This is a genomic window from Sandarakinorhabdus glacialis, assembly GCF_014643455.1.
GTDB classification, from domain to species: Bacteria; Pseudomonadota; Alphaproteobacteria; order Sphingomonadales; family Sphingomonadaceae; genus Sandarakinorhabdus; species Sandarakinorhabdus glacialis.
Window position 1 is genome coordinate 1 of the sequence record NZ_BMJM01000001.1, and the last position, 222,065, is coordinate 222,065.

Genomic DNA, 222,065 nt, shown 5'->3' on the forward strand with positions numbered 1-222,065 from the left:
CCTTGAAATCCGAGCTGTAGCGCTTTCTCGTCGTCTTCATTCCCGTCAATCCTTCAGATCGGGAATAGCTTAACACCCTGTCCAGTTTTCCGGGACCACCTCAAACGGCCGCCCGGTCTGCAGGTCTATGGTGGCGCCTAGCGAACCTTCGTCGGTTTCCGCCGACGAGGTTTTCTGGACCTTCAGGGCGCTGAAAAGCTCGGATGCGAAGGTGTTGTAGTCGAACGATCGGCTGCGATTGGGGCTGGTGCCGGCGTCGTTCGATCCCGCCGTCGACAGCGCCTCCAGGCCATTGAGCCGGGTCCGGTTGAAGTCGCCGCCGAGGCCGCGAACGGTGATCGACCGGCCCTCGCCATTGTCGCGGTCGACCGACACGCCGGGCAGCCGCTGCAGTGACTGCGCAAGGTTATTGTCGGGAAAGTCGGCAATGTCCTCGGCGTTGATCGCGTCGATCTGCACACTGGCTTCGCGCTTGTCGGAAATCGACGCCCGCAGCGAGCCACGGTAGCCGGTCACGGTGATTTCGCCGATATCGCGATCGGTGACCACGTTGTCGGCAACCGGAGCGGCTTTTGCCGTCGCGGGTGCCGGCACTGCGGGCGCCTGAGCCGCCGCAGCTTCCGCGATCATGAGCGCCATCAGCGACACGCTGATCGCACCGTGGTTCTTCTGGATAATCTTCACGTGATCTTCCCCCAATATAGTAATTTTTCGGCCCCTGATTTTCAGGTAACCGGTGTCAATTTTTCGTAAGCCAGTCCAAATATAGTTTCAGGTTTGTCCAGCCGTGCTTGTCGACGACATCGCTCGAGTCGGCGCGGGCGGGTTCGAGGCCGTTCCGGCGCTCCCAAATATCGGGAAGGCCGTCGCGATCGGTGTCGAGTTCGGGCGCGAGGCTGCGAAGCTGCGGCCAGCCGCCATCATCGGCCTCGTTGTCGATCAGGCGCCCGGTCGCATCGGCAACTCCGGCGACCACTTTGAGATCGACGGCGTCGCGTCGCCGCGATGCCCCGGCGCCAGCGAGGATAGCGACACGTGCGGCATCGGCGGCTTCGGTTCGCACCGGCGGCGTATCCACGGGGCCAGCCAGTCGATTTCCCGACCCTGCCAGGCCGGTGACCAGCGACCATGGGTCGGCCGGCACGCTGGCCGCCATGCTGTTGCCGGCAAATCACCCCCGCGCCAGCGGATTGCGCTCCTGGAAGGCGATCGGCTTTGTCGTGTCGGGGCCGGGCAGATAGGCGTTGCCGATGAAATTGTAGCGCGCCATGCTGTCGGTGTCGGCATTGTAACCGGAATGGCCGCCGCCCCAATTGTAGAAGACGTTGTTGCGGAAATCGAATGTCGCGCCCTTGGGGTCGACGGCAATTGCATCGTAATTGCCCGGCCGCGGCATTCGTGCGGCGTGATTGGCCCAGAGATTGTGGTGGAAACTTATCTGGGCGCCGCGACCGGCACGGACCAGGCTGCCATAGCCATGACTGCCTTTCACATGACCCGAGCGCCGCAGCGAATTGGCGATGATGCTCCACTGGACGGTTACGTCGCCCAGGCTGTTGGCGGCGTCGGCATAGTTCGCCGACACCGACAGTGTCTCGTCGACCGACCAGCTGGCCGACACATGATCGAGTATCACCCGGGTGCCACCGCTCAGCCAGATCGCGTCGCCCTGCGTCTGCGACCGTGCACCCAGGCGCGACCGGACGTACCGGATCACCACGTCGTCCGCGGCGACCCGCAATGTCTGGTCGGCCAGGGTTATGCCGTCGCCGGGCGCCGTCTGGCCGGCGATCGTGACCCGGCCATAACGCACGACCAGCGGCGCGACGAGATGTATCGTTCCGGAGACATCGAAGACGATCGTCCGCGGCGCATCTAAGGCAACTGCCGCCCGCAGGCTTCCCGGGCCATCGTCCGCCAGCGTCGTTACATGAAGAACACGCCCGGCGCGTCCGCCCAGCGCGAAACGCCCGCTGCCTTCGGCTCCGGGAAATGCCGTCAATGAGGTCGGGGCCGCAGAAAGCCCGGGCGCGGCGCCCATGACAGCTGCAATGGCCCAGCACGACAGCGTCGCAGACCGAATCGTGTGATAGCTGCGTTGCCCCAACATCGCCTCCCCAGGCTCTTGTACTCGCCGCCTGTCCCGTGCCGCTGCTGCGATCATTCTGGGTAACCGGTGTCATATGTGAAGGCGAAACGTCGGAGTTGTCAATCATGGATGAGGCGGCACCCATTAGGTAGGTCGTCGAAAGCAATTGCCACTTCGCCGCCGGACTGCGTCCGTCGACCAAAGGCAATGCATCGTTTCGTCAGGAATTTCTGAATTGGTCGCTAGCGGCGATCGACAAAGTGCGAAAGCCTTGCCGCAACCAATTTCATAAACCCGAATCGCTGGACAACCCTGCGATTACAACGGTGCACACAGTCGGACAGCCCCGAGTGTCAAACGCATATTACAATTGAAATAAAAAAGCCTGAATTTTCCAGGTTCGGTGGGCCGGCGGCTCCATACGGGCGCAGGCGGGACGGCCGGCAGCAGCCAACTTGCGGAATTGACGACAGGAACCTTGCGTACGGCCTAGCCGCTTTTCGCCAAGTCCGCACAATGACCCTCAGCCCGAGGAGTGACCGCGGCAGGCCGGCTGTCATGGCAGCGGTAAGGCCGCCACGACAGCGACCTGATCAACGAGCCGCTGCGAGTGCCGGTTTCAAGCGCGCCGCTGCATAGGCCTCGGCCTGTGCGGCGCCGCTGACGACCTGGCCCATGCCGAAGAATTCATGGGTGACGCCGGGGAAGGTGCGCTGCTCGACCTTGCCGCCAGCGGCGCGCACTGCGGCTGCCAGCGTTTCCCCATCGGACAGCAGCGGATCGATCTGCGCGTTGACGATGGTTAGCGGCGGCAGACCGCGCAAATCGGCCTTGACGAGATTGATGCGCGGGTCCTGGGCGTCGGCCTTCGACTTGGAGTAATAATAGCCGAACCACGACAACATCGGCGTGTTGAGCGGTTTGGCCCGCGCATTGGTCTGCCGTGAAGGCAGGTTCGTTGCCGAATTGGCGATCGGGTAAACGGCAAGGATGTGCCGCGGCGCGGTCATGCCGCGGTCGCGCGCGACGATCGCAGTCGCCACGGCGAGGTTGCCGCCGGCGCTTTCGCCTGCCAGCGCCATCCGCAACGGGTCGCCGCCCCAGGCCTTGGCGTTCTTGAGCACCCAGCCTTAGGAGTTGGCCGCATCCTCGTGCTGCGCTGGGAACTTGGCCTCGGGCGCGTGGCGATACTCCACCGACACGACGATGGCATTGAGTGTCTTGGCGAGGTAGCGCGGGGTTGCGTCATAGGTCTTCAGGTCGGCGATGACCCAGCCGCCGCCGTGGTAATAGACCACGACCGGCCGCGGCGCCGTGCTGGCCATGGCCGGCTTGTAGATGCGGGCGACCCGCATCGGGTCGGTGCCATAGGCGAGGTCCTGCGTGGTGACGCTGTTGTCGGGCGCGGTCGGCAGCCCCTTTGCCTTCAAGACCTGTGCGACGCCATCCGCCGGGGTTGGCTGCAACCGTGCCTGGGCGGGCGTCAAGGTCTCGATCGGCTTGGCACCGAGTGCAGCCTGCGCTGAAAGGACCGCCTGCATGTCGGGGACCGGCTTTGGCGGGGCGGTAGCGGCGATGCGAGGCATCGGGAAGCTGGGCGGCGAGGTCGCCGACATCGGCGACTGGGCGGAAACGGCAGTTGCCGACAGCAGCAACACTGCGGATGAAACACGAAACGACTTCGAATAGCGGAACATGACTGGCCTTTTGTTGCGACGAGCCTAGAAACCCGGCGGACGACGTGTCGTTCCAACAGATCGCAGCAAACAAATGGTAACTATCCAAAGTATAGTAACAGTCATGGACATGTTCTCGAAATAAACGTTGGATTTCAACTATGGTGTGGCCTTGTCCTTAACTTTCGTGCTATTGGCCTGGGCATTGGTGGGACGATAGGACGCATCATGGCGGCGGCGCTGTTCGATCGCGTCGTCGAGGCGGTGCTCGGCAGGCACCGGTCGCGGTTCGCCGCGTGGCAGATACCACCGCAGGAACGACCGCCGTGGCCATTCGCGTTATTCGGTGTTCTTGGGGAAATATTCGAGCAGCTTCCATCCTGCCGTCAGCGACTGGTGCAGCTTTGCCAATGGATCGGGCCGGGCATAGCTGTGCTGGCTGCCGGCCTTCGCCTCGCCGTGGGCAGGTGGCGCAGATTGGCCTCGGTGATCCGCAGCCCGGCCTTGACGGCTTCCTCGGTCATCCAGATCAGCGGTATCTTCGACAGGCCGCTGTCGCGCTCGCGGTAACCGCCGCCGATATCGGAGTGCACGCCGGCGAACCAGCGTTGCTCGATATCCTGCGCGGCGGTCTCTGCCGGCCGGAACCGGTTGGGGATATGGTCCTGCGGCTGTCGCCAACGGGCCACGCGAAACATGCGGCGCCGCTCGTCGAGGGCAAGGGCATGGCGGAATATCCGCACCGATGGGTTGGTGCCGGTATAGGGCAGGGTCTCCAGGCTCGGGATCCACAGGCGATCGGGTCGCGGCACCAATACCGAGGCAACGCTGTCCCAGGCGCCGATAAAATGGATGACCGGGAAGCGCGCGCCGATGACACGGGCGAAATGCCACGCGAGCGGCAGTTCGTTCTCGCGCGCGGCGCGCTTGTAGGTGTCGAGGGCGTTGTCGCACATATTGAGCTGCGACGGGCGGACGAGCCCGATCAGGTGCACCAGCCCGGCAAGCACGCGCACCGTCCAGGCCCCCCGGCTGAAGCCGAACAGGAAGATATTGTCGCCCGGCTGCCAGTTGATGACGAGGAAGCGGTAGGCGCCGAGCACATTGTCGTCGAGGCCATAGCCGGTAACCAGGCCAAGCACGCCGAGCGCCTTTTGCTTCCAGCGGTAGAGGTAATCGACGCGTCCGATGGTCCCCACCCCGGGGGCATAATAGACCAGCTGGCGCTCGCCCTTCTCGGCGATGCGGAACAGCTTGAGCACGTTGGAAATTCGAATGGCGCCTGGATCGCCCGCCAGCGCGCCGCCGAGCTCGTTGCCGGTACCGTCGCACAGGATAACCAGGTTGCGGCCCGGTCGCCGCGGCGTTGCCGATGCGGGCTCGTCCGGCCTCGCCGGTGCGGTGTCCATGCTGGTCATCGTCGACTGTCCTCGCGCCGCGCAACCTCGCATTATCCGGCTGCATCGACCAGTGCAGCGGTCACCACCGACAAGGCAGGCCGCGCGCGCATGGATTTCCCGGCCCCGGCGAGTGCCGGAACTTCGCGGCCCAGCAATGGTTGTGCAGTTGCGAAATTATCAAGGGGCGCAAACAGCGTGGCGACAGTTCACTGCGATGCGCTCATTGTCGGTGGCGGTCCTGCCGGGCTGACGGCCGCTATCTATCTGGCTCGTTATCGCCGCCGGGTGATCGTCGTCGATGATGGCAACAGTCGCGCCAAATGGATCCCGCTGTCGCACAACCATGCCGGATTTCCGGATGGGATCAGCGGCGAGGAGCTGCTTCGCCGCATGAGCGACCAGGCGAAGCGGTTCGGCGCGGAGATCGTCGCCGGTCACATCGAGACAGTCGCGGCCATCGCCGACGGGTTTCATGCCCAAGGCGCCGGCCTGGACATCACGGCCCGCACGATTCTGCTGGCAACCGGCGTCGAAAACCGCCGCCCGCCGATCGACCCCGATATACATCGGCTGGCGCTCGATCGCGGCCTGTTGCGCTATTGCCCGGTTTGCGACGGCTACGAGGCCAGCGGCCAGGAGATAGGAGTCATCGGTGCCAATACCCACGCCGTTGCGGAGGCGCTGTTTCTGCGGACCTATTCCGACAGGGTCACGCTGATCGCGCTGGAAGGTTTCGAACTCGATGCCGACGATCACAAGGCGTTGGCAACGGCAGGCGTGGGGCTCGCACCCAGCACCCTGGGCCACCTCGAATTCTCCGAAACAGAGGCAAATGCCCAGCTCGCCAATGGCGACACGCTAAGGTTCGATACGATCTATCCGGCGCTGGGCTCGGACAGCAAGAACGAACTGGCGCGCCAGCTCGGCATCGAACTGAGCGACGACCGCTGCATCGTCGTCGATGCCAAGCAACGCACGAGCCTTGCCAGCATCTATGCGGCAGGTGACATCGTGATGTCGCTCGATCAGATCAGCGTGTCCATGGGGCACGGCGCGGTCGCGGCAACCGCCCTTCACAACGACCTGAGGGAGCATGACGGCGAAACGCGGCCATCATGATGTGATCGCACATAGGCGCGGCGTGACGATCCTATGCGGTTGCGCGCCGGATTGGCCCCCACGCGGCACTCAGGGAACGTGAACCCGGCCCCCGGGGATAATCCGGATGGCGGCACCTCCGTCTCCCGCAATAGTTTGGCGCATGGCAACTTTCCTGCGCACATCCGGCTGGTTCCGCGGCCGCGGTCGTCAGGACAAGGCCGAGCACGGCCGCCGAGCGCCATGTCTGGTGGATGAGGATGCCGGTCATTGTCCCGTAACTCCCTTGGCGGGGGCGCTATTTCCCGCCAGCTTGCCGATGGTGATGCTGCCGGCGCCCGGTGGCGGCTTCAGCGTAAAGGTGCTGGCCGGAAAGCTTTTGACCGGAACCCAGGTCAGCAGCGCCTCATATTGCGGCATGCTCGGGTCTATGCGCGACGTGATGACGATCTTGCAGGGCAACGGATCGGCGCCCTCGCGCAGCCAGATTTGCCAGTCGACATTTTTCTGGCGCATGACATGTTGCGTGCAGCGATACGGCCCGATCTGTCAGCTGTGAACGCCGATGTGACGCGCGCGATCAGCGCCGGGTCGGTTCCCCATGATATCAGGTCGACCAGCGGCAATTCGATGCCATAGTCTTCGCTTGCCGTGGCGATCGTTGCTGCAATGGTCGCCGGGGCGGGCATCGTCCCGTACAACCCCAACGCCGGCGCCAGCAGGCTGAGGTTCTTGCCGTCATAGAAGATGGTGCGGCTGTTGTGTTCCGTCCTGGTGTCGATCACGAAGCCGTCGGGGCGCCGCACCTTGATGTCGACGGTGCCTCCGGACTGTATTTTCTGGCCCGTAGTCAGGACATCCTCGTCGGTAAACGCAGCCCGGACCGAAAATGTCTGCAGCTTGCGCAGCGCCGCGCCCATGGCATCGAGTGCGGCCATCGTGTCCGCGTCACGTTCTTCGGCTTCAGGCGCCGCAATTGGCGTGGCCGGTGCTGCGGAGACGCTCGCCGCGCAAACCCCTCCCGCGAGCAATACGGCCATGCCGTAGACGGTTCTCGCGCGCAATATGCACAGGCCGCCGCCAAAGTATTCGACAACGGCGTTGCACCGAGTTCGATTATTTCGTCGATGGTCCACACGGCCGCGGCCATCTCACACTGAACCTTGGCCCACTCGAAATCGCCGGCACGCTTCATGGCATCGCAGTGCATCTCGATGTTGTCCTCCGTTGCGGATATACAGGCCCTGATACGGTGGCACGATGCCGGTCAGAAAGGCGCGATAGCCGTTAAAATACGGGCTTTGGCCACCCTCGGTCGCGATCGCCGGTGCAACACCGATGGCGGCGGCGAGCCAGGAGAAAGACCAGCCGGCAACGCGGTGCCGGGGCTTCGGGGTGAGGAGCTTGATCAACTTGGCCTCACGATTAGCGGGATTGCAGTGGAAAGCAGCGGCTCCGGCCCGAAGTCGGCACGCAGGCCGGTCAGGATGGACTGGATCGCCAGCGCCGCCTGGAGGACCGCGAACACCCAGCCCAGGATGCGCAGCGGTCCGAGCCCGACATGGCGCAATATCGAGCCCGAAAATACCATTGCCAGGCAGTTGGACAGCAGCAGCGCCGGGATCATGCCGAAGACGACGATGGCCAGTTGCCGTGGGTCGGCACTGAGCGCGGTGAGCACCAGCAGTGCAACGATGCCATAGGGCGTGATGTGAACGGGAAGGCCAGCGGCGAAAAGACCAGCCCCTTGGCGCTTTCCAGCGGCGGCGGCGGTGGCGGCGACGCTTCGCCGGCAGCGTTGAGCAGCGAGATCGCCGGGATAAGCAACAGGATGCCGAAAGCCGCCCTGAGATCGGCGACCTCGATCCGCCAGCTCACGCGCAGGTTGCTGATGACGTAGATGACCACCAATGCCACGACATAGGCAATCAGTGCACTGACCAGCGCCAACCGCACCCGGGTGCGAAAGTCGAAGCCGCGCGTGAGCATTCCGAACGGCGCAATGACCTTGGGGGGCCAAGGGTCAGGAACAGCATCGTGAAAACGAACGAAAGTTCCTGCATCAGTACACCCAGGCCTTATTGGCTGAAGGCTAAGCTACGCCCCGCGCAGCCATAACCGGGATGAGTCCCGATAAGAGGTCGGGAAGACCCGCACTGCGGCCGCGGCGCTAGAATGCCTCCCGGGATCGGGACGATCAGGAAATCATTCTTCTTGGGGTCCGCGGGCCGCACGACATCGACGTGCCGCGTCACTTCGTGCACCGGAACGTCCGCCAGAAAGGCGATGGCGGGCGCGCGGGCAACAGGGCCAACACCGCGGCCGCAACGCCGGCCCGCAGCGCCCCGTGACGATGGTCAAGGTCATTGCCCAGAAGGACGCGAGATGAGAAAAGCATCCAGCGCGCTCGGGGGAGCCGCCATCATCCTGGTAATGGCACCGTTGGCGACGGTGGCCGATGCCCGTTTGTCGCGGCTCGGCATGCACGGCGGTGCCAGGGCATCAATCACGGTGCCGACTACCGCCAAGCCCGGCACCAACACGCCCGCTCACTACCTCGACACCGGCACCTTCGAAGCGGCCGGTGCCGATTACTATGGTCTGGAGCTGCAGTACACCCGCCGTGGCCTGTCGGTGCTCGCCGAGCTGGTGTCGGCGCAAGTGCGGTCCGAACCGACCGCGAACCCGCACTTCATGGGCTTCTACGTCATCGGCAGCTGGGTCATCACCGGCGAACACCGCGCTTATAATCATGCAACCGGGCTGGTGCGCCCGCTCGTGCCGCAGGGACGCTGGGGCGCACCTGAACTAATCGCCCGCTATGCCGTTGTCGATCTGGACGGCGGCAGCGTCCGGGGTGGCCGCTATAAGCGCGTCGAACTCGGCATCAACTGCTGGGCGACGTCGTGGTGGAAGCTCGGTGTCATCGGCGGACGAATATGGCTCGACCGCTTCGGCGAGACAGGGGTCATCGACTCGCTGCTGACGCGGCTGCAGTGGGTCTATTGACCCGCCTGCAGCCGCGTCATCAGTCTGCCTCAGGTCATCTGCGGCAGCCGATCCAGCAGCTTGTCGAGCGTGATCGGGTAATCCCGGACGCGTATGCCTGTCGCGTTGTAGATCGCGTTCGCAACCGCCGCGCCGACGCCGCAAATGCCCAGCTCGCCGACACCCTTCGCCTTCATCGGCGACGAGATGGGATCGACCTCATCGAGGAATATCACCTCCTGGTGCGGAATGTCGGCGTGGACCGGCACTTCATACCCGGCCAGATCATGGTTGACGAAGAATCCGAAACGCTTGTCGACCGCCAGTTCCTCCATCAACGCCGCCCCGGCGCCCATCGTCATCGCGCCGATCACCTGGCTGCGGGCGGACTTGGGGTTGAGAATGCGCCCCGCCGCACACACCGCCAGCATGCGCCGCACCCGGATTTCCCCGGTCATGGCGTGCACGCCGACTTCGACGAAATGCCCACCGAAGGTCGATTGCTGATATTCCTTTGACAGCTTGTCGAACTCGATTGTGTCTTCGGCCACCAGCGCGCCCGCCCTGGTCAGCGGCATGCTGCGCCCGCCATCCTGCACCTTGCCGCCGGCAAACACCGCCGTCGCCGGATCGAGGCCAAGCTGCCGTGCGATCGCCTCGCGCAGCTTGACGCACGCCGCATAGACGCCTGCCGTCGAGCTGTTGCCGCCCCATTGCCCGCCCGATCCCGCCGACACCGGAAAGCGCGAGTCGCCCAGCCGCACCACGACCCGGTCGAGCGGCACGCCCATCATCTCGGCCGCCGTCTGCCCGATGATCGTATAGCTGCCGGTGCCGATGTCGGTCATGTCGGTCTCGACGACGATCGTGCCGTCCTGCTCGAGCCGCACCCGCGCCGCCGATGTCTGCACCATGTTGTTGCGAAAGGCCGCCGCCACGCCCATGCCGACGAGCCACCGGCCATCGCGCACCCGGCCCGGCAGGCCGCGCCTTGCCCAGCCGAAATGCGCCGCGCCATCGCGCAGGCACTTGACCAGCTGCCGCTGCGAAAACGGCCGCTTCGGATCCATCGGATCGACCTGCGTGTCGTTGACGACACGGAACTCGACCGGGTCCATCCCGAGCTTTTCGGCCATCTCGTCCATGGCAAACTCGAGCGCCATCAAGCCTGACGCCTCGCCCGGCGCACGCATGGCGTTGCCTTCCGGCAGGTCAAGCACCGACAGCCGCATTGCCGTCAGCCGGTTGGCGCCGGCATAGAGCAGCTCCGTCTGCTTGACCGCAGTTTCGGGCTGCCCGCCGGGCAGGTCGCCCGACCAGCTTTCATGCCCGATCGCGGTGATCTTGCCATCGCGCCCGCAGCCGATGCGGATGCGTTGCCGCGTTGCCGGGCGATGCGTCGTGTTGTTGAAGATCATCGGCCGGGTCAGCGTCAGCTTGACCGGTCGCCCCGCCGCCCGCGCCCCCAGCGCCGCCAGCACCGCATCGGCGCGGGTGAACAGCTTGCCGCCAAAACCGCCGCCGATATACGGCGAGATTATATGAACATTCTCCTTGGGGATGCCCAAAGTCGTCGCCGTGTCGCCGACGGCCCAGTCGATCATCTGGTTCGACGTCCACAGCGTCAGCCGATCACCCTCCCACGCCGCGATCGTCGCGTGCGGTTCCATCATCGCATGCGCCTGGTCGGGCGTCGTATAGCGCGCATCGAGCTTGACGACCGCCGCCGCAAACGCCCCCTCGAAATCGCCGAAGCGCTTGTCGGGCTCGTCCTCGGGCATCTTCGCCGCAGGCTTGCTGGCGTCGAGGTCGAACCGGCCCTTGCCCCGGGCATAGTCGACGCGAACCAGGTTCGCAGCGGCGCGCGCCTGTTCGAACGTCTCGGCGACCACGACGGCGAGCGCCTGATGATAATGCTCGATGTCCGGCCCGGCGAGCAGTTTGGCGGTATTGCGCTTGGACTTGCCCAGCGGCCCGGCATCGGCCGCCGTCACGATCGCCAGCACGCCCGGCGCCGCCTTGGCCTCGGTCAAGTCGATCGACCGGATTCGCCCCTTGGCGATCGCCGACCCGACGACATAGCCATAGACCTGCCCCGGCGCGACATCGCTGCGTTCATAGGCATAAGGCGCGGTGCCGCTGGTCTTCAGCGGGCCGTCGATGCGGTCGGTGGCGCGGCCGATGACCTTCAACTGGTCGATCGGGTTGGTGCCGGCCCTGGTGTCGAACTTCATGCCGTTTCCCTCGCTTGCGCTATCGCAGCGCCGATTGTCCGCTCGACGAGCGCCAGCTTGAAGGCGTTGTCCTCGGTCGGCTTCGCGCCGGCCAAAAGCGGCTGCGCAACCGCCTTGGCGCCCTGGCCCATCGCCGCATCGGCGCCCGCGACCCGCCATGGCCGCGGCGCGATCCCGCCGATCGCGACCCGGCCGCTGCCATCGCGCTGGACGACCGCCGCGACCGAAACCAGCGCGAACGCATATGAGGCGCGGTCACGCACCTTGTAGTAGACATGGCTGCCGCCGATCGGCGCCGGCAGCGTCACGCTGGTGATCAACTCGCCGGGTGCCAGCGCCGTCTCGATATGCGGCGTGTCACCGGGCGAGCGGTGAAATTCGGCGATCGGAATCGCCCGCACCGTGCCCGCCGCATTGACGGTTTCGACCTGCGCATCGAGCACCCGCATCGCCACCGCCATGTCGCCCGGATAGGTCGCGATGCACTTGGTGCTGGTGCCGATCACCGCCAGTTGCCGGCTATACCCGCCGATCGCCCCGCATCCCGACCCCGGCTGGCGCTTGTTGCAGGGCTGGTTGGTATCGTAGAAATACGGGCACCGCGTCCGCTGGAGCAGATTGCCCGCCGTCGTCGCCTTGTTGCGCAACTGGCCCGAGGCGCCGGCGACGATGGCGCGCGACAGCACGCCATAGTCGCGCCGGATCCGGGTGTTGCTGGCCAGGTCGGTGTTGCTGACCAGTGCGCCGATCCGCACGCCGCCGCCGGGGGTGGCCTCGATCTTGTCGAGCTTCAACGCATTGACGTCGACAAGATGGCGCGGCGCCTCGATTTCCAGCTTCATCAGGTCGAGCAGATTGGTACCGCCGGCGATGAACTTGGCGCCGGGGGTGCGCATCGCCGCCGCTGCTGCCGCGGCCGGCGTTTTGGCGCGTTCATAGGTAAAGGGCTTCATGCCTTCACCCCCGCGATGTCGGCCCCAGCTACGTCGGCCATCGCATCGACGATGTTCGAATAGGCCCCGCAGCGGCAGATGTTGCCGCTCATCCGCTCGCGCATCTCGGCGCCGGTCACCATCGGCCGGGCGGTAAGTTCGGCCGTGACATGGCTCGGGATGCCGGCCTTGATCTCGGCCAGTACCGCGACCGCCGAACAGATCTGGCCGGGCGTGCAATAACCGCATTGATAACCGTCGTGCTTGATGAAGGCGGCCTGCATCGGGTGCAGTTTTTCGGGTGTGCCCAAGCCTTCGATCGTCACGATCTCGTCGCCCTGATGCATCACCGCCAGGCTGAGGCACGAGTTGATGCGCTTGCCGCCGGCCATCACCGTGCAGGCGCCGCACTGGCCATGATCGCAGCCCTTCTTGGTCCCGGTCAGGTGCAAATTCTCGCGCAGCACATCGAGCAACGTCGTCCGCGTATCGACTTCGAGATCGCGGCGCGTGCCGTTGACCTCGAGCGACACTTTCATAGTTACCGGCACCGCTTTCGGGGCAGGTACCTGCGCGCCTGCCGGCAGCGGCGCGAGCATCGCCGAGGCGGCGCCGACCGCCATCACGCCGCGGCGCGATATCTCCATTTCAGTGACATTTGCCATTGTGGGGCACCTCCGGTTCACGAGTGCGACCTGTTCGGCTTACCCGGCCATGGCGCGGGGGTCGATGATCGTCTCGTTCGGGCGCCGCGCGATTGTCGATGCCACTTCAACGCCTTCAACGGTTCGCGCGCGCCGTGGCTCCCCGCAAAGTCACAACCATGGGCGCGCAATGCCATTTTTTGCTGGCAGGGCAGGGCAGGGCGGTTATGAGAAGGAATGCCTTCACTCGTCCTCCTTCGCCACGGGCAATCGGCCTGGAACCTCGAAAACCGCTTCACCGGATGGTGGGATGTCGGACTGACCGAAAAGGGCATCGCCGAAGCGCTGGCCGCCGGCGCCGCGATGAAGGCCGCCGGGCTCGATTTCGATATCGCCTTCACCAGCCTGCAATCGCGCGCCATCAAGACGCTCAACCTGGCGCTCGGCGAAATGGACCGGTTGTGGATACCGGTAATCAAGGACTGGCATTTGAACGAGCGCCACTATGGCGGGCTGACCGGGCTCGACAAGGCCGAGACGGCGGCAAAGCACGGCGAGGACCAGGTCAAGATCTGGCGCCGCAGCTTCGACGTGCCGCCACCGCCGCTTGAAGCGGGGTCGCCGTTCGACCTGTCGAGCGACCGCCGCTATGCCGGGATCGCCGTCCCGGCGTCCGAAAGCCTCAAGGATACTATCGCCCGCGTGTTGCCATATTGGGACAGTGCCATCGTTCCGCAGCTGAAGGCCGGCAAGCGGGTCATCATCGCCGCCCATGGCAATTCACTACGCGCCCTGGTCAAGCATCTGTCGGGCATCTCGGACGACGACATTGTCCACGAGGAAATCCCGACCGGCAAGCCGATGGTCTATGAGTTGAACGATGACCTAACCGCCAAAAGTCGTCATTATCTGTAAGTCGCTCAGAAGACTATTGAACACTTCTGGCGGCGAATGCCACAACCGTTAACATTTTCCACATTTTCCGCTTTCGCCGATTTGTTCGTTTTTGAGGACGGGCGCCGCTGCCAAGCGTTTCGCAGCGCCGCACCGGTCTAGCGGAAATGCCTCGTGTAGGACAGCATTGCTCAGGATGCTGTCCCGCCGAACCGCCAAACCATGGTTTCGCCGGCATGGAACGGCACCACCTCGGTGCCTGCCGCTGCATATCGCTCCGGGACCACCGTCGCCGCGCGTTCGAGCATCACCCGTTCCTCGTTGAGCGGCAGTCCATAGAATCGCGGTCCAAATTCGCTGGCAAAGCCTTCGAGCCGGTCCAGCGCGCCCTCCTCGTCAAAGGTTTGCGCATAGCTTTCGATCGCGAACGGCGCGTTGAACATACCGGCGCACCCGCAGGCGCTTTCCTTGTCGCCGACCGCGTGCGGCGCCGAATCGGTGCCCAGGAAGAATTTCGGATTGCCCGACACCGCGGCGCGGCGCAGCGCCAGCCGGTGCGTCTCGCGCTTGACGATCGGCAGGCAGTATAAATGCGGGCGGATACCCCCCTGAAACATGGCGTTGCGGCTGATCGCCAGGTGATGCGGCGTGATCGTGGCCGCGACATTGGCGCCGCTCGCCTCGACGAACGCCGCCGCTTCCGCCGTGGTGATGTGCTCGAACACGATTTTGAGTGCCGGAAAGTCGCGAACCAGCGCAGCCATGGTACGATCGATGAACACCGCCTCGCGGTCGAAGATGTCGACATCGGGGTCGGTGACTTCGCCGTGCACCAGCAGCGGCATGCCGATCCGCTGCATTGCCTCGAGCGCGCTGCGGATCAAGGCGACATCGGTGACGCCGTGCGCCGAATTGGTGGTGGCGTTGGCCGGATATAGCTTGGCGGCGGTGAACACACCCTCGGCATGGCCGCGGACGATATGCTGCGCGTCGATGCCGTCGGTCAGGTAGCAAGTCATCAGCGCCGTAAAACCGAGCCGGGGGTCGACCGCCGCCAGGATGCGCTGGCGATAGGCGGCACCGGCAGCGACGGTGGTTACCGGCGGCTTGAGGTTGGGCATGACGATGGCGCGGGCAAACTGGCGCGCGGTATGATCGACCACCGAGGCCAGCATGGCGTCATCGCGCAAATGGACATGCCAGTCGTCGGGTCGCCGGATGACGATGCGATCCGTCGGGGGTGCAGGCGGGATCGAGGACATGTCGGGCTCCGGGGAATCGAATGGCCCCGCAGGTAACGAAATGGTGCCGCAACCGCAACGCATGGCGCCGGGCAAGGCGGCGCCGCGCTTTTCGGCGGATTATCCAGCCGACACGCCGCGCCCCGGTGGCGAACAGCGCGTTACGTCGGCCATGCTTGGAGCGTGACGTGGCGGGCCGCGCCCGATAGGAAGGGCCAAATCGGGAGAAACTTCATGCGCCGTATCGCCGTATCCATCCTTGTCACAGCCTTGGCATCGGGCGCGGCCCCGGCCGTCGCGCAGGCACCCTCCGACCTGCTGCGCTGCGCCGCTGTCCCGCGCGATGCCGAGCGGCTCGCCTGCTACGACGCCGCCGTCCTCGCCGCATCGCCCGAGGCGCGCGCCGCCATCGAACGCCGCGCCGCCGAATCGGCCCGCCTCGCCGCTGCCGAAGCCGCCGCTGCCGCAGTCGCCGCCGAGGCCAAGGCAAAAGCCGATTCCGCCGCCCGCGAAGTCGCCCAGCGCGAATCCTTCGGTGCCGAAAACGTCGCCGCCCGCAGCGCCGAACGCTTCGTGCCCGACAAGAACGAGCTGCAGCAGATCGAATCGAGCATCACCGACGTGCTCAAGAACACCTCCGGCCTCGACGTCTACCTGCTCGCGAACGGGCAAATGTGGCGCCAGGCCGATACCGGCGGCACCCCGCCCGCCCGCGCCGGCGACAAGGTCAAAGTCAGCCGCTCGGCCCTCGGCGGCTTCCACCTGACCTTTCTCAAGCAAGGGCGCCGCGTGCTGGTCAAGCGTATGCGGTAGAGGCTTCTGCAACTGTCATCCCGGGCTTGACCCGGGACCCAGTTGCTTCTTTGCGCAGAGAAGCAACTTGGTCCCGGGTCAAGCCCGGGATGACAGCAGACGGTCCGCACCGCCGGGATGGCCCCGACACCTCAAAGCAACCACAACGACTGCAACTCCCGCACCATCCCGACCGGCAGCGCCTCCTCGTCGGTCGCATACTGGCCCCCCGCATCCCCCGGCGCATCACCCGCCTCGAAATACCGCCAGCCCTGGTGCGCCTTGCGCGGCACCTGCACCACCGGTACCGGCCCGGGCACCAGCCCGACCCGGCACTTCACCCCCCACGGCGTCGTCACAATCTCGAGCGACAATATCTGTTGCCGCGCGACGATCCGGTGCCTGATGATCCAGAACATCGATCCGCCGATCAGTTCCTCGGCGCGCTTGGGCATGAACCGCGTCAGCGAGCACGCCTCCGCACCCCAGCGTTCCTGCTGCAACCGCGCCAGTGTCTCGATATCGGGGCAGCCCACCGCTACCTTCGTCAGGTGGAGCATGTCAGGACAGGTTTGCCACGCCGACCATCGTCGCCAGCCCGAGGAACGACAGGAACCCCAAGGTATCGGTCATCATCGTCACGAAGACCGACGACGCCACCGCCGGATCGGCACCCCAGCGTTCGAGCGCGACCGGCACCATCACCCCGGCCAGCCCCGCCACCATGATGTTGAACAGCACCGCCGCGGCGATCACCAGCCCGAGCACCGGATTGCCGAAGATCACCGCGGTGCCGATGCCGACAAGCGCCGCGATCGTGCCGCCGTTGAGCATGGCAACGCGGATTTCGCGCCAGATCGTCCGCTGGGTGTTGCTCTCGGTCAGCTGGTTGGTCGCCAGCGCGCGCACCGCCACCGCCATCGTCTGGGTGCCGGCATTGCCGCCGACGCTCGCCACGATCGGCGTCAGCGCAGCAAGCACCACCAGCTTCTCGATCGTCGGCTCGAACATGGTGATCACCGACGACGACACCATCGCCGTGCCCAGATTGGCGATCAGCCACCGCGACCGCGTCTTGTAGGTCTCGAGGATCGGCTCGTTGATATCGCCATCGCCGGCGCCCGACAGCTTGAGCGCATCCTCGCCGGCTTCCTCCTGGATGATATGAACGACGTCATCGACGGTGATCACCCCGACCAGCCGCCCGCCGCCATCGACGACCGCCGCCGAGATCAGCGCGTATTTCTGGAACAGCAGCGCCACTTCCTCCTGGTCCATGTCGACCGGGATCAAGGTCTGCTCGCGCTGCATGACATCGGCGACGGCGACCTCCGGCGGTGTCGTCAGCAACCAAGACAGCCGCATCGTGCCGACCGGGCGCCGCTCGGTATCGATGACGAAGATTTCCCAGAAATCGGTCGCCGGATCGATGGTGACCCGGACCTGCTCGATGACGTCGCCGACCGTCACCGCCTCGGGGACTGCCACGAGCTCGCGCTGCATCAACCGCCCGGCGGATTCCTCGGGATAATTCAACGCCGCGACGATATCGGCGCGGTCCTCGGGCGCCAGCGCGTCGAGCACCTCGCGCGCCTCGTCGTCCTCGAGATCCTCGATGATCGCCACCGCGTCATCGGTATCGAGCTGCATCACCATCTCGGCGACGGCACCCACCGACATCGCCGCCAGCACGTCCTCGCGGACATAATCCGCCAGTTCGGCCATCACATCGGCATCGAGCGCCTCGCCGATCGCCACCGCCAGCGGCCCGCGGTCGTTTTCGGGCACCAGCGCGAACAGTTCGGCGATATCTGCGGGTCGCAGCGGCGCCACCATCGCCCGCACCGCCTCGTCGTCGCCGCGCTCGAGCCGCGTCGCGACATCGCTGACGAAACCGCGCGACAAATGCCCCTCGTCGAACGCCTCGCGCGGGGTCTCCGCCTCGGTCTGGGGGGTGGGCTCGGCCATCCCCGCCTTATAGCGGGGCGGGTGGCCGGCGCCACCCGCCACTTGCCCTTGTCAGGCCGCGCTCAACCCGAGCGCGGCAGGCAATACCGCGACACCGACAAACGCCGCCCCGACGATGAACGCCGCCACTGCCAGGGCAAATCGGCGCAGGTGTTCGAGATTATGTTCGATCATCACATTCACTCCTGTCTGCATCGGACGGATGTACCGCCGGCCAACGAGGCTCACGAACGCGCTGAACTCGGGACCATGATCGGCCCAGGCCCGTGCCTCGTGCTGGTCGAGCATCATGCTCGTTCTCCCTTGCTGCGGATCATCCCGCTGCACCCGATTTGCGCCTTCCGGCTTCGCACCGCCAACGAAACGATAGACAGGGGGCATAAGCCAGGCTTATCGTCCACCGACGCGCCAGCTGCCGCCGCTCGCCGCCGTCCGGGTCTTCGAGGCCGCGGCGCGCCACGGCAATTTTACCCGCGCCGCCGCCGAACTCGGCATGACCCAGGCCGCCGTCAGCTACCAGGTCCGCCTGCTCGAGGAACGCCTCGGCGCGCCGCTTTTCCACCGCGACAAGGGCCGCGTCGTCCTCACCGAAGCCGGCCACCGCGCCGCGCCGCTGGTGACCGCGTCGTTCGACGCCCTTGCCGATGCCTTCGCCGTTGTCCGCATCGAGACCGCCGCCGTGTTGACGATCAGCGCGGCGGTGACCGTTGCCGCCAACTGGCTGGCGCCGCGGCTGGGCAGTTTCCAGCTGCGCCACCCCGATCTCGCCGTTCGCCTCGACGCCTCCGACACCATCGTCGATTTCGCGCGCGACAAGGCCGATATCGCCATCCGCTCGGCTCGCAGCATCAGTCCCGGACTCCACAGCGATAGCCTGTTCCCAAGCCACTTCACCGTCATGGCGAGCCCCGAATTCCTCGCCCGCTACAGACTGTCGGCACCAGCCGACATTCTCGCCGTGCCGCGCCTGTCGCCCGACGACAGCTGGTGGCCATTGTGGCTGGCGGCTGCCGGCGTCACCGAAGGCAGTGCGCCGCACGTCGGCCTGCGGCTCGATTCGCAAGTCATCGAAGGCGCCGCCGCGCTCGCCGGACAGGGCGCGGCGCTGCTCAACGCCCGCATGTGGCAGCGCGAGATCGCCCAGGGCCGGCTCATCGCGCCGTTCGACATCACTGCGACCAGCGGCGCCTGGTTCTGGCTGGTTTGTGCCGAAGGCCGCCGCAACATTCCCAAGATCAGCCACTTTCGCGAATGGCTGCTCGCCGAGATCGCCGGCGAAGCACGCTTGGCAAACGACCCAGCGCTTTTGCCAAACGACAACAAGCCGGCGACGCTCTAGACTTGCCGGCAGATCAGAAAAGGCAGCCCCGCATGACCGTCGATATGCTCCAGCGCTGGCACGACTATATCAGGAACCCCGATCACGCGGTGCTGCTCGAAATGCTTCACCCCGACGTGATCTTCGAAAGCCCCGTCGTCCACACCCCGCAGCACGGCCGCGATATCACCTTCAAATATCTCGCCAGCGCCGACAAGGTCCTTGGCGGACCCGGTTTCACCTACACCGGCGAATGGCGCGCCCAGAACAGCGCCATCCTCGAATTCGAGAACGTCATCCGCGGCATCAAGGTCAACGGCATCGACATGATCACCTGGAACGACGCCGGCCAGATCACCCACTTCAAGGTCATGGTCCGGCCCCTGAAAGCGATCCAGCTCGTCCACCAGATGATGGGCGAGATGCTCGCGGCCGCTTCCGCCGCCCCCGCCAGCGCGGCCGCTTCCGCCGCCCCAGCCAGCGCGGCCGCGTCAGGGTAGCAGCAAGCTTCCGTCGCCATAAGAATAGAACCGGTACCCGTCGGCGATGGCGTGCGCATAGGCAGCGCGCATGACCTCCACTCCCATCAGCGCCGACACCAGCATGAACAGCGTCGACTTCGGCAAATGAAAGTTCGTCACCAGCCCATCGACCGCGCCGAAGCGATACCCCGGCGTGATGAAAATCGACGTGTCGCCGGTAAATTCCCCGATGACGCCGCCCGACACCGCCGATTCAAGCAGCCGCAGCGACGTCGTGCCCACCGCGATCACCCGGCCTCCCGCCGCCCGCGCCGCGTTTAACCGCGTCGCCGTCGCCGCATCGATACTGCCCCATTCGGCATGCATCCGGTGATCGTCGGTGTCATCGACCTTGACCGGCAAGAACGTTCCCGCCCCCACATGCAGCGTCACCGTCTCGCGCCCGACGCCCGCCGCCGCCAACTCCGCCCATAATTCCGGCGTGAAATGCAGCCCCGCCGTCGGCGCCGCCACCGCGCCATCCCGCGCCGCGTGCAAGGTCTGGTAATCCTCCGCATCGCGCGCATCGGTCGCCCGCTTCGACGCAATATACGGCGGCAACGGCATCGCGCCCGCCGCAATCATCGCCTCGGCCAGCACCCCGTCGCTGAAAAACCGCCACAGCACCGCCCCCTCGTCACCGCGTTCGAGCACCTCGCCGTGCAACCCCGCCCCGAACTCGGTCACATCGCCGATCCGCAGCCGCCGCGCATTCCGCACAAAGCTCCACCACACATCCGTCGCCTCGCGCTTGTGCAACGTCACTCCGATCCGCGCCTCGCCTTTCACGCCCTGCAACTGCGCCGGGATGACCCGCGTATCGTTGACCACCAGCACATCGCCGGCCCGCAACCGCCCCGGCAGATCCCGCATCCCCAAATCCGCCAACACACTGCCGCGAACCTCCAGCATCCGCGCCGCATCTCGCGGACTTACCGGCCGCAGGGCAATGTTCTCGGTGGGCAATTCAAAGTCAAAATCGGAAACGCGCATGGCGTCCCCATAGATTGCTCGATGAAAACAAGAAAGCAGAGCCTCCGGCGGTTGAGGCCTTGGCCCCAATCCCCATCTAATTTCGTCACCCCGGCGAAGGCCGGGGCCCATCTCCTATGCTTGCGAATTGAGGGGGCCAAGGCCCCAGCCGCCGCCGCCCCTCAGGCCACCAGCAACCGCCGCGCCGCAATCCCCTCATACGCCCCGAACAGCGCCTCGAAATGCCGATCCATTGTCCGCACCCCCGGCGCCGCCGCCGCCGAAGCGGCCCTCAGCGCGGGCAACTCGTCGATAGCCGCCCCGATCGCGCTCGCCGCACTCGCCGCATCGCCCGTCACATACGCCATGCCCTGGCCCGGCACGAGCTGGTCGAAAGCAGCCCCCGAATCCGGCACCACCATCGGCAATCCCGAAGCGCGCGCCTCCGCCTGCACCATGCCGAAGGTTTCCGCCGACGATCCATGCACCAGCAGGTCGGCACTCGCCATCAGCCGCGCGAATTCGGCACGGTTACCGATCGGCGCCAGCAACTGGACATGCGGGTTTTCGCCGGCCGCGCGCACCACCGACGCCCGGGCATGGCCATCGCCGATGATCGCCAGCCCGAGCGGCCGGTCCAGCCCCGCCGATTCCGCCCCCGCAATCACCATCGGCCAGCGCTTCTCCGGTGAAAACCGCCCGCTGCCCAGCAACAGCGTCGCATCCTCGGGCAACCCGCAGCGCTCGAGCAACCGTGCCCGCAATGCCGGATCGCGGTGCGCCGGCGAGAAAATCCCCGGCTCGACTCCCATCGGGATGGTCTCGACGCGCAGCATGCCGCCGCCCGCCAGCCGCTCGGTCAGGCTCGGCGCCGCGCTGATCACCAGGTCGAACGCCGCATCGAGCCGGCGCAAATGCCGCCAGAACCAGTCGAAGCCGCGATCGATCGTCTTGTGGCTGGCAACGCCCTCAAACCAGCGATACGCCCAGGCCGAAAGCGGCTCGGCGTGCATGATCAGCGCCCGCGGCGCCGCCCCGCGCCATTCGGCCACCGCCGTTGCACTCCCCCAAGGCGAGGACGCCTCGACGAAATCGGGCCGCCACGCATCGAGCGCGTCGTGGATCACCGCGTCGCTGTCGAAATAGAAATAGCTGCGATCGAGCGGAAACCGCGGCGACGGTATGTTGACCAGCCGCGCCCTTGGCCCGAACGCCTCGACGCTGTCGTCGGCGCCCGGCACGATAACGGTCAGCTCGTGCCCAAGGCGCACCGCGGCGCGCAACTTGTGCCGCGTATAGGTCCGGATGCCGCCCCCGGTGGGCGAGTACAGCGCCGAGATATCGACGATGTGCATCAGCGCTTTTTGAGCGGCCCGAAGCTGAACAGCCCGCGGCGATAATTCATCCGCACGCTGATCTCGCTGACGCCCCCGGTGGACACCACCCGTGCCATCGCCGCCTTGGGTTTCGACAGCGACAGCTTGGGGTTGCTGCCGAACCCGACGCCATCGGTCGACAGCCCGAACTTGCGGTTTGCGTCGCGGTCGTGGAGCACCGACAGCGAATAATTCCCCGGCCCCGGCGTGCGGATGCACAATTCCACCGGCCCCGATGGCGGCACCGGCTGCTCGACGCGGTGGAACATCTTGCCGGCGCGCTTCAGCACCTTGTCGGACGCGAGGAAATCATCCTCGTTGTCGGGGTACAACTCCAGCCGCAGTAGACCGCCCCGATCCTTCAACCCGGTGACGGTGACCATCAACGCCGGCCCGGTCTCGCCGGGCCGGCAACGCCCTTCGGCCTTGCCGAGATCACGCGACGGCATGCCGAATTCGACCTCGGGCGGAACATCCTTCGCCAGCGCCGGCCCAGCAGCAATCGCGGCCGCCAGCATTGCAATCGACACCCTCATCGCTGCGCCGGCTCCCGCGCATTCCGCGCCATCCCTTGCGCATCGGCCGCCGTCAGCATCAGGCCCAGCCCCATGTGCGTCGCCAGGATGATGCTCGCCATCATCGTCATCAACGCCCCGATCTCGGCATCGCGGCCGATCATGAAGACCGCCAGTCCGGCAAACACCAGGTCCTTGTTGGGCAGCAGCGGCAGCCGCGACAACAGCATCCGCAATGCCGCCAGCAGCAGCCACCATTGCAGCGCCACCTGCGGCAACGCCAGATGCCAGCACAGCGCCGCCAGCCCGGTCGTCGAAAAAATCCGCACCAAATGGACCCCGCCGACAAAGCGCAGGTCCGGCCGCGACAGGCTGAACAGTTTCTTGCGGAACAGCAGGACGACGCTCGAGGTCGCCACCACCACCGCCACCGAGATCAGCAGCGTGCGGCCATCGATGCCCAGGTTCAGCGCGCCGAGCAGCGGATAGGCCAGCAGCAACAGCCCCAAAGTCACTGCGTTCGCGACCATCGCCGACAGGATGGCGACATCCTTGATCGCCCCGAACGGCGTGGACGTCATCTCGGTCCGCCGCCGCGCCCAGGTGTAGAGATACAATTCGCCGACATAGCCAAACAGCAGTTCATTGCCGATCAGCTTGCGCAACAACGCGGTGATGCCCGCCGCCGGGATCTGCCACAGCCGGCGATAGATCACCCAGTCCGCCACCGGCCCCGCCATGTACGATGCGGCGAAAACCAGCCAGAACAGCGGCGATGTCGGCAACAGCGCCCGCACATCGGCGAAATCGACCGTCCGCAGCTGCAGGATGACCGCGACCAGCACTGACGCCGAGATCGCAGCGCCGACCCACCAGGTCCAGCCGCGCTCGCGTGTCGCCAGCGGCGCCGGATCGGCGGTTCGGGCGCCGGCGTTCATCACGGCACCGTTCGCGGCGCCCATCACGGAAGCGCCTGTGGCGCCGGAGCTATAGTTCATCACGGGCGCAACACATCCGATCACTAATCAGGCGCCCCTAGGCCGCCAATATGGCAATAAAGGGACAGGTGGGGGGCCGTCCACGCCATCGCAAGCGCGCTTAACAAATCCCAACGCCCAATCCTCGCCATTCGCTCCCACGCTGCGCACTCTCGCCGCACCTGCGTTTTCCATTCGTTGCCATGTGCCATCACCGCCGCCATACCCGGGGCATGGCCACCGCCTTTGCCCTCCCGCCGTTTGTCCAGCCCGAGGGCGCTGCCCAGGTCCGCGCCGGCATCCGCGCCTTTCTCGCCGCCAACCCGCCGCCAACCGACCCGGTGCTCCGCGCCAATTGCTGGTCGGTCGCCGACCCCGCATTCTCGCGCGCACTCGGCAGCGCCGGCTATCTCGGCATGGTCTGGCCCACCCAGTACGGCGGCCACGCCCGCCCGCCGATGGAGCGCTACATCGTCCTCGAGGAGCTTCTCGCCGCCGGCGCCTCGGTCGGCGCACACTGGATCGCCGATCGCCAGACCGGGCCGCTGCTGCTCCGCTACGGCACCGAGGCCCAGCGCCGCCGCTACCTCCCCGGCATCGCCGCCGGCACACTTTTCGCCTGCATCGGGCTGTCCGAACCCGGCGCCGGATCGGACCTCGCCAGCGTCCGCTCGCGCGCCGATCGCGTCGCCGGCGGCTGGCGGTTGGGCGGCCAGAAACTCTGGACCAGCGGCGCCCACCACGCCCATGTCATGCTCGCGCTCATGCGCTCCGAACCCGGCAGCGAGCGCCAGCAGGGCCTCAGCCAGTTCCTCATCGATCTGAGCGCCCCCGGCGTCACCATCCGTCCGGTCATCGATCTCGTCGGCAATCACGACTTCAACGAGGTCTTTTTCGACGACGTTTTCATCCCCGATTACGCGCTGGTCGGCACAGAAGGGCAGGGCTGGCCGCAGGTCACCGCCGAACTCGCTCTCGAACGCTCGGGCCCCGAACGCTACCTCAGCAGCCACGCGTTGCTCGTGACCCTCATCGACACCGCCCGCGCCGCCGGCGCCGAAAATCCCGCACTCAACGCCGTCATCGGGCGCCTCGTTGCCGAGCTCTGGACCCTGCGCCAGATGTCGATGGCAACCGCAGCCAAGCTTGCGGGCGGCGGCGACCCGAGTGTCGAGGCCGCCATCGTCAAGGATCTCGGCAACGACTTCGAACAGCGCCTGCCGCTCGCCATCCAGTCGGTCCTCGATCTCGATCTCGACGCATCGAGTCCGCTGGTCCGCGTCCTCGCCCACCTCCTCCAGGTAAGCCCCAGCTTCTCGCTGCGCGGCGGCACCCGCGAAATCTTGCGCGGCATCATTGCCAGGGGGCTTGGTTTGCGATGAGCCAGATGCGCCAACAGATCACCGAAGCCGCCGAAGCGCTGTTCGCCGACACGCCCGACTGGGCCCGGCTCGCCGAGGCCGGCTTCCCGCTGCTCCTCGTCCCCGAGGACGTTGGCGGGACTGGCGGCGGCATCGGCGGCGACTGGGGCGATGCCTTTGCCGTCCTCCGCGTCGCCGGCGCCAACGCGCTGCCGCACCCGCTCGGCGAGGCCATGCTCGCCGCCCACCTGCTCGCCCGCGCCGACATCACCCAGCCGCCCGGCCTGACCGTGATCGGCAGCGGCGGCGGCCAGTGGCAGGGCGATCGCTTCACCGGCTGGGTCGCCGCCGTGCCCTGGGGCCGCGACGCCGATCACGTCCTCGCCGCCATCGACACCGGCGCCGACGACCCGGTCATGCTGCTGCTGCCGCGCCCAACCACCGTCACCCCCGGCCAAAGCCCGGCCGGCGAACCTCGGGACCGGCTCGATTATGTCGCCACGTCGGGCCTCGCACTCGGCAACGCCGACCACAGCCTCTACGGCGCCTTCCTGCGCACCGCGCAATCCTCGGGCGCCCTCGACGCCGCGCTGACGCTGGCCATCGATCACGTCAACGCCCGCATCCAGTTCGGCAAGCCGCTATCCAAGCTCCAGGCCGTCCAGCAATCACTCGCCGTCCTCGCCCAGGAATGCGCCGCCACCGCCATCGCCGGCGCCGCAGCGGCACAAGCGCTCGACCGCGGGCAGGGGGCGATGGAGATGATGGCCGCCAAGCTGCGCACCAACATGGCCATCCACAAGGGCGTCGCGCTCGCCCACCAGGTCCACGGCGCCATCGGCTTCACCCAGGATTACCCACTCCACCGCCTGACCCGCCGCCTGATGGGCTGGCGCAGCGAATTCGGCGGCGACCGCTGGGCCGAACTCCTCGGTGCCGCCACGATGCTCGAAACCGGCCAAACCCTCTGGACCGACATCACCCGAAGAAGCGACCAATAACCCTTGCCCTCCCCCTCAGCCGTAGGCGACGCCTTCGCGTCAACGGGGGAGGCGAGAGACGCGTCTTCGCGACCCGGGTGGGGGTGTCTCCCCTAACCGGCTAAACCAACCCCCGAACCAACCCCAAAACCTCATCCGCCCTCGCGCGATGACAAATCAGCAAATCCGGCAACAACGGATCCGTCCGATTATAAACCAGCGGCGACCCATCGACCCGGCTGGCATGCAACCCCGCCGCCAACGCCACCGCCGCCGGCGCACAATTATCCCACTCATACTGGCCACCAGTATGCAGATAGATATCTGCCTCGCCGCGCAGCACCGCCATCGCCTTCGCCCCCGCACTTCCCATCGGCACGAGCTCACACCCTAGCGCCTCGGCGATCTTCACCGCTTCACGCGCCGGCCGCGTCCGACTCACCAACATCCGCAGCGGCCGGTTCTCGGCCTTCAACACCGGCGGAAACTCCGTACAAAAGCAAAGCCCCATCGCCGGCAACGCCACCGCCCCCTCGGTCGCCACGCCGTTGATCGACAGCCCGACATGCACCGCCCAGTCATCACGCCGTTCGCCATATTCACGCGTGCCATCCAATGGATCGACAATCCATATCCGTCGCGATTTGAGCCGCGCCGGGTCGGCAGTCTCCTCCTCCGACAGGATCGCATCGTCCGGCCGCTCGCGCCGCAGCGCATCGAGGATCAGGCGATTTGCTGCCCGGTCGCCCTCCGCGCCCAACGCCTTGCCATCGGGATCCTCGTTGTCGCGCAACTGCAGCAGCAACCGCCCCGCCGCATTCGCCAGTTCCCGCGCCAAGGCCGCGTCATTCATCCAATAACCCTGTCGACAATCATCATCGCCGCATCCTCGGCGCTCATCAACGACGTGTCGATGCGGATTTCAGGCGCTTCGGGCGCCTCATACGGACTGTCGATGCCGGTAAAGTTCTTCAATGTCCCGGCCCGCGCCTTCGCATAAAGCCCCTTCACATCGCGCGCCTCGGCTGCCGCCAGCGACGTATCGACATGGATCTCGACGAACTCGCCCGGCGCCATCATCGATCGCACCATCGCCCGCTCGGCGCGAAAGGGCGAGATGAACGCGGTGATCACGATCAGGCCGGCATCGGTCATCAACTTCGCCACCTCACCGACCCGTCGGATATTCTCGATACGGTCGGCGTCGGTAAAGCCCAAATCCTTGTTCAGCCCATGCCGGACATTGTCGCCATCGAGCAAAAACACATGCCGGTTCATCCGGTGCAACTGCTTCGCCACCAAATCGGCGATCGTCGATTTGCCGGCGCCCGAAAGCCCGGTCAGCCACAACACCTTGGGTTGCTGATTCTTCAACTGCGCCATCGCCTCGCGGCCGATGCTCATAGCCTGCAGATGGATATTCTGCGACCGCCGCAGCGCAAAATTGACCATCCCCGCCGCCACAGTGGCGTTCGTCACCCGGTCGATCAGGATGAACCCGCCCAGTTCGCGGCTATCGGCATAGGCCTCGAACACGATCGGCGCCGCCGTCGTAACCGCCGCCACGCCGATAGCATTGAGCTCGAGCGTCTTCGCCGCCATCTGCTCCATCGTGTTGACATTGATCTGGTATTTCGGCGCCGCCACCGTTGCCGCGACAGTCTGCGTGCCGATCTTCATCAGATACGACCGCCCCGGCAGCAACGCCTCCTCGGCCATCCACACCAAAGTCGTCTCGAACTGGTCGGCAACCTGCGGCGGATCAGCCGCCGCCGCGATGACATTGCCGCGCGAACAATCGATCTCGTCCGTCAGCGTCAGCGTCACCGCCTGACCGGCCACCGCGCGGGCGAGATCGCCATCCGCCGTTACCACTCGCGCCACCGTCGAGGTTCGCCCACCCGGCAACACCCGCACCGCATCGCCCGGCGCCACGCTCCCCCCGGAAATTGTCCCGGCAAAGCCGCGAAAATCGAGATTCGGTCGATTGACCCACTGCACCGGCAGCCGGAAACTGCGCGCCTGCTCGGCCTCGGCAACGACCTCGACATCCTCCAGCCAGCCGAGCAACGTCGGCCCGCCGTACCAAGGCGTATTCGCCGAAGCCGTGGTGATGTTATCCCCGCCCAGGCCCGAAATCGGCACCGCAGCCACCGCCTCGAGCCCGATCTCCTCGGCGAATGCCCGATATTCGCCGACGATCGTGTCGAACACCGCTTGATCGAACCCAATTAAATCCATCTTGTTGACCGCGAGCATGACGTGCCGAATCCCGAGCAATTTCGCCAGATAAGAATGCCGCCGCGTCTGCGTGAGCACGCCCTTGCGCGCATCGACCAGCACGATCGCCGCATCCGCCGTCGATGCACCGGTCACCATGTTGCGGGTATATTGCTCGTGCCCCGGACAGTCCGCGATGATGAACTTGGCGCGCTCGGTGGCAAAGAACCGGTACGCCACATCGATGGTGATGCCCTGTTCACGCTCCGCCGCCAACCCGTCGACCAGCAGCGCAAAATCGATCCCCGCACCTTGCGTACCGACGCGCTTGCTGTCGGCCTCGAGCGCCGAAAGCTGGTCATCGAAAATCTGCTTCGAATCGTACAGCAACCGCCCGATCAGCGTCGACTTGCCATCATCGACCGACCCACAGGTGATCACCCGCAACAGCGATTTATCGGCGTGCGCCGCCAGATAAGCACCGATATCCTCGGCGATCAGCGCTTCGGGTACAAACACCTAGAAATACCCCTCGGCTTTTTTCTTCTCCATGCTCGCGGCCTGGTCATGGTCGATCGCCCGCCCCTGCCGCTCCGAAGTCGTCGTCAGCAGCATTTCCTGGATAACCTCGGGCAAGGTCGCCGCCTCGCTCTCGACCGCACCACTCAGCGGGTAACAGCCCAATGTACGAAACCGCACAGAACGCATTTCGGGCACCCGGCCATGCAGCGGAAACCGTTCGTCGTCGACCATGATCAACATGCCGCCATGCTCGACCACAGGCCGCTTCGCCGCCAAGTACAGATCGACAATCTCGATCCTCTCGGCATCGATATATTGCCAGATATCGAGCTCGGTCCAGTTCGAGATCGGGAACACCCGCATGCTCTCTTCAGGCCCGGTCCGCGTATTGTAAAGCCGCCACAATTCCGGCCGCTGCGCCTTGGGATCCCAGCGATGCCCGGCCCCGCGAAAGCTGAAAACGCGTTCTTTCGCACGCGATTTCTCCTCGTCGCGCCGCGCCCCACCAAATGCTGCATCGAAGCCATAATGATCGAGCGCCTGCTTCAGCCCCTGCGTCTTCCACACATCGGTATGCACCGACGAACCATGGTCGAACGGATTGATACCCGCCGCCACTGCCTCGGGATTTTGCCACACCAGCAGCTCCATCCCGGCATTTTTCGCGGCTTTCTCGCGCAGCGCGTACATCGCCCGAAACTTCCACGTCGTATCGACATGGAGCAGCGGAAACGGCGGCGGCGCCGGATAAAACGCCTTGCGCGCCAGGTGCAGCATCACCGCTGAATCCTTGCCGATCGAATAGAGCATCACCGGCCGCTCGGCCTCGGCGACCGTCTCGCGCAGAATATGGATGCTCTCGGCCTCGAGCCGCTGCAGATGGGATAGATGAACCGTCATGCTGCGGTCATAACAGCCAGCCAACGAAGCGCGCGCGCAAAAAACTACTCACGCCAAAGGCAAAGCTTGTCTCTTCGGGAGGGGACGCCCCAATCTTCCCCCCTCCCTTCTTCAGCCGCAGGCGACGCCTTCGCGTCAACGGAGGGGCCGGGGGTGGGTGCCTCTGTCCCGCGGGTCAGATCTACCCGGACTTCTCACGTCCCTGTAAACACCGCCGGCCGCTTGCCCAGAAACGCGTCGACCGCCTCCCGGTGGTCATCCGTCTCATGCGCCAGCGCCTGGAACGCCGCCGACAATTCGAGCACCTCGTTCATCCCCGACGTCTGCGCCTCGCGCAGCAACCGCTTGGTCAAGCGCAGCGCCCGCGCCGGGTTCGCCGCAACCTTCTGCGCAAGCTCCATCGCGGTCTCCATCAACGCCGCATCGGGCACCACCCGCGACACCAGCCCGATTTCCTTCGCCCGCGCCGCATCGAAGCGCTCGCCGGTAAAGAACAGCTCCGCCGCCGTGGCATATCCCACCACCCGCGCCAGCGACCACGCCCCGCCATCGCCGGGAACGATCCCGACCTTGATGAAACTGCACGCGAACAGCGCCGATTCCGCCGCGATCCGCATGTCGCACAAACACGCCAGGTCGCACCCGAGCCCGACCGCATGGCCATTGATCGCCGCGATCGCCGGCACCTCGAGCGCCATCATCGCCCGCGTGATGCGCTGGACGCCGCGTTTGTAGTTGCCGCGCGTGCCATCAGGCCGGTCCATAGGTCCGATGCCGGTGCGGTCCTGCATCGCCTTCAGATTGCCGCCCGCCGAAAACGCCCGGCCGACACCGGTCAGGATCATCGCACTGATGCCGCTGTCATCCTCGACCGCCTCGATAGCGCGTACGAAATCGTCGCAGTCCTCGAGCGTGCCGACGGCGTTGAGCGTATCCGGCCGGTTGATCCGCAGGATCGCAACCTTGCCGACCGTCTCGCGCAGAATGAAATCGCCCATGCTCGCTCCCTACTTCACGCGCTTCACATACACGCCGCCGCCGGTGCGTCGTTCCACTGCAAAGCGTGGTATCGCCTCCACCAGTTCGGACAACCGGGCAAATCCGTAGTTGCGCGCATCGAAAGGTGATCGGTTGCCCGCCAGGCTGCCGACTTCCGAGAGGCTTGCAAAACCGCGTTCGTCCCGCTTCGATGCCGCCAGCGCATCGGTCAGCAGCGTGATCAGCCCCTCGTCGATCGGCTTCTTCACCGGCGCCGTGACCATATCGGTCTTGATCGCCGCCACGTCGATAAATCGCGTGCAAGCCTGGCGAAACGCCACCGGCGCCTTGTCCGTGCCGAACCCATACACCGGCAAGCCATCCTGCCGGATCCGCATCACCAGCGGCGCGAAATCGCTGTCGCTCGACATGATCCCGAACCCGTCGACCCGCCCACCGAACAGCAGGTCCATGCCGTCGATGGTCATCTTCATGTCGGTGGCATTCTTGCCCTTGGTGACATCGAACTGCTGGTGCGGCTCGATCGCATATTGATGCGAAATCTCCGACCAGCCTTTCAGCGACGGCTTGCTCCAATTGCCGTATGCCCGCCGGATATTGACCGTGCCAAGCTCGGCCAGCACGGTCAATACCGGATCGAGCGTCGACGGCGCCGCATTGTCGGCATCGATCAACAATGCGACGTTGGAGGTCCTGCGAACTTTGCCGTTGACCATTATTTCGCCGGCTTCAGATATTTGTCGAACCACCCGATCGTCCGGTCAAGCGCGTCCATCTGGTTCTCGCGCTTTTGAAACCCATGCCCCTCCGCCGGATAAAACACCGTCTCGACCACATTGCCCTTCGCCTTGAGCAAGTCGGCAACCTCCTGCGCCTGGCCGCGCGGCACCCGGATATCATTCTCGCCCTGCAAGCTCAGCAGCGGTGCCTTCGCCGCCTTCAGATACGTCATTGGCGACGACGCCTCGTACACACCCTTGAACTCGTCGGGCTTGCCGAGCAGCGTCCGCTGATACGCCTGCAAAAGCGCATCCTCGTCGCGGTACATCGTCCGCCAATTGATGATGCCGTATTGCTGGACTGCCGCCGCAAAGGCATCCGGCGCCCGCCCGATCGCCATCAGCGTCATGAACCCGCCATACGACCCGCCGGTGATCCCAACCCGCTTCGCGTCGACATATCCCGTCGCCACCAGGAAATCCTTTGCCGCCAGCGTGTCCTTCAGATCGCCGCCGCCCAGGTCCTTAAAATTGGCCTTTTGGAACGCCTCGCCATACCCCGACGAGCCGCGAAAATTCGGCGCGATCACCACATAACCGCGCGACGCCAGCGCCGCATTCTGCCGGCTGAAGCTGTCCTGCGTCTGCCCCGTCGGCCCGCCATGCGGCACCACGATCGCCGGGTTCGAGCCATCGCGCTTCAAATTGAACGGCATCGTCACCACCGCACTGATCAGCGTGCCGTCGAAGCTCCTGAACGTCACCACTTGCGATTTTGCCAGATTCGCCGGCTCGAGGCTCGCCATCGCCATCCGCGTCAACGGCGCCGTCGTGCCCGCCGCCAAGTCGGCCACGAACAGCTCCGAAGGCGTATCCGCCCCCGCATGGAGCACCAGCAACCGCTTGCCATCGGGCGTGAACGGCTGCGACGCGGGCACCGTGTTCAGCCCCGCCGGCAACCCCACCGGCGTCACCGCCATCGTGGCCACATCGACGAGCGACAGCGCCGACCGGCCATCGACATTGTCGCGCACCAGCATCCGGGTGCCGTCCGGCGACATCGCCGTCGCTTCCTGCTCCCACGGCGTCTCCGGCAGCCCGCGCCACTTGCCGGTCGCCGCGTCGAGGACCCCGGCGTGCCACTGGCCCGTCCCGATATTGGTCGTCGCGGCGATCGTCCGCCCATCGCCGCTGGCACCGTTGGCAATCGTCAGTTTCCCCGGCGTTCCCGCCAGCTTGACCGCCTTGCCGGTCGCAACATCGACCCGCCAGATCTCGCCCTCGGTCCCGCCGACATTCGACCGGTTGGCGATAATGGCCTTACCGCCGTCGATCCAGGCAACCGGGCTCCATATCCGCTGCGCATCCTTCTCGTCGGTCAGCATCCGCGACGTGCCGCTCGCCGCATCGATCACCGCCAGATTGACCTGGCCCTCGCCCTTGCGCTTGGCGCCAAATGCCAGCTGCCCGGCGTCCGGTCCCGGCAAGATGCCCTGCTCGTCGACTTCGGCCGTGTTCGACACATTCCGCACCGGGCCGCCGCCGCCCGGCACGGCGTATATGTCGTGCATCTCGTTGCCGCCGCGATCCTGGCCGAAATACAGCAGCTTGCCATCGCGAGACACCGCAAGGTCGCCCTGGCCGTCGTCCGATTGTGTCATCTGCACCGGCCAGCTGCCGCCCGCATCGACCCGCCAGATATTCTGCCGCCCGGTGAAATTGGTTACGAGAATTAACTGCCGACCATCGGCACTCCACGCCGAAGACCCGATCGACCGGCTATAGACCAGGTCTGGCAACGGTATCGCCGCCGCTGCCGGGTTCGCCGCCGAAACCAGTGACTTCGGATCGGTAAGCGGACGCTTGGGCGATGGCACAGCCGCGCCCGCCGCTGCACCCAGCATTACCGACCCCAGCAGCATGGCTTTCAACAACATCGTCGGTCCCCCCCGGTTAACGCTATCGACCTATCGCATTGGGGAAGGCGTGGCCACAAGGCTCTGCCGGCGGTGCCTCGGGGCTTGCCAATCGGTAATCTTCCCGGCACCGTGCCCTTGCAACCAAGTGCCGGATACCGGCCGAAAAACAACCGCCGCAACGCCGGCCGGGGAGTTATCATGGCCACCGCCGCCGCTACGCCGACCGAACGCGTCACCTCCGAGCGGCTGCTGCTCTGGACGCTGCTCACCGTCTATATCTTCAACTTCCTCGACCGCCAGATCGTCACCATCCTCGCCGAACCGATCAAGCGCGACCTTGGGCTGTCGGATACCCAGCTCGGCCTGATGACCGGGCTGGCGTTCGCGCTGTTCTACGCCCTGCTCGGCATCCCGATCGCCCGCTATGCAGATCGCCCGCACTCGAACCGCGTCGGCATCATCTCGGTGTCGCTGGTGATGTGGTCGGCGATGACGGCGCTATGCGGCATGGCGCAGAATTTCTCGCAATTGCTGGTGGCACGCGTCGGCGTCGGCGTCGGCGAGGCCGGCTGCACCCCTGCCGCGCACAGCCTGATCTCCGACATGGTGCCCGTCGAGCGCCGCGCCTCCGCCATCGCCTTCTACGGCCTCGGCATCTCAATCGGCGGCCTGATGGGCATGATCCTCGGCGGCTTTCTCGCCGATACCATCGGCTGGCGCCGCGCCTTCCTGTTCGTCGGCGCGCCCGGCGTGCTGCTCGCCATCTTCGTCTGGTTCGCGCTGCGCGATCCGCGCGGCGGCAGCATTGCCGTCGCCTTGCGCGCCAAGGCCCCCAGCGTCCCGCAATTGACGGCGCGCGCGGCGCTCCGCGAAGTCTTCAGCAGCCGCGCCTATGTCATGCTCGCCATCGCCGGTGGCCTTGTCGCCTTTCTGTCCTATGGCAAGGGCGTCTGGGCAGCGATCTTCTTCATCCGCACGCATGGATTGACGCCGGGCCAGACCGGCCTCTGGCTCGGGCTCGTCGCCGGAATTGCCGCGCTGATCGGCACCTGGGCCGGCGGCTGGATCGCCGATCGCTATGGCCGCACCAACCGCCGCCACATGCTCACCGCTCCGGCCGTCGGGCTGGCGGTCGCGGCACCGATCCTGTTCCTCGCCTATAACGCCACCGACTGGCGCATGGCGCTGGTGCTGCTGTTCGTCCCTACCGTCCTCAACGCGCTTTATTACGGCCCGACCTACGCCATCGCCCAGCAACTCGTCCGCCCGGAGGCGCGCGCCATGGCGACCGCGATCATGGTGTTCGCCCAGAACCTCATCGGGCTGGGGTTAGGGCCGTTGTTCTTCGGCATGATGTCGGATTATTTCAAACCGATGGCCGGCGAGGAAAGCGTCCGCTGGGTGCTTTACGGCGCATCTTGGCTCGGCCTCATCCCGGCATTCTTCTTCTGGCGCGCCTCGCTTCACCTCAACCGCGAGCTTGCCGCCAAAGCCTGATTGACGTCCCCCCGGCTTAATGGCACGATAAATGCCACAACTAGCCGGGGAGTTCGTCAAATGCAGGTCCTGCGCACGCCCAATGACCGATTTGCCGGCCTCGACGGCTATGCTTTCGCACCGCATTATTCGCAGGTCACAGACGCCACCACCGGCCAGACCCTGCGCATCCACCATATCGACGAAGGCCCCCGCACCGCCGCCCCCATCCTGCTCCTCCACGGCGAACCGAGCTGGTCCTACCTCTACCGCAACTTCGTCGGCCCCCTTGCCGACGCCGGCCACCGCGTCATCGCCCCCGACCTCATCGGCTTCGGCAAATCCGACAAGCCCGCCGACCGCGCCGACTATAGTTTCGAGCGCCACGTCGAATGGATGAGCGACTGGCTCACCGGCCTCGACCTGACGAACATCACGCTCTTCTGCCAGGATTGGGGCGGCCTCATCGGCCTCCGTCTGGTCGCCAAATTCCCCGATCGCTTCGCCCGATTGGTCATCGCCAACACCGGGCTCCCGACCGGCACCGGCTCGTCGCCCGGCTTCGACCAATGGCTGAAGATCAGCCAGACCATCCCCAATTTCCCGGTCGGCAACATCGTCAACATGGGCAGCTCGCGCGAACTTTCATCCGCCGAGATCGCCGCGTATGACGCGCCGTTCCCCGACGAAACCTACAAGGAAGGCGCTCGCCAGTTCCCGATGCTCGTCCCGGTCACCCCCGAACATGCCTCGGTGGCCGAAAACATCGCCGCCTGGAAAATCCTCGAAGCCTTCCCCCGCCCGGTCCTCACCACCTTCTCGGACAACGATCCCGTCACCAAGGGCGGCGAGGTCGCCATCCAGGCCCGCTTCCCCGGCGCCGCCGGCCAACCGCACGTCATCGTCCCCGGCGGGCATTTCCTCCAGGAAGACAGCCCCGAGCGCCTGACCCGCCTCATCCTCGATTTCATCGCGTCATGAGCCAGACATTCGACCTGTTCTGGTCGTTCCGCTCGCCATACAGCTATCTGCTGACCCCGCGCATAGTCGATTTGTGCCGCGATCACGACGTCATCTGCAACGTCCGCATCGTCTATCCAATAGCCGTTCGCCATGCCGATTTCTTCGCTCAAGCCGACCCGCTCTGGGCACCCTATCTGGTCAAGGACACCTATCGCACCGCCGAATTCCTCGGGCTGCCCTATCGCTGGCCGCGCCCCGACCCGGTCGTGATGGACCCCGCCACCCGCACCTATCCCGCCGCGCAGCCCCATATCCACCGCCTCAGCCATTTGGGGGTCGCCGCCGCCGAGCAGGGCAGGGGCCTCGCGTTCATCGACCAGGTCAGCGCCCTCATCTGGAACGGCCACACCGACAATTGGCACGAAGGCAACCACCTCGCCAACGCCGCCGCCCGCGCCGACCTCGACCTCGCCGACCTCGACGCGAAGATCGCCGCCGACCCCGCCCACTATATCTCCCAGGTCGAAACCAACCAGGCCGACCAGCGCAAGCGCGGCCACTACGGCGTCCCCCTCATGGTCCTGAACGGCGAACCCTTTTTCGGCCAGGATCGTTTCGACCAGCTGAAATGGCGGCTCGAGCAGAAGGCGGTGCTCTAACGGTGGCGCGGTTATCTTGGCTGCGTCGTTCGCGTCAGAACGACGAGCCACCATCAAGTCCGCGCCCATACATGCCGTTACTATGGGGAAGCCGACTGGCCGGATCATCTCTGCACCTGCAAGCCGTGTGATCACCAACGCAGGCTTGATTGGGGGCACACATCGACTGTGGATACCAGTCGTGAACCTGTCACAGTGTTCAATCATTTGTGTTCGTGCGGCGCCTCCATGCATGCGGCGGATCGCAGCAAAACTGTAAGAAATATTTACATTCCCGAAACCAATTAACTACTAACCCGTTGATTACGTTACGCTCTGTATTTGGCCCAGAACTTGCTCATGTAAAATCAACCGGCAAAAGCTGCGGGTGATATGGGGTAAGATTATATGATGAAGTTGGTTTCCATTGCTGCAGCAACGGCTGCACTGGCACTTGTCGCAACACCGGCAGCAGCCGCTACGCTGCTCGGCCAGACCGTTGGCATCCAGTATATCTTCCCGAATACTACGACGGTGTATTCGGACCTTGGAACCAATCTCGTCGGCACCGATGGTCCGACTGACGGGATCGGCTATTTCGACCTTTCTTTCTCGGACACGAGCATCACCGCGGACTTCAAGTCGGAGGCTACCTGGTCAGGCGCCGATTTCAACGGTTTCCGGGTCTATGACGTCAACGATGCCATCACCGCGATAACAAGTGTTTCGCTGTTGTCGACAAACATGGTCGGACTTGATCTGTCACGTATCACTTTCGACGCGAACAATATCTATGTGAACTGGAATGGCCTGGCGTTCAACAACGACACGATCGTTACACTGGGCGTCAACGCCGCCGTCCCCGAGCCAGCGACCTGGGCAATGATGATTGCCGGTTTCGGTCTTGTCGGTGCAGCAATGCGCCGCAAGGCGATGCTCGCAGCCTAGTCCCTGCACCACTCGATCAAGCCGCCGGCTCTACGCCGGCGGCTTTTTCGTGCCGCCTCCCGGCGACTGCGCCCGCCGCCGCCGCCAAGCCACCACGCCCCCGATCACCAGCCCCAACCCGCCAGCCGCCCACATCAGCACCGGCTGCAACCGCGGCCACAACAGGTCATCGATCGCATTCGCCCTGATCTGCGCCGGCGCGCTATATTCCCCCGGCATCGCCAGCACGCCCTCGCGCTTGGCCCACCTCGCATACTCCGCCTGCATCGCCGCGAAAGCCGCCGGCATCGCCCCCGCCAGGTCGCGCGTCTCGCCCGGATCGCGGACGATATCGTACAGCGCCCAGTTTCCGTTCCCATAAGGCGGCAGGTTCCGCACCAGCTTCAAATCGCCCCTGAACAGCACCGCATTGCCCGAAAGCTCATACCCCAGGCTCTCCGCCGCGCCTCTCACCCCCGCCGCGCCCGCCAACATCGGCATAAGGTCATGCCCTGCCAACGCCCCCACCAACGGCACCCCCGTCGCCGCCAGTAGCGTCGGCACCACATCGACCACATGCGCAAACCCGCCCGCGACAATCCCCTTCGCCACCGCCGGATTCCCCGGCCACGCGACAATCATCGGCACCCTCAGCCCACCCTCGCTGGCGCTGAACTTGTACCCCCGCAGCGGCGAAGATACCGCACTGGCGAACCCCGCGCCGATGGCGGTCAACGATCCCGGCCGCCCCTGTTCCTGCGGCCGCGTGTCGTACAGATATTGCGCGTTCAACCGCGTAAAGGCCTGCGCCATCGGGTCGATCGCCTCGCCGCCATTGTCCGACAGGAACACGAATATCGTGTCCTCATACTGCCCACTCGCCTTCAGATGCGCCACCAGCCGGCCGATCTCGCGGTCCATCGCCGTCGCCATCGCGGCATAGGCCTCCATCGCCCGCGCTCGCTGCGCCCGCTGCTCCGGCTTCAGCCCATCCCAATCCGGCGTCGATCCCATCCGCACCATCGCCGTTCCCGCCGGCATCACTCCGCGCGCAATCGCCCCCGCCCGCCGCTCGTGCCGCAACCGCGTCCACCCGCCCGCATACCGCCCGCGATACGCCGCGATATCGCTATCCGCCGCCTGCACCGGGATATGGTTCGCCAGGAAATTCACCGACGCCAGGAACGGCCGCCCCCGGTCGCCGCCGTCCAGATATTCGATCATCCTGTCGACGATCAACCGCGACGAATAGAACTCCTTAGGCAGCACCGCCGGCTTGCCGTCCTCGGTCCAGTCGGCCTTGTCGTACAGCAACAGATTGGGCTTGTTCGCAAAATTGTCCGCTCCCGACTGCGACAGCGCCAATGCCCGGTCATACCCACGCCCCGTCGGCAAATTTGCCGGCACATGCCCCAAATGCCATTTGCCGGTGAAATACGTCCGGTATCCCGCCGGCCGCAGCCGCTCGGCGATCGTCGTCACCCGGTCGCTCATCTCGGTCTCGTACCCCGGCCGGCCGCGATGCTCCGGCGGGATCGTCTCGGGCATGTTGCCCAGCCCTGCCCGGTGGCTGGGCGCCCCCGTCTGCAGCATCGCCCGCGTCGGCGCACAGGATCCCGCCACATGAAAGTTGGAAAACCGCACCCCAGCACCCGCCAGCGCATCGATATTCGGTGTCGCCATCTCCCCGCCAAAGGCCCCGACATCGGAAAATCCCCAGTCGTCGGCAACCAGCACGACGATGTTCGGCCGCGCCGAAGCCGCGCTCCCCAGCAGCAGCGCCATCACAGCCAGCGAGCCCCGCACTTTCCTCATCCGGCCATCATAGCCTGTCAAATATGGCACAATCAATGTCGAAACATTGCAGCCATCGCCAAACCGGATTATGCTGCGCACAATCGGGCACGAGAATCATCCTCGGGGGGACTATTGCCATGAAGACCATCCTGCGCGTCGCTATCGGCCTCGTCGCCCTGTTCATGCTCGCCGTCGGCCTCGGCTTCCTGTTCGCCCCGGCCCAGCTCGCCGCCGGCTTCTTCCTGTCCCCGACCACCCCGCAAGGCCTCGCCACGCTGCGCGCCGACTTCCCCGGCTTCTTCATCGGCGTCGCGGTGTTCGCACTGATCGGCGCCTGGACCGGACAATCCCGCCCCTTGCTGGTCCCCATCTTCATGGTCGCCATCGCCTTTTTCGGCCGCATCGTCAGCATCCTCGTCGACGGCGTGCTCCCCACCACCGCCCAGCCGATGATCGTCGAGGCAGTCATGCTGATCGTCCTCCTCCTCGGCTGGCGCAACTTCGATCGCGGCACCGCCAGATGAGGCCCGCCCAATGAAGCGCTGGCCCGGGATCCTGCTCGGCGCCACCGCTGCCGTGGCCGCCGGCCTTTACCTCTCCAGCGACACTATAAAGCTCCACGCCGCCGGCTGGCTCGGCGGCCCGACCGCCCCCAACCACCCGGTCGCCTGGGCCAAGGGCCCCGCCATCCCGCCTGCCGGCCAACGCCCACCCAACATCATCCTGATCCTCGCCGACGACCTCGGCATCAACGATATCAGCCTGACCGGTACCGGGGCAGGGGGCGTCCCCACCCCCAACATCGATGCCATCGGCCATCAGGGTGTCACCCTCGCCAACGGCTATGCCACCAACGCCACCTGCGCCCCCTCGCGCGCCGCTTTGATGACCGGGCGCTATGCCACCCGCTTCGGCTATGAATTCACGCCCACCGACACCCGCCTGCCGTCATGGTTGCCCGCCGGCGTCTTCCGCCCCGATGTCATGTTCGCCCGCAACATCGCCGCCTTCCCGTCCGACTGGGACCGCAAGCCGATCTTCGACGAAGCCGCCGCCGCCCGCGCCGCCGCCCCCGGCGCCAAGGGCATGCCCGCCGCCGAAATCACCATCGCCGAGCAAGTGAAAACTCGCGGCTACCACAATATCCACCTCGGCAAATGGCACCTCGGCGAGGCACCGGGCATGCGTCCCGAACACCAGGGCTTCGACGAAAGCCTCGGCTTCATCGTCGGCGCGCAGATGTCCCTTCCCGAACACGACCCCACCGCCGTCAACGCAAAGCAGGCCTTCGACCCGATCGACAAGTTCCTTTGGGCCAACCTGCCGTTCGGCGTGCAGTTCAACGGCGGCCCCCGCTTCGCCCCAGACCGCTATATGACCGATTACCTCACCGACGCCGCGGTCACCGACATCCGCAACAACCGCAACCGGCCGTTCTTCCTCTATCTCGCCTATAACGCCGCCCACACCCCGCTCCAGGCGCTCAGGTCCGATTACGACGCCCTGCCGCAGATCAAGGACCACACCGCCCGCGTCCATGCCGCCATGATCCGCGCCATGGACCGCGGCGTCGGCAAGATCCTCGCCGAGCTGAAGGCACAGGGCCTCGACGACAACACCATCGTCATCTTCTCGTCGGACAACGGCGGCGCCCATTACATCGGGCTGCCCGACCTCAACAAACCCTATCGCGGCTGGAAAGCGACCTTCTTCGAAGGCGGCACAAAAGTCCCCTTCATGATCCGCTGGCCCGGCCATATCGCGCCCGGCACCACCTACGCCCCGCCGGTCAGCCAGTTCGACATCTACGCCACTGCCAGCGCTGCCGCCGGCGCTGCGCTGCCCAAGGACCGTACCATCGACGGCGTCGACATCATGCCCTTCCTGTCCGGCACCGCCCGCGGCATTCCCCACCAGCAACTGTTCTGGCGCAGCGGCGCCTATCGCACCGTCCGCGACGGCAACTGGAAGCTCCAGTCGCTCGACTTGCCGCGCCGCAACCTGCTCTACGATCTCGCCGCCGATCCCACTGAGCGACACGACCTCGCCGCCGCCAACCCGGCCAGGGTCAAGGACTTGCTTGCCGCCCTCGCTGCCCATGATGCAAGTCAGGCAAAGTCGGCCTGGGACTCACTCGTCCGCGCCCCGATCGCGATAGACCGTCCGCTAGGCACGCGCCCGGTGCCCGGCGAAGCCTATGCCTATTGGTCCAACTAGTCTAACTCGCTGGCAATGGGGATGACATCGCAGCAGCGCACCGAACCTTCGACCGACGGGCGCCGCCGGCGGTCCGAGGTCAGCCGTGACCGGATCGTCGCGGCGATGCTCGCCCTTGTCGAGGAAGGCGCCATCTCGCCCAGCGCGGAGGACGTCGCCGTCCGCGCCCGCGTCGGCCTGCGCAGCGTGTTCCGCCACTTCAGCGACATGGACAACCTTTATGCCGAAATGACGCTGCGGCTGGCGCAAGGCTATGAAACGGCACTGGCTCCCTTCGAATCGAGCGACTGGCGCGGCCGGCTTGTCGAAGCCACCGAGCGGCGCACCGCAATCTTCGAAAGATTGCTGCCCTTCAAGCGCGCCGCCGACGCTCATCGTCACGAATCGCCCGCCATCCAGTCGCACCATGAAGGCATCACGCTGATGCTCCGCACCCGCCTCCTTGCGCTGATGCCGCCGCACCTCGAAAACAACACCATCGTCTTCGAAAGTCTCGACCTGCTGCTCAGCATCGACACCTGGGCCCGGCTGCGCTTCGAACAGGCGCTCACCCCCGAAATCGCGCGCGACGTCATCACCGCCCAGATCGGCCTGCTGATCAAGGAACAGGCTCCTCTTTGTCCCGCACAGCCGAATTGATCGAAAATGACACGGCGGCCATCTTCCGTGCAACTCTCGGCCTGTCCGACGTGGCAATTTAGCAACACATTGTTACAACTTGTAGGCTAATGCTGCATTGCAGCTATACACGCCAGCCGATCTCGCCTTACGGTCCGTGCAACTGATCGGACTCGTTCCCCACCGGCCGCAAGGCCTCGAGAGGCACAGCCACCAGGTGGGAGAGGGACATTAACCCCATACAGAGGGAGATGTTCCATGCGTCATACACTCGCCAGCGCCATCCTGTCCGCGTCGATCGCCGCGCTCGCCATCGCTGCGCCTGCCGCCGCGCAGGACGTCGAAGCCACGCCCGATTTCAAGGCATCGGGCTCGGTCGCGCTCGTCACCGACTATCGTTTCCGCGGCGTCTCGCAGTCCGACAAGGGCTTCGCCATCCAGGGCGGCCTCACCGGTTCCCATAAAAGCGGCGCCTATGCCGGTTTCTGGGCCTCCAACCTCGCCGGCTGGGGCACCTTTGGCGGGCCCAACCTCGAACTCGACCTGTTCGGCGGCATCAAGTTCCCGGTCGGTGCCGGCGCCCTCGACATCGGCCTGACCTGGTACATGTATCCAGGCGGCGCCCAGATCACCGATTTCGCCGAGCCTTACATCAAGCTCAGCGGCACAGCTGGCCCGGTCTCGCTGCTCGCCGGTGTCGCCTATGCCCCCAGCCAGGAAGCGCTCGGCAACTGGTACAACACCCCCGAAAGCGTCGTCGGCGACAAGGAAGACAATCTCTACATCTGGGGCGATGCAGCCGCCGGCATTCCCGGCACGCCGCTGACCATCAAGGGCCACATCGGCTATTCGGACGGCAACCCCGGCCTGGGCCCCAACGGCACCAGCGTCGCGCCGACCGGCTCGTACTGGGATTGGCTGGTCGGCCTCGACTATGTTCTCGGCCCGGTCACCTTCGGCGTCGCCTATGTCGATACCGACATCAGCACCTCGAGCGTCGAATATCTGCGCCTGCAGCCGAACTTCTCGTCGACCAAGGACGGCTCGACGATCGCCGGCAGCAAGGTGCTGTTCTCGATCTCCGCCGCCTTCTGATCGGGCGACGTCCAGAGATCACAGAAGGGCCGCGGTGCATCCGCGGCCCTTTTCGCGTCCCGCTTCGCCTGCCATTGCCCTCGCCCTGCCGCATCCCTAAGGTCCGCCGCTTCCTGCGCTCAAGGGGGGAGCTTCAGTCTTGATCCAGCCGCTCGTCGGCATCATCATGGGATCGTCGTCCGATTGGGCGACGATGAGCCATGCCGCCGAAACCCTCGCCGCGCTCGGCATCCCGCACGAAACGCGGGTCGTCAGCGCCCACCGCACCCCGCAACGTCTTTACGAATATGCACAATTGGCCGCGGGCAGGGGCCTCAAGGTCATCATCGCCGGCGCCGGCGGCGCGGCGCATTTGCCCGGCATGGCCGCCGCGATGACCCACCTGCCGGTGCTCGGCGTCCCCGTCGAATCAAAGGCGCTCAGCGGCATGGACAGCCTGTTGTCCATCGTCCAGATGCCCGGCGGCGTGCCCGTAGGCACCCTCGCCATCGGCAAGCCCGGCGCCATCAACGCCGCGCTCCTCGCCGCCGCCATCCTCGCCTTGTCGGACCCCGAACTCTCCTCGCACCTGCAGGCATGGCGCGCCGCCCAAAGCGACAGCGTCGCGGAAACGCCCGAATGATCGCTCCCGGCGCAACCATCGGCATCCTCGGCGGCGGTCAACTCGGCCGCATGCTGGCGCTCGCCGCCGCCAACATGGGCTACCGCGTCCACATCTACGCCCCCGAACATGAACTCCCCGCCGGCGACGTCTCGGCCGAGGTCACCCGTGCCGGCTACGACAACACCGCCGCGCTCGATGCCTTCGCCGCCGCCGTCGACGTCGTCACCTTCGAATTCGAAAACATCGACACCACCGCCATCCGCCACCTCGCCGGCCAGGTCCCCGTCCACCCCGGCGCCGACAGCCTCGAAATCGCCCAGGACCGCCTCGCCGAAAAACGCTTCGTCGAAGGCCTAGGCGGCCGTCCTGCCGCCTACCACGCCGTCGATTCGCGCGCCGACCTCGATGCCGCCATCGCCGATCTCGGCTGCCCCGCCATCCTGAAAACCCGCCGCATGGGCTATGACGGCAAGGGCCAGGCGCGCATCCACAGCCCCGCCGACGCTGCCGCGGCATGGGACACCATCGGCCAGCGCCCCGCCATCCTCGAAGCCTTCGAGACCTTCAGCCACGAATTCTCGGTCATCCTCGCCCGCAGCGAAGCCGGCGAGATCGTCTCATGGCCCGTCGCCCACAATATCCATGACAACGGCATCCTCGCCTCCAGCCACGTCCCCGCCCCCGCCGCCATCGCAGGCCACATCGCCGCGGCCACCGCGCTCTCCCACACCGTAATCGAGGCCCTCGGCCATGTCGGCGTCCTCACCCTCGAATTCTTCGCCACCCCGACCGGCCCGATATTCAACGAGATGGCCCCCCGCGTCCACAACAGCGGCCACTGGTCCATCGAGGGCGCGCGCACCTCGCAGTTCGAAAACCACATCCGCGCCATCTGCGGGCTGCCGCTCGGCGACACCCGCCTCACCGCCGACACCGTCCTCATGAAAAATCTGCTCGGCGACCATGTCCACGACTGGCACGCCCTGCTCGCCGATCCCGGCGCCCACCTCCACCTCTACGGGAAGAGCGAGATCAAGCCCGGCCGCAAGATGGGACACGTCACCTGGCTATAACGTCTTGAACATCACCAGCGCATCCACATACCCCTTTTCCGGATGCAAAAACGCCCCCGGCAACCGCCCCACGACGTCAAAACCGACCGCTTCCCACAATCGCACCGCCCGCTCATTGACGCTCACCACGAAGTTGAACTGCATCGCCCGATACCCCCGCGCCCGCGCCAGCTCCTCCGAGTGCGCAAACATCGCCCGTGCCGCCCCCGCCGCCGCACTCATATACCCGCAGTTGCAGACATGCCCGCCGCCCCCCGCCTGGTTGGCTCGCAGGAAGTACGTTCCCACCACGGTCCCATCCACTTCCGCGACAAACGTCTCCCGATCCGCCCCTAGCCAATATTCCAGCGCCGCCGCTTCGCCCATTTCCCGGTCGAGCGCATAGGTCTCCCCCGCCCGTACCACCGGCCGCATGATCGTCCATATGGCAGCATCATCGACAGGCAGGGCAGGGCGGACCAACATGCCTCCCCGCCTGCCTGCAACCTCCCCCGCACGCAACCCTAACCCAGCAACCCCCGCGCAAAGCCCTGCCAGGCCTCGGTCCGGCTCGCCAGCACCCGCAGCGGCTGCGTCACCACGAAAAATCCCCCCACCCACAACGTCACCGGATGCAACTGCCCGCGCGTCCTGAAATCAAACACCGCCAGCGCCGCCACGAACACGTCGCTCAGGATCATGCCGCCCACCGGCAACGGCAACGGCAGCTCGGTCATCCGCCAGATCCGCGCCAGCGGCGTCGTCGCCAGCGCCACGGTCGCCAGCAGCATCAGCCGTTTATGATAGCCAGCCTGCTGCCGCATCACCACGCCCGCGGCACACAGCCCGCCGAACATCAGGATATTGGCCAGCGGAAACATCAGGAACACCGGCTGGTTGCGCAGCGGCCCACCCCCGCCGCGCCGCCCGCTCTCGATGGCAACGACGATCCCGAGCACGACGATCGCCGTCGCCAGCACGGCGCCGATCATGCCGCTGGTCCGGTGCAGGTCAACCCGCCGCGCCGCTACCAGCGAAGTCTGCCCCATGAAAAAGAACATCCACGCGGTGAACACGACACCGTGGAGATGCACGAGTGGCGTCAGCGCCGGCGCGGCAAACATCGGCGCCAAATAATAAGTCTGCGCAAACCCGGCGAAAGTAACCAGCAACAGCGCCCCCGCCGCGCCGGAAAAGAACAGCCGTTCGCGGCGAGGCTTCCACCGCGGCGCCAGGACAATGCTCACCATGCGGCGACCCCCCCGACATTTCGAATGTAACGCAACGCAACTACTACGACGCGGTAATGTACATTCGATTGGGGCCGCGGGATTGGACGAAAGCGACAGACCGTCCGTGCTCAGGCAGATCTACCCACAAAGAGTTCAGCGCACCTCGATCGGCAACCCCAGCTTGGCCAATTGCGGCTCGACGACCTTGCGATCCCCCACCACGACCCAGACGAAATTGTCGGTCGACAGCAATCTCGCCGCCTCGTTCAACTGCGCCGCAGTCAATGCCGTCAACCGCCCGACCAGCTTGCCGTAATAGTCATCGCCGCGCCCGAGCAGCGCATTCTTCTCGATCGCCCCCAGCAACGCCGCGCCGCGCTCGAAATCGCCCGGCAACGACCGCACCGAATTGTTGATGCTGTTGTCGCGCTCGGCGGTGGTGATCGGCTTGGGCCCGCGCAACGCTTTCACATCGGCGATCATCGCGGCGATCGAATCGGCCGTCCGGTCGGCCTGCACCGGCGCGATGATTTGTGAGGTCACCCGGTCCTCGGCATCGCCGATCCCGGCGCCGACGCCATAGGCCCAGCCTTTCTCCTCGCGAATGTCCATGTTCAACCTCGAACTGAACAGCCCGCCCAATATGTCGTTCGCCGCGCGCAGCGCGATCGGATCGTCGCGGCCCTTGATCGGCAGCACGGTGCCGCCGCGGATATAGCTTTGCGGGCTGTCGGGCCGGTCGACCAGGATGATCCGCGACCCCGAAACCGCCGGGATCGCCGGGAAGGCCTTGGTCCCCTTCGGCGTCGCCGGGTCGGCCTTCCAGCCGCCGAAACTCGCCTCGAGCAACGGCTTCATCTCGGCCATGTCGATATCGCCGACAACGAAGATCCGCACATTGTCGGGCCGGATCCAGCGCTTGTGCCACGCCAGCAGGTCGGCGCGCGTCACCGCCGAGACGCCCTCTGCCGTCCCGGATCCCGACGACGGCACGCCATAGGGATGGTCGGGGCCATACAGCACCACCGGCAGGATCCGCCGCGTGATGCTGCCCGGATCGGCTTCCTCCTGCGCGATCCCGGTCAACGTCTGGCCGCGCACGCGCTCGAGTTCGGCGGCATCGAACGCCGGCCGCTGGGTCACGTCGGCCAGCAGCGCCAGCGACGCCGGCAAGTTCGGTTTCAGCGCGCTCAGCGAGATTCGCGTCCGGTCGGGCCCGGCGCCGGCGCCGATGCTCGCCCCCAGCCGCTCGCGAGCCTCGGCGATCTGTGGCCCGGTCATCGACGCCGTACCCTCATCGAGCAACGTCAGCGCCAGCCCCTGGATGCCCAGCCGCTTGCGATCGTCGGCCGCGTGCCCGGCGTCGAACGACAGCGTCATCTGCACCACCGGCACCGTATCGCGCCTGGCCAACTCGACCTGGATGCCGTTCGACAGCGTCGCCCGCTCGATCGGCGCCACCGTCAGCGACGGCGACGCGCCCGCCACCGGCGCCGGCATCCGCTTGACGATCGTCACCGGCGTCGCGGCCGGTATCGCGGCCTTCACCACCGCCGCCGCTTCGCTGGGCTCGCGCTTGCCCGGCAACACAGTCTGCCGGTAATCGCCGCGCGCCAGCCACTTGCGCGCCGCCGCCGCCACGCTTGCCGGCGTCGCTGCCGAATAGGCCTTCAGCTCGGTCTTGTAGAAATCGGCATCGCCGGCAAAAACCGCACCCTCCGCCAGCGCGACCGCCTTGCCGCCCGAACCGCCGACGGCTTCCAGCCCGCGAATGGTGCCCGCCACGTTGCGCGTCGCCACCCGCGAAACCTCGTCCGCCGTCGGGCCGTTCTTCAGAAAATCCGCCATTACCGCGTCGATCCGCGCTTCGACGGTCTTGGGATCGACATCCTTGGCAACCGTCGTATCGATCGACGCCATCGACACCTTCTCGAACGCCTGCGCCCCGCCCGAAACCGAAACCGCCAGCTTCTTGTCGCGCACCAGGTCGTTATAAAGCCGCGACGACGTCCCGCCCGCCAGGATCGTCAGCGCGATGTCGACCAGCGGCGCCTCGGGGTCCATCCGGCCCGGCGTAACCCAGTTGCGGCTCAACGCCGGCGTCGGCACCTGGTCATGCATCGTCTCGCGCCGTGTCTCGGTCCACACCGGCACCGGCGCCTCGTACCGCGTCACCTTCGGACCCGAAGGAATATCGCCGAAATACTTCGCCGTCAGGCGCTTCGCCGTCGCGACATCGATGTCCCCGGCCAGCACCAGCACGGCATTGTTCGGCCCATAGTTGCTGCGGAACCAGTTCCGCACGTCCTCCATGCTCGCCGCGTCGAGATCGGCCATGCTGCCGATTGTCGAGTGCCGATACGGATGCCCCTCGGGGAACAGCGCATTCAATGTCGCATATTGCGTCAACCCGAGCGGGTTGTTGTCGCCCTGCCGCTTCTCGTTCTGCACCACCGCACGCTGGGTGGCGAGCATTTCGGGCGTCACCGCGCCCAGCATGTGCCCCATGCGATCCGATTCGTAAAACAGCGCCAGTTCGAGCGCTGGTGTCGGCACGTCCTGGAAATAATTGGTCCGGTCGAACCAGGTCGTCCCATTCAAATTGGTCGCGCCGATATCCTCGAGCGTCTTGATATACGACCCCTTGTTGTTCTCGCTGCCGCCGAACATCAGATGCTCGAACAGGTGGGCGAACCCGGTCTTGCCCTTGGGCTCGTCCTTTGACCCGATATGATACCAGACGCTGACGGCGACGATCGGCGCCTTGCGATCGGTATGGACGATCACCCGCAAGCCGTTGGGCAAGGTGAAATCCTCATGCGGAATATCGACGCTCTTGATCAGCTCCGAAACCGGGGCCGGGGCCACCGCCAAAACCGGCGCCGTCAAGCCGGTGGCAAGCAAAAGAGCAGCAACGATCGAAAGGCGCATGAAATCTCCGGGCAAACCATAGGCAATGGTTTCGCACATCCGCTACCGCCGCGCCAATGACCCGATAATGAACCCATCTTCTTGTCCTCCCCCTCAGGGGGGAGGCGACTCGCCCTTCGGCGAGCGGGAGGGGGTGGCGGCCCCACAGCACCACCACTCCCGCATGGTGCAACCTGTCATCCCGGGCTCGACCCGGGACCCAGCTTCTTCGTTCCAGCTCGCCCCCTAATGCGGCCGCCCGAAATCGGCCGTATCAATATCCTGCCCCTCGTCGATAATTCCCCGCCGGATTTCCCGCGTCCGCGTGAACAGCGCTTCCAGCGTATCCCCTTCACCCCAACGAATGGCCCGCTGCAACGCCGTCAGATCCTCGGTAAACCGACCCAAAGTCTCCAGCACCGCCTCGCGATTGTTCAGGAACACATCGCGCCACATCACCGGGTCGCTCGCCGCAATCCGCGTAAAATCCCGAAACCCGCCAGCCGAAAACTTGATGACTTCCCCTTGAGTCACCGTCTCCAGATCACTCGCCGTACCAACGATCGAATAGGCGATCAGATGCGGCAGATGCGACGTCACCGCCAGCACCCGGTCATGATGCGCCGCGTCCATCGTCTCGACCTTCGCCCCCAGCAACCGCCAGAAATCCGCCAGCCGCTCGGTCTGCCAGGCCTCGACCTCCGCCGGCGGTGTCAGGATGCACCAGCGCCCGGTAAACAGGCTGGCAAACCCCGCATCCGGCCCCGATTTCTCGGTCCCCGCCACCGGATGCGCCGGGATGACGATCACGCCGGGCAGGGCGGCCATCAGCGCGTTCAGCACCTTTTCCTTCACCGACCCGACATCGGAAACCACCGCCCCCGGCGACAATTCCCCGGCAATCTCCGCCGCGACAGCACCCATCGCCCCAACCGGCACCGCCAGCACGACAAGGTCTGCATCGACAACCGCCGCCCCGGCATTCTCGGTCACATCATCCGCCAGATCGAGCGCCAAAACCCGCGCCCGAACCTCCGCATCCCCATCCGAAACCGTCAACCGCACAGTCGGCATATTCTCCCGAACCGCCCGAGCCAATGAAGACCCGATCAACCCCATCCCAACAATCGCCACCCGAGAAAAAAGCAACACTTTACCTCCCCCTCAAGGGGGGAGGCGACTCGCCTCTCGGCGAGCGGGTGGGGGTGTCTCCCCCAACCGGAAAAACCAAAATCACCCCGCAACCCCCCCAACAAACCGCCGCAAAGACTCCGCCGCAGCCCGCGTCTCCCCCTCCGTCCCCACCGAAATCCGAATACACCGCGGCATCGCCTGCACCGCCAGATACCGCGCGATAATCCCATCCTCCAGCAAAGCCGCATTCGCCGCCGCCGCCGTCAAAGGCCCATCTTCCGCAAACTCGACCAGCACGAAATTCGCCGCCGAAGGTATCGCCCGCAGCCCCGCATTGCCCAGCGCCTCGACCTCCCCCGCAAGCCATTCCCGCCACGCAATCGTATGCGCCCGCGTCTTCTCCACCCAATCCACATCGGCCAGCGCCGCAATCGCCCCCGCCTGTCCCGTCGCCGGCACATTGAACGGCGCCCGGATCCGATGCATCGCATCAATGAGTGCCGGCGCCGCATAGGCCCAGCCAACCCGCTGCGCCGCCAACCCATAAATCTTCGAAAACGTCCGCAGCGCGACGACATTGGGAAACGCCTTCACCAGCGCCAGCCCGTCCTCATATTCCCCCTCGGCAAATTCGGCATAGGCCGCATCGAGCGCAAACACGCAATCCGCCGGCAACCCCGCATGCAGCCGCCGCACTTCAGCCGCCGAAATCAGCGTTCCCGTCGGATTGTTCGGATTGGCGAGGAAAACCACCTTCGTCCGCTCGGTAACCGCCGCCAGCACCGCATCGACATCACAGGTATAATCGACATCGGGCGCCACCACCGGTACCGCCCCCACCCGCCGCGCCGCAATGTCGTAGACGGCAAACCCGTACCGCACATACAGGACCTCGTCGCCCGGCCCGGCAAACGCCCCGGCCACCAGGTGAATCAGCTCGTCCGACCCGGTCCCGCAAATAATCTGCGCCGCCTCGATACCATGCCGCGCCGCCAACGCCTCGCGCAGCGCCGTCGACGCCGGATCGGGATAAAGATGGCTGGCCCCCAAAACCGCGGTCATCGCCGCAACGGCTTTGGGCGACGGCCCGAACGGATTTTCGTTCGACGACAATTTCGCCACCACCGGCCGCGCATCGAGGCTGGCCTTGCCGGGAACATAGGCGTGGATCGCCTCGACATAAGGCTTCATGACGGGTGCGGGTGCGGAACTCATGCGCGGGCTTTAGGGCCAAATCCGGTGCCGCGAAAGGGCAAGTCCGCCCGCATGCCGGCCGTCTCCCGTCCAAGGGCGCAAACCGCCCCCGTGACAACCGGTCAACAACCCCGTAACGCCCGGACAATGGCTTCCGCTCGCCCCGAAAACACCGACAATCGCCGCGGCCTCGATCGCCGGGTGACCATCCCCGGCGATTTCGCGCTGACCGGCGGGCAAGCATTGCCGGCCCTCGAAATCGCCTATGAAACCTATGGCGACCTCAACGCCGACGCCTCGAACGCCATCCTGATCTGCCACGCGCTGACCATGGACCAATATGTCGCTGGTCATAATCCGCGAACGGGCAAGCCCGGCTGGTGGCCCCGCCTCGTCGGCCCCGGCAAGCCGATCGACCCCGACCGCCACTTCATAATCTGCAGCAACGTCCTCGGCGGCTGCAACGGAACGACGGGCCCCGGAAACGTCAACCCGCTGACAAATCAGCACTACGCCATGACGTTCCCGGTCATCACCATCCGCGACATGGTCAACGCCCAGGCCGCCCTGCTCGACCATCTCGGTATCGAAACCCTCGCCGCCGTCGTCGGCGGCTCGATGGGCGGCATGCAGGCGCTCGACTGGGCCGTCGCCCATCCGCACCGCGTCCGCTCGGTCGTCGCCATCGCCACCGCCGCCCGCCATTCGGCGCAAAACATCGCCTTCCACGAAGTCGGCCGCCAGGCTATCATGGCCGACCCTAATTGGTCAGGCGGCGCCTATCCCCTTGATAAACAACCCGTCGCGGGCCTCGCAGTGGCGCGCATGGCCGCCCATATCACCTATCTGTCGGAGGAGGGCCTGACCGAAAAATTCGGCCGTCGCCTCCAGGACCGCGACACCCCCGGTAGCCCCCAGCCCGGTTTCGGCTTCGACGCCGAATTCCAGGTCGAATCCTACCTCCGCCACCAGGGCCTGTCGTTCACCCAGCGATTCGACGCCAATTCCTACCTCTACATCACCCGCGCCATGGATTATTTCGATCTCGGCGCCCCCCACGACGGCGTCCTCGCCAAGGCCTTCGCCGGCACCAAAACCCGCTTCGCCCTCGTCAGCTTCACCAGCGACTGGCTCTATCCTACTGCAGAATCACGCAGAATTGTCCGCGCCCTCAATGCCGCAGGCGCCGCCGTCAGCTTCGTCGAACTCGAAAGTCCCTTCGGCCACGACGCCTTCCTCCTCGACGCCCCCGAAATGATCCGCGTCGTCGACGGTTTTCTGCGAGCCGGAACTTGAGCCTCCGCCCCGACCTCGCCGCCGTCGCCGATGCCGTCCCCGCCGGCGCCCGCGTCCTCGACATCGGCTGCGGCGACGGCGCCCTTCTCGCCCACCTCCGCGACACCAAGAGCGTCGACGCCCGCGGCATCGATGTCAGCGCCGCCAACGTCGCCACCGCCGTCGCCCGCGGGCTATCGGTGGTCCAGGGCGACGCCGATGCCGACCTCGCCGACTACCCCGACGCCGCCTTCGACATGGCAATCCTGTCCGACACCCTCCAGGCCATGCGCGCCCCCGCGGTGGTCCTCCCCGAGCTCGTCCGCATCGCCCGCCGCGCGGTCGTCAGCTTCCCCAATTTCGGCCATTGGCGGGTCCGCGGTTCGATCCTCATCGGCGGCCGCATGCCTGTTACCAGTACCTTACCCGTCAGCTGGCACGAAACCGCCAACATCCACCTTTGCACCATCGACGACTTCCGCGCCCTCGTCGCCGACCTCGGCCTGCGCATCGAAAGCGCCGTCTTCCTCTCCGCCGGCCACCGCCGCCAGCGCCTCGCCAACCTCATGGCCGAACAGGCCGTCTTCGTCTTGAAGCGCCCCTAAAGCACCATCTGCGTCTGCATCGTCACGCTGATCAACTTTTCGCCCACCATCACCCGCGTCGTCCACACCGACGTCCGCCGCCCGACATGCTCGGGCGCCGACGTCGCTGTCAGCCGGCTGCCCACCGGCGCCGCGCCGATCATGTTGGTCTTGCTGTCGATCGTCGTCGTCCCCTTGGCGCCTTCGGGCAGCACCATGAAGCCGCCCGCCGCCCCGGCGAAATCCGCCAGCGTCATCAGGAACCCGCCATGCGCCGTGCCCCCCGCCGTGCAATATTCGGGCTTCAGCACGACTTCCACGACCACGCCGGCCGCGTCGCAGCGCATCACCTCGAATCCCAGATGCGCCGAAAACGGCACCATCCTGACGATCGCCTCGAAGTCCATCAAGTCGCTCCCACCAAGCTTTCGACCGCATCGACCCGCCCGATCATGGCGGGTCGCAGGCCGTCCCGCTTGCCGACCAGCACCAGGTGCCAGCGATCCGGCACCGCCGCCACCTGCCAGTCGAGCACCTCGAACATCGCCTCGCCGAGCACCGCTTCGAGCCCCTTGCGCGACCATCCCGTCCCCTGCCACGGTCGCCGCGCCTTGACGACGAACACTGCCAGCCCCGCCGGTGCCAGCACCCGCCAGATCTCGCGCAAACTCGCCTTCGCCGCTAACCGGGGCAGGGGGGTCGTCACCAACGCCCTGTCGAACACCGCCTCGTAAAACGGCAGCCGCAGCGCGTCGGCCACGATCGGTCCGACCTGGCCCGGCCACACCACCTGCACAAACCGTTCGAACCCCTCGGCTGGCGGCATCGCCACACCCGGCGGCGGATTTCCGGCAACCAGCAAGCGCACATGCCGGCCACCCGCCAGCAATCGCGCCAGACCTGAGCCGCCAGCGCCGATCACTGGCACCAGAACCGCCGCCGCCGCACCTTCGTCACCGATCACAGCGAGCGCGCCGCCCAGCCGCCGCCGCGCCTATCGCTCAACGCAAATGGCAATCCCCATGCCGCCACCGATGCACAGTGTCGCCAGCCCGCGCTTCACATCCCGCCGCACCATCTCGTGCAGCAACGTCGTCAACACCCGCGCGCCCGACGCCCCAATCGGATGCCCGATGGCGATCGCGCCGCCATTGACGTTGACCTTCGCCGGATCGAGACCCAGCTCCTGTCCGACCGCCAGCGCCTGCGCCGCAAAGGCTTCATTGGCTTCGATCAGATCGAGATCTGCCACCGTCCAGCCGGCCTTTTCCAACGCCTTGCGCGATGCCGGCACCGGCCCGATGCCCATGATCGCCGGATCGACGCCAACCGACGCCCAGCTGGCAATCCGCGCGATCACGTTCGATCCGCGCCGCGCCGCCTCGGCTTCGCTCATCACCACCAGCGCCGCAGCGCCGTCGTTGAGCCCCGACGCATTCGCCGCAGTCACGCTGCCATCCTTTTTGAAGGCGCCGCGCAGCCCGGAAATGCTGTCGATGGTCACGCCGTCGCGAATATATTCGTCGCTATCGACGATCGTATCGCCCTTGCGGCCCTTGATCGTCACCGGCGCGATCTGGCTGGCAAACCGCCCCTCGGCGCGCGCGGCACTGGCCTTGTTCTGGCTGGCAACGGCGAACACATCCTGTGCCTCGCGCCCGATCTGGTACCGCTCGGCGACGTTTTCGGCCGTGATTCCCATGTGATAGCCATTAAAGGCATCCCACAGCCCATCCTTGATCATCGTGTCGATCAATTCGATGGCGCCCATCTTGGTCGCCGTCCGAAGCCCCTGCGCATGCATCGCCAGGCTCATGCTCTCCTGACCGCCAGCGATGATCACCTTGGCATCGCCCGACTGGATCGCCTGCGACGCCAGCGCCACCGCGCGCAACCCCGATCCGCACACCTGGTTGACCCCCCATGCCGGGGTTTCCTGCGCGATGCCCGCCGCCATCGCCGCCTGCCGCGCCGGGTTCTGTCCCTGCCCGGCGGTCAGCACCTGGCCCAGGATCACCTCGTCGACCTCGGCGGCATCGACTCCCGCATCGGCCATCACCGCCTCCAGTACGGTCCGCCCCAGTTCATGCGCCGGCGTGCTGCCAAAGGCACCCAGGAAGCTGCCGACAGGCGTGCGGCGTGCAGCAGTGATGACGGTTCCGGTCATGCGAAGGATTCCCCATAGTCAGGCGACTCGTTAGCGCCGACGTTAATGACTCGCTGCTGCAAAGGCCAGACTTCCGGCTCCGGCCGACGCCTCGTTCAGGCAGCCTCGCCGCGCAGCCACGCCGCCAGCGGATCCCAAAGCATCGCCGGCGCGCGCCCGCCGACAACCATGCCGACATGCCCGGCATCGAGCGGCATGGCCTCGCCCACTCCCGACACGCTCAGCGCCGCCGCCGGCGGCACGATCCGGTCGCGCAATGCAATAATATCAAGGATGGGTATCCCCAGCGCGCCCGGATCGACCGCCCGCCCACCGATCCGCCATTTGCCGCGCCCTGGCATGTCATCGCGGAACAGGTCCTCGGCCAGCCCCCGCGCTGCTGCCAGCGACAGCGGCTCGCCGGTATTCGACCAATCCTCGAGCACCGCGAACGCCGCCACCGCGGCCTCCGGCAATGTTGCCAGCCGCTCGTATTTCGCCGCCAGCCCCTCCGCATCGAGCGACCAGAACGCCGGCTGCAGAAGATCCATCGGCACCGCCCCCAGCGCCCCCGCGAGCGGTCCGGTTTTTTCCCACCAGTCGATCAATCCGCCGCCCTCATTGCCGTATCCGGTAAATCGCCAAGGCGTCGCCAGCAGCGTGATCCGCGACACTTGCAGCCCGAGCATCGCTGCTGCCGCCAGCCCCAGCGTACCGCCCAGGCAATAACCGAGCATGGCCACCGGCGCGCCGATGCCGGCAACCAGCGGCACCAACCTTGTCTCAACCAGTTCCTCGAGCCCCGCCGGCCCCACCGGTCCCCAATCGACCATCAACGGCCGCAACCCGCGCCCCGCCAATCCGTCCAGCAACGAGTTGCCCGGCGCCAGGTCGAGCACCGTCGGCGGATTGATCAGCGACGGCACGACGACCACGACCTGGCCAATACCGCCAAAGTCCCGCAACATGCTGCCGCCGACCTCGCCAATAACCGGCCGCAGCCCCCGAACCGCCCCGGGACCGGCTTCCTGATACCGCCGCACGCCCGCCAAGACCCGTGCCAACCGGGCGCGATCGTTGCCGCAAACCCGCGCCACGGTGTCGAGAAACACCGGCAGCGGATGGGGACCCCGCTGGCGCGTTTCGCCAGCTAAGTGACGCAAATCGCCGCCGCGTTGCGGTGCAACATGACTCTGTGGTAGGTCGACCCTTTCGACCCCTTCAGGAATTGCCATGGCCGAATCCCCTTCATCGAAAGCCGGCTCCAGCGACGGCCACAAGCCCGCAATCGAATCGGGGTCGGTCATCATCAAGAAATATGCCAATCGCCGGCTCTATAACACCGAAACCAGCAGCTACATCACCCTCGATCACCTGGCGACGATGACCCGCGACGGCCGCGATTTCCAGGTTTTCGACGCGCGCAGCGGTGAAGACATCACCCGCTCGGTCCTTACCCAGATCGTCATGGAGGAGGAGTCAACCGGCCAGACCATGTTGCCGGTTCCGTTCCTGCGCCAGATCATCGCGATGTACGGCGATTCGATGCAGTCGATGGTGCCGCACTACCTCGAAGCGTCGATGGCCGCCTTCGCCGAAAACCAGAACAAGTTCCGCGACGCCGCGCTCAAGCCGTTCGAACAGCTGGCAAAACAGAATTTGGCGCTGTTCCAGGCCGCTGCCGGGATGCTCACCTCGGCGCGTCCGGTCATGCCGCCACAACCAACGGCGCCAACGGTGCCAGCACCGACTTCGGACAGCGAATTATCGGCGCTCAAGGCCCAACTCGCCGCCCTGCAGGCGCGGCTCGACGGCATCGCCAAGGGCTGACCGCCGCTGCCGTCGCCGCGGCAATCCGAGCTAGTTTCCATTCCAGCCGGCTAGTGCCTTGCCCGCGCCCGGCGTCACCGCTATTAGCCGCGGCGGGGATGGTTGTCCGCATTGGATAGCCAGGTCGGTTGCAGACGCTGGGTCGGTTGCAGACATTTGTCGGCGCCGGGGGGGCCAAGGTCGCGGTAACCGATGGCAAGGGTTTTTGCGTGATGGGAACGTCGGCAACGATGCACGAGATCGAGCAGGGTTCTTCCGGTGAAGACCGAACTGTGATTGCTGTCGCCGAGGCCGATGGCGACAACGACGTTCATTTGCCGATCGGGTATCGGCCAGGTACCGACGAAGCGTTCATGAACCCGCGGCAGCTGGCCTATTTCCGCCGCAAGCTGCTCGACTGGCGCGAATCCATCCTGCGCGAGGCCGCCGGGACGTTGCAGACGCTCAAGGCCGAGCCGATGCGCGAGCCCGACGTCAACGACCGTGCTTCCAGCGAAACCGACTGGGGTATCGAACTGCGCACCCGCGACCGCCAGCGCAAGGTCATCGGCAAGATCGAGTCGGCGCTGCGCCGCATCGACACCGGGGAATATGGCTTTTGCGAAGTCACCGGCGAACCGATCTCGTTGCAGCGGCTCGAGGCCCGGCCGATCGCCACGATGACGCTCGAAGCCCAGGAACGCCACGAACGCGACGAAAAAATCACCCGCGACGAATAGCTGCTGCCGGCGCGACGACCTCGTCTAGTCCGGAGTGCTCGCGTTCGACACAGATCGAACGGGCACTCCGAACCGACAGTATCCCGGGCGCTTGCTGCGGTCCGTTAAACCGCTTGCTGCAAAGATTTAGTGCAGCTGGTTGATCTCTTCCTTGACCTTCAGCTTCTCGCGCTTCAACCGAGCCAGCACAACCTGGTCGGGGACCGGACGCCGCGTTTCGGCGACGACCGACGCATCGAGCGCAGCGTGGCGAGCATTGAGAGTAGCGAGATGGGCATTGGCCATCATGTTCTCCTTTTGTGGTCCCGGCCAACAGGCCGGCACCGGTGTAGGGTTCCGAATACAAACATAGACGGGGCGGCTTGTCCAAACTTGCCTTCCCTGCCGGGACAAGCCGGTATCTTGTTGCGTCGGGGTGGCCGATGCCTCCACATATGGTGTGAGGGGGAAACGAATCGCCGGCAAGGCAGTGCCCGGTCCAGCCTCTCTCGCGCCGACTCGCAAAGGGGAATGTCGTGGACGAGGTTGAAATCCGGGCCCGAATCGAGATTGCCCGGCGCGACCATCGTGATCTCGACACCGCGATCGAAGCACTGCGATTGATGGCCGATACCGACATGATCCAGCTGCAACGCTTCAAGAAGCGCAAGCTCAAGCTCCGCGACGAGATCGCCATGCTCGAAGGCCTGCTTATCCCCGACATTATCGCCTGAGCCGTCCAGCGTGCTATGATCGAGCTTCCACGATGTACGCCGCGATACATCGGGCCTTGAGGATCGAGCCGTGACCAAACCGCCGCTGCTATTTGTGCTGGCCATATTGTCCGGCACGTCCGCCGACGCATCTGTATCGGTTATCGGCCAAGGCTATGCCCGCGGCTGTTTCGAAGCCGCCGAAGGCCGTCAACCAACGCGCGAAGCGCTCAAATCGTGCGACCGGGCACTCGGCGAGAGCGCCCTCTCGGCCGACGACCGTGTTGCCACCATCATCAACCGCGGCATCGTCAGGATGCAGGCGCGCGACCTGCCCGCCGCCATCGCCGATTTCGACGAAGCCATCCGGGCGCGTCCCGACGCCGCCGAGGCCTATGTCAACAAGGGCATCGCATTGATCCGCCTTGGCGATCGCGACACCGAAGCTGTCTTCAGCCTGTCGGAGGGCATCGCCCGCAATCCCCTGCGGCCCGAAATCGCCTTCTACAATCGCGCCGTCGCCTATGAAGGCCTCGGCCGCAACCGCGAGGCCTACGAGGATTATAGCCGCGCCGCGCAACTGGCGCCCGAATGGCCCGAGCCGGCCACCCAGCTCCAGCGCTTCCAGACCGTCAAACGCAAAACCGCCGGGGTCTGAACCCCGGCGGCGGCGTACAGTCTCGCGGCGGTGTTACTCGGCCGCGAGCTTCACGCTGGTCGGCTGGACGGCATCGACCGACGTTCCGATCAGCACCTTGCGGGGCTTCTTGTGCTCGGGGACCTCGCGAACCAGCTCGATATTGAGCAGGCCGTGCGCATAGCTGGCGCCGGTCACCTTGATGGTGTCGGCCAGCTGGAAACGGCGTTCGAAGGCGCGCTTGGCAATGCCGCGATGCAGGAACACGCGCTCCTCGCCGGCTTCGGCTTCCGGCAGCGCCGCGCCAGTGACGACCAGGGTGTTTTCCTGCACCGTCAGGTCGAGCTCGTCCTGGCCAAAGCCGGCCACCGCCATCGCGATGCGATAGGCACCGTCGCCAAGCTTTTCAATGTTGTAAGGGGGGTAACCGGTCTCGCCGCCGTCGACGCGGCCGGCAAATTCAACCAGGCGGTTGAGATTTTCATAGCCGATCGAGGACCGCAGCAGGGGGGAGATATCAAAAGCGCGCATGGCATTTTCCTTTCAAAGCGAGTTGCCGTCATTCCCGCCATTTCGGCCGGGGGGTGCCGGCGCCCCGATTGGCCGCGCCGACACGCAAGATTTGGGAACTCGGCAAAACAGTTCAAGAGCCGACCTTAAAAGTCATTGCAGAGGCTGGCATTCGCGTGCCGCGCCGCGCAAAGTGATGGCATGCCGCCAGCTAACCTCCCTGAAACCAGTCGATTGTACCGGCGTGCCGTCGATATCGCGCGCCACGCCCGGCACTGGTTCGACGGCCCCGGCCTCGAATGGCGCGCCACATTGCCGGTTGCCGACCAGGCTGCCGTCGCCACCGAAAGCCTGCGCACGACCGCCCGGATGATGGCGGTGATCGCGTGGGCGGTCGATCCGCGCCACGACAAGGCGCCCGGCGCCGCGCTGCCGCGCTTCACGTCGTCGGCGTTCACCCAAGGCGGCAGCCTGCCGGGCACATCACCGCTTCTCGGCACCCCCGGCGGCGACATCGCTATCGCCTCGCGCCAACTCGTCGACACGATTGTCGAACGCACGCCGATCGCGCAAAAACCGGCTCCCCACAGCGATGGACTTTGGCGCATATGAACCCTTTCCACCTCGCAATCCCGGTCGACGACCTCGACGCCGCCCGGCGTTTCTACGGCAAAGTCCTCGGCTGCCCCGAAGGCCGCTCATCCGACACCTGGATCGATTTCGATTTCGCCGGCCACCAGCTCGTCGTCCACCGCGCTCCGCGCGCGCCGGCTATCCGCAATCCGGTCGATGGCGATGCCGTTCCGGTTCCGCATTTCGGCATAGTGCTCGATTGGCCAGCCTGGGAGGCGCTCGGCGAACGCATCGCCGCCAGCGGCACCAGGTTCGAACTGCCGCCTCATGTCCGCTTCGCCGGCAAACCCGGCGAGCAAGGCACGTTTTTCCTTTTCGATCCCGCTGGCAACGCCCTCGAATTCAAGGCCATGCGCAACCCGACAAACCTTTTCTCTACTTAAAGCGACCGCACCAGCTGTCGCACCATCGCGATCCACGGCGCATCGATCACCACCTGCCGAGCTCCTGGCGTCGCCGGCAGGATCTGCACCCGGCCGTCGTCGGTCGCCACCAGCCGTCCAAAGGCAAAGCGTCCCACCGGCCGCGGCGCCAGCACGTCGCGATTGAGCGCCCGCCCAAAATCCTCGGGCGCCAGCTTGTCGGCCCACAACGCATCGCCGGCGCGGTAATCGCCCTGCGCCACGTCGACGATGATCCCCACCATTGCCCCACCCGGCGTCGGCGCCAGCAACGTCATCGGCTTGCGCGGGGCCGCCGGCCCGTCGGCGCCAAGGATCGCCGCCACCGGCAGGTCGGCGCGGTCGGGCAGGGTGACCAGGTCCGCCGCCTCGACCTCGAGCGCCGCCGCGATCCGGTTGAGCCAGCCCACCGACACCGTCCGCGTGCCCGTTTCCAGCCGTCCGATCGTCTGCGCCGTGGTCGGCGGCGCACACCGGACAGCGACATCGTGCAGGGTCAGTCCCTTGGCCTTGCGAACCTCGCGAATGCGCGTCAGCATGTTATTCTCCAGCCAGAATTGAACCGCTACGGTTTCTTGTGTCCTACAGATCGCATGACATGGCAAGTGCACCGCAGAAATTTCAACTGGAGACTAACCATGTCGGCTAGAAACAACACAAAGCTGAACGACGTCCTGCCAGACCCGATCAACCGCCTGCTCTCCATCCGCCAGCTTGCACCGTCCGACGTCATCGATCGTCGCCAGGTCACCGTCAACCTCGCCGAATCGCCGCTCGCCTGGTTGGCCACGCGCGGCATGGTGACCCCATTGCAGTTCCGCGCCAGCGAGCGGCTCCGCCATGATTTCATGACCGCCGGCCGCGCACCTCGTATTACCATGAACTGGGACCCCTCGCCCAGCCGCTCCGCCGGCGGCGGCATTGACCCGACCACCTCGCAAATCAGCGCCCGGCAGCGCTTCGACGCCGCCGTCACTGCCGTCGGCCCCGGCCTCACCGACGTCCTCTGGCGGGTCGTCTGCCTCGGCGAGGGCCTCGAAACCGCCGAGCGCGCCCTCGCCTGGCCCAGCCGCGCCGGAAAACTTGTCCTCAAGCTGGCGCTGGATCGCCTGGTCACGCATTACAACCTCGATTGATTCGGTCGAAAGCGAGGTTGCCATGCGTCCTTACCACCTGTTCCCCGTCATCCTTGTCCTTACCGCCTGCGCTGGCACCACCGGCGACTCGATGGGGCGCACGGGCGGCACGGCACCGGCCCTGATGATCACCAGCGATGTCGTCGACGGCACCGGCAACACGCTCGGTACCGCCCGGCTTCTCCAGGAAGCCGACGGCACGCGCGTCACGCTCGCCATGCGCGGGTTGCCTGCCGGCACCTACGCCGTCCACCTCCACCAGACCGGGCTGTGCCAGGGACCGGCCTTCACCACCGCGGGCGGGCACTTCAACCCGGCAATGAAGCAGCACGGCAGCCTCAACCCCGCCGGCGAGCACCAGGGTGACCTGCCCAACATGGTGGTCGGCGACGATCGCCGCGGCAGCCTCGATGCCGTCCGCCCGGGCCTGCGTCTCAGCGACGGCACCATGCCGCTGCTCGATGCCGACGGCGCCGCCATCGTGGTCCATGCCCAGCCCGATGACTATCGCACCGATCCCGCCGGCAACGCCGGGCAACGCATCGCGTGCGGCGTCCTCGCCCATGGAAAACCGGCGGCCTGAATGTGTGGAAAGATGCGCTGGGGCGATCGACGGGGATTGAACCCGCAACCTCCGGTACCACAAACCGGCGCTCTAACCAATTGAGCTACGATCGCCGCGCAAGGCGGTGCAGATAGAGGAGCATTGCCGCTCGCGCAAGCGTGCTTTGCAAACACCGGCGCAAGCGCCCTTTTTCGGCCTTCCCTCGCCGCCGCAGTTCATTTATTGCGCGTCACTGAAATATCCTGAAACCCAACAGCCAGGCCAATTCGCAATGATCTTCGATGCTCTCGATTTCGACGCCCATGAGGTGCTGCATTTCGGCCACGACGCCGCAACCGGGCTCAAGACGATCATCGCCATCCATTCGACCCATCTCGGGCCGGCGGCGGGCGGTTGCCGCTGGTGGACCTATGCCAGCGATGCCGAGGCGGTCACCGACGCCCTCCGCCTGTCGCGAGGCATGAGCTACAAAAACGCCATGGCCGGCTTGCCGATGGGCGGCGGCAAGGGCGTCATCCTGAAATTCGATGCCGCCCCCAAGACCGAATCGCTGCTCGAAGCCTTTGGCCGCACCGTCGATTCGCTCGGCGGCCGCTACGTCACTGCCGAGGATGTCGGCATGTCGGACGCCGACATGACGGTGATTGCGCGGCAGACCCGCCACGTCTCCGGCCTGCCCAGCGCTGCCGGCGCCGCCGGCGGCAACCCCGGTCCATCGACCGCGGAGGGCATCTTTGTCGGCATGCGCGCCGCCATCGCCCATGCGCTCGGCAAGCGTGATTTCGCCGGCGTTCGCGTCGCCATCCAGGGTCTTGGCAGTGTTGGCGGCGCCCTCGCCGAAAAGCTCGCCGTTGCCGGCGCCGTGCTGACCCTCGCCGACATCGACGACGCCCGCGCTCGCGCCTATGCCGCCCGCCTGGGCGGCACCGCCGTCCCTGTATCGCAGATCGCCACCACCGACGCCGACGTCTTCAGCCCCAACGCGCTTGGCGCCGGTCTCGACGCCGAAACCATCGACGGCCTCAGGGTCGCCGTCGTCGCCGGCGCCGCCAACAACCAGCTCGCCACCCCCACCGACGGCGCCCGCCTCCACGCCCGCGGCATCCTATACGCGCCGGATTACGTCATCAACGCCGGCGGCATCATCAATGTCGCCGCCGAGTATCTGGGGCAGGGCGACGCGGCCTCGGTGGCCCGCGCCATCGCCCGCATCGAAGGCCGCCTCGCCGACATCTTCGCGGTCGCCAAGGCCGAAAACCTGCCGACCGATGCCGTCGCCGACAGCATGGCCCGCAAACTCATCGGGCGGTAGTCGCTTCCCTCTCCCCTTGAGGGAGAGGGCGACTCGGCCCCTTGGCCGGCGGGGAGAGGGGTTTCTTCTTCCTGACAGCAAGCAAAGAACAGCAAGAAGCACGGGCAAAGCCCGCGCCGTCGGAAGGGCTCGGCGGAAGTCTCCGCCGCCCCACCGGCCGAGCTTGCGCGAGTCCGCGTCCAGCTGCGCTGGCCGGCGGCCGCGCGGCGCTAATAATCCCGCTTCCACCTCAAGTTCACACTCGTCCCCCCCAACGTCGCCACTTCCGACAAGATCGAAAGCGACCGCGTCAGCGAAACCTCGATCCGCGTCGCCGTATAGCCCTGCGCATCGGTCGCCAGCTCGACATAGACGTTGCGCCCGATGTATTGCCCCGCCGCCAGCGCCGTCCGCCGGCCTGTCGCCTCGTCCGCCGGCAGGATCCGCAGCCGGTCGATACCGAGCCCCTTGCGCACCGCATTGATCGGATTGAACCCGCCGCCGCCACCGCGCAATGCCGTCAGCGCGCCGGCCAGTTGCAATGCCTCCGGTGCCGACAGGTTCGATACCGATTCGCCGAACAATATGCGGCTCAGCACCTCGTCCTCGGGCACCGCCGGAATTGAGCTGAAGCGGATCTCGGGCCGCGTCGCCGTGCCGAGGATCGACAGTTGCGCCGTAAAGCCCGAGGCGCTGCTTTCGGCCGCGATATCGATCTGCGGATCCGGCGGAAAACCGCCCTGGAATCGCAGGTCGCCGCGGGTCAGCGTGAAACGCTTGCCGGCAAAATCATAGTCGCCGCGGATCAACTCGACCCGGCCGGTGATTTCGGGGGTCGTGGCGCCGCCCTTGACCCGCAGGTCGGCGCGCCATTCGGTCTCCAACCCCATGCCACTGACGTAAATCCGGCGATCGGCATCGACTTCGAGGTCGAGCAGCCAGCGCGTCGGCGGCGCATAGATCGCGACCCGCCGCCCGAGCACATGCGTATTCTTTTCGGTGACCACCAGCACCGGCACTTGCGCCGCCGCCGTCCGGCCCAGACGAAACGCCGCGCGTTCGATCTTCAGCTTGCCGGAAACCACGCCGCCATATTCATCGGTCGCGATCCGGACATTGCCCGTCGCCGTGCCGCTCAGATCATCGCGGCCGAGCAACTGGGCGTTCTTCATCGCCAGCCGGATATCGATCGGGAAACTGCGTGCGGCCGAAAGATCGATGCCGCCGGTGCCCGAGATAGTGCCGGTCGGCCCGGCGCGCGCCGTGAATCTTGTCAGTTCAAGCCGTGAATTGACGAACCGGCTGTCGAGCGAGGCCCTGTCGAACACCGCACCCAGCACCGTGCTTTCGACCCGGGCGCCCTCGCTGCGCATCGTCCCCGTCAGCTTGGGATCGCCGAGCACGCCGTTCATGTCGGCGATGATCGACAGCGGCCCGCGCACGCTGATGGCATCGTTGCCGGCCAGGCCCCACAGCGCTTCGGCCGGGCCGTTGTAACGCAGTTGCGCGAACACCGGGCTGGCAAACAACCGTTCGCGCAGCGGTGCATCGCCGGCGGGAATTGGACCGACCCTTGCCTGCGCGCGGCCCTCGACCTTGCCGCCGCGCACGATGACGGCCTTGGCGACACCTCCGGCCGCCGTCAGTTCGGCGTTGACGCCGACATCGATCGGCGTCGAGGCCGAGGCAATCGTTGCGCGCGACAGGCTGTTGAGCCGCAGGCTGGCGGTGCCGACCGGGACGTTGCCCGCCGTAAGCGCCATGTCGATGGTGCCGGTGATCCGCCCGGTAAAATCGAGCTTCGGATTGATCGCCGACAGGATCGATACCGAGACACGGTCGAATTTTGCCTTCAATCGCTTGTCCGCGCCGAACTCACCCGAAAGCTCGGCCTTGCCCCCCGGCGTGATGATGCTCACCGGCGCCAGGATCCAGCTGTCCGGCGTCCGCGTGATGATGGCCGGGCCGCTCATCGTGATCGGCGTTGCATCGAGCTTGCCGCTGGCGGTGATCTCGATGCGCTCGGGCGCGAGGTCGGCGCTGATATTCACATTGAACGGGATATCGGTGCTGCCGCTGGCGCTTGCCTTGGCGGTGCCCCGCCCATCGGCGTAGCTGACATTGCCTTGCAGCCGGTCGATGCGCAGGCCGTTGCGCACGATCCCGAGCCCATCGAAGGTGCCGGTCACGCTCGGGCCACTTTCGGGAAACAGCACCGCCAGTTTCAGCGTGCCGCTGTCGATAAGCACCGGCGTCGCGAAGTTCAGGCTCGCGGTTTTTGCGGCGACCGATACGGCGACGCGCTGGACCCCGTCCTGCCCGGCAAATTCCGCGGTGCCGTTCACGCCTGGCCCCGTCAGGCCGAGCGTCCCGGCAAACAGACCGTCCGCGGTCTGGACGATGGTGCCACTGCCGGTCATGCCGCCGATCGTGGCTCTCGTCAGCTCGATGGCCAGCGGCGCGATTTCGGTGCGCGCCAGCCCGTCGACTGTCACCGGTCCCAGGCTCGATCCAGCCGCCGCGGCAAACCGCCAGCCGCCGGGTTCGGGCGCGACCCGCCCCTTCACATCGACCAGGCCAACCCCCAGCCCGGGCTTGGCCAGCGTGAAATCGATCGTCGGCGTCATCGTCGGCCCGGCGACCGCCAGCGTCAGCGGACCATAATTCTTCGATACACCGGCGGCCTTGATCGCCAGGATCCCCGACGCCGAGCGGCTGCCGTTCGCCGTCAGGCTGAGCCCAGGCGACACCAGCCTGGCGTTGCGAAACACCAGCGCCATGTCGCCGCTTAGGACGAATTCGGTGGTCAGCCGCGGCAGGCCTTGCGTGATCGCCGCAACGCCCTTGTTGTCGAGCCGCCGCACCGCAACGCCGGCCGTTCCCGAGACGCGCACGCCGCCGCCGGCAGGGACGATCCGCACATTCGCGTTGATGTCGGCGACGCCTTGCCCGGCGATCACAAAACGCGGCATCGCGCCTTTCACCGTCACCAGGAAATCCCTGGCGCCGCGGAAAGCCATCGTCGCTGTACCGCTGACCCGGTCCGACCGGAACGCCAGCCGGTTCGACACCGCCCGGCCGCCCTCCAGCGCGATCGGCCCCTCGACGCGGACATTGGTCAGCAACGGATCGACATTGGGCCCAAGGCCGGTCACCCGCCGCACGGTGGCGCGCACCGGCACCACCCAAGGCCCGGCACCGCCGCGAATGACGCCCGAAACGCCAAGCTCGGTCGCGATCACATTGCCCCAGGCGATCGACGGCGCAGTCACCCGGTAATCGATCACCGGCGACCCGAAGGTGCCGTCGATCGTCGCCGCCAGCCGCAGATTGCGTGCCTTCAGCTTCGGGCTGATGACGCGCGTGTCGAGCAGCCGCGCATTGACGACCAGCCCGCGGAACGTCTCCGCTCCCATCTCGACGACGCCGCGCATGTCGACCGCCAGCGCCCGGCTGTTGAAGCGTGCATCGATATCGGCGTTGCGGTCGGCAATCCGCGCCGTCGCATCGATCGCCAGCACCGGCGAAACCAGTTGCGCCGACATGCCCGACAACAGCCGTGCCGGCATCGCATCGCCGCGAATGGTGAACAGCCCGGATGCGCCCGAGACCGCGATGTCGGCCAATGGCGCCCCGCCCAGCCGGGCATCGAGCCGGCCTTTCCAGACCTGCCAGCTGCCGTCGCCGCGCAGCACCACCTGCAGCGGCTGTTTCAGCCCGAGAATGCCGGCGATCACGCCGCCGCGCGGCGCGGTGACCTGCGCATCGATATCGAACTTGTTGTTGTCGGGCTCGGCATCGAGCTTGAGCCTGACCGCATCGCCGCTGGCTGCCAGCCCGGTCCCCGCCTGGCCGCTCCCCGTAGCGCCAAGCGCCACCGCATCGAATTCGACCTTGGCCCGCCCGGCCCGGATATCGATGACGCTGTCGACCGAGATCACGCGTCGTTGCCCCGATACCGGCGGCTCAAGGATCATCCGATCGACCTTGAACCGCGCGATATCGAAATCGAAATCCGGCAATATGGTGTCGCTGGGATTGAGCTTGGGCCCGCGCAGGACCCGCGCTTCGGGCGCATACGCCGATCGCACCGTCAGCGTCCCGCGGATCAGGTCGAGCGGCCGCCAATCGAGGTCGAGCCGCTTCACCTCGGCAAAAACCCCCTTGGGGTCGCCGATGGTCATGTCGTGGAGCACTGCCTTGCCAAAGATCGATCCGTCGATCCGCCCGACCCGCACGAACAGCCCCGACGCCGGCGAATAAAGCGGCAATTGCCTGACGACGAAAGCCCGCCCGCTATCGCTATCGAGCCAGCGCAGCGCCCCGAACGCCAGTACGCCGAGCAGCAGCACCAGCATCACGACGGCTGACAACACCCGCGCGACCACGCGTCCCCGCCGCTTCTGCGCCGGCATGACTTCGACGTCCGGGGCCACGGCGTCGTCCATCAGAACGCCTGGCCGATCGACACATAGAACGCCGCCCTGGGCTCACCCTCGCGCCGCGCGATCGGTGTCGCGATATCGATGCGCACCGGCCCGAAGCTGGTAAAATAACGCAGCCCGATGCCGACGCCGTAGCGCAGGTCGGTAAACTTGGGCAGCGACGTCGGATAAACCTGCCCGGCGTCGACAAAGCCGACGACGCCAAGGTCGCTGCCGAACGCCTCGAAGCGATACCGCACCTCCGCCGACGCCTCGACCAGACTGTTGCCCCCGGTCGGTGAACCCTCGGCATCCTGCGGCCCGACGCCCTGGTAGTCATAACCGCGCACCGACCCGCCGCCGCCTGCATAGAACCGCCGGTCCGGCGCGATCCGTCCCCGCTCGGCCCCGGCGATGCCGCCGACATGCATCCGGCCCGCCAGCACGAAGTCGCCGAACGGCTGGTACACGCTGCCGTCGACCTGCAGCTTCACATAGTTGAAGTTCTGCCCGCTGCGCAGCGAGAATTCCGGCGATACCCGCCCAGACAGCCGAAATCCCTTTGACGGGTTGAGCAGGTCGTCGGACCGATCCCAGGTAATGGCGCCGGGAAACGCCAGGATGAAATAGGTGTTGTTCGGATCGTCCGGCGCCGACCGGTCACGCTGCCGCGTCGCCAGCAATTCGACGCCGACCGAATAGGTGATCGGCTTCTGCCAAATGATATTCGATTCGCGATCGATGGCCGCCAGCACACCGACGGTCGTCGCATCGAAAGCGTCCTGCTGTTCCGCCGTGAACCCGCCCCGCAGCGTCAACGACTGGTCGCGCCGGCGGAAATTGCGCTTGCGAATTTCACCCGTTAGAACCTGTTCGCGCTCGGCCGCGACGACGCGCGCGGTAAAGGCGCCTTCCGGCTGGAACAGGTTGCGATGCGTCCAGCTGCCCTCGACGCGAATGCCCTGCCCGGTTGAATAACCGACGCTGGCCGCAATCGTCCGCGCCGGCGCCGCCTCGGTCGTGATCTGCAGGTCGACGACCTGTGTCCCGTCCGCCTGTATCGCCCCGGCGACCGGTCGAACCGAAACCGTGCCGAACAACCCGGTATGAATGAGCGCCCGGCGCAGGTCGTCGCGGCCGGCGTCGGTGAACGGATCCCCCGGCTTGAACCGCGCCAGCAGCGCCAGGTGCTTGTCGTCGAAGCCTTGCAGCGCGCCCGACATGCGCAGCGCGCCGTGGACGCCCGGCTTGCCGAGATCGATCGTCTGCAGCAACGTCGCCGTCCGCGTCGCATGATCGATCACGATGTCGGGCTTGCCGACCACCGCAAAGGCATAGCCCGCATCGGCCAGCTTCACCGCGATGGCGTCCTGCCCGGCATTCACCCGCGCCGCGTCGACGGTATCGCCGACCTTGATGCCGAGCAGCGGCTTGACGATACCCAGCGGATCGCCGCCGATCGCCTCCGCCGGCGCTACGACGCTAATTGAATCAAAGGTATAGATCGGCCCCGCCGTGACCGTCATCGCGATACTGGTCTTGCCGCCGACCTGCACCGGCGCCGTCAACGCTACCGCCGTATTGCCGCCATAGTGTCCGATCGAGCGCAGCAGCTGGTCGATCAGGTCGCGGTCCTCGGTTGTCCGCCGGTTTATCTGCGCCAGGTTCGCCGGTTGCCCGCGCTTGGTCCATAGCGACGACAGCTCGCGAAACTGTGTCTCCAACCCCAGCTCCGCCAGGCCCGTCACCGCAACCATGTAGCTGACATCGCCCGCCACCTCGACCGGCTCGCCATCGGTCGTGGTCTCGACCGTCGGCCATGCGACATTGCCCGGCAACGGCGCAAAATCCTCGAGCTGCGGTGCCCCTTGCGGCATCGGCACAGGCCCCGCGTCCGGCGGCGCAGCAGCAACCGGCGTCGTATCCTGCGCCCGCGCCGCCCCGGCCAGCAGAACCACGCCCGAAACCAGCAACGCCCTGCGAAAATACCTCGAATTGGGGCTGCCGGCAAAATCCACGCTTCGGCTCTACCGCAGGGCGCCGCTGGCGCAAAGCTATCGTATCGGCCGCGCAGGCAGGGGGCGAATCATCCGGCCGGCCATGGCCGAAATGCCACACCTGGCTGGCGTCCGGGTCACCTCCCGTGCGAAGGCTGCGCGATGAACACCCCTCCCGCCGATCCCCCTTCGCGCCCACCCGCCCTCGGCGGCGGCTGCCTGATCGCCGCCGGCCTCGTGCTCGGCCCGGTTCTCGGGCTCCTGTTCAACCAGACGTCGCTCGGCCTCATCCTGGGTGCCGTCATCGGCGTCGCCGCGGCCGTCATCCTGACGGTGCTCGACAAGCGCCGCTGACGCCCCCGCGGCCTCAGTTCAGCCGCCGCCCGACCCAGACCACGCGCCCGATCACCGAGACCCCGGCCGGATCGCAATCGTCCCAACTCGGATAGGCATCATTGTCGCTGCGGATTGCCAGCCGCCGCGTCGCCGGGTTCACCGACAGCCGCTTGACCAGCAGCGCACCATCGGTGCGCAGCACATAGATGCCGTCGCGCAGCCGCTCGCGGTCGTCGGTATCGACCAGGATCTGGTCGCCATCCGCCAGCGTCGGCAGCATCGAATCGCCCGCCACGCCGATCACCGACAATGCCTCGGGCCGCCCGGTGGCGATCGTCCGAACCCAATTCGACTGGAACGCGATCGCCGCCAATGGGGCCTCGCTGTCCGGCTCTGCGCCGGCGCCCGCCGATGCACCGACATCGAGCTGCGGGATCAGCACATAATCCTCGGCGCGCTGGACCAGCCCCGGCCGCGCCAGCACCGCCCGCGCGGCACTGTCGTCGGGCCCACCGAGCAGCCGCTCGGCAATGCCGAAATGCCCGGCCAACACCCGCCGATCGGTTTCGGACAGCCGCCGGGGCACGCCGCGCTTGACGAATTGCTGGATGTAAGTGGGGTTGCGACCGAGCCGCCGCGACAGCGAGGCATAATCCTCGCCTCGCGCCGCGATCAACTCGTCCAACCGTTTGCGGATGGTCAAACTGTCCATAAGTCGCGGCACCTCCTCACCTGGTCCGCTTGAATCCGACCTTACCATAGTTTTTTACCTAGACTAGTAGGATTTAAGTCCGGATGAATGGGGAAACCAGTCGATTCGGATTGGTTTCTGCGTCGAAGGGGAGCCTGGGAAATGAACTTGTTGCTGACAGTCGAACGACATTTGCGGTGCCAGTCCGTTGCGCCCTCGCGCTTCGGACGCGAGGTCGCGGGCGATCCGCGCTTCGTGTTTGATCTGCGCCGGGGACGGGAACCGCGCAAGATCACGCGGGACAGGGTGTTGGCATTTATCGCCCGCACCAGCGTTGCGCCAATTCGGGAGACGGTGCGATGAGGCCCCTTGGCAATCATATTCATGCTGCGATCCTGCGGGCTATCGGCGATTCCGGTGCCTTCGATGCCACAGATAGGGAAAAACCCACGCTGACGGTCGAGTCGATGCAGTCAACCGACTGGGCCAGCGCGACATTTATCGGAGCGACGCATGATTTCAACCTGCGAATCACCGGCAGTCGACATTCCGTCGCGGCTGCCCTGTGCTTGCTGGTCGGAAACCTGCCGGATCGCAACATTCCTATCGCCGGGCATATCGTCGCAGAAGTCGCCGTCATCCCGGGTACCCAATACACTATCGGTAACGATATGATTGCTAATTCGTTAACAGTCAACGTGCTGACGATCATGGATTGACGATTCAATGGTCATATTTGTGTCCTGAGCGACACTCAAATAAATCCTTGCGCGCGCCAGTGTTCGGTCGCATCTTGTGAGTCCTGATCAAATCTCCGGGGCACAAGATGCGGCGAACGCCGAAAACCACAGCTGCCCGCCCGCCAATCGTTATCGGGACATCCGGTTTCGCGCGGCCCGGACTGGCCTTGCTGGTCGCTGGCCTCGTTGCCGGTTGCTCGGCAGAATCGGCACCCCGCGCCACCATCGAAGTTCCCGTTCCCGTTTCCATCGTCCAGGCTGTCCCCGCCGGCGGCCAATCGAGCCTTGATATCAGCGGCACCGTTCGGCTCAAGCGCGAAACCCCGCTCGGCTTCAACGGCGCCGGTCGCATCGCCGCCATCCTCGTCAACGAAGGCGACCAGGTCAGCCGCGGCCAGGTCCTCGCCCGCCTCGATCCCACCAGCCTCGCCGCCGCCAGCACATCGGCCCGCGCCGAGGCCGATCGTGCCGATGCCGATTACAAGCGCCTCGCCAGCCTGTTCAAGCAAGGCTGGGTGACGGCACCTCGGGTCGAAACCGCCCGCGCCAGCGCCGCCGCTGCCCGCGCCCAGGTCGCCCAGGCCAGCTTCGACGTCGGCCTCGCCACCATCCGCGCCCCGTCCGCCGGCGTCGTCCTGCGCCGTCCCGCCGAACCCGGCCAGATGGTTACCCCCGGCACTACCGTCGTCATCGTCGGCGAACGCGCTTCGGGTTATGTCCTGCGCGTGCCGATCGCCGATGGCGACCTCAGCCGTGTCGCGGTCGGCCAATCGGCTGCCGTCACCATCCCCGCCCTCGGCGCCGTGCCGATCGTCGCCCGCGTGACCGAAATCGGTGCGCGCGGCGACGACGTCACCGGCACCTTCCGCGTCGAACTGGCCTTGCCGCCGCAACCGGGCCTGCGTTCCGGCCAGATCGGTCGCGCCACCCTGCGCTTCGGTGGCGTCGGCCCTGTCGGCGGCGCTGTCACCGTTCCCGCCACCGCCGTCTTCGCCGCCCGCGCCGACGAGGGCTTCGTCTATGTCCATGATGCCGCCGCCGGCAAGGTTCGCCTGCGCCAGGTTGCCATCGGCCCCGTCGGCGACGCGGCGCTCACCGTTACCGCCGGCTTGCGGCCGGGCGAGCCCGTCGTCACCTCGGGCGTCGACCGGCTGCGCAACGGCAGCCGCGTCACCGTAAAATCCTGATAAAATGGGTCTCATCGATTTCGCGGTAAAACGCTGGCAGATCACTCTTGTGTTCTTCGCGCTGCTGTTCGCCATCGGCCTGTCGGCGTTCCTGACCATCCCGCGCTCGGTCGATCCGCATTTCCCGTCGCCGTTCATCAACATCGTCGCCACCGTGCCCGGCGCCGAGCCGTCGGACATGGAAACCACCATCGCCAAGCCGATCGAGGATGTCCTCCAGGGGCTCGACGGCATCGTCCGCGTGCAATCGCGGTCGACCGACAGCACCGCCGTCATCACCGCCGAATTCAGCTGGAGCGGCGACCCCGAGAAAAACTACGACGAGGTCGTTCGCGAGGTCAACGCCATCCGCAACAGCCTTCCGCCGGCGCTCAGCCGCCTCGAATTTCAAAAGACCCGTACCACCGAGGCTGCCGTCGTCCAGTTCGCGTTGGTGTCCGATACCGCCAGCTACCGCCGGCTCGAAAAAATCGCCAAGGATTTGCGCGAACGCCTCAACCGCGTGCCCGGCGTGCGCAACACCCGCGCCTGGGCCATCCCCACCCCCGAAGTCACCATTGCCATCGACAGCGGCCGGCTGGCGCAGCTCGGTATCCCGGTCACCGCCGTTACCGACGCGCTGCGCCAGGGCTCGACCGACCTGCCGCCGGGCGCCGTCCACAGCGGCGACCAGCGCCTCAACGTCCAGGCCGGCGGCGCCTTCCGCAGCGTCGCCGAGGTCGCCGACGAGCCAATCCGCGCCGCCAACGGCACCGTATTGCGCGTCAGCGACGTCGCGAAGGTCGGCTGGGGTTACGAGGAACAACCGCACTACGCCCGCTACAACGGCAAGCGCGCCGTCTGGGTAACACTCACCCAGAAAGACGGCCTCAACGTCCTCGATATCCGCAACGGCGCCATCGCCGCCGCCGACGAATACCGCAAGCTGCTGCCCCCCGACGTCAAGCTCGAGGTCGGCTTCGACCAGTCGTTCGACATCGCCCGCAAGCTCGACCAGCTCGGCCGCGATTTCGCCATCGCCCTCAGTCTCGTCCTCATCACTTTGCTACCTCTCGGCTGGCGCGCCTCGATCGTCGTCATGGTCTCGGTTCCGCTCAGCCTGTTGATGGGGGTCGCCGTGCTGGCCTTCTTCGGCTTCACCCTCAACCAGCTGGCGATATCCGGCTTCATCATCGCGCTCGGGCTGCTCGTCGACGATTCGATCGTCGTCACCGAGAATATCGCCCGCCACCTGCGCGAGGGCGAGGACCGCGTCGCCGCCGCCCTGTCCGGCACGCGCGAGATTGCCGTTGCCGTCATCGGCTGCACCGCGGTGCTGCTGTTCGCCTTCCTGCCGCTGGCGTTCCTGCCCGAGGGCGCCGGCAAATTCACTCGCTCGCTGCCCGTCGCCGTGCTCGGCACCGTCGCTGCCTCGCTGCTGGTCTCGCTGACCATCGTGCCGTTCCTCGCCAGCCGCATCCTGCCGCAGCACGAACCGGCGCACGGCAACCGCTTCCTCCAGGCCATCCAGAACGGCATCCAGCGCTTTTACGCGCCGACGTTGCACTGGTCGCTGACCAACCCGCTGAAGGCGATGCTCGCCGCCACGCTTATCGTCGTCTCGAGTTTCGCGCTGATCCCGTTCATCGGTTCGAGCCTGTTTCCGCCCGCCGATGCGTCATACTTCCTCGTCACCGTCACCGCCCCCGAAGGCGCCGCCATCACCCAGACCGACCGTGCCGTCCGCTTCGTCGAGCAGGCCACCCGCGGCGAGCCCGATGTCACCGACGTCCTCGCCAATGTCGGGCGCGGCAACCCGCAAATCTTCTACAACCAGCGCAGCTTCGACCAGCGCAGCAGCATCGGCGAAGTCCTTGTCAACCTGAAGGAGTGGGACTCGGTCCGCGGCCCGGCACTCGTCGATCGCCTGCGCAAGCGCTTCGAAGCCAGCCCCGACGCCCAGTTCGTGCTCAAAGTTTTCCAGAACGGCCCGCCGGTCGATGCCCCGATCCTCGTCAAGGTCACCGGTCCCGACCTCGATGTCCTCAAGCGCCTCGCCGGCGAAGTCGAAACCGTGATGCGCGCCGTCCCCGGCACCCGCGACGTCGTCAACCCCGTCGCCGTCGACCAGCCGCGCCTCGACCTCGGCCTCGATGCCGGCAAGGCCGCCTTGCTCGGCATCCAGCCCGGCGCCCCCCGCCGGGCGCTGCGCCTGGCGCTGGCGGGCGAAAACGCCGGCCGCCTGCGCGATCGCGAAGGCGACAGCTACAATGTCGTCGTCCGCCTGCCGCTCGAAGGCCGCCACGCGATATCGGCGCTCGACGATGTTTTCGTGCCATCGGCCGGCGGCGCTATCTCGCTCCGCCAGATAGCCACCCCGCACCTCGATTCCGCCCCGCCGCGCATCAACCGCGAACGCCAGCAGCGCATCGTCAGCATCCAGTCGCAGGTCGCCCCGAATTTCCTCACCGCCAAGGTCAACACCGCGGTCTTCGCCGCCATCAAGTCGATCAAGCTCCCCGAAGGCTATCGCTTCGAAGTCGGCGGCGAGGCCGAAGTCGCGGCGCGCAGCTTCGGCGGCCTCGGCCCGATCATCGCCATCGCGATCTTCGGCATCCTCGGCGTCCTCGTCGTCGAATTCGGCCGCTTTCGTGAAACCATCGTTGTCGCCGGCGTCATCCCGCTCGGGCTGTTCGGCGGTCTCGTCGCGCTGTTCCTGACCGGCAACTCGCTCAGCTACACCGCCGTCATCGGCTTCGTCGCGCTCATCGGCATCGAGATCAAGAACTCGATCCTGCTCGTCGATTTCACCACCCAGCTGCGCAAGCAGGGCGTCCCCTTGCGCGAAGCCATCGAGCGCGCCGGCGAAGTCCGCTTCCTGCCGGTCCTGCTGACCAGCGTCACCGCCATCGGCGGCCTGCTGCCGCTCGCCCTGTCAGGCTCCGGACTCTACAGCCCGCTCGCCTGGGTCATCATCGGTGGCCTCGTCTCCTCGACCCTGCTCAGCCGGATCGTGACACCGGTGATGTATCTGCTGATCGTCCGCGGCCACGATTCCGTCCCGAGCTAACTCCCTCCCCCCTGCGGGGAGGGCGACTCGGCTCCAGCCGAGCGGGGTGGGGGAGCCCAATCTCAGGTCTGCAAACCTCAGTCGTGCGGCGGGTGATCGAGATAGCCGGCCAGCTCGGCCGCATAATGTTTCGAAACCGGCGAGAAACTGCCGTCGCGATCGTCGAGCGCCAGGATCTCGCCCTCGCCGATATCATAGACCCAGCCATGCAGCGTCAGCTTACCCCGCGCCATCGCCACCGCGACTGCCGGATGCGTCTTCAGATGATTGAGCTGCAGCATGACGTTCTGCTCGAGCAGCATCAGCATCCGGTCATGGTCGTTCAACCCGTCGCCGATCGCATCGACGATCTCCACCGCCGCCCGCGCATAGCCCAGCCAATCGCGCACATGCGGCATCGCATCGAGCTTCTCGGGTGCGATCGCCCCCTTCATCGCACCGCAATCGGTATGTCCGCAGATGACGATATGCTCAATGCCCAGCCCGGTCACCGCAAACTCGATCGCCGCCGTCGTAGCCCCGGTCGTGTTGCTGTGCGGCGGCACGATGTTGCCGGCGTTGCGCACCACGAACAGGTCGCCCGGCTGGCTCTGCGTCAACATCCCGAGCTCGATCCGCGAGTCCGAACAGGTGATGAAAAGTGCCTCGGGCTTCTGGCCGGTGCTCAGCTTGGCGAACAACTCGCGCTTGTCGGGAAAAACATCGCGCTGAAAACGGACAACACCAGCGGCAAATTTCGGCATGGACGGCTCCTTGGTCATGATCCGTCCTCGACTATCGCCAACATTACAAAACTGCAATGTTAATCCGGCACAGTCAGCCGCCCGGTGTACTCGCGGCGTTAGGGTAATCGAGCGACGGATACCAGTCCGCCCCGCGCCCCGCCGGCGTCATGTCGAGAAACGCCCACAACGGCTGCAGATCGGGCGCCCCGCGCGGGTCCTGCCCGGGGTCCATCGTATCGCCGCCCATCTCGCCCGCCCAGAACAGCCGGATCACGCCATCCGCCCGCGTAAACACATTCAATGCCGGCACTTCCTCGCCGTCCGGCATGAACGCCCCCCACTCCCGTGAATACCCATCGTCGAGATCCTGCGCCAACATGAGCCCGCGCCACCCGCGCCCCGCCGCAAACGCCGCCACCTTTTCCAGCGGCGACCGCGCCACCACCACCACCGCCGCGCGCTGCTCGGTATCCTTCGCCGTCGAGGCGATCCCCGCGATCAGATTGGTGCACATCGGGCACGGCGCCTCACGCTGCGGCCCGAACATCCAGCTATACATGATCAGCGTGTCATGGATCCCGAACAGCCCGGCCAGGTCGAGCTCCCCCGCCGCCGTCCTAAACCGATACCTGTCACGCACCACCGGCCCCGGCAGCAACATCCGCCGCTGCGCCGCCACCCGCTCGATACTGCGCCGCAGCTCGATCTCCTCCGCCAGCAACGCCGTTCGCGCCGCGCGGTATTCGCCGCTCTCGCCCTCAAACCGCATCGCACTCCGCGCCGCCAGCTCGTTCGCGTTCACCAAAGGCCCGCTCATTTCAAACCCTCCGCTACTGCCGCCAGCTGGTCAGCCATTGTCCGCCAGCCGTCCTCGAAACCCATCGCCTTATGCTCGTCCCGCGCCTTCTCGGTCCAATGCCGCGCCCCCGTCCGGTACAGCGTGCCGTCGCCATCCGGAGCCAGCTCGGACACCCCTACCATGAAAGGCCCCTGCGGCACCCATCCCGGCCCGAACGCATCGGTAAACACCAGCCGCCGCCCGGGCGCACCTCGAGCAAAACCCCCGCCGGCCCACCCGCCGTCTCGCCATCCGGCCCATGCATCGTCATGTGAAACACCCCGCCGGCGCGCCACTCGATCGCATGGACTTCGGTCCGCCACGGCTGCGGGCACCACCACTCCGGCAAATGTTCGGTCATCGCCCGCCAAACCACTTCCGGCGACGCTGCGATATGCCGCTCCACCGCCAGCTCGAACCCGCCCAACACCGGCACATCACCACATGGATCCACCATTACCTGTCTCCTGCAAAGGCCGTCTGCAACGCGGCAATATCGAGCTTCACCATCACCATCATCGCGCCCATCATCCGCCCCACCTGCGCTGGCGTCCCGGATCGCTGCAACTCGCCCATCATCCGCGGCACCACCTGCCACGACACCCCGAAGCGGTCCTTCACCCAGCCACACTGCACAGGGCTCCCGCCATCCGCCGCCAATCCGTCCCAGATCCGGTCGACCTCGGCCTGGTCGGCACAATCCACCGAAAGCGACATCGCCTGCGTATGCGGATACCCCGGCCCGCCATTCAGCCCCTGGAACGGCTGCCCGCGCAGCGTGAACTCGACCAGCATCGCCGTATCCGCCGGGATGTGCAGCCCGTCACCGGCCCGCCAGACCTTGTCCACCGACGAATCCGCAAAGATTCCGGCGTAAAATTTCGCCGCTTCCTCGGCTTGCACATCGAACCAAAGGCACGGCGCTATCGCATCGTTTTTCGCAAGGTCTGGCATGGCTCATGCCTCCTGCAGCGCAGCAGCAAGTTCCGCGCTGTTCTTCGGCTCGCCCATCGGCGTCGCAATCGACCACACATGCCCGAACGAGTCGATCACCATGCCATACATGTCGCCCCAGAACATCGCCTGTGCCGGCATCGTCACCGTCGCCCCGGCCGCCGCCGCGCGCGCAATCGCCGCCGCCGCATCGGGCACATAGATATGCAGCGTCACCGAGCTTCCGCCCAGCTTCGTCGGGGAATCCACCGGCATCTCCGGAAACTGGTCGACCAGCATGATCATGCCACCGTTGATGTTCAGTGCCGCGTGCATCAACAGGCCATCCTTGCCCGGCAGCCGCACGACCTCCTCCGCCCCGAACGCCGCCTTGTAGAAATCGATCGCCGCCGCCGCGCCCTCGCACACCAGGTGCGGCGTCACGCCGGGCAGCGTTTTCGGTATCATTGTCTCAGTCATGGTCGTTCTCCTCCCCAAAAATCAAAACCAGGTAATGCCGCAAATGCGCCACCGCATCGCGCGCCGCCTCGGGCCCGCCGTTCGCCTTCGCCATGATGAACCCGCCCTGCAGCACCGCCTGCACATGCCGCGCCAGCCCGATCCCGGTCACGCCGACCACCCCACGATCTGCAATCGCGTCATGGAAATCCCCCGCCAAGCTGTCGGCATGCCCGAATATGCTCGCCCGGCACGCCTCGCGGATGGCCGGGCTGCTTTCGTGCAACTCTTGCACCATGGTCCCCGCCAGGCAGGTGAACTCCCACGCCGCCCCCTCCAGCAACGCCGCCCGGTGATCGACATAGGCCAGCACCCGCGCCACCGGATCGGGATCGCGGCGATACTGCGCGTCATCAAACAACGAAGCCGCATGCGCGCCCCAGGCCGCCGCCGCCGCCACCCCCAGCGCCTCCTTCGAGGCAAAATGATGGAAGAAAGCCCCCTTCGTCACCCCCGCCGCTGCACACAGCGCATCGACCGACGTCCCGCCGAAACCCTGCTGCCGCACCAGCCGCACCGCCGCCTCGAGCAATCGCTCCCGAGCCGGGCCAACCCGCGGCAAGACAGAATTCGAAGGCGGCGACTCGGTTTTCATGTCCAAAGCATACCAACCAGTCGGTATGAGTCAATCGCCCTTCTGCCGTGACCAGCCAAAGTGACACATTGCCCCCCGGCACCCGCCGCCTACATGCCAGCCAAGCAAAGCAACCAGGGTGCCCCGTGCCGGACCAGCTACCATCGCCCAAAGGCCTCGCCGTCCCCAGCCGGCGCTTCTCCCGCCTGGCGCGCTTCGGCGGCATGGCCAGCGGCGTCGCCGGCAACATGCTCGTCAGCGGCGCGCGCCAACTCGCCAGGGGCCAGCGCCCGACCCTCGAAGGCCTGCTCCTCACCCCGGCCAACGCCATGCGCATCACCGCCCAACTTGCCGATCTGCGCGGCGCCGCGATGAAGATGGGCCAATTGCTGTCGATGGACGGCGGCGACATCCTGCCACCCGAACTGACCGCGATCATGTCCCGCCTGCGCGCCGACGCCCGCCACATGCCGGCCGCGCAACTGCTGACCGTCCTCAACCGCGAATGGGGCAAGGACTGGCGCAGCCGTTTTCACCGTTTCGATGTCCGCCCGATCGCCGCGGCATCGATCGGCCAGGTTCACCGCGCCCAGACTCGCGACGGCCGCGACCTTGCCATCAAGGTGCAATACCCCGGCGTCCGCGAAAGCATCGACAGCGACGTCGACAACGTCGCCGCCCTGATGCGCCTTTCGGGCCTCGTCCCCAAGTCGCTCGACACTGCGCCGATGCTGGCCGAGGCCAAGCGCCAGCTCCACGAGGAAGCCGACTACCAGCGCGAGGCGGCCTGTCTCGCCCGTTTCGGCGCGCTGCTCGCCGACGTCCCCGACTATAGTGTGCCGGCGCTTCACCCCGACCTCACCACCCGCAACGTGCTGGCAATGTCATACGTCGCCGGCGCCCCGGTCGAAGCGCTGGCATCGGCACCGCAGGCCGAGCGCGACCGCGTCATGACCCTGCTCGTGCAACTCCTGCTGCGCGAGCTGTTCGAATTCCGGCTGATGCAGACCGACGCCAATTTCGCCAACTACCGCCACGACCCCGCCACCGGCCGCCTCGTCCTGCTCGATTTCGGCGCGACCCGCGAACTGCCCGCCGCCATCACCGAGCATTACCGCGCGCTGCTCCGCGCCGGCTTCGCCGGCGATCGTCCCGCCGCGCGCGCCGCGATGATCGACATCGGTTTTTTCGCCGCCGACGCACCGTCGCAGCACCAGGACAGCATCGCCGAAATCTTCGACATGGCGATGGCGTCGCTGCGGGCCCCCGGCTTGTTCGATTTCGCCGAGCGCGGCATGATCGGCGATATCCGCGATCGCGGCATGGCGATCGCTGCCGACCGTGAATTCTGGCATGTCCCGCCGATCGACACGCTGTTCCTGCAACGCAAGTTCGGCGGCATCTTCCTGCTCGGCACCCGTCTAGGCGCCCGCGTCGATGTCCGGGCGTTGCTGGAACCTTATGTCGAGGGCGTCGCCGGCTAGCGTCCTGTTATCAGCAACCCCTCACCTCGCCCCGACGGGGAGAGGTCGAGAGCCGCGCCTTCGCGGCTCGAGAGAGGGCTTTTGCCTGCGTTCGCACGTGGCTTAACACAAACCCTGTTAACCCGGGATCGACCCTCGACCCAGCTTCTCTCCCGCATCAACCAGAAGGAGCCCACCCCTCCCACCCTTTCCTACCAGCGAAGCTGCCACCCAGCCGCGGTAGAAGCCTGATAAGGCGATAACAAACTTGCTTGCCAGTCCTAAAAGGAAGGTCCATCGCAGTGCTATCGCGTTCTCCGACAACTAAGCTAAAAGAAAACCGTAGCGCATTAAGCCCATTAATTTCTAGTGCGTCGTCGTAATACCTGTAAAACTTGTTAACCATAGGCCAGCAAGAAGCATGACAGCAGATGAACTCCTACGGCTGGTCGGAATTGAAGACGACGCCCGACGCAATCGCCTCGCCCAAGGAGGGCGTTTAGTGCACTATACGACTGCTGAAGCAGCCTATAAAATAATCTGCAATAAAGAAATTTGGCTGAGAAGCGCGGCGGTAATGAACGATTTTTCAGAAATAGATTACGGCCTCAAGTGCCTTAAGTCAGCGTGGGATTCACCCAATGGCATAGCACTCCAAGAAATGCTTGATCGGTTGCACCCATCGTTGCGGGCTGATCTGACCAATCTGTTTGATGGGCACGCTGAAAACCTTCGCACTGACACTTATCTAACATCGCTTTCGGATCACAGCGATAACGAAGACAATTTTGGAAGACTTTCAATGTGGCGGGCTTACGGCGGGAAGGTGGGTGTCGCGCTTGTCCTAAACCCAAGCGCGTTTTCAGGAACAACAGATGCAATGAAAGTATTCTCTTCGCCAGTCCTGTACGCTGATGAACAAAAACTTCATTGCATGGTTCCGGAACTGGACAGATCGTTTGCTGGCTTCAGAAGACGCAATGAGCCACCTTGATCCAAAAATCATCAGAGACACTCTGTTCATAATGTTTCGCGTTTTCGCAATGTGTACTAAGCACCCAGGATTTTCTGAAGAACGGGAGTGGCGCGTTTTCACATCACCTTCCATTGAAGGTGGATCGCGATGGTTAGAGTATGGAATCGAAACAATTGGCGGCATGCCTCAGCCTTTAGCAAAATTAAAGCTATTTGATGATGAAGAAGCTGGTGTTTCCGGTGTAGCGCCAAAAAGTCTTATTAATCGCGTTATTATCGGTCCGTGTGAGTATCCTCTTCAGGTGCGTGCGGCAATGCAGCAGGCTATGGAACATGTTAACGTGGAAGATGCCAACAGTAAAATCTGGATGTCAATGATCCCGTTGCGTCATAATTAGGGGTGCCATTTACCAATATATGCAAAAGAGCGATAATATAGATAGCATTTGGGACGGCCTTTTTTGTGATGCCAATTTAGAACGCAAGCATGGGCGAAGCCCATGCTTGCGTCGGACGGGTTCGGCGCGCTTCGCTCGCGCCGCCCCGCCGGCCGGTCTTGCGCCCGTCGGCGCGTAGCGACGTGCTACGCTCCGCGGCGCTTCGACGTTGCGCCCACGCCCCCCCGCGACTATCCCCTCACTAATGAAACGCTTCACCGGCCAGGACCGCTCGATCACCGATAAATGGCGCCCCGCGACGCTTGCCGTTCGCGGCGGCACCGCCCGCTCCGATTTCGGCGAAACGTCCGAGGCGATCTTCATGACCTCGGGCTATGCCTATGACAACGCCGAGGAAGCCGCCGCGCGCTTCCGCGGCGAACGCCCCGGTATGACCTATTCGCGGCTCCAGAACCCGACCACCGACATGCTCGAAAAACGCCTCGCCCTTCTCGAAGGTGCCGAGGCCGCCCGTGCCACCGCCACCGGCATGGCCGCAATGACCGCCGCGCTGCTCTGCCAGCTCTCCGCCGGCGATCACCTCGTCGCCGGCAAGGCGCTGTTCGGCTCGTGCCGCGTCCTCGTCGATACCATCCTGCCGCGCTTCGGCATCCAGACCACCACCGTCGACGCCCGCGACACCCAGGCCTGGGCAAAGGCCCGCCAGCCCAACACCAAGGCGTTCTTCCTCGAAACGCCGTCGAACCCCGGCCTCGAGATCACCGATATCCGCGCCGTCGCCGACATCGCCCATGATGCCGGCGCGACGCTCGTGGTCGACAACGCCTTCGCCTCCCCCATCGTCCAGCGCCCGATGGATTTCGGCGCCGATGTCGTCGCCTATTCGGCCACCAAGCTGCTCGACGGGCAGGGGCGCGTGCTCGCCGGCGCGGTTCTCGCCACCGAAAAATGGATGAACGACACCTATCTCCCGTTCACCCGCCACACCGGCCCCAACCTGTCGCCGTTCAACGCCTGGGTCGTGCTCAAGTCGCTCGAAACGCTCGATCTCCGCGTCACCCGCTCGTGCGAAAACGCCCTCAAGGTCGCCAGCTTTCTCGAAACCCGCGTACCCAAGCTCCTCTATCCCGGCCTCGCCAGCCACCCCCAGCACACACTGGCGATGCAGCAGATGACCGCCGGCGGCACCATCATCGCGATCTTCCTGGGTGGCGGCCGTCCGCAGGCGCATGCGCTTCTCGACGCGCTCGAACTCATCGACATCTCGAACAACCTCGGCGACAGTCGCAGCCTGATGACCCACCCGGCCAGCACAACACATGCCTCCCTCACCGCCGAAACGCGCGAAAGCATGGGAATCACCGAGGGCATGCTGCGCCTGTCGATCGGCCTCGAGGACCCACGCGACCTCATCGACGACCTCGGCCAGGCGCTGGCCAAGGCTGGCCTGTGACGGCCATCGACCTGATCTTCCCCTATTCGGCCACCTCGCACGGTGTCACGGTCCGCGTCGCGCCGCGCTTCCTGCCGGACCAGTCGGATGAATCCGAGCCCCGCTTCGTCTGGAGCTATCATGTCCGGGTCGAAAACCACGGCGGCGAAACTGTCCAGCTTCACGATCGTTTCTGGCGCATCACCGATGCCGACGGCCATGTCGAAATCGCCGAGGGCCCCGGCGTCATCGGCCAGACCCCCGTCATCGAACCCGGCGGCGCCTTCGATTATGTCTCCGGCTGCCCGCTGGCGACACCCTCGGGCACCATGGAGGGCCATTACGGCATGTCGAGCGACAGCGGCCGCTTCGATGCCGCCATCCCGGCCTTCGCGCTCGTCCACCCGACGTTGAAGCCCAGCATCAACTAGCCCGTGAAGCGCACCCACCTTCCCCTGAACGCCTTGCGCGTCTTCGATGCCGCCGCCCGGCATCTCAGCTTCACCAAGGCCGCCGACGAACTTGCGGTGACCCCGGCCGCCGTCGGCCAGCAGATCCGCGCGCTGGAGGACACGCTCGGGGTGGTCCTGTTCAAGCGGATGACCCGCAATCTCGAGCTGACACCCGAAGCAGAGCGCTCGCTGCCGGCCCTGCGCGCCGGGTTCCTGCAGTTCGAGGAAAGCGTTCGCCTGCTCCAGGACGGGCAGGGATCGAGGGTGCTGACCATCGCTGCCCCGCGCGATTTGACCGCGAAATATCTCGGCGCCCGGCTGGCGGTCTATGCGCGCAGCAACCCCGACGTCCGCTTCGTCATCTCGGCGATCGAGGGCACGCCCGATTTTACCCAGGCCAATCTCGACCTCGCCATCGTCTATGGCGGCGAACCCACCGAGGAGGGCATCCACGGCCGCACGCTTGCCGTTGAAACCCTAGTGACGGTCGCCGCGCCGGGCGCCGACGACGCGCTGCCGCGCATCGCCCATCCCGGCGACGCAATGGCGCCGGGCCTGACGGTCTCCGACGCCGGGCTGGCCATCGACACCGCCGCCGCCGGGCTCGGCAGCGCGCAAGTCCCGGCAACGCTCGCTGCGGCCGATCTGGCCGCCGGCCGCATCCGCCAGGTCGGCGAACCGGAGCCGACCGCCGACGCCTATTGGCTGATCGCCCCGACGCCGCAGTGGCGCCAGGCCAAAGTCCGCGCCATGGTCGAGTTCCTGCTGGGCTGAGGCCCGCGCGCTTTTGGCAATTGCGCGGAACGCGATGCGGCCCTACGGCGCTAAGACCGTAGTTTGAGGGACGCGTCGATGAACAAGACAATTTTCGTTGCGGCTACTGTTTTAGCCGTCCTCGCTGCCGTTCCCGCGACCGCGCAAACGGCGCCCGCTGTGGCCATGCCCAAGGGTGATGCGGTTAATGGCGCCAAGGTCTTCAACCAGTGCAAGGCCTGTCACGTCGTCGACAAGGGCGTGAACCGCGTCGGCCCCTCGCTGTTCGGCGTCGTCGGCCGCAAGGCGGGAACGGTGGCGAATTACAAATATTCGGCGGCCAATCAAAAAAGCGGTGCGCTATGGACCGAGGCGACGCTCAACAAATATCTCGAGGCACCGATGAAATTCATGCCAGGCACTAAGATGGCTTTTGCGGGTCTGCGCAAGCCGCAAGACCGCGCCGATGTCATCGCTTACCTGAAAACCAAGGGCTGAAAACGCGGCGTGTCCCGCGACATGCCCCGAAAGTCCCGATTGCGGGCGTGAAATTACCGGCGGACAGCCCGAAACTGTCCGCCGCCGAGTGAACGATCGCCTCGCCGAATACCCCTAAAGCCCGCGTTCCACCGCGATTTCGATAAGCGTCGGCGCCTTGCTGGCCAGTGCCGCAAGGAACGCCGCGCGCACCGCATCCAGTGTATCGGCCTTCACCCCCAAAACCCCGTGCGCCTTGGCTAAGGCCATGAAATCAATGGCAGGTTCCTCGATATCCATGGCGACGTAAGTATCGGTCTCGGCACTATGCCCCCCGATCGCCCGCGTCCGCTGCTTAAGGATCCGATAGCCGCGATTGTTGAAAATCACAGTAATTACAGGCAGTTGGTAATGCGCCAGCGTCCACAGCGCCGCCGCCGAGTACATCGCACTCCCGTCACCGCTTAAAACCACCACTGGCCGCCCCGGAAACGCCAATTGTATCCCCGCCGCCTGGGGGATCGCCACCCCGATACCACCCCCACGCATCCCGAACCAACTGTCGGGCGCCACCGCCGGCACCAGGTGCCGAACGGTATTCATCCCGCTCGACAAAAGCTCCTCGACCACAATCGCATCGGCCGGCAGCAACTCTCCGATCAGCTTCAGAACCGGTTGAGATTGCAGCGGAATCTGGCCGGCCATGGCATCGACGCCGGCCAGCAATTCCGCCCGTACCGCCGCCAGCTTTGCGACGATTCCCTCCCGCCGACCATCCCCGCAACCGGCCACCAAAGCCGTCAGTTCCGGCAAAGTCGCCTTCACATCACCCTGAATTGCCGCAGTCGCAGCGAAATTCTTGCCGATCTGCCAAGGCTCATCATCAAGATGCACGACCAAAGTCCCAGGCGAAAGTGCCTCGATACCAGTAGCTTGGCTCTGGGTCATCAAGTCGGCGCCGATCGAAATCAGCAGATCATGCCCCGCCATCACCGCCCGCAGCGCAGGCGTCATCCGCGGCACCGTCCCGCCATACAGCGGGTGATTGCTCGGAAAGGCAGCGGTGTTGGCCATCGCCTCGAGATACACCGGCGCCCCGACTGCCTCGGCGAAGGCAATGATCTCGGCGTGAGCGCTTGATTTGGCCACGCTATCGCCGGCGAATATTACAGGATTTACAGAAGCTTGGATCAGTTTTGCAGCGGCCGCAACAACATCGGCATCGCCCCGCATCCGCGTCCCGATCCGCGTTGGCTGGCCCAGATCTAAGTCTGCGGCACTTGCCGTCAGAATGTCGCCGGGGATCGACAGGAACACCGGGCCTGTCGGCGCAGTCAACGCAACCTTCGACGCCCGCCGGATCGCGCGCGGCAGTTCTGCCAAGCTGTTGACTTCGAAGGACCATTTGCACAGCGGCCGGGCCATGGTGGCGAGATCGTCCCATAGCAACGGCTCGGTCAGCCGGATGCACATGTCCTGCTGGCCGGCCGTGACGAGGATCGGCGCCCCGGCCTTGGCGGCATTGTACAGCATTCCCATGGCGTTACCGAGACCGGGGGCCGCGTGGAGGTTGCATACCGCCAGCCGGCCGGTGGCCTGGGCATAGCCATCGGCCATTCCCATCACCACGACCTCGTTGAGCCCGAGGATGTAGCGGATCCGGTTCTCGACGACAAAGGCGTCCATCAGCGGCAATTCGGTGGTGCCGGGGTTGCCGAAGATGAACTCGACACCTTCGGAATGCAACAAATTCAACAGGATATGCTTGCCTTGCATCAGGGAACGACCTCGCCAACCTCGACCGGCGGCAGGCGGAAGCTGCCGTCGAGCAAGGGGGCACGGGGCAGATAGCCGCGGAAAACCATGACGAATTTGCCCTTGGGCGCGGGAAGCCAGTTGACGACGCGTTCGCCTTCGGGCTTTGCGGCCTGGACGAAGATTTCGTAGCTGCCGTCACGCTCGGCGCGGAGCTGGCGCGAACGATCGCCGACAGCAAAACGGTTGAGGTCGTTGGGAACAAAGAACAATCGTCCGTCGGCCTCTTGCTGGTACATGGTCAGCGACCAGAAGGCGCCGACCGGAAGGCCGCGCGGCAGCTTGACCCGATAGGATTTGCTGCCCTCCAGCGGGGCGCCGTCCTTGTCGCTGCGGGCGGTCAAATACATGGCTTCGATGCGGGGCAGGGCGGCAAGACCACCTAGGGCGATCTGGGAGCGGAGATCGTCGTTCTCGCCGAAATCGCCAGTGGCGAGGTGGGGGTAGGACCAGCCTTCGACAACCTCGCCGGCGGACGACAGTCCGCCCTTGAGCTCGTTGCGTAATGCTGGCAAGTATTTGTTAAATAACGCAACTTTGTCGGGCGTCGGATTGGCCAAGCCAAATGTGGCGGCGCGGGCGGCGAGTTCGAGGTTGGCCGATGAGCGGCTCAGCGCCAGGTTTACGACGGCGAGGAACGTCCTGGCGTCGGGGGCGGCTGGGGCCTTGGTCGCTGGAACGGCGGCGGCGCTGTCGGCGGCTGGCGTCAGCTTGTAGTCGCCAAGTGCCTTGGCGGCGGCGGGGAGGTCCTTGTCGTCTTTTACGAGGACGCGGATGAGCAGCCAAGCGTCGTTGCTGGCGCTGCGGATGAGTTCGGCACCTAGCGGCGTTGTGCCGGAAAAGCCAGGTCCGACAATGGCATAGCGGCCGCCCTGGCTGCCGGTGCGGGTGCCCAGGATGGCGGTGTTGTCGGTCTGGATCGACATCAGCGCGGCGGAATTGTAGCGGTTGGGCAGTGCGGGAATGTCGAGCAAAACAGGCCCGCCAGCGAGGTCGAGCCAGGCGCTACCATACAGGGTGTCGTTGTTAGGGGTGGTGACCTCGCGGGTCGTTGCGTCGGCGAGCGTCAATTTGGGTATGACGACATTTACGGCATTCGGCACGCCGGCGGCCTGGGCGCGGGCGAGTTGTGCCGAGCGGGTGCGCATGAATTCGTAGATCGGGAAGGCGAAGCGGAAGCTGCGGCGAAGTTCGGCGATTTCGGGTGTGTTCGGCAGCGTCGCCGGGACTGTTGCGGGGCGTTTCGCGGTATTCGGCGAGGTCTTTTGCACCCGGGAACCGGGCTTGGCGGGTATCGCGAGGGCGACGGCGCTTTGGCCGAGCAAAATCGCGGCCGTGAAAAGTGTCAGATGCCGCATTCGGGCCCCCAGGTTTTCGCGGAGGCGAACGCGGCCCCCTGTCAATTTCGCTGTCATTGCCGGGGCGCGGCTTTGGCGTAAAGACCGGGCATCAATAAATCTCGTGTTTTGGGAGCCCCGACATGCATGAAGCCTATATCGTTGCCGCAGCGCGGACCGCCGGTGGCCGGCGTGGCGGCTTGCTGCGGGATTGGCACCCTGCCGATCTCGCGGCGCAGGTGCTCGATGCGCTGGTCGAACGCGCCGGCGCCGACCCGGCGCTGATCGAGGATGTCATCATGGGCTGCGTCAGCCAGTTCGGGCAGCAGTCCGCCAATGTCGCGCGCAACGCGGTAATGTCGTCGAAGCTGCCGGAATCGGTGCCCGGCACCAGCGTCGATCGCCAGTGCGGAAGTTCGCAGCAGGCGCTGCATTTCGCCGCCGCGACGGTGATGGCCGGCCAGATGGATATCGTTATCGCCGCCGGCGTCGAGAGCATGACGCGGGTGCCGATGGGCGCTGCCGCCAAGCTGAGCCATGAGAGCGGCATGGGTTCGCCGTTCGGCAGCATCGGCATGAAGGCGCGGTATCCCGGCGTGCAGTTCAGCCAGTTCACCGGCGCCGAGATGATCGCCAAGAAGCATGACCTGTCGAAGGACATGCTCGACCAGTTCGGATTCGAGAGCCAGCAGAAGGCGGCGGCGGCGGCGAACTCCGGTGCGTTCGAGAAGGAAATCATCGGCATCGAGGTGACGACGCACGAGGGCCAGGCGAAGACGCACCTGGTCGACGAGGGTATCCGCTTCGAAGCGAGCCTGGAAGGGATCCGGGGCGTCAAGCTGATTCAGGAGGGTGGCCGGCTGACGGCGGCGACCTCTTCGCAGATTTGCGATGGCGCGTCGGGAGTGATGATCGTCAACGAGCGCGGCCTGAAGGCGCTGGGGGTCAAGCCGATGGCGCGGATTCACCATATGTCGGTGTTCGGCGAGGACCCGGTGATCATGCTCGAGGCGCCGATCGGGGCGACGCAAAAGGCGCTCGCGCGGTCGGGCATGAAGCTCGAGGATATCGACCTTTATGAAGTCAACGAGGCGTTTGCCTCGGTGCCGCAGGCATGGCTGAAAATCCTGGGGGCCGATCCTTCGCGGTTGAACGTCAATGGCGGGGCGATTGCGCTGGGGCATCCGCTGGGGGCCTCGGGGACGAAGTTGATGACGACGATGGTGCATGCCTTGCACGCGCGGGGCAAGCGGTGGGGGCTGCAGACGATGTGCGAGGGCGGTGGGCTGGCGAACGTGACGATTATCGAGGCTTTGTAAGGCGCTGGTCCTGCATTCGTTGCGGGGCGACACCCCCACCCGGGCCGCGTGAAGACGCGTCTCTCGCCTCCCCCCTGCAGGGGGAGGACAAGGAGGATCAGTTGTGACTTTTACGCAGATTGCGCTTGAGATTGATGGGCCGGTGGCGACGATCACGCTCGATCGCGAGGCCAAGATGAATGCCTTTACCGGCACGATGATGGAAGAGATGATCGCGGCGTTCGATGTCACCGACGCCGACGACAGCGTGCGGGCGGTGATCGTGACGGGCCGGGGGCGGGCGTTTTGTGCCGGTGCCGATCTGAGCGCGGGGGCGGCGACGTTCGATTACGAGAAGCTGGCTGGGCCCAAGAGTGGCCCGGTGCGCGAGGATGGTAGCGTCGACTATAGCCATGAGGCGGTGCGCGATGGTGGTGGCCGGGTGACGCTGCGGATCTTCAAGTCGTTGAAGCCGGTAATCGCCGCGGTCAACGGCGCTGCGGTCGGGATCGGCGTGACGATGCAGCTGGCGATGGACGTGCGGATGGCGTCCGAATCTGCGCGGTTCGGCTTTGTCTTTGCACGGCGCGGGATTGTGCCCGAGGCGGGGTCGTCATGGTTTTTGTCGAAGCTGGTCGGGCTGCCGCAGGCGCTGGAGTGGTGCATGAGCGGACGGGTTTTCGGGGCCGAGGAAGCGTTGAAGGGCGGCCTCGTGCGGTCGGTGCATGCGGCCGATGACCTGCTGCCGGCGGCGCGGGCGCTGGCGATCGAGATTGCCGAGAACACGTCGCCGGTATCGGTGGCGATGACGCGGCAGATGCTGTGGCGGATGGCGGGAGCGGCGAGCCCCTGGGATGCGCACAAGCTCGATTCGCGGGCGATCTATGCGCGGGGCCGGGCAGGGGATGCCAAGGAGGGGGTGGTTTCGTTTTTGGAGAAGCGGCCGCCGGTTTATCCGGACAAGGTCAGTTCGGACATGCCGGACTTTTATCCGTGGTGGGAGGATGAGGTTTATTCTTGAGGGCTGGGGCGTGGGGTAGAGTCACCCACCCCCAGCCCCTCCCTTGAAGAAGGGAAGGGAGCAGAAGAAATAACCCATTTGGTTGTTTCGTGTTGACAAGCGCAACGCTTGTGGTTAGAGAAAGGGCACGCTTCAGAAATCCGCCGAAAGGAAATGTCGATGACCAAACCCAGGTGGCAGTGGTTGCAGCGGGATCGGCGGGCGTTTTGCGAGGTGCTGGCGCGGACGGGTGATCCGGTAACCGCGGCGGCGGCGGTGGGGCATGATCTTGGCGATGCGTATCGGCAGCGCGAGACGGTGCCGGGGTTCGAGGCGGATTGGCAGAAGGCGCTGTCGGTGGCCTGGGACAATGTCGAGACGATGGTGCTCGCCAATCTGCTGGCGCAGGCCCGGGCCGATGCCGAAAAGCCGGTGCGGTTGATCGACAGCCGGATGGCGCTGGCGGTGTTGCAGCGGCGCGAGGGTGTGAAGGTCACGCGCGGAAGCCGGCCGGATGTGCGTCCGGATATGGGGCGGGTTGCGGCGATGCGCGATGAGATCAGGGCGTTGGGGGCGGGGCGTTAGGCTCTGGCTGCGTAGCGAGACACCCTCACCCGGGCCGGTGCAAGCGCACCGTCTCTCGCCTCTCCCCTCGAGGGAGAGGGAAGTTTTAGAAAGGCGGGCCTTATGGATGACCGCCGGGAAGACCTGCGTTCGGTTGCCGAGATTTGGGCGAAACTGGACCGGATCGAGCAGCAAGGCCTCGTCAAGCACTGGCGTGTCGCGGAGGCTGCGCAGGCGTTGACGGGGTTCGGGACGCTGCGGAGCACGCAATTGCCGCCGGATGGCGAGTGGGGGATCTGGACGATTTTGGCGGGGCGCGGGTTCGGCAAGACGCGCGCCGGGGCGGAGTGGATTCATGCGCTGGCGGCAGAGGCGCCGCGGCGGTTCGCGCTCGTGGGCACCAGCCTGGAGAATGCGCGATCGGTGATGGTCGAGGGCGAATCGGGGTTGCTGGCGCGGGTGCCCGAGGGCGACGACGTGACGTTCGTGCCGAGCCTGCGCGAGCTGACGTGGCGGAACGGGTCGCAGGCGCGGCTGTATTCCGGCGGCGAGCCCGATAGCCTGCGCGGCGGGCAGTTCGATTTTGCCTGGGGCGACGAGTTTGCGCATTGGCCGCGCGCCGAGGCGACGTTGACCAATTTGCGGCTGGCGACGCGGCTGGGGGTGCATCCGCGCCTGCTGCTGACGACGACGCCGTTGCCGTACGACTGGTTGAAGGCCCTGCTGGCCGAGCCGGGGGTGCGGGTCACGCGGGGCCGGATGCAGGACAATCTGGCCAATCTGCCGGCGGGTTTCATTGCGGCGATCGAGCGCAAATATGGCGGCACCGCGACCGGCCGGCAGGAAATGGACGGCGAGATTATAGAGGATTTGGCCGGGGCGTTGTGGACGCGGGCTTTGCTTGAACGCCAGCGGCGCGAGGTGGGCCCGGTCGGCATCGGGCGAGTTGTGGTCGGGGTCGATCCGCCGGCCGGCGGCGTGAACGGCGTGTGCGGCATCGTCGTGGTCGGGATGGGCGACGATGGGTTGGCTTATGTGCTTGCCGATGCCAGCGTGGCGGGGGTGCGGCCGGAAGGCTGGGCGCGTGCGGTGGTGGCAGCGGTCGACAGGTGGCGCGCCGACAAGGTGGTCGCCGAGATCAACAACGGCGGCGACATGGTGACGGCGTTGTTGAAATCCGTCGATTCCAACCTGCCGGTGCTGGCGGTGCGGGCGACGAAAGGCAAGGTGGCGCGGGCGGAGCCGGTCGCGAGCCTATATGGTGAGGGGCGGGTTGTTCACGCCGGGACGTTCGCGGCGTTGGAGGACCAGCTTTGCGGGATGATGGCGAGCGGGGTCTATGCGGGACCTGGCGGATCGCCGGACCGGGCGGATGCGCTGGTCTGGGCGCTTTGGGCGCTGATGCTGGGCGATCGGGTACCGGTGCCCGGGGTCAGAGGGCTTTAGCGGCTGGTTGGCTGAGTTCTGCGGGTTAGTGCAGGCTTGCGGTGCGGGGGACCACCCCCACCCGGGCCGCGAAGACGCGTCTCTCGCCTCCCCCCTTGAGGGGGAGGACAAGGTAGAAAGGATGTACTTATGAAACTGCCGTTCTGGCGGACGAAGAGTGCTGCGGGTCCGGCGCGGATTCCGAGTTGGGCGACGCCGTTTTCGAGCGGGGCGCCGCCGCGGAGTTACGAGGCGCAGGTGCGGGAGTCGTATCTGGCGAACCCGGTGGCGTCGCGGGCGATCCGGATGGTTTCGGAAGGCGCGGGCGGGGCGCCCCTGGTGTCGAACCCGGCCGGACACCCGGCGTTGGGGCTGTTGTCGAGTAGTGGCTTCGGGGCCTCGGGGCTGGGGTTGCTCGAGACGCTGGCGGCGCAGTTGCTGCTGCATGGCAATGCCTATCTGGAGGTGGCGACGGGGCCTGATGGGCTGCCGGCGGCACTGTTTGCGCTGCGGCCCGAGAGGGTAACCGTGGAGGCGGATACGCGGGGGTGGCCGACGGGATATCTGTATCGGGCTGGGGATATGGTGACGCGCTATCCGGCCGAGACCGTCGGCGACCGGGCCGGGTTGCTGCATATTCGCGGGTTTCATCCGCTCGACGATCATTATGGTGCGGGGTGCCTGGGAGCGGCGGCGGGATCGGTTGCGGTCCACAATGCGGCGGCGGTGTGGAACCGGGCGCTGCTCGACAATGCGGCGCGGCCTTCTGGCGCCCTGGTGTACCAGCCGGGTGATGGATCGGTGCTGACGGGGGACCAGTTCGCGCGGTTGAAGGGCGAGATGGAAGCGGGTTTTGGCGGTGCTGCCAATGCCGGGCGGCCGATGCTGCTCGAGGGCGGGCTGAGTTGGCAGGCGATGAGCCTGACGCCGGCCGAGATGGATTTTGCGCGGTTGCGCGATGCCTCGGCGCGCGAGATCGCATTGGCGTTCGGGGTGCCGCCACTGCTGCTCGGACTGCCAGGAGATTCGACCTATTCGAACTACAAGGAAGCCAATGTCGCGCTGTGGCGGTTGACGTTGTTGCCGCTGACGGGGCGCATCCTGGGGGCGGTTTCCATGCATCTGCAGAATTGGTGGCCGGGGTTGGCGATCGAGGTCGATCGCGATGCAGTGCCGGCGCTTTCGGAGGACCGCGAGCGGTTGTGGGCGCAGGTTTCGGGGGCGGGATTCCTCACCGATCTGGAGAAACGCGCAATGCTTGGGCTGGAGAGCGGGCGATGACGGCGATGCTGGAGGGACTGGTGATGCAGGCGGAGGCGCAGGGGGCGACGCGGGTGACATTGCGGGCACTGGTCGAGGAGGCAAGCGAGGTGGGCGCATGCCGGGCGCTGCGGACCCTGGGGTTGATGGACGACCGGGCGGGGCCGGACATTACCGAATTGCGGCAGCTCATCCAGGGCTGGCGGGATGCCAAGAAATCGGCGGTTTCGGCGGTAGTGGCGTGGGTGGTGCGGACGCTGGTGGCGCTTTTGCTGATCGGGGTGGCGGTGAAGACGGGTTGGTTGGAGCGGGTTCGGGGGTAGTCCCCCTTACCCCGCCGCGCTTTGCGCGAGTCGCCCTCTCCCGCGAGGGGAGAGGGAAGCGAGGAGAAAGCATGAATGATCTGCGGATCGCTGGTTATGCCAGTGTGTTTGGCGTGCCCGATAGCGGCGGCGACGTGGTGTTGCCAGGGGCTTTCGGCGGGGTGCTGGGGCGGGTGCCCTTGCTGTGGCAGCATGACGTTCGCGAACCTGTGGGGTTTGTCGAACGGCTGGAAGAAGACAGCAAAGGGCTGCGCGTGGTGGCGCGGGTGGTGGCCAGCGGGCGGGGGGCGCAGGCGGTGGAGCTGCTCCGCGCCGGGGCGATCGATGGGCTGTCGTTCGGTTATCGGGTGAAGGCGGCGCGCGCCGACAAGACCCGCGGATATCGGCAATTGGCGAGCCTCGAATTGATCGAGGTGTCGTTGGTGACCTTCCCGATGCAGCCGCTGGCTCGGGTGCTCGGTGTTTCAACAGTGGCAGAGGAGACGGGTGAATGACCTATGAAACGAAGGCGGATGCACTGGATGGCGTGTTCGATGGGGCGGTGAACGAAGCGGGCGAGATGGCGTCGCTGCGGGCGGAGATGACGCGGTTGAGCGGCCTGGTGACAGCGCGAAGTGTCGAGCGTCCGGCGCTGGCGGGGGCGAAGAACGACGGTTTTGGCGGCGGCTATCTGCGCATGGGAAACCAGGAGGGTTCCGAGGGTGTCAAGTCGGCGACTATCGGGACGGGGCCCAAGGGCGGCGTCGCAGTACCGATCGAAATCGACGCGGTGATCGACCGGGTGTTGCGGGCGCAATCGCCCATTCGGTCGATCGCGCAGGTGGTCGATATCGGTTCGGCGAATTATCGCAAGCTGATCACGACGACCGGCGTGGTTTCGGGTTGGGTGAGCGAGACGGCGTCGCGCGCCGAGACCGATACGCCGGATTTCGCCGAAATCGCGCCGCCGATGGGTGAGCTTTATGCCAATCCGGCGGCGAGCCAGGCGATGCTCGACGACGCCATGTTCAATGTGGAGAGCTGGCTGGGCGAAGAGATCGGGCGTGAGTTTGCCCGCGCCGAGGGCGTAGCGTTCGTTACGGGTGACGGGGTCAACAAACCACGCGGGTTCCTGACTGTGCCGAACAGCGTGTTGGGGGATGCGACGCGGGCATTCGGGACGTTGCAGTTCGTCACGTCGGGTGCCGCCGGGGGTTTTGCGGCGAGCAATCCGCAGGACAAGCTGATCGACCTCGTTCATGCGCTCGCGGCGCCGTACCGGCAGGGGGCGAGCTGGGTGATGAACTCGGCGACGCTGGCGCGGGTTCGTAAAATGAAGGACCTCGATGGTGCGTTCCTGTGGCAGCCGGCGCTGGCGGCGGACCAGCCGGCGACGTTGCTTGGGTATCCGGTGATCGAGGCGGATGCGATGCCGGACGTGGCGGCGGACAGCCTGTCGATTGCGTTCGGTAACTTCCAGGCCGGGTATCTGGTGGCGCAGCGGCGCGAGACGGTGGTGCTGCGCGATCCGTTTTCCAACAAGCCGTTTGTGCATTTTTATGCAACCAAACGGGTTGGCGGTGTGGTCGTCGACAGCCGCGCGATCAAGCTGATGAAGTTCAGCGTCTGATCCGACTCCGCGGCGCCGGGGCTGGTCCCTGGCGCCGCGGCCTTTTCCTTTTCGAGCGAGGCTATTTGCATGGCGATCACAGCCGCAGAGGTTGAGGCCAATGGCTGGGTGCTGCGCATCACGCTGACGGGTGCGCTGGGTGATTTCGGATCGTATGTGCTCGATCCGAGCGGGGCGCCGCGGGTGGTCTTGACGTCGTCGCATGCGGGATTTACGGCGGCCGGCGGGGCGGCTGTCGCGGGGACGATGGTGCGGCAAACGCCGGTAGGGCATCCGGTGCGGTTGCCGGTCAACCCGTTGTCGCCGCTCGTCAAGGTTATCGACGAGACCGACCTGGGGGGTGGGGTGATCCGGTGCCGGCTGGCGTTGGCGGAATGGATATATGCGACCGATACCGGGCTGTCGCTGGCGGTGATGGCGGGGTGGCGGAGCGGCGAGGTGACGGCTTCGGGAATTGCTGTCGCCAATGGGAGCACGATCGCGGCGCCGGTGCCGATCTTTCGCTGGGCGCTTGCGCCGTATGAGGTGACGGCGGGAAGTTTTCGGCTGTCCCTGTTTGTGGCCAGCCATCATCCGGTCGGGTTCGATCCGGTTGCCGGGGTCAAGTTTTTTGCCACCGATGGCGTCAATACGCGGACGGCGTGGCAGACGAGCCTGTCGACCGACGACAGTTATGGCGACAATCTGCGCTGTTACAGTGCGATCATCGATCCAGGGGCGGCAACGGCGCTGACGGCGGGGCTGCTGCGCTGCGATGCCGAGGTTTATCCGTTCCTGGGGGCGATGCGATCGACCGATACCGCGGGAACGCGGTCGATGTCGGGGCTGAACCTCGCGGGATATGGCAATGCGGCGGCGACGCCTTTCGTGATCGGGCATGATCCGCTGGGGACGCGGTATTCGAACCAGTTTGCCTTCGTCGATGCGGTCAGCGGCACGACGACGGCAAGTGCGGCGATGATCGGGGCGACCTGGGCGGCGGCAAAGGCGGTGGCGGGGGCGTCGCGGCCCAGGGATGCGCAGACGGCTTTGCAGGCGGCGAAGCTGAAGCTGCGGGCGTTGCCGGCGGCGAATGGCGGGGCCGCGGCGGCGCAGTCGGTCGATGGCTTGCGGATCCGCTTTGCCGCGGGAACGCATGTCGGTCTGGGGGGGGCGGCGGTGGTGACGACGGGCATCACCTGCACCGAAATTCCGGTCAGCTATGAGGGCGATCCCGACGATCCGAACCCGCGGGTCAACTGTGTCTTGCAGACAGGGGTGCAGGTCAATCCGCGCATCATTCGGGCGCGGTGGCGCAACCTGGCGCTGGAGATCGGCGGCACCAGTTTTGCCGGGTCGATGCTTGCCTATAATTTCTTCGACAATATCGAGATGCGCGGCAAGGCTGGCAGCGAGACGGCGATCAATGCGCCGTTCCTTGCCAGTGCGGTCGCCGGCAACTGGCATTTGTGCGTGACGCGCTCGCGATTGTGGCGGACGGGGTGGGACCTGAACCGCGGTAACAGCGGGGTCGGGTTGCTGCGCGGCAGTGCGTTCAGCCGGCGCGCTGCTGCCACGACGATCCTGAAGAACCGCTGGATCCCGGTCGGCGAGGATGGTTTTTCGAGCGGCACCGGCGAGGGCATCTCGACTTGGCAGACATCGACGCAGATCGGTGCGGTGGAGGATTTCGTCGTCGCTTTCAACGATATGCGCAGCATTTCGGCGGGGCAGGGGCTGACCATTTATGCGCCGCCGGCGGCGACGGTGTCGGGAACACTAAACCCGAGCCACCGCCGCCATGCCGTCATCAACAATGTCTTCGAGCGGATTACCGCGACGAGCGACAATATGTGGAGTTACGGCGAAGGCGCGCTGCGGACGATCAGTTACCTGGTGGTCGAGGGCAATACCGTGGCGGGGGCGGGGTACAACGCGTTTTACTCCGATCCCAAGCCGCTCAATCCGACTGAGGCCGACACGCTTTACAACGAGGCGTTCGTCATCCGCCACGCCAACAATGCGGTCGACCGCAACGCTTCGAAGCAGGACGATTTCAACGATCCCGACACGGCGACGGCACGCGGCGGCGGTGCGCACGGTTATCGCCCCCAGATGATCCATGCCTGGGGACCGCATATGGGGGTCGGCATGGAGGGCCATGTCGATTGCTCGCGGTCGGGCACCTGGGCCAATTTCCGGCGGGATTTTGCCGGCATTCGGGGGGTGCAGTTTGCCGGACCGACGGCGCCGGGGTGGACCGACGACCGCTCCGAACGAGGTAGCAATACCGGGCAGGGCAATTACCTGCCGGTGGCGGGATCTGTGTTTGCCGGGCGGGTGATGCGCGGCAACAGCGATCGGGACTGGGCGGGCAATCCGCGCCGGGCCGGAGGCTTTGCCGGGGCGTTCGAGCCGCTGGCTTCGACTGATACGGCCCTGGTCCCGGGCAATGCGCGACCGGCGCACAGCGTGGGCGGGGCAGCGACCGGATGGTCGGGATCGATCGCGCCGCATGGCGGGCGATCGGCGCACCTGGCGGGGGTGGCGGCCTTTGGGTGGGCGGGCGGATTGGCGCCGGCAGCGGCGCGGATGGCGGAGCGGTCGGGGATGCCGGCGCTCGTCAACGGCGCTGTGCCGGTGCTTTCGGTGGCTCCGGGGGCGGCGCGGCAGGCGATGGCTTCGGGGATGACTTCGGTGCTGCCGGGGGTGTCGCCGCCGGGCGCGGTGGCGGCGTTGCGGGTGCTGCTCGTGCGCCGTGACCCGCGCCGCATTTCGATCAATTGAACCAGAAGGATCAGGGTGATGGCAAAATTTGCAAGCAATGACGTGCTCGATGGCAGCCTGTTGGTGGTCCGGTCGGCGACGCGGATGGTGGCGGTGAGCGGCCAGCCCGGCAGCTTTGCCGCGGCGGTTGCCGGGCGACTGACCGAGGCGGCGATGACGACCGCCGATTTTGCGCTGGCGGCGGGTGATATCTCGGGCCGCAAGATCGGCGTTGCGGCGCGATCGGGGCTGGCGGTGATCGCCGCCGGGACTGCCGACCATGTTGCGTTGATCGACGATGCCGGATCGCGGCTGTTGTACGTGACGACGTGCCCGGCGCAGGCGCTGGCTGCCGGCGGGACAGTCAGCATCGCCGGATGGAGCGTCGAGGTCGGCGCGCCGGCCTGATCGTGCCTGGCGGATCGGTGCAACGACGGACAGGAGGTGATCGGTGGCGATCTTTGTGAAGGATCCGGCGGCGGCGGTCGATTATGCGATCGATTGGTCGGCCGGGTAGTGCCCCCTCACCCGGGCCGCGCAAAGATGCGCGTCTCTCGACCTCTCCCGCGAGGGGAGAGGTGAAGGAAGGATCGACAGATGGATGAGCTTTCGGGCGCGCTGGTCGAGCGCGTCGGGGTCGAGGCGTGGGTGGATGGGCGCGGGGATGCCGGCGAGGTGGCGGGTTTCTGGCAACCTGGTGTGACGGTGTTTGCGGCGGTGGTGCCCGATCCGGGCGGCGGCGCCAGCGAGGGCGGGGCGCGGCGGTCGCGGCGGCGGTGGCGGGTGACCCTGCGCGCGCCGGTGGCAGTGTCGCTGACGTCGCAGTTGCGGTGGCGGAGCGAGGTGCTGGCGGTGCTGGCAGTGGAGAGCGATCCGCGGCGAAGCGACCGGGTTGTGCTGCGGTGCGAGGTGCGGCCGTGAGTTCGTTGGCTCTGGCTCGCGGGCTTGGCGCGGCGGCGGTGGTTGCTGCCGAGGGTGCGGTGATAGCGGCGCGGGAGCGACTGGCGACCCGGGCGGCGGCGGCGCTGCCCGACGCGGCGATCGACGTCGGCAGCGATGCGGTGCGGGTGACGGGGCCGGGGTTGGTGGCGCGGGCTTTCGGCAGCCGGCGGCGGGCGGCGGACCCGCGCTTGCTGGGGCTGGTTCGGGGAGACGGGGCATGAGCGCAAGCCTGGCTTTGCAGCGGATGTTGGTGACGGCACTGTCCGGCGTCGGCGGCGTGAGCGGGATTTACGACGGGCCACCCGTCGATGCGGCGCCGCCCTATCTGGTTATCGGGCCCGACCTGATGACCGACTGGAGCACGAAGACCGAGATTGGCCATGAGCATCGGCTGTCGGTGACGGCCTGGGATGCGGGGCCGGGGACGACGGCGGCGAAATCCATCATGGGCGCGGTCGAGACGGCGGTGACTGCGATGGCGGGTAGCCGGGATGGGCATCGGGTCGTTTCGGCGAAGTTGCTGCGCGGTTTCGTGCTGACCGACGCCGAGGGCTGGACGCAAGCCGTGACCGAGTTCCGGCTTCGGACATCGGCAAATATTTAACCGAAAAGGGTGAGACTATGGCGATCGAAAAAGGCAGCGCATTTCTGTTGAAGGTCGGCAATGGCGCGTCGCCGGCGGTGTTCACCACCGTGGCGGGGCTGCGCACGTCGCAGCTGAGCGTCAACGCCGAGACGGTGGTGGTGACCAACCAGGGATCGGGCGGGTGGCGCGAATTGCTGTCGGGCGCCGGGGTGCGATCGGTATCGCTGAGCGGTTCCGGGGTGTTCACCGGGTCGGTCGCCGAGGCGCGGGTGAAGGCCAATGCGCTGTCGGGGGTGATCGATGATTACCAGGTCAGCTTCGAGAGCGGCGAGACGGTGACGGCGAAGTTCCTGATCACGCGCCTCGATTACGCCGGGGATTTCAATGGGGAGCGGACTTACACGCTGGCGCTGGAGAGCTCCGGCGCGGTGGTGACGGCGTGAGCGCGAACCCCGCGCGAGGGGAAGCGGCGCTGGTGCTGGGCGGCGAGACGATCGTGCTGCGGCCGAGTTTTGCGGCGTTGATGGCGGTGGAGGCTGAACTGGGGCCGTTGTTTGCACTGGTCGAGCGGGCGGCGGCGGGCGGGCTGGGGTTGGGCGAGATGATCGCGTTGCTTTGGCATTGCCGGTTCGGTGCGCCTGCCGGGCTGGAGCGCGCGGTTTTTGCCGAGCGGCTGGTCGAAAGCGGGCTGGCGGGGGCGACGCCGGCGCTGCGGGTGTTGCTGGGCCAGATCCTGGCGGGGCGGTGAGTTTGGCGGCGATGCGCTTCGAGGCTGCGGCGCGGCAGGCGGCGCGGGTGGCGGCGGCGCTGCTCGGGTGGCGGCCGGGCGAGTTCTGGGCGGCGACACCCGAGGATTTGCGCAATGCGCTCGGGCTCGGGCTGGATGGCGGGGCGACGCCGGCGACGGGCGAACTGCTGGCACGATTGATGGAGGCGTTTCCCGATGAGCGGTGATGGGGTTGATCTCGATACGCTGGTGATCCGCGTGCGCGCCGATACCAGCGGGTTCCTGGCGGGCGTCGGCGATATTCGGCGTGAGCTCGATGGGCCGCTGGCGCAGGGCGTCGAGCGCGCCGGGGGCAGCATCGAGCGCGCCTTGGCCAGGGCCACGGTAACGGGCAAGTTCGGCTTCGAGGATTTGCGGCGGACGGCACTGACGGCGCTGGCGGATATCGCGGCGAGCGCGGTGAAGGCGGATATCGGGGCGCTGTTCGGGGGTGGCGGTGGCGGCAATGGCGGCGTTGGCGATCGCGGCGGCGGTTCCGGCGGGGCGGGGTTGCTGGGTTCGCTGGCGGCATTGGTGGGCGGCATCTTCGGCGGCAAGCCGGGGCGGGCGACGGGTGGGGCCGTGACTGGCGGCAGTGCCTATCTGGTTGGCGAGCGGGGGCCGGAAATGTTCGTGCCGACCTCGGCCGGGCGGATCGAAACCGGCGGCGGCGGGCGCGCGGTGAGTGTGACGGTCAACGTCGCGGCGCCGCGCGAGGCAACGGCGGCGGTGATGCGGCAAACGGGCGCGCAGGTGGCGCGGGCGGTGCGGCAGGCATTGGCGAGGGCGGACGCATGATCGGCAATTGGCTGGCGGACGGGCCGAGCCGCGAGGTTTGGGCCAAGCGGTTCGATCCGCGGTACTGGACGGTCGATTTCCCGCGGCCGATGATGGCGGCGGTGACCACCGAGGGCGCCGATCGGCTGGTGATCGACCTGGCGTTCCTGCGCCGGGCGGATTTGGCGGGGTTGATCTGGGAGTCGGTCGACCGGTGGAGCCATGCCCTGCTCGCGCTGGAGACGGCGCGGGATTATCGCGGCACGGTGCTGGCGTTTCGCTGGCAGGCGGAGGGCGGGGTGATGACGCTCGATGCGGTTAACGGCCCGGTGCTGACGATCGAGGGGCGCGATGCGGCGGGAGCGGCGCGCAGCTGGTATGTGCGGCTGTGGAACTATGCGGTGGGTGCGCCGGACGACGCCGAGGTGGTGCTCGATTTCGATGCGCTGGTGGGCGGGTTCGCGTTGCCCGGCGAGGCGGATCCGGTGTGGGCGGGGGACGTCGACCGGATGTTCCTGTCGCTGGTGCCGGCCGGGTATGACCGGGTCGATGCGCCTTTGGCGGCGCCGGTTGCGGCGCGTGTCGTGCTGAGCGGGCTGCGCTGTGACGGGCCGGGATCGATGCTGAAGCGCGGCGACGCGTTCGTGCCGCCGCATGGGCTGCGCATCTGTGGGGGGTATGACGACAGTTATAACCAGACGCCGGAGCGGCTGGTCGAGGCGATGTTTGCGCTCGGGTATCGCGGGGCGCTGGTCCATTATGTCGGGATGAGCCATTTTCCGGGGCTGGCCTGGGATGGGGCGCGGTATGTCGTCGATCCGGGCGTGCTGCTGTGTGGGCCAGCGCTGGCATGGCACCGGGATTTCATGGCGCGGGCGGCGGCGTTGGGGTTTTCGGTGATCGTGTCGCTGTCGTTCGAACTGCTCGACCAGCATTGCCCGGATGATTGGGCACAGCGGACAGCGGATGGCGGGCGGGCGGCGACGGGATATGTGCCGCCTTCGACATTGCTGTCGCCGGCGCATGGCGGGGCGATGGCCTGGCTGGGCACGGTGGCGGCGGCGTTCATGGCGATGGCGTCGCGGTTCCAGATCGGCGAGCCCTGGTGGTGGGTGGGGCCCGATTGGAGGCCATGCCTTTATGATGCGGCGACGGTTGCATTGTATGCGGCCGAGACCGGGAGGGCGGCGCCGCTGATCCAGGACGTGCGGGCGGTGGCGGGTGCGGCGGAGCGCGACTATCTCGACTGGTGCGGCGTGCTGCTGGGGCGGGCGACACTGGCGCTGCGCGATGCGGTGGCGGCCGAGGAGACGCTGCTGCTGTTCTATGCGCCGCAGGTGCTGAATGCGGCGGCGCCCGAGCTGATCCGGGCGAATCTGCCGGCGGCGTGGGCGTGGCCGGCGTTCGATGTGCTGCAGCTCGAGGACTATGATTTCGTCACGCTGGGGGATGCCGGGGGCAGGCGCGGGCGCGGGCGGCGATAAGTGAACGGCTGGGGTATCCGGCGGCGCGGCAGCATTATTTTGCCGGGTTCGCGGTGGTGGCGGCGGATTGGGAGCGGATTGCGGCGGCAGCGGCCTCGTCGCTGACGCGCGGGGTGGCGGAGACGTTCGTGTGGGCGTGGCCGCAGGTGGCGCGCGATGGCTTTACGGCGTTCGAACTGACGGCGGATGGGGAGAGTGATGTGACGGCTTTTCATGATGTGCTGTTTCCGCTGCAGCTTGGTTATGGCGCGGCGGGCGGCCCGGAATTTTCGACGCAGGTGGTGGTGACGGGATCGGGGCATGAGCAGCGCAACAGCCAATGGGCGGATGCGCGGCTTTATTATGATGCCGGGCTGGGGGTGCGGTCGGAGGCGGACCTGTCGGCGTTGATCGCGTTTTTCCGGGCGCGGCGGGGGCAGGCGCACGGGTTTCGGTTCAGCGATCCGCTCGACCGGACTTCGGGAGAGGAGCAGCTGCTCGGGGTCGGCGATGGCGGGGCGACGCGGTTTGCGCTGGTCAAGCATTACGGCGAGGCGGGTGACCGGCAGACGCGGCGGATCACGCGGCCGGTGGCGGGCAGCGTTGTCGTGCGCGTTGGCGGTGCGGTGCGAATGCAGGGTTGGGCGCTGGGGGCGGGCGGGCATGTCGACTTCGAGGTGCCGCCGGCGGTCGGGGCGCCGGTGATGGCAGGCTTTGATTTCGATGTGCCGGTGCGCTTTGCCGCTGATCGGATCGATGTGTCGATCGCGGGTTGGCGCGCGGGGGAGCTGCCTTCGGTGCCGCTGGTCGAAGTTCGGGAGGATTAGGCCATGGCCGATGACGCAGGATTGGGCGAGGCGCTATCGGGCGAGCTTACGACGCTGGCGATCTGCTGGCGGGTCGTGCGCGGCGACGGGGTGGCGCTGGGGTTCACGACGCACGACGGGTCGCTGCGGATCGGCGGCATGGTCTATGCCAATGCGCCCGGGATTGCGCCGTCGGCGATCGTCAGCAGCGACGCGATCGAAGTCGATACGATGGATATCGCGGGGGCGTTGAGCGCCGACGCCATCACCGCCGTCGACCTCGCGCTGGGGCGGTATGACGGCGCCGAGGTCGAGGTCTTCATGGTGGATTGGCAACACCCGGACGGGGGCCGGCAGGTGCTGGCGCGCGGCTGGCTCGGCACGGTCGAGGCGGGATCTGGGCCGGATGCGGGGTTCACGGCGTCGCTGCGCGGACCGACGGCGATGCTGTCGGCGACCAGGGTCGAGAGCTATTCGCCCGAATGCCGGGCCGAATTGGGCGACTGGCGTTGCCGGGTCGGTATGCGGGGGCGGTCGCGGCGGGCATTTGTGGCTGCTTCGGACGGGGAGGGGGCGCAGGTTGTGGGGGTCGATGCTGCGGCGGCGGCGCTGTTCGGCGATGCGCGGCTGCGCGTGTTGTCGGGGCCAACGGCGGGGCTTGAGCGACGCATTGTTGCTGTCGTCGGCGATGGGCTGCGTTTCGACGAGCCGATGGCAGTGGCGGCGGGCGAAGCGGTCGAATTGTTCGAGGGCTGCGACAAACGCTTTGCGACCTGCACCGCGCGGTTCGGCAACGGCGGCAACTTTCGCGGCGAGCCACATGTGCCGGGCGGCGACGTGCTGACGCGCTTTGGCGGATTCTGACGCCGGCGTCGGGTTTGATCGATTGGATGAATCATGGCGGAACAAGAGGCGGCGTTGGCCGGTCGATGGCCGTTGGTGGTTGCGGCGGTGCGGGCGTGTGTCGGCACGCGATTTCGGCCACAAGGACGGACGCCAAGACTGGCGCTCGATTGCGTAGGCGTCGTGCTGGTCGGGGCAGCGGCTGCGGGCCTGAAACCCGACGTGCCGACGTATGCGCTGGGCGGTGACCACGAGGCCGAGGTCGAGGATGTACTTGCGGCGGCCGGATGCGTCCGCGTTGTGGCGCCGGAGGCTGGCGATGTCCTGGTGCTGGCCCCCGCCCCCAATCGCCGGCATCTCGCCGTAGTGACACCGGCCGGGGTCGTCCACGCCCATGCCGGGATCGGGCGGGTCGTCGAAGGACCGCTCGACCCGGAATGGATCATCATCGGCGCGTGGCGCCTGCCAGGAGCATATTGAATCATGGCGACACTTGTACTGGGGACGGTCGGGCGCGTGCTCGGCGGGCCGATCGGTGGTCTTGTCGGCAGCTTCGTGGGCGGCCTTGTCGATCGTAACATTTTTGGCGGCGGCGCGGCGCGGGAGGTCGGCCGTGTCGGCAACTTGGCGGTGCAGAGCGCAGCTTATGGCGAACCGATCCCGATCGTCATTGGCCGGATGCGGATCGCCGGCAATTTGCTGTGGACAAGCGGCATCGCCGAAGCGAGCAGCCGCAGCGGTGGCGGCAAGCGCGGCGGCGCGGCGACGACGACGTACAGCTATTCGGCGTCGTTCGCTGTCGGTCTGGCTGGCCGCGAAATCGATGCCATTGGCCGGATCTGGGCCGATGGGCGCCTGATCCGCGACGCCGGCGGGCTGTTCCTGTCACCGGTGACTATGCGGTCGCACAGGGGGAGCGAGACCCAGGCCGCCGACCCGTTGATCGCGGCGTTCGAAGGCGACAGCGGCGCGCCGGCGTATCGCGGCGTCGCCTATGTGGTTTCGAGGACTTGCCCCTCGCGGATTATGGCAATCGCATCCCCAACCTGACCTTCGAGATTCTGGCGGACACAGGATTACCAATTGACGCCGGCGCGGCGCTATCGGCGCTGGGGCGGGTCGATGGTCGCAGCTCGATCGAAGTGTCTGGAAGATTTCCCCCAACCGACGGGTTTTGTGCGGGGGTAGCGGGAGCATTGCCGACGCCATCGGGTCGCTGCTGAAGATCGCCGATGGATCGGTAATGCCGGATCTGCGCTCACCCGCGCGCGCGTTGCGCGTGCGCAGGATAGATAGTGAGCCGCTGGTCATCGCAGCCGAGGATTGCCGCACTCACCTGCCGGGTGCGCCTGCAGGCGGCGGGGCAGACCGCCGGCGCCGCATCGGCGGCGAAGGCCAGGTCGGCGCTGTCGAGATTGCCTTTTACGACACCAGCCGGGACTTCCAGCCTGGACTGCAACGGGTTCGCAAGGGCGCCGCGCCGGGCATCGAACACCAGGCCGTTTCATGCGCAATGTCGCCCGGTCAGGCCAAGTCACTGGCACTCGCGATGTTGATGCGTTCGCATGCCGGGCGGTTGCGAGCAACGCTGTATCTGCCTTGGCGCCATGTCGGAATTGCGCCGGGTGCGCTGGTCAGGGTGGCCGGCGACGATGTCGTGTGGCGGGTTCGGGGGGGTGCGATTCGAGAACTTCATCGTCCATCTCGAGGTCGAGCGGACCGAGATGGTGACGCCGGCGGTGGTGACCGGGGACGGCGGCCGGGCGCTGGCGTTCGACGATCGGCCGGCCGGGGTGACCGTGCTGCAGGTGCTCGATCTGCCACCGCTCGGCAATGATATTTCGGCGCTGCCGCGGCTGTGGATTGCTGCGGCGGGTGTATCGCCGGCATGGCGGCGGGCCGCAATCGCGATAAGCGGCGACGACGGCGCCAGTTATGCGGTGATCGGCGTCGCCGACGGCGCGACCGTACAGGGCGCTACAGCATCGGCATTGAGGGCCGGCGATACGAGTGGCTGGGATCGGCATGGGCATGTCGACGTGGAATTGTTGTCGGACGCGATGTGGATCGAGGGACGGACACCGGCGGCGGTGCTTGCAGGGGGCAATCTGGCGCTGGTCGGTGACGAGATAATCCAGTTCTCCAAGGCCCTGGCGATCGGTCCGCGGCGCTTTCGGTTGTCGGGGTTGCTGCGCGGGCGACGGGGCACCGAGGGCGAGGTTGGCAACCATGCGATCGGCGATCGCTTCGTCATGCTGGATCCGGGCGGGATGCTGCCTTTCGATCCACCGGCCGAAGCGCTCGGCCGAATGTTCCGCGTGCGGGCCGCGGGGGTGGGCGATGCCGGATCGGCTTCGCTGGCGGTGGCGGCCGGCGGGCAGGCGCTGCGCCCGCTATCGCCGGTTCATCTGAAACTAACACGATCGGACGTGGCAATCACGGCGAAATGGGTGCGACGCAGCCGAACGGGTTTCGGCTGGTCGGACTTTGTCGATGCGCCGTTGGGTGAGGCGACCGAATCATATCAGGTCGTGTTTTCGACAGGCGAGCATGCGCCGCGGCGCTTCGTGGTTGCCGAACCGCAGTGCAGCCTGCCGCTGGCCGACTGGCTGGCGGATGGCGGCGGCGAAGTGAGCGTTACGGTGACGCAACTGAGTGCCATGGCGGGGCCAGGCCGTGCGGCGACGAGACATTTTGAATCAGGAGCAAGGTAATGAGCGAGACGATCCGGCACGGCCTGGCACTGTTGGCAAGCGGGCAGGCGCAGAAGGAAGTTAGCCATAACGAGGCGATTTTGGCGATTGATCGACAGATGCACCTATCGATTTCGAGCCGCGTGCTGGCCGTGGCCCCGTCGACGCCTGTGCCGGGAGACGCCTATATCGTCCCGTCGGGCGCCGGGGGAGCCTGGGCGAGCGCGGCGGACGCTATCGCCAGCTATGACGGCTTTGGCTGGATATTGACAGCGCCGGTCATTGGCTGCGTCGCCTGGATCGTGGATGAAGCCGGCTTCGTCGTGTTCGATGGCGGCTGGAGCGACGGTTGGCCTGTTTCAGGATTGGTAATTGCAGGGCGAAAAATTCTCGCAGGATCACCCGTTGGCGTGGCCTTGGAAATCGGCGGAAGTATCGTCGATATCGAGGCGCGTGCAGCGATTACGCAGATTATTGATTCGTTACGAACTCAAGGTATCGCGTTGTGACTTGAAATTGCAGGCGTTGCTTATGTTTTTCCCGAACTTACTGTTGCCCGAAGGCCACAAAGTCCTGCAATCGCCTCTTGCACCTGAACAGTTGGGTGGGTTAGAGCGTTCAGGCAGTTCGACGGACACAATGGAGTTGAAAGGGGATGACAATGCGTAAATTTGGTTTGGCGCTGGCACTTGCCACGACCGTACTGGCTGGGCCTGCCCTGGCACGCGACAAGGCCTGGTATGTTGGCGTCGAAGGCGGCGGCAATCTCATGCAGAACCAGCTGTTCGACATCACCCGTCCGGGTGTCGGTACGACAGCACCGGTTGTCGTTGAAGACGGCATTCGTGTGAAGCATGAAGTCGGCTACGCCGCTGGCGGCACGATCGGTTATGATTTCGGTGCATTCCGCGCGGAATTCGAAGTCGGCTACAAGAACAACAACCTTGACCAGGTCACGATTGAGCAGGCAATTCCTGCCATCCCGATCTCCGTCGCCTATCGTGTTGGCGCGGTTGCCGTTCCGGCACTTGGTGTTAACACCGATGCTGCTGATGGTAACGCTCGTGTCCTGTCATTCATGGCAAACGGCCTGTTCGACTTCGGTGGCAAGGATGGCGGCATCGGCGGCTTCATCGGCGGTGGTGCCGGTATCGCTCGCGTCCAGCATCACATCTATCAGAACGCCAAGTTCGGCCCTGCGTTCAACGATGACTCCGATACCGGGTTTGCCTACCAGGTTCTGGCTGGCGTTTACAAACCGATCACGGATCACATCGAAGTTGGCCTGAAGTATCGTTTCTTCAACGTGCCGAAGGTCGAGACCTTCACGACCAATGGTCTCGCGACGGAAACCAAGTATCGCAGCCACAGCCTCATGCTGACGCTCGCGTACAATTTCTTCGAGCCCGAAATGGCGCCTCCTCCTCCTCCGCCGGCACCGGCGCCTGCGCCTGCGCCGCTGCCGCCTTGCCCACCTGCCGCTGTGACGCCTGGACCGTTCCTGGTGTTCTTCGATTGGGACAAGTCGCTTATCACGGCTGAAGCATCCGCGATCCTCGATCGTGCTGCTGAGCAGTATGCCGCAACGGGCCAGACCAGCATTGTTCTCGCCGGTCACGCCGATACTTCGGGTACCGCCGAATACAACATGCGTCTCTCCCAGCGTCGTTCGGACTCCGTGAAGGCCTATATGGCTGCCAAGGGTGTTCCAGATTCGTCGATGACGACGGAAGCATTCGGTGAAACCCGCCTGCTGGTCGAAACGGCTGATGGTGTTCGCGAGCCGCAGAACCGGCGCGTGGAAATCACCTTCAGCGGTGCTCCACAGCCAACCTCGAGCGGTCCCTGCACACCGCAGTAAGCCGATCGAATATCGAGATTTGGGGCCGTTCCGAAAGGAGCGGCCCTTTTTCTTTGTGATGCTTGGGTGTCGATCCGTCTGGACGATGCGGACCAAGCATGGCAGCGTGCCGGAAACCAATTTCGGGGCCTGGCTTGATGTATCGTTCAGTTCTCAGCATTTTTATGTTTCTGACGCTTCAGCCGATCGGAGCGAGCGCCGCTACTGCAGAAGTGTCCGAACGCGAGCTGCGTGAGACGATCGATCGACTTGTCGGCTTCGGAACACGGCACACGCTGTCGGATACGAAATCCGAAACGCGCGGGATCGGCGCAGCCCGGCGCTATGGCGCTGCCAGATTCGCCGAATTTTCGAAATCTTGCGGCGGCTGCCTGGTGGTCGAGGCGCCATCGAGCATGATGACCAGCCCACGTGTGCCCGTGCCGGCCGAGATCGTCGACGTGCTGGCGATCCAGCGCGGTACCAGCGATCCCGATCGAGTGGTGATTATCTCCGCTCATATCGATAGCCGCAACAGTGATGTGATGGATAACAGCGGCGACGCGCCAGGTGCCAACGACGATGGGTCGGGGTCTGCGGCCGTGATCGAAGCAGCGCGCGTGCTGTCCCGGCAAAAATTTCCGGCGACGATTGTTTATGCGCTTCTATCCGGAGAGGAACAGGGTCTTCTCGGCGGCAAATTGTTGGCCGAGACGGCGAAGACGAAGAGCTGGCGGGTCGAGGCGGTGCTGAACAACGATATTGTCGGCAACAGTGGCGGATCGAGCGGGACGCGTGACGATCGTACGGTCAGGGTGTTTTCGGAGGGTACCAAAGCGACGGAAACGCCGGAGCAAGCCGGCCGGCGACGCTATAATGGCGGGGAAGTCGACTCGCCGGCGCGCAATCTGTCGCGTTTTATCGCCGGGCTGGAGGGGAAATCTGGCCTCCGGGTCGAGCAGGTATATCGCACCGATCGATTTGGGCGCGGCGGTGACCAGGTGCCGATGCTGGCTGCTGGATTTCCCTCCGTGCGCATCACCGAGCGCCAGGAAAACTACGATCGCCAGCACCAGAATGTCAGGACGGAGAACGGCCGCAAGTTCGGCGACACGGTCGACGGCGTCGACTTCCCGTACCTCGCGAAGGTCACACGGCTTAACATAGCCGCGTTGGCAGCGCTTGCGGGTGCGCCGGCGCCGCCGTCGGGGGTCATCGTCGAAGGCGCAGTTACGCCCGATACGAAACTATCGTGGAAACCGGTCGCCGGCGCGAAATCCTATCGTGTCTGGTGGCGCCCGACCACTGCGGCCACCTGGACTACCAGTCGCGACGTGCCCGGGGATACGACATCGATCGTACTGCCCGGAATCGATATCGACACATGGTTTTTCGGAGTGTCGGCGGTCAGCGCCGATGGGCTGTCCAGTCCGGTCGTTTATCCCGGACCTGCCGGCGCGTTTTTCGCCGAGCCCGCAGCACCGACCGGCTGACGTACGCATTTCATTCCGCAGCGCACCATGCTAGGGCGCTGGCATGCTGACCATGAACGCCGTGACTGTCCGCCTTGGCGGCCGGACCATCCTCGATAGTGCTACCGCAACCTTGCCCCCGCGTGGGCGGATCGGGCTGATCGGCCGCAATGGCGCCGGCAAGTCGACGCTGATGAAAGTCATCGCCGGTACCCTCGATCCCGATAGCGGTAGTGTCGAAATGCCCAAATCGGCGCGGCTCGGCTATGTCGCGCAGGAAGCGCCGGCCGGGCAGGGCACGCCGTTCCAGACCGTGCTGGCCGCCGACGTCGAGCGCGCCGCGCTGATGGTCGAGGAGGAGGGCCATCCGGAGCCGCATCGCCTTGCCGAAATCCACGAGCGGCTGATCGCCATCGATGCCTATACGGCGGCGGCGCGGGCCAGCCGGATCCTGGTCGGGTTGGGTTTCGATGAGGCCGCGCAGCATCGCCCGCTCGACAGCTACTCCGGCGGCTGGCGCATGCGTGTCGCGCTCGCGGCGCTGCTGTTCAGCCAGCCCGATCTCCTGCTGCTCGATGAGCCGTCAAACCATCTCGATCTCGAAGCGACGATGTGGCTCGAGAACTTCCTCAAAACCTACCGTGCGACCATCGTCGTGATCAGCCACGAGCGCGACCTGCTTAATAATGTCGTCGATTATATCCTCCACCTTGAGGGCGGGAAGATCACGCTTTACCCCGGCGGTTACGATGATTTCGAACGTCAACGCGCCGAGCGTCTGGCGCAACTGGCGTCGGCGCGCGAGGCGCAGGCGGCACAGCGCGCCAAGCTGCAGGACTATGTCGCGCGTAACAGTGCTCGGGCAAGCACCGCCAAGCAGGCGCAGTCGCGGCAAAAGGCATTGGCGCGGATGCAGCCGATCGCCGAGGCGGTCAGCGATCCGACGTTGATATTCAACTTCCCGTCGCCGCAAGCGCTCAAGCCACCGCTGGTGCAGCTCGACCAGGCCAGCGTCGGTTACGACGGCAAGCCTATTCTCCAGCACATCGACCTGCGGCTCGATCCCGATGACCGGCTGGCGCTGCTCGGCCGCAACGGCAATGGCAAGACCACCCTGGCGCGCCTGCTTTCGGGCCAGCTGGCGCCGATGGAGGGCACGAAGCACGCGCCGGGCAAGCTGCGCGTCGGCTATTTCACCCAATACCAGGTCGAGGAACTCGACAGCGACGACACGCCGCTCGAGCATATGAGCCGTCTGATGCGCGGTGCCAATCCTTCGCAGGTGCGCGCCCAGCTTGGCCGGTTCGGCTTTTCAGGCGCCATGGCCGAGCAGAAAGTCGGCAAGATGTCCGGCGGCGAGAAGGCCCGCCTGGCGCTGGCGTTGATCACCCGCGACGCGCCGCACCTGCTCATCCTCGATGAGCCGACGAACCACCTCGATGTCGACACGCGCGAAGCCCTTGTCCAGGCGCTCAACGATTATGATGGCGCCGTCGTCGTCGTCAGCCATGATCGCCACATGATTGAGGCCAGCGCCGACCGACTGGTGCTGGTCGACGCCGGCCGCGCGCTCGAATTTGCGGGCAGCCTCGACGACTACACCGACAGCATTCTTGGCAAGGGTCCGCCAAGCCCTGAAGGCAGCAGGTCGAAAGCCAACAAGAAGGACGACCGCAAGGCCGCCGCTGCAGCCCGCGAAGCTTCCGCCGGGCTGCGCAAGGCGGTCAAGGACGCCGAGGCCGAAACCGCGCGACTGACAGCACGTATCGCCGAAATCGACCGGGCGTTGACTGATCCAAGATCCGCCAACGCTTCCGACGCGCACCGTCCGGCGAGCGATCTCATGCGTCTGCGCGGTGAAGCCGACCGGGCGCTCGAATCCAGCGAAGCAAGATGGCTTGCTGCCAGCGAGTCGCTCGACGCCGTTTCGGCCTGATCAGGCGTCGAGGGCTTCGGCGTCGACCCGTTCGGCGTGCGCCTGGATGAAAGCGAAGCGGTGCTCGGGGTTGCGTCCCATCAGCCGTTCCACCAGGTCGGCGACATCGGCGCGTCCGTCGACATCCTCGGGCAGCCGCACACGCAGCAACGTCCGTTTCGCCGGGTCCATCGTCGTTTCGCGCAGCTGCTGCGGCGCCATCTCGCCAAGCCCCTTGAACCGCCCGATCTCGATCTTCGTCTTTCCGGCGAACACCGTTTTCATCAATTCCGCACGGTGCGCGTCGTCGCGCGCGTAAACCACGGTCCCCCCCGAGGCGAGCCGATACAGCGGCGGTTGCGCCACGAACAGATGGCCGTCGCGGACCAGCCCGGGCATTTCCTGGAAGAAGAACGTCATCAACAGCGTCGCGATGTGCGCCCCGTCGACATCTGCGTCGGTCATGATGACGATGCGTTCGTAACGCAGCGCCTCGGGCGAATAACTGCCGCGCGTGCCACAGCCCAGCGCCTGGATCAGGTCGGCGACCTCGGTATTCGCGCCGATCTTGGCAGCGTTGGCGCTGGCGACGTTCAGGATCTTGCCGCGGATCGGCAGAATGGCCTGGTTCAGCCGATCACGCGCCTGCTTGGCCGATCCGCCGGCGGAATCGCCCTCGACGATGAATAATTCCGTTCCCGCCGCGTCGCTGCGCGAGCAATCGGTCAATTTGCCCGGCAGACGTAGATTGCGCTTCGACGTCGCCGTCTTGCGCTTGACCAGCAGCTCGGCACGGCGCCGCAACCGATCTTCCATGCGCTCGACGACAAAGGCCAGCAACGCCCGGCCGCGCTCGCCAGAGCCGGTCAGCCAATGATCGAAATGGTCCTTGATGGCATTCTCGACCAGCCGCGCCGCTTCCGGCGACGTCAGGCGGTCCTTGGTCTGGCTCTGGAATTGCGGGTCGCGGATGAACAGCGACAACATGATCTCGGCGCCGGTGAACACATCCTCGCCCGAGAGCTCGCCGGCTTTCTTGTTGCCGGTCAGCACCGCATAATTGCGCAATCCGCGCGTCAGCGCCGTGCGCAGGCCGGTCTCATGCGTACCGCCGTCGGGCGTCGGAATCGTGTTGCAGTAAAAGCTCGCGGCGCCCTCGCCGTAATGCGGCCAGGCACAAGCCCATTCGACGGCGCCCTTGCCCTCCGCGAGGTCGGCACGACCGGCGAACAGGTCGGACGTCACCATTTCACGCTCGGCCAGCCGCTCCTTCAGATGGTCGGCGAGACCACCCGGAAACTGGAACGTCGCGGCTTCGGGCGTGTCGCCGTCGAGCAGGGCAGGCGCACCCTTCCATCGAATTTCGACGCCGCCGAACAGATAGGCCTTCGATCGTGCCAGTCGATACAGCCGCGAGGCGCGGAACTTGGCGTCGACGCCGAAAATCTCGGCATCGGGCATGAACCGGATTGTGGTCCCGCGCCGGTTTGGCACAGCGCCCATCTTTTCGAGCGCCGTCACCGGAAAGCCGCGCGAATAGCCCTGGCGGAATAGTTCCCGGTTCCGGGCCACCTCGACGCTCATGTCGGATGACAAGGCATTGACCACCGAAATGCCGACGCCGTGCAGGCCGCCGCTGGTGGCATAGGCCTTGCCGCTGAACTTGCCGCCCGAATGCAGCATGGTCATGATGACTTCGAGCGCCGATTTATCGGGAAAGCGCGGGTGCGGGTCGATCGGGATGCCGCGGCCGTTGTCGGCGATCGACAGCGAACCGTCGGCCTCGAGCGTCACTTCGATTCGGCTGGCATGTCCGGCGACGGCTTCGTCCATCGAATTGTCGAGAACCTCGGCGGCGAGGTGATGCAGCGCGCGCTCGTCCGTCCCGCCGATATACATGCCCGGTCGGCGTCGTACCGGTTCCAGGCCCTCAAGGACCTCGATATGGCTGGCATCATAGTCGCTCGGGGCCGCGGTCGCGGCAAACAGGTCGCTCATCCATCGGGTATAGGCGGAGCCGCACGCCGGGAACAGGGGGCGAACGCAGACTGCCTCCACCCGCGAAAATAAAATCGCCCTTATGAGATTTTCTGCATTGCAAAAGCCTTTGCTGCAGTGCACAAAGATGAGGCCAACACGGCGATCCTCCCCAAGGATTTACTCAGGGGCCGAAGCGAAGGCCTCGGCCCCTTTTTCATGTTATCATAAGGTTATGGGATCAAGCCAATCGGCTGCCATGCCTTCAAAGCTGAATCGCGCGGTCATGGTGCAGCGCGACATGAGTTACACTCGGATCAAAAAAATCGGCGATCATATCGTTTGCAAAATGAACGACCGTTTTCGCCCAGAGCGGACATAGCGAAGCACGGTTTAACTGCTATGCTGCCTGTATGAAGCCAATGCTCGGATTCCTGTTATTCGCGTGGACGGTTGGCGGATGCTCATCAGCGACCTCGCCACCGACACTTGACGAGGTGCGAGCAACGCAGGGCCGCTCCAAAGCTGGTCCAACAGAGAACTGGCGCGTGGCTAATGCGGTATGGTCAAAGTCAACGCAGGCTATGCGTGATCGCGCCTATCGCTTCTGCCTGACTAGGCGGCCGAGGAACACAGGCTGCTTGGATGAGCAAGACTGGTCCCTGATCTCAGCCAATCACGCAGAGACTAACGTGTCACGTATTTTGACAAGCCCCGACGACGAGTATCCGTACTTCAAAGCCATCCGTGATCGTCCCGCCTCCTTTTCCGATGCGCGTGCTTTCTGCTTTCAAATCTACGACGATGCCGGAGCGGCGGACGCTCGTATACTCGGGCCCTGTCTTTTAAATGCAATCGGCGGAGACTACTTTGGTATCGTGCCGGTGTCATAGGCGACGACCGCTTTCCACCAATTCCTGCCTGTCGAGATTTTGTTTGCGAACGACATCATTGCCAAAAAAAGACCCGGATCATGCCCGGGCCTTCCTTTTCTGTCTGCGCTTTGATCGAAGTTCCGGACGCCTTGCCTCCGCCGCCGCCGGCTAACCAACAGCGGCGAAAGTCAAAGCCTCAGACGCTGTAATACATGTCGAATTCGACCGGTGCCGGGGTCATTTCCCAGCGCATGACATCTTGCATCTTCAACTCGATGTACGAATCGATCTGGTCGTCGGTGAAAACGCCGCCCTTGGTGAATACCGCGCGCGAGCGGTCGAGAGCGCCGAGAGCCTCACGCAGCGACGCGCAGACGGTCGGCACTTTCTTCAGTTCGCGTGGCGGCAGGTCATAAAGGTTCTTGTCCATCGGCGGACCGGGGTGGATCCGGTTTTCGATGCCGTCGAGTCCAGCCATCAGCAACGCCGTGTAGCAGAGATACGGGTTGGCCATGGCATCGGGGAAACGCACTTCGACGCGCTTGGCCTTGGCACCGGTGCCGTAGGGAATGCGGCACGATGCCGACCGGTTGCGCGCCGAATAGGCCAGCAAGACAGGAGCCTCGAAGCCCGGGACCAGTCGTTTGTAGCTGTTGGTCGACGGGTTGGTGAAAGCGTTGCAGGCCTTGGCGTGCCGGATGATGCCGCCGATGAAGAACAGCGCCAGTTCCGAAAGCCCGGCATAACCATCGCCGGCAAACAGCGGCGTCTTGCCGTTCCAGATCGACAGATGCGTGTGCATGCCGCTGCCGTTGTCGTCCTTGATCGGCTTTGGCATGAACGTCGCGGTCTTGCCATAGGCATGGGCAACCTGGTGGACGACGTATTTATAGACCTGCATGCGGTCGGCGGTCGTCGTCATAGTGCCATAGGTCAGGCCGAGCTCGTGCTGCGCCGCGGCGACTTCATGGTGATGCTTGTCGCACGGCAGGCCCATTTCGAGCATGGTCGAAACCATCTCGCCGCGCAGGTCGACGGCCGAATCGACCGGTGCCACGGGGAAATAGCCGCCCTTGACGCGGGGGCGATGGCCCATGTTGCCGACGTCGTATTGCTTGCCCGAATTGCCCGGCAGCTCGATGTCGTCGAGGTGGTAGAAGCCTTCGCCATAACCGAGCCCGAAGCGCACGTCGTCGAAGACGAAGAATTCGGCTTCCGGGCCGATGTAGATGGTGTCGCCGATGCCGGTCGACTTGAGATAGGCTTCACCGCGCTTGGCCGTCGAACGCGGGTCACGCCCATAAAGCTGGCCGGTCGAAGGCTCGACGATGTCGCAGATGACGATCAGCATCGGGGTCGCCGAGAACGGATCGACATACACGGCATCGAGGTCGGGCATGAGGATCATGTCGCTCTCGTTGATGGCCTTCCAGCCATCGATCGACGAACCGTCGAACATGAAGCCCTCGGTCAGCATGTCCTCGTCGACGACGCCGGAAACCATGGTCAAATGGTGCCATTTGCCCTTTGGATCGGTAAAGCGGAGATCGATCCATTCGATCTCCTTCTCCTTGATCATGTCGAGAATGCCCGACGCGTTCATGGCCATCGTGTCTTAACCCCTTCGCTTGAACTGATGTTAAATCGCATCCGAATCGCGCTCGCCGGTGCGGATCCGCACGGCGCTCTCGATCGCGGAGACGAAGATCTTGCCGTCGCCGATGCGCCCGGTGCGCGCGGCATTGGCAATGGCTTCCACCACACGGTCGACCTGGTCGTCGTCGACGACGACCTCGAGCCGCACCTTGGGCAGGAAATCGACGACATATTCGGCGCCGCGGTACAATTCGGTATGGCCCTTCTGGCGCCCGAACCCCTTGGCTTCGGTCACGGTGATACCGGAAACGCCGACCTCGTGGAGCGCTTCCTTGACCTCATCAAGCTTGAACGGCTTGATCACAGCTTCGATCTTTTTCACCGCGCTCCCCTTGCATACACACATTGACAAGCAATTATCGTGCCAGTTCGAATTACCGCCGAATTTCAACCAAAACTGCCGAAATCGACGTCATACTCTGCACTTTTGGACGACATTTGTGCCAAAACACCTATCACCTGCCCGAAAATGGGGCATTTATGACCGGAAAGCCGCATCGTCACACCGTCGTCGCATAGCCGCCATCGACGGTGACCACGCTGCCGCACAAAAACCCGCTGGCCCGGCTGCCGAGGAACAGCGCGACCCCGCCCATGTCGTCGGCGTTACCCCAACGCTTCATCGGGGTTTCCTGCTGCATGGCGGCCGAGAAATCGGCGGGGATGGCCGCTGTCATCTTCGACGGGAAGAACCCCGGCGCGATGGCGTTGACGGCAATGTGGCGCCCGGCAAGGAACTTGGCCATCATCTTCGTCATGTGGAGGACACCGGCCTTCGACGCCGCATAGCTGTAGGTCTCGAGGTCGGAGACATGCTGGCCATCGATCGAGCCGATGTTGATCACCCGGGCATTGTCGTCGGCGCTGCCGGCCGCCTCGAGCAGCTTGACCAGCTTCTGCGTCAGGAAAAAGATCGACTTGACGTTAAGGTCCATGACCTTGTCCCAGCCGCTTTCGGGGAAATCGTCGAACGGTGCCCCCCAACTGGCACCGGCGTTGTTGAACAGCACATCGACTTTGCTCTCGCGCGCCGCCACGGCCGCGGCAAAACGCTCGATCTCGTCCATCCTCGACAGATCGGCTGGGATCGAGACGCACTCGCCGATCTTCGACAATTCCGCCGCCAGCCCATCGCAGACCGCGGCATTGCGCGCCGTGATGATCACCCGCGCGCCATTCTCGACATAGGCGCGCGCGATCATCTCGCCGATGCCGCGACTGCCCCCGGTAATCACCACCAGCTTGCCGCGCACCGAGAACAAATCGTCGATCTTCATCTTGCTTCCTTCGTTACAAACCCTCTTCCGCGTCGGGAAAGTCGGGCGGGTGAGGGCGGCGCCCCAGAACTAGATTGGCTCACCAGCAGCCCGCGCCCGCTCCACCCGCGTCGCCTCTGCCAGCGGCAGCTTGCGATAAAGGAAGTAAAGGCAGGCCAGCGTCACCGGCGCCATCAACAGCAACGCCAGGATACCCGTCGCGAGGCTGCCTGTCGCCTTCGATACCATCCCGGTGAAATAAGGCCCCAGGCCCAGCCCGATCAGCGTCGAGCCGATGAAGTAGGTCGCCGTCGCTGCGCCGCGCATGCGAGGCAGCACCAGGTCCTGCGTCGTCGCCGCGGCAATCCCGACATAGAAACTGCCGACCGCCAATGGAATGTTCAGCAGCAGGAACCAGCCGAGGCTGTCGGTGGTGAACATGCCGAACAGGAACGGTGCCGGGATGACCGTCGCCAGCGCCGCGACGAGGATGCGCCCGCCCGGATTGCGCTTTTTCACCCAGTCCGAAACGATACCGCCGGTAACGACGCCGAGGAACCCGCCGGCCGCGCCCCAGCCGCCCAGGATCAGCGCCACCATCTCGGTGCTGGCATACCAGGGCAGGGGGCCGCCCGCTGCCTGCAACGGCACGACGAATGTGCGGATGGCATAAGGCGTCGCCCAGAAACCCACCGAATAACCGACGAACGAGATGGTTCCGAAGCCGACCAGCGCCAGCATGAACGTCGGCGTGCCCCAGATCAGCGCATAGGTCGGGCGGTCACGCTCGCGCAGCGATTGCGCCCAGCTGGTCACCGCATAACCGCCGAGGCAGATCGCCGTCCATTGCGGAATATCACCGGTAACGCCGATCATCAGCACCGCCAGCGCGGCGAATCCGACCGCCACGGCGATGTTGGTGCCGAGCACCCGCGCCCCGAACGGCGCCAGGTGGAACAGCGTCAGCGGCGGGATGACGCTCGATATGTCTTCCCACAATTTGCGGCCGATATTTTCGACCTTGGCCGGCTCGGGCAAGCCCTCGGCACGGCCGCGGATCGGCTCTTTCAGGGTCGAAACCCAGAACGCCAGCACCATGCCGGGAATGCCGACCGCGAGGAACGCCGCCTGCCAGCCGACCAGCCCCATCGGCCCGACGACCGGATACGCCGTGTTCCAGGCCTTGACGACGACCGCGCCGATGAACAGCGAGATGCCGCCGCCGACGTAAAGCCCCGCCGAATAAACCGCCAGCGCCGTCGCGCGCTTCTCGCGCGGGAACCAGTCCGACAGCATCGAGAACGCCGACGGGCTCGCCGATGCCTCGCCGATGCCGACCCCGACGCGCGCCGCGCTCAACTGCGCAAAGCTCGTCGACAGCCCCGACATCGCCGTCATCCCCGACCAGACGAACAGCCCGATGCTGAGCAGCCGCACGCGCACCCAATTGTCCGCCAGCCGCCCCAACGGAATGCCGAACAGCGCATAGAATACCGCAAAGGCGGTCCCGTACAGAAACCCCAGGTCGGCATCGCTCAGCCCGAGGTCGCGCTTGATGTCCTCGGCCAGGATGGCGAGGATCTGCCGATCGATGAAATTGATCGCATAGACCAGCACCAGCACGCCGAGCACATATTTGGCGTAAGTGCCGCCGACGGGAGGCATGTCATCGGCCACAGTGGCTGCGGCGATCCTGTCCGTCCCGTTGCGCCCGTCTATATCGGCCATGCGCCCCCCACACCGGCAGCATTATCGCCGCTCGGGCATGTGGGTAGCAGGGGCATCGCCCCGATGAAAGTCACGATAATCGCAGTGCTGAACCTAGCGCCCGGCGACCACCCCGACCGCCGCGTTCGTCGTCGCCGCCGCGGGCCGCGCCGGTGCCATGCCGGCACTCACCCCCACGACCAGGGTCGCTGCCGCCGCGCCGACCATCACGATCGGTCGGCGATATCGGCGCAGGATACCGCGCACCCACGCTCCCATGCGGGACGCCGTGTTCGACAAATTGGCTTCATAATGATTTGTCATGCCGCTCGCCTGCCAGTTCGACCCTGGCCGGGGTTTGGCGGCGGCGTCCGCTGTAACCATGCCCTGAGCATGATGACGTTAACGGCCAATCCCCCACCCCCCCGAGTCGAAACTGTGGATAACATCTCGTTTCGCTAATGACCAGCGCCGCAATTTCCTTAAAACTTCATTAATAATAGTAACACGGGTCGTATTTTTGCTCTTACAACAGCCGCACCCGCTTCCTATCTTAAACGTTCACAATCCAGCGAGGACATGATGGCAACCGAGATCGCAACAATCGCCGGCGGCTGCTTCTGGTGCACCGAGGCCGTTTTCAATGAACTTCGCGGCGTCGACAGTGTCGTGTCGGGTTACATCGGCGGCCACATGGCCAACCCTGACTATAAATCCGTCTGCGGCGGCGATACCGGCCACGCGGAAGCCATCCGCATCGCCTTCGACCCGCAAGTCGTTGATTACGCCGACCTGCTCGATATCTTCTTCCATACCCACGATCCGACGACGCTTAATCGCCAGGGCGCCGACACCGGCACCCAGTACCGCTCGGCGATCTATCCCAACTCTCCCGAGCAGCGCGCTGCGGCCGAAGCCGCCATCGCCCGCAACCAGGATGTCTGGGACAGTCCGATCGTCACCAGCATCGAGCCCGACAGCGTCTGGTACCCCGCCGAGGCCTATCACCAGCGCTATTTCGAGCGCAACGGCACCGCCAACGGCTATTGCGCCGCCGTCGTCGCTCCCAAGCTCGCGAAGTTCCGCAAAGGCTATGCCGCCAGACTGAAAACCGCCGCCTAGCCTGCTAACCCGTCCCTCGGCGAGAGGGAAGGTGAGGGCGCTCCCAGGCAAACGCTCTCACCCCACCCCCTCCCATTCCCCATCGACCCCTGCTACACGCCCCTCATGCTAGCCCGCCGCTTCCTCTGGATCATCGCGATCATCGTCATGGTCGTGATCGCCGCCGCCTTCGCCTACAGCCTGTTCGGCAACCAGCTTATCCGCACCGCCATGGTCCCCTCGGCGCCCTTCACCGCGCCCGCCCCCGGCGACGCCCCCAACTACATCAAGCCCACAGCCTGGGTCGCCCGCCCCGATCGCCTCACCGATGCCTCCCGCTGGACCCCCGCCGGCTACACTGCCGCACCCTTGCCCGGCGTCGCCGTCTTCTACGTCCTGCCCACCGCCGTCTTCGACCGCTCGCGTTGGAACGGCAGCATCACCGACCCCGCAACCACCCAGCGCATGGAGCAATTCCTCCGCTTTCAGGCCAGCGTCTTCAACAGCGTCGGCGCCATCTGGGCCCCCGCCTATCGCCAGGCCACCTTCGGCGCCTTCCTCACCGACAAGCCCGAGGCCGCCAAGGCCCTCGATCTCGCCTATGCCGATGTCGACGCCGCCTTCACCGTCTTCCTCGCCGCCCAGCCCGCCGACAAGCCGATCATCCTCGCCGGCCACAGCCAGGGCTCGCTGCTGCTGATGCGCCTGCTCAAGAACCGCATCGCCGGCACGCCATTGGTCGACCGCCTCGTCGCCGTCTACATCCCCGGCTGGCCGATCTCGGTCACCGCCGACCTGCCCGCGCTCGGCTTGCCGGCGTGCACCATTCCCGATCAGACCGGCTGCATCCTGTCGTGGCAAAGTTTTGCCCAGCCCGCCGACTACAAGCCCGTCCGCGACCAGTTCGACAAGGGCAGCTTCGACAACGGCATGGGCCTGACCGGCGACCGCCGCCTCGGCACCGAAATACTTTGCACCAACCCGCTGACGGGCGTCACCGGCATCGCCCCCGAGGCCGCCACCGCAAATTTCGGCGCGCTGGTGCCGAACGACGATTTCACCGCCGGCACGCTGCAACCCAAGACCATCGGCGCGCGCTGCCTGCCGACCGGCATCCTCGACATCGGCGCGCCGCCCGCCGGCTTCAACGCCTATGTGCTGCCCGGCAACAACTATCACGTCTATGATTTCCCGCTGTTCTGGGCCAATTTGCGCGCCGACATCGAACGCCGCGTCGATCGCTACCAACAGCCCGTGGTCAAGCCGGAGCCGCGCAGGATCCGCGTCAGCAAGGCCTGATCACCGCGTGATCACCACTTCGCCCGCCGTCTTCGCCGAGGCGCTCCCCGACGCCGGCCGCCTTGCAGGCCTCGATCCCGGCACCAAGACCATTGGCCTCGCCACCTGCGACGCCGGCTGGACCTATGCCAGCCCGCACAGCACCATCGCCCGCGCCAAGTTCACCCTCGATCTCGTGCTGCTGCGCAAGTTCATCGCCGCCGAGCGCATCAAGGGCCTGGTCATGGGCCTGCCGCTCAGCATGGATGGCAGCGACAGCCCGCGCACCCAGTCGGTCCGCGCCTTCGCCCGCAACCTCGAGGTCCTCGACATGCCGCTGCTGCTCTGGGACGAGCGCTGGAGCACCCAGGCCGTCGAACGCGCCATGATCGCCGAGGACCTCAGCCGCGCCCGCCGCGCCGACCGCGTCGATCGCCTCGCCGCCGCTTACATCCTGCAAGGCGCCATCGACGCGCTGGCTTCTGCTCCCCTCCCTTTCAAGGGAGGGGCCGGGGGTGGGTGAGTGCCACATGGCCCATCTTGCCATGAAAGCCGCGACCCCCAATCTTAGGCAAGCCCCCAAGTAAAGGACACTCCATGACCGACCGTGCCCTCACGCCCCACCAGCACGCCGTTCTGCGCGAACACGCCACCGAGCGCCCCTTCACTTCACCGCTCAACGACGAAAAGCGGGCAGGGGACTTCCACTGCGCTGGCTGCGGCACGCTCGTCTACGAATCCGACACCAAATTCGATTCCGGCTCCGGCTGGCCCAGCTTCTACGACGCCGTACCCGGCTCGGTAGAAACCACCACCGACACCAGCCACGGCATGACCCGCACCGAAGTCCATTGCGCCAAGTGCGGCGGCCACCTCGGCCACATCTTCCCCGACGGCCCCCGCCCCACCGGCCTGCGCCACTGCATCAACGGCGCCGCACTGGAGTTCGAGGCAAAGTCTTAAACCCCTCTCCCACTTGGGGAGAGGAAGGGACACCCGCCCCTCGGCGAGAGGGAAGGTGAGGGTTCTGCCTCACTTTCTCACTTCCCCCCTCCCTTCTTCAAGGGAGGGGTCGGGGGTGGGTGCTTCCCTTACTTCTTACCACCCACACCCCACCCCTTGCCCAATCCCCCCACCCCAGCCATCCTCCCCCGATGATCCTCCTCGCCCTCCTCCTCGCCGCTCCCCCACCACCAATCCCCACCGCGCCCCCCAGCCCCACAGATATCGCCGCCTCAGCCCCTCCCTCGGCCTGGCGCCCCATCCCCCCAGAAAACCTCCTCCTCCTCGAAACCCCCCGCGGCACCCTCGCCATCGAGCTCGCCCCCGATTTTGCCCCAGCCCATATCGCGGCCATAAAATCGCTAATCGCCCAAGGCCGTTTTAACGGCGGCAACATCACGCGCGTCCAGGACAATTACGTCGTCCAATGGGCCGCCAGACCCGCCCCTCAAGGCACCCCCAAACCCGCACCCCTCCCGGCAGAATACGAACGCCCCGCCGCCGGCCTCACCATCACCCCCCTCGGCAACCCCGACACCTACGCCGAAGCCGGCTTTGCGAACGGCTGGCCCGTCGCCCAGGACAAGACCACCAACACCGCCTGGCTCGCGCACTGCTACGCCGCCGTCGGCGTCGGCCGCGACAACCCGCCCGACACCGGCGACGGCAGCGAGCTCTACGCCGTCATCGGCCACGCCCCGCGCCACCTCGATCGCAACATCACCGTCGTCGGCCGCGTCGTCGAAGGCCTGCCCGCTTATGCCAGCCTGCCGCGCGGCACCGGCGACATCGGCTTCTACAAAACTCCCGCCGAATACACGCCGATCACCCGCGTCCGCCTCGCCGCCAACATCCCCGGCGCGCCGCGTTTCGAAGTCATGGACACGACCTCGAAAACCTTCGCCGACTACAAGGCCGCCCGCGCCAACCGCACCGGTTTCTTCATCCGCCCGGCGGCCGCCGTCGACCTGTGCAATGTCCAGGTCCCTGTCCGGCGCGCTAAATAATGACCCCCATCGTGAAAATCCTCCGCGCCCACGAATGGATGGCATTCCAGTCCACCGGCGTCTTCCGCGGCTCCCCCGACGACCTCCGCGACGGCTACATCCACATCTCGCCGCCGTCCGAAGTCGCCGCCACCGCCACAAAATGGTTTGCGGGCGAAACCGGCCTGATGGCACTGACGCTGGACGCCGACAGCTTCGGCGAAGACCTCAAATGGGAACCCGCCAGAGGCCTCCTCTTCCCCCACCTCTACCGCCCCCTCCGCCTAGACGAAGTCACAAGCGCACGTCCCCTCTCCCCCTGAGGGAGAGGGCGACTCGCCGACTTCGGCGAGTGGGGAGAGGGGTACTTCCTACCGTCACCTCTCCCCCCGCGGGAGAGGTCGAGAGACGCGCCCTGGCGCGTCCCGGGTGAGGGGTAAACTCACCCCGCCTGCCGCGCCTTAGCCCGCAAAAACCCCTCCCGCCCCTGCAACCGTCCCCACCAATCCCGCAACCCCGGACCAACCTCCCCCAAATGCCCCAGCGTCTCCGCAAACTGCATCGCATACGCCACCGACACATCCGCCACCGTAAACCGCCCGGCGCACAAAAACTCCCGCCCATCCGCCAACGCCCGCTCCGCCAGCACAGTCCTTGCCACAAACCACTTCCGATAATCCCCAGCCACCTTGGGATTCCGGTTCTCCGGCTTCTCCAACGTCAGATACCGAAACACCAACGTCTGCGGAAACGTCAGCGTCGCCTCCCCATGATGCAGCCAGTTCAGCCACGCCCCGAAATCTTCTTCCTCCGCCCGCACGGCCAACCCCGACCCATATTTGACCGCCAGATACTCGCAAATCGCCGCGCTCTCGGTCATTTTCGCCGAACCATCCTCGAAATACGGGATCGTCCCCAGCGGATTGACCTGCAGATATTCCGGCTTCATCCACCGCGGCGGAAACGGCAGCAGCTCGAGCTCATAGTCCAGCCCCAGCTCCTCGAGCGTCCACAACACCCGAAACGACCGCGCATCCTTGCAATGCCACAGCTTCATGAACCAATCCCCCACAATGCTGTCATCCCGGGCTCGACCCGGGACCCAGTTGCTTCTCTGCCCCGTTCATCACCGCTTCACCCGCTCCGCACAATTGAGCAAATGCGCTAGCATACCGACAGGACCATCATGGCAACCCCGACCAAAACCGCCGGCCTGGCTCTCGCCATCATCGGCGCCGCCGTCGCAGCCCACGCCCAGACCACCGGCTTCGCCGCCAGCGTCGCCCCCACCGACACCACCCCCGTAACCCGCGTCGTCCCCGACAGCCCCGGCCAGCTTTCGCTGTCCTACGCCCCCATCGTCAAATCGGCCGCTCCCGCCGTCGTCAACATCTACACCGCCCGCGTCGATCGCAGCGGTGCCTCGTCGATGACCGATTTCATGCGCCAGTTTTATGGCGCCGGCCCGGCCCAGCCGCGCGTCCAGCAATCGCTTGGCTCCGGCGTCGTCGTCGCCGCCGATGGCCTCATCATCACCAACAATCATGTCGTCGCCGGCGCCGACCAGATTCTCGTCGCGCTCGCCGACCGCCGCGAATATCCGGCCAAGCTGGTCTTCGCCGACGCCCGCCTCGATCTCGCGCTGCTCCGCGTCGACACCAGGGGCGCCGCTCTGCCGGTGATCCGCATGGGCGACAGCGACCGCGCCGAGGTCGGCGACGTCACCATCGCCATCGGCAACCCCTTCGGCGTCGGCCAGACCGTCACCACCGGCATCGTCTCGGCGATCGCCCGCACCGGCATCGGCGTGTCGGACTGGCAGTTCTTCATCCAGACCGACGCCGCCATCAACCCGGGCAATTCGGGCGGCGCGCTGCTCGATTCGCAGGGCCGCCTGATGGGCATCAACACCGCCATATTCTCGCGCACCGGCGGCTCCAACGGCATCGGCTTCGCCATCCCGTCCAAGATGGTCCGCGTCTTCCTCGCCGCTGCCGACAAGGGCAAGCTCGTTTCCGGCTGGATCGGCGTCGAAGGCGAGCCACTGACCACCGAAAGCGCGCGCCTCAACGGCCTCGATCGCCCCGGTGGCCTCCTCGTCACCGCCGTCGTCCCCGGCAGTCCCGGCGCCGCGGCCGGCATCCGCATCGGCGACGTCCTGCGCACTGTCGACGGCAAGGAAGTCGCCGACGGCGGCCAGCTCCGCTACTCGCTCGCCACCGAAGGCGTCGGCCGTGCCCTCGATGTGGTGTTGATGCGCGGCGGCCGCGAGCAACGCGTCGCCGTTACCCTCGCGGCCCCGCCCGAAACCCCGGCCCGCCAGGTCACGCCCCTGACGGGCAAGTCGATCCTCAGCGGCGTCACCGTCGCCAACCTTTCCCCCGCCTACGCCCAGGAACTCGGCGCCGGCCTCCCCGAATCCGGCGTCGTCGTCGTCCAGATCCTCGGCCAGGCCCCCGCCGCCCGGCTAGGGTTCCTGAAGCCCGGCGACCTCATCGAGGCCGTCGGCGGTCAACCCGTCGGCACCGTCGCCGACGTCATCGCCCGCGCCGCCGCCGGCGCCACCTCCCTCCGCTTCAGCCGCTCCGGGCAGCGGGCGGAATGCGGCCTGACCGCCAACGGCCAGTTCGGCTGCAGGACCGCGTAAAAGCTTTCATTCGAACCAAACGAAGCATGCAATCACCGCTTCTCGACATGGTATCTGTTCAAAGTCGAAAATCTTTTCGACGGACACTCTTTACATTTGGTTGACAGATGTTGGACATTCGTTAGCGCGCAGTAACCAGCCGGGGGCTCCGGTTTTTAAGGGGGTACATCATGCGCTTCATTACCAAAATCTCTCTTGCCGCCGTCATGGCCGTTGCTGCACTGCCTGCCGCCGCCGTCACCATCGATTTCGACACCGGCTCGGCCAATACCCTGGTGGGCGGCTTCTACGCGGCACAGGGCGTCACCTTCGGCAATGCCCAGTTCACCGGTAATTTCAGCCTCGCCGGCACCTCGGGCAGCCTCGCCATCCGCGCGCCCGGCACCTATGTATTCGGGTCAGGCAACGCTGTGACCGGCAGCTTCACGGCGCTGGCATCGGCCATCTAGATCCGCGGTATCGAGGTCGGCGTCAACGGTCTTCGCATCGATGCTTTCGATGCCAGCGGCGCCCTGCTCGGCTTTGACACTGTGGTCGGCTCGGGTGCCGGCGTGGGCTCATTCTTTGATCTCAACTTCGCCAGCGCCGGCATCAAGAGCTTCAGCATCTACCAGATCACCACCGGCACCGGGGACGGCATCGTTCTCGAGAACTTCGGCTTCACCGCCGGCACCGCCGTTCCTGAACCCGCCAGCTGGGCGCTGCTCATCGCCGGCTTCGGCCTCACCGGTGCCGCGATGCGCCGTCGCCGCCAGGCAATCGTCGCCGCCTGACCCTGCTTTCCCCCTTCCTCGGTTAGGGAGGGGGACACAGCGCACAACGCATCAGGTCCGAAAACCGCCAGACTTCACGGCACGGCGGCGCTACAACTCCCGTATGAGTATCCCCGACCTCGAAACCTGCTACGCTGCGATTCAGCGTCGTGACCGCAGCCATGACGGGCAATTCTTCACCGGCGTCACCAGCACCGGCATCTATTGCCGCCCCGTCTGCCCCGCCCGCACGCCATTATTCAAGAACTGCACCTTCCACGAAACCGCCGCCGCCGCTGTCGCCGCCGATTTCCGCGCCTGCAAGCGTTGCCGCCCCGAATCCGCCCCTGGCTCCCCGGCCTGGAACGGCACCGCCACCAGCGTCCGCCGCGCCCTCGCACTGATCGACGCCGGCGCCCTCGACAGCAGCGACGCTCCGGTCCCTGTTGAAGCACGCCTTGTAGAAGATCTGGGCGACAAGCTCGGCGTCGGCGCCCGCCAGGTCCGCCGCCTCTTCCAGCGCCATCTCGGCGTCTCTCCCGTCGCGGTCGCGCAGGCCAGGCGCCTCGCCGCCGCCGTCACCCTCATCGACGCCGGAAAACTGACAATGGCGCAGATCGCCGCCGAGGCCGGTTTCGGCAGCGTCCGCCGCTTCAACGAGGTTTTTGCCGCCGTCCACGGCCAATCTCCCAAAACACGCCGCAAACAGACCCTCGGAGTACCCGAAAAGCACCTCAAACTGTCCCGCTACATGTCGCCCGTCGCCGAATTGCTGGTCGTAACCGACCCCGAAAATACCCTCCGAGCCCTTGATTTCATTGACTTCGAGGAACGCATGCGCCGCCTACTGGCGCGCCACTACGGCCATTTCACGCTAACCGAATCCGAAACCCCCGCCGCGATAGTGACCGCCCTCGACGCCTATTTCGCCGGCGACCTCACCGCCCTCGACACCATCCCGATCGCCACCGCCGGCACCGAGTTCCAGCGCAGCGTCTGGGCCGCCCTCCGCCAGATTCCCGCCGGCCGCACCCAAGGCTATGGCGCCCTTGCCGCCCAACTCGGCATGCCCGGTGCCGCCCGCGCCGTCGGCCTCGCCAACGGCCTCAACCCGATCGGCATCGTCGTGCCGTGCCACCGCGTCATCGGCGCCTCGGGCACCCTCACCGGTTACGCCGGCGGCGTCGAACGCAAGGCCTGGCTGCTCTCCCACGAAGGCGTAACCCTCTGACCGAGCACGCAAACAAACGCCGGGGAATGACCCCCGGCGTTTGCCTGCGACCCCTTGGGGACGTGGTTAGAACTGGTATCCGACGCCGGCATTGAAGCCCGATGGCCCGCGCGTGCTGAACGTCGCACCCGCCTTCAACACCGTCTGGTCGCCGACGATCTTCGATGCGCCAAAGGCAAACGCGACTTCGCCCTCGTACTCACGTTGTCGGTAACGACAGACCGCGGCAGGCTGACTCCCAAACAGGCACTGGCGACCAAGTCTGGAACAGCAGCCTCTGCTGTCGGCGGAACGCGGCGGGCAACACCCACAGATTGCAAATAGCGACGCGCCGTACTGCTGTATCAACTTTATCGCTTATGGTAGATGCAGTCGCGGCGACTAGGCAAACCGTTTACTGCCACCATCTCGCCCGTTCGACACTATTTAGGAATCGCTTTAACTGACTGTTTCCAGAGCCGTCCTCGAAGCGTGGAGCCCGCACCCGGCCTGTAGGCCCAAGTAACTTTCGCCACGTTTGTAGGCCGGTGCGATCCTGGTCGCTGCAATGGCGCCGCCTCTATTCTCATGGGATAAAAGCCCGCAACAGGCCCGATCACACTCGAGGAAGCAGACAGAACATGGCTAATATCCTGGTATTCTACGGATCCTACCGCAGCGACCGCGCCGGCATTCGCCTTGCCGACTATCTCGTCGCCCGGCTGGCAGCCCGCGGCGACACGCCCGAATTGATCGACGCCAGGGCCGTCGGCCTGCCGATGCTCGACCGCATGTTCAAGGAATATCCCGCCGGCACTGCACCGCCGGAAATGGCCGCACTCGCCGCAAAGATCCGCGCCGCAGACGCTTTCGTCTTCGTCACGGGCGAATATAACTGGGGTGTCCAGCCCGGCCTCAAGAACCTCACCGACCATTTTCTCGAGGAATGGTTCTGGCGCCCGGCGGCCATTGCCAGCTATTCCGCCGGGCGACTGGCAGGCGCGCGCGCGAACTCCGCCTGGCACGGTATTCTCGCCGAAATGGGCATGGCGGTCGTCTCGTCGACGCTCACGGTCGGCCCGATCGCCGACACCCTGGATCCGGCCGGCCAGCCCATCGGCGATGCCGGCGAGGCCCTCGAACGCGCCTTTGCCCGCTTTGCCGACGACCTCGCCTGGTGGACCGAAGCCACCATCGCCCAGCGCGCTAGGCGTCTACCGCCCTATTGATACCGCGCGGCTAACAGGCAGCGTCTGCCTCGAACCGCGTCTAGGATGCAAACTCGAGAATAATTGCATCCACCGCCAGCGAATCCCCCGCCGCGGCATGAACCTTGCCGATCGTCCCCGACTTTTCGGCGCGCAGGATATTCTCCATCTTCATCGCCTCGACGGTCGCCAACTGCTGCCCGGCCTCGACCTTGTCGCCCTCGGCCACCGCCACCGACACCACCAGCCCCGGCATCGGGCACAGCAGGAACCGGCTCATATCGGGCGCCACCTTGGCGATCATGAAGTTCGCCAGCTCGGCCGCCCGCGGCGTCAGCACCCGCACCCGGTGGGCGGCGCCGCGCGTCGTCACCTTCATGCCGCTGCCAGCCTTTTCGATCGTCATCGACCGCGCTTCGCCGCCGATCTCGCCTTCGAACAGCACCGAGCCGATCCGCCAGTCGGTTGCTACGCCGATAACATCGCCGCCCACTTCGACCTCGTACCGCGAGCCGTCGCCGCTGACGCTGACCGGGATCTGTTCGCCGCCAAGCTCGACAACCCACTCCTCGCCATATTCGGCGCCGTGGCCCGAAAGCTGCCCGTCGATCAACTGTGCCCGCTCGGCCTCGATCGCGCGCACCACGCCGGCCGCTGCCGCAATCGCCGTCCGCGTCCCGGCATCGACCGGCGCGCCGACGAACCCGTCAGGATATTCCTCGGCGATGAAGCCGGTCGTCACATTGTCGCCGGCCTGGAACCGCGCGTGCGCCATGATCGCCGACAGGAAATCGATATTGTGGCTGATGCCGCGGATCAGGTACCGATCCAGCGCATCGGCCTGCGCCTTGATCGCCTGGGCCCGCGTCGGCGCATGGGTGATCAGCTTGGAAATCATCGGATCGTAGAACATCGAGATCTCGGCACCCTCGGTGACGCCGGTATCGATCCGCACCCGCGCCATGCCATCGCGGCCCTCTTCGGGCGGGACATACGAGCTCAGCCGGCCGATGGAGGGCAGGAACCCGCGATACGGATCCTCGGCATAGACCCGCGTCTCGATCGCCCAGCCATCGAGCTTCACATCGTCCTGCGTGAACGGCAAAGCCTCGCCCGCCGCCACCCGGATCATCAATTCGACCAGGTCCAGCCCGGTGATGCACTCGGTCACCGGATGCTCGACCTGCAGCCGCGTATTCATCTCGAGGAAGTAGAAACTGCGATCCGCCCCGGCGATGAACTCGACAGTGCCGGCGCTGGTGTAGCCGACGATCTTGGCCAGCGCGACCGCCTGCTCGCCCATCGCGCGGCGCATCTCGGGTGTCACGAATGGCGACGGCGCTTCCTCGACGACCTTCTGGTGGCGCCGCTGGATCGAGCAATCGCGCTCGTTGAGATAAATCACATTGCCGTGCGAATCCCCGATCAGCTGGATCTCGATATGCCGAGGCTGCTCGACGAACTTCTCGATGAACACCCGGTCGTCGCCGAAACTCGCCAGCGCCTCGCGCTTGACGCTCTCGAAGCCCTCGCGCACATCGGCCTCGTTCCACGCCAGCCGCATGCCCTTGCCGCCGCCGCCCGCCGACGCCTTCATCATCACCGGATAACCGACGCCCGCCGCAATCTCGACCGCATGCTCGGTGCCGTCGATCTCGCCGACAAAGCCCGGCACCACCGAAACGCCCGCCGCCTTGGCGCGCCGCTTCGACTCGATCTTGTCGCCCATCGCCGCGATCGCCGGGGCAGGGGGCCCGATAAAGGCGATGCCGGCAGCGCTCAACGCTTCGACGAACGACGCCCGCTCCGACAAAAATCCGTAACCCGGATGCACCGCCTCGGCGCCGGTCGCCTTGCACGCCGCAATGATCTTGTCGGCAACCAGGTAACTCTCCGCCGCCGGCGATGCACCGATATGCACGGCTTCATCCGCCATCCGCACATGCAGCGCGGTCGCATCGGCGTCGGAATAGACCGCAACCGTGGCGATGCCCATCGCCCGCGCCGATCGGATGACCCGGCAGGCAATCTCGCCGCGGTTGGCGATAAGGATTTTCTTGAACAACGCGTGCCCCCATGAAGACAGGCGCCCTCCCTTACCCGGCACGGCGCACCTTGCAAGGCCGGCCTGCCCAGCCTGCCGGTTCAGACAGGGGGCATTCGGCCGGCATCCGCACGAAAACCCTCGTCATGCTGAACTTGTTTCAACATCCACCGTGCCTCCCGCCAGGCTCAACCCGTCATGCAATGCATTGCTCGGCAAAGCTCCCTAAAGCGGGATATTGTCATGCTTCTTCCAGGGATTCACAAGCTTCTTGGTGCGCAGCTTCTGCAACCCGACGGCGATCCTTTTGCGCGTCGAATGCGGCATGATCACCTCGTCGACAAAACCCTTCGACGCCGCCACGAATGGATTGGCAAAGCGCGCCTCATACTCCGCCGTCCGCTCGGCGATCTCCTCGCGCGATTTCCCGCGAAAGATGATCTCGACCGCCCCCTTGGCACCCATCACCGCGATCTCGGCGGTCGGCCAGGCATAGTTCAAATCGCCGCGCAGATGCTTCGACGACATCACGTCATAGGCGCCGCCATAGGCCTTGCGGGTGATGACGGTAATCTTGGGCACCGTCGCCTCGGCATAGGCGAACAACAGCTTGGCGCCGTGCTTGATGATGCCGTTATGTTCCTGCGCAACGCCCGGCAAAAACCCCGGCACGTCGACAAAGGTCACGATCGGGATCGAAAACGCATCGCAGAACCGCACGAACCGCGCCGCCTTCTTCGATGAATTGATGTCGAGGCAGCCCGCCAGCACCATCGGCTGGTTGGCGACGATACCGATGGTATGGCCCTCGATCCGTGCAAACCCAATGATGATGTTGCCGGCATGAAACGGCTGCAATTCAAAGAATTCGCCCTCGTCGGCGACCTTCCGGATCAGCTCGTGCATGTCGTACGGCTTGTTGGCGCTCGGCGGCACCAGCGTGTCGAGGCTGGCCTCGATCCGCGCCGGGTCATCGGCACTCGGCCGATACGGCGACCCGTCGCGGTTGTTGAGCGGCAGGAAATCGAAGAACAGCCGCGTCCGCAGCAGCGCGTCGACATCGTCCTCCATCGCCACGTCGGCAACGCCCGATTTGGTGGTATGGGTGATCGCCCCGCCCAGGTCTTCCTGCGTGACGACTTCGTTGGTGACCGTCTTCACCACGTCGGGCCCGGTCACGAACATATAGCTCGAATCCTTCACCATGAAGATGAAGTCGGTCATCGCCGGCGAATAGACGGCACCGCCCGCGCACGGCCCCATGATCAGCGAGATCTGCGGGATCACCCCCGATGCCAGCACGTTGCGCTGGAACACCTCGGCATAGCCGCCCAGCGACGCGACGCCCTCCTGGATGCGCGCGCCGCCGGAATCGTTCAAGCCGATCACCGGCGCGCCGACCTTCATCGCCATGTCCATGATCTTGCAGATCTTCTGCGCATGACGCTCGGACAGCGAACCACCGAACACGGTGAAGTCCTGCGAAAATACAAAGACCAGCCGGCCATTGATCGTGCCCGACCCGGTGACCACGCCATCGCCCGGAAACTTCTGCTCTGCCATGCCGAAATCGACGCAATTATGCTCGACGTACATGTCGAGCTCCTCGAACGAGCCCGGATCGAGCAGGATATCGAGCCGCTCGCGCGCCGTCAGCCGGCCCTTGGCGTGCTGGGCTTCGACCCGCTTGGGTCCGCCGCCGGCCCGCGCCGCGTCGCGCCGGCGCTCGAGTTCTTCAAGGGTCTTGAGCATCCTGGTCCCCGTCTGCCTGGCTGGTCCGATGTGGCGGTCCGATGGCGCGCAGGCTTAGCAGGCGCGGCGAACCCGTAAAGCCCTCACTTTATGACAGCCCGGCGCCTTCCCGGACAGTCGTGCGGCGGCAAATAACTACTCCCATTGATAGTCGAACCCCTCCCTAATCGCACGCGGCGAACGGCTGAACACTGCTATCTTTCGCTAAAATCAGGCGTCGTCACGCGTAAGGGAGTAAACCATGTTGAGAACAGCCTTGGTCGCTGCGGCCGCTGTCGCACTGTCTTCTGCCGCTGCATCGGCGGCCGACTTCTCGTTTACCGGATCAATGCCGAACCCGGGCACTGTCCAGTTCTTCGACTTTACTGTCGGGGCGGCCTCGAACGTGACCCTGCGCAGCTGGTCCTATGCCGGCGGTGTCAACGCGGCGGGCCAGACCATCGCCCGCGGCGGTTTCGATCCGATCCTGGCGCTGTTCGCCTTGCCCGGCGGCGGCCTTGTCGGCCAGAACGACGATGGCGGCGCGTCGCTGGTGGCGGCCGATGCCGTCTCCGGCCGCGCCTGGGATACGTTCTTCAGCGCCGTTCTCGATCCCGGCCTCTACCGGGTTTCGGTCATGGTCTATCCGAACTTCGCCCCCGGCAACGTCTTCACAGGCACCTTCGCCGGCGCCAGCACCTTCGCCGATGTCTCGGGCACGGCCAACAACCCGCGCAGCAACGAATGGGCGTTCGACATTCTCGGTGTCGAATCGGCTGTCCAGAACGGTGTTCCCGAACCGGCCAGCTGGGCGCTGCTCATCGCCGGTTTCGGCCTGACGGGCGCCGCCATGCGCCGCCGCCGCCGCACCATGCGAAGCGTAACGGGCTGAACCTACCCCTCTCCCCCTGCGGGAGAGGCGACTCGCGCGCTTGCGCGAGCGGGTGAGGGGTGCTGTCTCGTCCGGACATCCCTCACCCGCAGCGCAAGAACCTGCTAGAGCAGCCGCAAGAACTCCGTTGCCGCCGCCAGGTCGGCCTGCCGCTCGGCGTGCCCCGCCTCCGCCAGCGGGTCCTTGCCCCACTGCTCGGCCTGCCACAGCTCATCAAGATGCCCGGCTGCCCATGCCGCCCCGGCATCCATCTCGCCCTCCGCCACCGCCAGGCCGATCACCGCCGAACCGCAGATCGTCACCACGGGGTTAAGCGCCGCCAGCCTGAATGCATCGAAGGCCCGGTATGCCGCGCGCACCCGCGCCAGCGTCGCCTCGGGCTGGGCAACATGGACGATGCCCGTCGCCAGCCGAAAATCGACATCGTAGCGCCGCCGCGCCCACGCCAGCAATGGGTCCCATTCGGCCGCTTGGCGCGCCACCAGCGGGGCCGGGGCGTCGGTGCGATAGGCCAGCAAATCGCTCTCGGCGAACACCGCCAGCCCATCGGCAAAGCCCTCGACATCGGCCGCCACCCGATCGATCGCCGCATTCGACAATCCGGTCAGCGGCATCGATCGCGGCACGATCTGCTCGCCCTGGCCGTTCCACTCCGCCGCGATCGCATCGGCGAGCGCCCGCGCGGGCACCGCCAGCAACGCCCGCGCCGGCGTCCGCAACGGCCGGCCATCGAGCGCCACCCCGAACGGTGCCGTCTCGCCGGTCACCGCCGCAAGTTTGTAAAACCGCTTCATTTCTTGACCGGCCGCACCGTCAACCCGAGCATCCATGGCCGCACGAACATCGACGCCGCCCCGGCCGCCAACACCAGCACGCCGCCCACCGACCAGCCCCCGCGCAGCAGATAAACCCCGGCAAACAGTGCTGCCAGCCCCACCAGCTTGAACAGCGTATAGATTGCCAGCCGCTTTCCCGCCTCCTGCTTCGACAGGATCAGCGGCTGAGGCGCCAGAGGCGGGGGCGGCACATCGTCAGCCATCGATCAATCTCCGCAAATCGCCGCCATCCATCGCCACGCCGACAGCGCCGGCTTCGATCAGTTCGGCCGCCTCGTGATAGCCCCAGTCGACCCCGATCGCGCGCACCCCGGCATGGCCGCCCATGGCGATATCGAACACCGTGTCACCGATGATGCAGGCCGCGTCGGTCGTTGCCCCGGCCTCCGCCAGCGCCGCGAGCAACATGCCCGGATGCGGTTTCGACGGATGCCGATCGGCGGTCTGCAACGTGATGAAATGCCCCGTCAGCCCATGATGCGCCAGCGCCAGCGCTAGCCCGCGATCGGACTTGCCGGTCGCCACCCCAAGCAGCCAGCCACTGTCGCGCAGATGATCGAGCGTCTCGCGCACCCCGTCATACAGTGGTTCGGGATCCAGCCCCTTGTCGGCGCGCAACCGGTGAAACGCGTTCTTGTAATCGAGCGCCAGGCTCTCGTGCAGCGCCGGTTCCGCATCCGGCACCAGCACCATCATCGATTCAACGAGCGAAAGCCCGACGATCCGCCGCACGGCATGATCCTCCGGCGCCGCCAGCCCGTGCCGCTCGAAGCTCGACCGCATCGCCCGCAGGATATTGACCTGGCTGTCGATCAGCGTCCCGTCGCAATCGAAAACTGCGAGCTTCACCATCCGCGCGTCCGCCGGATCGCCGCTGCCCCGCCGGTATCGCCGATCCGCTCCAGCGCCGCTACAACCAGCCGCGCATCGTCCTCATTGCGGTTCTGGCTCGCCTTGTCCGTCGTCCTGACGATGTCGGGCACCAGCTCATACGCCGTGATCGCCTTCATCATCGCCTCGGCCCGCGCCGGCGCCATCTTGTCCATCGTCCAGTCCTCGCCGACCCGCGGCTCGAAGGTCGCCGCCGTCAAATCGAGCAATTCGCCCAGCGCATCCCAGTCGAGCGCCTTGACCACGCCCTCGATCTCCACTGTCCGGTAATTCCACGTCGGCACGTTCGCCGCCGGATCGGCATACCAGTTCGGACTGATATAGCTCCCCGGCCCGCCGATGCTCGCCAGCACCGGCTCGCCATCGAGATGCGCCGCCAGCGCGTTCGATTTCGCCAAATGAAACCGCACCGTCCCCGCCTCCGTCACCAGCAACGGCACATGCGCCACCCGCGGGCCATCCGGCGTCATTCCGAACAGATGCGCAAAGCCATGCGCCGCGACGAACGCCAGCGCCGGGTCATCGGCCCGAAATCGAAAGGCGCCATTGGGATGCATCGCGGTCCTATCCGGCAAATCGGCAACAGGAGTCGACTTGCCGTAAACGTCAACCTAAGGATAGGCCATGTCGGATGTATCTTTGAAGGACCAACCCGCCGCGCCGTTCGAGCGCATTCCGGCCAGTCCTACCGAATCCCGCGCGCCGCAGGACCTGCGTGGACTCCATTATCCGTTCGGCCGCTGGGTCCCCGAGCCCGGCACATTGTTCGAGGTCGCCCCCGGCATCCACTGGCTCCGCATGCCGCTGCCGTTCGGCCTCGATCACATCAATCTCTGGGCGCTCGATGCCGGCGACGGCTGGGCACTGGTCGATACCGGCGTCAACATGCCCCGCACCAAGCGCAACTGGGAAACCCTCTTCGCCGGCCCCCTCGCCGGCAAGCCCGTCACCCGGCTCATCGTCACCCATTACCACCCCGACCACCTCGGCCTCGCCGGCTGGCTCTGCGAGCGCTGGAACATTCCGCTCGAAATCGCCCGCACCGAATATCTGCTGGCGCGCACCCTCACCCTCGATGTCCGCGACTCCGCGCCCCCCGAAGCCGTCGATTTCAGCATCCGCGCCGGCTGGCCCGAAGCCGCCGTCGCCGAACTCCGCCAGAAACCCTGGGGCAATTTCCACAAGATCGTCAGCCCGCTCCCCGCGGGCTTCAAGCGCATCCGCGACAAGGACGTGCTCACCATCGGCGCCCGCAAATGGCGCATCGTAACCGGCCGCGGCCATGCCCCCGAGCACTCGTGCCTCGTCTCCGAAGACGGCATCATGATCTCCGGCGACCAGGTCCTGCCGCGCATCACCTCGAACGTCTCGGTCTATCCCACCGAACCCTTTGCCGACCCGCTCGGCGACTGGCTCGAATCGATCGAGACGCTGCGCCACATCGACCCCGGCGTCCTCGTCCTGCCGGCGCACAACGAGCCCTTCACCGGCCTCCACACCCGCCTCGACCAGCTCCGCGACGACCATGTCGACAAGCTCGAAAAACTGACCGCCTTCTGCGCCGAGCCGCGCACCGCCGTCGACAGCTTCGCCACCCTGTTCCGCAAGCCCATCGGCGAGAGCGACTATGGCATCGCCACCGGCGAAGCCGTCGCCCACCTCCATTGGCTTGAGGAACGCGGCCGCATCCGCCGCATCACCGACGCCGGCGGCGTCGATCGCTTCGTCGCCGTCTGAGCTTTCCGCCAGTCGCGGCGGGCGCCATTGCACCCGCCGTCACCAGACATCCCTATCGGCGATTATACCCCAGCGCCGCATCGAGATCGGCATAGCGCCGCGTCAGGTAAGACCGCTGGTCCGCCGAATAACCGCCCACCGCATACACCGCATCGAGCCGCGCCAGGTCGCCGAGCTGCGCCCGCACCTGTACCGCCTCCGTACGGGTAATGCGGCCGGCCCGCTCCGCCGATGCCAGCCGCGTCTCCAGCAGCGTCCACCGCGCCGTATTCCGGTCGTTCCCGGACCCGCTGCCCGATCCGACATTGCCGACCCGCGCATCGAGCGCATCGTAACGCGCCCGCAGGTCCGCCTCCTCGCGTGCGCTGATGCCGCCGCGGGCATAGTCCGTCTCGATCTGCGCCACGCTGCGGAAATTGGCCCGCAACTGGTTCGCTTCCGTCTGGCTCAGGCTGCGACTGCGAAGGCCAGCCGCAACCCGCGCCTCGAAATCGGCACTGCGCGTCGCCAGGGTCGGCCAGCGACCATATTGCTCGTCGTACCCGCCCTCATTCCCGTCTGCCTGGCCGTCGTCGCCGTACCCCGTGTCGTCGACCCGCTGGATCAACGCGCGGTAGCGGCTCCGCAGATCGGTGCGCTGCTGCTGCGAGACATTGCCATCGGCCGAATACTGCGCCTCCAGCCGCACGATATCGTCGTATTCGCGGCGCATCTGCTCGGCCTCGCCGCGGTTCATCGTCCCGGCCCGCACGGCGGCATCGATCCGCGCATCCAGCGCGGCGCGGCGCTGGGCAAACGGCTTGCGCCCCTGGTTCCAGTCGGTCTCCATCGTCTGTTCGCTGGCCTGCGGGCTGGTGCCGAACACCGCGCCCAGCAACTGCCCCAGGATATCGCTCTGCTGCGGCTGGGTTTGCGCTTGCGCGTTTGTAGCGCCCGAAATCAGCATTGCCCCGGCGGCAGCAAGCAGGAAACGCGTCTTCATATTGGAGTCTTTCTCGTTTACGACTGCATGATTAAACGCAGCAACCGAAACGATGTTCCTGAGCGAACCGATCTGGAGCGCCGCAGCGACAAGGTCTTGCCCCGCCCCCGCGATCCCGGGCATGCTCCCCCCGATGCCAAAGCCTGTCTTCACCATCCGTGCCTGCGCCGCAGCGGCGCTTCTCCTAGTCGCCGCCTGCGCCTCGAAACCCAAGCCTGTACCGCCGTCCGTCCCCGCGGCGTCCCCCGCCGGCAACGCCGGCCGCCCGCTCGGCCTCGACCCGTCGCTCACCGGTCCCGAGCGTGTCTGGCACCTGCGCGCCGCGCTCAACGTCGCCGCGCTCGGCTGCACCAGCAAGACCGGCGGCGCCATCGTCACCCGCTACAACGCCATGCTCAAGGACCGCAAATCGCTGCTCGCGAGCGCCTATCAGGCCGAAGTCACCGAATTCAGGCGCGACCACGGCGACAATTGGCAGCCCGAATTCGACCGCTACATGACCGCGCTTTACAACCGTTTCGCCCGCCCCCAGGCCCAGGAAAACTTCTGCATCGCCGCCGACAGCATCGCCGCCGAGGCCGTCGCCGTCCCCTCGGCCGACTTCGAAGCCTTTGCCACCACCTCGCTCGTCCGCATCGAGCAAGCCTTCATCGCCCCGCCGCCGGTCCCGCCCGCACCCGTCGCCATCGCCGCCCTCGAACGCCGCACCGCGCCAACCGCAACCCCATCCGCCGCGCCAATCCCGACCTCCGGCTGGCGCATCCAGCTCGGTGCCTACACCGGCCAACCCGCCGCAACCGCCGCCTGGGACACGATCAAATCCCGCCAGCCCGGCCTCGCCGCCTACACGCCGCGCTACGAGCCCGTCCCCAATCGCCCCGGCCTCATCCGCGTCCAGATCGGCGGTGCTGGCGACAAGAACAGCGCGCTCACCCTCTGCGCCCTCGCCTCCGCCGGCGGTTTCGACTGCATCGCCATCCGGCCTTGAACCCGCACCGCCGCGCCCCACCTAGTCCAGAATCACAAGGGATCTACCGCCATGGGGCGTGAACAATATTTCGTCGTCAGCGACGCCGGCCAATGGCGCGTCAACTTCCGCGGCAATCTCTACGGCTATTACCCCGATGTCGCCGCCGCCACCGCCATCGCCATCGACACCGCCCAGAAAGCCGGCGACGCCGGTCTCGAAGCCGAAGTCATCGTCGAACAACCCGACGGCAACTTCGAGCGCGCCTGGCACACCAAGCAATAACTGTCCTCCCCCTGGAGGGGGGAGGCGAGAGACGCGCCTTCGCGGCCCGGGTGGGTGTGTCCCCCGCCGACGCCAAAGCCAGTCCTCACCCCCAATCTCAGCTAATCACCGAAATCTCATAAAGATAATCCACGAACCCCAGCGTACTCCCCGTCAACCCGGCCACCTTGGGATTGCTCGAATCCACCACGAAATACTCGTTCGGCGCGTGCGCTCCCGATCCATGGCCCAACCCGAACTGCCCCGCCGGCAAACTCACGGGCGGCTGGGTGAACACCGCCCCCGGCCATGATCCCGCCAGCCGCGGGAACAGCGTCTGCGGCGCCCCGGCGCGATCGTACACGGCTTGCTGCGCCCGGATGATCCGGCTGTTCTCGGCGGTCTCGGTCGGGTCGTACCCCCCGGAGACATTGACCTCGATATCGCCAAAACCGCGCTTTTTCAGATGCGCGCGCAGCTTCGCCTCGGCCTCCTTGGCGGTCTGGTTCGGCACCAGCCGGCACTCCAGCTTGGCCTCGGCCCGCCCCGGCAGGATGGTCTTGCCGCCCGGCCCGGTATAGCCCGAAACCAGCCCCTGGATGTTGATCGTCGGCTGCGACGCCAGCCGCTCCAGCGACGTCTGCCACGGCTCGTCGTTGATCCACGCCTTGACCCCCAACGCCAGCTTGGCTTCATCCTCGCTGCTGGTCTTCGCCGATGCCGCGATCAATTCCTTCTCGCGCGCCGTCAGCGGCCGCACATTGTCGAACCAGCCGTCGACCGCCGGCGTATGGCCATCGGGCCCGACCAGGGTGTTCAGCGCCTGCACGAGATGCCAGACCGGGCTGTCGACATGGGCATGCTGCGATGAATGAATGTCGCCCTTGGGCCCGCGTCCCCATTTCTCGCCGCTGGCGATCAGCTGGAATTCGATCGGCCCCTTGGCGCCCAGGTTGATCTGCACGCCGCCATTCTGGTTCTGCCACGCCGATGGAATGATCACCCCCTCGGCCTTCTTCAGCGCCTTCAGCACCTCGGGCGCCTGCACGATCTGGTGGAAATTGGGGCTGGCAATCTCCTCCTCGCCCTCGGCCACCAGCACCAGATTGACCGGCAGCTTGACGCGGGCATCCTTGAACGCGTGCACCGCCGCCAGGAACGCCGCTTCGGGGCCCTTCTGGTTGATGGCGCCGCGTCCGACGATGACCTTGCCGAACCCCGGCTTGTCGACGATCCGCGCCTCGAACGGCGGGCTCGACCATTCGGCCGGATTGACCTGCTTGACGTCGTACATGAAATAAATGCCCATCGTCCGCTTCGCCCCAGCATCGAGCGTCGCGAAAATCCCCGGCTCGCCATCGGTCGGCATCTTCTTGACCATCTGGAAGCCGGCATCCCTGAGCAGCCCCATCGTGTAATCGCACGCCGTATCCATCTGCCACTTCTCGGCAGCGATCCCCGGATGCTTGATCCAGTCCTGGATACGCGCGACGCTCGCCGCCTTGCCGGTCTCGACCGCCGCCGCGATCTTGGCACGGTCGCCGCCAACAGCACCGAAAGCCGCCGCCGGCACCATTGCCGTCCCGCCCGCTAGTGCCGCCCCCGCCAGCAAGCGGCGCCGCGTCACCGTCATGTCGTTGTTGTTGCCCTGCATAATCATCCCCGCTGCGAACCCTGGCGCCAGTAAAGACGTTGGCCGCCGGCCTGTCCACGATCCATGCCCCGGCCCTGCCAGAAAATTGTAACAAAATGGTTGCCAAAGCGTCACGAGGCCCGGTTACGCCGCCACGCACCAACCAGAGGGGGCTCTATGTCGACTTCAAATATCCGGTCGCTGTCCGCGGCGATCCTGCTGGCCGGCGTTGCCGTCCCCGCCGTCGCCCAGTCAATCGTGGTGCCGACCGCCAACATCATTACCACCGCCGGCAGCAGCAGCGCGGTCCTGGGTGGCCAGACCTTCGTCAACAAGGGCCTTGTCGGCGTCGGCCGCCTCAGCGCCTCGACCCGCGATTTCGCCGGTGAAACGCTCGGTTCCTTCTCGGCGATGGCGCTCGACCTGTCGGCGTGGCGCCGCAACCCCGACGGCAGCTATTCGGGCATCATGACGACGCTGCCCGATCGCGGGCCCAACGACGTCGGCCCGTTCGTCGGCTCGACCGATTATCGCAACCGCGTCCATGTCTCGGCGCTGGCCTTCACGCCCTATGCCGGCGCCGCCGCGCTGCCGCAGTCGATCGCCTCGCAGAACCAGCTCGCCATCACGCCGACCGGCGGCTTCTTCCTCACCGATGCCAGCGGCAAGCCGATGACCGGCAAGGATCCGGGCGCCAATGTCCTCACCAGCGGTGGTATCGTCTATCCGAGCCCGGCCAACGGCGAGGGCGCCGGCCGCATCAGCCTCGACGCCGAGGGCATCGCCTATCAGCGCGACGGCAGCTTCTGGATTTCCGACGAATATGCCGCCGGCCTGTATCACTTCAGCAATGCCGGCAAGCTGATCGGCGCCATCCAGACCGTCCCGGCACTGTTGCCGCGCACTGCCGGCGCGATCAATTTCAACAGCGTCAGCCCGCCCGTCACCGGCCGCCGCAACAACCAGGGGCTGGAGGCGATCGCCGTCACCCCGAACGACCAGCGCCTCGTCACCATCCTGCAATCGGCGACCGTGCAGGACACCAACGGCGCCAACCAGCAGACGCGCAACAATACCCGCCTGCTTGTGTATGATATCACCGGCGCCGCCGCGCCGACCAACCCGGTCGGGCATTATGTGTTGCAATTGCCGATTTTCGCCCTGAACGGCGATGGCGTCATCAACCGCACCGCCGCCCAGTCGGAAATGCTGGCGCTCAACGATTCGCAGTTCCTCGTGCTCGCCCGCGATGGCATCGGCCGCGGCTCGGGCGCGTCGGTGACCAATACGCCGATCTTCAAAAGCGTGCTGCTCGTCGATACCACCGGCGCCACCAACCTCGCCGGCACCGCCTTCGAAACCGGCACCGCGCCGGTCGCCGTCAACGGCACGCTGTCGGCCGCCATCAAGCCGGTGCAGCAGGTCGAACTCGTCAACATGCTCAATACCGTCCAGCTTGGCCGCTTCGGCATGAACCTCAACACCGCGCCGTCGAACGCAACCTCGCTGTCGGAAAAATGGGAAGCCATGGGGCTGGTGCCGGTCCTCGAGGACGCAGCGCCGCAGGACTTCTTCCTGCTCGTCGGCAACGACAATGATTTTCAGGCACAGAACGGCTTCATCAACGGCCAACCCTTCAACGCCGGGCTGACCGGCGCCGGCGGCACCGGCAACAACGACAGCGTCGTCCTCGTCTATCGCCTGACGCTGCCGACCTATGTCGATCCGCTGGCCCTCGAATCGATGCAGAACGGCGCGCCGATCACACTCGGTACCGTCCGCTCGACTGCGGCGGCGGTCGGCTCGATCACCGCGCCACTGATGGATCGCCTGTCGAGCCTGCGCCGCATCACCGAGCCCCAGGGCTATGGCAACGGCATTTCGCTATGGATTGATACCGGCTGGCAGCAGAATTCGATCGTCCGCAGCGACGGTCTCCAGCTCGCCCGGCCCGAAGGCCTGCGCGTCGCCGGGGGTGCCGATTATGGCTTCGGCCCGGCGCGGCTCGGTGTCTCGGTGGCCTATCAACAGGCGGCCGATGCCGTCTGGGAGGCCCGCTATGATGCCGCCTCCACCAAGGTCGGCGTCTATGGCGGCGTCGCGCTCGCCAACGGCCTGTATGGCCAGGCTTCGGGCGGGCGTTCGATCGACCTGAAGTTCGACCAGATCAGCCGGCCGGGCGCCTAGGGCCTTGCCGGACGCGGCCAGACCGAAGGCGATGTCTGGTCGGCAGCCGGTGAAATCGGCTGGATGGCACCGCTCGGACCGCTGCGCGCCGGGCCATTCGCCGGCGTCGAATATGTCGACGTAAAGGTCGACGGCTATGCCGAAACCGGCGCCTCGCTCGGCAATATCGTTTATGCCGATCAACGCTACGACCGGATGCGCTGGTCCGCCGGCGCCGAGCTCCGCGGCGAATTGTCGGCCGCGGTGATACCGTCGCTGCGCGCCGCTTATGTCTGGGAAAACGAAGGCGGCGACACGACCGCCACCTCCCACCTCGCCGCCGCGCAGCACAGCATGGCCACTGTCACGGTCCCGCTCGCCTCGACCGAGCGCAACCATGTGATCGGTGCGGTGGGGTTGCAGGGTGCCGAGGGCAATCTCAGCTACCGCTTCGGCGCCGAGGCCCGTCTCGCCCGCGGCGACGACGACTACCGCGTCAGCGTCGGTCTCGCCCTCGCGCTATAGGCCGCCGCCGCCCCTCTCCCGACGGGGGGGAGGGGCCGCACCCAAGCTACTCAGCGCCCCCGCATCGCCGCAATCGCCTCGTTCGCCAGCGCATCCGCCCGCTCGTTATCCGGATCGCCCGAATGCCCCTTCACCCAGCGCCACTCGACCTTGTGCCGCGCCGTCGCCTCCAGCAGCGCCTGCCACAATTCGGCATTCTTCACCGGCTTCCTGTCGGCGGTCTTCCAGCCATTGCGCTTCCACCCGAAGATCCACTTGGTGATGCCGTCGCGCACATAATTGCTGTCGGTCGAAAGGATCACTTCGGCGGGCACCGTCAGCGCCTTCAAAGCCTCGATCGCCCCGGTCAACTCCATGCGATTGTTGGTCGTGTGTGCCTCGGCCCCGTTGAGCACCTTCTCGGTCCCGTTGGCCGCGCGCAGCAACGCCCCCCAGCCGCCGATCCCCGGATTGCCCTTGCAGGCGCCATCCGTCGCAATCACCACTTTGGGCAGGTCGCTCCCAAGGACGCTCATACCCCCAGCACCATGTCCGGCGTCGCCGCCGCATACCAGTCCAGCCGCCGTGCAAATGCCATCGGATCTTTCTTCGTCACCAGCGCATCCGCCGGCGTATTGAGCCAGTCATAAGCCCGCGTCAGCACGAACCGCAGCGCCGCGCCGACACCCAGCCGGGGCAGGGCGGCGACTTCCGCCTCGGTCAGTCCATACGTCTCGCCATACCCCGCCGCCAACGCCGCCGCGCGCTCCGGAAAATACCGCGCCCCATCATCCGAGAAACACCAGGCGCTATGCGTCACCGCATAATCGAACGCCCGCAAATCGGTACAGGCGAAATAGAAATCGATCAGCCCGGTCACCGCCCCGCCCAGCATCAGCACATTGTCCGGGAACAAATCGGTATGCACGACAGCGCTCGCCAAGCTCACCGGCCAGTCCGCCGTCGCCGCCAACCCCGTCGCAATCACCCCCGGCAACGCCGCATCGATTTCCCCGGTGCGCCCTTCACAACGCGCCGCCATCGCCGCCCAGAACGGCTGCCCCAGGTCATTCACCCGGGGTTCGCCGAAATCCGCCGTCGCCCGGTGCAACGCCCCCATCGCCGCCCCCGCCGCCCGCGCCTGTTCCGGTGTCGGCTCGGTCACCGAAACCCCCGTCACGAACGCAATCACGCACGCCGGCCGCCCGTTCAGCACCTGCAAGGCCACACCCTCCCGGTCGACAATCGGCCGCGGCACCGGCAACCCCTTGTCAGCCAGATAGGTCGTCAACCGCAAGAACCACGGCAGCGCCGCAATCTCCACCCGTGTCTCGTACAGCGTCAGCACATACCGGCCACAGGTGGTCTCCAGCAAAAAATTGCTGTTCTGGACGCCCTCGGCAATACCCTTGAAACTGGTCGCAACGCCGATGTCATAGCGCTGCAGAAACGCGGTCAAATCCGCGGCCGTCACCGGCGTATAAACCGCCATCAGTCGGCAGTCAGCGCCCGCGGCAGCTTGAACACCACCTGCTCGACAGCCGTGGTGACATCCTCGGATATCACCGTGAAACGCTGTCCCAGCCGCGCCAGCACTTCCTGCACCAGCACCTCCGGCGCCGACGCTCCCGCCGTCAGCCCGAGCGTCGTCACCCCCTCGAACCAGCTCCACTGGATATCATCCGCGCGCTGGATCAGATACGCCGCCGCCCCCTCGCGCTCGGCAACCTCGCGCAGCCGCTGCGAATTCGACGAATTGGTCGCCCCGATCACCAGCACCATGTCGGCCCGCGGTGCCATCGCCTTCACCGCCGCCTGGCGATTGCTCGTTGCATAACAGATATCGTCGCCCTTGGGCCCGACGATCGTCGGAAACCGCCGCTGCAACTCCGCCACCATGTCGGCAGTATCGTCCACCGACAACGTCGTCTGCGTCAGAAACCCCAAATTCTCCGGATCGGTCACCGCCACCGCCTGCGCATCGGCGAGCGTCTCGATCAGCGTCATCGCCCCGTCCGGCACCTGCCCGAACGTGCCGATCACCTCGGGATGCCCCTGGTGTCCGATAAACAATATATGCCGCCCGCCCTCGACCAGCCGCTCGGCCTGGCGGTGCACCTTCGACACCAACGGGCACGTCGCATCGAGGAAGTTCAGCCCCCGCGCCGCCGCTGCCGCCGGCACTGCCTTGGGTACGCCATGCGCCGAAAATATCACCGGTACCCCGTCGGGCACTTCGTTCAATTCCTCGACGAAGATCGCCCCCTTGGCCTTCAGGCTGTCGACGACGAACTGGTTATGGACGATCTCGTGCCGCACATACACCGGCGCGCCCCAGCGCTGCAGCGCCAGCTCGACGATGTGAATGGCGCGATCGACGCCCGCACAAAATCCGCGCGGCGCCGCCACCAGCACCAGCAGGTCGGGAAGGGGGAGGGGAGCAAGAGCAGGTGCGTTCATGATGCCGCCCTGATAATCATTTCTTCGCCCGCGCGCCACCTCTCGTGGCGAAACTAAAGCGCCACCTCAGTTGGCAAACTTAAACCGCCCGCCTAAAGGTACGCGCGCCCTCACGCGTCCCATCAAGGTCATCCCCCGTGTCCAACCCGCGTATCACCGCCGTCCTGTTCCTCGCCAGCGCCGCCGTCCTCGCCGGCTGCGAGAGCAACCCGCTCCAGGTCCAGCGCTCGCCGTGCCCCGCCGTCGCCATCCCGACCTACACCGGCGACACCACCTTGTTCACCGGCAGCGGCCAGGACGCCGCCAACATCGATGTCGTCGCCACGATGACCAATGTCCGCGAAGCCTGCTCCGAGACCACCGAATCCTTCACCTCCGACATCACCTATGACGTCGTCGCGCGCCGTACCTCGGCCGCCGGCGCCCGCACCGTCACGCTGCCGGTCTTCGCCACCGTCGTCCAGGGCGGCAACCTCCTCGTTTCCAAGCAGGTCGGCGCCGTCAACGTCGATTTCGCCGATGGCCAGGCCCGCGCCATCGGCAAGGGCGGTGCCCGCGGCACCGTCTCGCGTGCCGTCGCCACGCTGCCGCCGGAAACGCTCGCCAAGATCAACCGCAAGCGCAAGGCCGGCGATCTCGACGCCGCCGTCGATCCGCTGTCCGACCCCGAAGTCCGCGCCGCCATCCGCGCCGCCAGCTTCGAAGTCCTCATCGGCTTTCAACTCGGCGAATCGGCACTGGCGTATAACGTTACAAAATAGGCTTCGCCCAAGAGTCACGAAATAGCCCAATGCGGCATCGCAGCGTGATTGACTTAAAGGCCCGCTTCCCGCACTTGTAGTGCGTCGTCGGAGGCAACTCCGGCGTCAGCGCGGGAGAGTGCAATGGGGAAACCCGGCGCCGCCGAAGGAGCAAGCCGCCCCCGGAATCTCTCAGGCAAAAGGACCGCGCTGGCGTACTTTGCGACATTCTGGAAAGTGGACAGGCTTCGGCCGGGTCCCACCGAAGGGGTAAGCGACGCTGCTGAAGCGCCGTGAAAGCTCTCAGGTCCGGTGACAGGTGGGGGCAGGCGCGGGGGGCTCATCCCCCATGTCCAACACTGTCCCGGAAGGCCCGTCATGGCCGATACAGATCCCACGCTCGCACTTCCCCTCGACGGCCTCCACCGCCGCCTCGGCGCGCGCATGGTCCCCTTCGCCGGCTATGCAATGCCGATCCAGTACGTTGGAGAATTTGGGGGCATCATCGCCGAGCACCTCTGGACCCGCACCAGCGCCGGCCTGTTCGACGTCAGCCACATGGGCCAGGTCCTCCTCCCGCTTGCCGAGGATACCGCCCTCGAAACCCTCATTCCCGGCGACATCACCGGGCTCGCCATCGGCGCCCTCCGCTACTCGCTCCTCCTCGACGAAACCGGCGGCATCCTCGACGATCTCATGGTCACCCGCCGCGCCGCCGACCTCTACCTCGTCGTCAACGGCGCCGTAAAAACCGAGGACATTGCCCACCTTCGCGCCCACGGCCTCACCGTCACCTACCGTGACGACTGGGCACTACTCGCCCTGCAAGGCCCGCTGGCCGTCACCGCGCTCGATCGCCTCGTCCCCGGCGTCGCCGGCGTTTCCGGCGCTTCCAGTATCGCCGACCTCCGTTTCATGCGCGCCGCCGCCTTCACCTGGAACGGTCACGCCCTCTGGATCAGCCGCTCGGGCTACACCGGCGAAGACGGCTACGAAATCTCGCTCCCCGCCGCGGCCGCCGAAGCCTTCGCCGAAGCGCTGCTCGCCCAGCCCGAAGTCAAACCCATCGGCCTCGGCGCCCGCGATTCGCTCCGCCTCGAAGCCGGCCTGCCGCTCTACGGCCACGACCTCGACACCACCACCGATCCCATCGAGGCCGGCCTCCAGTTCGCCATCTCGAAACGCCGCAAGATTGAACGTGGCTTCCCCGCCGCGGACGCCCTGATGGCCCGCCTCCACGACGGCCCAACCCGCAAGCGCGTCGGGCTGCTCATCGAAGGCAAGCTCCCCGCCCGCGAGGGCGCACTCGTATTTTCCGGCGACAAGCAAATTGGCACAGTAACCAGCGGCGGCTTCTCGCCCTCGTTGGGCGTCCCGATCGCCATGGCGTACGTGAACGCCGCCCACGCCGCCGACGGCACCGCGGTCGAAATCGAGGTCCGCGGCAAACGCCTCGCCGCCACCGTTACCCCGATGCCTTTCAAACCCAAAAATTATGTCCGCGCCGAAGGAGCCCCCACATGACGCTTTATTTCACCCAGGACCATGAATGGCTCGACGTCTCGGGCACATCGGCAACGGTCGGCATCACCGACTACGCCCAGGGCCAATTGGGTGACGTCGTCTTCGTCGAAGTCCCCGCCGCCGGCACTGTCGTCGCAAAAGGCAAGGAAGCCGCCGTTGTCGAATCGGTAAAGGCCGCCTCCGACGTCTATTCCCCCGTCTCCGGCACCGTCACCGAGCCCAACCCCGCCCTCGCGGAAGACCCCTCGCTGGTCAACACCGCACCCGAAGCCGGCGGCTGGTTCTTCAAGCTCACCCTGTCCGACGCCGCCGAGCTCGAAGGCCTGATGGACGAAACCGCCTACAAGACCTGGCTCGCCACGCTCTGATGTCACAGGGCGGCATCTCCCACTATTTTGCCGTCACCCCGGCGAAGGCCGGGGCCCATCTCCCGCACGTCCCAGAAAACGCCCGCTCTCTCAACACTGTCATCCCGGGCTCGACCCGGGACCCAGCTTCTTCCGCCGCAGCCCAAACCTTCCCCCCCGTCATCCCAGCGAAGGCTGGGATCCAGCCGCCGCGTCAAGCCCACCTCCAACAAGGCGCCCCCGCATGACGCACAGCGCCCCCACACCCCCCACCTACGGCACCCACGCGTGGGACCCCACCCTCTACGCCGCCAACGCCAGCTTCGTCCCAGCCCTCGGCAACGCTGTCCTCACCCTCCTCGCCCCCCAACCCGGCGAGCACATCCTCGATCTCGGCTGCGGCGACGGCGTCCTGACCCAAAAACTCGCCCAATCCGGCGCCACGGTCCTCGGCATCGACCCCGACCATGCGATGATCGCATCCGCCCGCGCCAAGGGCCTCAACGCCCACCCCGGCGACGCCCGCACCCTCACCTTCACGCAAGAATTCGACGCCGTCTTCACCAACGCCGCCCTCCACTGGGTCGGCAGCCCCCACATCGTCACCGCCGGCGTCCTCGCCGCGCTGAAACCCGGCGGCCGCTACATCGGCGAATTCGGCGGCCACGCCAACATCGCCGCCATCCGCACCGCGCTCCGCGCCGTCCTCGGCGCCCATGGCTTCCGCACCGATCCCCCCGAAACCAGCTACTACCCCACCGCCGAAATCTTCCGCGCCGTCCTTGAATCGGGCGGCTTCCACGTCGACACTTGCGAGATAATCCCCCGCCCCACGCCCCTCCCAACCGGCATGGCGGCATGGCTGGAAACCTTCCGCGGCGGCTTCATCGACAGCGCCGGCGTCCCATCAAGCCAACACCAGCAAATCATCGACGAGGTCGTCGCCCTCCTCCGCCCCATCCTCGCCGACGAGCATGGCAACTGGACCGCCGACTATGTCCGCATCCGCTTCGCCGCCCGAAAGCCAGCCGAATGACAGCAGCTCTTTCTTCCCCCCTCCCTCTTCAGGGAGGGGTCGGAGGAGGGTCCCTTCCTCCTTCCCCCCTCCCTTCTTCTCCTCCCCTCCCTTCTTCAGCCGCAGGCGACGCCTTCGCGTCAACGGAGGGGTCGGGGGTGGGTGACTCGATCCCCACGCCCCAATCCCACCAATTCAGTCCCCCACCCGGAGCCCGATAAATGCGCTACCTCCCCCTGACCCAACCCGACCGCGAAGCCATGCTCACCGTCATCGGCGCCCAGGACATCGACGCCCTCTTCGCCGACGTCCCCGAATCCGCTCGGCTCACAGCCCCCATTGCCGGCCTCCCCAACCACTCCCCCGAAATGCACGTCGAGCGCGCCCTCGGCGTCATGGCCGCAAAGAACCTCTCCGCCGGCACCGTGCCCTTCTTCGTCGGCGGCGGTGCCTACAAGCACCACGTTCCCGCCACCGTTGACGCCATCATCCAGCGCGGCGAATTCCTCACCGCCTACACCCCTTACCAACCCGAAATCGCCCAAGGCACTCTCCAGGTCCTGTTCGAATTCCAGTCGCAGGTCGCCCGCCTGCTCGGCATGGATGTCGCCAACGCCAGTATGTACGACGGCTCGACCGCGATGACCGAGGCGGTCTTCATGGCGCGCCGCGTCACCCGTCGCAGCAAGGCGCTGGTCTCCGCCGGCGTCCACCCACATTACGTCGGCGTCCTCAAAACCCTGACCCGCTTCACCGACGACGAAATCGCCACCAGCACGCCCGACCTCACCCCCGGCAAGCCCGGCGACGATCTGGACGCGCTCATCGCCGCTATCGACGCGCAGACCTCGTGCGTCATCGTCCAGAATCCCAACATCTTCGGCCACATCGCCGACCTCGCCCCCTTGGCCGACGCCTGCCACAAGGCCGGCGCGCTGCTGATCACCGTCGTCACCGAGGTCGTCTCACTCGGCGCGATCAAGTCCCCCGGCGAGATGGGCGCCGACATCGTCGTCGGCGAAGGCCAGTCGATCGGCAATGGCCTCAACTTCGGCGGTCCCTACCTCGGGCTGTTCGCCTGCCGCGACAAGCATGTCCGCCAGATGCCGGGCCGCCTGTGCGGGGAAACCGTCGACGCCGACGGCAAGCGCGGCTTCGTGCTCACCCTCTCCACCCGCGAGCAACACATTCGCCGCGAAAAGGCGACGAGCAACATCTGCACCAACTCCGGCCTGTGCGCGCTGGCCTTCAGCGTCCATTTGACCCTGCTCGGCGAAAAGGGCCTACGCAACCTCGCCGGCCTCAACCACGCCCGCGCCGTCCAGCTTGCCGAGCGCCTCGGCCGCATCCCCGGCGTCGAGCTGATCACCACCAGCTTCTTCAACGAGTTCGCGTTGAAGCTGCCGACCGAAGCGCGCTCGGTCATCCGCAAGCTCGCCGAACGGCAGATCCTCGGCGGCATCTCGATGGGCCGCCTCTACCCGGGCATCGCGGCCCTCGAGAACGGCATGATCATCGCCGTCACCGAGACCGCCACCGACGAAGATTTCGACGCATTTGAAGACGCCCTTGACGAGGTGCTGGCATGAACACTCCCCAAAATCCTTCTCCGATGAACTCCGTCGGCCGCGTAACGCGCATCGCTGGCACCGGCGCCGTAACCGAAACCTACACCGGCAACCGCGGCCTGATGCTCGAGGAGCCCTTGCTCTTCGAACGCGGCGCGCTTGATCGCTGCGGCGTGGATCTCCCCGAAATCCCGGTCGTCCAGGATCGCCTCGCCGGCCTCGGCCGCGCCGACCCCATCGGGTTGCCCGGGCTGTCGGAACCCGAAACCGTCCGCCACTACACCCGCCTGTCGCGCCAGAACTACGGCATCGATCTCGGCATCTTCCCGCTGGGTTCGTGCACGATGAAGCACAACCCGCGCCTTAATGAAAAAATGGCACGGCTGCCGGGCTTCGCCGACATTCACCCGCTGCAACCCCAGTCGACCGTCCAGGGCGCGCTCCAGCTCATCGACACGCTCGCCACCTGGCTCAAGACGCTGACGGGAATGCCCGAAGTCGCGATGAGCCCCAAGGCCGGGGCCCATGGTGAACTTTGCGGCATGCTCGCCATCCGCGCCGCGCTCGAAGCTCGCGGCGACGCCCGCTCGGTGGTGTTGGTCCCCGAATCGGCCCACGGCACCAACCCGGCGACGGCCGCATTCTGTGGTTACGCCGTCGAAAACATCCCCGCCAACGCGCGCGGCCGTGTCGACACCGAAGCGCTCAAGGCGCGCCTCGGGCCGGATGTCGCGGCGGTGATGATCACCAACCCCAACACCTGCGGGCTGTTCGAACCCGACATGATCGACATCTGCGCCGCGGTCCATGCGGCGGGGGCCTTCGTCTATTGCGACGGTGCCAACTTCAACGCCATCGTCGGCCGCGTCCGCCCCGGCGACCTCGGCATCGATGCCATGCACATCAATCTTCACAAGACCTTCTCCACCCCCCACGGCGGCGGCGGGCCAGGTTCAGGCCCGGTGGTATTCTCCGATGCCCTCGCACCGTTCGCGCCGCTGCCGTTCGTCCGCAAGACCAAGGACGGCTTCGAACTCGTCGAGGAAATGCAGGCCCGCAACAGCAAGGACCACGATCGCAGCTTCGGCCGCATGGTCGCCTTCCACGGCCAGATGGGCATGTTCGTCCGGGCGCTGGCGTACATGATGAGCCACGGCGCCGACGGTCTGCGCCAGGTCGCCGAGGACGCCGTCCTAAACGCCAACTACATCCTCGCCAGCCTCAAGGACGTCTATACCGCGCCCTTCGCCGCCTCGGGACCGTGCATGCACGAGGCGCTGTTCTCCGACGACTTCCTCGCCGGAACCGGGCTGACGACCCTGGACCTCGCCAAGGCCATGATCGACGAGGGGTTCCACCCGATGACGATGTATTTCCCATTGGTGGTCCACGGCGCCATGCTGGTCGAACCGACCGAGACCGAATCGAAAGCCAGCCTCGACCAGCTCATCGGTGCGATGCGATCGATCGCCGAAAAGATGCTCGCCGATCCGGATGCGTGGCGGACCTCCCCGCACCTCGCCCCGCGCCGCCGCCTCGATGAAACCGGCGCGGCACGCAAGCCGATCCTCAATTTCAAGGACCTCGAAACCGCCGCCGCCTGAAACATACCGGCCAAATACCCGCCAAATCCGGTTTCAGGGTGAAAATCGACCGGCGGCGGGGTGCAAAACACCCCGCCGCAGTCTCCCCAACACCCTCAAAAACCCCGATATCGCTCAACGATCCGGTAGTCGGCACCCTCGATCGTCAACCGGCTTTCCCAAAGCGCAAAACCATTCACCACGAACGGCGCAACCGGCAGCGGCACCAGCGGAAACCCCCCCACTGACCCCATCGTCCGCCCGAACCGCGCGACGGTGATATGCGGCAGGAAAGCCCGCGTTTCCAATGGCATGCCGATCCGCAACAGCGCTTGGTCAACCCGCTTCGCCAGCTCCGCAACCGGCGCCGCCGGCGTCACCCCGACCCAAAGCGTATCGATCTGCTCCCGCCGGTCAAAAGTACCGACTCCGCCAAGCGAGATCTCAAACGGCACCACCCGAACCGATCCCAAAGCGGCAGCAATATCAGCAGCTTGGTGGCGATCCACCTCGCCGATAAAGCGCAACGTCAAATGCAGCTGGTCGTCATTCTGCCACCGCGCCCCGGCGATGCCGCCCATCGCCGACAGCAGCGCATCCCGCACCGCAAGTGGCAGCTCGATTGCAGCGAACAACCTGATCACAAACGATTATTTCCGATCCAGCTCACGCATCACCAGCGGCAAGATCTTGCCGACAATGACCTTCACCCCCTTCGGCGTCGGATGCAGCCCATCCCCCAACTGCAGCCCCGGCACCGCCGCCACCCCGTCCATGAAGAACGGATAGAAAGCGACCCCGCGCTGCTTCGCCAAAGCCGGATACAAGGCATTGAACTCTTTGACGTATTTCGCCCCCAGATTTGGCTGGGCCAGCATCCCGGCAAGGATAACCCGCACCCCCGTCGCCTCGAACGCCGAAATCATCGCATCGAGGTTCGCCTTCGCCGCCGCCGGCGATTGCCCCCGCAACATGTCGTTGGCTCCAAGCTCCAGGATCACCAGATCCGGTTTGACTTTCATCCCCGCAAGAACCCACTTGACCCGCGCCTTGCCCTGCACCGTCGTGTCGCCGGAAACCCCAGCATTCACAACGACTACGTCGCGTCCCTTGGCCCTAAAGGCTGCCTGTAACTGTGGTGCAAACCCCTCGCCCGGCCGCAACTGGTACCCCGCCATCAAGCTGTCGCCGAATGCCAACACTGTCTTCGCCGCCGCCACCTGCGGCAACGAAAACAGTCCAATCGCCAACGCCAACTGGTAAACCCAAACAAAACCGCCATATCGGCGTAATACAGACGTCATCTTCGATTCTCCGGGAGCCGCATGACCAGCAATATCGTGATCGACGCTCGCGATGTCACCCTCCGCTTCGGATCGGGCACTGCCGCCGTCGACGTTCTCCGCGGCGTCAGCCTGAAAGTCGAGCAAGATGAACGACTTGCGATTTTGGGACCATCGGGTTCGGGCAAATCGTCACTGATGGCGGTGCTCTCCGGCCTCGAGCGCGCCACCTCCGGCAAGGTCCTGATCGCCGGCGCCGACTTCTCCGCCCTCGACGAGGACGGCCTGGCCCGCGCCCGCCGCGGCCGCATCGGCATCGTGTTACAAGCTTTCCACTTGATCCCGACGATGACAGCCGTCGAAAACGTCGCAATACCCCTTGAACTTGCAGGCATTTCCGATCCCGAGACCAAGGCTCGCGCCGAACTCGAACGCGTCGGCCTCGGTCATCGCATCGATCACTACCCGACCGAGCTGTCCGGCGGCGAGCAACAACGCGTCGGTCTCGCCCGCGCCATCGCCGCCCGCCCGGCGCTGATCTTTGCCGACGAACCCACTGGAAACCTTGACGAAGCCACCGGCAATTCTGTCGTCGAACTGTTGTTCGACCGCCTGACCGAAACCGGCGCAACACTAATCCTCATCACCCACGACGCCGCACTCGCCGCCCGCTGTGACCGGATCATCGAGATGAAGGACGGCCACATCATCCGCGACCAGCGGCACTTCGCCGAACTCGCCGTTGCTGAATAGTCCGCAGCAACACCATGACAATATTCGCCTATTCCGATGGCAACGCGCCGTGCGAAGGCTATATCGCCGTCCCCCCGGGCGCCGGCCCGCACCCCGCGGTTCTCATCGCCCATAATTGGGCCGGGCAATCATCGGCCGATACTGAAATCGCCGACAAGCTTGCCGCGCTCGGCTATATCGGCATCGCCATCGACGTCTACGGCAAAGGCGTGCGCGGCGGATTGACGAGCGATAACAGCGCCCTGATGGCGCCCTGGATGCAGGACCGTACGGCCCTGCGCAGTCGCCTGCTCGCCGCCGTCGAAGCCGCCGCGGCGGACGAACGGGTCGACCGGTCGCGCATCGCCATCATCGGCTATTGCTTCGGCGGCCTCTGCGCTCTTGATCTGGCACGTTCGGCAACGCCGTTGATCAAGGCCGCCGTCAGCTTTCACGGCAGTTATTCCCCCCCATCGATCGGCGAACAGCCAAAAATCGCCGCCAAGGTGCTGGTATTGCATGGTTGGATCGATCCCATCACCCCGCCAGACGCCACCGTGGCGCTTGCTCACGAACTGGAAGCAGCAGGCGCCGACTGGCAGATCCATGCTTATGGCCAGACCCGCCACGCCTTCACCTTCCCTGCCGCCAACAACCCCGCCGGCGGCATCGAATATGATCCCGCCTCCGACCGCAGGTCATGGAAATCGATGACCGTTTTGCTCGCCGAAGTCTTCGCCGACCCTGCCGCTTGAACCTCCCACTGCGCCTTGCCTTGCGCGAACTGCGCGGCGGGCTTGTCGGCCTGCGCCTGCTTGCCATCTGCCTGATCCTCGGCGTCGCCGCGTTGGCGGGGGTAGGGAGCCTGGCGTCTGCCATTACGCAAGGCCTTAGCGAACGCGGCCAGCTTATCCTTGGCGGCGACGTCGAGGCGTCGCTTACCAGCCGCCCGGCAAGCCCGCAGGAGCGTGCCAGGCTTGACGCCACAGGTGTCGTGTCCGAGACCGTCCGTCTGCGTGCAATGGCTGGCCGCGAGGGCAATGACGAGCGCCTGCTTGTCGAGTTGAAGGCAGTCGATGCCAAGTGGCCGCTCTATGGACGTTTCACGATTGCGGGCGGATCGACGCTGGCACCGGGCAGCGCAGCAATCGATCCGGCGCTCGCGGACCGGCTCAAGCTCGCGCGCGGCGATCGGATTTCGATCGGCAACGCCGTCTTCACGGTTGCTGGCATCATCGGACAAGAGCCTGACAAGGCAGGAGAAGGGCTCGGGTTTGGGCCAGGGATTATCGTGCCGCTGGCGGACCTCGCGGCGACCGGCCTGCTCGAACCTGGCAGCTTGTACCGCAGTCACTATCGCATCCGGCTGCCGGCAAATGCAGCGCCCGCCGAGGTCGTCAAGGGGCTCGAGAAGGCGGCTCCCGATGTTGGATTCCAGTACCAGGATCGCAGCAACGGCGCGCCCGGTACCCGGCGTTTCGTCGATCGGCTCGGCCAGTTCCTGACGCTTGTCGGGTTGACGGCACTTGTGGTGGCGGGCGTCGGTGTCGCCGGGGGCGTCAGTGCGTATCTTGGCGGCAAGACCAAGACGATTGCGACGCTCAAAACCTTGGGAGCCGATACTGCAACGATCCGAGCAACTTACCTGTGGCAGATCGGGCTGGTAACGATCGGCGCTGTCATCATCGGGCTTGCTATCGGCGCGGCCACACCTTGGATCGTGGTACAATTCGCGGCCGATAGCTTGCCGGTGCCGCCTTCACTGCGGCCGCAATGGATGGCGCTGGTGACCGCCGGCGCATATGGGCTGCTGATCGCGCTGGCATTCGCGCTGTGGCCGCTGGCGCAGGCGGCGCGGATGCCGGCGGCGCGGTTGTTCCGCAGCATTACCGAGCGCCGCGATCGGCCGGGTGCGGCGACGATCGCCACCATGGCGGGTGCGGGCTTGACGATTGTCGGAATAACCGTGCTGAATGCGACGGACCGACTGTTTGTATTGGGTTTTGTCGGCGCGGCGCTGGGTTTGATCGCGCTGCTTTGGGCACTGGCAGCGCTGGTACGCTGGGCGGCGGCACGGGCACCGCGACCGAAGGGGACGCTGGCGCGGCTGGCGTTGTCGAACCTGCATCGGCCGGGCGCGCAGACCCGGCAGTTGATCGTCGCGCTCGGACTGGGGCTGACGTTGTTTTCGACGTTGGCAGTGATCGAGACGAACTTTTCGGGGCAGATCAATCGGACATTGCCCGACCGTGCGCCGAGCTTTTTTGTCATCGATATTCCCAACGAAGATTTGCAGCGATTTCAGGGTGTTGTCGAGAAGGCTTCGCCCGGCGCGGGACAAACGCTGGTGCCGTCGCTGCGCGGCCCGGTGACGGCGGTGAAGGGCATCCCTGTCAGCGAGCTCAATACTTCACCGGATGCGTGGATCCTGCGCGGTGATCGCGGGCTTAGCTATGCGGCTTATTTCCCGCCGAATAATGTCCTGGTCAGCGGTAAATGGTGGCCGAAGGACTATGCCGGGCCGCCGCTGATCTCACTCGATGACGAAGCCGCCAAGGCCCTCAATCTCAAGATCGGCGATGCGATCACGGTCTCGGTGCTGGGAGTCGAGGTGACGGGGACGATCGCCAATACGCGAAAGATCGACTGGCAATCGCTGGGTTTCAACTTTGCCATCCTGTTTGCGCCCGGCACGCTGGAGGCGGCGCCGCATAGCTGGATGGCGACGCTGTCGGTGCCGGCGGCGGGAGAAAAAGGGGTTCAGGCGGCTATCGGCCGGTCGTTTCCGACCACGTCGGTGGTACGTGTGAAGGATGTTCTGGGGCAGGTCGGAGAACTTTTGCAGCAGTTGGGGAGTGCAATCCGGGCTGCGGCCTCGGTGACTGTCGCGGCGGGCATCGCGGTGCTGATCGGCGCGCTGGCGGCCGGGGCCAGGGCGCGAACTTATGACTCGGTCCTGCTCAAGATGCTCGGCGCGACCCGGCGCCAGGTGGCGCTGGCGACATTGGCCGAATATGGCGCGCTGGCGGCAATCGTGGCGGTGCTGGCGCTGGTGCTCGGGGCGGGGGCGGGCTGGTATACGGTGACGCAGGTGTTCAAGCTCGAATGGGCGCCGGAGTGGTTGCCCGTGGTTGCCACGGTCGTCGTCGGCGGGGTCGTCACGGTCGTTCTTGGGCTGGTCGGTTCGTGGCGGGCGTTGTCGGCGCGGCCTAACGTGGTGTTCCGCGATCTTTGATTACCATCTCGTCATCATCCGCCATTGAAGTTTTCGCAGATATCCACGATATTAATCGGGATCCCGGCGTTTGTGCCGGTGGCAGGAGGAATTGATGGCCAACCAGGTGGACCCCCGCTTCGCAGGCGTCCGACCCGCGGACGACGCAACTGCAGGCTTCGACGCAGGGCTGCGTGCGTATATGCTGTCCGTTTACAACTACATGGCGACAGGCGTGTTGATGACCGGTGCGATTGCGTACCTCGTCGCCAACACCCCGGCGCTGCTGGCGGTGTTCTTTGCCGTGAAGGCGAACGGCGCGATGGGTCCGACGATCCTCGGTTGGGTGGCGATGCTTTCGCCGCTGGCTTTGATCCTCGTCATGAACTTCGGCATGAACAAGCTGTCGGAGAGCACGCTGAAACTGTGTTTCTATGGCTTTGCGGCCCTGATGGGCGTCTCGATGTCGACGATCTTCATCGTCTATACCGGCGCTTCGATCGCGCAGACATTCTTCGTGACGGCAGCAGCGTTCGCTGGGCTCAGCCTGTACGGTTACACCACCAAGCGTGACCTGTCTGCGATGGGCAAGTTCCTGGTGATGGGCCTGATCGGGTTGATCGTCGCGATGTTCGCCAACTTCTTCTTCAAGTCGGGTCCGTTGCAGCTCGGCATCAACATCATCGGCGTGCTGATCTTTGCTGGCCTGATCGCCTACGACACGCAGCGCCTCAAGAACCTGTACTTCCAGGTCCAGGGCAGCGACATCATGGGCAAGACGGCGATCATGGGCGCGCTGACGCTTTACCTCAACTTCATCAACATGTTCCAGTTCCTGCTCCACATGATGGGCAACCGCAACTAAGCGGAACTGGCTGACAGATCAGGCCCGGCGGAGCAATCCGCCGGGCTTTTTTTTGGAGCTTAGGCGGCGGCCTTCTCGACCCAGTCGAGCCGGTCCTGGCCAAAGAAAATTTCGTCGCCCACAAAGAATGTCGGTGCGCCGAACGCGCCGCGCGATACGGCATATTCGGTGGCCTTGATCAGCGCAGACTTGACTTCCGGGCCGCCGGCTCGGGCCAGTTGCGTGTCGGGATCGAAGCCGGCGGCGGTGAGCGTTGCCTTGAGTGTTTCCGGATCGGACAGGTTGCGGGGAAATTCCCACATCGCCGAGAATAGCGCCTCGACCAACGGCGTGAAATCGGGCGTCCCGCGCGCGCCGGTGAGCACGCGCATCATGGTGATGGTGTTGATTGGGAAGTCCGGATTGTGCTGCAGCGTGATGGCTTCGCGGGCGGCATAGCGCGCCATGTCGATGTTCATCCATTGGCCGCGCGCCGCGACCAGCCCCGGCGGCGCGTTGCCCGTCGCCTTGAAGATGCCGCCGAGCAATACCGGGATGTAGTCGAGACTGGCGCCGGTACGCGCCGCGATCGCCGGCAGGCGGCGGTGGGCGAGATAGGTCGTCGGCGAACCGACGTCGAACAGGAATTCGATGGTTTTGGGCATCATGGCCTCCCCTTGCTAGAATTTTTCGCTCCACGGACGCAGGTCGAGTTCGTGGGTCCAGGCGTCGCGCGGCTGGTGGTGGAGCATGACGTAATTGGCGGCGATGTGTTCAGGATCGAGAATGCCGGCATCGGCCTTCCGGGCGTAGCGCTCCGGAAACTGCGACCGGATGAAATCGGTGTCGATGGCGCCGTCGACGACAATATGGCCGACGTGGATGCCCTTTGGCCCGAGCTCGCGGGCGCAGCTTTGTGCCAGGGCGCGGAGCGCGTGCTTGCCGCCGGCAAAGCCGGCGAAGCCGGCGCCACCGCGGACGCTGGCCGTGGCGCCGGTGAACAATATGGTGCCGCGTTCGCGGGGTACCATGCGCCGGGCGGCCTCGCGCGCCATCAGGAAGCCGCCGAGCGCGCAGAGTTCCCAGATCTTGCGGTAGCGGCGGGCGGTTTCCTCTAGGATGCTCATCGGCGAGTTGGCGCCGATGTTGAAGACCGCTACCTCGACCGGGCCGACCTCGGCTTCGACGCGGTCGAACAGGGCGATCATGGCATCCTCGTCGCGGGCGTCAGTGCCGATCGACAGGCATCGGCCGCCCTCGGCGGCGATGCGCTCGGCGAGCGGCGCGAGTGCTTCGGCGGTGCGGCGGACCGGAACGGCGACAAGGCCGTCGCGGGCGAAGGCGGCGGCGATGGCGCCGCCGGTGGCGTCACCCGCGCCGATGATGATGGCTGCGCCTGGCATGGTTGCTCCTTTCAATGATCAGCGGGTTCCGGGCCTTGCCTCGCCAACTGAAAAGACGAGGCAGGTGGTGATGCCGGTGGCGAGCAGGCGGCCCGCGCTGTCGGTGAGGGTGCCGCGCGCGGTGGCGATGCGGCGGCCGCTGGTGATGACTTCGCCGCGGGCGGTGACCTGGCCGGTGCCCGCGTTCATCGCCTTCAGATAGGTGATGTTGAGGTCGATGGTGGTGAAGCCGACGCCGGCGGCGAGCGTGGTGTGGACAGCACAGCCCATGCAGCTGTCGAGCAAAGTCGCGGCATAGCCGCCGTGCACGGTGCCCATCGGGTTATAGTGTTGCGGCCCCGGTTCGCCGAGGAATTCCATCCAGCCTTCGCCGGCGCTGCCGCAGCGCATGGTCATCAGCTCGCCGAACGGGATACGAGGGAAGCGACCCTCGATCATGCCCTGCATAAGGGTCAGTCCGGAAAGGGCGGCAAGGTCGGCGGCGGCGAGAGGCGGCATAAGCGGTCTTTCAACAGATCAGGTGTAATTGCAGATAATCTGGCAAAGTTCAGTGGTTGGCAATCATCACAAATGCTGGTGAGCGTCGTCGAGAATGAAGCGCAATGCCGCCAGCCGGCCATCGCCGAGCGCGGCGCGCACCTTGTCCTGTGCTGCTGCCCAACCGGCAGCAGCGAGGCGGCGACGTTCGTAGCCCGTGTCCGTTAGCCGGACGAGCCGGGTGCGGCCGTCCTCGGGGTCAGGATCGACAGCCAGATAGCCTGCCGACAGCATCGGCTTGAGCAATCGCGATACTGTGGAAGCATCGGCCGAGAGCCTGTCGGCAAGCATGCCGATGGCAACGCCCTCTGTCCGCCGCAAGCTGGCGAGCAGCCCGATCTGGCCGACGGTCAGCCCGTGCGGCGCCAGTTCCTCGTCGTAGATCTGGGTAACCTTGCGGGCCAGCCGACGCACCTTTGCGGCGGTGCAATCGGTTATGCCCGCCGGACTGCCGGTGGGCCGGATGACGGTGTTGTTCATGGCCGGCTATGGTAAACTATCTGCAAATGCAGGCAATAGCGATTATAGCTTGAGCCAGGCCAGCGTCCGGTCCCATGCGAGATGGGCAGCGGCCGCGTTGAAGCGCGCTGCCGAGGTGTCGTTGTTGAAGGCGTGGTTGACGCCCGGATAGAGGCGGGCCTCGAACCTGACGCCGGCGGCCTTCAATGCCGCTTCCCACGCCGGGGCGCCGGCATTTATGCGTTCGTCGAGCCCGGCATAATGCATCATCAGCCGGGCCTTGATGCGCGGGACATCGGTCAGGTCGGCGGGGGCGGGACCGTAATAGGCGACACCGGCGCGCAGTTTCCTGCCGGCGGCGATGGCAAGCGAATTGACGAGGCCGCCGCCCCAGCAAAAGCCGATCGCGCCGGGAATGCCCTTGCCGTGGTTGAAGCCTTCGAACCATTCGAGGCTGCCGACGCCGTCCTTGATGACCATGCCGCGATCGAGCTGGCCGATCATCGTGCGGGCGATGTCGTCAGCCGACATGGTGCCGTCGCCGGTGCGCGGGGTTTCGCCGACCGAAGTCAGGAAATCGGGGGCGAAGGCGACATGGCCGGCAAGGGCCAGCCGGCGGGTGACGTCGCGGATATGTTCGGTGAGGCCGCGATTTTCGTGGATGACCATGACCTTTGGCAGGCGATCAGTGCCGCCCTTGGGCTGGACCATATAGCCGGTCATGCGGCGTCCGCCGGTCATGGCGAACGACATGCGGTCGATGACCAGGCGCGGGTCGGTTTCGGCGGTCAGCGAGGCCGCCTCGGCGCGTGCCTCGATGAGCGGGAGCAGCACGGTAGCGGCGGCGACGCTGCCGGCGAGACGGGCGATGCCGGCTATGAGATCGCGGCGGCTGGTACTGCCGTTGCCATGGGTGAAGCGATCGTAGAGATCGATCATGTCCTGCGAGACTGTCGGTTTTTGGCTCATGGCCTGGCTGCTCCCCGTTTGATTGTTGCCAGCCTATCTGGTCGTAACGGGAACAGCTAGGCTGGTTCGAAACGGGGAACGATCATGCGGATATTGTGGTTTGCGCTGGTTCTGGCTTTGCCGGCGACGGGAACGATGGGCCGAGACTTGCCGCTGGCGATTTCGGCAGATCCGCCGCGTGATGCCGTGCATCCGGCGCGGATGGAGGTCCTTCATGTTCCGTCGGGGGGTGTCGCCATCAACGGGGTCGCGTATCTGGCGGCGGGCGCGGGGCCGCATCCGACATTGGTGATCGCGCATGGGTGGCCGGGCAACGAGAAGAACCTCGACCTGGCGCAGGCGGTGCGGCGGGCCGGGTGGAATGCGGTGACGTTCAACTATCGCGGTAGCTGGGGCAGCCCGGGCTCGTTTCGTTTTGCGCAGGTGCCGGAAGATGCGGCGGCGATGCTGGCGTTTTTGCGGGTGCCGGAAAATGTCGAGAAACTGGGGGTCAATCCGCGGCGGATCGTGTTGGCGGGGCACAGCATGGGTGGTTGGGCGACGGCGCTGACAGCGGCGAAAGACCCGGCGCTGTTGGGGGCGATCACGATTTCGATGGGCGACCTGGGATTGGTCGGTGGCTTGCCGCGCAAGGACCTGGTGGCACTGGCGGCGGGCAACGCCGAGACTTTGGCGGGGACGTCGCCGGAGATGATGGCGGATGAACTGGCGGCGGGTGCGGCGGCGAACCGGGCGCAGGCCGGGGCGGCGGGGTTGGCGCGGTTGCCGCTGCTGGTGCTGAGCTCGGATGACGGGCTGGCGGAGCAGAGCGATGGGCTGGTGGCGGCAGTTCGGGCGGCGGGTGGCAAGAACGTGACGGCGGTGCGGGTGGCAACGGACCATGGCTGGTCGGATGCGCGGATACGGCTGGAGACGGCAATTATCGCGTGGTTGCAGCAGCTTGAGGAAAATGGTCAATAGTTAACATTTTCCGCATTTTCCGCATTTTCCACTTTGTACGGTTTTTGGCTTCGCCGCGGTTTTTGTGCGGTGGTGGTGGCCTTGCTGACGATGTCAAAGAGCGGCGCGGCGTGATCGCGGCTTAGTGGAAATGGGGCGTGTAGGACAGTCTGTGTTGTTGGTGGAGGACGGTTCACCCCCACCCGGGCCGCGAAGGCGCGTCTCTCGCCTCCCCCCTCGAGGGGGAGGACAAGAACAGGTCAGCTCTCGCGGGCTTGCAGGGCTGCGAGGGCGGCGGGGGTGTCGATGTCGTCGAGGGCGGCGTCGCTGGGGGCGGGGACTTCGGTAAGGTCGATGGCGTCGGCGAGGACGGCCTTGCCGCCGATATCGCCTTCGAGCGCCGTCAGCCGGGCGAAATGACGGCGCGACCAGCGGACGGGGTTGCCGCGGCGGGTGTTCCAGACCGGGAGAGCGACATCGCCGGGGGCGGCGGCGAGGGCGCGGAGCAACGACGCCTCGACGCGGGGCATGTCGCCAAGGCAGATGAGGGCGGCGCTCCAGGTGGCGGGGACGGCGGCGAGCCCGGTGCGGAGCGAGCGGCTGAGGCCCTCGGCGTAGTCGGCGGCGACCGTGTAGATGGCGGGGCGGTTGCCGAGCGCGGCGCGGACCTCGTCGGCGCGGGCGCCGAGGACGATGACGGGAGGCGGAAGCCCGGCGTCGGCGATGGCGTCGGCGACATGGGCGACAAGGGGCTTGCCGCGCCAATCAGCGAGCAATTTGTGGTCGTTGCCCATGCGGCTGGAGCGGCCGGCGGCGAGGATGATGGCGCCGACGGGGCCGGGGGGAGATTTGGCGCGGGGTTGCGGGCGCTCGGCTTCGGGGAGGAGGCCGCCGGCGCCCATCATGGCGATGTCGTGGCTGGTGACGGTGTGGCCAGCGACGAGGCGCTCTAGGACGACGTCGAAGCCGTTGCGCTTGGGCGAGCGGGCGCAACCGGGCAGGCCGATGACCGATCGGCCGTGGAGGGTGCCGAGGCAGAGGAGGTTGCCGGGATCGACGGGCATGCCGAGGCGCTCGATATGGCCGCCGGCGGCGATGATGGCGGCGGGAATGACGTCGGCGCGGTCGACGGTGGCGGAGGCGCCGGCGATGAGGAGGATGTCGGCGGGGTGGGGCTGGGCGAGGATGACGGCGAGGGCGGCGGTTTCGTGAGCGACGTGGGGCAGGGTGGTCATTGTGCAAGCCATTGCTTCGACACGGTTTCTTGTAACTTTTTCGGTTTTGGCGAGGAGTTTTTCGCTGGTTCCTGCGAGGGTTGTCGAGACTAGCGCGATCGTCAGCGGGCGGAAGGCGGCGAGGGTGAGGGGGGCGGCCGCGGCGGTGGCGGCGGCGAGGGTTTCGGCGGTGACGGCGTAGCGGATGACCTTGACGGTGGCGATGATCTCGCCGGCGGCGACGCGGGTGCCGGGGGCAAGGGTGGCGAGTGTCAGGGCTTCGTCGAGGGTGTTGATGGCGGCGACCATTTGCGGGTCTAGGGTGAGGATGCCGGCGGCGGTGGCGGCGATGTTGGCGCGGCCGTGGGCGGCGGGGAGGGGGGTGAGGTTGGTGCCGGCGAGGGCGGCGGCGAGATGGGCGGCGGCCTGGTCTTCGCCGATGTCGGTTGGATCGAGGCGGGCGATTACAAGGGTTTGCAGGCCGGCGCTCGCCGCTTGGGCGATGTCTGCGGCGGTGATGTGGCGGCCCTTGGGCCAGCGGGTGCCGGCGATGAGGAGCGAGTGGGCGAGGATGCCGCCTTCGGCCTGGGCGAGGGGGACGGTGGCGAAGATCACTTCTGGATGAGGGCGCCCCGCCAGGCGGCGGTCATCTGGGCGGCGATGCTGAGGGCGATTTCGGCAGGGTCGGCGGCGCCGATGGCGAGGCCGGCGGGGCCGTGGATGCGGGAAAGCTGGGCTTCGTCAGAGCCTTGGGCGGCGAGGCGGGCGAGGCGGGCGGCGTGGTTTTTGCGGCTGCCGAGCGCGGCGATGTAATAGGCGGGGGAGGCGAGGGCGGCGGCGAGGGCGACGTCGTCGAGCTTGGGATCGTGGGTGAGGGCGACGATTGCACTGGCCGCGTTGGGTTTCCAGTCACTTAGCGCGTCGTCGGGCCAGCGGCGGTCGAGGTCGAGACCGGCGAAGCGGGCGTCGGCGGCGAAGAGTCCGCGCGGGTCGATGACTGTCGGCGTGATGCCAAGATTTCTGGCAAGCGGAACAAGGGCTTGGGCGATGTGGACGGCGCCGATTATGGCGAGGCGGCGGGGCGGGGGATAGCTGCGGTCGAAACCTTGCCCGGTAGATTCGGTGGTCTGGCCGGATTCGGGGTTGGTGGTGAGGGTGACGGCGTCACCGGAAATGGCGGCGGATTCGAGGCGGTCGATCAATGCCGAGGAAAAACCGTCGTCCGCAACTCTCTGGACTAGAACGGAAATCCTGCCACCGCAGGCGAGGCCGACTTGCCAGGCGGTTTCGTCGGCGACACCGTATTCGAGGCGGGTGGCGCCGGTTGTGAGGGCGAGGGCTTCGGTGACGACATCGCCTTCGACGCAGCCGCCGCTGACCGAGCCTTCGAACAGGCCGTCATCGCGGATGGCGAGGTGGCTGCCGGCACGACGCGGGGCGGAACCCCATGTTTCCATTACGGTTGCCAGCGATACCTTGTGGCCGGCGCGGAGCCAGTCGCGGGCGGTGAGCAGGGTCGAAAGGTCGTCGACGGCCATTTTCAGCGCTCCTTTAACGCCATTGCCAGAGCAGGAAGGCGAGGACGGCGAGGATCAGCAGGCCACCCCAGACGAGGGGAGAAATGCCACCCTTTTCGACCTTGGAATGGGGCATGACGGGTGCTTCGGGGGCGGGTGCCGGGGCGGTTTCGGGACTGTTTGCAGCAATTGGCGGGGCTGCGGCGGGTATGTCGGCGGATTCGACTTCGGCCTTAAGGCGCGCGAAGAAGGTTTCGGCGTAGGTTTTGGCCGTGCCTTCGATCAGCCGGGCGCCCAGTTGCGCGAGCTTGCCGCCGACGCTCGATTTGACGGTATAGGACAGCGTCGTGGTTTCAGGCGTCGTTTCCGCGAGGCTGACGGCGGCCTCGCCCTTGGCGAAACCGGCGACGCCGCCCTTGCCTTCGCCGACGAGGCGATAGCTTTCGGGGGCGACGATATCGACGAGGGTGACCTGGCCCGTGAAGGTGGCGCGGACCGGGCCGACGCGGGCGTTCATCTTGCCTTCGAAGCGTTCGCCGTCGTCGCCAGTGACGCGGGTCAGGGTCTCGACACCGTCGATGCAGCGCGCGAGAACCTGGGGATCGTTGAGCGCCGCCCAGACGCGGGGACGGGGGGCTGCGATCAGGACGTCGCCGTTCATTTCCATCTTGGTCTGCTCCGCGGGGCTGATTGACCAGCTTTAGCCAAAGTTTGTCCCGACCGCCACTGGCGCGGCGCTGTCCCAGGCGTGCCGACAGTCGCGCAATTCATTGCGGAGTTGAAATCTTCTGTTGCGGATGTGATGATGTGCAATAGTGCAAGCATACAGTGCCGAAATGTTGCGTCGGGGGGTTGAGCATGACGGGTGAGACGCAGGACGTCGTACTGCCGGGGGCGGCGGTCGACGAAGTTGTGGTGCGGGGTTCGGTCAAGTGGTTCGATCCGGTCCGGGGTTACGGATTCCTGGTGCCGGAGGACGATGGCCCCGATGTGCTGGTGCATTTCACGGTGCTGCGCGAATGCGGGCGGCGGACGTTGCCGGAGGGGGCGACGCTGACGTGCACGGTGGTGGCGCGCGATCGCGGGCGCCAGGCGCGGCGGATCATGGAAATCGACTTGTCGACCGCGATCGGCCCCGATCCCGAGATGGTGATCGAGCGCGCTGCCGACCGGGTCGATCCCCGGGTGATGATGGCGGTGGCGGGAGAGTCGGAAGTCGTCATCGTCAAATGGTTCAACCGATTGAAAGGCTATGGCTTTGTCACGCGGCCGGGATCGGTCGAGGATATTTTCGTCCATATGGAGACAGTGCGGCGATCGGGCCTGGTCGAGTTGATCCCCGGCCAGCCGTTGATGGCGCGGGTGGCGCCGGGGCACAAGGGGCCGCTGGCGGTCGAAATCGAGGCGCGCCAGTCGGTGGCGCCGGCGGTCGGGGTGCTGGCGGTTGCGCCGGTGATCGAATTGGCGCGCGGACCGATGGCCGCAGCCGTCTTCGAGATGCCGATGGCGATTGCCGCGCATATGGTTGGCGGGCATATGACGGTAGCCGCAGGTGCGGCCGAGGGTGCTGCCGGATGATCTTGCGGGGTGTGGGCGTTACCGCGGCGATGCTGATGGTGGCGGTTCCGGCGGCCTTGGCGGCCGTCCCGGCGGCAGGAGCGACGAGCGGGCCGTCGTGCCCGAATACCGGGTTGCGGACGGTGCCGGCGGTGCTGGCGACCGCCAAGGGCAAGTTCCGGTATGACCTGGAAGTGGCGGCAACGGCGGACCAGCAGGCGTGCGGATTGATGTTCCGCAAGGCGATGAAGCGGACGGAGGGCATGTGGTTTCCGTTCGAAACACCGCGATCGGCGACGTTCTGGATGGAGAACACGCCGCTGTCGCTGGATTTGATCTTTGTCGGTCCGGACAAGCGTGTGCTCAGCGTGACGAGCAATGCCAAGCCGATGTCGCGGATGATGATCGATTCTAACGGGATCGCTTCGGGGGTGATCGAGTTGAATGCGGGGGAAGCGGCGAAGGCTGGGGTCCGGGTTGGGGACAAGGTTTCAATTTGAGATGATCGAGTATGCGGCAGCGCTCTTTTAGAGCGGAGCGCGGTTGCTTTCACGTTCTAAATGGTAAGGACCAATAGATAAATCATGGGGTAGTGACCATCAATTATTTGGTGGCGCCACAACTCTTTTGCACATTTACACATGGCAGCTAGTAAAGTTGTTCCGACGACGCCGTAAACTCAACCCTATAGCTCCAAACCCGACAATAAGCATAGTCCAGCTTGCTGGTTCAGGAACCGATGACGGGCCTGAAAGGTCTAGCATCCATTCTATTGGCGTTTCGGACTGGTATCTAGCAAAAAAGCTGAGCTTTACCGTGCTTACACTATACTTTACCTTAACGTCATTTTGATATTGTGAGGCTTCCCGTCCGGTTTGAACATCGAGCGACCTACTATATGTATTCGTCAGAGGATTAAAAAGTCCAGCAAAATCATATCCATCGATGAACTCTATTTCGTTGCTACTAATAAATTTTCCAGTTTTGGGATCGTAGTCTTCATAATACTCCTTATATTCAGATAGAAAGTAGATGGTAGGATTTAGTGGCTGGCTCGACAGTCCGAAGGAGACATCGAGAATCCCGCTTCTATAAAGAGGGACTGGGATATTGAGATTTATCGTTCCTGAGCTGTCCGGTATAGTGGATCCCTTAAGAACAAGAGCAGATGAGGGCGCAGCTGCCATTGACAAGAGGCCGACGATCACTGCTTTTCGCTTCTTTAGGCCCCTTTAGTTGCCGTTATCATATGATTAAAGCACTTGGCCCCCCTGTCTAGCAAATTCGCGCGTTCAACTGTCGGGCCGTTTCCAACACAGAATGCGTAGTCGGAAAATATGAACTTTTTTGAGGCCGGGTTGACGTTGGGCGGGGGTGGGCACATATGCCGCATCGCTGTTGGCACTCATGCGTTGTGAGTGCCAACGGGCCGAATTCAACCACAGTGAGGGCCTTATATGACTTTCCGTCCGCTCCACGACCGGGTGCTAGTGCGCCGCGTCGAAGCCGAAGAGAAGACCGCCGGCGGGATCATCATTCCCGATACGGCGAAGGAAAAGCCGCAGGAAGGCGAAGTCGTTTCCGTCGGCACCGGCGCGCGCGGCGATGATGGCACCGTCCATCCTCTCGAAGTGAAGGCCGGCGACAAGATCCTGTTCGGCAAATGGTCGGGCACCGAGGTCAAGGTCGGCGGCGAAGACCTGATCATCATGAAGGAAAGCGATATCCTCGGGATCCTTGGCTAAGCCAGACCCGAAGTCGCAAACCCTGTATAAACGAAGGAATCAATCATGGCAGCCAAAGACGTAAAGTTCGGCCGCGACGCGCGTGAGCGCATCCTGCGCGGCGTCGACATTCTTGCAGACGCCGTCAAGGTGACCTTGGGGCCAAAGGGCCGCAATGTCGTCATCGAGAAGTCGTTCGGTGCTCCGCGCATCACCAAGGACGGCGTTACCGTCGCCAAGGAAATCGAACTCAAGGACAAGTTCGAGAACCTCGGCGCGCAGATGGTGCGTGAAGTCGCATCGAAGACCAACGATGTTGCCGGCGACGGCACCACCACCGCGACCGTGCTGGCGCAGGCCATCGTTCGCGAAGGCATGAAGTCGGTTGCAGCGGGCATGAACCCGATGGACCTGAAGCGCGGCATCGACATGGCCGTCGGCAAGGTCGTTGCAGACCTCAAGGCGCGTTCGAAGCCGGTTGCCGGCACCTCGGAAATCGCCCAGGTCGGCACGATCTCGGCGAATGGCGAGAGCGAAATCGGTGACATGATCGCCAAGGCCATGGAAAAGGTCGGCAAGGAAGGCGTCATCACCGTCGAAGAAGCCAAGGGCATGGAGTCGGAACTCGATGTCGTCGAAGGCATGCAGTTCGACCGTGGCTACCTGTCGCCTTACTTCATCACCAACCCCGAGAAGATGCAGGTCGAGCTCGACAACCCCTACATCCTGATCCACGAAAAGAAGCTGTCGAACCTGCAGGCATTGCTGCCGGTGCTCGAAGCTGTCGTCCAGTCGGGGCGCCCGTTGCTGATCATTGCCGAAGACGTCGAAGGCGAAGCCCTGGCGACCCTGGTCGTCAACAAGCTGCGCGGCGGCCTCAAGGTTGCAGCGGTCAAGGCACCTGGTTTCGGCGATCGCCGCAAGGCCATGCTGGAAGATATCGCCGTCCTCACCAAGGGCGAGATGATTTCCGAAGACCTCGGCATCAAGCTCGAGAACGTCACGTTGCCGATGCTGGGTGAAGCCAAGCGCGTCACCATCGACAAGGACAACACGACGATCATCGATGGTGCCGGTGATGCCGATTCGATCAAGGGCCGGGTCGAGCAGATCCGCGCGCAGATCGAGATCACGACCAGCGACTATGACAAGGAGAAGCTCCAGGAGCGTCTCGCCAAGCTGGCCGGCGGCGTTGCCGTGATCAAGGTCGGTGGTTCGACCGAAGTCGAAGTCAAGGAGCGCAAGGATCGCGTCGACGACGCCCTGCACGCCACGCGCGCCGCTGTCGAAGAAGGCATCGTCCCCGGTGGTGGTACGGCATTGCTGTACGCAACCAAGGCTCTCGAAGGCCTCAAGGGCGCCAACGACGACCAGACCCGCGGTGTCGACATCGTTCGCCGCGCGCTGTTCGCTCCGGTTCGCCAGATTGCGGCGAACGCCGGTCATGACGGCGCCGTTGTCTCGGGCAAGCTGCTCGAAGGCAATGACGACAAGATCGGCTTCAACGCGCAGACCGACGTCTACGAGAACCTCGTCCTGGCGGGCGTGATCGATCCGACGAAGGTCGTTCGCACGGCGCTGCAGGATGCAGCATCGGTGGCATCGCTGTTGATCACGACCGAAGCCGCGATCACCGAGCTGCCTGCCGACGACAAGGGCGGTGCGGCCGGCATGGGCGGCGGCGGCATGGGCGGCATGGGCGGGATGGACTTCTAGTCCAAACGATCAGCTACCTGAGAAATCGGGGGTCGCGGGTTCGCCTGCGGCCCCTTTTTCTTGTGGAGCGGCTGGGCTAGGTTCGGGGCATGACCAAGCCTACTGTCGTCGATATCCCCCATGCGATCGGACGCGATGCGGCGCGCGAGCGATTGCGGTCGCGGATCGGCGATCTGGCAGGGCATTTGCCGGGCGGGATGGCGGAAGTGAATTCGAATTGGACGTCGGCCGACCGGCTGGTGCTCGAGATCCTGGCGATGGGGCAGCGGGTGACGGCGACGCTCGATGTTGAGGACAGTTTCGTGCGGGCGAGTTTCGAGCTGCCGGCGATGCTTTCGTTCATGAGCGGGATGATCAGCAAGGCGGTGCGGAGCAAGGGGGCGCAGCTGCTGTTGAAGTAGGTTTTTTGGGGGGACTTAGCCGCTTGCCGTGACGCGGGAGTTGTCCGGGGAGGGGGACACCCCCACCCGCCGCGCCAAGGAGCGCGAGTCGCCTCCCCCCTCGAGGGGGAGGACAAGGGTTTGCGCTAGGGAGCGCGAGTCGCCTCCCCCGTTGACGCGGAGGCGTCGCCTGCGGCTGAGGGGGAGGACAAGGATTTATTGGTTGCAGCGTCGACGTCGGCGACGGCGTGGGCGCTAACCTGCGATTCGGCGGCGGTGGTGCGCTTGTCGGGGTCCTTGTCGCAGGCGGTGAGGGCGAGGAACGCGAGAAGGGCGATGCGGTGCATGGTCATGGTGCCGGAGAGGGAGCGGGGGCTGCCGGTGCGGGGTCGGCGGGCAAATCGGCGGGTAGCTCCGTCTCGCCCGAATCTTCGGGGTCGAGTGGCGGGTTGCCGTCGTAAAGCGCGCTGCGGCGGTTCTGCAGGTAGATCGACTTGACCAGCGTGTATTCGTCGAGGCTGTCGGCGAGGAGGGCATCGCCGCCCTGCTCGGTTATGCGGGCGCGGAAGTTTATGAGACGCGTGGCGATCTGGCCGGCGCGCCAGTAGATGCTCGGGCTGAAGGCGGCGTTGCGGGCGAAATCAGCAGGATCGAGGAAGATGTCGGCGCCGAGGCCGAAGCTGTCGCGCAGCGTCGAGGGGCCGAACAGCGGCAGGACCATATAGGGGCCGGATTCGATGCCCCAGGCGGCGAAAGTCTGGCCGAAATCCTCCGATTCCTCGGGGCGGCCGAGATCGGTGGCAACATCGCCGAGGCCGCCGACGCCCAGCGTGACATTGAGCAGGGCGCGGTCGAGGGTGCGGAAGGCCTGCTTGATCTTGCCCTGAAGGACGGCGTTGAGGAAATTCGCCGGCTCGCCGTAAGTGCTGTAGACGTTGGTGATGCCGTTGCGGGCCGCCTTGGGCACGACGGCGCGATACGTCTGGGAGATCGGCTTGAGCGCATAGCGATCGATTTTCTTGTTGAAGGCGTAGACGCGGCGGTTGGTGCCCTCCCAACGATCGGCCTCGGCGACTTCGAGGCCACCGGCGCGGGGCGTGGCGCAGCCGGCGAGCAGGACGCTGCCGGCGAGAAGGATGGCGGGGACCAGCTTGAGAGCCGGAAAGCGGGCGAGTCGGCGCATCGAGAACCTTTGCAGCAAAGCCGGTTCCGGCTCGCACAGTCCGGTTGCGGCGACAAGCACCAAAGCGGTGTATATTGCCGCATCGCTACCCGGATATTTTCGCGCGGTTATCGAACTGTAAGGATTCTTTACAGTTCGGCAATGTTCCTGGTCCGCTCCATATGACGAGAAAGAGGTATTGGATGACCTAATTATTGGCTCAACGCGGCGCTTAATTGCCAAGGTCGTTGGCATGAAAGTCGCTGCTCCATGAACGTGGGACGGAAGGTCCCGCGTTTTGGGAGCATACATGAAGACCATCTTGGCAACGGTTGCCGCAATTGCACTAGCGACCAGCGTGAACGCAGCGACGCACACCACCACTGCCGGCCCCGATGTCGGTCCGGGTGCCGGTGAATCGGTCGTTTTCGACTTCAACCAGGCGACGCCGGAGTTGTCAGGCAATTTCAACCTGGTGACCGGCACGTCCGGCACTGGCGCTGCGCCGCTCGGCGACACCACGCAGTATCTTGTGGTTCCGGGTTCGGGCAGCAGCGGTGCGGCGACGCTCGACCTCAGCGGATTTTCCAACCCGATCAAGTCGTTCAGCTTTTACTGGGGCTCGATCGACACATACAATTCGATCGAGTTGCTGAACGGTGCCAACGTCTTCCAGACGATCCTGGGTGGCAGCCTGCCGCCGGCAACGGGAAATCAGGGTTCGCCGGCAACCAACGTGCGGGCGTTCTTCACGCTCGGCGCCGGCGAGAACCTGACCGGCATCCGCTTCGTCAGCGATAACCTTGCCTTCGAAGTCGATGACTTTGCCATTTCGTCGGTGCCCGAAGCATCGACCTGGGCGATGTTGCTGATGGGCTTCGGCATGATCGGCTTTGCTGCTCGTCGAGGTCGTCCGACCGTCGTCTCGGCCTGATCCCTTGGCTGACCCGGGTCGCTGCTGTTGCTTTGACGAGCAGCGATTCGGGAAGGCCGGGCGTGATGTGCCGGGGGGTATTGGATCCGGTGCGGCGCATCGCCGAAATTGCTGTGTGCAAGATGGTAGATTCATGAAATGCAGGTGATAATTCGGGGTATTGCTAGCCCTTCCGCATGACGTTAACTTGTGAATAACTTCGGCTGCAGAGTCGGTTTGCAGGTTTTCGCCAGTCCTTCGGGGTGCGCCAGCGGGCGTGTATTGCGTTGGGAAAACGTACAGACCGAGACTGTTGCAAGCTGTAGATTAAAAAGGGTCGCGTTGAGCTGAGCCGGGGCCTGTGCCGCGGTTGTGTTGCGTCGTGTCGAGGGAGTGGGCAATGAGCGTAAATGGCTTTGGTGGGCCGGTCGCCGCAGCGGGCGGTGAGACCGTGGACGTGTTGATTATCGGTGCCGGCGTGCTGGTGTTCGAGGGGTTGAAGCACATCCTGGGGGAGATCGGCTTTACGGCGATCGCGTCGGCCGACGAGGCAGCGGCGCAGGAGCTGCTCAAGCCGGCGGCGACGGCGCCGCGGTTGATCATCGTCGACAGCCATGACTTGCAGCGGGACGTCGGATTTTGCGAGATGCTGAGGCGGCGCTTTGCTTCGAGTCGTCTGGTGATCCTGTCGGACGATTGCACGCTCGAGGTGGTGGCGCGGGGGTTCAGCGCCGGGGTCGATGGTTATCTGGCCAAGTCGACGCCGTGCGAGCCGATGACCGAGGCGCTCAAGCTGGTGATGATGGGCGAGAAGTTCATGCCGGCGTCGGCCTATGGCGGGCTGGCGGGGCTGCGGCCGGCGGGCGATGGCCAGATGTGGCGGGCGGGGCCGCAGGGCGGCCGGCTGTCGGATCGCGAGATCGAGATCCTGGGGTGCGTGGCGCAGGGCGAGGCCAACAAGGCGATCGCGTGGCGGCTCGATATCACCGAGGCGACGGTCAAGGTCCATATCAAGACGATTTTGCGCAAGTTGAACGTCAGCAACCNCGGGCGGATGCCGGGTAACGGGCGCGGGGCGGCGCGCCCGCAAGGGCATTTGGTCAGCTTGTCGAGCTGAGAGTCTGGGCGCGGTGGCGCCCTTTGTTTTTTCGATCGACTCGCGGGTTTGCGAGCGGCGTTTTGCACCCGGCGGGGGGACACCCCCACCCGAGCCGCGCAAGGGCGCGTCTCTCGCCTCCCCCCTCCAGGGGGGAAGACAGGCATGTGCGCCTTGACACATATAAAGATATCTTTATGTCCCTTTGGGGATGGACGAATTGCTGGTCATTTTGCGGGCGTTGGCGGACCCTAGTCGGGTCCGGATACTGCTGCTTGTCCGGCGCATGGAATTGTCGGTCGGTGAGCTGGCGGCGGTGCTCGGGCAGAGCCAGCCGCGGGTTTCGCGGCATATAAGGATCTTGGCCGACGCACGGCTGGTGCAGCGTGCCAAGGAAGGCGCGTGGGTGTTCGTGCGGCTCGGGTCCATGGCGATTGCCGGGCCGGTGCTGGCGGCGATGGATGCACTGGCGGCCGACGCGGGTGTCGCCGACAAGGCGCGGCTGGCGGTGGTGCGCGCCGAGCGGGCGGCGGCGGCGGATGCCTGGTTTGCGGTGCATGCCGCGGCCTGGGATCGCGAGCGGTCGCTGAATATTGCCGAGAGCGACGTCGAGGCGGCGATTGTCTCGGCGCTTGGCGATGAGCAGCTGGGCGCGCTGGTCGATGTCGGGACCGGGACCGGACGGATGATCGAATTGCTCGGCGGACAGGCGTCGGCGGCGCTGGGGATCGATCGAAGTCCCGAGATGCTGCGGCTGGCGCGCGGGCGCATCGAGGCGTCTGGCTTGCGTAATGCCGAGGTGCGGCGCGGCGACATGTATGCGCTGCCCGGCGGCGATGGCAGTGCCGATACGGTGGTGCTCCACCAGGTGCTGCATTTTGCCGATGATCCGGCTTCGGTGATCGGCGAGGCGGCGCGACTTCTGGCGCCGGGCGGGCGATTGCTGGTCGTCGATTTCATGCCGCACGGGCGTGAGGAATTGCGCGTCCAGCAGCGGCATGTGCGGCTGGGGTTCGGCGACGGGCAGGTGCTTGGCTGGATGAGCGATGTGGGGCTGTCGGCGGCGGTGGCGGTGAATTTGCCGGCGCCCGACGCGAGCGATCTCCGGTCGCTGGGCGTGACATTGTGGCTGGGGGCGCGCGCGCCGGGCCAGGTATTGAGCGAGAGGCAGGCGGCATGACGCTTTCAAGGGCACAGATGACCGAGGCGGCGCGGGCGCTGAGTGCGCCGCTGTATGCCGATCTGCCGGGCGACGTGGCGGTGAGTTTCGAGTTTTTCCCGCCCAAGACCGAAGCGATGGAGAAGACGCTGTGGGAGTCGGTCGAGACGTTGACGCCGCTGGCGCCGCGGTTCGTCTCGGTGACCTATGGTGCCGGTGGTTCGACGCGCGAGCGGACGCATTCCACGGTGGCGCGGATCGCGCGCGAGACGGCGATTCCAGCGGCGGCGCACCTGACCTGCGTCAATGCCAACCGCGACGATATCGATGCGATTGCCGATGCTTATTGGCAGGCGGGGGTTCGGCATATTGTCGCCTTAAGAGGGGACCCGCCGGAGAAGGGCGGGCGGTTCGAGCCGCGGGCAGATGGTTATGCCTCGGCGGCGGAGCTGGTGGCCGGGTTGAAGCGGCTGCATGATTTCGAGATTTCGGTGAGTGCGTATCCGGAGGTTCATCCTGAGGCGGGCAATCTGACGACCGATCTGGATGCGTTCAAGGCCAAGCTCGATGCGGGTGCGACGCGGGCGATCACACAGTTTTTCTTCGAGCCGGACACGTTTTTCCGGTTTCGCGACCAGGTTGCGGCGGCGGGCATTGCCGCCGAGGTGGTGCCGGGGATCCTGCCGGTGAGCAATTTTGCGCAGTTGCAGCGGATGGCAGTGCCGTGCGGGACCGATGTGCCGGGGTGGATGGCGCATCTGTTTGCCGGGCTGGATGACAAGCCTGCCGCGCGCCAGCTGGTGGCGGCGAGCGTGGCTGCGGAACTGTGCCGACGCTTGTACGCCGGCGGGGTTCGGCATTTTCATTTTTACACGTTGAACCGGGCGGAGCTGGCTTATGCGATTTGTCATATGCTGGGGGTGCGTCCGACGGTTGCGGCGGCGGTTATTCGGGAGCGGGCGGCGTGAGAATTGTGTTGGCGGCAGAGTCACCCACCCCCGGCCCCTCCCTTGAAGAAGGGAGGGGAGTTAAGTGACGATTGCGAACTTGCTGCGCGCTGAGGCGGCCAAGCGGATTTTGATCAAGGATGGTCCTTATGGGACGGCGATCCAAGACCTGGGGTTCGGCGAGGCCGATTATCGGGGCGATCTGGCACTGCCGATGGACCAGAAGGGCAACAACGACATGTTGAACCTGACGCGGCCCGAGGCGATTGCCGGGGTTTGCGATGCGTATATTGCGGCGGGCGCCGATGTGCTGGCGACGAATACGTTCAACGCCAACCGGATCTCGCAGGCGGATTACGGCGCCGAGCATCTGGTCGAGGAGATCAATTTGGCGGCGGCGCGGATCATTCGCGGATGCGTCGACCGGGCGAAGGCGATCGACGGCAAGCCGCGCTTTGTTTGCGGGGCGCTGGGGCCGACGAACAAGACCCTTTCGCTGTCGCCGCGGGTGAGCGACCCGGGTTATCGCGAAGTCGATTTCGACGGGGTGAAGGACGTTTATCGCCAGCAGATCGATGCGTTGGTCGCAGGCGGGGTCGATATCATCTTGATCGAGACGGTGTTCGATACGCTGAATGCCAAGGCGGCGGCGTTTGCGGCGGCGGAAGCTGCCGAGGCGCTGGGGCGCGAGTTGCCGGTGATGCTGTCGATGACGCTGACGGATTTGTCGGGGCGGAATTTGAGCGGGCAGACGGTCGAGGCGTTCTGGCACTCGATCCGGCATGTGAAGCCGCTTTCGGTCGGGTTGAATTGCTCGTTCGGGGCGACCGAATTGCGGCCGCATGTGGTGGCACTGTCGAAGGTCGCGAATACGCTGATCCAGGTTTATCCAAATGCGGGATTGCCGAATGACCTGGGCGAGTATGACGAAGAGCCGGTGACGACTGGTGGGCTTGTCGGGGATTGGGCGAGCGAGGGGCTGGTCAATATCGTTGGCGGGTGTTGCGGCACGACGCCGGCGCATATTGCGGCGATGGCGAAGGCGGTGGGGCAATATCCGCCGCGGATGGTGCCGCGCGAAGGTGCGGCTATGCGGTTGTCGGGCTTGGAGGCGTTTAGTTTTGCAGCGTGAAAATCTGGCGGTGACGGAAGTTACCCCTCACCCCGCTCACCAAGAGGTGAGTCACCCTCTCCCGCAGCCGGAGGCGACGCCTTCGCGTCAACGGGAGAGGGTTAACGTTGCGTCGTTCATCAATGTGGGTGAGCGGACCAATGTGACCGGGTCGGCGGCGTTCAAGAAGCTGATCATGAACGGCGATTATGCGGCGGCGGTGGAAGTGGCGCGCAACCAGGTCGAGAATGGTGCGCAGATCATCGACATCAACATGGACGAGGGCTTGCTCGACAGCGAATTCGCGATGGTGACGTTCCTGAAGTTGATCCAGGCCGAGCCCGACATCGCGCGGGTGCCGGTGATGGTTGATTCGTCGAAGTGGAGCGTCATCGAGGCGGGGCTCAAGTGCCTGGCGGGCAAGGGCATCGTCAATTCGATCAGCCTGAAGGAAGGCGAGGCGCTGTTTCTGGAAAGCGCGCGCAAGGTCATGCGCTACGGCGCGGCGGCGGTGGTGATGGCGTTCGACGAGACCGGGCAGGCCGATACGGCGGCGCGGAAGCTGTCGATCTGCGGGCGGGCGTATGACTTGCTGGTGGGCATCGGGTTCGAGCCGGCGGATATCATTTTCGATCCGAACATCTTTGCGGTGGCGACGGGGATCGAGGAGCATAACAACTACGGCAACGACTTCATCGAGGCGTGCGCGGCGATCAAGCTGCGCTGCCCGCACGCGCATATCTCGGGCGGTGTCTCGAACTTGAGCTTTTCGTTCCGGGGCAATGAGCCGGTGCGGCGGGCGATGCATTCGGTGTTCTTGCTTCATGCGATCCGCGCGGGGATGGACATGGGCATCGTCAACGCGGGGCAGCTCGATGTTTACGACGCGATTCCCGAGGAGTTGCGCGAGGCGTGCGAGGATGTCGTGCGCAACCGGCGCGACGATGCGACGGACAGGCTGCTGGCGATCGCCGACAAGTACAAGGGCGATGGCAAGGTCGCCGAAAAGGCTACCGACGAATGGCGTGGCTGGCCGGTGACGAAGCGGCTCGAGCATGCGCTGGTCAAGGGGCTCGATGCGTTCGTCGTCGAGGATGCCGAGGAGGCGCGGCTGGTTTCGGTGCGGCCGATCGACGTGATCGAGGGGCCGTTGATGGCCGGGATGAACGTCGTTGGCGATTTGTTCGGGCAGGGCAAGATGTTCCTGCCGCAGGTGGTCAAGTCCGCCCGGGTGATGAAGAAGGCGGTGGCGCATCTGCTGCCGTATATCGAGGCCGAGAAGACTGTCGGGTCATCGTCGAAGGGCAAGATCGTCATGGCGACGGTCAAGGGCGATGTGCACGATATCGGCAAGAATATCGTCGGCGTCGTGCTCCAGTGCAATAATTTCGAGGTGGTCGACCTGGGGGTGATGGTGCCGTTCCAGACGATCCTCAAGGCGGCGAATGACGAAGGCGCCGACATGATCGGGCTTTCGGGGCTGATCACGCCGTCGCTCGATGAGATGGTGACGGTGGCGGCCGAGATGCAGCGCGCCGGGATGACGATGCCGCTGCTGATCGGTGGGGCGACCACATCACGCGTGCATACGGCGCTGCGGATTGCGCCGGCGTACAAGGGGCCGGTGATCCATGTGCTCGATGCGTCGCGTGCGGTTGGCGTCGCGGGGACGATGGTGTCCGATACGCTGAAGGACGAGATGGTCGCGGCGACGGCGCAGGAATATGAGGACATTAGGATCAAGCGCGCCGGGGCGAAGCAATCGGCTTTGGTGTCGATCGCCGATGCGCGGGCGAATTCTTACAAGCCGGATTTTGCGGCGAATCCGCCGATGCGGCCGTTGTGGACGGGGGTGCAGACCGTCGATGATGTGACGGTGGCTGAGTTGATCCCGTATATCGACTGGACGCCGTTTTTCCAGGCCTGGGAGTTGGCGGGGAATTATCCGGCGATCCTGACCGATGCAGTGGTTGGCGAGAGTGCGAGCAATCTGTTTGCCGATGCGCAGAAGATGCTCGGCGAGATTGTCGAGGAGAAATGGCTGCGGCCGCGGGGCGTGATGGCGATCTGGCCGGCGCGGCGTGAGGGCGACGATGTTGTGGTGTTCGAAGGCGACAATCGCGCGGAAGAGCTCGCGCGATTCCCGTTCTTGCGGCAGCAGATTGCCAAGCGTGAGGGGCGGCCGAATTCATGTCTGGCGGATTTTGTTTCGCCGGATGGGGATTGGCTTGGTGGTTTTGCGGTTACGGCTGGCGACGGGATCGAGCCGCATCTGGCGCGGTTCCGGGCGCAGCATGACGATTACCAGGACATCCTGCTCAAGGCGCTGGCGGACCGGTTGGCGGAGGCGTTTGCCGAGTTTCTGCATGAGCGGGTGCGGCGCGAGATCTGGGGGCATGAGACTGGGCCGAAACAGTCGAACGACGATCTGATCCGCGAGAAGTACAAGGGGATCCGGCCGGCGCCAGGGTACCCGGCTTGCCCTGAGCATAGCCTGAAGACGATCTTGTTCGACCTGATGAAGGCGACCGATCGGACGGGGATCGTGCTGACCGAGAGCTTTGCGATGTTGCCGACGGCGGCGGTCTCGGGGTTCTATTTCGCGCATCCGGAATCGAGTTATTTCGGGGTGGCGCGGATTGGGCGGGACCAGATGGAGGAATATGCCGAGCGGCGCGGGATCAGCGTTGAGCAGGCGGAGACCTGGTGCCGGCCTAATCTGGATTAGGATTGGCGGCTCGTGCAGGTTGGTGCGGTGGGGTCTTGGCCTTGCGGCGCGATGGATGCTGAAACGAGTTCAGCATGACGATCGTTATTCGGTGATAATATAATCGAGAGTCTCGCTGCTGTTGGCGGGGAGGGTGAGGCGGAAGATCGGGCGGCCGTCTTTCTTTTCGATGGGGTGGCTGGCGGCGGTGACCTGGGTTGCGCCATAGGTTTGCAGGCGGAGTTCGAACGCGATCGCCTGGCTGCCGGCGTTGCTGATGCGGACTCGCTGGAGGGTCGTGCCCTTGGTCCAGGTGGCATCGAGGGCAGGCGGTGGCGGGAAGGGTTCGAGTGATCGGGTGTTGTAACCGATCCGGCCCTGGGTCAGGCGGACGTCGGGGGCCTCCCCTAACTGGAGCTCGACGTCTTCGGCTTCGGCGGTGTCGCGCAGGCTGGCTTCGCCGACGTAGAGCGTGCGGGAGCCCGATGGCTGGAAGATGGTAACTCGGCCGGCGGGGAGGGGCAGGCCGAGCTTGTCGGCCTTGGAGTTGGCGAAGCGAATGAGGCTGCGGGCGACGGCGTTGGTCGAGCCTGCGGCATTGAGGTCGACGAGATGGACATGGGTGAAGGGCACGCCGGGCTGGTCGAGCAGGCGGGTCTGCTTGGCCTGGCGGGCGGCGACATTGGTGGGTTGGGGGATGCGGTAGAGTTTGAGGTCGCCGAGTTGCTCGGGGGGTGGCGGCGGCGCGGGCGCGGGCGCGGGCGCGGGCGGGGGTGCCATTTCATATTGGACGCGCTGGGCGGTGACGACGATATCGCCTGCGTCCTCCTCGTCGCCTTCGTCGTCGGGGAAGGGGCGGACGAGCTCGATGCTCTGGGTCGCCGGGATGTCGCTCGTGGTGTCTTGCGGCCAGCAGCGGGCGATGACTCGGGGGGGATCGGGGGCGTCGGCCATGACGGCTTCGCGGTTGAGCTTGCCGGCGACGATCTGGGTCTGAGCGCCGATAAGGCTTTCGCCGTTGCCGTTGGCGAGGGTGATCCAAGCGCCGAGATCGAGGGTCTTGCCGTCGGCGGCGATTGTGGCGGTGTAGTCGGCGGACCAGTCGAAGCCCTGGGCGAGGTAGGAGAGGGTGACTGTCGCGGTGACCGGGCGGGCGGCGGTGGTGGCGACCGAGAGGGTCGGTTGCGACGACAGGCCGGCGGGAATGCGGTCGTAGTGGAAGGTCTCGGGGACGCCGGAACAGCGCAGGGCCTGAACGCCTTCGGCGGTTTCGAAGACGATGCCGTCGGGGGTGGCGGAGCGGATGCGGGCGGGGGTGCGGACGGTTTTTCCAGTGGCGCGGCTGGTGCGGATGAGGATGATCTGGGCGCCGGTCGCGGCGGTGAGGAGGGCGGAGGGGGACAGCAGCGCGGCGTCGCGGTTTTTCTCGATGATGCCGTTCGGGAGGCCGGTGATGATGGCGCTTTCGGGCTGGATGCCGCCGACGACGCCGGTGAAGCGGAGGCGGGATTGGCCGACAGGAAGCCGGATGGTGCGGGTTTCGGTGATGAGGGCGAAGCCGCCGAGGTTGCCCAGATCGAGGGCGCCGGATTGACGCCATGGGGCGCGGTAGATGGTGACGGAGGTGGCCGATGGCGGCGAGGCGTCGACGTCGATCGCGCTGGCGGCGACAGGAGTCGCGGCGAGCGCCAGCGCCAGGCAGGTCCGCAGCGACATGGCGCGGATCAGAACCTTGTGTCGAATGTGGCGGTGACTTCGGACTTGCCGTTGGCGGGGACGGTCACGGTCCATATGGCGCTGTCGGCGTTGGTGCGTTGTGCCGGCTGGCTCTGGGCAGTGATGCGGGTGTCGCCCCACAGCCCGTTCTGGATGAGCTTGACGCTGACGGGCTTGGGCAGGGCGTTGGTCAGGGTGTAGCGCATCGCGGTCTTCCAGCGGTCGGAATTGATGCGTTCGCGCTTTTCGGTGGTGGATTTGACCTTTACGTCGAAGGCGTCGCCGGTGTTGAGCGACAGTGTCGAGCCCATCGGGGTATGGTCGATGCGGCTTTCGCCGATGAATTGCGGGGAGCCGCGCTTGTCGCGCAGGTAGAAGCGCATGATGCCGGCGGGGAGTTGATCGCCCAGCCCGCCCTGCGCGCTGTTGCTGAATTCATAGACCGAGGCGGTGCTGATCGGTTGTTCGATGGTCTGCAGCCAGTTGAGCCGGGCTTCGTAGCCGTGGCGGGCGGGGGCGCCGTGGACATCGAGGAAGCTGACCTGCTTGGTCTGCTGGTTGGCGATCGTTGTGCGCGCCGCGAGCGGGTAGAGGTAATAATCGCCGAGGCGTTCGCGCGTGCCGCTTTCGGTGCCGGCCTCGACCATGGTGGGGCGGGGGCGTTGCCAGCGCTGGTCGTCGTTGCTGTCGAGCAGCTTGGGGTTGCCGGCCACAAGCAGAGTTTCGGCGTCGTCGTAGGTAACGCCGCTGGCGTTGGTGAGGGTGACCCAGCCCTGGACGTCGATCTGGCCGGCGGCTTCGTCGTACAGCGCGACATAATCGGCGCGCCAGCCGAGGCCGGGGGTGAGGTAGCTGAGCACGGCGGGGCGGTTGCCGGGCTTGGCATCGACCAGGATCGACAGGGTGGGTTTGGCGCGGAGGTTGTCGGGGACCTTGTCGAAGATGACGCGGACCGGGAGGCCGTCGTCGCGCAGGACCTCGATGCGGTTGCCGATGCGCAGGACGACACCGCCGTTGACGGCGAGGACTTCGGCCTGCTCGCGGGTCTCGGCGCCGGTGGCGGGGTTGGTGCGGACGATGGTGACGGTCTTGCCGACGGCCTTTTCCATCATCTTGCCGGGGGAGAGCAGGTCGAAATCGAAATTCTGCTCGACGATCGCGAGGTCGGCGGCGGTGAGGGAGACGGTTTCGGAGCGGATCTGGGCCGAGACGTTTTCGAAGGCGATGGTCTGGCGGCCACCGCGCAGCGCGAGGTCGCGGGTGTCTTGAACGAGCGCCATGTTGTTGGCGTAGATCGTGATGGCGATGCCGGGTTTTGAGGCGGCGGGGGTGGTCAGGGCGAGGAAGGCCGCTGCGGCGATGGTTTTGCCGAGTTTTCTGGTCATTTTTGTTCCCCCGTTTCGGGGGAGTTTAGCGGGGGTTAGGGGTGGTGTCTGGTTTATTGTGGGCGTGTGGGGAGTGAAGGAAGGGACCCGCCCCCGACCCCTCCCTAGAAGTAGGGAGGGGGGAAGTAAGGGGGGAAGTGACAGAGTCACCCACCCCCAGCCCCTCCGTTGACGCGAAGGCGTCGCCTACGACTGAAGAAGGGAGGGGCGTCCCTCTCCGCCTTCGGCGGCGACTAGCGGGTGCGGACTTTGGATTTGAAGACGTTGGGGCGGGGGGGGAGGGGTTTGGCGGGAGCAGGAGCGGGTTTGGGGGCTGAGGGTTTGAGGACGGCGCCGCTGGCTAGTTTCGAAAGGGTTGTGGCGAGTTGGAGGGCGCCCTTCAGGCGGGCGCTGTCGTTTGTCCAGTCGGCGGCGATGAAGAGCTTGTTGTCCGGACGGATCTTGGCGCGGGCACCCAGGCGATCGAGCCAGAGCAGCAGGCCTTCGGGGTTGGCGAACTTGTCATTCTGGAAGGTGATGAGGCCGCCGCGGATGCCGGCCTCGAGCTTGGCGACGCCGGCGGTGAGGCAGGCGAGCTTGATCTCGATGATGGCGAGGAGGTTGGCGGCTTCGAGCGGCAATGGCCCGAAGCGGTCGATCATTTCCGCGGCAAAGCCGTCGATATCCTGGCGGCCCTGCATCTCGTTGAGGCGGCGGTAGAGCGCCATTCGGACATTGAGATCTGGGACATAGTCCTCGGGGATGAGGATGGGGACTTCGGCGGTGATCTGCGGGCTGAAGGCTTCGGTCGGGGGCTTGACGCCGCGGGCGTAGGCCTGGGCTTCGAGGATGGCTTCCTCGAGCATCGACTGGTAGAGTTCGAAGCCGATCTCCTTGATATGGCCCGATTGTTCGTCGCCGAGGAGGTTGCCGGCGCCGCGCTGGTCGAGATCGTGGCTGGCGAGCTGGAAGCCGGCGCCGAGGGTGTCGAGGGCGGAGAGGATCTGCAGGCGTTTTTCGGCGCCTTCGGTGATCGACTGGTCGGCGGGGGTGGTCAGATAGGCATAGGCGCGGGTTTTGGCGCGGCCGACGCGGCCGCGGATCTGGTAGAGCTGGGCGAGGCCGAAGCGATCGGCGCGGTGGACGATGAGGGTGTTGGCCGACGGGATATCGAGGCCCGATTCGATGATCGTTGTCGACAGGAGGACGTCGTAGCGCTTGTCGTAGAAGGCGCTCATGCGCTCCTCGACCTCGGTCGGCGACATCTGGCCGTGCGCGGTGACGGGTTTGACCTCGGGGATCTGCTCGCGGATGAATTGCTCGATATCGGCGAGATCGGCGATGCGCGGGACGACGAAGAACGATTGCCCGCCGCGGTAATGTTCGCGGAGGAGGGCCTCGCGGAGGACGACCTCGTCGAAGGGCATGACATAGGTGCGGACGGCGAGGCGATCGACCGGCGGGGTGGCGATGATCGACATTTCGCGCAAACCCGTGAGCGCCATTTGCAGGGTGCGCGGGATGGGGGTGGCGGTGAGGGTGAGGACGTGGACGTCGGCCTTGAGGGCCTTCAGGCGCTCCTTGTGGGTGACGCCGAAACGCTGTTCCTCGTCGACGATGACGAGGCCGAGGTTTTTGAAGTCGATCGATTTGGCGAGGATGGCGTGGGTGCCGACGACGATATCGACGGTGCCGTCGGTGAGGCCTTCGCGGGTGGCTTTTGCGTCGTTTGCCGTGACCAGCCGGCTGAGTTGGCGGACGATGATCGGCAGGCCGGCGAAGCGCTCGGTGAAGCCGGCGAAATGCTGGCGGGCGAGGAGTGTTGTCGGGCAGACGATGGCGACCTGCATGCCGGAAAGCGCGGCGGCATAGGCGGCGCGCAGGGCGACTTCGGTTTTGCCGAAGCCGACGTCGCCGCAGACGAGGCGGTCCATCGGACGGCCCGAGGCGAGATCGGCAAGGACGTCTTCTATGGCGCGAAGTTGGTCGTCGGTTTCGACATAGGGGAATTTGTCGGCAAAGGCAGCGTAACCGTGCGGGTCGGGGATGGCGGGTTCGGCTTCGCGGAGGGCGCGGGCGGCGGCGGTCGACAGGAGTTCGCCCGCGATCTCGCGGATGCGGTCCTTCATCTTGCCGCGGCGGGCGGCCCAGGCGACGCCGCCGAGCTTGTCGAGGGCGATGCCGTCGGTGGTGCTGCCGTAGCGCGACAGGACATCGATGTTTTCGACGGGGACGTAGAGTTTCGAGCCGCCGTCGTAGGTCAGCGCGACGCAATCATGCGGGCGGCGGGCGATCTCGATGGCGACCAGGCCCTCGTAGCGGCCGATGCCGTGTTCGCGGTGGACGAGCAGGTCGCCGGGGGTGAGCATGGCGAGTTCGGCCATGAAGGCGTCGGCCTTGCGGGCACTGCGCTTGCGGCGGATCAGCCGGTCGCCGAGCATGTCCTGCTCGGTGAGGATGAGCAGGCTCGACTTGGGTTCGGTGAGGGTGAAGCCGTGTTCGAGCGGGACGATCGTGAGCGCGACATTGCCCTTGGCGGTGAGGCCCAGCGCCGCTTGCCAGGAGGCGGCGTCGGCGAGGGCGGTGATGCCTTCGTCAGCCAGGAGGCCCTTGAGGCGTTCGCGGGCACCGTTCGAATAGCTGGCGAGGATGATGCGGTCGCCGGCTTTGCGGCGGGCGTCGATGTGGGATTTGATGGCGGTATAGACGGGGGCGCCGCCGGTCCCCTGGGCGATGCGTTCGGGGGCGAAATCGCGCGCCGGGTCGGCGTTGCAGTCGATGGTGTTGAGCGTGCCGTCAGGGACGGCATAGGGGCTGGCGACATGGACGGTGCGCGATTTGAGGAAGGCGGTCCATTCGGCGGGGGCGAGGTAGAGGGCGTGGGGCGGGAGGGGGCGGTAGCTGCCCTTCTTGCCCGACAGCGCGGCGGTGCGGTTGTCGTGGTAATCTGCGATGGCGGCGAAACGGTCCTCGGCGGCCTTGTCGGCGCCGTGTTCGCGGACGATCAGCGCGGCGTCGCCGATATAATCGAAGATCGTGCCGAGCTCGGGTTCGAAGAGGGGGAGCCAATGCTCCATGCCGGCGAGGCGGCGAGAGTCGCTGACGGCTTCGTAGAGCGGGTCGCCGGTGGCGGTGGCGCCGAAGCGTTCGAGATAGCCTGAGCGGAAATTGCGGACGCGGTCCTCGTCGAGAAGGACTTCGCTGACCGGGAGGAGCGTGAAACCGGGGGCGGCGCCGAGACTGCGCTGGGTGGCGGGATCGAAACTGCGCAGGGTTTCGACTTCGTCGCCGAAGAAATCGAGGCGCAGGGCGTGGGGCGAACCGGCGGGCATGAGATCGAGGAGGGAACCGCGGACGGCGTATTCGCCGGCCTCGATGACGGTGTCGGTGCGGACATAGCCGTTGGCGGAGAGCTTGCGGGCGAGGGCGTCGCGGTCGATGCGGGTGCCGGGTTTGATTAGCGCTGTGAGAGCTGCGACGCGGGCTGGGGGGAGGGTGCGCTGGGTGACGGCGTTGATGGTGGTGACGAGAAGCTGGGCGGACTTGGGCTTTTCGGTGAGGGCGGCGAGGGCGGCTAGGCGTTCCGCAGCGATGCGCAGGCCGGGGGAGGCGCGGTCGTAGGGAAGGCAATCCCAGGCGGGGAGGGTGATGACCTCGAGCTCGGGGGCGAAATAGGTGGCGGCTTCGGCGAGGGCGCGCGCGCTGGAGTCGTCGGCAGCGATGAACACGGCGCGGCCGGATGCGACACGCGCGGCGTCGGCCATCAGCCACGGAAGGAAGCCGGCAGCGCAGCGGGCGAGAGTGAGGGGGGCTGTGGCGGCGGCGAACCGGCGGAGGTCGATCATGGTTGCGCCTTTCCCTTGAAAAGGGAGGCGACTAGCGCATATCGGCGCGGCGGGTGCGGGTGGCGTTCGTGACCACGCGGAGACCACCCCCTCCCGGGCCGCGCCAAGCATTGCGTCTCTCGCCCGCCCCCTTGAGGGAAAGGAAAGGCGTCAGCGCATTGCAACGGCGACATAATCAAGCTTTTTCAACGCGTCCAGCATCGGGCCTTCGAAAGTTTCGGGTGCCACAATTGTCCCGAATGCCCAGCCCATGACATCGACATCCTGTTCATCGAGCAACGATTCGAACCAGCGGAGTTGGGCGTCGTCCCAGCCTTGGGCATATCGATCGGCAAAGCCGCCGATCATCAGATCGGCCTCACGAGTTCCGCGATGCCACGCGCGGAACTGCAATCGGCGTAGGCGGTGATCGAGGCTGACGGGTTCGTCCATGGCAGCGCCTCTTGCTGAAAATGCAAAATCCGCACTGCAAGAACTGCAGCGCGGCGGAAAGTGAAATAACTTTCATAGGCATGTGACAACGTCGGCTCAAGCGCCGTCTTGTCACGTCCGGGATGTTAGCCTATTTTTCGAACCGTGAGATGTATTTTCAGCCTTGCACGTGCCATTGTCGTGGTTTCGTTAATCATCATCGGAACTTCGGGGCCCGCTATGGCTTGTCCTCCTGCCGCAGCGACATCCATGGCCAATATGAAGGGGGTTGGCCACCACCCGGCGGGTGGGGCGATGGCGTGCAAACAGGTTTGCCTTGCGTGTCTTGTATTGCCCGATCTCATGCCGGTTTCGGTAGTTATCGTTTGGGCTGCGCCGGCGGCATATTCCGCCCTTGCGCAAGCCTTGCTAAACGGTTCAGTGGCACCGGAATTGCCGCCGCCGCGAATTGCAATGGATTGAATCTTGTTCATCTACTCAATTTGCGAGACACTTAAAATGAAAAAGTTGATTATTGCGGCTAGCGTCACGTTGTTCGCCTCGACATCTGCACTTGCGACCAATCCGTCGGTCGTCGCGAAGGCAGCCAGCGCGTGCTGCACCATTGCAGCGGCGTGCTGTGAAGCGGTGATGGGTTGCTGCTAAACGCCTGATTGCGGGATGACAAGGACGCCGGCGGCCATTTAGTCGCCGGCGTTTTCGTATGGGTGGGCTGCGTGCTAAACGCTTTGCGCAATGCGGCCCGCCATCCTCAATTCCCTGTTTGCCGAGACCGCGACGTTGAAGGGCGTCGGCAGCGCATTGGTGCGACAAATAACGCGACTGAAGCTGACCCGGGTGGTCGATCTGCTGTTCCATCTGCCGATCATGGCGATCGAACGCGTGCAGGTGGACCATATCGACGAATCGCTGGTTGGGCGGCCGATTATCGCGGTGCTGACCATCGTGCGGCACGATAGCGGCGGCCCGCGGAGGCCGCTGCGGGTGCGCGCGGTTGATAGCGGCGGGCAATGGGTAGACCTGGTGTTTTTCGGGCAATCGGGGGCCTGGGCGCGGTCGAAACTGCCGATCCAGGAAACGCGGCGGATTTCGGGGAAGCTCGATCGTTATGGGCAGACCTTGCAGATTTCGCATCCGGAGATTTCGCTGCCGGGGGAGGCGATGGGGCCGATGCTGCGCGAGCCAGTCTATCCGCTGACCGAGGGCGTTACCAACAAGCGGATGGGGCAGATTGTCGGGATGGCGCTCGAGAAGGCGCCGGAATTGCCCGAGTGGATCGAGCCGAGCGTGCTCGAGCGGCATGGCTGGATCGGCTGGCGCGGGGCGTTGACGGCGGCGCATGAGCTGAACGGCGAGGGCAAGGCAAAAGATCGCCTGGCGTATGACGAGCTGCTGGCGAACCAGCTGGCGTTGCTGCTGGTGCGGCGGGATACGCGTGAGCGGCGGGGGCGGCCGCTGGCGGGGGATGGGCGGCTGACGGAGCCGATGGTGGCGAGCTTGCCTTGGGCGTTGACCGGGGCGCAGCGGCGCGTGCTGGGGGAGATTACCGGCGACATGGCGCAGGCGTCGCCGATGTTGCGGCTGCTGCAGGGCGATGTCGGATCGGGCAAGACATTGGTGGCGCTGGTGTCGATGCTGGCGGCGGTCGAGGCGGGGGCGCAGGCGGCGTTGCTGGCGCCGACCGAGATTTTGGCGCGGCAGCATTTTGCGACGATTTCGAAGCTGGTGGCGGGGTTGCCGGTCCGGGTGGCGATCCTGACGGGGCGCGACAAGGGCAAGGTGCGGGCGGATTTGCTCGATGATTTGGCGATGGGGCGGATAGATATCCTGATCGGCACGCATGCGATTTTCCAGGAGGCGGTGGAGTATCACGACTTGGGCCTCGTGGTGGTCGATGAGCAGCACCGCTTTGGGGTGGCGCAGCGGTTGATGCTGGCGAACAAGGCGAAGGCGCCGCCGCATTTGCTGGCGATGACGGCGACGCCGATTCCCCGGAGTTTGCAGCTGACGGCGTATGGCGAGATGGACGGGTCGCAGATCGACGAGCTGCCGCCGGGGCGGCAGCCGATCGAGACGCGGGTGATGGCGGTCGAGCGGTTGGACGAGGTCGTCGAGGGATTGGGTCGGCATCTCGCGGCCGGGGGGCAAGCGTATTGGGTTTGCCCGCTCGTCGAGGGGTCGGAGACGGGGGACGAGGCGGCGGCGAAATTGCGGGCGGCGATGCTGAAGGCGCGATTCGGTGGGGGTGTCGGCATGGTTCATGGGCGGATGAAGCCAGCGGAGAAGGACGCTGTTATGTCGGCGTTTTCGGCGGGGGAGCTGGGCCTGCTGGTGGCGACGACGGTGATCGAGGTCGGGGTCGATGTGCCGAATGCGACGTTGATGGTGATCGAGGCGGCGGAGCGGTTCGGGCTGGCGCAATTGCACCAGCTGCGCGGGCGGGTCGGGCGCGGCGAGGGGCGGTCGGTGTGTTTGCTGCTGCGGGGCGGGGAATTGAGCGAGACAGCGCGGGCGCGGTTGAAGCTGATGCGTGAGACGAATGATGGCTTTCGGATTGCCGAGGAGGATCTGCGGCTGCGCGGGGCGGGGGAGATTTTGGGGGTGAGGCAATCGGGAGAGGCGGCGTTTCGGCTGGCGGACCCCGAGCGGACGGCGAAATTTGTCGGGGTGGCGCGGGATGATGCGCGGTTGCTGCTGGACCGGGATGGCGGGCTGGCGGGGCCGCGGGGGCAGGCGGCGCGGACGTTGTTGTACCTGTTCGAGCGCGATGCGGGGGTGGCGTTGCTGCGATCGGGGTGAGGGGGTATGGCGGGCGTGATTTTGAATTGGTGCGCTTGATGATGTGGTTTCGCGGGTTTTTACTGGCGGTATTGGTGGCTGGGCCGGCGGTGGCGGCGAGCAATGCCGAGGCGCTGGCGGCGGGGGTGGATGCCTTTGGCCGGCAGGATTATGCCACCGCGCGGGCGGAGTTGCGGCCGATGGCGGACAATGGATCGGCGATTGCCGAGACGCTGATGGGGGTGATGGCGGCGAAGGGGTGGGGCGGACGGGCCGATCCGGCGGCGGCAGCGGCGTGGTGGATGCGGGCGGCGAACCGGGGGTATGCGCCGGCGCAGCTGGCATTGGCGAAGGCGCTGGCGAAGGGGAGCGGGGTGACCGCGAATCCGGGTGCGGCATGGGTTTGGGCGCAGCTGGCGGCGGCTTCGGGGAGCGGGATTTCGGCCGAGGCGGGAGCTTTGGCGCGGGAGTTGGCGGAAGGTTTTTCGGCTGAGCGGCTGGGGGTGCTTGAGGGGGAACGGGCGGCTTGGCGGCCTTGGGCTGGCTAGGCGACGCGCGGCCGGCGGGCAGCGTAGCGCGGGACAGGCGCCGGCCCGGACGGCGGGGCGGCGCGAGCGAAGCGCGGCGGATTTGTGTGATGGTGGGGGCTTTGCCCGCGCCCTTCTTGCTTTTGTGGGGGAGGGAGGGACCCCTCACCCCGCTCGGCTGAAGGGCCGAGTCGCCCTCTCCCGCAGGGGGAGAGGGTAGAATAGCAAGGGCACGGGCGAAGCCCGTGCTGACGTCAGACGAGTTCGGTCGGGGAGTCCGACCGCCTCGCTGGCCGCGCTGGCGCCTGTCGGCGCGCGGCTCGCGCGCTCGCGGCGCTGCGCGGTCAGAGGATCTATAAGCCGGGTTCTGTCTGGAGCTTTCACTCCTGGACGATCATTCCTCTAGGACTGCCGTTGCCGACAGCCTCAAGCAACCAACCCGGACGACGGGGCCGGTTCCTGCCCTGTGGTTGCCCACGTGCCGTCCCTATTCGGTCTTGCTCCCGGTGGGGTTTGCCATGCCGCTTTGGTTGCCCATCGCGCGGTGCGCTTTTACCGCACCCTTTCACCCTTGCCTGTAACTCCCGGGGGAGCCCATCGGCGGTCTGCTCTCTGTGGCACTTTCCCTGGGGTCGCCCCCGCCGGGCGTTACCCGGCACCGCGTTCCGTGGAGCCCGGACTTTCCTCCCCCATTTGCATGGCGGCGATCGCCCGATCCTCTGACCGCGTGCGGGGCTTAACAGCTTGCGTGGCGCTCTGCCAGCGACCATGCGCAGGCGATGATCGAGATCGAACAGGACGGCGGTTTCACCGTGCCGGCGGAAGTCATCGGCGAGGGGCTGAAGATCGACGCCGCCGATGTGCAAGCGTTGTTGAAGGCCGGCGCGATCGCGACGTCGAGCGAGGCCGGTGTCGGTGATGATTTCGGCACGTTTCGGCTGACGTTTTCGACGCGGCACCGGCGGTTGCGACTGGTTGTCGATGCCCTCGGTGATGTGGTGTCGCGGTCGGTGCTCGATTTCGGCAGCGAGCCGTTGCCGCCGGGGACCCGCCGCCCCGGCGCGGTTTGAATCAGGCTTTTACCGCTTTGTAGCGGCTGCGCAGGACGAAGCTGAGGATCAGGAAAAAGATCCCGAAAACCAGCGTGTAGATGCCGAACCAGATGGTCAGCACCAGCGCGCCGAGCAGTGGCTGGGTGAGCAGCAGGGCGCCCCAGACGATCGACAGCGCGCCGGCGGCGGCGAGCCACCAGCGGCCGTGATCGAGTTGCAGCTTGAGGGCGGCGATGATCAGCGAGATGCCGCCGAGGATGGCCCAGAATGCCATGACGTAGAGGAACACCCGGACCGCGAATTGCGGCATGCCGAGGATGACGCCGGCGGCGACGAGGCTGACGACGGCCTGGATGAGCAGCCAGCCCCAGGGCTTGCCCTTACCGGCGGCGCGGATGGCCGAGATGACGCCGGCGAGGCCGTCGGCGATGGCATAGACGACGAACAGCAGCAGGAGCGCGCCCAGGGTGGCGATCGGGTTAACAAGCGCGAAGATGCCGATGCAGACGCCGAGGATGCCGCGGATGGCGACATAGCCCCAGTCGCGTGCGAGCGCAGGACTGAGGTCGTCGACCAAGGTGTTGGGCGTTGATGGGACGATGCTCGGGGAGTCGGGCAAAGGTGCGTTTACCGTAGTTGCCGGCACTGGCTCGATAGTCATGGTCTGTATCCCCCGATGAGTTCGGACCCGTAATAACTTAATAGCGGGTGATGGGAAAGCGGCAACTATGAGGGGTGAATCTAGGGCTTGTCCCAGCGCGCGGCGGCCTCGTCGTCGCTCGACTTGGCGGCGACCCAGCCGGCGCCGGCCTCGTGTTTCCAGAAGGGCGCGCGGGTTTTGAGCCAGTCCATGAGGAATTCGGCGGCCTCGAAGGCGGCGGCGCGGTGGGCTGAGGCGATCGCAACGAGGACGATGGGGTCGCCGGGGGCGAGCGTGCCGAAGCGGTGGATGACGGTGCCGGCGATGCCGGGCCAGCGGGTAAGGGCCTCGGCGGCGATCGCGGCGAGCTGGCGATTCGTCATGGTGGGATAATGTTCGAGGGTGAGGGCGACATCGCGGACGAGGCCGGTGAAGGTGACGATGGCGCCGATGTCGGTGCGGCCGGTGGTAAGGGCGGCGGTCTCGGCGGCGGCGTCGAAGGGGTGCGGTTGGGTGCGAGTGGTGATCATTCGGCGGCGATCGACAAGAAGAAACTGGGTCCCGGGTCAAGCCCGGGATGACAGGTGGGGGAGTCAGCCACCGGTGACGGGCGGGAAGATGGCTATTTCGCGGGCGCCCGCGATGGGGGCATCGAGGGCGACGAAGTCTTCGTCGAGGGCGACGCGGATGGTGGCGCGGTCGGCGAGGGCGGCGGCGTGGCCGGGGCTTTGCTGGGCGAGCCAGTCGAGCAGGTCGGCGATGGTGACGGCGGTTGCCGGCAGGGCGAGGGTCTCGGCGCCGGTGCCGATGCGCTCGCGGACCCAGGCGAAGTAGAGGAAATCCACGTTACGCCATGTGCTTGAGGCCGACGCGGAGATAGTCGTAGCCGGTGACGAGGGTGAGGGCGGCGGCGATCCACAGGCTGGCGATGCCGATTTCGAGCGCCGGCAGCCATGGCAGCAGCACTGGCGCCGAGCCGGCGAGGACGAGGGCGCCCAGCGCAATCATTTGGAAGGCGGTTTTCCATTTGGCGAGGCGCGAGACCGGCAGCGAGACCTGGAGGCTGGCGAGATATTCACGCAGGCCCGAGACGATGATCTCACGCAGCAGGATGATCAGCGCGGCGATGACGGCGAGGCCGTGGACGAGGCCCGAATGGATAAGCATGACGATCGTTGCCGCGACCATGATCTTGTCGGCGATGGGATCGAGGAAGACGCCGATCTTCGACACCGTGCCCTGGGCGCGGGCGAGATAGCCATCGAGGTAGTCGGTAAGGCCGGCGATGCTGAAAACGACGAAGGCGGTGAACCATTGCCAATGGCCGGTGCCCCACATCAGGGCCACCAGCAGCGGCACGGCGAGGATCCGGCTGAGGGTCAGCAGATTGGGGAGGCTGGACAACACCGCCTATCCCTAGGCAATTCGGGCCTGCGATGAAAGTAGGGGAAATGAGATGAGAGTCAGTGAGGCGATCGGGTCGCGGCGGTCGGTGCGCGGCTTCCTCGAGACACCGGTCGATCCGGCGGTGATCCGGCGGGTGGTCGAGACGGCGGCGCGGGCGCCTTCGGGGGGCAATGTCCAGCCATGGCATATCGACGTGGTCGCGGGCGCGCCGCTGGCCGAGCTGAAGACCATCATGCAGGCGAAGATCCGCGAACTGCCGCAGGGCGAGCCGACCGAATACGACATTTATCCCAAGGTCCTGCCGACGCCGTACAAGGACTACCGCTTTGCCGTGGGCGAGGAATTGTACCGGGCGCTGGGGATTCCGCGCGAGGACAAGATGAAGCGGATGATGTGGTTCGCGCGCAATTTCCAGTTCTTCGATGCCCCCGTCGCACTGTTCTGTTCGGTGGCAAAAACGATGGGACCGCCGCAGTGGAGCGATCTTGGCATGTATCTCCAGTCGGTGATGCTGCTGCTGCGTGAAGAAGGCCTCGATTCATGCCCGCAGGAGTGCTGGGCGATCTATCCTGCGACGATCCGTGGTTTTCTCGGGATACCCGAGGACCGGATGCTGTTCACCGGCATGGCGATCGGGTTTAAGAACGAAGCTGATCCTGCCAATGCGGCGCGTGCCGTGCGGGCACCCTTGGCGGACTTCGCGACGTTTCGCGGTATTTGAACGACAGGACCTTGATTGCTCGATCGCAGGGGCTTTTTCGCGAGTGTGATGGCGGGCGCGGCCCTGGCAGCGGTGCCGGCCGCGGCTGTGGTCGCAACTCCGATCGATGCGCGGCTGCGCGAACGGGCGATGAGCGCGTTTGCCAGGCATCGCGGGCGGGTGCGTTTTACCGATGTGATCGGCGTGGCGGACTATAGCCAGCCGTCGCGCGAGAAGCGCTTTCACCTCGTCAATGTCGGCAGCGGCGCGGTGACATCGCTGCTGGTGGCGCACGGGCGTGGGTCGGATCCGCAGCATACCGGGTGGCTGACGCGGTTTTCCAACGACGACGGCAGCAATGCCTCGTGCGCCGGGGCGTTCGTGACCGATAATGAATATGTCGGCAAACATGGCCGGTCGATGCGGCTGACCGGGCTGGAGCCGAGCAATTGCAATGCGATGGAACGCGCGATCGTCGTCCATGCGGCGCCGTATGTGAATGCGGCGATGGCGCGGGACCTGGGCAAGGTCGGGCGAAGTCTGGGGTGCTTTACGGTGACCGAGGCCGACCTGGACCAGGTGCTGACGCGGCTGGGGCCGGGGCATTTCCTGTATTCGGACAAGGTCTAGGGCTTCCGGCGGCTGGGGCCTTGGCCCCAGACCCCACTCGATCTGTCCCTGATGAATGGGGTCTGGGGCCTGAGGCCCCAGCCGCCGGAGGCTCGCTTAAATGCGCATTGCGGGGCGGCACCGCGGGGCACAGTCTGGCGGCGAAGGAGAGCTGCCATGGACATGCCGCATCGGATCGACAGCCCACGCATTGCGCCGCTCGAGCCAAGCGAGTGGGCCCCGAAATTGCACGAGCAACTGCTTGGCAATCGCCCGGCCGAGATGGGCGGTGCGGCGGCGCCGGTGTTTAATATCTTCAAGACATTGGCAAATCATCCAAGGCTGGCGGGGCAGTTCGGGCGGTGGGGCAACCAGATCCTGTTTCGCTCGTCGCTGTCGGCGCGGGACCGCGAGCTGGCGATCCTGCGGGTGGGGTGGCTGTGCCGCGCGACCTATGAATGGCATCATCACGTGGCGATCGCGCGCGATCATGCCGGGATGAGCGAGGCGGATATCGAGTTGGCGCGGGTAGGGCCGACGGACGGCGGGTCGGCCGATGACGTGCTGCTGCGCGCGGTCGACGAGCTGGTCGGCGATCATTTCGTGTCGGCGGCGACATGGGCACTGCTGGCGGAGCGTTATCAGCAGGTGCAGTTGATCGACCTGGTGTTCGTCGTCGGGCAATATGTGATGGTCAGCATGGCGCTGAACAGCTTTGGCGTGCAACTCGAGCCTGAATATCGTTGATCAGGCTTCGCGGCGGCCCATCTCGAGAAAAGGCCGGGCGCGTTCGGCGATCTTGCGCAGGTCTTCCTCGTCTTCGCTCTTGACCTTGGCGGGCTCGGGGACGGTGATGCCGCGCTGGACGGCGGGACGCTCGGCGATGGCGGCTTTCCAGCGTTGGAGGTTGGGCAGGCCATCGGTTTCGACGCCCGACCATTTGGCGGTGCGGACCCAGCACCAGTTCGCCATGTCGGCGATGCTGTAGTCGCCGGCGAGATATTCGTGGCGGGCGAGCTGGCCGTCGAGGACGGCGAACAAGCGGCGGACCTCGCCCTGGAAGCGGGCAATCGCGGCGGGGATTTTTTCGGGGAAATAGCGGTAGAAGACGTTGGCCTGGCCCATCATCGGGCCGATGCCGCCCATCTGGAACATCAGCCACTGGACAACGCGACTGCGGCCGTGTGGGTCGGACGGCATGAACAGGCCGGTCTTTTCGGCGAGGTGGAGGAGGATGGCGCCCGATTCGAAGATCGGGAAACCGTCGTCGACGAGGGCGGGGACGCGGCCGTTGGGACTGAGCGCGAGAAATTTCGGGAGCTTTTGTTCGCCAGCGGTGAGGTCGATTTTCACCACGTCATAGGCAAGCGCCATTTCCTCCAGCGCAACCGAGACCTTGTAACCATTGGGAGTGGCGGCGGTGTAGAGAGTCAGGGTCATCCGAGGCGCTCCGGCGCGGTGTGCACGGCCGGGTAATAGCAGAATTTTGCGGAATGCAGGGGTGGATTGCTAGCCGCGCGCGAACCATTACTGTGGGGCGATGGCAGCGGACAGGAACTGGCTTCGGCTGCAGCGACCAGATGCGCTGGGACCGGGTGCGTCGCTGGGGCTGCGCGCGCTGCTGGTGTTCGGATTGATCGGTGTTGCGCTGGCGGGGCACTGGTTCGACCGGACCGGGTTGAAGGACAACGCCGATAACGTCGTGAGCTTCAGCGACGTGGTCTATTTCACCGCAATAACGGTCGCGTCGGTGGGCTATGGCGATATTGTGCCGGTTACCGACCAGGCGCGGATGTTCGATACGTTCGTGGTGACGCCGATTCGCCTGTTCATCTGGCTGATTTTCCTCGGAACGGCGTATGATTTCGTTTTCAAGCGACTTTGGGACCGGTGGCACATGCAGAGAATCCAGGGCGAATTGCACGGGCACTGCGTCGTCTGCGGCTATGGCGCGACCGGGGCGGCGACGGTTGCCGAACTGTGCCGCGGCGAGACCGAACCGTTGCAGATCGTCGTCATCGATCCCGACCCGGACCGTGTGGCGTTGGCGGTGGCGTGCGGGGCAACGGGCCTCGTCGGCGACGCCAGCCATAACGAAGTCCTGTCGGCGGCGCGGGTCGAGACGGCGTGCGCCGTGCTGGTCAGTACCGGGCGCGACGATACGGCGGCGCTGGTGGTTCTGAGCGCGCGGCAGCTTTCCCCGCAGGCGCATATCTCGGCGCTGGTGAAATCGGGTGAGAATGCCGGGCTGATGCGCCAGGCCGGGGCCAATGCGGTGGTCAATCCGGTCGACCTGGGCGGGCAGCTGCTGGCGCGGGCAACGAGCAGCGCGCGGGTGGTCGATTATGTTAGCGACCTGGTGACCAGTTCGGGGGAAGTGTGTTTGCAGGAGCGGCCGGTGACGGCGGGCGAGATCGGCACGCCGTTGACGGGGATCAAGACCGGCCTTGGCGTGCGGATCGATCGCGGCGGGTCGATCATGGGATTCTGGGAAACGGCGGCGGTAAAGCTGGCGGCGGGGGACGTGATCGTCGAGATCGTCGGGCGTCCGGCCGGGACGTAACCCGCGCCGCCGGGCGGCGCGGGTGAAAGGGTCAGTTGGTCGGGGGCGTGCCGGTCGTTGGCGTGGCGACCCCTGGAGGGGCGGTGGTGCCGGTGGTGTTGGTGCCGGTGCCGGTGGTGCCGCCGGTCATGCCGGTGTCGCCGGTCGTTCCAGTGCCGGTCGTGCCGGCAGGGGCCATCGGGTCTGTAGCCATTGGATCGGCAGGGGCGGTGCCGTCGGTCGGGGTGGTCATGGTGCCGGTGTCGCCGGCCATGCCGGTGCCCGAATCGGTGGGGGCCGGTGTCATCGTGCCGTCGGTGGTTGTCGTGGTGCTGGTGGTGTCGGAGGTCTTGGCGGATTCGCCGCATGCGGCTAGCGCCAGCGTGGCGGGAATTGCGAGCATCAGGACCAGATTGGGACTTCGCATCGGTCGGTTCCTTATGTGGCGGTTGGATAAGGAACGAACGTTTGCGCTGCGTCGCGGCTCCGTCAGGTGCGGCGAGCCGCCGCAGTCCCGGGCGGCGATTTTGCGATGTCAGCCGTGCTGGTGGAAATGGCCGTGAATGGCCTCGGCCATGGCCTTGCTGATGCCGGGTGCGCGTTCGAGATCCTGGAGCGTGGCGCCGCGGACGGCGCGGCTGGTGCCGAAGTGCATGAGCAATGCTTTCTTGCGCGCCGGGCCGATGCCGGGGACGTCGTCGAGCGGGTTGGCGGCGATCGACTTGGAGCGCTTGGCGCGGTGGGCGCCGATGGCGAAGCGATGGGCTTCGTCGCGCAGGCGCTGGAGGAAGAACAACACGGGGGCGTTGGGGGGCAGGTGAAGTTCCTTACCTGACGGCAAATGGAAGGTTTCGCGGCCGGCGTCGCGGTCGAAGCCCTTGGAAACGCCGATGACGCAGACATTGTCGACGCCGAGTTCGGCGAGGGCTTCGTTGACTGAGGACAGCTGGCCGCGGCCGCCGTCGATGAGGACGAGGTCGGGCCATTCGCCGGCGCTGCGGTCGGGGTCTTCCTTTTCGAGGCGGGCGAAACGGCGGCCTAGCATGGCCTTCATCATGGCGAAATCGTCGCCGGGGGTGATGCTCGGGTCGTTCATGTTGAACTTGCGGTACTGATTCTTGATGAAGCCTTCGGGGCCGGCGACGATCATCGCGCCGAGTGCGTTGGTGCCCATTATGTGACTGTTGTCATAGACTTCGATGCGTTTGGGCGGCTCGCCGAGATCGAAGAGGTCGGCGAGTTCGATGAGCAATTTGTGCTGGGTCGTCGATTCGGCCTGGCGGCGATCAAGGGCTTCGACGGCGTTGCGGGCGGCCTGTTCGATGAGTTGCTTGTTGGGTCCGCGCTGGGGGTTGCGGACGCCAACCCTGTGCCCGGCTTTCTCGGACAGGGCTTCGGCGAGGAGCGCGGCTTCGTCGAGGGCGCGGTCGAGGAGGAGTTCGCGGGGGGGCGGCAGCTCGTCGTAGAGCTGGGCGAGGAAGCTGGTGAGGACTTCGTCTTCGGCGACGCCTTCGGTGTGGGCGGGGAAAAAGGCGCGGTGGCCCCAGTTCTGGCCGCCGCGGATGAAGAAGACCTGGATGCACATGACGCCGGACTTGGCGGCCATGGCGACGATGTCGGCGTCGCTGGCCGAGCCTTCGGCGTTGATGGCCTGGCTGCCCTGGATGAAAGTGAGGGCGCGGAGGCGATCGCGGAGGACCGCGGCGAGTTCGAAATCGCGTGCTTCGGCAGCGGCTTGCATCGCGGTGCCGAGTTTCTTCTGGGCTTCCTGGGTGCGGCCGGAGAGGAAGGATTTGGCGTCGCCGACGAGCTCGGCATAGCTGGCGTCGTCGATGCGGGCGGTGCAGGGGGCCGAGCAGCGCTTGATCTGGTGGAGCAGGCAGGGCCGCGTGCGGTTGGCGAAAAAGCTGTCGGTGCAGGACCTTAGCAGGAAGACCTTTTGCAGCGCATTGAGGGTGGTGTTGACGGCGCCGGCGCTGGCGAAGGGGCCGTAGTAGCTGCCCTTGCCGATGCGGGCCCCGCGATGCTTGGAAATGCGAGGGAATTCATGGTCTTCGCGCAGGAAGATGAAGGGGAAACTCTTGTCGTCGCGGAGCAGGACATTGTACGGCGGACGGTAGCGCTTGATGAGTTGAGCCTCGAGCAGGAGCGCTTCGGACTCGCTGTTGGTGGTGACGATGGTCATGTCGCGGGTCTGCGAGATCATGCGTTGCAGACGGCGCGACAGGCGGGCGACCTGGGTGTAGTTCGTCACCCGGCTTTTCAAGGACCTGGCCTTGCCGATGTAGAGGACGGCGCCTTCCGAATCGGTCATGCGATAGACGCCGGGGCGGGTCGGCAGGGTGCGCAGGACGTTGCGGATGGCGGCGACGCCGCGATCGATATCGGGCGTGTCCTTGCCCTGGACGGTGAAGGTTGCGGTTTCCTCGGAGAAACGGTCGGTGGGCGGGACGGTCATCTGTGCGGGAGATTTAGGGTCGCGGCGGGCGAAGGGCAATCATGTCCGGGGTATTCGGCGGGATTGTTGCGAGGTGGTTCGGGGGCGGGAACGGGACGCGGCGGGGTTGTTTCGACCTTGTTTCGGGAATCGGGTGCTTTCAGCCTGTCATGAAGCCGGGTTAAGCGGGGGCCGAATGGATCGGCGAGGTTGATGATGCGGTTTTGGTGGATGGTTCTGGCGCTGGTGCTGGCGGGGTGCGCGACGCCGCGCGCCGAGGTTGCGAGGCCGGTGGTGCGGCCGCCGCTGATCCTGGTTTCGATCGACGGGATGCGGGCGGATTATCTGGCGCGGGGGGTGACGCCGAACCTGAAGGCGCTGGCGGCGCGCGGGGTCACCACCACGGCGATGCGGCCGAGCTTTCCGTCGGTGACGTTTCCCAACCATTACACGATCGTCACCGGCAAGCGGCCCGATCGCAACGGCATCGTCAACAACAGCATGGAGGACCCGGCGATTCCGGGGGTGCGGTTTTCGATGGGCAATCGCGATGCGGTGACCGACCGGCGCTGGTGGGACCAGGCGGAACCGGTGTGGGTGACGGCGGAGAAGGCGGGTATCCGGACGGCGCCGATGTTCTGGCCGGGGTCGGAGGCGGCGGTGCACGGTGTCCGGCCGAGCGAATGGGCGGTGTTCGACAGCAAGCTGTCGGGGGATGCGCGGGTCGACAGATTGCTCGCCTCGATCGATGCGCCGATGCGGCCGGGGTTTTTGACGCTGTATCTCGAGACGGTCGACCATGAGGGGCATATGTTTGGGCCGGATGCGCCGGAGACGGTGCGCGCGGTGGCGGGAGTCGATGCCGAAATCGGGCGGTTGCTGGCGGGGCTGAAGGGGCGCGGCATCGAGGCGAACATCATCGTGCTGGCCGATCATGGCATGGCGGCGACGGGGCCGGAGCGGGTGATATTGCTCGATGCGGTGGCGCCGGCGGCGAGTTTCCGGCTGGTGACCGGCGGCGCGGTGGCGGGGATCGCCGAGGTGCCGGGGCAGGAGGCGGCGCTGGCGGCGGGATTGTTGCGGCCGCATCCGCATATGCAGTGCTGGCGCAAGGGGGCGATTCCGGCGCGGCTGCACTACGGGGCAAATTCGCGGGTGCCGGCGATCGTCTGCATGGCCGAGGCGGGATGGTTGATCCTGGGGACCACGCCGAAGACGCCGGTGACGGTGGGCGGGATGCATGGCTATGACCCGGCGGCGCCCGAGATGGCGGCGATGTTCGTGGCGGCGGGGCCGGGGTTTCGCGAGGGGGTGACGGTGGGGGCATTCGATAATGTCGATGTTTATCCGGTGATGATGAAATTGCTGGGGGTTAAGGCTGTTGATGGGGATGGGGATGGGGGTGAGGAATTGGTGAAGGGGGCTTTGCGGTAGCCAGGTCGTGGTGGGGCAGGGTCACCCACCCCCGGCCCCTCCGTTGACGCGAAGGCGTCGCCTGCGGCTGAAGAAGGGAGGGGGGAAGACAGGGAGACAGTAGCCGGGAACTTGGCTAGGGGCGGGGGATGGAGATGCGGAACCAGACGGCGATCGTGACCGGGGGCGCCCGGCGGATCGGGGCGGCGATCGTGCGGGGGCTGGCGGCGGATGGCTGGCATGTGCTGATCCACTGCAACACGTCGCGCGAGGCGGCTGAGGCGTTGGCGGGCGAGATCGGCGGAGCGCGGGCGCGGGTGGTTGCGGCCGATCTTGTCGACGCCGATGCCGGCAGCCGAATCGTTGCGGCCGCGGCAGGAATGCCGCCGCTGCGGTTGCTGGTGAATTCGGCGTCGCGATTCGAATACGACCGGCTCGAGGATTTCGCGGTGGCGGATTTCGACCTGCACATGGCGGTCAATCTGCGGGCGCCGGCGCTGGTGACGCGGGCGTTTGCCGCGGCCGTGCCGGCGGATGAGACGTCCCTGGTGGTCAATCTGCTCGACGCCAAGCTGGAGGGGCTCAATCCCGACTATTTCACCTATACGCTGAGCAAGATCGGGCTCGAGGGGCTGACCGAGCTGGTGGCACGGACCTATGCGCCGCGGTTGCGCTGTGTCGGCATCGCGCCGGCAGTGACGCTGGTCAGCGGGCCGCAGTCGCGTGACAATTTCGAGGCGGTGCACACGCTCAATCCGCTGCGGCGCGGGGTCGAGGTCGGCGAGATCGTCGCGGCCTTGCGCTTCATCATCGCGGCACCGACTTTCAATGCCCAGACGATCGTTCTGGATGGCGGGCAGCGGCTGTTGGGGCTGGCTCGCGACGTGGCTTTCATGGTGGAAAAATGACCGACGTTTCAGTGCCAGCTGTCGATTCACTCGTGCGTGAGCCCGTCCTGACCGGCATGGTGCCAGCCGCGCTAACGCCGAAGACGCGCAAGATCATGCTCGAGGATTTCGACGTGCCGGTCGATATCGGCTTTCACGCCTTCGAGATCGGCACGCCGCAGCGGCTGCGGCTGAATATCGAAGTCTGGCTGTCGGCGGCGGCGTTTCCCGACACCGATACGGTGGCGCAGGCGTGGGATTATGACGTGCTGCGGACCTCGGTGCTCGTGCTGCTGGCCGGGCGCCGGTTCAATTTGCAGGAGACTGTCGCGCACGAGGTTTATGCGATGGTGGCGGCGCGGCACGGGGTGACCGGGGTGCGGGTATCGACGCGCAAGCCCGATATCTATGCCGATTGCGCTGCGGTGGGAGTCGAGATCAGCAGCTTTTGAGGTCTTTCGCCGCGAAGAAGAAACTGGGTCCCGGGTCAAGCCCGGGATGACAGGATAGGGTTAGCGCGTCCTTCCGCATGGCCCCAGGCTGGCGATGGCGGCGGCCCAGTCGGCGGCGAGGGCCGGATCGCCGCCGCCGGCCTTGGCGGGCAGGGCATCGGGCAGGGTGCAGGCGAGGCGATAGCGCAGCAGCGTGTCGGGGCGGACGCTGGTCGCCGATTCGTCGATGACATCGCCGCGGGCGACGGCGATGCGGCGGGGCTGGCCGGGGGCGGCGGTGACGACGAGCGTCAACGGGTTGCCATCGGCGGCGGAGAGGAAGAACTGGCTTTCGCTTTCGCCGGGGATAGTGCCGTCGGCGCGGAAGCCGTTGGAAACGCCGGTGATGACCGGGACGGCGCCGGAGCGCGCCTCGACCGCGATGGCGCGGACGCGGTCCTCGAGCGGCTGGCTCCAGTCCTGCTGGGCAATGGTGGACACGAGGCGGGTCTTGCCGTCGGCAGCCGGCGAAGCGACCCAGGCGAGGATGCGGCGGCCTTTTGGCTTGGGGGCCTTGCCGCGGGCATCGAGGGGGGTGTCCCAGAGCCAGGTCAGCGCCGGCGGGACGCTGCCGGGGGCGACCAGCGCGGCATCGACGGCGGCGGTGACCAGCAATCGCGCGCGGCCGGGGGCGATTCCGGGGCTTTGCGAATCCGGGATTCGCTCGGCACGGGTGATGTTAGCGCGAACAATGACCGGTGCGGCGAGAGTGAGATCAGCGAGGTCGGTATAGCCGAGCGGAGCGGGGATCGGGGCCGGCGCGGTGGCCGGGGCGGCGGCGAACGGGGCTGCGAGCGCTATCAGGGCTGAAACGACCAATGCGGGGCTGATCGGGGATGAAGGACGCGGAAATCTGGCCATCGCAGTGGTTTACGCCAGCACGGCGCAGCCTGCAACGCCGGGTCCGGATGGCGAAAAGACAGCGAAAACCGGGAATTTTCTTTTCGTCACAACCACGTAACAATCTCGTCCTGGGATTGACGACACGCAGACTGCAACAAAATCTTAATTGTCAAGTGGAGGCTATACCGCCCTTTTGATGCCACAAAGCGGTTGCGGCGCCGCCCGCGATGCGTTTAAGACGATTCACGGAGGGAGCGCCGACGGGTCATAGGGTAGGATTGGCCCCCGGCGTTCCGCACGAAAATTGCAATGTTTGGGAGTAATGCAGCGCTCATGGCTTACGCTGATCAGGGGATGAGCAAAAACCGCATGGTTGCATTGGGCCTCGTTGGCCTTTTGCATGTCGGCCTCGGTTACGCTTTCATCACCGGCCTCGCACTAAAGGCCGTCAAGGCCATAGTGCAGCCGCTCGAAACGGTTAACGTCAAGGAAGAGGCTCCGCCGCCTGACGAACCGCCGCCGCCGCCGCCGGAAGAGATCGAGATTCCGCCGTTCGTGCCGCCTCCGGAGGTTTCGGTCGCGCAGGAATCGGCACCGACGATCACCGTGCAGCAGCAAGTCCCGCAAGTCGCGCCGCCGGTGTTCACGCCGCCGGCACCGCCTGCTCCGCCTGCGCCTGTCGCCCTCGCCGCGCCGACGCCATCGACTCCAAAGGGTCGCGGCAACAGCATCAGCGAAGACGATTATCCCGATGCTTCGCGGCGTGCCGAGGAGCAGGGCGTGACGCGGGTTTCCTATACGGTGACCGCCGATGGTCGCGCATCGGCCTGCCGGGTGACCGCCACCAGCGGTTCGGCTCGCCTCGATGACGCAACGTGCAAGATCATCGAGCGGCGCTTCCGCTTCAACCCGGCCACCCGCGAGGGCAAGCCGGTCGAAGAAACCAAGTCGCAGCCGGTTCGCTGGCAGTTGAAGGACGCACGTTGATACGGCCGACGGCGGGGTAATCGCGCCCCGTCACCGGACCATCGCCGCAATTACCAGCTACTCAACCGAACCGAACGAAAATCGAGGGAATACAACAATGGAAACCGTCGCAGTCGAAAACCCCTATGGCCTGGCAGCCGCGCTCGAACAGGGCGGTATCATCGCCCAGTCGGTGTTCGGTATCCTGGTCTTCATGTCGCTGGCTTCGTGGTACATCATCATCACCAAGTACATCGACCAGCGTAAGGTGCTGAACGAAGCCAAGGAACTCGAGAAGAAGTTCTGGACCGCACCGGACCTGAAGTCGGGTGCCGCCAAGCTCGACAAGAATTCGCCGTTCAAGCAGATCGTCGACGACGGCCTGCGCGCTTCGGACCATCATGAAGGTCGCCTGACCGACAAGATCGACCAGCACGAATGGGTTTCGATGGCCCTCAACCGCTCGACCACGACGGTTTCGTCGAAGCTGCAGAGCGGCCTGTCGTTCCTGGCCTCGGTCGGTTCGACCTCGCCGTTCATCGGTCTGTTCGGTACCGTCGTCGGTATCTATCGCGCCCTGATCAACATCGGCCTTGCCGGCCAGGCATCGATCGATAAGGTCGCCGGCCCGGTTGGTGAAGCGCTCATCATGACCGCGCTCGGTCTCGCCGTCGCCGTTCCTGCCGTGCTCGGCTATAACTGGCTGATCCGCCGCAACAAGGACGTCACCGAGAAGCTCAACAACTTCTCGTCCGATGTTCATGGCGCGCTGGTTTCGGGTGCACGTGTTGCGGTTCCGACGGCCACGACCGCCGGTGTCGTCGCTCCGAAGCCTGTCGTTCGCTGAGCGCTTTGAAGCTTAAAAGGGGCTTTTGACCCATGTCGATGAACATCGGATCGCCGGAAGAAGACGGCAGCGAAAGCCCGATGACCGAGATCAACACGACGCCGCTCGTCGACGTCATGTTGGTTCTGCTCATCATCTTTCTGATCACTGTCCCGGTCGTTATCCAGACGGTGGCGCTGAAGTTGCCCGAAGTCACCAACCTGCCGACGACGACCAAGCCCGAGAACGTGCTGATCTCGGTCGATGCCAATTGCGATACATACTGGGGGCAGACCCTGGTGGCGTCGAAATCGGAATTGCTCGATCGCAGCGTCGCGGCGCTGAAGGCCGAGATTGCCCGCCAAGAGGCGCTTGGCGGCAAGATCGAACTTCCCGAGGCGCATATCCGCGGCGACCGGAACATGGAGTACCGGTGTGTCGGCGGGGTGATCTATACCTTGCAGCGCGCCGGGTTCCTCAAGATCGGTTTCATCTCGAACCCGATCGCTGGTGAAGTGCAACGCTGATCATTGGGGCGGCGTTCGCGCCGCCCCAGCAGAATTTCGGCGGCGTTCGCGCCGCGCAGCAGGTTTAACGGCGGCGTTCGCGCCGCCCCGGCAGGTTCAAGGGTGGCTAGCGCGCCGCCTGAATTTCAGGAGTAGTTGATATGTCGATGGCAGTGGGCGGCGGCGGCGACGATGCCCCGATGAACGACATGAACACGACGCCGCTGATCGACGTCATGCTCGTGTTGCTGATCATGTTCATCATCACCATTCCCCCGCAGACGCACGCGGTGAAGCTCGATCTTCCGGTCAATGCGAATACGCCGAGCAATGTCGATCCCGTCTTCAATCAGGTCGATATCGACTTTTTGTCGAACATCTACTGGAACAAGACCGAGGTCGACCTGCCGACGCTGCGTTCGTACATGAAGCAGGCTGCGGCCTTGCCGAGCGAGCCGGAACTTCGCCTGCGCCCCGAGGGCCTGGCCAAGTATGAAGTCGTCGACAAGGTGATGGCCGAGGCCCAGAAGGCCGGCATTACCAAGATGGGTTTCGTCGGTAACGAAGCCTACGCGAACTAGAGTTCGGATTTTCGAGATCCGCGGTGGGGCATTGCTCCGCCGCGGATTTTTTGCGTCTGGGGTTGGTGGCTTGATCGTATGCGGAGGCGTGTCGCCTGACTTGGAATGAGCAGGGAGTTCGGTGTTGATCGGCCGGTTGAGGTGTCGCCAGGGATGACCGGCTACGTGGCTCTTGTGCGGGCGGTGAATGTCGGGGGGACCGGCAAGCTGCCGATGGCGGTGTTGGCGGCGATGGGCGCAGCCGCCGGGTTCGCCGGGGTGCGGACCTATATCGCCAGCGGTAACTTGGTGTTTTCGAGCGACCTCGATGCGGCGGCAGTGCAGGCGGCGCTTGCCGATCGACTGGCGGCTTATGCCGGGAGGCCGGTCGGGGTGCTGGTGCGGACGGCGGCGGAGATGGCTGCGGTCGTCGCGGGCAATCCTTTTCCCGACGTGGCGGGCAACCGGCTGATTATGGTGTTTGTCGACGGGCCGCTGGACGATGTGCTCGTCGGGGTGAGCGGGCAGGGGGGTGAGAGGATCGTGGTCGGGGAGCGCGCGATCTATGTCGCGTATGACGCGGGCATGGGCAGTTCTAAGCTGAAGATACCCGGCGCCGGCGCGGGGACGGGGCGGAACATGAATAGTGTGCGCAAGCTGGCCGAGATGGCGGGAGCTGAAGTGGGGTGAGCTGGTGCGGGGTGGGCGGTGGACGCTGCCCTGAAGGTCAGGTGTTTTCCGGGGCGTTTCGGGTCTAGCCTGTGACCTTGTTTGGGGGACAGGTCATGGCGGATCGGCAGGGACGCGTTGAGGGCAAGGTTGCGCTGGTGACCGGGGCGGCGATGGGGCTGGGGGCGGCGACGGCGCGGGCGCTGGCGGCGGAGGGGGCGGCGGTGCTGCTGACCGACTTGGATCCGGCGGTGGAGACGGTGGCGCTCGAGATTTCGGCAGAGGGGGGCCGGGCGGCGTTCGTGCTGCATGATGTGACGGTCGAGGCGGAATGGGCGGCGGCGGTTGCGGCGGCGACGGCGCATTTCGGCGGGATCGATATTCTGGTGAACAATGCCGGGGTGTCGGGCGGGATGGGCGAATTGATGACGCAGAGCCTTGAGGACTGGCGGCGGATCATGGCGGTCAACCTGGATGGGGTGTTCCTGGGGATGCGTCACTGTGGGCCGGTGATGGCGGCCGGCGGGGGCGGGTCGGTGATCAACCTGTCGTCGATATTGGGGAAAGTGGGATTGGCTGGGGCGGCGGCTTATTGTGCGTCCAAAGGGGGCGTGTTGTTGTTGACCAAGGCGGCGGCGCTGGAGTGGGCCCCGCTGGGGATCCGGGTCAATTCGGTGCATCCGGGGTTTATCGAGACGCCGATGGTGGCGAATGCGATTGCGGCTTCGGAGAATGGCAACGAGATGCGCGATGGGCTGGTGGCGGCGCATCCGCTGGGGCGGTTCGGGGTGCCGGGGGAGATTGCCGGGGCGGTGGTGTTCCTGGCTTCGGATGCGGCGAGTTTCATGACCGGGGCTGAGATGGTTGTGGATGGGGGGTATTTGGCGCGGTGAGGCCCCCTCACCCGGGCCGCGCAAGGGCGCGTCTCTCGACCTCTCCCGCGAGGGGAGAGGTGAAGCGATGCCCCATCCCGCGAGGGGAGAGGGTTTACAGATCAGTGGTTGATGCCGCGGCCGGTGGATTTCTGGAGTTCGTCGATGCGTTGGCTGGCTTCGGCCTTGGTGAGGGTTTCGTCGAATTCTTCGCCGGCTTCGTCCGAAAGGGTCTTGAGGTAGGAGGCCTGGGCACCGGTCATTTCCTCGTCACCGGTGGTCCAGGTGGAGGGGTCTTTTTCGGCGTTGGTGGGGGTGTCTTTGGTGGACATTTGCTTGGCTCCTGATGGGGTTGCGGAGGTAACGCGGGTGTTTTGGGTTTGTTCCCGGTGAAAGCAAACCCCCTCACCCGGGCCGCGAAGGCGCGCCTCTCGACCTCTCCCGCGAGGGGAGAGGTGATTTATGCGACCTGGGGGCGGACTTCGTCGAACTGGAGTCTTGCGAGCTTGGCGTAGAGGCCGCCGCCGGCGATGAGTTTGTCGTGAGTACCCTCTGCAACGATACGGCCGGCGTCCATGACGATGATGCGGTCGGCGTTGCGGACTGTCGCCAGGCGGTGGGCGATGACGAGGGTGGTGCGGCCTTGCATCAGGCCCTCGAGGGCCGACTGAACCAGGCGTTCGCTTTCACTGTCGAGAGCGCTGGTGGCTTCGTCGAGGAGGAGGATGGGCGCGTCGCGCAGGATGGCGCGGGCGATGGCGAGGCGTTGCCGCTGGCCGCCCGACAGGCGGGTGCCGGCTTCGCCGAGATAGCTGTGGATGCCGTTGGGGAGCTCGCGCAGGAAGATGTCGGCGTGGGCGGCTTCGGCAGCGGCCCAGACTTCGGCTTCGGTTGCCGAGGGGCGCCCGTAGCGGATGTTTTCGAGGGCGCTGGCGGCGAAGACGATGGTTTCCTGCGGGACCACAGCCATGCGGCCGCGGATTTCGCTGGGGTCGGCGCGGGTCAGCGGCACGCCGTCGAGGCGAATTTCGCCGGATTGGGGGTCGTAGAAGCGCTGGACGAGCTGGAAGAGCGTCGACTTGCCGGCGCCCGAGGGGCCGACGACGGCGACGGTTTCGCCGGCGGCGATATCGAGGCTGAAGTCCTCGAGCGCGGCGCCTTCGGGCTTCGACGGATAGTGGAAGCCGACATGGTCGAGGCAGAGCGCGCCGCGCGCCGGGACGGGCAGAGGGACGGCGTTGTCGGGGCGGCGGATGCCGGGGCGGGCGGCGAGGAGTTCTTCCATGCGGGCGCTGGCGCCGGCGGCGCGCATGAAGTCGCCATAGACTTCGGTGAGCGTGCCGAAGGCGCCGGCGACGATGGCGGCGGTGATGACGAAGGCGGCGATGGTGCCGCCGCTGAGTTGCCCGGCGATGACATCGAGCGCGCCCTGCCAGAGGACGAGGGTGATGGCGCCGAAGATCAGCATGATGACGACGGCGGTCATGCCGGCGCGCAGGCGGATGCGGCTTTTGGCGGTGTCGAACGTGGCCTCGACAGCGCCGGCGAAGCGGTCGGCCTCGCGGCGTTCCTGGGTGAAGGCCTGGACGATCTTGATGGCGCCGAGGACCTCGGCGACCATGGTGCCGACGTTGGCGATACGGTCCTGGCTGGTTTTCGACATGGCGCGGACGCGGCGGCCGAGAAAGACGATCGGCAAAATGGTGATCGGGATTACGAGCAGCATGAGCAGGGTCAATTTGGGCGACAGGACCGCCATATAGGCGATGCCGCCGATGCCCATGACGGCGTTGCGCAGCGCCATCGACGCGCCCGACGAGACGACCTGCTCGATGATGGCGGTGTCGCTGGTCAGACGCGAGGCGATCTCGGCGGGGCGGTTTTCCTCGAAGAAGACCGGGTCGAGGGTGACCAGGTGCGACTGGACGGCCTTGCGCAGGTCGGCGACGACGCGCTCGCCGATCCACGAGACGAAGTAGAAGCGGAAGGCCGTCGCGATGCCCATGACGACGACGATGCCGAGCATGCCCCAGAAATAGGGGGCAATGGCGGCAGGGTCCGAACCGGCCGCGAAACCGTTGTCGACGATGAGCTTGAGCCCGCGCGGAATGGCGAGGGTGCTGAGCGCGGCGACGACGAGCGCGGTGAGGGCCGCGGTGAGCTGGGCGGGATAGGTGCGGGCGAACCGCCATAGGAGGGCGAGATTCGACAGCTTGCGCTGTTCGACTTTCGCCAGCGGCGCGGTCGGCAGATCGGATGTTGTGGCCATGGGCGCTAATAGCAGGCGTTCGAGTGCGGCTCAATGTCCGGAAGCGCGCGGGCGGGGAACCGAAACATACCTGTCATCATAAACATGGTGTCGAGCACGCCGATGATGCTAATGCTGCACCTGCGAACAGGCGCCTGGAGTGCCGGGAAAAGGGATTTCGATGCTTTATACGGCTCATGAGATGCAGCGTGCTTGGATGACCGGCATGGGAACAATCGCCCAATCGACGTCGGAATGGCTGCTCAGCCCGGCAAATCCGATGTCTTATGTTGCCAGCGGGCCAGTCATGGCACGGGCGCTCGAGGTGTTCGCGCACGCCGCCGCGCCGCGCGGCAAGCCGGATTTCGGGCTTGGTGCGACGATCATCGATGGCGTCAGTGTCGCGGTCAGCGAGGAAATCCTGCTCCGCAAGCCGTTTGGCCAGTTGAAGCATTTCAATCGTGCCGTGTCGGGCCGCAAGGATCCGCGTGTGCTGGTGGTGACGCCGATGTCGGGCCATTATGCGACGCTGCTGCGCGGGACGGTGGAGCGGCTGCTGCCCGATCATGAGGTCTATATGACCGACTGGCGTGACGCCAAGCTGGTGCCGGTGTCCGACGGCAAGTTCGATCTCAACGATTACATCGACTATGTGATCGAATTTCTCGCCGAGATGGGTCCGGGCAGCCATGTGCTCGCGGTTTGCCAGCCGGCGGTGCCGGTCTATGCAGCGGTCGCGTACATGTCGGCGAACAACGATCCGGCGACGCCGTTGACGCTGACCATGATGGGTGGGCCGGTCGACACGCGCAAGGCACCGACTTCGGTCGATGACCTGGCGACCGAGCGGCCGTATTCCTGGTTCGAACAGAACGTTGTTGCCAAGGTACCGGCTATGTATCCGGGCGCCGGGCGCAAGGTCTATCCAGGGTTTCTCCAGCTCGCCGGGTTCATGTCGATGAACCTTGCCAACCATATGACGTCGCACTGGGAAATGTTCCGGCATCTCGTCGAGGGCGACAATGACAGCGCTGCCGCGACCAAGGCATTCTATGAGGAATATCGCTCGGTTTGCGACATGACGGCGGAATTCTATCTGCAGACGATCGACGTGGTCTTCCAGCGCCAGGCGATCGCCAAGGGCGAGTTCGTTCACCGCGGCCAACTGGTCAACCCGGCGTCGATCGACCGGACGGCGATGCTGGCGATCGAAGGCGAGCGCGACGATATCTCGGGGCTGGGGCAGACCAAGGCGGCGCTCGATCTGGCGACCAAGCTGGGCGACGACAAGAAGCAATATTACATGGCCGAGGGCGCCGGGCATTTCGGCATCTTCAACGGCAGCAAATGGCGTGAGAATGTCGCACCGGTCGTGGAGCGGTTCATCCGAAAGCATGATCCGGCGGCACTGACGCCGTTGCCGGCGCGGGTTGTTGTGCCGTTGCATGTGGAGTTGGATGTCGTTCCGGGGGTTGAGGTCGCTTGATTTAAGGGGGCCTCCGACGGCACTGTAGGGCCTCCGGCGGTGGGCCTTGGCCCCAGACCCCATTTCATGTGCGCTTTGAAATGCGGTTGTTCCCCGTAGGGGCGCAAGTTTGGGGTCTGGGGCCTAAGGCCCCAGCAGCCGGAGGCCCTTGATCGTCACGGCACTGCAGCTTGGCGCTTCAGGCGCTGCTTGCCTCGGTTCTTGGCGGCTTTGCGGGATGGCTGGAAGCCAGCCTTCGCTGGCATGACAGGTTGGGTGTGAGGTCAGGTCAGGCCAGCGCCGCTTCTTTTTCGGCGAGGGTGAGCCAGCGTTCCTCGGCGGCGGCGAGGTCGGCGCGGACCTTGTCGAGTTCGGCGGAGACCGAGGTGAAGCGCTTGTTGTCCCTGGTGTAGAGCGCCGGGTCGGCGAGGACGGCTTCGTGGCGGGCGACAGCGGCGGTCAGCAGCTCGAGCTTTTTGGGAAGGTCGGCGAGTTCGCGGGCGTCGTTGAAGCTCAGCTTGGCGGGCGCGCGCTTGGGAGTTGCCGGGGCGTTGCTGTTGGTGGCCTTGGGGCGGTTGCTGCGGGCGGCGGCGGCTTTTTCCTTGCGGAGGGCGGCCCAGTCGGACCAGCCGCCGACGACGATTTCGGAATTGCCTTCGCCGTCGAGCGCGACGACCATCGTCACGACGCGATCGAGGAAGGCGCGATCATGGCTGACGAGGAGGACGGTGCCGGCATAGTCGTCGAGGACTTCCTCGAGCAGGTCGAGGGTTTCCATGTCGAGGTCGTTGGTCGGCTCGTCGAGGACGAGCAGGTTCGACGGGGTGGCGAATTCGCGAGCGAGGAGGAGGCGTGAGCGCTCGCCGCCGGAGAAGCCGTCGATGGGGGCGTCGATGACGCTGGGGTCGAACAGGAAGTCCTTGAGATAGCCGGCGACGTGCTTGCGGATGCCGTTGACCTCGAGCCATTCGCCGCCATCGGCGAGGACATCGCGGACGGTCTTGCCGACACCGTTTTCGGCATCGAGGCGTTGGCGGCGTTGATCGATGACGGTGGGGTTGAGCGACTTGGCGCGCTTGATGATGCCGGTGTCGGGCTCCATCTGGCCGAGCAGCATGCGGATGAGCGTCGATTTGCCGGCGCCGTTGGGGCCGATGATGCCGATGCGGTCGCCGCGGCGGATGCGCAGCGAGAAATCGGTGAGGATGGCGCGGTCGCCGAAATGCTTGGTGGCATGCTGGGCGTCGATGAGGATCTTGGTCTTGCCGTCGTCGCTGGTGGTGGCGAGCTTGGAAACCGCGTCGCCGGTGGTCATTGCCTTGCGGACGGCGCGCAGCTCGATGAGCTTCGACAGGCGGCCTTCGTTGCGGCTGCGGCGGGCGGTGACGCCGCGGAGCAGCCAATGTTCTTCCTGGCGGAGCTTCGCATCGAGGCGCGAGGCGTTCTTGGTTTCTTCGGCAGCGACGCGGTCGGACCAGTCCTCGAAGCCGCCGAAGCCGACTTCAGCGCGCCTGAGGGTGCCGCGATCGAGCCAGAGGCAGTTCTTGGTCAGGCGGGTCAAAAAGGCGCGGTCATGGCTGATCGAGACGAAGCCGCCGGCGTAGCGATCGAGCCAATTTTCGAGCCATTCGATGGCGGCGATGTCGAGATGGTTGGTCGGCTCGTCGAGGAGGAGGAGGCCGGGTTCCTCGGCGAGGGCGCGGACGAGGGCGGCGCGGCGGCGTTCGCCTCCGGATGCGGTGGCGGCGTCGCGGTCGAGATCGGCACCGAGGCGGTCGGCGACCGAGGCGAGGAGGTGGTCGGAGGGCGGGTTGTCGCCGGCGCGGACATAGTCGCCGAGCGTGGTGAAGCCGGTGAGGACGGGGTCCTGCTCGAGGCGGACGACGCGGAGGGAGCCCGAGACGGCGCGGCGGCCTTCGTCGAGGTCGATCTCGCCGGAAATGAGCTTGAGCAAGGTGGTCTTGCCGACGCCGTTGCGGCCGATGAGGGCGAGGCGGTCGCGGGCGTCGATGGTCAGGTCGAGACCGCGGAACAGCCAGCTGCCGCCCTGGCGCAGGCCGGCGTTTTCGAGGGTGAGAATCGGTTCGGCCATGGTCGGTCTTTTCGGCAATCGGCATGATGCGGCACGGTGGGGGCGGCCGGCGTCAAGCAATGATGGATGGGGTTATTTGGTTTTCGTTAGTGTTGTTTTTTAGAGGGTGCAGAGTGTTTTAAACATGCTGCTTGATATGTTTCATTGCCGCATCTATCGGCATTGTTACTGACATTCACCGGTTATTCACCGCCGTGCGACCAGTTATACCTGCCAAAGAGGTGCCGTGTAGCGTCCGATGATGAATCGTCTTCCCTTGATCATGTTAGCGGCGCTGATTGTCGCCGCACCGGTTTCGGCCGGGGTGGAAAACCAGGTTCGCGAACTGGTCCTGGCGGGCGAGATATTGCCCTTCGAAGCCATTCGCGATCGCGTCGTATCACAGGTTCGCGGCGATTACATCGGGGTCGAGTTCGATGCCGGAACCCGGACCTACCGTTTTCGTTTTCTGGCAAGCGGAACAGTCATTAATGTCGACGTGGACGCCCGAACAGGGCTAAGGACCCGTAAGACCAACAATTATTAAGGTTTCTTGATGCGCGTGCTGGTTGTCGAAGACGAACCTAACCTGTTGCGCCAGCTCAAGGCGGCCCTCGAGGGCGCGGGTTATGCGGTCGATACGGCGGCGGACGGGGAAGATGGCCAGTATCTCGGCAGCACGGAAAATTACGATGCGGTGGTGCTCGATCTCGGCTTGCCCGAAGTCGACGGGCTAACGGTGCTCGACCGCTGGCGCAAGGCTGGCAAGATCATGCCGGTGCTGGTGCTGACGGCGCGCGACAGCTGGTCCGACAAGGTGGCGGGGCTCGATGCGGGCGCCGACGACTATCTCGCCAAGCCGTTCCAGACCGAGGAACTGATCGCGCGGTTGCGGGCGCTGATTCGGCGGGCAGCGGGGCAGGCGACGTCGGAGCTGGTGGCGGGCGGGGTGCGGCTCGATTCGCGGTCGGGGCGGGTGACGCTCGACGGCGAGCCGGTGAAGCTGACGGCGCAGGAGTTCAAGCTGCTCAGTTACCTGATGCATCACAAGGGCAAGGTCGTCAGCCGGACCGAGTTGATCGAGCATATCTATGACCAGGATTTCGATCGCGATTCGAATACCATCGAGGTGTTTATCACGCGGATCCGCAAGAAGCTGGGGCCTGACCTGATCAGCACGACGCGCGGCCTTGGCTACAGTCTCAACGATATCAGCTGAACCGGCCGCAAGGTCGGGAGCGGCGGGCCCCGCCGCGGGGCCGGCGGCTGCGGGAGTAAATCTCGTCGCGCCGCCGCGTCGGCGGTCGCGGTTGTCGGGGTCGCTGCGGCTGCGAATGATCGCACTGGCGGCGGCTTGGATCATTCCGCTGCTGGTGCTGGGCGGGCTGGCGCTCGACCGGGTGCTGGTGGGGACTCTTACGCGAAATTTCGACAGCCAGCTCGATTTCGTGCTTACGGCGATGGTGAGCACTGCCGATCTGGATGAGGTCGGCGAGGTGCGTTTTTTGCGACCTTTGGGCGACCAGCGGTTTTTCGAGCCATATTCGGGGCTGTACTGGCAGGTTTCCGCCAGCGGACAGGACTTTTTCCGGTCGCGGTCGTTGTGGGACCGGGTGCTCGGGCCGGCGCCGCAGGGTGAGTGCCTCGAGCCGTGCCGCTATGCCGCGACGCAGTTCACCGGGGAGCCGCTCAGGGTGGTCGGCCGCGATGTGCAGTTGCCGGGGGCAACGACGCGGTTTTATTTCCAGGTGGCGCAGTCGACGCGTGATCTCGATGCGCAGGTGCGGTTGCTGCGGGCGATATTGCTGTGGTCGCTGGGGGTGCTGGGGCTCGGGCTGCTGGCGCTGGCGGCGCTGCAATCGACCTATGGCCTGTCGCCGTTGGCGCGGGTGAGCCGGGGGATTGCCGACATCAGGTCGGGCGAGGCCAGGCGGGTCGACGACAATTTCCCGATCGAGATTGCGCCTTTGGTCGGCGAGATCAACGAGTTGCTCGAGCATAACGAAAAACAGGGGGAGGCGGCGCGGCGTCATGCCGGCAACCTGGCGCATGCGCTGAAGACGCCGATGAGCGTGCTGATCGGCGAGAGCGAGGGGCGCGACGATCCGCTGGCGCAGACGGTGATGGCGCAGGTGCAGGTGATGCGGCGGCATGTCGACCACCAGCTGGCGCGAGCGCGGGCGACCGGGCAGCGCGGTGGTGCCTCGACGGCGCGCGCCGATGTATGGCCGACGCTGGAGGCGATCATCCGCACGGTGGGGCGGATTCATTCGGACCGCGGGGTGACGATCGATCTTGCCGGCGACAGGCGGAAGGTGTTTCGCGGCGAGCGCCAGGATCTCGATGAAATGGTCGGCAACTTGATCGACAATGCGGCGCTGCATGGCGGCGGACGGGTGTTCGTCAGCATCGGCGGCGGGCCGGGGCAGGTCGAGATCATGATCGAGGATGACGGGCGGGGGATTGCGCCGGTCGACCGCGCGCGGTTGTTTGCGCGGGGGGAACGGCTCGATACCGACAAGCCGGGGACCGGGTTGGGGCTGGCGATCGCGCGGGATGTTGCGGAGATTTATGGGGGGTGGGTGGTGCTTGATGAGTCGGACGATCTGGGGGGGTTACTGGTAAGGTTGATCTTGCCAGCTGTGGATGGGTGAGGATCTAGCTGGCGAGATTTCGCGACCCCCACCCGCTCGCCTTAGGGTCGAGTCGCCTCCCCCCTGAGGGGGAGGTAAAGAACATCAGGTGTTTGCGGCGACTTGGTGGTGGCGGATGACTTCGTCGATGATGAAGCGGAGGAACTTTTCGCTGAATTCGGGGTCGAGCTTGGCGGTGGCGGCGAGGGCGCGGAGGCGGGCGACCTGTTCGGTCTCGCGGCCGGGGTCGGCTGGCGGCAGCCCCGCGGTGGCCTTGTAGCGGCCGACGGCCTGGGTGACCTTGAAGCGTTCGGCGAGCAGGAAGACCAGCGCCGCGTCGATATTGTCGATGCTGTCGCGGTAGCCGGCTAGAATCTCGTCGGACACATGCTGCTCCCAAGATGTGTTGTGATCATTCGGCCACCTTTGCGGCTGAATCGCGCGGTGGCAAGCTGCGGGGTTGCGCGGGGCCCAACAGCGGTTAAGGACTGTCGCGTGTCCTCGAACGTCCATCCCCTGCGGCCGCGTGCCCAGCCATCGATCGCCGGACTGCTGGCGTTGACGGCGCCGGGGCTGACCGCGGTCAACCATGTCATTATCGACCGGATGCAATCGCGGGTGGCGCTGATCCCCGAACTGGCGGGGCATTTGATTGCCGGCGGCGGCAAAAGGCTGCGGCCGATGCTGACTTTGGGGTGTGCGGCGTTGCTCGAATATGCGGGTACGCGGCATCATAAATTGGCGGCGGCGGTGGAGTTTATTCACACAGCGACCCTGCTGCACGACGATGTCGTCGATGCTTCAGGGTTGCGGCGCGGCAAGGCGACGGCCAATCGGTTGTGGGGCAATCCGGCAAGCGTGCTGGTCGGCGATTTCCTGTTCAGCCGGTCGTTCGAGCTGATGGTCGAGGATGGCTCGCTCAAGGTCCTGAAGATATTGAGCCATGCGTCGGCGGTGATTGCCGAGGGAGAGGTGGCGCAGTTGACGGCGCAGCGCGATGTCGAGACGACCGAGGACCGGTACCTCGAGATCATCACGGCCAAGACCGCTGCATTGTTTTCGGCAGCGTGCCAGATTGCGGCGATCGTGGCGGAGCGCGATGCCGCGGTCGAGGCGGCGCTCGAGGCCTATGGGCGAAACCTGGGGATTGCGTTCCAGCTTGTGGACGACGCGATCGATTATGTTTCGGACGCCGATACGATGGGCAAGGATGCGGGGGATGATTTCCGCGATGGCAAGATCACGCTGCCGGTGATTTTGGCGTATGCGCGCGGCAGTGATGAGGAACGCGAGTTCTGGCAGCAGGCGATGAGCGGGCGGGCGGCGGGCGAGGCCGAATTGGCGCGGGCCGGCGGGCTGCTACGGACGACGAATGCGGTGGCGGATACGCTGGCGCGGGCGCGGCATTATGGGGCGCGGGCGATCGATGCGCTGGCGGGGTTCCCGAATGGGCCGGCGAAGACGGCGCTGACGGAGACGGTCGAGTTTGCGATTGCGCGGGCTTACTGACGCTGCAGAGCAAGTAATTTCGGTTGTGGTTTGATCTTTGTCGGCTATCCCTCGCGTGAAGCGTGGGGGTCCTTTTGATGTCTGATCTGATTTTTCCGACGATTGTCGTTGTCGTCGTCCTGGTGATCTTGTCGGCAGCGGTTGGAAAAAACCGTGACTGGATGAAGACCATCCGCGCCAAGCCGATGATGACGCCGCGGGAAGTCGCGTTCTTCAATTTGCTCAAGGGCGTGGCAGCGCCGTTGCACGTTTGTCCGCAGGTTGCGATGGGTGCGATCCTAGCGGTTGCCAAGGGCGGTGAAGGCAAGCAGCGGCACGCGACGCGCAACCGCTTTGCCCAGAAGATGATCGATTTCGTGCTGATCGACGATAGCGGCGCGGTGCGGTTGATCATCGAGCTTGATGACCGGACACATGGCGCGGCGAAGGATGCGAGCCGCGATGCGATGACGGCGCGCGGAGGATATCAGACGCTGCGGGTGCGCGGCGGCGATGCACGCACCGCGCAGGCCTTGCGGGCGAGAATATCCGAGAGTGTTACCTTCGCTGTCGCAGGCTGACGCAGAACGGACGGACAATCTTCGGGTCAAGTGTTCAGGTGGGTTGGGGGTCGCTGGTTTCGTAGAGTTGCAGGTGTCGGTCGGTGATTTGGAGGTCGGTCCAGTTGGCGCGCCAGGCGGCGATGTGGTCGGAGCGGAAATGGGCGTCGAGGTGGTCGCGGCTTTCCCATAGCTCGTTGATGCGGATGAGGCCGGGATCGAGCACGTCCTGGGCGTAGCTGTATTCGCGGCAGCCGGGTTCGGCGCGGCTGGCTTCGATCATGGTGCGCATGACCGCAAGGGCATTGGCAACGCGATGGGCGGGTAGGCGGATGGTGCCGGTGATGAGCAGCATGGGATCTGGACCTGTCGGGGGCGGGGAACGCAATGGGGGAGACTCGATCGGACTTGAACATCGCGGCGCGATGGGCGATGGACGCACCATGCTAGCCCGTCTTTACCAGCGTACCAAAAGTTCGATGCAGTCCGGCCGGGCGCGGACCGGGCAATGGCTGCTCGAAGTCGAGCGGGACGAGCCGCAGCGCGCCGATCCGTTGACCGGATGGTCGGGTTCGGGCGCGACGCAGACCCAGGTGCAATTGCAGTTTTCGACGCGCGAGGCGGCGCTGGAATATGCCGCCGGGCACGGATTGACCGTCGAGATCGTGCCGCTGGGGACGCGGACGCTCAAGCTGCAGGCTTATGCGGACAATTTCCGGTAAAAGCTGTTTCGGCGAGGTCGCGGCGCCGGGCGTTATGGACGTCGTGATAGCAAGCGTGCCGCGAATCCCGTGTCGTCGTGCCGGGAAAGTCGAGAAGGATTGGCGATGAGTAACGGGTCTGGGACGAACGGATCTGCACGCACGAACCTGCCGCCGCTGACCCTGCATGTGCCCGAGCCCAAGTTTCGGCCGGGCGACGCCGTCGATTTTGCCGAAGTCGATGTGCCGGCGGCGGGATCGGTGCGGCGGCCCGATACAGCGGAAGCGGCGTCGGGATTCACCGATCTTGTCTATACGCTGATCCGGGTCCTGGATGACGATGGCAAGGCGGTCGGGCCGTGGAACCCGCGCCTGTCGCCCGATGTGGTGCGCCGGATGCTGCGCAGCATGGCGTTGCTGCGGGCCTTCGATGACCGGATGTTTCGCGCGCAGCGGCAGGGCAAGACCAGTTTTTACATGAAGGCGCTGGGCGAGGAAGCGGTCGCGGTGGCGGCGGCGTATGCGCTCGACCATGACGACATGTGTTTCCCGTCTTACCGCCAGCAGGGGCTGCTCATTGCGCGGGGCTGGAGCCTTGTCGACATGATGAACCAGATTTATTCGAACCGCGGCGACCGGCTGCAGGGCAAGCAATTGCCGATCATGTATTCGGTCAAGGATGCGGGGTTTTTCTCGATCTCGGGCAATCTGACGACGCAATA

The 222,065-nt window shown here is 65.7% G+C and carries 231 protein-coding genes, 1 tRNA gene, 1 other RNA gene, 5 pseudogenes and 2 riboswitches (1 of these 240 running past the window's edge); of the genes and pseudogenes, 133 read left to right on the top strand and 105 right to left on the bottom strand.

Annotation, left to right across the window (positions count from 1 at the left end; genetic code table 11):
- Nucleotides 1–69 precede the first annotated feature (69 nt).
- The 5 genes and pseudogenes from IEW98_RS00005 to IEW98_RS00020 form a co-directional block, all read right to left on the bottom strand.
- On the bottom strand, nt 70–684 hold the full coding sequence (locus IEW98_RS00005) for a TonB-dependent receptor plug domain-containing protein (protein ID WP_243450474.1): 615 nt from the start codon (nt 682–684) through the stop codon (nt 70–72).
- A 55-nt stretch (nt 685–739) separates the two neighbouring features.
- A complete protein-coding gene (locus IEW98_RS16065; RefSeq protein ID WP_207792460.1) occupies nt 740–1,156 on the bottom strand; it encodes a hypothetical protein in 417 nt (138 codons plus the stop codon).
- Between the two features lie 15 nt (nt 1,157–1,171).
- Nucleotides 1,172–2,002 carry a pectate lyase family protein gene (locus tag IEW98_RS16070; RefSeq protein WP_207792461.1) on the bottom strand — a complete coding sequence of 277 codons (831 nt, stop codon included), beginning with the start codon at nt 2,000–2,002 and terminating at the stop codon, nt 1,172–1,174.
- Between the two features lie 680 nt (nt 2,003–2,682).
- Nucleotides 2,683–3,786, bottom strand: a pseudogene (locus tag IEW98_RS00015) (alpha/beta hydrolase).
- Nucleotides 3,787–4,151: 365 nt separating this feature from the next.
- The gene (locus tag IEW98_RS00020; RefSeq protein WP_207792462.1) at nt 4,152–5,183 is read right to left on the bottom strand and encodes a T6SS phospholipase effector Tle1-like catalytic domain-containing protein; all 1,032 of its coding nucleotides are present in this window, start codon (nt 5,181–5,183) and stop codon (nt 4,152–4,154) included.
- A 177-nt stretch (nt 5,184–5,360) separates the two neighbouring features.
- Between IEW98_RS00020 and IEW98_RS00025 the strand changes: the two genes are divergently transcribed.
- Nucleotides 5,361–6,284 (top strand): NAD(P)/FAD-dependent oxidoreductase, encoded by a 924-nt coding sequence (locus tag IEW98_RS00025; RefSeq protein WP_243450475.1) that lies wholly within the window; start codon nt 5,361–5,363, stop codon nt 6,282–6,284.
- A 246-nt stretch (nt 6,285–6,530) separates the two neighbouring features.
- On the opposite strand, the gene IEW98_RS16645 is transcribed toward IEW98_RS00025, so the two are convergent.
- The 5 genes from IEW98_RS16645 to IEW98_RS00050 all read right to left on the bottom strand — a co-directional run bounded on the left by IEW98_RS16645 (nt 6,531) and on the right by IEW98_RS00050 (nt 8,252).
- A complete protein-coding gene (locus IEW98_RS16645) occupies nt 6,531–6,779 on the bottom strand; it encodes a DUF2092 domain-containing protein (RefSeq protein ID WP_188760863.1) in 249 nt (82 codons plus the stop codon).
- Complete coding sequence (locus IEW98_RS16650; RefSeq protein WP_188760864.1) at nt 6,692–7,303, bottom strand: DUF2092 domain-containing protein; 612 nt, start codon at nt 7,301–7,303, stop codon at nt 6,692–6,694. Before IEW98_RS16650 ends, IEW98_RS16645 begins: the two co-directional genes overlap by 88 nt.
- A gap of 111 nt (nt 7,304–7,414) precedes the next feature.
- The gene (locus IEW98_RS00040) at nt 7,415–7,675 is read right to left on the bottom strand and encodes a hypothetical protein (RefSeq protein ID WP_188760865.1); all 261 of its coding nucleotides are present in this window, start codon (nt 7,673–7,675) and stop codon (nt 7,415–7,417) included.
- A complete protein-coding gene (locus tag IEW98_RS00045; protein WP_188760866.1) occupies nt 7,672–7,890 on the bottom strand; it encodes a hypothetical protein in 219 nt (72 codons plus the stop codon). The genes IEW98_RS00040 and IEW98_RS00045 overlap by 4 nt, the downstream gene beginning before the upstream one ends.
- Nucleotides 7,887–8,252 carry a hypothetical protein gene (locus IEW98_RS00050; protein WP_188760867.1) on the bottom strand — a complete coding sequence of 122 codons (366 nt, stop codon included), beginning with the start codon at nt 8,250–8,252 and terminating at the stop codon, nt 7,887–7,889. Before IEW98_RS00050 ends, IEW98_RS00045 begins: the two co-directional genes overlap by 4 nt.
- Nucleotides 8,253–8,648: 396 nt before the next feature.
- Here IEW98_RS00050 and IEW98_RS00055 point away from each other — a divergent pair, with 396 nt between their 5' ends.
- A complete protein-coding gene (locus IEW98_RS00055) occupies nt 8,649–9,272 on the top strand; it encodes a porin (protein ID WP_188760868.1) in 624 nt (207 codons plus the stop codon).
- Between the two features lie 29 nt (nt 9,273–9,301).
- Here IEW98_RS00055 and paoC read toward each other — a convergent pair whose 3' ends face one another.
- The 3 genes from paoC to paoA are packed head-to-tail and all read right to left on the bottom strand — an operon-like array spanning nt 9,302 to nt 13,082.
- Nucleotides 9,302–11,485: an aldehyde oxidoreductase molybdenum-binding subunit PaoC gene (gene paoC, locus IEW98_RS00060; RefSeq protein WP_188760869.1), complete on the bottom strand. Its 2,184-nt coding sequence runs from the start codon at nt 11,483–11,485 to the stop codon at nt 9,302–9,304.
- Entirely contained in the window at nt 11,482–12,438 is a 957-nt protein-coding gene (locus IEW98_RS00065) for an FAD binding domain-containing protein (RefSeq protein ID WP_188760870.1), read from the bottom strand. The genes paoC and IEW98_RS00065 overlap by 4 nt, the downstream gene beginning before the upstream one ends.
- Nucleotides 12,435–13,082, bottom strand: coding sequence for an aldehyde dehydrogenase iron-sulfur subunit PaoA (gene paoA / locus IEW98_RS00070; RefSeq protein WP_188760871.1), 648 nt, complete (start codon nt 13,080–13,082; stop codon nt 12,435–12,437). Before paoA ends, IEW98_RS00065 begins: the two co-directional genes overlap by 4 nt.
- Before the next feature lie 216 nt (nt 13,083–13,298).
- Here paoA and gpmA point away from each other — a divergent pair, with 216 nt between their 5' ends.
- Nucleotides 13,299–13,976, top strand: coding sequence for a 2,3-diphosphoglycerate-dependent phosphoglycerate mutase (gene gpmA / locus IEW98_RS00075; RefSeq protein WP_188760872.1), 678 nt, complete (start codon nt 13,299–13,301; stop codon nt 13,974–13,976).
- A gap of 170 nt (nt 13,977–14,146) precedes the next feature.
- Here the strand turns inward: gpmA and pyrC are convergent, their stop codons facing one another.
- Nucleotides 14,147–15,217, bottom strand: a complete 1,071-nt coding sequence (gene pyrC / locus IEW98_RS00080) for a dihydroorotase (RefSeq protein WP_188760873.1) — start codon at nt 15,215–15,217, stop codon at nt 14,147–14,149.
- Here pyrC and IEW98_RS00085 point away from each other — a divergent pair.
- Complete coding sequence (locus IEW98_RS00085) at nt 15,216–15,383, top strand: hypothetical protein (RefSeq protein WP_188760874.1); 168 nt, start codon at nt 15,216–15,218, stop codon at nt 15,381–15,383. The genes pyrC and IEW98_RS00085 overlap by 2 nt on opposite strands.
- Nucleotides 15,384–15,430: 47 nt before the next feature.
- A complete protein-coding gene (locus tag IEW98_RS00090; protein WP_188760875.1) occupies nt 15,431–16,009 on the top strand; it encodes a hypothetical protein in 579 nt (192 codons plus the stop codon).
- 131 nt (nt 16,010–16,140) lie between these two features.
- Here IEW98_RS00090 and IEW98_RS00095 read toward each other — a convergent pair whose 3' ends face one another.
- The 3 genes from IEW98_RS00095 to IEW98_RS00105 are packed head-to-tail and all read right to left on the bottom strand — an operon-like array spanning nt 16,141 to nt 18,247.
- The gene (locus IEW98_RS00095) at nt 16,141–16,548 is read right to left on the bottom strand and encodes a DUF1489 family protein (protein WP_188760876.1); all 408 of its coding nucleotides are present in this window, start codon (nt 16,546–16,548) and stop codon (nt 16,141–16,143) included.
- Between the two features lies 1 nt (nt 16,549).
- Nucleotides 16,550–17,956, bottom strand: coding sequence for a magnesium transporter (mgtE, locus tag IEW98_RS00100; protein WP_188760877.1), 1,407 nt, complete (start codon nt 17,954–17,956; stop codon nt 16,550–16,552).
- Nucleotides 17,957–18,007: 51 nt separating this feature from the next.
- Complete coding sequence (locus IEW98_RS00105; protein ID WP_188760878.1) at nt 18,008–18,247, bottom strand: hypothetical protein; 240 nt, start codon at nt 18,245–18,247, stop codon at nt 18,008–18,010.
- Between the two features lie 121 nt (nt 18,248–18,368).
- Here IEW98_RS00105 and IEW98_RS00110 point away from each other — a divergent pair, with 121 nt between their 5' ends.
- Complete coding sequence (locus IEW98_RS00110; protein WP_308785494.1) at nt 18,369–19,295, top strand: LysR substrate-binding domain-containing protein; 927 nt, start codon at nt 18,369–18,371, stop codon at nt 19,293–19,295.
- 32 nt (nt 19,296–19,327) lie between these two features.
- Nucleotides 19,328–19,774 (top strand): nuclear transport factor 2 family protein, encoded by a 447-nt coding sequence (locus IEW98_RS00115; RefSeq protein WP_188760879.1) that lies wholly within the window; start codon nt 19,328–19,330, stop codon nt 19,772–19,774.
- On the opposite strand, the gene queA is transcribed toward IEW98_RS00115, so the two are convergent.
- The 4 genes from queA to IEW98_RS00135 all read right to left on the bottom strand — a co-directional run bounded on the left by queA (nt 19,766) and on the right by IEW98_RS00135 (nt 23,620).
- Entirely contained in the window at nt 19,766–20,788 is a 1,023-nt protein-coding gene (gene queA, locus IEW98_RS00120) for a tRNA preQ1(34) S-adenosylmethionine ribosyltransferase-isomerase QueA (RefSeq protein WP_188760880.1), read from the bottom strand. The two genes, IEW98_RS00115 and queA, sit on opposite strands and share 9 nt — an antisense overlap.
- A gap of 161 nt (nt 20,789–20,949) precedes the next feature.
- Nucleotides 20,950–22,122 (bottom strand): glycosyltransferase, encoded by a 1,173-nt coding sequence (locus IEW98_RS00125; protein WP_188760881.1) that lies wholly within the window; start codon nt 22,120–22,122, stop codon nt 20,950–20,952.
- On the bottom strand, nt 22,122–22,679 hold the full coding sequence (locus IEW98_RS00130; RefSeq protein ID WP_188760882.1) for a DUF2141 domain-containing protein: 558 nt from the start codon (nt 22,677–22,679) through the stop codon (nt 22,122–22,124). Before IEW98_RS00130 ends, IEW98_RS00125 begins: the two co-directional genes overlap by 1 nt.
- A complete protein-coding gene (locus IEW98_RS00135; protein ID WP_188761405.1) occupies nt 22,676–23,620 on the bottom strand; it encodes a hypothetical protein in 945 nt (314 codons plus the stop codon). The genes IEW98_RS00130 and IEW98_RS00135 overlap by 4 nt, the downstream gene beginning before the upstream one ends.
- 248 nt (nt 23,621–23,868) lie before the next feature.
- Here IEW98_RS00135 and IEW98_RS00140 point away from each other — a divergent pair, with 248 nt between their 5' ends.
- On the top strand, nt 23,869–25,017 hold the full coding sequence (locus IEW98_RS00140) for an acyl-CoA dehydrogenase family protein (protein ID WP_188760883.1): 1,149 nt from the start codon (nt 23,869–23,871) through the stop codon (nt 25,015–25,017).
- The gene (locus IEW98_RS00145; RefSeq protein ID WP_188760884.1) at nt 25,014–25,997 is read left to right on the top strand and encodes an acyl-CoA dehydrogenase family protein; all 984 of its coding nucleotides are present in this window, start codon (nt 25,014–25,016) and stop codon (nt 25,995–25,997) included. The genes IEW98_RS00140 and IEW98_RS00145 overlap by 4 nt, the downstream gene beginning before the upstream one ends.
- A 100-nt stretch (nt 25,998–26,097) precedes the next feature.
- On the opposite strand, the gene IEW98_RS00150 is transcribed toward IEW98_RS00145, so the two are convergent.
- From IEW98_RS00150 to IEW98_RS00175, 6 genes are all read right to left on the bottom strand, one after another.
- On the bottom strand, nt 26,098–26,829 hold the full coding sequence (locus tag IEW98_RS00150) for a 3'(2'),5'-bisphosphate nucleotidase CysQ (RefSeq protein ID WP_188760885.1): 732 nt from the start codon (nt 26,827–26,829) through the stop codon (nt 26,098–26,100).
- Complete coding sequence (cysN, locus tag IEW98_RS00155) at nt 26,826–28,715, bottom strand: sulfate adenylyltransferase subunit CysN (protein ID WP_188760886.1); 1,890 nt, start codon at nt 28,713–28,715, stop codon at nt 26,826–26,828. Before cysN ends, IEW98_RS00150 begins: the two co-directional genes overlap by 4 nt.
- Nucleotides 28,716–29,618, bottom strand: a complete 903-nt coding sequence (cysD, locus tag IEW98_RS00160) for a sulfate adenylyltransferase subunit CysD (protein WP_188760887.1) — start codon at nt 29,616–29,618, stop codon at nt 28,716–28,718.
- Nucleotides 29,619–29,812: 194 nt separating this feature from the next.
- The gene (locus tag IEW98_RS00165; RefSeq protein WP_188760888.1) at nt 29,813–30,616 is read right to left on the bottom strand and encodes a crotonase/enoyl-CoA hydratase family protein; all 804 of its coding nucleotides are present in this window, start codon (nt 30,614–30,616) and stop codon (nt 29,813–29,815) included.
- A gap of 9 nt (nt 30,617–30,625) precedes the next feature.
- Entirely contained in the window at nt 30,626–31,333 is a 708-nt protein-coding gene (locus IEW98_RS00170) for an NYN domain-containing protein (RefSeq protein WP_188760889.1), read from the bottom strand.
- Nucleotides 31,333–33,273, bottom strand: a complete 1,941-nt coding sequence (locus IEW98_RS00175; protein ID WP_188760890.1) for a S9 family peptidase — start codon at nt 33,271–33,273, stop codon at nt 31,333–31,335. Before IEW98_RS00175 ends, IEW98_RS00170 begins: the two co-directional genes overlap by 1 nt.
- Before the next feature lie 180 nt (nt 33,274–33,453).
- Here IEW98_RS00175 and IEW98_RS00180 point away from each other — a divergent pair, with 180 nt between their 5' ends.
- From IEW98_RS00180 to IEW98_RS00195, 4 genes are all read left to right on the top strand, one after another.
- On the top strand, nt 33,454–34,752 hold the full coding sequence (locus IEW98_RS00180) for a spinster family MFS transporter (RefSeq protein ID WP_188760891.1): 1,299 nt from the start codon (nt 33,454–33,456) through the stop codon (nt 34,750–34,752).
- Between the two features lie 60 nt (nt 34,753–34,812).
- Nucleotides 34,813–35,712 (top strand): haloalkane dehalogenase, encoded by a 900-nt coding sequence (locus IEW98_RS00185; RefSeq protein ID WP_188760892.1) that lies wholly within the window; start codon nt 34,813–34,815, stop codon nt 35,710–35,712.
- Complete coding sequence (locus IEW98_RS00190; RefSeq protein ID WP_188760893.1) at nt 35,709–36,353, top strand: 2-hydroxychromene-2-carboxylate isomerase; 645 nt, start codon at nt 35,709–35,711, stop codon at nt 36,351–36,353. The genes IEW98_RS00185 and IEW98_RS00190 overlap by 4 nt, the downstream gene beginning before the upstream one ends.
- A 387-nt stretch (nt 36,354–36,740) precedes the next feature.
- A complete protein-coding gene (locus tag IEW98_RS00195) occupies nt 36,741–37,280 on the top strand; it encodes a PEPxxWA-CTERM sorting domain-containing protein (protein WP_188760894.1) in 540 nt (179 codons plus the stop codon).
- A 30-nt stretch (nt 37,281–37,310) separates the two neighbouring features.
- Here IEW98_RS00195 and IEW98_RS00200 read toward each other — a convergent pair whose 3' ends face one another.
- Nucleotides 37,311–39,074 (bottom strand): arylsulfatase, encoded by a 1,764-nt coding sequence (locus IEW98_RS00200; protein WP_188760895.1) that lies wholly within the window; start codon nt 39,072–39,074, stop codon nt 37,311–37,313.
- A gap of 119 nt (nt 39,075–39,193) precedes the next feature.
- Here IEW98_RS00200 and IEW98_RS00205 point away from each other — a divergent pair, with 119 nt between their 5' ends.
- The 6 genes from IEW98_RS00205 to IEW98_RS00230 all read left to right on the top strand — a co-directional run bounded on the left by IEW98_RS00205 (nt 39,194) and on the right by IEW98_RS00230 (nt 44,663).
- Entirely contained in the window at nt 39,194–39,580 is a 387-nt protein-coding gene (locus tag IEW98_RS00205) for a DUF4345 family protein (protein WP_188760896.1), read from the top strand.
- 10 nt (nt 39,581–39,590) lie between these two features.
- Nucleotides 39,591–41,273: a sulfatase-like hydrolase/transferase gene (locus IEW98_RS00210; protein WP_188760897.1), complete on the top strand. Its 1,683-nt coding sequence runs from the start codon at nt 39,591–39,593 to the stop codon at nt 41,271–41,273.
- 15 nt (nt 41,274–41,288) lie between these two features.
- Nucleotides 41,289–41,912, top strand: a complete 624-nt coding sequence (locus IEW98_RS00215) for a TetR/AcrR family transcriptional regulator (RefSeq protein ID WP_188760898.1) — start codon at nt 41,289–41,291, stop codon at nt 41,910–41,912.
- A 237-nt stretch (nt 41,913–42,149) separates the two neighbouring features.
- Nucleotides 42,150–42,986: a TorF family putative porin gene (locus tag IEW98_RS00220; protein WP_188760899.1), complete on the top strand. Its 837-nt coding sequence runs from the start codon at nt 42,150–42,152 to the stop codon at nt 42,984–42,986.
- 166 nt (nt 42,987–43,152) lie between these two features.
- Nucleotides 43,153–43,608 (top strand): 5-(carboxyamino)imidazole ribonucleotide mutase, encoded by a 456-nt coding sequence (gene purE / locus IEW98_RS00225; protein ID WP_188761406.1) that lies wholly within the window; start codon nt 43,153–43,155, stop codon nt 43,606–43,608.
- Complete coding sequence (locus tag IEW98_RS00230) at nt 43,605–44,663, top strand: 5-(carboxyamino)imidazole ribonucleotide synthase (protein WP_188760900.1); 1,059 nt, start codon at nt 43,605–43,607, stop codon at nt 44,661–44,663. Before purE ends, IEW98_RS00230 begins: the two co-directional genes overlap by 4 nt.
- Here the strand turns inward: IEW98_RS00230 and IEW98_RS00235 are convergent.
- From IEW98_RS00235 to hisC, 5 genes are all read right to left on the bottom strand, one after another.
- Complete coding sequence (locus tag IEW98_RS00235) at nt 44,658–45,128, bottom strand: GNAT family N-acetyltransferase (protein WP_188760901.1); 471 nt, start codon at nt 45,126–45,128, stop codon at nt 44,658–44,660. The genes IEW98_RS00230 and IEW98_RS00235 overlap by 6 nt on opposite strands.
- Before the next feature lie 38 nt (nt 45,129–45,166).
- Entirely contained in the window at nt 45,167–45,892 is a 726-nt protein-coding gene (locus IEW98_RS00240) for a hypothetical protein (protein WP_188760902.1), read from the bottom strand.
- Nucleotides 45,893–46,027: 135 nt separating this feature from the next.
- Complete coding sequence (locus tag IEW98_RS00245; protein WP_188760903.1) at nt 46,028–48,805, bottom strand: M16 family metallopeptidase; 2,778 nt, start codon at nt 48,803–48,805, stop codon at nt 46,028–46,030.
- 225 nt (nt 48,806–49,030) lie between these two features.
- Nucleotides 49,031–49,936: a prephenate/arogenate dehydrogenase family protein gene (locus IEW98_RS00250; RefSeq protein ID WP_188760904.1), complete on the bottom strand. Its 906-nt coding sequence runs from the start codon at nt 49,934–49,936 to the stop codon at nt 49,031–49,033.
- A gap of 81 nt (nt 49,937–50,017) precedes the next feature.
- Nucleotides 50,018–51,133: a histidinol-phosphate transaminase gene (hisC, locus tag IEW98_RS00255; protein WP_188760905.1), complete on the bottom strand. Its 1,116-nt coding sequence runs from the start codon at nt 51,131–51,133 to the stop codon at nt 50,018–50,020.
- Nucleotides 51,134–51,259: 126 nt separating this feature from the next.
- On the opposite strand from hisC, the gene metX reads away from it, so the two are divergent.
- Together metX and metW are read left to right on the top strand one after the other, a co-directional pair.
- Nucleotides 51,260–52,408 carry a homoserine O-acetyltransferase MetX gene (gene metX / locus IEW98_RS00260; RefSeq protein WP_188760906.1) on the top strand — a complete coding sequence of 383 codons (1,149 nt, stop codon included), beginning with the start codon at nt 51,260–51,262 and terminating at the stop codon, nt 52,406–52,408.
- On the top strand, nt 52,405–52,992 hold the full coding sequence (gene metW / locus IEW98_RS00265) for a methionine biosynthesis protein MetW (RefSeq protein ID WP_188760907.1): 588 nt from the start codon (nt 52,405–52,407) through the stop codon (nt 52,990–52,992). Before metX ends, metW begins: the two co-directional genes overlap by 4 nt.
- Here metW and IEW98_RS00270 read toward each other — a convergent pair.
- From IEW98_RS00270 to IEW98_RS00285, 4 genes are all read right to left on the bottom strand, one after another.
- Complete coding sequence (locus IEW98_RS00270) at nt 52,989–53,378, bottom strand: PaaI family thioesterase (protein ID WP_188760908.1); 390 nt, start codon at nt 53,376–53,378, stop codon at nt 52,989–52,991. The genes metW and IEW98_RS00270 overlap by 4 nt on opposite strands.
- On the bottom strand, nt 53,378–53,935 hold the full coding sequence (locus IEW98_RS00275; protein WP_188760909.1) for a hypothetical protein: 558 nt from the start codon (nt 53,933–53,935) through the stop codon (nt 53,378–53,380). Before IEW98_RS00275 ends, IEW98_RS00270 begins: the two co-directional genes overlap by 1 nt.
- Nucleotides 53,936–53,965: 30 nt before the next feature.
- The gene (locus IEW98_RS00280) at nt 53,966–55,138 is read right to left on the bottom strand and encodes an acetyl-CoA C-acetyltransferase (RefSeq protein ID WP_188760910.1); all 1,173 of its coding nucleotides are present in this window, start codon (nt 55,136–55,138) and stop codon (nt 53,966–53,968) included.
- Nucleotides 55,139–55,233: 95 nt separating this feature from the next.
- Nucleotides 55,234–56,229: a polyhydroxyalkanoate synthase family protein gene (locus IEW98_RS00285; RefSeq protein WP_243450476.1), complete on the bottom strand. Its 996-nt coding sequence runs from the start codon at nt 56,227–56,229 to the stop codon at nt 55,234–55,236.
- Nucleotides 56,230–56,350: 121 nt separating this feature from the next.
- On the opposite strand from IEW98_RS00285, the gene phaR reads away from it, so the two are divergent.
- Together phaR and dksA are read left to right on the top strand one after the other, a co-directional pair.
- Nucleotides 56,351–56,947 (top strand): polyhydroxyalkanoate synthesis repressor PhaR, encoded by a 597-nt coding sequence (gene phaR / locus IEW98_RS00290; protein ID WP_188760911.1) that lies wholly within the window; start codon nt 56,351–56,353, stop codon nt 56,945–56,947.
- Nucleotides 56,948–57,177: 230 nt separating this feature from the next.
- Entirely contained in the window at nt 57,178–57,666 is a 489-nt protein-coding gene (gene dksA / locus IEW98_RS00295) for an RNA polymerase-binding protein DksA (protein WP_188761408.1), read from the top strand.
- 126 nt (nt 57,667–57,792) lie between these two features.
- Here dksA and IEW98_RS00300 read toward each other — a convergent pair whose 3' ends face one another.
- The gene (locus tag IEW98_RS00300; protein ID WP_308785488.1) at nt 57,793–57,954 is read right to left on the bottom strand and encodes a YdcH family protein; all 162 of its coding nucleotides are present in this window, start codon (nt 57,952–57,954) and stop codon (nt 57,793–57,795) included.
- 227 nt (nt 57,955–58,181) lie between these two features.
- Here IEW98_RS00300 and IEW98_RS00305 point away from each other — a divergent pair, with 227 nt between their 5' ends.
- Both IEW98_RS00305 and IEW98_RS00310 read left to right on the top strand, forming a co-directional pair.
- On the top strand, nt 58,182–58,379 hold the full coding sequence (locus IEW98_RS00305) for a YdcH family protein (RefSeq protein WP_188760912.1): 198 nt from the start codon (nt 58,182–58,184) through the stop codon (nt 58,377–58,379).
- Nucleotides 58,380–58,449: 70 nt separating this feature from the next.
- Nucleotides 58,450–59,016: a tetratricopeptide repeat protein gene (locus tag IEW98_RS00310; RefSeq protein ID WP_188760913.1), complete on the top strand. Its 567-nt coding sequence runs from the start codon at nt 58,450–58,452 to the stop codon at nt 59,014–59,016.
- A 33-nt stretch (nt 59,017–59,049) separates the two neighbouring features.
- Here the strand turns inward: IEW98_RS00310 and IEW98_RS00315 are convergent, their stop codons facing one another.
- Complete coding sequence (locus IEW98_RS00315; protein WP_188760914.1) at nt 59,050–59,526, bottom strand: Hsp20 family protein; 477 nt, start codon at nt 59,524–59,526, stop codon at nt 59,050–59,052.
- A 180-nt stretch (nt 59,527–59,706) separates the two neighbouring features.
- Here IEW98_RS00315 and IEW98_RS00320 point away from each other — a divergent pair, with 180 nt between their 5' ends.
- Nucleotides 59,707–60,117, top strand: a complete 411-nt coding sequence (locus tag IEW98_RS00320; RefSeq protein ID WP_188760915.1) for a DUF1465 family protein — start codon at nt 59,707–59,709, stop codon at nt 60,115–60,117.
- Complete coding sequence (locus IEW98_RS00325) at nt 60,114–60,521, top strand: VOC family protein (RefSeq protein WP_188760916.1); 408 nt, start codon at nt 60,114–60,116, stop codon at nt 60,519–60,521. Before IEW98_RS00320 ends, IEW98_RS00325 begins: the two co-directional genes overlap by 4 nt.
- On the opposite strand, the gene IEW98_RS00330 is transcribed toward IEW98_RS00325, so the two are convergent.
- Nucleotides 60,518–61,078, bottom strand: coding sequence for a helix-turn-helix domain-containing protein (locus tag IEW98_RS00330; protein WP_188760917.1), 561 nt, complete (start codon nt 61,076–61,078; stop codon nt 60,518–60,520). The two genes, IEW98_RS00325 and IEW98_RS00330, sit on opposite strands and share 4 nt — an antisense overlap.
- Nucleotides 61,079–61,177: 99 nt before the next feature.
- On the opposite strand from IEW98_RS00330, the gene IEW98_RS00335 reads away from it, so the two are divergent.
- Together IEW98_RS00335 and IEW98_RS00340 are read left to right on the top strand one after the other, a co-directional pair.
- Nucleotides 61,178–61,675: a DUF6456 domain-containing protein gene (locus IEW98_RS00335; RefSeq protein ID WP_243450477.1), complete on the top strand. Its 498-nt coding sequence runs from the start codon at nt 61,178–61,180 to the stop codon at nt 61,673–61,675.
- A gap of 22 nt (nt 61,676–61,697) precedes the next feature.
- Complete coding sequence (locus tag IEW98_RS00340; protein ID WP_188760918.1) at nt 61,698–62,258, top strand: superoxide dismutase family protein; 561 nt, start codon at nt 61,698–61,700, stop codon at nt 62,256–62,258.
- Between the two features lie 18 nt (nt 62,259–62,276).
- Here the strand turns inward: IEW98_RS00340 and IEW98_RS00345 are convergent.
- A tRNA-His gene (locus IEW98_RS00345) sits at nt 62,277–62,353 on the bottom strand.
- Nucleotides 62,354–62,511: 158 nt separating this feature from the next.
- Between IEW98_RS00345 and IEW98_RS00350 the strand changes: the two genes are divergently transcribed.
- Nucleotides 62,512–63,552 (top strand): Leu/Phe/Val dehydrogenase, encoded by a 1,041-nt coding sequence (locus IEW98_RS00350; RefSeq protein ID WP_188760919.1) that lies wholly within the window; start codon nt 62,512–62,514, stop codon nt 63,550–63,552.
- A 209-nt stretch (nt 63,553–63,761) separates the two neighbouring features.
- On the opposite strand, the gene IEW98_RS00355 is transcribed toward IEW98_RS00350, so the two are convergent.
- On the bottom strand, nt 63,762–67,979 hold the full coding sequence (locus IEW98_RS00355; RefSeq protein WP_188760920.1) for a translocation/assembly module TamB domain-containing protein: 4,218 nt from the start codon (nt 67,977–67,979) through the stop codon (nt 63,762–63,764).
- A complete protein-coding gene (locus IEW98_RS00360) occupies nt 67,979–69,973 on the bottom strand; it encodes an autotransporter assembly complex protein TamA (RefSeq protein WP_188760921.1) in 1,995 nt (664 codons plus the stop codon). The genes IEW98_RS00355 and IEW98_RS00360 overlap by 1 nt, the downstream gene beginning before the upstream one ends.
- A 141-nt stretch (nt 69,974–70,114) precedes the next feature.
- Here IEW98_RS00360 and IEW98_RS00365 point away from each other — a divergent pair, with 141 nt between their 5' ends.
- Entirely contained in the window at nt 70,115–70,306 is a 192-nt protein-coding gene (locus tag IEW98_RS00365) for a hypothetical protein (protein ID WP_188760922.1), read from the top strand.
- A 13-nt stretch (nt 70,307–70,319) separates the two neighbouring features.
- On the opposite strand, the gene IEW98_RS00370 is transcribed toward IEW98_RS00365, so the two are convergent.
- Complete coding sequence (locus tag IEW98_RS00370) at nt 70,320–71,000, bottom strand: S24 family peptidase (RefSeq protein ID WP_188760924.1); 681 nt, start codon at nt 70,998–71,000, stop codon at nt 70,320–70,322.
- Between the two features lie 141 nt (nt 71,001–71,141).
- Between IEW98_RS00370 and IEW98_RS00375 the strand changes: the two genes are divergently transcribed.
- From IEW98_RS00375 to IEW98_RS00390, 4 genes are all read left to right on the top strand, one after another.
- A complete protein-coding gene (locus tag IEW98_RS00375) occupies nt 71,142–71,342 on the top strand; it encodes a hypothetical protein (protein WP_188760925.1) in 201 nt (66 codons plus the stop codon).
- Complete coding sequence (locus tag IEW98_RS00380) at nt 71,339–71,698, top strand: hypothetical protein (protein ID WP_188760927.1); 360 nt, start codon at nt 71,339–71,341, stop codon at nt 71,696–71,698. Before IEW98_RS00375 ends, IEW98_RS00380 begins: the two co-directional genes overlap by 4 nt.
- Before the next feature lie 188 nt (nt 71,699–71,886).
- Entirely contained in the window at nt 71,887–72,906 is a 1,020-nt protein-coding gene (locus IEW98_RS00385) for an efflux RND transporter periplasmic adaptor subunit (protein ID WP_188760929.1), read from the top strand.
- A gap of 4 nt (nt 72,907–72,910) precedes the next feature.
- Nucleotides 72,911–75,955, top strand: coding sequence for an efflux RND transporter permease subunit (locus tag IEW98_RS00390; protein WP_188760931.1), 3,045 nt, complete (start codon nt 72,911–72,913; stop codon nt 75,953–75,955).
- Between the two features lie 77 nt (nt 75,956–76,032).
- On the opposite strand, the gene IEW98_RS00395 is transcribed toward IEW98_RS00390, so the two are convergent.
- The 7 genes from IEW98_RS00395 to IEW98_RS00420 form a co-directional block, all read right to left on the bottom strand.
- The gene (locus IEW98_RS00395) at nt 76,033–76,698 is read right to left on the bottom strand and encodes a carbonic anhydrase (RefSeq protein WP_188760932.1); all 666 of its coding nucleotides are present in this window, start codon (nt 76,696–76,698) and stop codon (nt 76,033–76,035) included.
- Between the two features lie 73 nt (nt 76,699–76,771).
- Nucleotides 76,772–77,497 (bottom strand): DUF899 family protein, encoded by a 726-nt coding sequence (locus tag IEW98_RS00400; protein ID WP_188760934.1) that lies wholly within the window; start codon nt 77,495–77,497, stop codon nt 76,772–76,774.
- Complete coding sequence (locus tag IEW98_RS16655; protein WP_308785489.1) at nt 77,494–77,709, bottom strand: SRPBCC domain-containing protein; 216 nt, start codon at nt 77,707–77,709, stop codon at nt 77,494–77,496. Before IEW98_RS16655 ends, IEW98_RS00400 begins: the two co-directional genes overlap by 4 nt.
- Nucleotides 77,655–77,975: an SRPBCC domain-containing protein gene (locus IEW98_RS16660; protein WP_279380324.1), complete on the bottom strand. Its 321-nt coding sequence runs from the start codon at nt 77,973–77,975 to the stop codon at nt 77,655–77,657. The genes IEW98_RS16655 and IEW98_RS16660 overlap by 55 nt, the downstream gene beginning before the upstream one ends.
- Complete coding sequence (locus IEW98_RS00410; protein ID WP_188760936.1) at nt 77,975–78,472, bottom strand: VOC family protein; 498 nt, start codon at nt 78,470–78,472, stop codon at nt 77,975–77,977. The genes IEW98_RS16660 and IEW98_RS00410 overlap by 1 nt, the downstream gene beginning before the upstream one ends.
- Before the next feature lie 3 nt (nt 78,473–78,475).
- Nucleotides 78,476–78,931: a VOC family protein gene (locus IEW98_RS00415; protein ID WP_188760937.1), complete on the bottom strand. Its 456-nt coding sequence runs from the start codon at nt 78,929–78,931 to the stop codon at nt 78,476–78,478.
- Nucleotides 78,924–79,565, bottom strand: coding sequence for a TetR/AcrR family transcriptional regulator (locus IEW98_RS00420; protein ID WP_188760939.1), 642 nt, complete (start codon nt 79,563–79,565; stop codon nt 78,924–78,926). The genes IEW98_RS00415 and IEW98_RS00420 overlap by 8 nt, the downstream gene beginning before the upstream one ends.
- Nucleotides 79,566–79,690: 125 nt before the next feature.
- Between IEW98_RS00420 and IEW98_RS00425 the strand changes: the two genes are divergently transcribed.
- From IEW98_RS00425 to IEW98_RS00455, 7 genes are all read left to right on the top strand, one after another.
- Nucleotides 79,691–81,028, top strand: coding sequence for an ABC1 kinase family protein (locus tag IEW98_RS00425; RefSeq protein ID WP_308785490.1), 1,338 nt, complete (start codon nt 79,691–79,693; stop codon nt 81,026–81,028).
- Between the two features lie 400 nt (nt 81,029–81,428).
- Nucleotides 81,429–82,001 (top strand): hypothetical protein, encoded by a 573-nt coding sequence (locus IEW98_RS00430; RefSeq protein ID WP_188760941.1) that lies wholly within the window; start codon nt 81,429–81,431, stop codon nt 81,999–82,001.
- Nucleotides 81,988–82,380, top strand: a complete 393-nt coding sequence (locus IEW98_RS00435; RefSeq protein WP_188760943.1) for a DUF2971 domain-containing protein — start codon at nt 81,988–81,990, stop codon at nt 82,378–82,380. The genes IEW98_RS00430 and IEW98_RS00435 overlap by 14 nt, the downstream gene beginning before the upstream one ends.
- A 244-nt stretch (nt 82,381–82,624) precedes the next feature.
- Entirely contained in the window at nt 82,625–83,833 is a 1,209-nt protein-coding gene (gene metZ / locus IEW98_RS00440) for an O-succinylhomoserine sulfhydrylase (protein ID WP_188760945.1), read from the top strand.
- Entirely contained in the window at nt 83,830–84,243 is a 414-nt protein-coding gene (gene apaG / locus IEW98_RS00445; protein ID WP_308785491.1) for a Co2+/Mg2+ efflux facilitator ApaG/CorD, read from the top strand. Before metZ ends, apaG begins: the two co-directional genes overlap by 4 nt.
- A gap of 3 nt (nt 84,244–84,246) precedes the next feature.
- Nucleotides 84,247–85,038 carry a LysR family transcriptional regulator gene (locus IEW98_RS00450; protein ID WP_188760946.1) on the top strand — a complete coding sequence of 264 codons (792 nt, stop codon included), beginning with the start codon at nt 84,247–84,249 and terminating at the stop codon, nt 85,036–85,038.
- 78 nt (nt 85,039–85,116) lie between these two features.
- On the top strand, nt 85,117–85,515 hold the full coding sequence (locus tag IEW98_RS00455) for a c-type cytochrome (RefSeq protein ID WP_188760948.1): 399 nt from the start codon (nt 85,117–85,119) through the stop codon (nt 85,513–85,515).
- Between the two features lie 114 nt (nt 85,516–85,629).
- On the opposite strand, the gene IEW98_RS00460 is transcribed toward IEW98_RS00455, so the two are convergent.
- The gene (locus IEW98_RS00460) at nt 85,630–87,270 is read right to left on the bottom strand and encodes a thiamine pyrophosphate-binding protein (RefSeq protein WP_279380325.1); all 1,641 of its coding nucleotides are present in this window, start codon (nt 87,268–87,270) and stop codon (nt 85,630–85,632) included.
- Nucleotides 87,270–88,667, bottom strand: a complete 1,398-nt coding sequence (locus IEW98_RS00465; RefSeq protein WP_188760951.1) for a DUF1254 domain-containing protein — start codon at nt 88,665–88,667, stop codon at nt 87,270–87,272. The genes IEW98_RS00460 and IEW98_RS00465 overlap by 1 nt, the downstream gene beginning before the upstream one ends.
- Nucleotides 88,668–88,789: 122 nt before the next feature.
- On the opposite strand from IEW98_RS00465, the gene IEW98_RS00470 reads away from it, so the two are divergent.
- From IEW98_RS00470 to IEW98_RS00570, 21 genes and pseudogenes are all read left to right on the top strand, one after another.
- Entirely contained in the window at nt 88,790–89,965 is a 1,176-nt protein-coding gene (locus IEW98_RS00470; protein ID WP_188760953.1) for an acetyl-CoA C-acetyltransferase, read from the top strand.
- Between the two features lie 103 nt (nt 89,966–90,068).
- Complete coding sequence (locus IEW98_RS00475; protein ID WP_188760954.1) at nt 90,069–90,965, top strand: crotonase/enoyl-CoA hydratase family protein; 897 nt, start codon at nt 90,069–90,071, stop codon at nt 90,963–90,965.
- A 159-nt stretch (nt 90,966–91,124) separates the two neighbouring features.
- On the top strand, nt 91,125–91,529 hold the full coding sequence (locus IEW98_RS00480) for a hypothetical protein (protein WP_188760956.1): 405 nt from the start codon (nt 91,125–91,127) through the stop codon (nt 91,527–91,529).
- A 102-nt stretch (nt 91,530–91,631) separates the two neighbouring features.
- Complete coding sequence (locus IEW98_RS00485; RefSeq protein WP_188760958.1) at nt 91,632–92,954, top strand: DNA-packaging protein; 1,323 nt, start codon at nt 91,632–91,634, stop codon at nt 92,952–92,954.
- Between the two features lie 135 nt (nt 92,955–93,089).
- Nucleotides 93,090–94,214 carry a phage portal protein gene (locus IEW98_RS00490; protein ID WP_371870729.1) on the top strand — a complete coding sequence of 375 codons (1,125 nt, stop codon included), beginning with the start codon at nt 93,090–93,092 and terminating at the stop codon, nt 94,212–94,214.
- A complete protein-coding gene (locus IEW98_RS00495) occupies nt 94,211–94,516 on the top strand; it encodes a DUF6127 family protein (RefSeq protein ID WP_188760961.1) in 306 nt (101 codons plus the stop codon). Before IEW98_RS00490 ends, IEW98_RS00495 begins: the two co-directional genes overlap by 4 nt.
- 71 nt (nt 94,517–94,587) lie before the next feature.
- The gene (locus tag IEW98_RS00500; protein ID WP_188760963.1) at nt 94,588–95,010 is read left to right on the top strand and encodes an HK97 family phage prohead protease; all 423 of its coding nucleotides are present in this window, start codon (nt 94,588–94,590) and stop codon (nt 95,008–95,010) included.
- On the top strand, nt 95,007–96,125 hold the full coding sequence (locus tag IEW98_RS00505) for a phage major capsid protein (protein ID WP_188760965.1): 1,119 nt from the start codon (nt 95,007–95,009) through the stop codon (nt 96,123–96,125). The genes IEW98_RS00500 and IEW98_RS00505 overlap by 4 nt, the downstream gene beginning before the upstream one ends.
- 69 nt (nt 96,126–96,194) lie before the next feature.
- Nucleotides 96,195–98,891, top strand: a complete 2,697-nt coding sequence (locus tag IEW98_RS00510; RefSeq protein ID WP_188760967.1) for a hypothetical protein — start codon at nt 96,195–96,197, stop codon at nt 98,889–98,891.
- A gap of 18 nt (nt 98,892–98,909) precedes the next feature.
- The gene (locus IEW98_RS00515; protein WP_188760968.1) at nt 98,910–99,278 is read left to right on the top strand and encodes a hypothetical protein; all 369 of its coding nucleotides are present in this window, start codon (nt 98,910–98,912) and stop codon (nt 99,276–99,278) included.
- A 189-nt stretch (nt 99,279–99,467) separates the two neighbouring features.
- The gene (locus tag IEW98_RS00520) at nt 99,468–99,791 is read left to right on the top strand and encodes a phage head completion protein (protein ID WP_188760969.1); all 324 of its coding nucleotides are present in this window, start codon (nt 99,468–99,470) and stop codon (nt 99,789–99,791) included.
- A complete protein-coding gene (locus IEW98_RS00525; protein WP_188760970.1) occupies nt 99,788–100,033 on the top strand; it encodes a hypothetical protein in 246 nt (81 codons plus the stop codon). The genes IEW98_RS00520 and IEW98_RS00525 overlap by 4 nt, the downstream gene beginning before the upstream one ends.
- Entirely contained in the window at nt 100,030–100,416 is a 387-nt protein-coding gene (locus tag IEW98_RS00530; RefSeq protein ID WP_188760971.1) for a DUF3168 domain-containing protein, read from the top strand. The genes IEW98_RS00525 and IEW98_RS00530 overlap by 4 nt, the downstream gene beginning before the upstream one ends.
- Before the next feature lie 17 nt (nt 100,417–100,433).
- Nucleotides 100,434–100,841, top strand: coding sequence for a phage major tail protein, TP901-1 family (locus IEW98_RS00535; RefSeq protein WP_188760972.1), 408 nt, complete (start codon nt 100,434–100,436; stop codon nt 100,839–100,841).
- Nucleotides 100,838–101,146, top strand: a complete 309-nt coding sequence (locus IEW98_RS00540; protein ID WP_188760973.1) for a gene transfer agent family protein — start codon at nt 100,838–100,840, stop codon at nt 101,144–101,146. Before IEW98_RS00535 ends, IEW98_RS00540 begins: the two co-directional genes overlap by 4 nt.
- The gene (locus IEW98_RS00545) at nt 101,143–101,352 is read left to right on the top strand and encodes a phage tail assembly chaperone (RefSeq protein WP_243450478.1); all 210 of its coding nucleotides are present in this window, start codon (nt 101,143–101,145) and stop codon (nt 101,350–101,352) included. Before IEW98_RS00540 ends, IEW98_RS00545 begins: the two co-directional genes overlap by 4 nt.
- Nucleotides 101,342–101,962: a tail tape measure protein gene (locus IEW98_RS00550; RefSeq protein WP_188760974.1), complete on the top strand. Its 621-nt coding sequence runs from the start codon at nt 101,342–101,344 to the stop codon at nt 101,960–101,962. The genes IEW98_RS00545 and IEW98_RS00550 overlap by 11 nt, the downstream gene beginning before the upstream one ends.
- Nucleotides 101,959–104,231 (top strand): annotated as a pseudogene (locus IEW98_RS00555) (DUF2460 domain-containing protein). The gene IEW98_RS00550 and the pseudogene IEW98_RS00555 overlap by 4 nt, the downstream one beginning before the upstream one ends.
- 3 nt (nt 104,232–104,234) lie before the next feature.
- Nucleotides 104,235–105,074 carry a phage/gene transfer agent baseplate hub protein gene (locus tag IEW98_RS00560; RefSeq protein ID WP_188760975.1) on the top strand — a complete coding sequence of 280 codons (840 nt, stop codon included), beginning with the start codon at nt 104,235–104,237 and terminating at the stop codon, nt 105,072–105,074.
- A 33-nt stretch (nt 105,075–105,107) separates the two neighbouring features.
- Nucleotides 105,108–105,533: a peptidoglycan endopeptidase gene (locus IEW98_RS00565; RefSeq protein ID WP_188760976.1), complete on the top strand. Its 426-nt coding sequence runs from the start codon at nt 105,108–105,110 to the stop codon at nt 105,531–105,533.
- A gap of 3 nt (nt 105,534–105,536) precedes the next feature.
- Entirely contained in the window at nt 105,537–106,103 is a 567-nt protein-coding gene (locus IEW98_RS00570) for a hypothetical protein (RefSeq protein ID WP_188760978.1), read from the top strand.
- A gap of 208 nt (nt 106,104–106,311) precedes the next feature.
- Here the strand turns inward: IEW98_RS00570 and IEW98_RS16250 are convergent, their stop codons facing one another.
- Entirely contained in the window at nt 106,312–106,548 is a 237-nt protein-coding gene (locus IEW98_RS16250) for a hypothetical protein (protein WP_243450479.1), read from the bottom strand.
- Here IEW98_RS16250 and IEW98_RS16850 point away from each other — a divergent pair.
- From IEW98_RS16850 to IEW98_RS00595, 6 genes and pseudogenes are all read left to right on the top strand, one after another.
- Nucleotides 106,507–106,665: pseudogene (locus tag IEW98_RS16850) on the top strand (hypothetical protein); the annotation flags it as partial. The gene IEW98_RS16250 and the pseudogene IEW98_RS16850 sit on opposite strands and share 42 nt — an antisense overlap.
- Before the next feature lie 4 nt (nt 106,666–106,669).
- Nucleotides 106,670–107,767 (top strand): GTA baseplate fiber-binding domain-containing protein, encoded by a 1,098-nt coding sequence (locus IEW98_RS16255; RefSeq protein ID WP_443096436.1) that lies wholly within the window; start codon nt 106,670–106,672, stop codon nt 107,765–107,767.
- Nucleotides 107,767–108,255 carry a DUF2793 domain-containing protein gene (locus IEW98_RS00580; protein ID WP_188760984.1) on the top strand — a complete coding sequence of 163 codons (489 nt, stop codon included), beginning with the start codon at nt 107,767–107,769 and terminating at the stop codon, nt 108,253–108,255. The genes IEW98_RS16255 and IEW98_RS00580 overlap by 1 nt, the downstream gene beginning before the upstream one ends.
- Before the next feature lie 152 nt (nt 108,256–108,407).
- The gene (locus IEW98_RS00585; protein ID WP_188760985.1) at nt 108,408–109,607 is read left to right on the top strand and encodes an OmpA family protein; all 1,200 of its coding nucleotides are present in this window, start codon (nt 108,408–108,410) and stop codon (nt 109,605–109,607) included.
- A gap of 137 nt (nt 109,608–109,744) precedes the next feature.
- Nucleotides 109,745–111,079, top strand: coding sequence for a M28 family metallopeptidase (locus tag IEW98_RS00590; protein ID WP_188761414.1), 1,335 nt, complete (start codon nt 109,745–109,747; stop codon nt 111,077–111,079).
- Nucleotides 111,080–111,122: 43 nt separating this feature from the next.
- Nucleotides 111,123–112,994, top strand: coding sequence for an ABC-F family ATP-binding cassette domain-containing protein (locus IEW98_RS00595; protein ID WP_188760986.1), 1,872 nt, complete (start codon nt 111,123–111,125; stop codon nt 112,992–112,994).
- Here IEW98_RS00595 and parE read toward each other — a convergent pair whose 3' ends face one another.
- The 6 genes from parE to IEW98_RS00625 all read right to left on the bottom strand — a co-directional run bounded on the left by parE (nt 112,995) and on the right by IEW98_RS00625 (nt 120,768).
- Nucleotides 112,995–114,971 carry a DNA topoisomerase IV subunit B gene (parE, locus tag IEW98_RS00600; protein WP_188760987.1) on the bottom strand — a complete coding sequence of 659 codons (1,977 nt, stop codon included), beginning with the start codon at nt 114,969–114,971 and terminating at the stop codon, nt 112,995–112,997.
- A gap of 1,050 nt (nt 114,972–116,021) precedes the next feature.
- Nucleotides 116,022–117,434, bottom strand: coding sequence for a type I glutamate--ammonia ligase (gene glnA, locus IEW98_RS00605; RefSeq protein ID WP_188760988.1), 1,413 nt, complete (start codon nt 117,432–117,434; stop codon nt 116,022–116,024).
- Between the two features lie 30 nt (nt 117,435–117,464).
- Complete coding sequence (locus IEW98_RS00610; RefSeq protein ID WP_188760990.1) at nt 117,465–117,803, bottom strand: P-II family nitrogen regulator; 339 nt, start codon at nt 117,801–117,803, stop codon at nt 117,465–117,467.
- 178 nt (nt 117,804–117,981) lie between these two features.
- Complete coding sequence (locus IEW98_RS00615) at nt 117,982–118,758, bottom strand: SDR family oxidoreductase (RefSeq protein ID WP_188760992.1); 777 nt, start codon at nt 118,756–118,758, stop codon at nt 117,982–117,984.
- A gap of 69 nt (nt 118,759–118,827) precedes the next feature.
- Nucleotides 118,828–120,465 (bottom strand): spinster family MFS transporter, encoded by a 1,638-nt coding sequence (locus IEW98_RS00620; RefSeq protein WP_308785492.1) that lies wholly within the window; start codon nt 120,463–120,465, stop codon nt 118,828–118,830.
- A 93-nt stretch (nt 120,466–120,558) separates the two neighbouring features.
- On the bottom strand, nt 120,559–120,768 hold the full coding sequence (locus tag IEW98_RS00625; RefSeq protein WP_188760993.1) for a hypothetical protein: 210 nt from the start codon (nt 120,766–120,768) through the stop codon (nt 120,559–120,561).
- Nucleotides 120,769–121,026: 258 nt separating this feature from the next.
- Between IEW98_RS00625 and msrA the strand changes: the two genes are divergently transcribed.
- The 6 genes from msrA to IEW98_RS00655 all read left to right on the top strand — a co-directional run bounded on the left by msrA (nt 121,027) and on the right by IEW98_RS00655 (nt 125,134).
- Nucleotides 121,027–121,566, top strand: coding sequence for a peptide-methionine (S)-S-oxide reductase MsrA (gene msrA / locus IEW98_RS00630; RefSeq protein ID WP_188761416.1), 540 nt, complete (start codon nt 121,027–121,029; stop codon nt 121,564–121,566).
- Between the two features lie 105 nt (nt 121,567–121,671).
- On the top strand, nt 121,672–122,844 hold the full coding sequence (locus tag IEW98_RS00635) for a DUF3089 domain-containing protein (protein ID WP_188760995.1): 1,173 nt from the start codon (nt 121,672–121,674) through the stop codon (nt 122,842–122,844).
- 7 nt (nt 122,845–122,851) lie between these two features.
- A complete protein-coding gene (gene ruvX / locus IEW98_RS00640; RefSeq protein WP_188760996.1) occupies nt 122,852–123,346 on the top strand; it encodes a Holliday junction resolvase RuvX in 495 nt (164 codons plus the stop codon).
- A gap of 74 nt (nt 123,347–123,420) precedes the next feature.
- On the top strand, nt 123,421–123,786 hold the full coding sequence (msrB, locus tag IEW98_RS00645) for a peptide-methionine (R)-S-oxide reductase MsrB (protein WP_188760998.1): 366 nt from the start codon (nt 123,421–123,423) through the stop codon (nt 123,784–123,786).
- Nucleotides 123,787–123,977: 191 nt separating this feature from the next.
- Nucleotides 123,978–124,832, top strand: coding sequence for a peptidylprolyl isomerase (locus IEW98_RS00650; protein ID WP_188761000.1), 855 nt, complete (start codon nt 123,978–123,980; stop codon nt 124,830–124,832).
- Between the two features lie 11 nt (nt 124,833–124,843).
- The gene (locus IEW98_RS00655; RefSeq protein WP_243450481.1) at nt 124,844–125,134 is read left to right on the top strand and encodes a DUF952 domain-containing protein; all 291 of its coding nucleotides are present in this window, start codon (nt 124,844–124,846) and stop codon (nt 125,132–125,134) included.
- A gap of 119 nt (nt 125,135–125,253) precedes the next feature.
- Here the strand turns inward: IEW98_RS00655 and IEW98_RS00660 are convergent, their stop codons facing one another.
- Nucleotides 125,254–125,868 (bottom strand): glutathione S-transferase family protein, encoded by a 615-nt coding sequence (locus IEW98_RS00660; RefSeq protein ID WP_188761003.1) that lies wholly within the window; start codon nt 125,866–125,868, stop codon nt 125,254–125,256.
- Nucleotides 125,869–125,997: 129 nt separating this feature from the next.
- Here IEW98_RS00660 and IEW98_RS00665 point away from each other — a divergent pair, with 129 nt between their 5' ends.
- The 4 genes and pseudogenes from IEW98_RS00665 to IEW98_RS16665 all read left to right on the top strand — a co-directional run bounded on the left by IEW98_RS00665 (nt 125,998) and on the right by IEW98_RS16665 (nt 129,441).
- Nucleotides 125,998–127,458, top strand: a complete 1,461-nt coding sequence (locus tag IEW98_RS00665; protein ID WP_188761004.1) for a trypsin-like peptidase domain-containing protein — start codon at nt 125,998–126,000, stop codon at nt 127,456–127,458.
- A 170-nt stretch (nt 127,459–127,628) separates the two neighbouring features.
- A complete protein-coding gene (locus tag IEW98_RS00670; protein WP_188761005.1) occupies nt 127,629–127,907 on the top strand; it encodes a hypothetical protein in 279 nt (92 codons plus the stop codon).
- Nucleotides 127,908–128,129: 222 nt separating this feature from the next.
- Nucleotides 128,130–128,231, top strand: a pseudogene (locus IEW98_RS16855) (PEPxxWA-CTERM sorting domain-containing protein); the annotation flags it as partial.
- Nucleotides 128,232–128,334: 103 nt separating this feature from the next.
- A complete protein-coding gene (locus IEW98_RS16665) occupies nt 128,335–129,441 on the top strand; it encodes a bifunctional transcriptional activator/DNA repair enzyme AdaA (protein WP_188761006.1) in 1,107 nt (368 codons plus the stop codon).
- 66 nt (nt 129,442–129,507) lie between these two features.
- On the opposite strand, the gene IEW98_RS16860 is transcribed toward IEW98_RS16665, so the two are convergent.
- Complete coding sequence (locus tag IEW98_RS16860) at nt 129,508–129,789, bottom strand: YadA C-terminal domain-containing protein (protein ID WP_188761007.1); 282 nt, start codon at nt 129,787–129,789, stop codon at nt 129,508–129,510.
- Nucleotides 129,790–130,061: 272 nt separating this feature from the next.
- Here IEW98_RS16860 and IEW98_RS00690 point away from each other — a divergent pair, with 272 nt between their 5' ends.
- Entirely contained in the window at nt 130,062–130,649 is a 588-nt protein-coding gene (locus tag IEW98_RS00690; RefSeq protein ID WP_188761008.1) for an NADPH-dependent FMN reductase, read from the top strand.
- Nucleotides 130,650–130,689: 40 nt separating this feature from the next.
- Here the strand turns inward: IEW98_RS00690 and IEW98_RS00695 are convergent, their stop codons facing one another.
- Together IEW98_RS00695 and IEW98_RS00700 are read right to left on the bottom strand one after the other, a co-directional pair.
- Entirely contained in the window at nt 130,690–132,693 is a 2,004-nt protein-coding gene (locus IEW98_RS00695; protein WP_188761010.1) for an acetyl-CoA carboxylase biotin carboxylase subunit, read from the bottom strand.
- Between the two features lie 204 nt (nt 132,694–132,897).
- Entirely contained in the window at nt 132,898–134,424 is a 1,527-nt protein-coding gene (locus tag IEW98_RS00700) for an acyl-CoA carboxylase subunit beta (RefSeq protein WP_188761012.1), read from the bottom strand.
- Between the two features lie 241 nt (nt 134,425–134,665).
- Here IEW98_RS00700 and IEW98_RS16270 point away from each other — a divergent pair, with 241 nt between their 5' ends.
- Nucleotides 134,666–135,295, top strand: coding sequence for a DVUA0089 family protein (locus IEW98_RS16270; RefSeq protein WP_243450483.1), 630 nt, complete (start codon nt 134,666–134,668; stop codon nt 135,293–135,295).
- A 104-nt stretch (nt 135,296–135,399) separates the two neighbouring features.
- Here the strand turns inward: IEW98_RS16270 and IEW98_RS00710 are convergent, their stop codons facing one another.
- From IEW98_RS00710 to IEW98_RS00725, 4 genes are read right to left on the bottom strand one after another with little or no spacing between them, the layout of a single operon-like run.
- Nucleotides 135,400–136,089, bottom strand: coding sequence for an ATP12 family chaperone protein (locus IEW98_RS00710; protein ID WP_188761013.1), 690 nt, complete (start codon nt 136,087–136,089; stop codon nt 135,400–135,402).
- A complete protein-coding gene (locus IEW98_RS00715; RefSeq protein WP_188761014.1) occupies nt 136,086–136,334 on the bottom strand; it encodes a hypothetical protein in 249 nt (82 codons plus the stop codon). Before IEW98_RS00715 ends, IEW98_RS00710 begins: the two co-directional genes overlap by 4 nt.
- Nucleotides 136,327–136,983: an HAD-IA family hydrolase gene (locus IEW98_RS00720; RefSeq protein ID WP_188761015.1), complete on the bottom strand. Its 657-nt coding sequence runs from the start codon at nt 136,981–136,983 to the stop codon at nt 136,327–136,329. The genes IEW98_RS00715 and IEW98_RS00720 overlap by 8 nt, the downstream gene beginning before the upstream one ends.
- Nucleotides 136,977–137,579, bottom strand: coding sequence for an FMN-binding negative transcriptional regulator (locus IEW98_RS00725; protein ID WP_188761016.1), 603 nt, complete (start codon nt 137,577–137,579; stop codon nt 136,977–136,979). Before IEW98_RS00725 ends, IEW98_RS00720 begins: the two co-directional genes overlap by 7 nt.
- A 67-nt stretch (nt 137,580–137,646) precedes the next feature.
- Here IEW98_RS00725 and IEW98_RS00730 point away from each other — a divergent pair, with 67 nt between their 5' ends.
- A complete protein-coding gene (locus tag IEW98_RS00730) occupies nt 137,647–138,759 on the top strand; it encodes an MBL fold metallo-hydrolase (RefSeq protein ID WP_188761017.1) in 1,113 nt (370 codons plus the stop codon).
- Nucleotides 138,760–138,811: 52 nt separating this feature from the next.
- Here IEW98_RS00730 and IEW98_RS00735 read toward each other — a convergent pair whose 3' ends face one another.
- Nucleotides 138,812–139,741: a hypothetical protein gene (locus IEW98_RS00735; RefSeq protein WP_188761018.1), complete on the bottom strand. Its 930-nt coding sequence runs from the start codon at nt 139,739–139,741 to the stop codon at nt 138,812–138,814.
- Between the two features lie 133 nt (nt 139,742–139,874).
- On the opposite strand from IEW98_RS00735, the gene IEW98_RS00740 reads away from it, so the two are divergent.
- Nucleotides 139,875–140,729: an SPOR domain-containing protein gene (locus tag IEW98_RS00740; RefSeq protein WP_188761019.1), complete on the top strand. Its 855-nt coding sequence runs from the start codon at nt 139,875–139,877 to the stop codon at nt 140,727–140,729.
- A 51-nt stretch (nt 140,730–140,780) separates the two neighbouring features.
- Nucleotides 140,781–140,993, top strand: a complete 213-nt coding sequence (locus IEW98_RS00745) for a DUF2188 domain-containing protein (protein WP_188761020.1) — start codon at nt 140,781–140,783, stop codon at nt 140,991–140,993.
- Nucleotides 140,994–141,090: 97 nt separating this feature from the next.
- Here the strand turns inward: IEW98_RS00745 and IEW98_RS00750 are convergent, their stop codons facing one another.
- Nucleotides 141,091–142,632, bottom strand: a complete 1,542-nt coding sequence (locus tag IEW98_RS00750; protein WP_243450484.1) for a M20/M25/M40 family metallo-hydrolase — start codon at nt 142,630–142,632, stop codon at nt 141,091–141,093.
- Nucleotides 142,633–142,782: 150 nt separating this feature from the next.
- Here IEW98_RS00750 and IEW98_RS00755 point away from each other — a divergent pair, with 150 nt between their 5' ends.
- Together IEW98_RS00755 and IEW98_RS00760 are read left to right on the top strand one after the other, a co-directional pair.
- Nucleotides 142,783–144,792: an esterase-like activity of phytase family protein gene (locus IEW98_RS00755; RefSeq protein WP_188761021.1), complete on the top strand. Its 2,010-nt coding sequence runs from the start codon at nt 142,783–142,785 to the stop codon at nt 144,790–144,792.
- Between the two features lie 24 nt (nt 144,793–144,816).
- Nucleotides 144,817–145,296: pseudogene (locus IEW98_RS00760) on the top strand (autotransporter domain-containing protein); the annotation flags it as partial.
- Between the two features lie 50 nt (nt 145,297–145,346).
- On the opposite strand, the gene rnhA reads toward IEW98_RS00760, so the two are convergent.
- The 3 genes from rnhA to ispH are packed head-to-tail and all read right to left on the bottom strand — an operon-like array spanning nt 145,347 to nt 147,735.
- Nucleotides 145,347–145,811 carry a ribonuclease HI gene (gene rnhA, locus IEW98_RS00765; RefSeq protein WP_188761022.1) on the bottom strand — a complete coding sequence of 155 codons (465 nt, stop codon included), beginning with the start codon at nt 145,809–145,811 and terminating at the stop codon, nt 145,347–145,349.
- Nucleotides 145,808–146,767, bottom strand: a complete 960-nt coding sequence (gene thrB / locus IEW98_RS00770; RefSeq protein ID WP_188761023.1) for a homoserine kinase — start codon at nt 146,765–146,767, stop codon at nt 145,808–145,810. The genes rnhA and thrB overlap by 4 nt, the downstream gene beginning before the upstream one ends.
- Entirely contained in the window at nt 146,767–147,735 is a 969-nt protein-coding gene (ispH, locus tag IEW98_RS00775; RefSeq protein WP_188761024.1) for a 4-hydroxy-3-methylbut-2-enyl diphosphate reductase, read from the bottom strand. Before ispH ends, thrB begins: the two co-directional genes overlap by 1 nt.
- Before the next feature lie 137 nt (nt 147,736–147,872).
- Here ispH and IEW98_RS00780 point away from each other — a divergent pair, with 137 nt between their 5' ends.
- From IEW98_RS00780 to gcvPB, 6 genes are all read left to right on the top strand, one after another.
- The gene (locus tag IEW98_RS00780; RefSeq protein WP_188761025.1) at nt 147,873–148,496 is read left to right on the top strand and encodes a hypothetical protein; all 624 of its coding nucleotides are present in this window, start codon (nt 147,873–147,875) and stop codon (nt 148,494–148,496) included.
- Between the two features lie 101 nt (nt 148,497–148,597).
- Nucleotides 148,598–148,693, top strand: a riboswitch (glycine riboswitch).
- A 2-nt stretch (nt 148,694–148,695) separates the two neighbouring features.
- A riboswitch (glycine riboswitch) is annotated at nt 148,696–148,804 on the top strand.
- Nucleotides 148,805–148,853: 49 nt separating this feature from the next.
- A complete protein-coding gene (gene gcvT / locus IEW98_RS00785; protein ID WP_188761026.1) occupies nt 148,854–149,999 on the top strand; it encodes a glycine cleavage system aminomethyltransferase GcvT in 1,146 nt (381 codons plus the stop codon).
- On the top strand, nt 149,996–150,367 hold the full coding sequence (gene gcvH / locus IEW98_RS00790; RefSeq protein ID WP_188761027.1) for a glycine cleavage system protein GcvH: 372 nt from the start codon (nt 149,996–149,998) through the stop codon (nt 150,365–150,367). The genes gcvT and gcvH overlap by 4 nt, the downstream gene beginning before the upstream one ends.
- A 223-nt stretch (nt 150,368–150,590) precedes the next feature.
- Nucleotides 150,591–151,382 (top strand): class I SAM-dependent methyltransferase, encoded by a 792-nt coding sequence (locus IEW98_RS00795; RefSeq protein ID WP_188761028.1) that lies wholly within the window; start codon nt 150,591–150,593, stop codon nt 151,380–151,382.
- Between the two features lie 200 nt (nt 151,383–151,582).
- Nucleotides 151,583–152,950 carry an aminomethyl-transferring glycine dehydrogenase subunit GcvPA gene (gcvPA, locus tag IEW98_RS00800; RefSeq protein ID WP_188761029.1) on the top strand — a complete coding sequence of 456 codons (1,368 nt, stop codon included), beginning with the start codon at nt 151,583–151,585 and terminating at the stop codon, nt 152,948–152,950.
- A 23-nt stretch (nt 152,951–152,973) separates the two neighbouring features.
- Complete coding sequence (gene gcvPB, locus IEW98_RS00805; RefSeq protein ID WP_188761420.1) at nt 152,974–154,533, top strand: aminomethyl-transferring glycine dehydrogenase subunit GcvPB; 1,560 nt, start codon at nt 152,974–152,976, stop codon at nt 154,531–154,533.
- Between the two features lie 95 nt (nt 154,534–154,628).
- Here gcvPB and thpR read toward each other — a convergent pair whose 3' ends face one another.
- Together thpR and IEW98_RS00815 are read right to left on the bottom strand one after the other, a co-directional pair.
- Nucleotides 154,629–155,156 (bottom strand): RNA 2',3'-cyclic phosphodiesterase, encoded by a 528-nt coding sequence (gene thpR, locus IEW98_RS00810; RefSeq protein WP_188761030.1) that lies wholly within the window; start codon nt 155,154–155,156, stop codon nt 154,629–154,631.
- 6 nt (nt 155,157–155,162) lie between these two features.
- A complete protein-coding gene (locus IEW98_RS00815; protein WP_243450486.1) occupies nt 155,163–155,942 on the bottom strand; it encodes an arylesterase in 780 nt (259 codons plus the stop codon).
- On the opposite strand from IEW98_RS00815, the gene IEW98_RS00820 reads away from it, so the two are divergent.
- The 4 genes from IEW98_RS00820 (at nt 155,838) to IEW98_RS00835 (ending at nt 160,606) form a co-directional block, all read left to right on the top strand.
- Nucleotides 155,838–156,548 (top strand): ABC transporter ATP-binding protein, encoded by a 711-nt coding sequence (locus tag IEW98_RS00820; RefSeq protein WP_188761032.1) that lies wholly within the window; start codon nt 155,838–155,840, stop codon nt 156,546–156,548. The two genes, IEW98_RS00815 and IEW98_RS00820, sit on opposite strands and share 105 nt — an antisense overlap.
- 14 nt (nt 156,549–156,562) lie before the next feature.
- Nucleotides 156,563–157,282, top strand: coding sequence for a dienelactone hydrolase family protein (locus IEW98_RS00825; protein WP_188761033.1), 720 nt, complete (start codon nt 156,563–156,565; stop codon nt 157,280–157,282).
- Nucleotides 157,279–159,762: an ABC transporter permease gene (locus IEW98_RS00830; RefSeq protein WP_243450487.1), complete on the top strand. Its 2,484-nt coding sequence runs from the start codon at nt 157,279–157,281 to the stop codon at nt 159,760–159,762. The genes IEW98_RS00825 and IEW98_RS00830 overlap by 4 nt, the downstream gene beginning before the upstream one ends.
- A 94-nt stretch (nt 159,763–159,856) precedes the next feature.
- Nucleotides 159,857–160,606, top strand: coding sequence for a Bax inhibitor-1/YccA family protein (locus IEW98_RS00835; protein WP_188761035.1), 750 nt, complete (start codon nt 159,857–159,859; stop codon nt 160,604–160,606).
- A 59-nt stretch (nt 160,607–160,665) separates the two neighbouring features.
- Here the strand turns inward: IEW98_RS00835 and IEW98_RS00840 are convergent, their stop codons facing one another.
- The 5 genes from IEW98_RS00840 to IEW98_RS00860 all read right to left on the bottom strand — a co-directional run bounded on the left by IEW98_RS00840 (nt 160,666) and on the right by IEW98_RS00860 (nt 163,953).
- Complete coding sequence (locus IEW98_RS00840) at nt 160,666–161,253, bottom strand: 2-hydroxychromene-2-carboxylate isomerase (protein WP_207792464.1); 588 nt, start codon at nt 161,251–161,253, stop codon at nt 160,666–160,668.
- Between the two features lie 12 nt (nt 161,254–161,265).
- Nucleotides 161,266–161,988 (bottom strand): SDR family NAD(P)-dependent oxidoreductase, encoded by a 723-nt coding sequence (locus IEW98_RS00845; protein WP_188761036.1) that lies wholly within the window; start codon nt 161,986–161,988, stop codon nt 161,266–161,268.
- Nucleotides 161,989–162,006: 18 nt separating this feature from the next.
- The gene (locus IEW98_RS00850; RefSeq protein WP_188761037.1) at nt 162,007–162,486 is read right to left on the bottom strand and encodes a PaaI family thioesterase; all 480 of its coding nucleotides are present in this window, start codon (nt 162,484–162,486) and stop codon (nt 162,007–162,009) included.
- A gap of 66 nt (nt 162,487–162,552) precedes the next feature.
- Complete coding sequence (locus IEW98_RS00855) at nt 162,553–163,005, bottom strand: MarR family winged helix-turn-helix transcriptional regulator (RefSeq protein WP_188761038.1); 453 nt, start codon at nt 163,003–163,005, stop codon at nt 162,553–162,555.
- 42 nt (nt 163,006–163,047) lie between these two features.
- Nucleotides 163,048–163,953: a dienelactone hydrolase family protein gene (locus IEW98_RS00860; protein ID WP_188761039.1), complete on the bottom strand. Its 906-nt coding sequence runs from the start codon at nt 163,951–163,953 to the stop codon at nt 163,048–163,050.
- 84 nt (nt 163,954–164,037) lie between these two features.
- Here IEW98_RS00860 and IEW98_RS00865 point away from each other — a divergent pair, with 84 nt between their 5' ends.
- On the top strand, nt 164,038–164,913 hold the full coding sequence (locus tag IEW98_RS00865) for an alpha/beta hydrolase family protein (RefSeq protein ID WP_243450488.1): 876 nt from the start codon (nt 164,038–164,040) through the stop codon (nt 164,911–164,913).
- A gap of 239 nt (nt 164,914–165,152) precedes the next feature.
- Here the strand turns inward: IEW98_RS00865 and IEW98_RS16670 are convergent, their stop codons facing one another.
- From IEW98_RS16670 to IEW98_RS00880, 3 genes are read right to left on the bottom strand one after another with little or no spacing between them, the layout of a single operon-like run.
- On the bottom strand, nt 165,153–166,721 hold the full coding sequence (locus IEW98_RS16670; protein WP_188761040.1) for an NTP transferase domain-containing protein: 1,569 nt from the start codon (nt 166,719–166,721) through the stop codon (nt 165,153–165,155).
- Nucleotides 166,718–167,644, bottom strand: coding sequence for an XdhC family protein (locus tag IEW98_RS00875; protein WP_188761041.1), 927 nt, complete (start codon nt 167,642–167,644; stop codon nt 166,718–166,720). Before IEW98_RS00875 ends, IEW98_RS16670 begins: the two co-directional genes overlap by 4 nt.
- Before the next feature lie 13 nt (nt 167,645–167,657).
- Entirely contained in the window at nt 167,658–168,284 is a 627-nt protein-coding gene (locus tag IEW98_RS00880) for an SRPBCC family protein (RefSeq protein WP_188761423.1), read from the bottom strand.
- A gap of 197 nt (nt 168,285–168,481) precedes the next feature.
- On the opposite strand from IEW98_RS00880, the gene IEW98_RS00885 reads away from it, so the two are divergent.
- Together IEW98_RS00885 and IEW98_RS00890 are read left to right on the top strand one after the other, a co-directional pair.
- Complete coding sequence (locus tag IEW98_RS00885; RefSeq protein WP_188761042.1) at nt 168,482–169,201, top strand: cold shock domain-containing protein; 720 nt, start codon at nt 168,482–168,484, stop codon at nt 169,199–169,201.
- On the top strand, nt 169,198–169,680 hold the full coding sequence (locus tag IEW98_RS00890; protein WP_188761043.1) for a DUF192 domain-containing protein: 483 nt from the start codon (nt 169,198–169,200) through the stop codon (nt 169,678–169,680). Before IEW98_RS00885 ends, IEW98_RS00890 begins: the two co-directional genes overlap by 4 nt.
- A 135-nt stretch (nt 169,681–169,815) precedes the next feature.
- Here IEW98_RS00890 and IEW98_RS00895 read toward each other — a convergent pair whose 3' ends face one another.
- Nucleotides 169,816–170,388 (bottom strand): PEPxxWA-CTERM sorting domain-containing protein, encoded by a 573-nt coding sequence (locus IEW98_RS00895; RefSeq protein WP_243450489.1) that lies wholly within the window; start codon nt 170,386–170,388, stop codon nt 169,816–169,818.
- A gap of 249 nt (nt 170,389–170,637) precedes the next feature.
- Here IEW98_RS00895 and groES point away from each other — a divergent pair, with 249 nt between their 5' ends.
- The 3 genes from groES (at nt 170,638) to IEW98_RS00910 (ending at nt 173,021) form a co-directional block, all read left to right on the top strand.
- A complete protein-coding gene (groES, locus tag IEW98_RS00900) occupies nt 170,638–170,925 on the top strand; it encodes a co-chaperone GroES (RefSeq protein WP_152576673.1) in 288 nt (95 codons plus the stop codon).
- A gap of 45 nt (nt 170,926–170,970) precedes the next feature.
- Complete coding sequence (gene groL, locus IEW98_RS00905) at nt 170,971–172,620, top strand: chaperonin GroEL (RefSeq protein ID WP_188761044.1); 1,650 nt, start codon at nt 170,971–170,973, stop codon at nt 172,618–172,620.
- An 89-nt stretch (nt 172,621–172,709) separates the two neighbouring features.
- Nucleotides 172,710–173,021, top strand: coding sequence for a polyhydroxyalkanoic acid system family protein (locus IEW98_RS00910; protein WP_188761045.1), 312 nt, complete (start codon nt 172,710–172,712; stop codon nt 173,019–173,021).
- A gap of 125 nt (nt 173,022–173,146) precedes the next feature.
- Here the strand turns inward: IEW98_RS00910 and IEW98_RS00915 are convergent, their stop codons facing one another.
- Together IEW98_RS00915 and IEW98_RS00920 are read right to left on the bottom strand one after the other, a co-directional pair.
- A complete protein-coding gene (locus IEW98_RS00915; protein WP_188761046.1) occupies nt 173,147–173,353 on the bottom strand; it encodes a hypothetical protein in 207 nt (68 codons plus the stop codon).
- Nucleotides 173,350–174,183 carry an MlaA family lipoprotein gene (locus IEW98_RS00920; protein ID WP_188761047.1) on the bottom strand — a complete coding sequence of 278 codons (834 nt, stop codon included), beginning with the start codon at nt 174,181–174,183 and terminating at the stop codon, nt 173,350–173,352. Before IEW98_RS00920 ends, IEW98_RS00915 begins: the two co-directional genes overlap by 4 nt.
- Before the next feature lie 289 nt (nt 174,184–174,472).
- On the opposite strand from IEW98_RS00920, the gene IEW98_RS00925 reads away from it, so the two are divergent.
- From IEW98_RS00925 to metH, 6 genes are all read left to right on the top strand, one after another.
- Complete coding sequence (locus IEW98_RS00925; RefSeq protein ID WP_188761048.1) at nt 174,473–175,096, top strand: Npun_F0296 family exosortase-dependent surface protein; 624 nt, start codon at nt 174,473–174,475, stop codon at nt 175,094–175,096.
- Between the two features lie 853 nt (nt 175,097–175,949).
- Nucleotides 175,950–176,192, top strand: a complete 243-nt coding sequence (locus tag IEW98_RS16990; RefSeq protein WP_443096437.1) for a helix-turn-helix domain-containing protein — start codon at nt 175,950–175,952, stop codon at nt 176,190–176,192.
- 190 nt (nt 176,193–176,382) lie between these two features.
- Nucleotides 176,383–177,351 (top strand): ArsR/SmtB family transcription factor, encoded by a 969-nt coding sequence (locus IEW98_RS00935; protein ID WP_188761050.1) that lies wholly within the window; start codon nt 176,383–176,385, stop codon nt 177,349–177,351.
- Nucleotides 177,348–178,298, top strand: a complete 951-nt coding sequence (gene metF / locus IEW98_RS00940; protein WP_188761051.1) for a methylenetetrahydrofolate reductase [NAD(P)H] — start codon at nt 177,348–177,350, stop codon at nt 178,296–178,298. The genes IEW98_RS00935 and metF overlap by 4 nt, the downstream gene beginning before the upstream one ends.
- 64 nt (nt 178,299–178,362) lie before the next feature.
- Complete coding sequence (locus IEW98_RS00945; RefSeq protein WP_188761052.1) at nt 178,363–179,409, top strand: homocysteine S-methyltransferase family protein; 1,047 nt, start codon at nt 178,363–178,365, stop codon at nt 179,407–179,409.
- A gap of 124 nt (nt 179,410–179,533) precedes the next feature.
- Nucleotides 179,534–182,116 (top strand): methionine synthase, encoded by a 2,583-nt coding sequence (gene metH, locus IEW98_RS00950; protein WP_243450490.1) that lies wholly within the window; start codon nt 179,534–179,536, stop codon nt 182,114–182,116.
- Between the two features lie 84 nt (nt 182,117–182,200).
- Here metH and IEW98_RS00955 read toward each other — a convergent pair whose 3' ends face one another.
- From IEW98_RS00955 to IEW98_RS00975, 5 genes are all read right to left on the bottom strand, one after another.
- Nucleotides 182,201–183,811, bottom strand: coding sequence for a DUF4139 domain-containing protein (locus IEW98_RS00955; protein ID WP_188761054.1), 1,611 nt, complete (start codon nt 183,809–183,811; stop codon nt 182,201–182,203).
- Between the two features lie 8 nt (nt 183,812–183,819).
- Nucleotides 183,820–185,196: a DUF4139 domain-containing protein gene (locus IEW98_RS00960; protein ID WP_188761055.1), complete on the bottom strand. Its 1,377-nt coding sequence runs from the start codon at nt 185,194–185,196 to the stop codon at nt 183,820–183,822.
- Between the two features lie 233 nt (nt 185,197–185,429).
- Nucleotides 185,430–189,020, bottom strand: a complete 3,591-nt coding sequence (mfd, locus tag IEW98_RS00965; protein ID WP_188761056.1) for a transcription-repair coupling factor — start codon at nt 189,018–189,020, stop codon at nt 185,430–185,432.
- Between the two features lie 150 nt (nt 189,021–189,170).
- Nucleotides 189,171–189,452, bottom strand: a complete 282-nt coding sequence (locus IEW98_RS00970; RefSeq protein WP_188761057.1) for an FAD assembly factor SdhE — start codon at nt 189,450–189,452, stop codon at nt 189,171–189,173.
- Between the two features lie 125 nt (nt 189,453–189,577).
- Nucleotides 189,578–189,925, bottom strand: a complete 348-nt coding sequence (locus tag IEW98_RS00975) for a hypothetical protein (RefSeq protein WP_188761058.1) — start codon at nt 189,923–189,925, stop codon at nt 189,578–189,580.
- Between the two features lie 25 nt (nt 189,926–189,950).
- On the opposite strand from IEW98_RS00975, the gene IEW98_RS00980 reads away from it, so the two are divergent.
- The 3 genes from IEW98_RS00980 (at nt 189,951) to IEW98_RS00990 (ending at nt 192,778) form a co-directional block, all read left to right on the top strand.
- Nucleotides 189,951–190,097 (top strand): hypothetical protein, encoded by a 147-nt coding sequence (locus tag IEW98_RS00980; RefSeq protein ID WP_188761059.1) that lies wholly within the window; start codon nt 189,951–189,953, stop codon nt 190,095–190,097.
- 90 nt (nt 190,098–190,187) lie between these two features.
- Nucleotides 190,188–192,251 (top strand): ATP-dependent DNA helicase RecG, encoded by a 2,064-nt coding sequence (recG, locus tag IEW98_RS00985; protein WP_188761060.1) that lies wholly within the window; start codon nt 190,188–190,190, stop codon nt 192,249–192,251.
- A 38-nt stretch (nt 192,252–192,289) separates the two neighbouring features.
- Complete coding sequence (locus tag IEW98_RS00990) at nt 192,290–192,778, top strand: hypothetical protein (protein WP_188761061.1); 489 nt, start codon at nt 192,290–192,292, stop codon at nt 192,776–192,778.
- Between the two features lie 319 nt (nt 192,779–193,097).
- On the opposite strand, the gene rnpB is transcribed toward IEW98_RS00990, so the two are convergent.
- Nucleotides 193,098–193,480, bottom strand: an RNA gene (rnpB, locus tag IEW98_RS00995) — RNase P RNA component class A.
- Nucleotides 193,481–193,536: 56 nt separating this feature from the next.
- Here rnpB and IEW98_RS01000 point away from each other — a divergent pair.
- Entirely contained in the window at nt 193,537–193,827 is a 291-nt protein-coding gene (locus IEW98_RS01000; RefSeq protein ID WP_188761062.1) for a DUF6522 family protein, read from the top strand.
- Between the two features lies 1 nt (nt 193,828).
- On the opposite strand, the gene IEW98_RS01005 is transcribed toward IEW98_RS01000, so the two are convergent.
- From IEW98_RS01005 to pgsA, 4 genes are all read right to left on the bottom strand, one after another.
- Nucleotides 193,829–194,470 carry an HdeD family acid-resistance protein gene (locus tag IEW98_RS01005; RefSeq protein ID WP_188761063.1) on the bottom strand — a complete coding sequence of 214 codons (642 nt, stop codon included), beginning with the start codon at nt 194,468–194,470 and terminating at the stop codon, nt 193,829–193,831.
- An 80-nt stretch (nt 194,471–194,550) separates the two neighbouring features.
- A complete protein-coding gene (locus tag IEW98_RS01010) occupies nt 194,551–194,979 on the bottom strand; it encodes a molybdenum cofactor biosynthesis protein MoaE (protein ID WP_188761064.1) in 429 nt (142 codons plus the stop codon).
- Nucleotides 194,980–195,042: 63 nt separating this feature from the next.
- Nucleotides 195,043–195,294 carry a molybdopterin converting factor subunit 1 gene (moaD, locus tag IEW98_RS01015; protein ID WP_188761065.1) on the bottom strand — a complete coding sequence of 84 codons (252 nt, stop codon included), beginning with the start codon at nt 195,292–195,294 and terminating at the stop codon, nt 195,043–195,045.
- A gap of 1 nt (nt 195,295) precedes the next feature.
- Nucleotides 195,296–195,853 carry a CDP-diacylglycerol--glycerol-3-phosphate 3-phosphatidyltransferase gene (gene pgsA / locus IEW98_RS01020; RefSeq protein WP_188761066.1) on the bottom strand — a complete coding sequence of 186 codons (558 nt, stop codon included), beginning with the start codon at nt 195,851–195,853 and terminating at the stop codon, nt 195,296–195,298.
- Nucleotides 195,854–195,905: 52 nt separating this feature from the next.
- Between pgsA and IEW98_RS01025 the strand changes: the two genes are divergently transcribed.
- The 3 genes from IEW98_RS01025 to IEW98_RS01035 all read left to right on the top strand — a co-directional run bounded on the left by IEW98_RS01025 (nt 195,906) and on the right by IEW98_RS01035 (nt 197,912).
- Nucleotides 195,906–196,577, top strand: coding sequence for a nitroreductase (locus IEW98_RS01025; protein ID WP_188761067.1), 672 nt, complete (start codon nt 195,906–195,908; stop codon nt 196,575–196,577).
- A gap of 48 nt (nt 196,578–196,625) precedes the next feature.
- The gene (locus IEW98_RS01030; protein ID WP_188761068.1) at nt 196,626–197,186 is read left to right on the top strand and encodes a murein L,D-transpeptidase catalytic domain family protein; all 561 of its coding nucleotides are present in this window, start codon (nt 196,626–196,628) and stop codon (nt 197,184–197,186) included.
- Between the two features lie 156 nt (nt 197,187–197,342).
- Entirely contained in the window at nt 197,343–197,912 is a 570-nt protein-coding gene (locus IEW98_RS01035) for a carboxymuconolactone decarboxylase family protein (RefSeq protein WP_207792465.1), read from the top strand.
- On the opposite strand, the gene IEW98_RS01040 is transcribed toward IEW98_RS01035, so the two are convergent.
- Nucleotides 197,913–198,605: a glutathione S-transferase family protein gene (locus IEW98_RS01040; RefSeq protein ID WP_188761069.1), complete on the bottom strand. Its 693-nt coding sequence runs from the start codon at nt 198,603–198,605 to the stop codon at nt 197,913–197,915.
- Nucleotides 198,606–198,705: 100 nt separating this feature from the next.
- Here IEW98_RS01040 and IEW98_RS01045 point away from each other — a divergent pair, with 100 nt between their 5' ends.
- Nucleotides 198,706–199,728, top strand: coding sequence for a potassium channel family protein (locus tag IEW98_RS01045; RefSeq protein WP_188761070.1), 1,023 nt, complete (start codon nt 198,706–198,708; stop codon nt 199,726–199,728).
- 31 nt (nt 199,729–199,759) lie between these two features.
- On the opposite strand, the gene IEW98_RS01050 is transcribed toward IEW98_RS01045, so the two are convergent.
- Nucleotides 199,760–200,110: a hypothetical protein gene (locus IEW98_RS01050; RefSeq protein WP_188761071.1), complete on the bottom strand. Its 351-nt coding sequence runs from the start codon at nt 200,108–200,110 to the stop codon at nt 199,760–199,762.
- Between the two features lie 132 nt (nt 200,111–200,242).
- Nucleotides 200,243–202,165, bottom strand: a complete 1,923-nt coding sequence (gene uvrC, locus IEW98_RS01055) for an excinuclease ABC subunit UvrC (RefSeq protein WP_188761072.1) — start codon at nt 202,163–202,165, stop codon at nt 200,243–200,245.
- A gap of 192 nt (nt 202,166–202,357) precedes the next feature.
- Between uvrC and IEW98_RS01060 the strand changes: the two genes are divergently transcribed.
- The 3 genes from IEW98_RS01060 (at nt 202,358) to IEW98_RS01070 (ending at nt 204,896) form a co-directional block, all read left to right on the top strand.
- Nucleotides 202,358–203,578: an alkaline phosphatase family protein gene (locus tag IEW98_RS01060; protein WP_188761073.1), complete on the top strand. Its 1,221-nt coding sequence runs from the start codon at nt 202,358–202,360 to the stop codon at nt 203,576–203,578.
- A gap of 128 nt (nt 203,579–203,706) precedes the next feature.
- Nucleotides 203,707–204,465 (top strand): SDR family NAD(P)-dependent oxidoreductase, encoded by a 759-nt coding sequence (locus IEW98_RS01065; RefSeq protein ID WP_188761074.1) that lies wholly within the window; start codon nt 203,707–203,709, stop codon nt 204,463–204,465.
- Entirely contained in the window at nt 204,462–204,896 is a 435-nt protein-coding gene (locus tag IEW98_RS01070; protein WP_188761075.1) for a dihydroneopterin aldolase, read from the top strand. The genes IEW98_RS01065 and IEW98_RS01070 overlap by 4 nt, the downstream gene beginning before the upstream one ends.
- A gap of 60 nt (nt 204,897–204,956) precedes the next feature.
- On the opposite strand, the gene IEW98_RS01075 is transcribed toward IEW98_RS01070, so the two are convergent.
- A complete protein-coding gene (locus tag IEW98_RS01075) occupies nt 204,957–205,754 on the bottom strand; it encodes a hypothetical protein (protein WP_188761076.1) in 798 nt (265 codons plus the stop codon).
- Between the two features lie 393 nt (nt 205,755–206,147).
- Here IEW98_RS01075 and IEW98_RS01080 point away from each other — a divergent pair, with 393 nt between their 5' ends.
- The 6 genes from IEW98_RS01080 to IEW98_RS01105 all read left to right on the top strand — a co-directional run bounded on the left by IEW98_RS01080 (nt 206,148) and on the right by IEW98_RS01105 (nt 210,198).
- Nucleotides 206,148–206,765 carry an energy transducer TonB gene (locus tag IEW98_RS01080; RefSeq protein ID WP_243450491.1) on the top strand — a complete coding sequence of 206 codons (618 nt, stop codon included), beginning with the start codon at nt 206,148–206,150 and terminating at the stop codon, nt 206,763–206,765.
- A gap of 97 nt (nt 206,766–206,862) precedes the next feature.
- A complete protein-coding gene (locus IEW98_RS01085; protein WP_188761078.1) occupies nt 206,863–207,591 on the top strand; it encodes a MotA/TolQ/ExbB proton channel family protein in 729 nt (242 codons plus the stop codon).
- Nucleotides 207,592–207,623: 32 nt separating this feature from the next.
- On the top strand, nt 207,624–208,097 hold the full coding sequence (locus IEW98_RS01090) for an ExbD/TolR family protein (protein ID WP_188761079.1): 474 nt from the start codon (nt 207,624–207,626) through the stop codon (nt 208,095–208,097).
- Between the two features lie 146 nt (nt 208,098–208,243).
- Nucleotides 208,244–208,657, top strand: coding sequence for an ExbD/TolR family protein (locus IEW98_RS01095; RefSeq protein WP_188761426.1), 414 nt, complete (start codon nt 208,244–208,246; stop codon nt 208,655–208,657).
- 153 nt (nt 208,658–208,810) lie between these two features.
- A complete protein-coding gene (locus tag IEW98_RS01100; RefSeq protein WP_188761080.1) occupies nt 208,811–209,326 on the top strand; it encodes a DUF1697 domain-containing protein in 516 nt (171 codons plus the stop codon).
- A gap of 95 nt (nt 209,327–209,421) precedes the next feature.
- A complete protein-coding gene (locus IEW98_RS01105) occupies nt 209,422–210,198 on the top strand; it encodes an SDR family NAD(P)-dependent oxidoreductase (RefSeq protein WP_188761081.1) in 777 nt (258 codons plus the stop codon).
- A gap of 101 nt (nt 210,199–210,299) precedes the next feature.
- Here the strand turns inward: IEW98_RS01105 and IEW98_RS01110 are convergent, their stop codons facing one another.
- Both IEW98_RS01110 and IEW98_RS01115 read right to left on the bottom strand, forming a co-directional pair.
- Nucleotides 210,300–210,509 carry a DUF3072 domain-containing protein gene (locus IEW98_RS01110; RefSeq protein ID WP_188761082.1) on the bottom strand — a complete coding sequence of 70 codons (210 nt, stop codon included), beginning with the start codon at nt 210,507–210,509 and terminating at the stop codon, nt 210,300–210,302.
- A gap of 128 nt (nt 210,510–210,637) precedes the next feature.
- A complete protein-coding gene (locus IEW98_RS01115; protein ID WP_188761083.1) occupies nt 210,638–212,446 on the bottom strand; it encodes an ABC transporter transmembrane domain-containing protein in 1,809 nt (602 codons plus the stop codon).
- Between the two features lie 160 nt (nt 212,447–212,606).
- Here IEW98_RS01115 and IEW98_RS01120 point away from each other — a divergent pair, with 160 nt between their 5' ends.
- Nucleotides 212,607–213,911, top strand: coding sequence for a polyhydroxyalkanoate depolymerase (locus IEW98_RS01120; protein WP_188761084.1), 1,305 nt, complete (start codon nt 212,607–212,609; stop codon nt 213,909–213,911).
- 268 nt (nt 213,912–214,179) lie between these two features.
- On the opposite strand, the gene IEW98_RS01125 is transcribed toward IEW98_RS01120, so the two are convergent.
- Complete coding sequence (locus IEW98_RS01125) at nt 214,180–215,982, bottom strand: ABC-F family ATP-binding cassette domain-containing protein (RefSeq protein WP_188761085.1); 1,803 nt, start codon at nt 215,980–215,982, stop codon at nt 214,180–214,182.
- Nucleotides 215,983–216,220: 238 nt separating this feature from the next.
- Here IEW98_RS01125 and IEW98_RS01130 point away from each other — a divergent pair, with 238 nt between their 5' ends.
- From IEW98_RS01130 to IEW98_RS01140, 3 genes are all read left to right on the top strand, one after another.
- Nucleotides 216,221–216,508 (top strand): PepSY domain-containing protein, encoded by a 288-nt coding sequence (locus tag IEW98_RS01130; protein WP_188761086.1) that lies wholly within the window; start codon nt 216,221–216,223, stop codon nt 216,506–216,508.
- A 9-nt stretch (nt 216,509–216,517) separates the two neighbouring features.
- Nucleotides 216,518–217,180: a response regulator transcription factor gene (locus IEW98_RS01135; protein ID WP_188761087.1), complete on the top strand. Its 663-nt coding sequence runs from the start codon at nt 216,518–216,520 to the stop codon at nt 217,178–217,180.
- A 115-nt stretch (nt 217,181–217,295) separates the two neighbouring features.
- A complete protein-coding gene (locus IEW98_RS01140) occupies nt 217,296–218,615 on the top strand; it encodes a sensor histidine kinase (protein ID WP_188761088.1) in 1,320 nt (439 codons plus the stop codon).
- An 84-nt stretch (nt 218,616–218,699) separates the two neighbouring features.
- Here the strand turns inward: IEW98_RS01140 and IEW98_RS01145 are convergent, their stop codons facing one another.
- The gene (locus tag IEW98_RS01145; protein ID WP_188761089.1) at nt 218,700–218,981 is read right to left on the bottom strand and encodes a chorismate mutase; all 282 of its coding nucleotides are present in this window, start codon (nt 218,979–218,981) and stop codon (nt 218,700–218,702) included.
- 108 nt (nt 218,982–219,089) lie between these two features.
- Here IEW98_RS01145 and IEW98_RS01150 point away from each other — a divergent pair, with 108 nt between their 5' ends.
- Both IEW98_RS01150 and IEW98_RS01155 read left to right on the top strand, forming a co-directional pair.
- The gene (locus IEW98_RS01150) at nt 219,090–220,103 is read left to right on the top strand and encodes a polyprenyl synthetase family protein (protein ID WP_243450492.1); all 1,014 of its coding nucleotides are present in this window, start codon (nt 219,090–219,092) and stop codon (nt 220,101–220,103) included.
- A gap of 77 nt (nt 220,104–220,180) precedes the next feature.
- Nucleotides 220,181–220,663, top strand: a complete 483-nt coding sequence (locus IEW98_RS01155; RefSeq protein WP_188761091.1) for a DUF2726 domain-containing protein — start codon at nt 220,181–220,183, stop codon at nt 220,661–220,663.
- Between the two features lie 34 nt (nt 220,664–220,697).
- On the opposite strand, the gene IEW98_RS01160 is transcribed toward IEW98_RS01155, so the two are convergent.
- A complete protein-coding gene (locus tag IEW98_RS01160; RefSeq protein ID WP_188761092.1) occupies nt 220,698–220,997 on the bottom strand; it encodes a putative quinol monooxygenase in 300 nt (99 codons plus the stop codon).
- Between the two features lie 88 nt (nt 220,998–221,085).
- Here IEW98_RS01160 and IEW98_RS01165 point away from each other — a divergent pair, with 88 nt between their 5' ends.
- Complete coding sequence (locus IEW98_RS01165; RefSeq protein WP_188761093.1) at nt 221,086–221,364, top strand: NADH dehydrogenase ubiquinone Fe-S protein 4; 279 nt, start codon at nt 221,086–221,088, stop codon at nt 221,362–221,364.
- Between the two features lie 105 nt (nt 221,365–221,469).
- On the top strand, nt 221,470–222,065 hold the 5' portion of the coding sequence (locus IEW98_RS01170; protein ID WP_188761094.1) for a 3-methyl-2-oxobutanoate dehydrogenase (2-methylpropanoyl-transferring) subunit alpha. Its footprint extends 706 nt past the window's final position; only the first 596 of its 1,302 coding nucleotides appear in the window; it begins with the start codon at nt 221,470–221,472; its stop codon lies beyond the right edge, outside the window.

Excerpts from the sequence above, each read along its gene's own strand:
- cysD (WP_188760887.1), bottom strand. The coding sequence starts at position 29,618 with ATGACGGTTCATCTATCCCATCTGCAGCGGCTCGAGGCCGAGAGCATC.
- IEW98_RS00485 (WP_188760958.1), top strand. The coding sequence starts at position 91,632 with ATGGATGACCGCCGGGAAGACCTGCGTTCGGTTGCCGAGATTTGGGCG.
- purE (WP_188761406.1), top strand. The coding sequence starts at position 43,153 with ATGGGATCGTCGTCCGATTGGGCGACGATGAGCCATGCCGCCGAAACC.
- IEW98_RS00435 (WP_188760943.1), top strand. The coding sequence starts at position 81,988 with ATGAGCCACCTTGATCCAAAAATCATCAGAGACACTCTGTTCATAATG.
- IEW98_RS01115 (WP_188761083.1), bottom strand. The coding sequence starts at position 212,446 with ATGGCCACAACATCCGATCTGCCGACCGCGCCGCTGGCGAAAGTCGAA.
- IEW98_RS00045 (WP_188760866.1), bottom strand. The coding sequence starts at position 7,890 with ATGATCCCGGCGCTGCTGCTGTCCAACTGCCTGGCAATGGTATTTTCG.
- IEW98_RS00235 (WP_188760901.1), bottom strand. The coding sequence starts at position 45,128 with ATGTTGGTCCGCCCTGCCCTGCCTGTCGATGATGCTGCCATATGGACG.
- IEW98_RS01025 (WP_188761067.1), top strand. The coding sequence starts at position 195,906 with ATGAGAGTCAGTGAGGCGATCGGGTCGCGGCGGTCGGTGCGCGGCTTC.
- IEW98_RS00365 (WP_188760922.1), top strand. The coding sequence starts at position 70,115 with ATGAACACCCCTCCCGCCGATCCCCCTTCGCGCCCACCCGCCCTCGGC.
- IEW98_RS01065 (WP_188761074.1), top strand. The coding sequence starts at position 203,707 with ATGGAGATGCGGAACCAGACGGCGATCGTGACCGGGGGCGCCCGGCGG.
- IEW98_RS01005 (WP_188761063.1), bottom strand. The coding sequence starts at position 194,470 with ATGACTATCGAGCCAGTGCCGGCAACTACGGTAAACGCACCTTTGCCC.
- IEW98_RS01045 (WP_188761070.1), top strand. The coding sequence starts at position 198,706 with ATGGCAGCGGACAGGAACTGGCTTCGGCTGCAGCGACCAGATGCGCTG.
- IEW98_RS01030 (WP_188761068.1), top strand. The coding sequence starts at position 196,626 with ATGGCGGGCGCGGCCCTGGCAGCGGTGCCGGCCGCGGCTGTGGTCGCA.
- IEW98_RS01155 (WP_188761091.1), top strand. The coding sequence starts at position 220,181 with ATGTCTGATCTGATTTTTCCGACGATTGTCGTTGTCGTCGTCCTGGTG.
- IEW98_RS00700 (WP_188761012.1), bottom strand. The coding sequence starts at position 134,424 with ATGCTCAAGACCCTTGAAGAACTCGAGCGCCGGCGCGACGCGGCGCGG.
- IEW98_RS01095 (WP_188761426.1), top strand. The coding sequence starts at position 208,244 with ATGGCAGTGGGCGGCGGCGGCGACGATGCCCCGATGAACGACATGAAC.
- IEW98_RS00955 (WP_188761054.1), bottom strand. The coding sequence starts at position 183,811 with ATGTCGCTGCGGACCTGCCTGGCGCTGGCGCTCGCCGCGACTCCTGTC.
- IEW98_RS00725 (WP_188761016.1), bottom strand. The coding sequence starts at position 137,579 with ATGCATCCCAATGGCGCCTTTCGATTTCGGGCCGATGACCCGGCGCTG.
- IEW98_RS16650 (WP_188760864.1), bottom strand. The coding sequence starts at position 7,303 with ATGGCCGTATTGCTCGCGGGAGGGGTTTGCGCGGCGAGCGTCTCCGCA.
- mgtE (WP_188760877.1), bottom strand. The coding sequence starts at position 17,956 with ATGGCCGAGCCCACCCCCCAGACCGAGGCGGAGACCCCGCGCGAGGCG.
- IEW98_RS00975 (WP_188761058.1), bottom strand. The coding sequence starts at position 189,925 with ATGAACAAGATTCAATCCATTGCAATTCGCGGCGGCGGCAATTCCGGT.
- gcvH (WP_188761027.1), top strand. The coding sequence starts at position 149,996 with ATGACGCTTTATTTCACCCAGGACCATGAATGGCTCGACGTCTCGGGC.
- gcvPA (WP_188761029.1), top strand. The coding sequence starts at position 151,583 with ATGCGCTACCTCCCCCTGACCCAACCCGACCGCGAAGCCATGCTCACC.
- IEW98_RS00745 (WP_188761020.1), top strand. The coding sequence starts at position 140,781 with ATGGGGCGTGAACAATATTTCGTCGTCAGCGACGCCGGCCAATGGCGC.
- IEW98_RS00200 (WP_188760895.1), bottom strand. The coding sequence starts at position 39,074 with ATGAGGAAAGTGCGGGGCTCGCTGGCTGTGATGGCGCTGCTGCTGGGG.
- IEW98_RS01040 (WP_188761069.1), bottom strand. The coding sequence starts at position 198,605 with ATGACCCTGACTCTCTACACCGCCGCCACTCCCAATGGTTACAAGGTC.
- IEW98_RS01080 (WP_243450491.1), top strand. The coding sequence starts at position 206,148 with ATGGTTGCATTGGGCCTCGTTGGCCTTTTGCATGTCGGCCTCGGTTAC.
- metZ (WP_188760945.1), top strand. The coding sequence starts at position 82,625 with ATGAAACGCTTCACCGGCCAGGACCGCTCGATCACCGATAAATGGCGC.
- IEW98_RS00845 (WP_188761036.1), bottom strand. The coding sequence starts at position 161,988 with ATGCCAGGCGCAGCCATCATCATCGGCGCGGGTGACGCCACCGGCGGC.
- phaR (WP_188760911.1), top strand. The coding sequence starts at position 56,351 with ATGGCCGAATCCCCTTCATCGAAAGCCGGCTCCAGCGACGGCCACAAG.
- IEW98_RS00140 (WP_188760883.1), top strand. The coding sequence starts at position 23,869 with ATGGCCACCGCCTTTGCCCTCCCGCCGTTTGTCCAGCCCGAGGGCGCT.
- IEW98_RS00825 (WP_188761033.1), top strand. The coding sequence starts at position 156,563 with ATGACAATATTCGCCTATTCCGATGGCAACGCGCCGTGCGAAGGCTAT.
- IEW98_RS00470 (WP_188760953.1), top strand. The coding sequence starts at position 88,790 with ATGCATGAAGCCTATATCGTTGCCGCAGCGCGGACCGCCGGTGGCCGG.
- IEW98_RS00375 (WP_188760925.1), top strand. The coding sequence starts at position 71,142 with ATGAACTTGTTGCTGACAGTCGAACGACATTTGCGGTGCCAGTCCGTT.
- IEW98_RS00195 (WP_188760894.1), top strand. The coding sequence starts at position 36,741 with ATGATGAAGTTGGTTTCCATTGCTGCAGCAACGGCTGCACTGGCACTT.
- IEW98_RS00355 (WP_188760920.1), bottom strand. The coding sequence starts at position 67,979 with ATGGACGACGCCGTGGCCCCGGACGTCGAAGTCATGCCGGCGCAGAAG.
- IEW98_RS00370 (WP_188760924.1), bottom strand. The coding sequence starts at position 71,000 with ATGGACAGTTTGACCATCCGCAAACGGTTGGACGAGTTGATCGCGGCG.
- IEW98_RS00865 (WP_243450488.1), top strand. The coding sequence starts at position 164,038 with ATGCGGATATTGTGGTTTGCGCTGGTTCTGGCTTTGCCGGCGACGGGA.
- queA (WP_188760880.1), bottom strand. The coding sequence starts at position 20,788 with ATGCGCGTTTCCGATTTTGACTTTGAATTGCCCACCGAGAACATTGCC.
- IEW98_RS00660 (WP_188761003.1), bottom strand. The coding sequence starts at position 125,868 with ATGAAGCTGTGGCATTGCAAGGATGCGCGGTCGTTTCGGGTGTTGTGG.
- IEW98_RS01120 (WP_188761084.1), top strand. The coding sequence starts at position 212,607 with ATGCTTTATACGGCTCATGAGATGCAGCGTGCTTGGATGACCGGCATG.
- IEW98_RS01050 (WP_188761071.1), bottom strand. The coding sequence starts at position 200,110 with ATGCTCGCAATTCCCGCCACGCTGGCGCTAGCCGCATGCGGCGAATCC.
- IEW98_RS01130 (WP_188761086.1), top strand. The coding sequence starts at position 216,221 with ATGATGAATCGTCTTCCCTTGATCATGTTAGCGGCGCTGATTGTCGCC.
- uvrC (WP_188761072.1), bottom strand. The coding sequence starts at position 202,165 with ATGACCGTCCCGCCCACCGACCGTTTCTCCGAGGAAACCGCAACCTTC.
- paoC (WP_188760869.1), bottom strand. The coding sequence starts at position 11,485 with ATGAAGTTCGACACCAGGGCCGGCACCAACCCGATCGACCAGTTGAAG.
- IEW98_RS00550 (WP_188760974.1), top strand. The coding sequence starts at position 101,342 with ATGAGCGGTGATGGGGTTGATCTCGATACGCTGGTGATCCGCGTGCGC.
- thrB (WP_188761023.1), bottom strand. The coding sequence starts at position 146,767 with ATGGCGGTTTATACGCCGGTGACGGCCGCGGATTTGACCGCGTTTCTG.
- IEW98_RS00510 (WP_188760967.1), top strand. The coding sequence starts at position 96,195 with ATGGCGATCACAGCCGCAGAGGTTGAGGCCAATGGCTGGGTGCTGCGC.
- IEW98_RS00850 (WP_188761037.1), bottom strand. The coding sequence starts at position 162,486 with ATGCCGCCTCTCGCCGCCGCCGACCTTGCCGCCCTTTCCGGACTGACC.
- IEW98_RS00115 (WP_188760879.1), top strand. The coding sequence starts at position 19,328 with ATGACCGTCGATATGCTCCAGCGCTGGCACGACTATATCAGGAACCCC.
- IEW98_RS00350 (WP_188760919.1), top strand. The coding sequence starts at position 62,512 with ATGATCTTCGATGCTCTCGATTTCGACGCCCATGAGGTGCTGCATTTC.
- IEW98_RS00505 (WP_188760965.1), top strand. The coding sequence starts at position 95,007 with ATGACCTATGAAACGAAGGCGGATGCACTGGATGGCGTGTTCGATGGG.
- IEW98_RS01035 (WP_207792465.1), top strand. The coding sequence starts at position 197,343 with ATGGACATGCCGCATCGGATCGACAGCCCACGCATTGCGCCGCTCGAG.
- IEW98_RS01135 (WP_188761087.1), top strand. The coding sequence starts at position 216,518 with ATGCGCGTGCTGGTTGTCGAAGACGAACCTAACCTGTTGCGCCAGCTC.
- IEW98_RS16645 (WP_188760863.1), bottom strand. The coding sequence starts at position 6,779 with ATGCGCCAGAAAAATGTCGACTGGCAAATCTGGCTGCGCGAGGGCGCC.
- IEW98_RS00095 (WP_188760876.1), bottom strand. The coding sequence starts at position 16,548 with ATGCTCCACCTGACGAAGGTAGCGGTGGGCTGCCCCGATATCGAGACA.
- IEW98_RS00455 (WP_188760948.1), top strand. The coding sequence starts at position 85,117 with ATGAACAAGACAATTTTCGTTGCGGCTACTGTTTTAGCCGTCCTCGCT.
- IEW98_RS00960 (WP_188761055.1), bottom strand. The coding sequence starts at position 185,196 with ATGACCAGAAAACTCGGCAAAACCATCGCCGCAGCGGCCTTCCTCGCC.
- gcvT (WP_188761026.1), top strand. The coding sequence starts at position 148,854 with ATGGCCGATACAGATCCCACGCTCGCACTTCCCCTCGACGGCCTCCAC.
- IEW98_RS00380 (WP_188760927.1), top strand. The coding sequence starts at position 71,339 with ATGAGGCCCCTTGGCAATCATATTCATGCTGCGATCCTGCGGGCTATC.
- metX (WP_188760906.1), top strand. The coding sequence starts at position 51,260 with ATGGCTTCCGCTCGCCCCGAAAACACCGACAATCGCCGCGGCCTCGAT.
- hisC (WP_188760905.1), bottom strand. The coding sequence starts at position 51,133 with ATGAGTTCCGCACCCGCACCCGTCATGAAGCCTTATGTCGAGGCGATC.
- IEW98_RS00855 (WP_188761038.1), bottom strand. The coding sequence starts at position 163,005 with ATGAACAACACCGTCATCCGGCCCACCGGCAGTCCGGCGGGCATAACC.
- IEW98_RS00715 (WP_188761014.1), bottom strand. The coding sequence starts at position 136,334 with ATGGCTGACGATGTGCCGCCCCCGCCTCTGGCGCCTCAGCCGCTGATC.
- IEW98_RS01160 (WP_188761092.1), bottom strand. The coding sequence starts at position 220,997 with ATGCTGCTCATCACCGGCACCATCCGCCTACCCGCCCATCGCGTTGCC.
- IEW98_RS00720 (WP_188761015.1), bottom strand. The coding sequence starts at position 136,983 with ATGGTGAAGCTCGCAGTTTTCGATTGCGACGGGACGCTGATCGACAGC.
- IEW98_RS00315 (WP_188760914.1), bottom strand. The coding sequence starts at position 59,526 with ATGCGCGCTTTTGATATCTCCCCCCTGCTGCGGTCCTCGATCGGCTAT.
- IEW98_RS00415 (WP_188760937.1), bottom strand. The coding sequence starts at position 78,931 with ATGACTGAGACAATGATACCGAAAACGCTGCCCGGCGTGACGCCGCAC.
- IEW98_RS00340 (WP_188760918.1), top strand. The coding sequence starts at position 61,698 with ATGCGTCCTTACCACCTGTTCCCCGTCATCCTTGTCCTTACCGCCTGC.
- IEW98_RS00820 (WP_188761032.1), top strand. The coding sequence starts at position 155,838 with ATGACCAGCAATATCGTGATCGACGCTCGCGATGTCACCCTCCGCTTC.
- IEW98_RS01105 (WP_188761081.1), top strand. The coding sequence starts at position 209,422 with ATGGCGGATCGGCAGGGACGCGTTGAGGGCAAGGTTGCGCTGGTGACC.
- IEW98_RS00055 (WP_188760868.1), top strand. The coding sequence starts at position 8,649 with ATGAGAAAAGCATCCAGCGCGCTCGGGGGAGCCGCCATCATCCTGGTA.
- IEW98_RS00270 (WP_188760908.1), bottom strand. The coding sequence starts at position 53,378 with ATGGACTTCGAGGCGATCGTCAGGATGGTGCCGTTTTCGGCGCATCTG.
- IEW98_RS01100 (WP_188761080.1), top strand. The coding sequence starts at position 208,811 with ATGACCGGCTACGTGGCTCTTGTGCGGGCGGTGAATGTCGGGGGGACC.
- IEW98_RS00240 (WP_188760902.1), bottom strand. The coding sequence starts at position 45,892 with ATGGTGAGCATTGTCCTGGCGCCGCGGTGGAAGCCTCGCCGCGAACGG.
- IEW98_RS00935 (WP_188761050.1), top strand. The coding sequence starts at position 176,383 with ATGGACGAATTGCTGGTCATTTTGCGGGCGTTGGCGGACCCTAGTCGG.
- IEW98_RS00065 (WP_188760870.1), bottom strand. The coding sequence starts at position 12,438 with ATGAAGCCCTTTACCTATGAACGCGCCAAAACGCCGGCCGCGGCAGCA.
- IEW98_RS00620 (WP_308785492.1), bottom strand. The coding sequence starts at position 120,465 with ATGGCCGATATAGACGGGCGCAACGGGACGGACAGGATCGCCGCAGCC.
- IEW98_RS00925 (WP_188761048.1), top strand. The coding sequence starts at position 174,473 with ATGAAGACCATCTTGGCAACGGTTGCCGCAATTGCACTAGCGACCAGC.
- rnhA (WP_188761022.1), bottom strand. The coding sequence starts at position 145,811 with ATGAGCGTCCTTGGGAGCGACCTGCCCAAAGTGGTGATTGCGACGGAT.
- IEW98_RS00835 (WP_188761035.1), top strand. The coding sequence starts at position 159,857 with ATGGCCAACCAGGTGGACCCCCGCTTCGCAGGCGTCCGACCCGCGGAC.
- IEW98_RS16270 (WP_243450483.1), top strand. The coding sequence starts at position 134,666 with ATGTTGAGAACAGCCTTGGTCGCTGCGGCCGCTGTCGCACTGTCTTCT.
- IEW98_RS00565 (WP_188760976.1), top strand. The coding sequence starts at position 105,108 with ATGGCGGAACAAGAGGCGGCGTTGGCCGGTCGATGGCCGTTGGTGGTT.
- IEW98_RS00840 (WP_207792464.1), bottom strand. The coding sequence starts at position 161,253 with ATGATGCCCAAAACCATCGAATTCCTGTTCGACGTCGGTTCGCCGACG.
- IEW98_RS00860 (WP_188761039.1), bottom strand. The coding sequence starts at position 163,953 with ATGAGCCAAAAACCGACAGTCTCGCAGGACATGATCGATCTCTACGAT.
- IEW98_RS00875 (WP_188761041.1), bottom strand. The coding sequence starts at position 167,644 with ATGGCCGTCGACGACCTTTCGACCCTGCTCACCGCCCGCGACTGGCTC.
- IEW98_RS00165 (WP_188760888.1), bottom strand. The coding sequence starts at position 30,616 with ATGGGCGATTTCATTCTGCGCGAGACGGTCGGCAAGGTTGCGATCCTG.
- IEW98_RS00570 (WP_188760978.1), top strand. The coding sequence starts at position 105,537 with ATGGCGACACTTGTACTGGGGACGGTCGGGCGCGTGCTCGGCGGGCCG.
- IEW98_RS00320 (WP_188760915.1), top strand. The coding sequence starts at position 59,707 with ATGCCGCCAGCTAACCTCCCTGAAACCAGTCGATTGTACCGGCGTGCC.
- IEW98_RS16660 (WP_279380324.1), bottom strand. The coding sequence starts at position 77,975 with ATGGTGGATCCATGTGGTGATGTGCCGGTGTTGGGCGGGTTCGAGCTG.
- IEW98_RS00920 (WP_188761047.1), bottom strand. The coding sequence starts at position 174,183 with ATGCGCCGACTCGCCCGCTTTCCGGCTCTCAAGCTGGTCCCCGCCATC.
- IEW98_RS00460 (WP_279380325.1), bottom strand. The coding sequence starts at position 87,270 with ATGCAAGGCAAGCATATCCTGTTGAATTTGTTGCATTCCGAAGGTGTC.
- IEW98_RS00970 (WP_188761057.1), bottom strand. The coding sequence starts at position 189,452 with ATGGACGAACCCGTCAGCCTCGATCACCGCCTACGCCGATTGCAGTTC.
- IEW98_RS01070 (WP_188761075.1), top strand. The coding sequence starts at position 204,462 with ATGACCGACGTTTCAGTGCCAGCTGTCGATTCACTCGTGCGTGAGCCC.
- IEW98_RS00090 (WP_188760875.1), top strand. The coding sequence starts at position 15,431 with ATGCGCCGTATCGCCGTATCCATCCTTGTCACAGCCTTGGCATCGGGC.
- IEW98_RS00915 (WP_188761046.1), bottom strand. The coding sequence starts at position 173,353 with ATGACCATGCACCGCATCGCCCTTCTCGCGTTCCTCGCCCTCACCGCC.
- IEW98_RS00145 (WP_188760884.1), top strand. The coding sequence starts at position 25,014 with ATGAGCCAGATGCGCCAACAGATCACCGAAGCCGCCGAAGCGCTGTTC.
- IEW98_RS01085 (WP_188761078.1), top strand. The coding sequence starts at position 206,863 with ATGGAAACCGTCGCAGTCGAAAACCCCTATGGCCTGGCAGCCGCGCTC.
- IEW98_RS00740 (WP_188761019.1), top strand. The coding sequence starts at position 139,875 with ATGCCAAAGCCTGTCTTCACCATCCGTGCCTGCGCCGCAGCGGCGCTT.
- IEW98_RS00615 (WP_188760992.1), bottom strand. The coding sequence starts at position 118,758 with ATGAAGATCGACGATTTGTTCTCGGTGCGCGGCAAGCTGGTGGTGATT.
- glnA (WP_188760988.1), bottom strand. The coding sequence starts at position 117,434 with ATGGCCATGAACGCGTCGGGCATTCTCGACATGATCAAGGAGAAGGAG.
- IEW98_RS00395 (WP_188760932.1), bottom strand. The coding sequence starts at position 76,698 with ATGCCGAAATTTGCCGCTGGTGTTGTCCGTTTTCAGCGCGATGTTTTT.
- IEW98_RS00335 (WP_243450477.1), top strand. The coding sequence starts at position 61,178 with ATGTCGGCTAGAAACAACACAAAGCTGAACGACGTCCTGCCAGACCCG.
- IEW98_RS01140 (WP_188761088.1), top strand. The coding sequence starts at position 217,296 with ATGATCGCACTGGCGGCGGCTTGGATCATTCCGCTGCTGGTGCTGGGC.
- IEW98_RS16065 (WP_207792460.1), bottom strand. The coding sequence starts at position 1,156 with ATGGCGGCCAGCGTGCCGGCCGACCCATGGTCGCTGGTCACCGGCCTG.
- IEW98_RS00535 (WP_188760972.1), top strand. The coding sequence starts at position 100,434 with ATGGCGATCGAAAAAGGCAGCGCATTTCTGTTGAAGGTCGGCAATGGC.
- IEW98_RS00480 (WP_188760956.1), top strand. The coding sequence starts at position 91,125 with ATGACCAAACCCAGGTGGCAGTGGTTGCAGCGGGATCGGCGGGCGTTT.
- IEW98_RS00400 (WP_188760934.1), bottom strand. The coding sequence starts at position 77,497 with ATGAGCGGGCCTTTGGTGAACGCGAACGAGCTGGCGGCGCGGAGTGCG.
- IEW98_RS00625 (WP_188760993.1), bottom strand. The coding sequence starts at position 120,768 with ATGACAAATCATTATGAAGCCAATTTGTCGAACACGGCGTCCCGCATG.
- IEW98_RS00650 (WP_188761000.1), top strand. The coding sequence starts at position 123,978 with ATGATCCTCCTCGCCCTCCTCCTCGCCGCTCCCCCACCACCAATCCCC.
- IEW98_RS01010 (WP_188761064.1), bottom strand. The coding sequence starts at position 194,979 with ATGATCACCACTCGCACCCAACCGCACCCCTTCGACGCCGCCGCCGAG.
- IEW98_RS01165 (WP_188761093.1), top strand. The coding sequence starts at position 221,086 with ATGCTAGCCCGTCTTTACCAGCGTACCAAAAGTTCGATGCAGTCCGGC.
- IEW98_RS00735 (WP_188761018.1), bottom strand. The coding sequence starts at position 139,741 with ATGAAGACGCGTTTCCTGCTTGCTGCCGCCGGGGCAATGCTGATTTCG.
- groES (WP_152576673.1), top strand. The coding sequence starts at position 170,638 with ATGACTTTCCGTCCGCTCCACGACCGGGTGCTAGTGCGCCGCGTCGAA.
- gpmA (WP_188760872.1), top strand. The coding sequence starts at position 13,299 with ATGCCTTCACTCGTCCTCCTTCGCCACGGGCAATCGGCCTGGAACCTC.
- IEW98_RS00560 (WP_188760975.1), top strand. The coding sequence starts at position 104,235 with ATGGCCGATGACGCAGGATTGGGCGAGGCGCTATCGGGCGAGCTTACG.
- IEW98_RS00530 (WP_188760971.1), top strand. The coding sequence starts at position 100,030 with ATGAGCGCAAGCCTGGCTTTGCAGCGGATGTTGGTGACGGCACTGTCC.
- IEW98_RS00665 (WP_188761004.1), top strand. The coding sequence starts at position 125,998 with ATGGCAACCCCGACCAAAACCGCCGGCCTGGCTCTCGCCATCATCGGC.
- IEW98_RS00210 (WP_188760897.1), top strand. The coding sequence starts at position 39,591 with ATGAAGCGCTGGCCCGGGATCCTGCTCGGCGCCACCGCTGCCGTGGCC.
- IEW98_RS16665 (WP_188761006.1), top strand. The coding sequence starts at position 128,335 with ATGAGTATCCCCGACCTCGAAACCTGCTACGCTGCGATTCAGCGTCGT.
- groL (WP_188761044.1), top strand. The coding sequence starts at position 170,971 with ATGGCAGCCAAAGACGTAAAGTTCGGCCGCGACGCGCGTGAGCGCATC.
- IEW98_RS00465 (WP_188760951.1), bottom strand. The coding sequence starts at position 88,667 with ATGCGGCATCTGACACTTTTCACGGCCGCGATTTTGCTCGGCCAAAGC.
- IEW98_RS00670 (WP_188761005.1), top strand. The coding sequence starts at position 127,629 with ATGCGCTTCATTACCAAAATCTCTCTTGCCGCCGTCATGGCCGTTGCT.
- metF (WP_188761051.1), top strand. The coding sequence starts at position 177,348 with ATGACGCTTTCAAGGGCACAGATGACCGAGGCGGCGCGGGCGCTGAGT.
- IEW98_RS00520 (WP_188760969.1), top strand. The coding sequence starts at position 99,468 with ATGGATGAGCTTTCGGGCGCGCTGGTCGAGCGCGTCGGGGTCGAGGCG.
- IEW98_RS00690 (WP_188761008.1), top strand. The coding sequence starts at position 130,062 with ATGGCTAATATCCTGGTATTCTACGGATCCTACCGCAGCGACCGCGCC.
- IEW98_RS00185 (WP_188760892.1), top strand. The coding sequence starts at position 34,813 with ATGCAGGTCCTGCGCACGCCCAATGACCGATTTGCCGGCCTCGACGGC.
- IEW98_RS00730 (WP_188761017.1), top strand. The coding sequence starts at position 137,647 with ATGTCGGATGTATCTTTGAAGGACCAACCCGCCGCGCCGTTCGAGCGC.
- IEW98_RS00500 (WP_188760963.1), top strand. The coding sequence starts at position 94,588 with ATGAATGATCTGCGGATCGCTGGTTATGCCAGTGTGTTTGGCGTGCCC.
- IEW98_RS01090 (WP_188761079.1), top strand. The coding sequence starts at position 207,624 with ATGTCGATGAACATCGGATCGCCGGAAGAAGACGGCAGCGAAAGCCCG.
- IEW98_RS00135 (WP_188761405.1), bottom strand. The coding sequence starts at position 23,620 with ATGGGCGCCGCGAACGGTGCCGTGATGAACGCCGGCGCCCGAACCGCC.
- IEW98_RS00230 (WP_188760900.1), top strand. The coding sequence starts at position 43,605 with ATGATCGCTCCCGGCGCAACCATCGGCATCCTCGGCGGCGGTCAACTC.
- paoA (WP_188760871.1), bottom strand. The coding sequence starts at position 13,082 with ATGGCAAATGTCACTGAAATGGAGATATCGCGCCGCGGCGTGATGGCG.
- IEW98_RS00190 (WP_188760893.1), top strand. The coding sequence starts at position 35,709 with ATGAGCCAGACATTCGACCTGTTCTGGTCGTTCCGCTCGCCATACAGC.
- IEW98_RS00885 (WP_188761042.1), top strand. The coding sequence starts at position 168,482 with ATGACGGGTGAGACGCAGGACGTCGTACTGCCGGGGGCGGCGGTCGAC.
- recG (WP_188761060.1), top strand. The coding sequence starts at position 190,188 with ATGCGGCCCGCCATCCTCAATTCCCTGTTTGCCGAGACCGCGACGTTG.
- IEW98_RS00910 (WP_188761045.1), top strand. The coding sequence starts at position 172,710 with ATGACCAAGCCTACTGTCGTCGATATCCCCCATGCGATCGGACGCGAT.
- IEW98_RS00125 (WP_188760881.1), bottom strand. The coding sequence starts at position 22,122 with ATGCACATCGTCGATATCTCGGCGCTGTACTCGCCCACCGGGGGCGGC.
- IEW98_RS00495 (WP_188760961.1), top strand. The coding sequence starts at position 94,211 with ATGACGGCGATGCTGGAGGGACTGGTGATGCAGGCGGAGGCGCAGGGG.
- IEW98_RS01125 (WP_188761085.1), bottom strand. The coding sequence starts at position 215,982 with ATGGCCGAACCGATTCTCACCCTCGAAAACGCCGGCCTGCGCCAGGGC.
- IEW98_RS00595 (WP_188760986.1), top strand. The coding sequence starts at position 111,123 with ATGCTGACCATGAACGCCGTGACTGTCCGCCTTGGCGGCCGGACCATC.
- msrA (WP_188761416.1), top strand. The coding sequence starts at position 121,027 with ATGGCAACCGAGATCGCAACAATCGCCGGCGGCTGCTTCTGGTGCACC.
- IEW98_RS00245 (WP_188760903.1), bottom strand. The coding sequence starts at position 48,805 with ATGCGCCTTTCGATCGTTGCTGCTCTTTTGCTTGCCACCGGCTTGACG.
- ispH (WP_188761024.1), bottom strand. The coding sequence starts at position 147,735 with ATGAACGCACCTGCTCTTGCTCCCCTCCCCCTTCCCGACCTGCTGGTG.
- IEW98_RS00430 (WP_188760941.1), top strand. The coding sequence starts at position 81,429 with ATGACAGCAGATGAACTCCTACGGCTGGTCGGAATTGAAGACGACGCC.
- IEW98_RS00390 (WP_188760931.1), top strand. The coding sequence starts at position 72,911 with ATGGGTCTCATCGATTTCGCGGTAAAACGCTGGCAGATCACTCTTGTG.
- IEW98_RS00330 (WP_188760917.1), bottom strand. The coding sequence starts at position 61,078 with ATGCTGACGCGCATTCGCGAGGTTCGCAAGGCCAAGGGACTGACCCTG.
- IEW98_RS00300 (WP_308785488.1), bottom strand. The coding sequence starts at position 57,954 with ATGATGGCCAATGCCCATCTCGCTACTCTCAATGCTCGCCACGCTGCG.
- IEW98_RS00585 (WP_188760985.1), top strand. The coding sequence starts at position 108,408 with ATGCGTAAATTTGGTTTGGCGCTGGCACTTGCCACGACCGTACTGGCT.
- mfd (WP_188761056.1), bottom strand. The coding sequence starts at position 189,020 with ATGATCGACCTCCGCCGGTTCGCCGCCGCCACAGCCCCCCTCACTCTC.
- IEW98_RS00890 (WP_188761043.1), top strand. The coding sequence starts at position 169,198 with ATGATCTTGCGGGGTGTGGGCGTTACCGCGGCGATGCTGATGGTGGCG.
- IEW98_RS01060 (WP_188761073.1), top strand. The coding sequence starts at position 202,358 with ATGATGCGGTTTTGGTGGATGGTTCTGGCGCTGGTGCTGGCGGGGTGC.
- IEW98_RS00590 (WP_188761414.1), top strand. The coding sequence starts at position 109,745 with ATGTATCGTTCAGTTCTCAGCATTTTTATGTTTCTGACGCTTCAGCCG.
- IEW98_RS00410 (WP_188760936.1), bottom strand. The coding sequence starts at position 78,472 with ATGCCAGACCTTGCGAAAAACGATGCGATAGCGCCGTGCCTTTGGTTC.
- IEW98_RS00710 (WP_188761013.1), bottom strand. The coding sequence starts at position 136,089 with ATGAAGCGGTTTTACAAACTTGCGGCGGTGACCGGCGAGACGGCACCG.
- IEW98_RS00795 (WP_188761028.1), top strand. The coding sequence starts at position 150,591 with ATGACGCACAGCGCCCCCACACCCCCCACCTACGGCACCCACGCGTGG.
- IEW98_RS00170 (WP_188760889.1), bottom strand. The coding sequence starts at position 31,333 with ATGGTCAACGGCAAAGTTCGCAGGACCTCCAACGTCGCATTGTTGATC.
- IEW98_RS00180 (WP_188760891.1), top strand. The coding sequence starts at position 33,454 with ATGGCCACCGCCGCCGCTACGCCGACCGAACGCGTCACCTCCGAGCGG.
- IEW98_RS00280 (WP_188760910.1), bottom strand. The coding sequence starts at position 55,138 with ATGACCGGAACCGTCATCACTGCTGCACGCCGCACGCCTGTCGGCAGC.
- IEW98_RS01000 (WP_188761062.1), top strand. The coding sequence starts at position 193,537 with ATGATCGAGATCGAACAGGACGGCGGTTTCACCGTGCCGGCGGAAGTC.
- IEW98_RS00150 (WP_188760885.1), bottom strand. The coding sequence starts at position 26,829 with ATGAATGACGCGGCCTTGGCGCGGGAACTGGCGAATGCGGCGGGGCGG.
- IEW98_RS00205 (WP_188760896.1), top strand. The coding sequence starts at position 39,194 with ATGAAGACCATCCTGCGCGTCGCTATCGGCCTCGTCGCCCTGTTCATG.
- parE (WP_188760987.1), bottom strand. The coding sequence starts at position 114,971 with ATGAGCGACCTGTTTGCCGCGACCGCGGCCCCGAGCGACTATGATGCC.
- IEW98_RS00175 (WP_188760890.1), bottom strand. The coding sequence starts at position 33,273 with ATGTTGTTGAAAGCCATGCTGCTGGGGTCGGTAATGCTGGGTGCAGCG.
- IEW98_RS00050 (WP_188760867.1), bottom strand. The coding sequence starts at position 8,252 with ATGCTCACGCGCGGCTTCGACTTTCGCACCCGGGTGCGGTTGGCGCTG.
- msrB (WP_188760998.1), top strand. The coding sequence starts at position 123,421 with ATGACCGACCGTGCCCTCACGCCCCACCAGCACGCCGTTCTGCGCGAA.
- IEW98_RS00515 (WP_188760968.1), top strand. The coding sequence starts at position 98,910 with ATGGCAAAATTTGCAAGCAATGACGTGCTCGATGGCAGCCTGTTGGTG.
- IEW98_RS00880 (WP_188761423.1), bottom strand. The coding sequence starts at position 168,284 with ATGAACGGCGACGTCCTGATCGCAGCCCCCCGTCCCCGCGTCTGGGCG.
- IEW98_RS00990 (WP_188761061.1), top strand. The coding sequence starts at position 192,290 with ATGATGTGGTTTCGCGGGTTTTTACTGGCGGTATTGGTGGCTGGGCCG.
- pyrC (WP_188760873.1), bottom strand. The coding sequence starts at position 15,217 with ATGTCCTCGATCCCGCCTGCACCCCCGACGGATCGCATCGTCATCCGG.
- IEW98_RS00130 (WP_188760882.1), bottom strand. The coding sequence starts at position 22,679 with ATGAGGGTGTCGATTGCAATGCTGGCGGCCGCGATTGCTGCTGGGCCG.
- IEW98_RS00980 (WP_188761059.1), top strand. The coding sequence starts at position 189,951 with ATGAAAAAGTTGATTATTGCGGCTAGCGTCACGTTGTTCGCCTCGACA.
- IEW98_RS00420 (WP_188760939.1), bottom strand. The coding sequence starts at position 79,565 with ATGAAAACCGAGTCGCCGCCTTCGAATTCTGTCTTGCCGCGGGTTGGC.
- IEW98_RS00325 (WP_188760916.1), top strand. The coding sequence starts at position 60,114 with ATGAACCCTTTCCACCTCGCAATCCCGGTCGACGACCTCGACGCCGCC.
- dksA (WP_188761408.1), top strand. The coding sequence starts at position 57,178 with ATGCACGAGATCGAGCAGGGTTCTTCCGGTGAAGACCGAACTGTGATT.
- IEW98_RS00085 (WP_188760874.1), top strand. The coding sequence starts at position 15,216 with ATGTCGGGCTCCGGGGAATCGAATGGCCCCGCAGGTAACGAAATGGTG.
- IEW98_RS00750 (WP_243450484.1), bottom strand. The coding sequence starts at position 142,632 with ATGATTATGCAGGGCAACAACAACGACATGACGGTGACGCGGCGCCGC.
- IEW98_RS00580 (WP_188760984.1), top strand. The coding sequence starts at position 107,767 with ATGAGCGAGACGATCCGGCACGGCCTGGCACTGTTGGCAAGCGGGCAG.
- gcvPB (WP_188761420.1), top strand. The coding sequence starts at position 152,974 with ATGAACTCCGTCGGCCGCGTAACGCGCATCGCTGGCACCGGCGCCGTA.
- IEW98_RS00755 (WP_188761021.1), top strand. The coding sequence starts at position 142,783 with ATGTCGACTTCAAATATCCGGTCGCTGTCCGCGGCGATCCTGCTGGCC.
- IEW98_RS00105 (WP_188760878.1), bottom strand. The coding sequence starts at position 18,247 with ATGATGCTCGACCAGCACGAGGCACGGGCCTGGGCCGATCATGGTCCC.
- IEW98_RS00215 (WP_188760898.1), top strand. The coding sequence starts at position 41,289 with ATGGGGATGACATCGCAGCAGCGCACCGAACCTTCGACCGACGGGCGC.
- IEW98_RS01110 (WP_188761082.1), bottom strand. The coding sequence starts at position 210,509 with ATGTCCACCAAAGACACCCCCACCAACGCCGAAAAAGACCCCTCCACC.
- IEW98_RS00635 (WP_188760995.1), top strand. The coding sequence starts at position 121,672 with ATGCTAGCCCGCCGCTTCCTCTGGATCATCGCGATCATCGTCATGGTC.
- IEW98_RS00220 (WP_188760899.1), top strand. The coding sequence starts at position 42,150 with ATGCGTCATACACTCGCCAGCGCCATCCTGTCCGCGTCGATCGCCGCG.
- IEW98_RS00020 (WP_207792462.1), bottom strand. The coding sequence starts at position 5,183 with ATGACCAGCATGGACACCGCACCGGCGAGGCCGGACGAGCCCGCATCG.